General features: G+C 36.1%; 186 protein-coding genes, 6 tRNA genes, 2 rRNA genes, 2 pseudogenes, 1 riboswitch and 4 other annotated features (1 of these 201 cut by a window edge). Of the genes and pseudogenes, 138 read left to right on the top strand and 58 right to left on the bottom strand.

Annotated elements, in window-relative coordinates; translation table 11 throughout:
- Both ACFVT8_RS18710 and rrf read left to right on the top strand, forming a co-directional pair.
- Window positions 1–373: ribosomal RNA gene (locus tag ACFVT8_RS18710) — 23S ribosomal RNA — on the top strand; the annotation flags it as partial.
- Between the two features lie 116 nt (window positions 374–489).
- Window positions 490–605: ribosomal RNA gene (gene rrf / locus ACFVT8_RS18705) — 5S ribosomal RNA — on the top strand.
- A 123-nt stretch (window positions 606–728) separates the two neighbouring features.
- Here rrf and mbcS read toward each other — a convergent pair.
- Window positions 729–2,306 carry an acyl-CoA synthetase MbcS gene (gene mbcS / locus ACFVT8_RS18700; protein WP_387084713.1) on the bottom strand — a complete coding sequence of 526 codons (1,578 nt, stop codon included), beginning with the start codon at window positions 2,304–2,306 and terminating at the stop codon, window positions 729–731.
- 268 nt (window positions 2,307–2,574) lie between these two features.
- Here mbcS and ACFVT8_RS18695 point away from each other — a divergent pair.
- The 13 genes from ACFVT8_RS18695 (at window position 2,575) to ACFVT8_RS18635 (ending at window position 10,276) form a co-directional block, all read left to right on the top strand.
- Window positions 2,575–2,651: transfer RNA gene (locus tag ACFVT8_RS18695), tRNA-Asn, on the top strand.
- A gap of 117 nt (window positions 2,652–2,768) precedes the next feature.
- Window positions 2,769–2,843: transfer RNA gene (locus tag ACFVT8_RS18690), tRNA-Glu, on the top strand.
- A 74-nt stretch (window positions 2,844–2,917) separates the two neighbouring features.
- Window positions 2,918–2,993 (top strand) — tRNA-Val (locus ACFVT8_RS18685).
- A 14-nt stretch (window positions 2,994–3,007) separates the two neighbouring features.
- Window positions 3,008–3,091: transfer RNA gene (locus ACFVT8_RS18680), tRNA-Tyr, on the top strand.
- A 15-nt stretch (window positions 3,092–3,106) separates the two neighbouring features.
- A tRNA-Gln gene (locus tag ACFVT8_RS18675) sits at window positions 3,107–3,181 on the top strand.
- Between the two features lie 13 nt (window positions 3,182–3,194).
- A tRNA-Lys gene (locus ACFVT8_RS18670) sits at window positions 3,195–3,267 on the top strand.
- A gap of 183 nt (window positions 3,268–3,450) precedes the next feature.
- Window positions 3,451–4,356 (top strand): arginase, encoded by a 906-nt coding sequence (gene rocF, locus ACFVT8_RS18665; RefSeq protein ID WP_387084711.1) that lies wholly within the window; start codon window positions 3,451–3,453, stop codon window positions 4,354–4,356.
- Window positions 4,357–4,490: 134 nt separating this feature from the next.
- On the top strand, window positions 4,491–5,054 hold the full coding sequence (gene sigW / locus ACFVT8_RS18660) for an RNA polymerase sigma factor SigW (protein WP_387084710.1): 564 nt from the start codon (window positions 4,491–4,493) through the stop codon (window positions 5,052–5,054).
- 12 nt (window positions 5,055–5,066) lie between these two features.
- Window positions 5,067–5,693 (top strand): zf-HC2 domain-containing protein, encoded by a 627-nt coding sequence (locus ACFVT8_RS18655; protein ID WP_387084708.1) that lies wholly within the window; start codon window positions 5,067–5,069, stop codon window positions 5,691–5,693.
- A 149-nt stretch (window positions 5,694–5,842) separates the two neighbouring features.
- Window positions 5,843–6,679: a diadenylate cyclase CdaA gene (gene cdaA / locus ACFVT8_RS18650; protein WP_387084706.1), complete on the top strand. Its 837-nt coding sequence runs from the start codon at window positions 5,843–5,845 to the stop codon at window positions 6,677–6,679.
- Window positions 6,672–7,757 carry a CdaR family protein gene (locus ACFVT8_RS18645; RefSeq protein ID WP_387084704.1) on the top strand — a complete coding sequence of 362 codons (1,086 nt, stop codon included), beginning with the start codon at window positions 6,672–6,674 and terminating at the stop codon, window positions 7,755–7,757. Before cdaA ends, ACFVT8_RS18645 begins: the two co-directional genes overlap by 8 nt.
- 459 nt (window positions 7,758–8,216) lie before the next feature.
- Window positions 8,217–9,569, top strand: a complete 1,353-nt coding sequence (glmM, locus tag ACFVT8_RS18640) for a phosphoglucosamine mutase (protein ID WP_387084702.1) — start codon at window positions 8,217–8,219, stop codon at window positions 9,567–9,569.
- Between the two features lie 185 nt (window positions 9,570–9,754).
- Window positions 9,755–10,276 carry a type 1 glutamine amidotransferase domain-containing protein gene (locus ACFVT8_RS18635; RefSeq protein WP_387084700.1) on the top strand — a complete coding sequence of 174 codons (522 nt, stop codon included), beginning with the start codon at window positions 9,755–9,757 and terminating at the stop codon, window positions 10,274–10,276.
- A gap of 60 nt (window positions 10,277–10,336) precedes the next feature.
- On the opposite strand, the gene ACFVT8_RS18630 is transcribed toward ACFVT8_RS18635, so the two are convergent.
- Window positions 10,337–10,909, bottom strand: coding sequence for a hypothetical protein (locus tag ACFVT8_RS18630; RefSeq protein WP_387084698.1), 573 nt, complete (start codon window positions 10,907–10,909; stop codon window positions 10,337–10,339).
- A complete protein-coding gene (locus tag ACFVT8_RS18625; RefSeq protein WP_387084696.1) occupies window positions 10,899–11,240 on the bottom strand; it encodes a PadR family transcriptional regulator in 342 nt (113 codons plus the stop codon). The genes ACFVT8_RS18630 and ACFVT8_RS18625 overlap by 11 nt, the downstream gene beginning before the upstream one ends.
- A gap of 769 nt (window positions 11,241–12,009) precedes the next feature.
- Between ACFVT8_RS18625 and glmS the strand changes: the two genes are divergently transcribed.
- Together glmS and ACFVT8_RS18615 are read left to right on the top strand one after the other, a co-directional pair.
- The gene (gene glmS, locus ACFVT8_RS18620; RefSeq protein WP_387084694.1) at window positions 12,010–13,812 is read left to right on the top strand and encodes a glutamine--fructose-6-phosphate transaminase (isomerizing); all 1,803 of its coding nucleotides are present in this window, start codon (window positions 12,010–12,012) and stop codon (window positions 13,810–13,812) included.
- 326 nt (window positions 13,813–14,138) lie between these two features.
- A complete protein-coding gene (locus tag ACFVT8_RS18615; protein ID WP_387084692.1) occupies window positions 14,139–14,582 on the top strand; it encodes a GNAT family N-acetyltransferase in 444 nt (147 codons plus the stop codon).
- A 446-nt stretch (window positions 14,583–15,028) separates the two neighbouring features.
- Here ACFVT8_RS18615 and ACFVT8_RS18610 read toward each other — a convergent pair whose 3' ends face one another.
- Entirely contained in the window at window positions 15,029–15,523 is a 495-nt protein-coding gene (locus ACFVT8_RS18610; RefSeq protein WP_387084690.1) for a GNAT family N-acetyltransferase, read from the bottom strand.
- Window positions 15,524–15,730: 207 nt separating this feature from the next.
- Here ACFVT8_RS18610 and ACFVT8_RS18605 point away from each other — a divergent pair, with 207 nt between their 5' ends.
- On the top strand, window positions 15,731–16,708 hold the full coding sequence (locus tag ACFVT8_RS18605; protein WP_387084688.1) for a LacI family DNA-binding transcriptional regulator: 978 nt from the start codon (window positions 15,731–15,733) through the stop codon (window positions 16,706–16,708).
- Window positions 16,709–16,756: 48 nt separating this feature from the next.
- Here ACFVT8_RS18605 and ACFVT8_RS18600 read toward each other — a convergent pair whose 3' ends face one another.
- The gene (locus ACFVT8_RS18600) at window positions 16,757–16,996 is read right to left on the bottom strand and encodes a hypothetical protein (RefSeq protein WP_387084686.1); all 240 of its coding nucleotides are present in this window, start codon (window positions 16,994–16,996) and stop codon (window positions 16,757–16,759) included.
- A gap of 197 nt (window positions 16,997–17,193) precedes the next feature.
- Here ACFVT8_RS18600 and ACFVT8_RS18595 point away from each other — a divergent pair, with 197 nt between their 5' ends.
- The 4 genes from ACFVT8_RS18595 to ACFVT8_RS18580 all read left to right on the top strand — a co-directional run bounded on the left by ACFVT8_RS18595 (window position 17,194) and on the right by ACFVT8_RS18580 (window position 22,209).
- The gene (locus ACFVT8_RS18595) at window positions 17,194–17,427 is read left to right on the top strand and encodes a LapA family protein (RefSeq protein WP_387084684.1); all 234 of its coding nucleotides are present in this window, start codon (window positions 17,194–17,196) and stop codon (window positions 17,425–17,427) included.
- A gap of 585 nt (window positions 17,428–18,012) precedes the next feature.
- Entirely contained in the window at window positions 18,013–19,452 is a 1,440-nt protein-coding gene (locus ACFVT8_RS18590) for an MDR family MFS transporter (protein ID WP_387084682.1), read from the top strand.
- A gap of 146 nt (window positions 19,453–19,598) precedes the next feature.
- Window positions 19,599–20,123 (top strand): DUF2199 domain-containing protein, encoded by a 525-nt coding sequence (locus ACFVT8_RS18585; RefSeq protein ID WP_387084680.1) that lies wholly within the window; start codon window positions 19,599–19,601, stop codon window positions 20,121–20,123.
- Between the two features lie 403 nt (window positions 20,124–20,526).
- A complete protein-coding gene (locus ACFVT8_RS18580; RefSeq protein ID WP_387084678.1) occupies window positions 20,527–22,209 on the top strand; it encodes a hypothetical protein in 1,683 nt (560 codons plus the stop codon).
- A gap of 447 nt (window positions 22,210–22,656) precedes the next feature.
- Here the strand turns inward: ACFVT8_RS18580 and ACFVT8_RS18575 are convergent, their stop codons facing one another.
- The gene (locus ACFVT8_RS18575; RefSeq protein WP_387084676.1) at window positions 22,657–23,994 is read right to left on the bottom strand and encodes a sodium-dependent transporter; all 1,338 of its coding nucleotides are present in this window, start codon (window positions 23,992–23,994) and stop codon (window positions 22,657–22,659) included.
- 418 nt (window positions 23,995–24,412) lie between these two features.
- Window positions 24,413–24,635 (bottom strand) — a binding site (T-box leader).
- Between the two features lie 204 nt (window positions 24,636–24,839).
- Complete coding sequence (locus ACFVT8_RS18570) at window positions 24,840–25,358, bottom strand: DUF6609 family protein (RefSeq protein ID WP_387084674.1); 519 nt, start codon at window positions 25,356–25,358, stop codon at window positions 24,840–24,842.
- Between the two features lie 342 nt (window positions 25,359–25,700).
- Here ACFVT8_RS18570 and ACFVT8_RS18565 point away from each other — a divergent pair, with 342 nt between their 5' ends.
- The 3 genes from ACFVT8_RS18565 (at window position 25,701) to ACFVT8_RS18555 (ending at window position 29,280) form a co-directional block, all read left to right on the top strand.
- Window positions 25,701–26,183, top strand: a complete 483-nt coding sequence (locus tag ACFVT8_RS18565; RefSeq protein ID WP_387084738.1) for a GNAT family N-acetyltransferase — start codon at window positions 25,701–25,703, stop codon at window positions 26,181–26,183.
- A gap of 104 nt (window positions 26,184–26,287) precedes the next feature.
- Window positions 26,288–26,528 (top strand) — a binding site (T-box leader).
- Window positions 26,529–26,759: 231 nt separating this feature from the next.
- Window positions 26,760–27,071, top strand: coding sequence for a hypothetical protein (locus ACFVT8_RS18560; protein WP_387084672.1), 312 nt, complete (start codon window positions 26,760–26,762; stop codon window positions 27,069–27,071).
- 436 nt (window positions 27,072–27,507) lie between these two features.
- The gene (locus ACFVT8_RS18555) at window positions 27,508–29,280 is read left to right on the top strand and encodes an oleate hydratase (protein ID WP_387084670.1); all 1,773 of its coding nucleotides are present in this window, start codon (window positions 27,508–27,510) and stop codon (window positions 29,278–29,280) included.
- A gap of 48 nt (window positions 29,281–29,328) precedes the next feature.
- On the opposite strand, the gene ACFVT8_RS18550 is transcribed toward ACFVT8_RS18555, so the two are convergent.
- Window positions 29,329–30,990: a methyl-accepting chemotaxis protein gene (locus ACFVT8_RS18550; RefSeq protein WP_387084668.1), complete on the bottom strand. Its 1,662-nt coding sequence runs from the start codon at window positions 30,988–30,990 to the stop codon at window positions 29,329–29,331.
- A gap of 691 nt (window positions 30,991–31,681) precedes the next feature.
- On the opposite strand from ACFVT8_RS18550, the gene ACFVT8_RS18545 reads away from it, so the two are divergent.
- From ACFVT8_RS18545 to ACFVT8_RS18525, 5 genes are all read left to right on the top strand, one after another.
- Entirely contained in the window at window positions 31,682–32,119 is a 438-nt protein-coding gene (locus ACFVT8_RS18545) for a GNAT family N-acetyltransferase (protein ID WP_387084666.1), read from the top strand.
- Between the two features lie 174 nt (window positions 32,120–32,293).
- Entirely contained in the window at window positions 32,294–32,758 is a 465-nt protein-coding gene (locus ACFVT8_RS18540) for a helix-turn-helix transcriptional regulator (protein WP_387084664.1), read from the top strand.
- Window positions 32,759–32,837: 79 nt separating this feature from the next.
- Complete coding sequence (locus tag ACFVT8_RS18535) at window positions 32,838–33,038, top strand: winged helix-turn-helix transcriptional regulator (RefSeq protein WP_387084662.1); 201 nt, start codon at window positions 32,838–32,840, stop codon at window positions 33,036–33,038.
- A 159-nt stretch (window positions 33,039–33,197) separates the two neighbouring features.
- Complete coding sequence (locus tag ACFVT8_RS18530; protein WP_387084736.1) at window positions 33,198–33,695, top strand: GNAT family N-acetyltransferase; 498 nt, start codon at window positions 33,198–33,200, stop codon at window positions 33,693–33,695.
- 85 nt (window positions 33,696–33,780) lie between these two features.
- A complete protein-coding gene (locus ACFVT8_RS18525; protein WP_387084660.1) occupies window positions 33,781–34,731 on the top strand; it encodes an alpha/beta fold hydrolase in 951 nt (316 codons plus the stop codon).
- Between the two features lie 103 nt (window positions 34,732–34,834).
- Here ACFVT8_RS18525 and ACFVT8_RS18520 read toward each other — a convergent pair whose 3' ends face one another.
- On the bottom strand, window positions 34,835–35,404 hold the full coding sequence (locus ACFVT8_RS18520) for a TetR/AcrR family transcriptional regulator (RefSeq protein WP_387084658.1): 570 nt from the start codon (window positions 35,402–35,404) through the stop codon (window positions 34,835–34,837).
- Window positions 35,405–35,600: 196 nt separating this feature from the next.
- On the opposite strand from ACFVT8_RS18520, the gene ACFVT8_RS18515 reads away from it, so the two are divergent.
- The 5 genes from ACFVT8_RS18515 (at window position 35,601) to ACFVT8_RS18495 (ending at window position 38,938) form a co-directional block, all read left to right on the top strand.
- Window positions 35,601–36,518, top strand: a complete 918-nt coding sequence (locus ACFVT8_RS18515; protein WP_387084734.1) for a DsbA family protein — start codon at window positions 35,601–35,603, stop codon at window positions 36,516–36,518.
- Window positions 36,519–36,578: 60 nt separating this feature from the next.
- Window positions 36,579–36,884 carry a monooxygenase gene (locus tag ACFVT8_RS18510; RefSeq protein WP_387084656.1) on the top strand — a complete coding sequence of 102 codons (306 nt, stop codon included), beginning with the start codon at window positions 36,579–36,581 and terminating at the stop codon, window positions 36,882–36,884.
- 200 nt (window positions 36,885–37,084) lie between these two features.
- Window positions 37,085–37,462, top strand: coding sequence for a GntR family transcriptional regulator (locus tag ACFVT8_RS18505; RefSeq protein ID WP_387084654.1), 378 nt, complete (start codon window positions 37,085–37,087; stop codon window positions 37,460–37,462).
- Window positions 37,462–38,319: an ABC transporter ATP-binding protein gene (locus ACFVT8_RS18500; protein ID WP_387084732.1), complete on the top strand. Its 858-nt coding sequence runs from the start codon at window positions 37,462–37,464 to the stop codon at window positions 38,317–38,319. Before ACFVT8_RS18505 ends, ACFVT8_RS18500 begins: the two co-directional genes overlap by 1 nt.
- Before the next feature lie 4 nt (window positions 38,320–38,323).
- Entirely contained in the window at window positions 38,324–38,938 is a 615-nt protein-coding gene (locus ACFVT8_RS18495; protein WP_387084652.1) for an ABC-2 transporter permease, read from the top strand.
- Between the two features lie 229 nt (window positions 38,939–39,167).
- On the opposite strand, the gene ACFVT8_RS18490 is transcribed toward ACFVT8_RS18495, so the two are convergent.
- A complete protein-coding gene (locus tag ACFVT8_RS18490; protein ID WP_387084650.1) occupies window positions 39,168–40,802 on the bottom strand; it encodes a hypothetical protein in 1,635 nt (544 codons plus the stop codon).
- Window positions 40,803–40,804: 2 nt separating this feature from the next.
- A complete protein-coding gene (locus ACFVT8_RS18485) occupies window positions 40,805–41,581 on the bottom strand; it encodes an ABC transporter ATP-binding protein (protein ID WP_387084648.1) in 777 nt (258 codons plus the stop codon).
- Between the two features lie 560 nt (window positions 41,582–42,141).
- Here ACFVT8_RS18485 and ACFVT8_RS18480 point away from each other — a divergent pair.
- The 11 genes from ACFVT8_RS18480 to ACFVT8_RS18430 all read left to right on the top strand — a co-directional run bounded on the left by ACFVT8_RS18480 (window position 42,142) and on the right by ACFVT8_RS18430 (window position 53,971).
- The gene (locus ACFVT8_RS18480) at window positions 42,142–43,293 is read left to right on the top strand and encodes a Gfo/Idh/MocA family protein (protein WP_387084646.1); all 1,152 of its coding nucleotides are present in this window, start codon (window positions 42,142–42,144) and stop codon (window positions 43,291–43,293) included.
- 18 nt (window positions 43,294–43,311) lie between these two features.
- Complete coding sequence (locus ACFVT8_RS18475) at window positions 43,312–44,304, top strand: ABC transporter permease (protein ID WP_387084644.1); 993 nt, start codon at window positions 43,312–43,314, stop codon at window positions 44,302–44,304.
- Window positions 44,305–44,317: 13 nt separating this feature from the next.
- Window positions 44,318–45,196, top strand: a complete 879-nt coding sequence (locus ACFVT8_RS18470; protein WP_387084642.1) for a carbohydrate ABC transporter permease — start codon at window positions 44,318–44,320, stop codon at window positions 45,194–45,196.
- 24 nt (window positions 45,197–45,220) lie between these two features.
- Window positions 45,221–46,831: an extracellular solute-binding protein gene (locus tag ACFVT8_RS18465; RefSeq protein WP_387084730.1), complete on the top strand. Its 1,611-nt coding sequence runs from the start codon at window positions 45,221–45,223 to the stop codon at window positions 46,829–46,831.
- A 212-nt stretch (window positions 46,832–47,043) separates the two neighbouring features.
- Window positions 47,044–47,709: a YesL family protein gene (locus ACFVT8_RS18460; RefSeq protein WP_387084640.1), complete on the top strand. Its 666-nt coding sequence runs from the start codon at window positions 47,044–47,046 to the stop codon at window positions 47,707–47,709.
- The gene (nagA, locus tag ACFVT8_RS18455) at window positions 47,706–48,884 is read left to right on the top strand and encodes an N-acetylglucosamine-6-phosphate deacetylase (RefSeq protein WP_387084638.1); all 1,179 of its coding nucleotides are present in this window, start codon (window positions 47,706–47,708) and stop codon (window positions 48,882–48,884) included. Before ACFVT8_RS18460 ends, nagA begins: the two co-directional genes overlap by 4 nt.
- 70 nt (window positions 48,885–48,954) lie before the next feature.
- The gene (locus ACFVT8_RS18450) at window positions 48,955–49,686 is read left to right on the top strand and encodes a GntR family transcriptional regulator (protein WP_387084636.1); all 732 of its coding nucleotides are present in this window, start codon (window positions 48,955–48,957) and stop codon (window positions 49,684–49,686) included.
- Between the two features lie 491 nt (window positions 49,687–50,177).
- Window positions 50,178–51,020, top strand: a complete 843-nt coding sequence (locus ACFVT8_RS18445) for a class II fructose-bisphosphate aldolase (protein WP_387084635.1) — start codon at window positions 50,178–50,180, stop codon at window positions 51,018–51,020.
- Window positions 51,017–51,955, top strand: coding sequence for a 1-phosphofructokinase (gene pfkB / locus ACFVT8_RS18440; RefSeq protein WP_387084633.1), 939 nt, complete (start codon window positions 51,017–51,019; stop codon window positions 51,953–51,955). Before ACFVT8_RS18445 ends, pfkB begins: the two co-directional genes overlap by 4 nt.
- Window positions 51,956–51,966: 11 nt before the next feature.
- Window positions 51,967–52,980, top strand: a complete 1,014-nt coding sequence (locus tag ACFVT8_RS18435) for an SIS domain-containing protein (protein WP_387084631.1) — start codon at window positions 51,967–51,969, stop codon at window positions 52,978–52,980.
- Between the two features lie 115 nt (window positions 52,981–53,095).
- Window positions 53,096–53,971 (top strand): ROK family protein, encoded by an 876-nt coding sequence (locus ACFVT8_RS18430; protein WP_387084629.1) that lies wholly within the window; start codon window positions 53,096–53,098, stop codon window positions 53,969–53,971.
- 321 nt (window positions 53,972–54,292) lie between these two features.
- On the opposite strand, the gene ACFVT8_RS18425 is transcribed toward ACFVT8_RS18430, so the two are convergent.
- Both ACFVT8_RS18425 and ACFVT8_RS18420 read right to left on the bottom strand, forming a co-directional pair.
- Window positions 54,293–55,390 carry an ABC transporter ATP-binding protein gene (locus tag ACFVT8_RS18425; RefSeq protein WP_387084627.1) on the bottom strand — a complete coding sequence of 366 codons (1,098 nt, stop codon included), beginning with the start codon at window positions 55,388–55,390 and terminating at the stop codon, window positions 54,293–54,295.
- 84 nt (window positions 55,391–55,474) lie between these two features.
- Entirely contained in the window at window positions 55,475–56,380 is a 906-nt protein-coding gene (locus tag ACFVT8_RS18420) for a PucR family transcriptional regulator (RefSeq protein WP_387084625.1), read from the bottom strand.
- Between the two features lie 381 nt (window positions 56,381–56,761).
- Between ACFVT8_RS18420 and ACFVT8_RS18415 the strand changes: the two genes are divergently transcribed.
- The 3 genes from ACFVT8_RS18415 (at window position 56,762) to ACFVT8_RS18405 (ending at window position 60,063) form a co-directional block, all read left to right on the top strand.
- Complete coding sequence (locus tag ACFVT8_RS18415; protein ID WP_387084623.1) at window positions 56,762–57,469, top strand: class I SAM-dependent methyltransferase; 708 nt, start codon at window positions 56,762–56,764, stop codon at window positions 57,467–57,469.
- Between the two features lie 235 nt (window positions 57,470–57,704).
- Window positions 57,705–59,153 (top strand): MocR-like pyridoxine biosynthesis transcription factor PdxR, encoded by a 1,449-nt coding sequence (gene pdxR, locus ACFVT8_RS18410; protein ID WP_387084621.1) that lies wholly within the window; start codon window positions 57,705–57,707, stop codon window positions 59,151–59,153.
- 4 nt (window positions 59,154–59,157) lie between these two features.
- Window positions 59,158–60,063 (top strand): D-alanine--D-alanine ligase, encoded by a 906-nt coding sequence (locus tag ACFVT8_RS18405; protein WP_387084619.1) that lies wholly within the window; start codon window positions 59,158–59,160, stop codon window positions 60,061–60,063.
- A gap of 301 nt (window positions 60,064–60,364) precedes the next feature.
- Here ACFVT8_RS18405 and ACFVT8_RS18400 read toward each other — a convergent pair whose 3' ends face one another.
- Window positions 60,365–61,204, bottom strand: a complete 840-nt coding sequence (locus ACFVT8_RS18400; protein WP_387084617.1) for a YitT family protein — start codon at window positions 61,202–61,204, stop codon at window positions 60,365–60,367.
- Between the two features lie 324 nt (window positions 61,205–61,528).
- Here ACFVT8_RS18400 and ACFVT8_RS18395 point away from each other — a divergent pair, with 324 nt between their 5' ends.
- The 3 genes from ACFVT8_RS18395 to ACFVT8_RS18385 all read left to right on the top strand — a co-directional run bounded on the left by ACFVT8_RS18395 (window position 61,529) and on the right by ACFVT8_RS18385 (window position 63,117).
- Window positions 61,529–62,167, top strand: coding sequence for a DUF2975 domain-containing protein (locus ACFVT8_RS18395; protein ID WP_387084615.1), 639 nt, complete (start codon window positions 61,529–61,531; stop codon window positions 62,165–62,167).
- Window positions 62,168–62,179: 12 nt separating this feature from the next.
- Window positions 62,180–62,401: a helix-turn-helix domain-containing protein gene (locus ACFVT8_RS18390; RefSeq protein WP_082337327.1), complete on the top strand. Its 222-nt coding sequence runs from the start codon at window positions 62,180–62,182 to the stop codon at window positions 62,399–62,401.
- A 152-nt stretch (window positions 62,402–62,553) separates the two neighbouring features.
- Window positions 62,554–63,117, top strand: coding sequence for a cupin domain-containing protein (locus tag ACFVT8_RS18385; protein ID WP_387084613.1), 564 nt, complete (start codon window positions 62,554–62,556; stop codon window positions 63,115–63,117).
- A gap of 64 nt (window positions 63,118–63,181) precedes the next feature.
- Here the strand turns inward: ACFVT8_RS18385 and ACFVT8_RS18380 are convergent, their stop codons facing one another.
- Genes ACFVT8_RS18380 through ACFVT8_RS18370 form a run of 3 tightly spaced genes read right to left on the bottom strand, consistent with a single transcriptional unit; the run spans window position 63,182 to window position 65,500 of the window.
- Window positions 63,182–64,657 carry a serine hydrolase domain-containing protein gene (locus ACFVT8_RS18380; RefSeq protein ID WP_387084611.1) on the bottom strand — a complete coding sequence of 492 codons (1,476 nt, stop codon included), beginning with the start codon at window positions 64,655–64,657 and terminating at the stop codon, window positions 63,182–63,184.
- Between the two features lie 7 nt (window positions 64,658–64,664).
- On the bottom strand, window positions 64,665–65,162 hold the full coding sequence (locus tag ACFVT8_RS18375) for a hypothetical protein (protein WP_387084609.1): 498 nt from the start codon (window positions 65,160–65,162) through the stop codon (window positions 64,665–64,667).
- Complete coding sequence (locus ACFVT8_RS18370; RefSeq protein WP_387084607.1) at window positions 65,159–65,500, bottom strand: PadR family transcriptional regulator; 342 nt, start codon at window positions 65,498–65,500, stop codon at window positions 65,159–65,161. Before ACFVT8_RS18370 ends, ACFVT8_RS18375 begins: the two co-directional genes overlap by 4 nt.
- Before the next feature lie 327 nt (window positions 65,501–65,827).
- Here ACFVT8_RS18370 and ACFVT8_RS18365 point away from each other — a divergent pair, with 327 nt between their 5' ends.
- The 5 genes from ACFVT8_RS18365 (at window position 65,828) to ACFVT8_RS18345 (ending at window position 69,337) form a co-directional block, all read left to right on the top strand.
- The gene (locus tag ACFVT8_RS18365; protein ID WP_387084605.1) at window positions 65,828–66,352 is read left to right on the top strand and encodes a GNAT family N-acetyltransferase; all 525 of its coding nucleotides are present in this window, start codon (window positions 65,828–65,830) and stop codon (window positions 66,350–66,352) included.
- 28 nt (window positions 66,353–66,380) lie between these two features.
- On the top strand, window positions 66,381–66,746 hold the full coding sequence (locus ACFVT8_RS18360; RefSeq protein ID WP_387084603.1) for a YunG family protein: 366 nt from the start codon (window positions 66,381–66,383) through the stop codon (window positions 66,744–66,746).
- Between the two features lie 355 nt (window positions 66,747–67,101).
- A complete protein-coding gene (locus ACFVT8_RS18355) occupies window positions 67,102–67,695 on the top strand; it encodes an NADPH-dependent FMN reductase (RefSeq protein WP_387084601.1) in 594 nt (197 codons plus the stop codon).
- 80 nt (window positions 67,696–67,775) lie between these two features.
- The gene (locus ACFVT8_RS18350; RefSeq protein WP_387084599.1) at window positions 67,776–68,714 is read left to right on the top strand and encodes a ring-cleaving dioxygenase; all 939 of its coding nucleotides are present in this window, start codon (window positions 67,776–67,778) and stop codon (window positions 68,712–68,714) included.
- Window positions 68,715–68,728: 14 nt separating this feature from the next.
- Window positions 68,729–69,337, top strand: a complete 609-nt coding sequence (locus tag ACFVT8_RS18345; protein WP_387084597.1) for a flavin reductase family protein — start codon at window positions 68,729–68,731, stop codon at window positions 69,335–69,337.
- A gap of 46 nt (window positions 69,338–69,383) precedes the next feature.
- Here ACFVT8_RS18345 and ACFVT8_RS18340 read toward each other — a convergent pair whose 3' ends face one another.
- Window positions 69,384–70,319, bottom strand: coding sequence for an aldo/keto reductase (locus ACFVT8_RS18340; protein ID WP_387084595.1), 936 nt, complete (start codon window positions 70,317–70,319; stop codon window positions 69,384–69,386).
- 144 nt (window positions 70,320–70,463) lie between these two features.
- On the bottom strand, window positions 70,464–71,216 hold the full coding sequence (locus ACFVT8_RS18335; RefSeq protein ID WP_387084593.1) for an IclR family transcriptional regulator: 753 nt from the start codon (window positions 71,214–71,216) through the stop codon (window positions 70,464–70,466).
- A 263-nt stretch (window positions 71,217–71,479) separates the two neighbouring features.
- On the opposite strand from ACFVT8_RS18335, the gene ACFVT8_RS18330 reads away from it, so the two are divergent.
- Complete coding sequence (locus tag ACFVT8_RS18330) at window positions 71,480–72,913, top strand: alpha/beta hydrolase family protein (RefSeq protein ID WP_387084591.1); 1,434 nt, start codon at window positions 71,480–71,482, stop codon at window positions 72,911–72,913.
- Between the two features lie 46 nt (window positions 72,914–72,959).
- On the opposite strand, the gene ACFVT8_RS18325 is transcribed toward ACFVT8_RS18330, so the two are convergent.
- Complete coding sequence (locus ACFVT8_RS18325) at window positions 72,960–73,916, bottom strand: MerR family transcriptional regulator (RefSeq protein ID WP_387084589.1); 957 nt, start codon at window positions 73,914–73,916, stop codon at window positions 72,960–72,962.
- 435 nt (window positions 73,917–74,351) lie between these two features.
- Here ACFVT8_RS18325 and ACFVT8_RS18320 point away from each other — a divergent pair, with 435 nt between their 5' ends.
- Complete coding sequence (locus tag ACFVT8_RS18320; protein WP_387084587.1) at window positions 74,352–75,752, top strand: amino acid permease; 1,401 nt, start codon at window positions 74,352–74,354, stop codon at window positions 75,750–75,752.
- A 201-nt stretch (window positions 75,753–75,953) separates the two neighbouring features.
- On the opposite strand, the gene ACFVT8_RS18315 is transcribed toward ACFVT8_RS18320, so the two are convergent.
- Entirely contained in the window at window positions 75,954–76,343 is a 390-nt protein-coding gene (locus tag ACFVT8_RS18315) for a RidA family protein (protein WP_387084585.1), read from the bottom strand.
- A gap of 435 nt (window positions 76,344–76,778) precedes the next feature.
- On the opposite strand from ACFVT8_RS18315, the gene ACFVT8_RS18310 reads away from it, so the two are divergent.
- From ACFVT8_RS18310 to ACFVT8_RS18290, 5 genes are all read left to right on the top strand, one after another.
- Window positions 76,779–77,822 carry an AI-2E family transporter gene (locus ACFVT8_RS18310; protein WP_387084583.1) on the top strand — a complete coding sequence of 348 codons (1,044 nt, stop codon included), beginning with the start codon at window positions 76,779–76,781 and terminating at the stop codon, window positions 77,820–77,822.
- A gap of 587 nt (window positions 77,823–78,409) precedes the next feature.
- The gene (locus ACFVT8_RS18305) at window positions 78,410–78,673 is read left to right on the top strand and encodes a CD3324 family protein (protein ID WP_387084581.1); all 264 of its coding nucleotides are present in this window, start codon (window positions 78,410–78,412) and stop codon (window positions 78,671–78,673) included.
- A gap of 124 nt (window positions 78,674–78,797) precedes the next feature.
- A complete protein-coding gene (locus tag ACFVT8_RS18300; RefSeq protein ID WP_387084579.1) occupies window positions 78,798–79,337 on the top strand; it encodes a GNAT family N-acetyltransferase in 540 nt (179 codons plus the stop codon).
- Window positions 79,338–79,514: 177 nt separating this feature from the next.
- On the top strand, window positions 79,515–80,183 hold the full coding sequence (locus ACFVT8_RS18295; protein ID WP_387084577.1) for a GntR family transcriptional regulator: 669 nt from the start codon (window positions 79,515–79,517) through the stop codon (window positions 80,181–80,183).
- A 24-nt stretch (window positions 80,184–80,207) separates the two neighbouring features.
- Entirely contained in the window at window positions 80,208–81,428 is a 1,221-nt protein-coding gene (locus ACFVT8_RS18290; RefSeq protein ID WP_387084576.1) for an MDR family MFS transporter, read from the top strand.
- Window positions 81,429–81,557: 129 nt separating this feature from the next.
- Here the strand turns inward: ACFVT8_RS18290 and ACFVT8_RS18285 are convergent, their stop codons facing one another.
- Together ACFVT8_RS18285 and ACFVT8_RS18280 are read right to left on the bottom strand one after the other, a co-directional pair.
- Entirely contained in the window at window positions 81,558–82,886 is a 1,329-nt protein-coding gene (locus tag ACFVT8_RS18285; protein ID WP_387084574.1) for an MATE family efflux transporter, read from the bottom strand.
- Window positions 82,873–83,340, bottom strand: a complete 468-nt coding sequence (locus ACFVT8_RS18280; RefSeq protein ID WP_387084571.1) for a GNAT family N-acetyltransferase — start codon at window positions 83,338–83,340, stop codon at window positions 82,873–82,875. Before ACFVT8_RS18280 ends, ACFVT8_RS18285 begins: the two co-directional genes overlap by 14 nt.
- Window positions 83,341–83,614: 274 nt before the next feature.
- Here ACFVT8_RS18280 and ACFVT8_RS18275 point away from each other — a divergent pair, with 274 nt between their 5' ends.
- Window positions 83,615–84,445: a MerR family transcriptional regulator gene (locus ACFVT8_RS18275; RefSeq protein ID WP_387084569.1), complete on the top strand. Its 831-nt coding sequence runs from the start codon at window positions 83,615–83,617 to the stop codon at window positions 84,443–84,445.
- Window positions 84,446–84,483: 38 nt separating this feature from the next.
- On the opposite strand, the gene ACFVT8_RS18270 is transcribed toward ACFVT8_RS18275, so the two are convergent.
- Entirely contained in the window at window positions 84,484–85,893 is a 1,410-nt protein-coding gene (locus tag ACFVT8_RS18270) for an alpha/beta hydrolase family protein (protein ID WP_387084568.1), read from the bottom strand.
- Window positions 85,894–86,020: 127 nt separating this feature from the next.
- Window positions 86,021–86,662: a TetR/AcrR family transcriptional regulator gene (locus ACFVT8_RS18265; protein ID WP_387084566.1), complete on the bottom strand. Its 642-nt coding sequence runs from the start codon at window positions 86,660–86,662 to the stop codon at window positions 86,021–86,023.
- A gap of 188 nt (window positions 86,663–86,850) precedes the next feature.
- On the opposite strand from ACFVT8_RS18265, the pseudogene ACFVT8_RS18260 reads away from it, so the two are divergent.
- Window positions 86,851–87,049, top strand: a pseudogene (locus tag ACFVT8_RS18260) (DUF4272 domain-containing protein); the annotation flags it as partial.
- Window positions 87,050–87,104: 55 nt separating this feature from the next.
- Here ACFVT8_RS18260 and ACFVT8_RS18255 read toward each other — a convergent pair.
- The 3 genes from ACFVT8_RS18255 to ACFVT8_RS18245 form a co-directional block, all read right to left on the bottom strand.
- Window positions 87,105–88,529: an erythromycin esterase family protein gene (locus ACFVT8_RS18255; protein ID WP_387084564.1), complete on the bottom strand. Its 1,425-nt coding sequence runs from the start codon at window positions 88,527–88,529 to the stop codon at window positions 87,105–87,107.
- Between the two features lie 180 nt (window positions 88,530–88,709).
- Window positions 88,710–89,063, bottom strand: a complete 354-nt coding sequence (locus ACFVT8_RS18250) for a hypothetical protein (RefSeq protein ID WP_387084562.1) — start codon at window positions 89,061–89,063, stop codon at window positions 88,710–88,712.
- 23 nt (window positions 89,064–89,086) lie between these two features.
- Window positions 89,087–89,782, bottom strand: coding sequence for a DUF2225 domain-containing protein (locus ACFVT8_RS18245; protein WP_387084560.1), 696 nt, complete (start codon window positions 89,780–89,782; stop codon window positions 89,087–89,089).
- A gap of 592 nt (window positions 89,783–90,374) precedes the next feature.
- Here ACFVT8_RS18245 and ACFVT8_RS18240 point away from each other — a divergent pair.
- Both ACFVT8_RS18240 and ACFVT8_RS18235 read left to right on the top strand, forming a co-directional pair.
- Complete coding sequence (locus tag ACFVT8_RS18240; RefSeq protein ID WP_387084558.1) at window positions 90,375–91,148, top strand: Cof-type HAD-IIB family hydrolase; 774 nt, start codon at window positions 90,375–90,377, stop codon at window positions 91,146–91,148.
- A 216-nt stretch (window positions 91,149–91,364) separates the two neighbouring features.
- Window positions 91,365–91,961, top strand: coding sequence for a DedA family protein (locus ACFVT8_RS18235; RefSeq protein WP_387084556.1), 597 nt, complete (start codon window positions 91,365–91,367; stop codon window positions 91,959–91,961).
- 55 nt (window positions 91,962–92,016) lie between these two features.
- Here the strand turns inward: ACFVT8_RS18235 and ACFVT8_RS18230 are convergent, their stop codons facing one another.
- From ACFVT8_RS18230 to ACFVT8_RS18220, 3 genes are all read right to left on the bottom strand, one after another.
- Window positions 92,017–92,754: a cyclase family protein gene (locus ACFVT8_RS18230; RefSeq protein ID WP_387084554.1), complete on the bottom strand. Its 738-nt coding sequence runs from the start codon at window positions 92,752–92,754 to the stop codon at window positions 92,017–92,019.
- A gap of 94 nt (window positions 92,755–92,848) precedes the next feature.
- Window positions 92,849–92,954, bottom strand: a riboswitch (SAM riboswitch).
- A 148-nt stretch (window positions 92,955–93,102) separates the two neighbouring features.
- Window positions 93,103–93,513: a YuzC family spore coat inner layer protein gene (locus ACFVT8_RS18225; protein WP_387084552.1), complete on the bottom strand. Its 411-nt coding sequence runs from the start codon at window positions 93,511–93,513 to the stop codon at window positions 93,103–93,105.
- Window positions 93,514–93,884: 371 nt separating this feature from the next.
- The gene (locus ACFVT8_RS18220) at window positions 93,885–95,069 is read right to left on the bottom strand and encodes an MFS transporter (protein WP_387084550.1); all 1,185 of its coding nucleotides are present in this window, start codon (window positions 95,067–95,069) and stop codon (window positions 93,885–93,887) included.
- A 110-nt stretch (window positions 95,070–95,179) separates the two neighbouring features.
- Here ACFVT8_RS18220 and ACFVT8_RS18215 point away from each other — a divergent pair, with 110 nt between their 5' ends.
- Window positions 95,180–95,563, top strand: a complete 384-nt coding sequence (locus ACFVT8_RS18215; protein ID WP_387084548.1) for a winged helix-turn-helix transcriptional regulator — start codon at window positions 95,180–95,182, stop codon at window positions 95,561–95,563.
- Window positions 95,564–95,645: 82 nt separating this feature from the next.
- Here the strand turns inward: ACFVT8_RS18215 and ACFVT8_RS18210 are convergent, their stop codons facing one another.
- Window positions 95,646–96,491, bottom strand: a complete 846-nt coding sequence (locus ACFVT8_RS18210) for an aldo/keto reductase (protein WP_387084546.1) — start codon at window positions 96,489–96,491, stop codon at window positions 95,646–95,648.
- 227 nt (window positions 96,492–96,718) lie between these two features.
- On the opposite strand from ACFVT8_RS18210, the gene ACFVT8_RS18205 reads away from it, so the two are divergent.
- Window positions 96,719–97,528, top strand: coding sequence for a GNAT family N-acetyltransferase (locus ACFVT8_RS18205; RefSeq protein ID WP_387084544.1), 810 nt, complete (start codon window positions 96,719–96,721; stop codon window positions 97,526–97,528).
- 78 nt (window positions 97,529–97,606) lie between these two features.
- On the top strand, window positions 97,607–98,050 hold the full coding sequence (locus ACFVT8_RS18200; RefSeq protein WP_387084542.1) for a VOC family protein: 444 nt from the start codon (window positions 97,607–97,609) through the stop codon (window positions 98,048–98,050).
- Between the two features lie 434 nt (window positions 98,051–98,484).
- On the opposite strand, the gene ACFVT8_RS18195 is transcribed toward ACFVT8_RS18200, so the two are convergent.
- Window positions 98,485–99,546, bottom strand: coding sequence for a hypothetical protein (locus ACFVT8_RS18195; protein WP_387084540.1), 1,062 nt, complete (start codon window positions 99,544–99,546; stop codon window positions 98,485–98,487).
- A 1,108-nt stretch (window positions 99,547–100,654) separates the two neighbouring features.
- Here ACFVT8_RS18195 and ACFVT8_RS18190 point away from each other — a divergent pair.
- The 7 genes from ACFVT8_RS18190 (at window position 100,655) to ACFVT8_RS18160 (ending at window position 107,274) form a co-directional block, all read left to right on the top strand.
- Window positions 100,655–101,323, top strand: coding sequence for a response regulator transcription factor (locus ACFVT8_RS18190; protein WP_387084538.1), 669 nt, complete (start codon window positions 100,655–100,657; stop codon window positions 101,321–101,323).
- Window positions 101,320–102,672 (top strand): HAMP domain-containing sensor histidine kinase, encoded by a 1,353-nt coding sequence (locus ACFVT8_RS18185; RefSeq protein ID WP_387084536.1) that lies wholly within the window; start codon window positions 101,320–101,322, stop codon window positions 102,670–102,672. The genes ACFVT8_RS18190 and ACFVT8_RS18185 overlap by 4 nt, the downstream gene beginning before the upstream one ends.
- A 562-nt stretch (window positions 102,673–103,234) precedes the next feature.
- Window positions 103,235–104,146 (top strand): ABC transporter ATP-binding protein, encoded by a 912-nt coding sequence (locus tag ACFVT8_RS18180; RefSeq protein ID WP_387084534.1) that lies wholly within the window; start codon window positions 103,235–103,237, stop codon window positions 104,144–104,146.
- Complete coding sequence (locus ACFVT8_RS18175) at window positions 104,143–104,853, top strand: ABC transporter permease (protein WP_387084532.1); 711 nt, start codon at window positions 104,143–104,145, stop codon at window positions 104,851–104,853. Before ACFVT8_RS18180 ends, ACFVT8_RS18175 begins: the two co-directional genes overlap by 4 nt.
- A complete protein-coding gene (locus ACFVT8_RS18170) occupies window positions 104,854–105,588 on the top strand; it encodes an ABC transporter permease (protein ID WP_387084530.1) in 735 nt (244 codons plus the stop codon).
- Between the two features lie 76 nt (window positions 105,589–105,664).
- Window positions 105,665–106,927, top strand: a complete 1,263-nt coding sequence (locus tag ACFVT8_RS18165) for an erythromycin esterase family protein (RefSeq protein ID WP_387084528.1) — start codon at window positions 105,665–105,667, stop codon at window positions 106,925–106,927.
- A 188-nt stretch (window positions 106,928–107,115) separates the two neighbouring features.
- Window positions 107,116–107,274, top strand: coding sequence for a DUF1540 domain-containing protein (locus ACFVT8_RS18160; protein ID WP_082172635.1), 159 nt, complete (start codon window positions 107,116–107,118; stop codon window positions 107,272–107,274).
- 44 nt (window positions 107,275–107,318) lie between these two features.
- Here the strand turns inward: ACFVT8_RS18160 and ACFVT8_RS18155 are convergent, their stop codons facing one another.
- The 4 genes from ACFVT8_RS18155 to ACFVT8_RS18140 form a co-directional block, all read right to left on the bottom strand.
- Window positions 107,319–107,564: a group-specific protein gene (locus tag ACFVT8_RS18155; protein WP_387084526.1), complete on the bottom strand. Its 246-nt coding sequence runs from the start codon at window positions 107,562–107,564 to the stop codon at window positions 107,319–107,321.
- Between the two features lie 318 nt (window positions 107,565–107,882).
- On the bottom strand, window positions 107,883–108,242 hold the full coding sequence (locus tag ACFVT8_RS18150) for a hypothetical protein (RefSeq protein WP_387084524.1): 360 nt from the start codon (window positions 108,240–108,242) through the stop codon (window positions 107,883–107,885).
- Between the two features lie 48 nt (window positions 108,243–108,290).
- Window positions 108,291–109,385: a sensor histidine kinase gene (locus ACFVT8_RS18145; protein ID WP_387084522.1), complete on the bottom strand. Its 1,095-nt coding sequence runs from the start codon at window positions 109,383–109,385 to the stop codon at window positions 108,291–108,293.
- The gene (locus ACFVT8_RS18140) at window positions 109,376–110,098 is read right to left on the bottom strand and encodes a response regulator transcription factor (protein ID WP_387084520.1); all 723 of its coding nucleotides are present in this window, start codon (window positions 110,096–110,098) and stop codon (window positions 109,376–109,378) included. The genes ACFVT8_RS18145 and ACFVT8_RS18140 overlap by 10 nt, the downstream gene beginning before the upstream one ends.
- 158 nt (window positions 110,099–110,256) lie before the next feature.
- Here ACFVT8_RS18140 and ACFVT8_RS18135 point away from each other — a divergent pair, with 158 nt between their 5' ends.
- From ACFVT8_RS18135 to ACFVT8_RS18120, 4 genes are read left to right on the top strand one after another with little or no spacing between them, the layout of a single operon-like run.
- Complete coding sequence (locus ACFVT8_RS18135; RefSeq protein ID WP_387084518.1) at window positions 110,257–111,180, top strand: ABC transporter ATP-binding protein; 924 nt, start codon at window positions 110,257–110,259, stop codon at window positions 111,178–111,180.
- The gene (locus tag ACFVT8_RS18130) at window positions 111,173–111,865 is read left to right on the top strand and encodes an ABC transporter permease (protein ID WP_387084516.1); all 693 of its coding nucleotides are present in this window, start codon (window positions 111,173–111,175) and stop codon (window positions 111,863–111,865) included. The genes ACFVT8_RS18135 and ACFVT8_RS18130 overlap by 8 nt, the downstream gene beginning before the upstream one ends.
- Before the next feature lie 22 nt (window positions 111,866–111,887).
- Window positions 111,888–112,760: a DUF4097 family beta strand repeat-containing protein gene (locus ACFVT8_RS18125; RefSeq protein WP_387084514.1), complete on the top strand. Its 873-nt coding sequence runs from the start codon at window positions 111,888–111,890 to the stop codon at window positions 112,758–112,760.
- A 55-nt stretch (window positions 112,761–112,815) separates the two neighbouring features.
- The gene (locus ACFVT8_RS18120) at window positions 112,816–113,478 is read left to right on the top strand and encodes a uridine kinase family protein (RefSeq protein WP_387084512.1); all 663 of its coding nucleotides are present in this window, start codon (window positions 112,816–112,818) and stop codon (window positions 113,476–113,478) included.
- Between the two features lie 31 nt (window positions 113,479–113,509).
- Here ACFVT8_RS18120 and ACFVT8_RS18115 read toward each other — a convergent pair.
- Together ACFVT8_RS18115 and ACFVT8_RS18110 are read right to left on the bottom strand one after the other, a co-directional pair.
- Window positions 113,510–114,084, bottom strand: a pseudogene (locus ACFVT8_RS18115) (SIMPL domain-containing protein).
- 186 nt (window positions 114,085–114,270) lie between these two features.
- Entirely contained in the window at window positions 114,271–114,573 is a 303-nt protein-coding gene (locus ACFVT8_RS18110; protein WP_132361317.1) for a YunC family protein, read from the bottom strand.
- Between the two features lie 192 nt (window positions 114,574–114,765).
- Between ACFVT8_RS18110 and ACFVT8_RS18105 the strand changes: the two genes are divergently transcribed.
- Together ACFVT8_RS18105 and sigJ are read left to right on the top strand one after the other, a co-directional pair.
- A complete protein-coding gene (locus ACFVT8_RS18105) occupies window positions 114,766–115,950 on the top strand; it encodes an NAD(P)/FAD-dependent oxidoreductase (protein WP_387084510.1) in 1,185 nt (394 codons plus the stop codon).
- Between the two features lie 19 nt (window positions 115,951–115,969).
- Window positions 115,970–116,857: an RNA polymerase sigma factor SigJ gene (gene sigJ / locus ACFVT8_RS18100; protein ID WP_387084508.1), complete on the top strand. Its 888-nt coding sequence runs from the start codon at window positions 115,970–115,972 to the stop codon at window positions 116,855–116,857.
- A gap of 60 nt (window positions 116,858–116,917) precedes the next feature.
- Here sigJ and ACFVT8_RS18095 read toward each other — a convergent pair whose 3' ends face one another.
- Window positions 116,918–117,040, bottom strand: coding sequence for a hypothetical protein (locus ACFVT8_RS18095; RefSeq protein WP_256469487.1), 123 nt, complete (start codon window positions 117,038–117,040; stop codon window positions 116,918–116,920).
- A 305-nt stretch (window positions 117,041–117,345) separates the two neighbouring features.
- On the opposite strand from ACFVT8_RS18095, the gene ACFVT8_RS18090 reads away from it, so the two are divergent.
- Window positions 117,346–118,083: a polysaccharide deacetylase family protein gene (locus tag ACFVT8_RS18090; protein WP_387084506.1), complete on the top strand. Its 738-nt coding sequence runs from the start codon at window positions 117,346–117,348 to the stop codon at window positions 118,081–118,083.
- Window positions 118,084–118,184: 101 nt separating this feature from the next.
- Here the strand turns inward: ACFVT8_RS18090 and ACFVT8_RS18085 are convergent, their stop codons facing one another.
- Complete coding sequence (locus ACFVT8_RS18085; protein ID WP_387084504.1) at window positions 118,185–118,451, bottom strand: hypothetical protein; 267 nt, start codon at window positions 118,449–118,451, stop codon at window positions 118,185–118,187.
- A 107-nt stretch (window positions 118,452–118,558) separates the two neighbouring features.
- Here ACFVT8_RS18085 and ACFVT8_RS18080 point away from each other — a divergent pair, with 107 nt between their 5' ends.
- Window positions 118,559–119,350 (top strand): DUF2268 domain-containing putative Zn-dependent protease, encoded by a 792-nt coding sequence (locus tag ACFVT8_RS18080; RefSeq protein WP_387084502.1) that lies wholly within the window; start codon window positions 118,559–118,561, stop codon window positions 119,348–119,350.
- A 238-nt stretch (window positions 119,351–119,588) separates the two neighbouring features.
- Here ACFVT8_RS18080 and ACFVT8_RS18075 read toward each other — a convergent pair whose 3' ends face one another.
- From ACFVT8_RS18075 to ACFVT8_RS18065, 3 genes are all read right to left on the bottom strand, one after another.
- On the bottom strand, window positions 119,589–120,911 hold the full coding sequence (locus ACFVT8_RS18075) for a CitMHS family transporter (RefSeq protein WP_387084500.1): 1,323 nt from the start codon (window positions 120,909–120,911) through the stop codon (window positions 119,589–119,591).
- Between the two features lie 105 nt (window positions 120,912–121,016).
- A complete protein-coding gene (locus ACFVT8_RS18070) occupies window positions 121,017–121,730 on the bottom strand; it encodes a response regulator (RefSeq protein WP_387084498.1) in 714 nt (237 codons plus the stop codon).
- Window positions 121,699–123,285, bottom strand: a complete 1,587-nt coding sequence (locus tag ACFVT8_RS18065; RefSeq protein WP_387084496.1) for an ATP-binding protein — start codon at window positions 123,283–123,285, stop codon at window positions 121,699–121,701. Before ACFVT8_RS18065 ends, ACFVT8_RS18070 begins: the two co-directional genes overlap by 32 nt.
- 429 nt (window positions 123,286–123,714) lie before the next feature.
- Between ACFVT8_RS18065 and ACFVT8_RS18060 the strand changes: the two genes are divergently transcribed.
- Window positions 123,715–124,227 carry a DNA-deoxyinosine glycosylase gene (locus ACFVT8_RS18060; protein ID WP_387084494.1) on the top strand — a complete coding sequence of 171 codons (513 nt, stop codon included), beginning with the start codon at window positions 123,715–123,717 and terminating at the stop codon, window positions 124,225–124,227.
- Window positions 124,228–124,391: 164 nt separating this feature from the next.
- Window positions 124,392–124,802 carry a hypothetical protein gene (locus ACFVT8_RS18055; protein WP_387084492.1) on the top strand — a complete coding sequence of 137 codons (411 nt, stop codon included), beginning with the start codon at window positions 124,392–124,394 and terminating at the stop codon, window positions 124,800–124,802.
- A 283-nt stretch (window positions 124,803–125,085) separates the two neighbouring features.
- Here ACFVT8_RS18055 and ACFVT8_RS18050 read toward each other — a convergent pair whose 3' ends face one another.
- Both ACFVT8_RS18050 and pdxR (ACFVT8_RS18045) read right to left on the bottom strand, forming a co-directional pair.
- Window positions 125,086–125,577 carry an SRPBCC family protein gene (locus ACFVT8_RS18050; RefSeq protein WP_387084490.1) on the bottom strand — a complete coding sequence of 164 codons (492 nt, stop codon included), beginning with the start codon at window positions 125,575–125,577 and terminating at the stop codon, window positions 125,086–125,088.
- 15 nt (window positions 125,578–125,592) lie between these two features.
- Window positions 125,593–126,990 (bottom strand): MocR-like pyridoxine biosynthesis transcription factor PdxR, encoded by a 1,398-nt coding sequence (pdxR, locus tag ACFVT8_RS18045; RefSeq protein ID WP_387084488.1) that lies wholly within the window; start codon window positions 126,988–126,990, stop codon window positions 125,593–125,595.
- A gap of 115 nt (window positions 126,991–127,105) precedes the next feature.
- Here pdxR (ACFVT8_RS18045) and ACFVT8_RS18040 point away from each other — a divergent pair, with 115 nt between their 5' ends.
- Both ACFVT8_RS18040 and ACFVT8_RS18035 read left to right on the top strand, forming a co-directional pair.
- A complete protein-coding gene (locus ACFVT8_RS18040; RefSeq protein WP_387084486.1) occupies window positions 127,106–128,065 on the top strand; it encodes a proline dehydrogenase family protein in 960 nt (319 codons plus the stop codon).
- 98 nt (window positions 128,066–128,163) lie between these two features.
- Window positions 128,164–128,523, top strand: coding sequence for a YybH family protein (locus ACFVT8_RS18035; protein ID WP_387084484.1), 360 nt, complete (start codon window positions 128,164–128,166; stop codon window positions 128,521–128,523).
- On the opposite strand, the gene ACFVT8_RS18030 is transcribed toward ACFVT8_RS18035, so the two are convergent.
- Window positions 128,520–129,314 (bottom strand): sulfite exporter TauE/SafE family protein, encoded by a 795-nt coding sequence (locus ACFVT8_RS18030; protein WP_387084482.1) that lies wholly within the window; start codon window positions 129,312–129,314, stop codon window positions 128,520–128,522. The two genes, ACFVT8_RS18035 and ACFVT8_RS18030, sit on opposite strands and share 4 nt — an antisense overlap.
- A 271-nt stretch (window positions 129,315–129,585) precedes the next feature.
- On the opposite strand from ACFVT8_RS18030, the gene ACFVT8_RS18025 reads away from it, so the two are divergent.
- From ACFVT8_RS18025 to ACFVT8_RS17965, 13 genes are all read left to right on the top strand, one after another.
- Entirely contained in the window at window positions 129,586–130,398 is an 813-nt protein-coding gene (locus ACFVT8_RS18025; protein ID WP_387084480.1) for an alpha/beta fold hydrolase, read from the top strand.
- A 43-nt stretch (window positions 130,399–130,441) separates the two neighbouring features.
- Window positions 130,442–131,008, top strand: coding sequence for a nucleotidyltransferase family protein (locus ACFVT8_RS18020; RefSeq protein WP_387084478.1), 567 nt, complete (start codon window positions 130,442–130,444; stop codon window positions 131,006–131,008).
- Window positions 130,981–131,526 (top strand): DinB family protein, encoded by a 546-nt coding sequence (locus tag ACFVT8_RS18015; RefSeq protein ID WP_387084476.1) that lies wholly within the window; start codon window positions 130,981–130,983, stop codon window positions 131,524–131,526. The genes ACFVT8_RS18020 and ACFVT8_RS18015 overlap by 28 nt, the downstream gene beginning before the upstream one ends.
- The gene (locus ACFVT8_RS18010; protein WP_387084474.1) at window positions 131,508–132,338 is read left to right on the top strand and encodes a helix-turn-helix domain-containing protein; all 831 of its coding nucleotides are present in this window, start codon (window positions 131,508–131,510) and stop codon (window positions 132,336–132,338) included. The genes ACFVT8_RS18015 and ACFVT8_RS18010 overlap by 19 nt, the downstream gene beginning before the upstream one ends.
- Before the next feature lie 228 nt (window positions 132,339–132,566).
- Window positions 132,567–133,550 carry an ABC transporter substrate-binding protein gene (locus ACFVT8_RS18005; protein ID WP_387084472.1) on the top strand — a complete coding sequence of 328 codons (984 nt, stop codon included), beginning with the start codon at window positions 132,567–132,569 and terminating at the stop codon, window positions 133,548–133,550.
- A gap of 89 nt (window positions 133,551–133,639) precedes the next feature.
- Window positions 133,640–134,647: a FecCD family ABC transporter permease gene (locus ACFVT8_RS18000; protein WP_387084470.1), complete on the top strand. Its 1,008-nt coding sequence runs from the start codon at window positions 133,640–133,642 to the stop codon at window positions 134,645–134,647.
- On the top strand, window positions 134,640–135,671 hold the full coding sequence (locus ACFVT8_RS17995) for a FecCD family ABC transporter permease (protein ID WP_387084468.1): 1,032 nt from the start codon (window positions 134,640–134,642) through the stop codon (window positions 135,669–135,671). The genes ACFVT8_RS18000 and ACFVT8_RS17995 overlap by 8 nt, the downstream gene beginning before the upstream one ends.
- Before the next feature lie 29 nt (window positions 135,672–135,700).
- On the top strand, window positions 135,701–136,483 hold the full coding sequence (locus tag ACFVT8_RS17990; protein ID WP_387084728.1) for an ABC transporter ATP-binding protein: 783 nt from the start codon (window positions 135,701–135,703) through the stop codon (window positions 136,481–136,483).
- The gene (locus ACFVT8_RS17985; RefSeq protein ID WP_387084466.1) at window positions 136,480–137,262 is read left to right on the top strand and encodes an alpha/beta hydrolase; all 783 of its coding nucleotides are present in this window, start codon (window positions 136,480–136,482) and stop codon (window positions 137,260–137,262) included. Before ACFVT8_RS17990 ends, ACFVT8_RS17985 begins: the two co-directional genes overlap by 4 nt.
- Window positions 137,263–137,350: 88 nt before the next feature.
- Complete coding sequence (locus ACFVT8_RS17980) at window positions 137,351–137,614, top strand: hypothetical protein (protein WP_387084464.1); 264 nt, start codon at window positions 137,351–137,353, stop codon at window positions 137,612–137,614.
- Window positions 137,615–137,785: 171 nt separating this feature from the next.
- A complete protein-coding gene (locus tag ACFVT8_RS17975; protein WP_387084462.1) occupies window positions 137,786–138,199 on the top strand; it encodes a hypothetical protein in 414 nt (137 codons plus the stop codon).
- Window positions 138,200–138,291: 92 nt separating this feature from the next.
- Window positions 138,292–138,774 (top strand): hypothetical protein, encoded by a 483-nt coding sequence (locus ACFVT8_RS17970; RefSeq protein ID WP_387084460.1) that lies wholly within the window; start codon window positions 138,292–138,294, stop codon window positions 138,772–138,774.
- Between the two features lie 148 nt (window positions 138,775–138,922).
- Entirely contained in the window at window positions 138,923–139,435 is a 513-nt protein-coding gene (locus ACFVT8_RS17965; protein WP_387084458.1) for a YfiT family bacillithiol transferase, read from the top strand.
- Between the two features lie 253 nt (window positions 139,436–139,688).
- Here ACFVT8_RS17965 and rpmG read toward each other — a convergent pair whose 3' ends face one another.
- Window positions 139,689–139,838, bottom strand: coding sequence for a 50S ribosomal protein L33 (gene rpmG, locus ACFVT8_RS17960; protein WP_387084456.1), 150 nt, complete (start codon window positions 139,836–139,838; stop codon window positions 139,689–139,691).
- 169 nt (window positions 139,839–140,007) lie between these two features.
- Here rpmG and ACFVT8_RS17955 point away from each other — a divergent pair, with 169 nt between their 5' ends.
- Window positions 140,008–141,201, top strand: a complete 1,194-nt coding sequence (locus tag ACFVT8_RS17955; RefSeq protein WP_387084454.1) for a GTP-binding protein — start codon at window positions 140,008–140,010, stop codon at window positions 141,199–141,201.
- Between the two features lie 24 nt (window positions 141,202–141,225).
- On the opposite strand, the gene ACFVT8_RS17950 is transcribed toward ACFVT8_RS17955, so the two are convergent.
- Both ACFVT8_RS17950 and ACFVT8_RS17945 read right to left on the bottom strand, forming a co-directional pair.
- Window positions 141,226–141,768 (bottom strand): isoprenylcysteine carboxyl methyltransferase family protein, encoded by a 543-nt coding sequence (locus ACFVT8_RS17950; RefSeq protein ID WP_387084452.1) that lies wholly within the window; start codon window positions 141,766–141,768, stop codon window positions 141,226–141,228.
- Window position 141,769: 1 nt separating this feature from the next.
- Window positions 141,770–142,852 carry a type III polyketide synthase gene (locus ACFVT8_RS17945; protein ID WP_387084450.1) on the bottom strand — a complete coding sequence of 361 codons (1,083 nt, stop codon included), beginning with the start codon at window positions 142,850–142,852 and terminating at the stop codon, window positions 141,770–141,772.
- A gap of 369 nt (window positions 142,853–143,221) precedes the next feature.
- On the opposite strand from ACFVT8_RS17945, the gene rsgA reads away from it, so the two are divergent.
- The 6 genes from rsgA to metG all read left to right on the top strand — a co-directional run bounded on the left by rsgA (window position 143,222) and on the right by metG (window position 149,300).
- On the top strand, window positions 143,222–144,298 hold the full coding sequence (gene rsgA / locus ACFVT8_RS17940; RefSeq protein ID WP_387084448.1) for a ribosome small subunit-dependent GTPase A: 1,077 nt from the start codon (window positions 143,222–143,224) through the stop codon (window positions 144,296–144,298).
- 54 nt (window positions 144,299–144,352) lie between these two features.
- Window positions 144,353–144,781 carry a FosM family fosfomycin resistance protein gene (fosM, locus tag ACFVT8_RS17935; RefSeq protein ID WP_387084446.1) on the top strand — a complete coding sequence of 143 codons (429 nt, stop codon included), beginning with the start codon at window positions 144,353–144,355 and terminating at the stop codon, window positions 144,779–144,781.
- Window positions 144,782–144,881: 100 nt separating this feature from the next.
- Entirely contained in the window at window positions 144,882–145,415 is a 534-nt protein-coding gene (locus tag ACFVT8_RS17930; RefSeq protein ID WP_387084444.1) for a sigma-70 family RNA polymerase sigma factor, read from the top strand.
- A complete protein-coding gene (locus tag ACFVT8_RS17925; RefSeq protein ID WP_387084442.1) occupies window positions 145,408–146,421 on the top strand; it encodes a DUF4179 domain-containing protein in 1,014 nt (337 codons plus the stop codon). Before ACFVT8_RS17930 ends, ACFVT8_RS17925 begins: the two co-directional genes overlap by 8 nt.
- 117 nt (window positions 146,422–146,538) lie before the next feature.
- Complete coding sequence (locus ACFVT8_RS17920) at window positions 146,539–147,186, top strand: NIF family HAD-type phosphatase (RefSeq protein ID WP_387084440.1); 648 nt, start codon at window positions 146,539–146,541, stop codon at window positions 147,184–147,186.
- A 165-nt stretch (window positions 147,187–147,351) separates the two neighbouring features.
- Window positions 147,352–147,612, top strand: a binding site (T-box leader).
- Between the two features lie 53 nt (window positions 147,613–147,665).
- Window positions 147,666–149,300 carry a methionine--tRNA ligase gene (gene metG / locus ACFVT8_RS17915; protein WP_387084438.1) on the top strand — a complete coding sequence of 545 codons (1,635 nt, stop codon included), beginning with the start codon at window positions 147,666–147,668 and terminating at the stop codon, window positions 149,298–149,300.
- A 53-nt stretch (window positions 149,301–149,353) separates the two neighbouring features.
- Here metG and ACFVT8_RS17910 read toward each other — a convergent pair whose 3' ends face one another.
- Window positions 149,354–150,925, bottom strand: coding sequence for a 2-isopropylmalate synthase (locus tag ACFVT8_RS17910; protein WP_387084436.1), 1,572 nt, complete (start codon window positions 150,923–150,925; stop codon window positions 149,354–149,356).
- Between the two features lie 144 nt (window positions 150,926–151,069).
- Window positions 151,070–151,307, bottom strand: a binding site (T-box leader).
- Between the two features lie 209 nt (window positions 151,308–151,516).
- On the opposite strand from ACFVT8_RS17910, the gene ACFVT8_RS17905 reads away from it, so the two are divergent.
- On the top strand, window positions 151,517–152,266 hold the full coding sequence (locus ACFVT8_RS17905) for an HAD-IIB family hydrolase (RefSeq protein WP_387084434.1): 750 nt from the start codon (window positions 151,517–151,519) through the stop codon (window positions 152,264–152,266).
- Between the two features lie 291 nt (window positions 152,267–152,557).
- On the opposite strand, the gene ACFVT8_RS17900 is transcribed toward ACFVT8_RS17905, so the two are convergent.
- Window positions 152,558–154,252 carry a methyl-accepting chemotaxis protein gene (locus ACFVT8_RS17900; protein WP_387084432.1) on the bottom strand — a complete coding sequence of 565 codons (1,695 nt, stop codon included), beginning with the start codon at window positions 154,250–154,252 and terminating at the stop codon, window positions 152,558–152,560.
- Window positions 154,253–154,563: 311 nt separating this feature from the next.
- Between ACFVT8_RS17900 and ACFVT8_RS17895 the strand changes: the two genes are divergently transcribed.
- From ACFVT8_RS17895 to ACFVT8_RS17875, 5 genes are all read left to right on the top strand, one after another.
- Window positions 154,564–155,058 carry a DUF1648 domain-containing protein gene (locus ACFVT8_RS17895; protein ID WP_387084430.1) on the top strand — a complete coding sequence of 165 codons (495 nt, stop codon included), beginning with the start codon at window positions 154,564–154,566 and terminating at the stop codon, window positions 155,056–155,058.
- Between the two features lie 125 nt (window positions 155,059–155,183).
- Window positions 155,184–155,843 (top strand): YdeI/OmpD-associated family protein, encoded by a 660-nt coding sequence (locus ACFVT8_RS17890; RefSeq protein WP_387084428.1) that lies wholly within the window; start codon window positions 155,184–155,186, stop codon window positions 155,841–155,843.
- A gap of 35 nt (window positions 155,844–155,878) precedes the next feature.
- Window positions 155,879–156,316, top strand: a complete 438-nt coding sequence (locus tag ACFVT8_RS17885) for a DUF1801 domain-containing protein (protein WP_387084426.1) — start codon at window positions 155,879–155,881, stop codon at window positions 156,314–156,316.
- Window positions 156,313–156,690, top strand: coding sequence for a VOC family protein (locus ACFVT8_RS17880; RefSeq protein ID WP_387084424.1), 378 nt, complete (start codon window positions 156,313–156,315; stop codon window positions 156,688–156,690). Before ACFVT8_RS17885 ends, ACFVT8_RS17880 begins: the two co-directional genes overlap by 4 nt.
- Before the next feature lie 112 nt (window positions 156,691–156,802).
- Window positions 156,803–157,783 (top strand): GNAT family N-acetyltransferase, encoded by a 981-nt coding sequence (locus ACFVT8_RS17875; protein ID WP_387084422.1) that lies wholly within the window; start codon window positions 156,803–156,805, stop codon window positions 157,781–157,783.
- 56 nt (window positions 157,784–157,839) lie between these two features.
- Here the strand turns inward: ACFVT8_RS17875 and ACFVT8_RS17870 are convergent, their stop codons facing one another.
- Window positions 157,840–158,277 carry an Rrf2 family transcriptional regulator gene (locus ACFVT8_RS17870; RefSeq protein WP_387084420.1) on the bottom strand — a complete coding sequence of 146 codons (438 nt, stop codon included), beginning with the start codon at window positions 158,275–158,277 and terminating at the stop codon, window positions 157,840–157,842.
- Between the two features lie 190 nt (window positions 158,278–158,467).
- Here ACFVT8_RS17870 and hmpA point away from each other — a divergent pair, with 190 nt between their 5' ends.
- The 16 genes from hmpA (at window position 158,468) to ACFVT8_RS17790 (ending at window position 172,256) form a co-directional block, all read left to right on the top strand.
- Window positions 158,468–159,634 carry an NO-inducible flavohemoprotein gene (hmpA, locus tag ACFVT8_RS17865; protein ID WP_387084418.1) on the top strand — a complete coding sequence of 389 codons (1,167 nt, stop codon included), beginning with the start codon at window positions 158,468–158,470 and terminating at the stop codon, window positions 159,632–159,634.
- A gap of 558 nt (window positions 159,635–160,192) precedes the next feature.
- A complete protein-coding gene (locus tag ACFVT8_RS17860; RefSeq protein ID WP_387084416.1) occupies window positions 160,193–161,662 on the top strand; it encodes a 4-hydroxyphenylacetate 3-hydroxylase family protein in 1,470 nt (489 codons plus the stop codon).
- A complete protein-coding gene (locus ACFVT8_RS17855) occupies window positions 161,625–163,040 on the top strand; it encodes a 4-hydroxyphenylacetate 3-hydroxylase N-terminal domain-containing protein (protein ID WP_387084414.1) in 1,416 nt (471 codons plus the stop codon). Before ACFVT8_RS17860 ends, ACFVT8_RS17855 begins: the two co-directional genes overlap by 38 nt.
- A gap of 16 nt (window positions 163,041–163,056) precedes the next feature.
- A complete protein-coding gene (locus tag ACFVT8_RS17850) occupies window positions 163,057–164,100 on the top strand; it encodes an LLM class flavin-dependent oxidoreductase (RefSeq protein ID WP_387084412.1) in 1,044 nt (347 codons plus the stop codon).
- Between the two features lie 16 nt (window positions 164,101–164,116).
- A complete protein-coding gene (locus tag ACFVT8_RS17845) occupies window positions 164,117–165,169 on the top strand; it encodes an LLM class flavin-dependent oxidoreductase (protein WP_387084410.1) in 1,053 nt (350 codons plus the stop codon).
- A gap of 367 nt (window positions 165,170–165,536) precedes the next feature.
- The gene (locus tag ACFVT8_RS17840) at window positions 165,537–166,598 is read left to right on the top strand and encodes a YeeE/YedE thiosulfate transporter family protein (RefSeq protein ID WP_387084408.1); all 1,062 of its coding nucleotides are present in this window, start codon (window positions 165,537–165,539) and stop codon (window positions 166,596–166,598) included.
- Between the two features lie 15 nt (window positions 166,599–166,613).
- Window positions 166,614–166,838, top strand: coding sequence for a sulfurtransferase TusA family protein (locus ACFVT8_RS17835; protein ID WP_049663225.1), 225 nt, complete (start codon window positions 166,614–166,616; stop codon window positions 166,836–166,838).
- Between the two features lie 213 nt (window positions 166,839–167,051).
- Entirely contained in the window at window positions 167,052–167,312 is a 261-nt protein-coding gene (locus ACFVT8_RS17830) for a metal-sensitive transcriptional regulator (RefSeq protein WP_387084406.1), read from the top strand.
- Between the two features lie 42 nt (window positions 167,313–167,354).
- Entirely contained in the window at window positions 167,355–167,696 is a 342-nt protein-coding gene (locus ACFVT8_RS17825) for a rhodanese-like domain-containing protein (protein WP_387084404.1), read from the top strand.
- 12 nt (window positions 167,697–167,708) lie between these two features.
- On the top strand, window positions 167,709–168,005 hold the full coding sequence (locus ACFVT8_RS17820; protein WP_387084402.1) for a rhodanese-like domain-containing protein: 297 nt from the start codon (window positions 167,709–167,711) through the stop codon (window positions 168,003–168,005).
- A gap of 77 nt (window positions 168,006–168,082) precedes the next feature.
- The gene (locus tag ACFVT8_RS17815) at window positions 168,083–168,637 is read left to right on the top strand and encodes a sulfurtransferase TusA family protein (protein WP_387084400.1); all 555 of its coding nucleotides are present in this window, start codon (window positions 168,083–168,085) and stop codon (window positions 168,635–168,637) included.
- A gap of 12 nt (window positions 168,638–168,649) precedes the next feature.
- On the top strand, window positions 168,650–169,045 hold the full coding sequence (locus tag ACFVT8_RS17810; protein ID WP_387084398.1) for a DsrE/DsrF/DrsH-like family protein: 396 nt from the start codon (window positions 168,650–168,652) through the stop codon (window positions 169,043–169,045).
- Window positions 169,046–169,138: 93 nt separating this feature from the next.
- Window positions 169,139–170,266 (top strand): MBL fold metallo-hydrolase, encoded by a 1,128-nt coding sequence (locus ACFVT8_RS17805; RefSeq protein ID WP_387084396.1) that lies wholly within the window; start codon window positions 169,139–169,141, stop codon window positions 170,264–170,266.
- 157 nt (window positions 170,267–170,423) lie between these two features.
- Entirely contained in the window at window positions 170,424–170,651 is a 228-nt protein-coding gene (locus tag ACFVT8_RS17800) for a sulfurtransferase TusA family protein (protein ID WP_387084726.1), read from the top strand.
- 110 nt (window positions 170,652–170,761) lie between these two features.
- Window positions 170,762–171,538, top strand: coding sequence for a sulfite exporter TauE/SafE family protein (locus ACFVT8_RS17795; protein WP_387084394.1), 777 nt, complete (start codon window positions 170,762–170,764; stop codon window positions 171,536–171,538).
- Window positions 171,539–171,551: 13 nt separating this feature from the next.
- Window positions 171,552–172,256 carry a DsbA family oxidoreductase gene (locus ACFVT8_RS17790; protein WP_387084392.1) on the top strand — a complete coding sequence of 235 codons (705 nt, stop codon included), beginning with the start codon at window positions 171,552–171,554 and terminating at the stop codon, window positions 172,254–172,256.
- Between the two features lie 124 nt (window positions 172,257–172,380).
- On the opposite strand, the gene ACFVT8_RS17785 is transcribed toward ACFVT8_RS17790, so the two are convergent.
- Window positions 172,381–172,560 carry a recombinase family protein gene (locus ACFVT8_RS17785; RefSeq protein WP_387084390.1) on the bottom strand — a complete coding sequence of 60 codons (180 nt, stop codon included), beginning with the start codon at window positions 172,558–172,560 and terminating at the stop codon, window positions 172,381–172,383.
- 212 nt (window positions 172,561–172,772) lie between these two features.
- Window positions 172,773–172,919: a hypothetical protein gene (locus tag ACFVT8_RS17780; protein WP_387084388.1), complete on the bottom strand. Its 147-nt coding sequence runs from the start codon at window positions 172,917–172,919 to the stop codon at window positions 172,773–172,775.
- An 851-nt stretch (window positions 172,920–173,770) separates the two neighbouring features.
- Here ACFVT8_RS17780 and ACFVT8_RS17775 point away from each other — a divergent pair.
- A complete protein-coding gene (locus tag ACFVT8_RS17775) occupies window positions 173,771–173,857 on the top strand; it encodes a DUF3967 domain-containing protein (protein WP_387084724.1) in 87 nt (28 codons plus the stop codon).
- A 94-nt stretch (window positions 173,858–173,951) separates the two neighbouring features.
- Here the strand turns inward: ACFVT8_RS17775 and ACFVT8_RS17770 are convergent, their stop codons facing one another.
- Window positions 173,952–174,179, bottom strand: a complete 228-nt coding sequence (locus ACFVT8_RS17770) for a hypothetical protein (protein WP_387084386.1) — start codon at window positions 174,177–174,179, stop codon at window positions 173,952–173,954.
- Window positions 174,180–174,299: 120 nt separating this feature from the next.
- On the opposite strand from ACFVT8_RS17770, the gene ACFVT8_RS17765 reads away from it, so the two are divergent.
- Window positions 174,300–174,761 carry a hypothetical protein gene (locus ACFVT8_RS17765; protein WP_387084384.1) on the top strand — a complete coding sequence of 154 codons (462 nt, stop codon included), beginning with the start codon at window positions 174,300–174,302 and terminating at the stop codon, window positions 174,759–174,761.
- A gap of 43 nt (window positions 174,762–174,804) precedes the next feature.
- Here ACFVT8_RS17765 and ACFVT8_RS17760 read toward each other — a convergent pair whose 3' ends face one another.
- Window positions 174,805–174,978 (bottom strand): hypothetical protein, encoded by a 174-nt coding sequence (locus ACFVT8_RS17760; RefSeq protein ID WP_387084382.1) that lies wholly within the window; start codon window positions 174,976–174,978, stop codon window positions 174,805–174,807.
- A gap of 33 nt (window positions 174,979–175,011) precedes the next feature.
- Entirely contained in the window at window positions 175,012–175,254 is a 243-nt protein-coding gene (locus ACFVT8_RS17755; protein WP_387084380.1) for a protein rep, read from the bottom strand.
- 170 nt (window positions 175,255–175,424) lie between these two features.
- Here ACFVT8_RS17755 and ACFVT8_RS17750 point away from each other — a divergent pair, with 170 nt between their 5' ends.
- From ACFVT8_RS17750 to ACFVT8_RS17735, 4 genes are all read left to right on the top strand, one after another.
- The gene (locus tag ACFVT8_RS17750; RefSeq protein ID WP_387084378.1) at window positions 175,425–176,375 is read left to right on the top strand and encodes a c-type cytochrome; all 951 of its coding nucleotides are present in this window, start codon (window positions 175,425–175,427) and stop codon (window positions 176,373–176,375) included.
- A 124-nt stretch (window positions 176,376–176,499) separates the two neighbouring features.
- Window positions 176,500–176,631: a hypothetical protein gene (locus ACFVT8_RS17745; protein ID WP_387084376.1), complete on the top strand. Its 132-nt coding sequence runs from the start codon at window positions 176,500–176,502 to the stop codon at window positions 176,629–176,631.
- A 102-nt stretch (window positions 176,632–176,733) separates the two neighbouring features.
- Window positions 176,734–178,722 carry an ABC1 kinase family protein gene (locus ACFVT8_RS17740; RefSeq protein WP_387084374.1) on the top strand — a complete coding sequence of 663 codons (1,989 nt, stop codon included), beginning with the start codon at window positions 176,734–176,736 and terminating at the stop codon, window positions 178,720–178,722.
- A gap of 497 nt (window positions 178,723–179,219) precedes the next feature.
- Window positions 179,220–180,240 carry the 5' portion of a C40 family peptidase gene (locus ACFVT8_RS17735; RefSeq protein ID WP_483869506.1) on the top strand. It continues 167 nt past the right edge of the window, so 1,021 of the gene's 1,188 nt are visible here — the first part of the coding sequence; its start codon is at window positions 179,220–179,222; the stop codon falls past the right edge of the window.

The raw sequence follows: 180,240 nt of genomic DNA, 5'->3' as shown, positions 1-180,240 counted from the left end.
CTGTAGTCGGTCCCAAGGGTTGGGCTGTTCGCCCATTAAAGCGGTACGCGAGCTGGGTTCAGAACGTCGTGAGACAGTTCGGTCCCTATCCGTCGTGGGCGTAGGAAATTTGAGAGGAGCTGTCCTTAGTACGAGAGGACCGGGATGGACACACCGCTGGTGTACCAGTTGTCTTGCCAAAGGCATCGCTGGGTAGCTATGTGTGGACGGGATAAGTGCTGAAAGCATCTAAGCATGAAGCCCCCCTCAAGATGAGATTTCCCATTACGCAAGTAAGTAAGATCCCTCAAAGACGATGAGGTAGATAGGTTCGAGGTGGAAGTGTGGTGACACATGGAGCTGACGAATACTAATCGATCGAGGACTTAACCAAAAAGTTTGAAACATTCAATGAACCGTTTATCCAGTTTTGAAAGAACAAGAAAGTTTTTTAAAAAAAGCTTGCAATTATAACAAAATGTGTTATAATAAATCTTGTCTTTAAAATAGTCTAGTGATGATGGCAAAGAGGTCACACCCGTTCCCATACCGAACACGGAAGTTAAGCTCTTTAGCGCCGATGGTAGTTGGGGGCTTCCCCCTGTGAGAGTAGGACGTCGCTAGGCGCAAAAAGTCGCTGCTGACAAACTCAGTAGTGGCTTTTTTTATATCCAAAAGAATATAATAATAGCAAATATATAAAGAGACATTTCAACCAAGTGATTGGTGAAATGTCTCTTTACTATATTTTATACAGTTGCTGTTCGTAGCTCTATACGACGAATCTTACCAGAAGTTGTTTTTGGTAATTCATCAATAAAGACAATACTACGAGGATATTTATAAGGTGCTGTTAATGCTTTAACGTGCTCCTGTAGTTCTTTTGTTAACTCCTCTTCATCACGATCTCTGAAACCTTCTCGCAAGATGACAAAGGCTTTAACTATATGCCCTCTAATTTCATCTGGTGCTGCGACTACAGCACATTCTTGGACAGCTTCATGTTTATTTAAAGCATCTTCTACCTCAAATGGTCCAATTGTATAGCCTGATGAAATAATGATGTCATCTCCTCGACCTTCAAACCAGAAGTAGCCGTCTTCATCGCATTTTGCTTGGTCACCAGTAATATACCAATCTCCACGGAAGGCAGCTTGTGTACGTTCAGGTTCACGATAGTACTCTTTAAATAGAGCAGGAGATGATTTGTGTACTGCAATATCCCCAACTTCTCCAATCGGTGCCTCGTTACCTTCATGATCTATAATACGGACGATATTGCCTGGGGTAGGAACACCCATTGAACCCGGACGTAACTCGGTATGTTCAAGTGTGCCAATTAATAAAGTATTTTCCGTTTGGCCATAACCATCGCGCACTTTAAGACCAAAGTTTTTCATAAATGTTTCGATAACTGGTCGATTTAGTGGTTCACCAGCTGAAACAGCGCTACGAAGAGAAGATAGATTATAGTCTTTTAAATTATCAAGCTTCGCCATAATTCGATATTCCGTTGGGGTACAGCACAAAACATTGACCTTTTCATCTTGAAGCAGTTGCAGGTATGTTTTTGCATTAAATCCTCCATGGTATACAAATGCAGTTGCGCCCAGCATAATAGTCGATAAAAATGGGCTCCAAATCCACTTTTGCCATCCTGGAGCTGCTGTAGCCCAAACTAAGTCACCTTCACGTACACAAAGCCATTGAGAAGCAGCTGTTCTAATATGTGCATATCCCCATCCATGTGAATGGACAACTCCTTTTGGCTTGCCAGTTGTGCCAGATGTATAAGAAAGAAATGCCATATCGTCTCTTTTAGTAGCAGCTGCTGTAAATGTATCTGGCTGTGTACTTGCCAATTCATCTAAAGATGTCCAATCCCCTGTAGCAGTACCTATAACCAATTTATTATTTAAAGTCTCTACTGTAGAAGTAATAGAATCTACTTCACTAGTAAACGCTTCATAGGCGATTACTGCTCTTGCAGAAGAGTGCTCCATACGATATTCTAAATCACTTGCACGTAACATTTCTGAACATGAAATAGGAACAATTCCAGCCTTTAAACAGCCAAGGAAGACAAAATAAGCCTCAGGCAGACGTGGAATAATAACTAATACGCGATCTCCTTTTTGAAGCCCCTTCTTCGTCAAGGCATGCGCGTATTGATTCATTTTTTGAACAAGTTCAACATAGGAAATTGTTCGACGATCCTGTTGAGTATTTAACCATCGTATTGCTTGACGATTGCTATCTTGAGAAAATTTCTCCAATTCCTCTGTGATATTATAGAATTCTGGTGCAATTAAATCGTTTGTTACCATGTGAACATTCCTCCCCCAAACAAATTTAATAGAAAATTCTTAAAACTATTTTTATTTTAACAATTACAATAATATACAGCAAGAATATTCTGTACATAAAATAGAAATATTAGATCTAACAGAGAACTATTAGGTTTCTGGTAAATGTATAGGAAAGTTTCGACAAAAAATATAAAAATTTTCACAAAAAGTATTGCATAATTTATAATGCTTGCTATAATAATAAATGTACTGAAGAGGTTTTAAAAACCAAATTGAATAGTATTGTTCCGAAGTAGCTCAGTTGGTAGTAGCACCTGACTGTTAATCAGGTTGTCGCAGGTTCGAGTCCTGCCTTCGGAGCCATTTTTTTGCCCATTTTCAGATAATGATGTTATACATATAATATATTATAAAAAAAGTGTTGCATTGAAATGAAAGTAATGTTATTATAAATATTGTCTTATTTGAGACGTAAGAAATGGCCCCTTGGTCAAGTGGTTAAGACACCGCCCTTTCACGGCGGTAACACGGGTTCGAATCCCGTAGGGGTCACCATTTTTTAAAAGCATTGTAGTAATACAAAGGCTTAAAAATAAAAAAACTGTGAAGAAATAAACACCTGTTTCTATGGAGGATTAGCTCAGCTGGGAGAGCATCTGCCTTACAAGCAGAGGGTCGGCGGTTCGAGCCCGTCATCCTCCACCATAATGTGTTTTTTCGGAGGGGTAGCGAAGTGGCTAAACGCGGCGGACTGTAAATCCGCTCCTTAGGGTTCGGCGGTTCGAATCCGTCCCCCTCCACCAGTTTTTTATAATGATTGGGGTATAGCCAAGCGGTAAGGCAACGGATTTTGATTCCGTCATGCCTAGGTTCGAATCCTAGTACCCCAGCCATTTTTATTTTTTTGAGCCATTAGCTCAGTTGGTAGAGCATCTGACTTTTAATCAGAGGGTCGAAGGTTCGAGTCCTTCATGGCTCACTTTTATAGAATAAACATATTCAAAAGTGTAACATTAACTACAGATACTAATCTCTTGCTGAAAACAGCAGGAGATTTTTTTATATCCTTCTTAATTGTATAAATATTCATAAAATTGTAAGGTTGAGCCAGAGTGGATATAGGCTTTACAATAGTCTTATAACTTAAAGGGGGTATGAAAAGATGAATAAACTAAATATTTCTATTATTGGGGTACCAACTGATTATGGGCAAACTCGCCGAGGGGTAGATATGGGGCCGAGTGCTATCCGTTACGCAGGTGTTGTAGAACGCTTAGAAGCTATTGGGCATGTAGTACATGATCAAGGGGATATTCGTGTTAGTCAAAAGCAAGAAAGCGTTATTGTTGATAAACAGTTACTTAATTTAGAGGAAGTTATCGATGTAAGTACATTCTTAGCAAACAGTGTAAATGAAGCAATTGAACAAAAGGAGTTTCCGCTTGTGCTTGGTGGCGACCATAGCATAGCTATTGGTACACTTGCAGGGCTTGGTGAGCATTATAAAAATTTAGGTGTTATTTGGTTTGATGCGCATGCTGACCTAAACACACCTGAAACGACACCGTCTGGCAATATACATGGTATGCCGTTAGCTGTTAGTATTGGGCTCGGTCATGAACGCTTAGTGAAAATTCGTAATGATGTACCAAAAATTAAACCTGAAAACGTCATTATTATTGGAGCACGTTCCGTAGATCCAGGAGAACGAGAATTAATAAGTCAGCAAGGAATCAAAGTATATACAATGCACGAGGTAGATCGTCTTGGAATGACACGTGTAATGGAAGACGCTCTTGCTTATTTAAGAGAGCGTAATGTAGATGGTTTGCATTTATCACTTGATTTAGATGGGCTAGACCCACTTTATACTCCAGGAGTTGGAACACCTGTGCCTGGTGGTATTACATATCGAGAAAGCCATTTGGCAATGGAGATGCTCCAGGAATCAGGTATGCTAACATCTGCTGAATTTGTTGAGGTAAATCCAATTTTGGATGAAAAGAATAGAACAGCAGATGTTGCGGTAGCGTTAATGGGCTCCTTGTTCGGTGAAACCCTAGTTTAAAAGAAATTTGACAAAAAATTTCCTATTGCCACAATGTATGAAAATCTTTTGCTATAATTAATAATAAAATGAAACTTTTCTTATCGATGGGCCGTATAGTATAAGACAGTTGTAAAGGTGGAGAAGTCAACACAATGGATGCGTTAGTAAACAAGAAAATAAAACAAGTGCTTAAAGGCGATCAAAACGCATTTGCAGATATTGTGAGTCTCTATCAGCACAAACTGTACCAAGTATGCTATAGGATGTTAGGAAACAGCCAAGAATCTGAGGATATTGCACAAGAAGCATTTGTTCGTGCCTATATGAACTTGCATACTTTTGATCAGAAAAGAAAATTTTCAACGTGGCTTTATCGCATAGCGACAAACCTTTGTATAGACCGTATTCGGAAGAAAAAGCCGGATTACTATTTAGATGCAGAAGTAGCTGGTACAGAAGGGCTTGATATGTATTCGCAGATCGCAGCATCTGACCAGCTACCGGAGGAACAGATAGAGCAAATGGAATTGCAAGATCGCATTCAGTATGAGATTGGATGTTTGCCGGATAAATATCGTTCAGTTATAGTATTGAAATATATTGAAGAATTATCATTACAGGAAATTAGCGAGATTTTAGATATGCCTCTTGGAACGGTGAAAACGAGGATTCACCGCGGACGTGAAGCGTTACGTAAGCAATTAAACAATCTGTAGGAGGGAAGCGTCATGAATACTTGTCCAGAGCATGTAATAGACTATATCCATGATTATTTAGATGGTGACATTAGTCGTGAGCATGAGCAAGAGTTAAAACGACATTTGCATACATGCAGTGATTGTAAACAATTGATGCAGGAATTAAGTGAAACGATCGCTTTTGTGAAGAGTGCTTCCCACATTACAGCGCCTCTGCATTTTGAAGAAGCCGTGTTGGCTCGTTTACCGAAACCTAAAAGTCGTGTAGGCATGCAAAAGTGGATTCGCCGGCATCCATTCTTTGTGGCAGCAGCAGTTTTTTGTTTATTCATGAGTGCAACTTTACTAGGTAGTTTCATGGATGACCGACAGTTCTCCGTGACTAAACAACCAAACCTAGTTGTTGAAGGTCAAACGGTTATTGTGCCGAAGGGTGAAGTTGTAAAAGGCGATATTGTTGTTAAAAATGGTGATTTAATTGTTGAGGGTGAAGTGGATGGCAATGTCACTGTTATTAATGGACAGTATATGGCATCTTCAGCAGTTGTTTCTGGAAAAATAGAAGAAATTGACGAAGTGTTCGAATGGCTTTGGTATACGATTAAAAATTCAGTGAAGTCTGCTGTAACATTCGACGAGAAGCAAGCAACTAAATAACACTCTATACGTCCTAATAGATAGTGCACGTGAGAGGCTGAAAGGTCTACTCTTTTGAGTAGACTTTTTATTTGAAAAAAGTTACATTTGTTAAGAATGTGCTATACTTAAATGTGTATGGATTCGCAATGAAAAGTGGGGGATGCCACGTGCAAATTATCGAACATTTCGCTAATTTAACACCTGTGAATATTGTTATTAACTTATTAGATGTACTGCTCGTCTGGTACGTTGTTTATAAAATTTTAACCCTCATTAAAGGTACGAAGGCTGTCCAATTGTTAAAAGGGATTTTCGTAATTATTATTGCGCGCCTTGCTACAGAATTTTTGGGGTTAGAAACGTTAGGATGGATGTTACAACAAGTTATCGATTTCGGTTTCTTGGCGATTATTATCATTTTCCAACCTGAAATAAGACGCGGCCTTGAACAAATTGGTAGAGGAAAGTTGTTCCAACGTTCAATTAATCAAGTTGAGGAAGAACAAACAAGGCTAATTGAAGCGATGAAGAAATCTGTTAGTTATATGGCCAAACGTCGTATAGGGGCGTTAATTTCTATTGAAAAAGAAACTGGTTTAAATGAATATATTGAAACGGGCATAGGACTAAATGCTGAGATTTCATCGGAGTTACTGATCAACATTTTCATACCTAATACACCGCTCCATGATGGGGCAGTAATTATGCAAAAAGATAAAATATCGGCAGCGGCCTGTTATTTACCGCTTTCTGAGAGTCCGTTTATCTCTAAAGAGCTTGGGACGCGCCACCGAGCTGCACTCGGCTTAAGTGAAGTGACAGATGCCATTACTATTGTCGTATCAGAAGAAACCGGTGCCATTAGTCTTACAATGAATGGTAATCTTCATCGAAATCTTTCTCTAGAGGAATTCGAAGGACTGTTACGTAAAATGTGGTTCGGATTAGCACAGGAGTCAGATGCAGCCTCTAAGTTAACTTGGAGGGGGAAAAAGAATGGATAAAATGATGGATAGCCCTTGGGTGTTACGAATCGTCGCACTATTTCTAGCCTTGTTGTTATTTTTCTCCGTTCGTACCGAATTATCTCCTAAAAATAAAACAATAACGAGTGAGCAAACCGTAGTAATTCGCGATGTGCCAGTAGATGTTTTTTATGACGATAAGAACCTTATTGTAACAGGGATACCAAAGACGGTAAATGTTACGATAAAAGGTCCAGCGCCACTCGCTTTAAAAGCTCAAACTTCGAGAGATTTTTCTATATTTGCGGACTTGAGCAAATTACTTATAGGTAAGCATAATGTTAAAATACAGTACGAAAATATTTCTGATAAGTTGCAAGTTACATTAGACCCTGCGACTGTAAATGTAAACATTGAGGAAAAGGTTACACAGGAGTTTCGTGTTGACCCTGAGATGAGTAATCGTTTAATTGAAGAAGGATATGTTCTAAATGGCATGACTGCTAATCCAGCTACGGTGTATGTTACAGGTGCCAAAAGTGCAATTGAAAGCATTAGCTATGTAAAGGCTACTGTAACGGGTGAACAAGGCTTGAAAGAACCGTTCTCTCAGGTAGCGGCAGTAAAAGTATTAGATCGTGATTTAAATAAGTTAGACGTGACGATTGAACCGGGAACTGTGAAGGTACAAGTAGATATTGGAGCATACAGCAAAGAGTTGCCTGTTGTGCTGAAGGAAATAGGGAAAGCGGCTAATGGTATCACCGTCAACCAATTAACATTAAGTCCTACAAAGGTGAGAGTATACGGTAGAAAGTCTATTATAGATGGTTTAGCTGCAATACCAGTGGAGGTTGACCTGTCAAAAATTACAGAATCAAAAACTTATGAATTTGATGTAAAATTACCAGAAGGTGTGACTAAAATATCTGATCCAAAAATTAAAGTGAAAGCAGATATTACGAAGGTAGAGCAGGAAAAAACAACAACGACTACGACTACTCCTACACCTACTCCTACTCCTACTCCGACACCTTCGAACCCTTCAGAGGAAACTGACACTCCTTCTGAGAACAACACATCGCCTACTGAGAAAACAGAAGATATTGATTCTTAAACAATAACTGACTATAATTTTATTTTGATTCAGTAGAGATTTCGTTCTCTATCGGTAAGGGTATTCAATTTTCGGATTTAACTTCTTTCAGCAAAAGTCTCCCACCTCTATAGGTGGTAAGATGAATGCGGGTTTAAGCTACTTTTCAGAGGGTGTACAAACATCCGCTGAAATAGAGGAACTCAGTCTAAGAACGCCACGTACTGTGGCAACGACTGAGTGACCAATATCATGTTGGCCCAAAGCCTCGAGAAAAAAGTTGCTCAGGCTAAAATCAAAATACCCTATGCTTTATCTGGGCAGATATACAAGCCCAGATAAATTACATAGAGGCATAATTACTAGTTACCAACTTAATGAACGAAAATAAACTTTTCCAAAAGTAAGCAGACGAGCAGCCTAGTTGTCAGTGTAGACAAGCATGGCCACCGTCTTGCATTGAAGGAGAGAATAATCAAAATGGGTAAATATTTTGGAACAGATGGCGTCCGTGGCGTCGCGAATAGTGAATTAACACCGGAGTTTGCATTTAAGCTTGGCCGCGTAGGTGGCTACGTTTTAACGAAGGATGCAACTGACCGTCCAAAGGTTTTAATCGGTCGTGACACACGTATTTCAGGTGAAATGCTTGAAGGTGCACTTGTAGCTGGTCTTTTATCAATCGGCGTAGAGGTAATGCGTCTTGGTGTTATTTCGACACCAGGTGTGGCTTATCTTACTCGAATGATGAGCGCAAATGCAGGCGTTATGATTTCAGCTTCACATAACCCAGTAGCTGATAATGGTATTAAATTTTTCGGTCCAGATGGCTTTAAGCTAACAGATGCGCAAGAAGCTGAAATCGAAGCTATATTAGATGCTCAAGAAGATACTTTGCCGCGTCCAATCGGGGCTGATTTAGGTTCTGTAAGCGACTACTTCGAAGGTGGTCAAAAATATATTCAATACTTAAAACAAACAGTGACTGAAGAATTTGATGGTATTCATGTAGCGTTAGATTGTGCGCATGGTGCTACGTCTTCACTAGCTACACACCTATTTGCAGATTTAGAAGCGGATATCTCAACAATGGGTGCCTCACCAACAGGCTTAAACATTAATGAGGGTGTCGGTTCAACTCATCCAGAAGGGTTAGCTAAATTTGTCGCAGAAAAGGGCGCTGATGTAGGTTTAGCATTCGATGGCGATGGAGATCGTTTAATCGCAGTAGATGAAAATGGTGACATTGTTGATGGTGATCAAATTATGTTCATCATTGGGAAGTATTTGAATGCAATGGGTCGCCTGAAAAAGCAAACAATCGTTTCAACAGTTATGAGTAATATGGGCTTCTATAAAGCTGTTGAAGATAATGATATGCATAGTGTACAAACAGCTGTGGGTGATCGTTATGTCGTGGAAGAAATGCGTGCTAATGATTATAACCTAGGTGGCGAGCAATCTGGTCATATTGTTTTCTTAGACTTTAACACAACTGGTGATGGCTTATTAACAGGTATTCAGCTTGTCAACATTATGAAATCTACAGGTAAAAAATTGTCCGAACTTGCTTCTGAAATGAAAATTTTCCCACAACGTTTAGTCAACGTACGTGTAACAGATAAGCATGCTGTGACGGAAAATGCAAAAGTTGCTGCAGTGATTGCTGATGTAGAAGCAGATATGGCTGGTAACGGTCGCGTGTTAGTGCGTCCTTCGGGTACTGAGCCACTTGTACGAGTAATGGTGGAAGCGGCGACAGAAGGAGATTGCGAACGTTACGTAGAGCGTATCGCAGATGTTGTCCGTACTGAAATGGGCTTAACAGAATAAATAATAGCTCTTTCATTCGGTAGGTAATAAACATCTACTGAATGAAGAATTAACTCGATTTCCTTTAAGGGGAGGTCGAGTTTTTTATTTTTTATTGAAAGCTCTGCCAATGAAGAAATGAATGTTTTCGAAGAGAATGGGAACAGTAGTACAGAGTCTCAATTACAAGGAGTGTTGTACTAACAATGGCTAAAATTGCTACAGTGATTACCAATATGTTTGAGGATGTTGAATATACGAGTCCTAAAGGGGCGTTAGAAGCGGCAGGTCATGAACTAATAACGATTGATACGACAGCAGGCATTGAGGTAGAAGGTAAGAATGGAGAGAAAGTGAAGATTGATAAAGGGATCGATGAGGTAAATGCTTCAGAATTTGATGCATTGTTCATCCCTGGTGGCTTTTCTCCTGATATATTACGCGTAGATGATCGTATTGTGGCATTTGTAAAGGAGTTTATGGACGATATGAAACCAACCTTTGCTATTTGTCATGGACCTCAATTACTCATTACTGCAAAAACATTAAATGGTCGTGATGCAACTGGCTACAAATCAATTCGAGTAGATTTAGAAAATGCAGGTGCGATATTCCATGACGAGGAAGTGTTTGTCTGCCAAAAACAATTAGTAACGAGTCGCACACCGGAGGATCTTCCAGCATTTAATCGAGAGATTGTAAAATTATTGGAGAGTAAAGAAGGCTAAGCTTAAAAGGCACAAGTGAATTTACCTGTGCCTTTTATCTTAAAATTAATTACAACAAACCTACTTTTTTTTCAACGCAATAATAGCGTTGGTAATTTGCCCGAGTCCTATACCAATGATAATGCCAACACCAGCGCCGATTGCTGTATCAATCCAGCCTCTGTCAAAGAAAGCTTCATATCCACCGCCCGATAGGAAACCGCTTAATCCGCCGATGCCTAAACCTAAAAACAGGAAGCCACCATAAAATAACCCGATCGCCTCATAATCTGCGGGATCACGATTTTCGTAATATTGCTGGAAGCGCTCATTTAAATCCTCAGATTGCTCAGAGTTACTAGCGAATTTCAATTCCTCGCTAGCCTTGTTAAAAGCCTCCTGCTCCGTAAAACCTTGTGACATCAAATCATTCATATAATCGCTCATATATAGTATCATGTCGTCTTGCGCTTCTCGTCCCTGATCGGAACGCCCTTTAAACTTGGACAGTTGCTGTTCGATTTTGCGTTTAGTTTGCCCACTTTTTTTACGCAACTTTTCTATATAAGTCATTTCAGCATCCTGCAAATAATTCTGGGATTGTTCTTTTGAAAAACGATTAATTCTCTCCTGAATTTCACGACTAAAGCTCATGCTTGTTCCCTCCATTATTTCTTAAAATTTCAATACGACTACTTAAAAAATCCCATTTAGCCCAGAAGGACATCAATTTTTCTCGCCCTTGTTCATTAAGCGTATAAAATTTCCTTGGTGGACCCATTTCGGATGGCTTTTTGACAATATTGACAAGACGATTTCTTTCTAACCGCATAAGTAATGCATAAACAGTTCCTTCAGCTATGCCCTCGAACCCCATCTGTGTGAGATATTTGACAATCTCATAACCATAAATTTCACCACGGCTGATGATTTCTAATACAATACCTTCTAAAACTCCTTTAAGCATTTCACTCAGATTATCCACGATCTCACCCCCAGGCTTAGCTTTACCTGTACTAAGTGTTGCTAAGTACTGTATATAGTATTGCTAAGTAGTGACTTTGTCAAGCGATATAAACATAGGATTTTCGTTCAGATGCATGTTTACTTTAGAGCAATTCATCTTCGGTTCTGTTCAAAACAAATCCATAACCGAAAATATTTGTTAAAAAGCATCATATTTTTATTAAGAATTTCAAGATAATGCTTTATAGCAGATTATTTGTCTACTTTTTGTCACTAAAAAGTAGGGTAAATAGGTGTTTTTTATAACGAAAATTTGACGTACAGCATATGATTGAGTATGATGTATAAGTTGAATGTGAGGTCCGACCTTATCATTTAACGAGCGCATAAGGAGGGAAGAAAGCGCAAAATCGGAAAACAATTATAGCGCCTGAGCTGAAGAAATTGGACGAAACGATCTTCAGCAGACGAGGTGGAGGTTTATCGAAAATTCGGCGGATGCCTCCCAATCGACATACCCGATTGTCACTTTTCATTTTGAAAGCATTTAAGTGATTGAATGTACAGAAAATGAAGAAGGTATAGTTAAAGCAATAGATAAATAGAGCAACCTCACGTATCGAATGATTACTTTTCAGATGGCTGAATGAGTGTTAACAATGCATGTATAAAGATTGCTTATTTTATTTAAAAATTAGCATAGGCTTTTACATTCATTAAAAAATTCGATAGGTTGAGGTCTAGTTTGTCATTGCGTCAAATTGACGATATCGGAGGACAAGAAATTTATGTGTGGAATTGTAGGATATATTGGTGAATCAGATGCAAAGGAAATCTTATTAAAAGGTTTAGAGAAACTAGAATACCGCGGCTATGACTCAGCGGGTATTGCAGTACGTAACGAAGATGGCGTAACAGTCTTCAAAGAAAAGGGTCGTATTGCAGATTTACGTGACGCAGTGGACGAGGATGTTGCTGCAAAAGTGGGTATTGGTCATACACGTTGGGCAACTCATGGTGTGCCAAACCGTTTGAATGCACACCCTCACCAAAGTACATCAGGACGCTTTACGCTAGTACACAATGGGGTTATTGAAAACTATCATTTATTACAAAAAACATATTTAAAAGGTATTCCGATGAAATCTGATACAGACACAGAGGTCATCGTGCAATTAGTAGAGTTATTTGTGAAAGAAGGTTTAAGTACGGCTGAGGCGTTCCGTAAAACATTATCTTTATTACACGGCTCTTACGCACTAGCTCTTTTAGATGCAGAAGCGGCAGATACAATTTTCGTTGCGAAAAACAAATCTCCACTTTTAGTAGGTGTTGGTGAAGGCTTTAATGTTGTAGCTTCAGATGCAATGGCAATGCTACAGGTAACAGATCAATATGTGGAGCTACACGATAAAGAGGTCGTAATCGTACACAAAGCTAGCGTTGAAATTACAAAGTTAGACGGTACACTAGTGGAGCGTGCACCATATACAGCAGAGCTTGATATGAGCGACATTGAAAAAGGTACGTACCCTCACTATATGCTAAAAGAAATGGATGAGCAGCCAACAGTTATTCGTAAGATCATTCAAGCATACGAAGGCGAGAATGGCGAATTAACAATTGACGCTAATATTTTAGAAGCATTACGAGCAGCAGACCGTCTATATATTATTGCAGCCGGCACAAGCTATCACGCAGGTCTAATCGGTAAGCAATATTTTGAAAAAATGGCTGGTATCCCAGTAGAAGTTCATATTTCAAGTGAGTTCGGCTACAATATGCCATTACTTTCAGAAAAACCATTGTTTATCTTTATTACACAATCAGGTGAAACAGCAGATAGCCGTCAAGTACTCGTGAGAATTAAAGAGCTTGGTTATCCAACATTAACAATTACCAATGTACCTGGCTCTACACTATCACGTGAGGCGGATCATACACTTTTATTACATGCAGGCCCAGAAATTGCAGTAGCTTCTACAAAAGCGTATGTAGCGCAGGTAGCTGTACTTGCTCTAACAGCGTACGTAACGGCTAAGGCTAATGGTAAAGGCTTAGAGTTCGATTTAAAACAAGAACTTGCGATTGCAGCAAACGGTATCCAAACAATTATCGATTCAAAAGAAGTATTAGAGGATATCGCTGAGGACTACTTAAAAATCGCGCGCAACGCATTCTTCATCGGCCGTAACATGGACTTCTATGTAAGTCTTGAAGGTGCCTTGAAGCTAAAAGAAATCTCTTACATCCAAGCAGAAGGCTTCGCAGGTGGCGAGTTAAAACACGGAACAATTGCCTTAATCGAAGAAGGTACACCAGTGTTTGCTATTGTCACACAAGAAGCAGTAGCATTAAATATCCGTGGTAATGTTAAAGAGGTAGCTGCACGTGGAGCATACCCATGCATTATTGCAATGGCTGGCGTAGATGAAGACGGTGACCGTTTAATAATCCCTCATGTTCATGAATTATTAACACCACTTGTATCTGTAGTGCCATTACAGCTAATTAGCTATTACGCAGCACTACACCGTCGCTGTGATGTGGATAAACCACGTAACTTGGCTAAATCGGTAACTGTTGAGTAATCATACGTTTATCCATTTTTGAGATGTATCTTTAAAACAAAGTTTAACCGTTTGTAAGAAAGTTGTACCGTTTTGAAAAAAGTTATACCGTTTATAAAAAAGATGAACTGTTTTTTAGATCTTAGAATGATAATTTATAAAAGTTTGATCAAAAATCCTGTTATATGCAGGATTTTTTCCTTATTCAGTAATCGGGCAAGATTCTTGAAGATCAACATTGCTGAAAATGGTAATATTTGAGATAATTAGTACTAAGCAAACAGGCAAAATAGTGGAACAAGGTATGAAAGCGAGAGGGGATATTTACGACTTATAAGTTTGAGATTATGACTCAGGAACAAGCTGAGGATATTGCACATAATTGGCACTATGATGGAGAATATTCTTTTTATGATATAGAAGCTGATGAAGAAGATTTAGCTGAATTTTTAGACCCAGAAACAAGAGGTAACTCAATGTTTGCAGTTTTGAAAGAGGATGAAATTATTGGTTTCTTCAGTGTTAACAAAGTAACTTCTAATATTTATGATATAGGTTTAGGAATGAGACCAGATTTGACTGGTGATGGTAGAGGGTTAGAATTTCTAAATGCAGGTATTGATTTTGTCCAATCAAGATTTACACCAGATAAAATTACATTATCAGTGGCAACTTTTAATCGAAGAGCGATAAAAGTATATAGAAAAGTTGGGTTTAAAGATATTGATACATTTATGCAAGATACAAATGGTAGCACATATGAATTTCTAAAAATGGTTTATGAATGCTAATTTAAAGGTTCCTTTGTTCAATTAAAGGGCGCTTTCCTGGAAACAAGGAAAGTGCCTTTTAGATTAATTAGAATTCGAAACTATCAATATTTTTTAGGTTGTTGAATATCATTGTATGAAAAAATCTTTCATTGAACATAATAGAATTTAGAATTAATAGAATTTTTATACCATGTAACGAAACTCGTCCTTTTCTGAACACGCTCCTTTTTATTTATAAGGGGCGTTTTTTACCGTTATCGATTTCTATAAATACCTAGTGACGTTAATAACAGGATTGCCAAATTTACCGATTCACCAGCAGCCAGCGATTTTAAATAATTACATGCCTTGGTCGAAAAAAATCCAAGCCACATGTGCAAACTAGCCATCTATCCGAAAAAATTAGGATAGATGGCCATTCATCGTGTGTACCGAAAAGGTTGCCCTTTTTTTATATTTCGGGCTTACTTTCCACTAGAAATTGAAATACTAAATTTAGACTGTTGATTACCGAATCGTTCCAATGTCTCCTCGAATTTCATTCCAACTCTTTTTAATAGTCCACAAGATGCCATGTTAAGTGACTGAGTTTCAGCGACAATAGTGGTTAAGTTTAATGCACTAAATCCATGGTTTAGTACTTTCATAATCACTTCTTTTGCATAGCCTTGACCCCAAAACTCAGGTAAAAATTGATACCCAATCTCTGTATTAATCCCATCATGATACGTATCAAGGAAAACAAAACCTATAAATTCTTTACTATCTTTTAAAAATACTGTCCAGTGGAGGGAGCTATTTTTTGAATTTAATATATCATAGAATCTAATTTTATATGCTTCTTCGTCGATAATACCTCCTAAGTATTTTCTTACTAGCTCGTTTTCATATAATTTTTTAATGTTTTTATAATCATTTTCGGAAATTACGTGTAACTCACATCTCTCAGAGAATAACAAGTAAATCTCTCCCTTCGATAATTATTATTCTTTTCCTGGTAATCCACCTATGAAAAATATGTGCTCTACTTACAAAATCATATAAAACATCATCCTTTCTTATTTAGTCTGCTATCACATGGTATGATGTGGAATGCTTACCAGGTCAAGGGGCATTTATAAAATTTTTTGTATGCGTTAATATGTAGTGGGAAGGGAGAGTGTATGATGACAAATATAAAAAAAATAGCAGAACTGGCGGGGGTCTCGGTTTCTACTGTTTCTCGTGTTTTAAATAATCATCCGTATGTAAATGAACAAAAACGAAAAGAGATATTAGCAATTATCGAAAAGTTAAATTACACGCAAAATTCGAATGCGATTCATTTAGTACGAGGAAAAACAAATGTTATTGGAGTGCTTCTTCCATTTGTAAATAATCAATATTACAGTGCCATTATAGAAGGTATTTCAAGAGAGGCTGTAAAATATAATTACAATATGATGCTCTGCCAAACGGATAATAGCGCGGATAAAGAAATAGAGATTTTGAATATGTTAAAGATGAAAAAGTTAGACGGAATCATTATATGTTCGAAAGTCAATGTTTGTAGGGAAATTGAAAAGTACTCAAAATTTGGCCCGATTGTGACGTGTGAAGATACAGCATCAAGCACAATTTCTAGCATTTATATTGATCATTACAAAACGTTTGCACTAGGAATGAATTATTTAATAGAACGGGGACATACACGAATTGGTTACTGCTTTGGACGAAGTAATAGTTTCAACAGTCAAAATCGAAAACAGGCGTACCGGGACGCTTTATCCTCTATTCATGTTAGGACGAAAGAGGAGTGGGAGTTTGTAGACTGCTTTACAATAGAGGACGGGACACGTGTTGTTCAATCACTGCTTCATATGAAAGAGCGTCCAACAGCCCTTCTCGTATCTTGTAATCATATTGCAGCGGGTATTGTAACAGCCGCCAAAAAAAGCGGGCTTTATATTCCAAGTGATTTAACGATTATTGGTTGTGATGACCAGCAAGTTGCAGAGATACTAGATATTACAACAATTGCTCATTCGAGTGTGGAGATTGGTGCAGGTGCATTTACAATTTTACATGACCAAATTGCGAGTAGAGAAAAAGAAGTAAAAAGAATTGAGTTATTTGCGAAATTAACGGAAAGACTGACAACATAAGGAGTGAAGCACAATCTTTATTAAAGTGAAGGAGGTGCTCCAGAGACTTTAATCTTCAATGTTTTTTCTACTTAAAAACCAGAATAATATTGTTAATATTAGGAAAAAAATTGGCGTTAGTCCAATGTATTTCCAAGCATTTATTGCTCCTGAAAAATAATATGCAACTGGTAAAAAAGTAATTGTACTTAGAAGCATATAAAGCCAAGAGCGCTTAACTATTGCTAATATTAATGTTAGAATTGAAACAGAAAATGAAGCACTCCAAAGTAGTAGCATGCCATCCATCCCTCCTCCTCCTTTCGCTATCTAAAAATCAAAGAAACTAATCCTCTGTATCAGAAATAACAAAAAGTCGATTAAAAAATAATAGAGTTGTTTAAAAAAGGGTACATCCTTGCCTCGAAATAGTGATTGTCCTAAGTTAATCCAAATTCTATAATAGTGAATGTAGAATAGTTAAATAACAAATAATGAGGTGACTTATGAAAAAGCAGTGGAACTTAATATTAGCACTAATTGTGGTCTTAATTATCGCAGTTTTTTCAGTTATCAATGTTGATAGGGTAACGGTTAATTATGTATTTGGAAAAGCTGAGTGGCCATTGATCCTCGTTATTATTGGGTCCGTCCTATTGGGAGCCCTATTAGTTGGATTAATTAGTATGATGAAAATTTATCAACTTCAAAGAGCTTTAAAAAAGGCAGGAGTGAAATAGATCAACATTCTTAAATTTTATTTCACTAAGAGCCCTAATTGTAAAACAATACTTAGAGTTAAATAGCTTTATTTTAATCCCGTCCTTAAAACAGGACGGGTTATTTTTATTTGAGGTTAGAAGATTAAATAACTTTATTGTCACTATACACTTTTGTAGCTTTGAAATAAAATCATTCTGTTTACAAAAAAGATGTACCGTTTTTCCCCTTTAGATTATAGTTATCTAAGGGGCGGGACATAGGAAGTAGAAAAGTGGAATAAAGAAGGTCGTGGTACTGGGATAGGAGTAGGTTGGTTGGTACTAAACGGGCTCGAATAAGAAGGTTGAATTTGAAAATCCTGATGGTGGGTTCTACAACGGGTAGAGCTTTTGAAAATGCACTTGTTCAAGCAAATAATGACCAAGACTACATGTGAATTGGTGGTTTAAACATGGTTGTTGAGCTACTTAAACATTTAGATTCTAACAATGCATGGTCAAACTAAAACCATCAGGTAAACTAGATTTATTAGTTGATAGTTAATAAAAATATTTAGTTATATATTGAATATTTTTTAACTGGATAGAAGTAAAGGGGAAAATATGAGAAAAAAAGTTATTTTATCATTAATGTTAATGACATTTCTTTCTGCTGTAGAAGGAACAATTATTAGTACAGCAATCCCTCGTATTACGAGTGATTTATCGGGCGTCGAACTTGTTAGTTGGGTATATGCCATTTATATGCTTGCCACAGCTGTTTCGACTCCAATATACGGGAAACTGGCTGATTTATTCGGCCGTAAAAAAGTTTTACTCATCGGAGCTACAATATTCTTAGTGGGCTCTGCACTTTGCGGTGTCGTTACATCGATGGAACAGCTCATCGCCTTCCGAGCCCTTCAAGGTCTAGGTGCTGGCGCTATTATGCCAATAACAATGACCATCATTGGTGACTTATATAGCGAAGTGAAAGACCGTGCAAAGGCACAGGGCTGGATTAGTGCTGTTTGGGGCGTCTCTGGCGTTATCGGACCACTAGTAGGCGGATTTTTAGTTGATTCTCTTTCTTGGCGCTACATTTTCTTCTTAAACGTTCCATTTGGAATTATCGCTTGTTTAATGATTGTCATTTATTATAAAGAATCTATTAAGCCCGCTAAGCACCATATTGATTATCTTGGTGCAACAGTATTCTCATTAAGTACAATCGCTCTACTATACGCGTTATTAACAGGTAGCAGTAAGCAAAACTGGGGGGACATCACAATTATTGGTCTCTTAATCTTTGCAGTTGTTTCATTCATTATTTTCTTATTTATTGAGAAAAAATCTCCGGAACCATTAATTCCGCTAACACTTTTCTCTAATCGTACATTATCTACTATAAACATACTGACTCTTATTTCTGGAGCAATGCTTATTAGTATTACAATGTATCTGCCAATTTGGAGCCAAGGTGTATTAGGAAAAAATGCGACAGATGCCGGACTCATTTTAATGCCACTTCCTGTTATGTGGACATTTGGCACACTTTTCTCTGGTAGATTAGTTGATAACTTAAAAACGAAACAAATCATTCTACTTGGAGTTAGCATTCTTTCAGTTGCTGCCTTTTCACTATTTACATTGTCGACAGATTCACCAGCATTCCTTATATATATTGCAGTTGGATTATTCGGCTTAGGAATGGGGCTTGTTGTACCGATTTACATGGTAACAATTCAATCAGCTGTTCCAACTCATACGCGAGGGACGGCAATTGGCTTAAACACATTTATCAATACGTTTAGTCAAACATTAGGTGCTGCAGTTTTCGGGGCAATTTTCAACACGATGATACATGCACAAGGTATTAAAAACCTTGATCTTGTATCTTCTAGTGGGCATGGAGGAACTACAGCAAACATAGTAACCGAATCACAAGAAGCATTAGCTTCAAGTGTACATTTCATTTACATGGGTACTTTTATATTAGCACTAGTAACTTTAGTAATTGTTTGGTTCTTATTAAAGCCATCCACACAAACTAGTGAACAATAAAAAATAATTAATAAAATAAGCTGTGAAGAGATTTTTCTTTATAGCTTATTTTTAACATGATTCTAGATCTAGTTTACTTTTTGAATATCTGTTTTAATTCAGGTTAATATTGAGGAAAAGCTATTTCTCTTGTGAGGGATTATATAATGAGTAATTATCAAGAAGGTTATTTATGTAGATGTTGCGAGAAGTATCACAATGAACTTCCGATGAGTTATGGGAGTCCAGTTCCTGATTATTGTTATGACATACCATCAGAGGAACAAGAAAGCCGAATAGAGATGAACGAAGATTTGTGCATTATTGACAATGAGTATTTTTTTATTCGTGGATGTATTGAAATTCCTGTAATCGATGGAGAGGGGCTATTTATTTGGGATGTCTGGGTGTCGTTAAGCGAAAGAAATTTTGATAAAACTAATGACTGTTGGGAAGTGGAAGGAAGAGAACAAGAACTAGAGCCAATGTTTGGCTGGTTATCAACTTCAATTCCTTGTTATCCTGAAACGATAAATTTAAAAACGATGGTTCATACTCGTTCCGTTGGAGTACGTCCTTATATTGAGTTAGAACCAACTGAACACCCCTTAGCCATAGAACAAAGAGAAGGTATAACGATAGAACGTATAAAGCGGATTGCAGAAGAGCTATGTGATGAAGATGAACAATAATTACTTTTCTTGTTGAACTAACAGAGTGTTTTAGTTGAATAAGGTACATTTAATTGATCAAACTATTTTAAAAATCTCATACTTAGTTAGAAAGATTAACTCCATTTTGATCAATATTTTTTTAAAATGGAGTTTTGCTAATTATAAAGGTTAAAGGAAATTTTTTAAGCAATCTATATGCTAAAGCTACATCTTCGTAAGCTAGAAACACTGATAAATCAACGATGAATAGAATCATACATAACGAGTAAAAATGTAAAAAGAGTCAATCCCTTTGTTTACATGGGTTTGGCTCTTCAGCTACTTCCTTATAAGTATGTAAACTAGATGTGTATAAAACATTGTTTTTGTTATTTAATACTGGTTATGATTTTGAAAGAATAGTTACATCAGGAGGACCAATTTGATTAATAGGAAAATCTGGGGCAGAATTTTATGCTTCGTATTAGCGATTATAACCTTGACTTCATGTTTATTAAACAGAGCAGGTGAAGTTGAAGGAGAAGATGAAAATAAAGAAATTGAACCTAGAGAGAGGGTTTCTCTAGCATTACCGAACTCCGCACAATTACATTTGGAAGCTAATGGTTTACTATTGCAAAAAACAAAAAGTTCACATGAAACGTATATTCGTTCAATGGATCAAACAACGATCTATAAATTATTTGAAGATGGGGAAAACGTAGGTTCCATCAAGGTCACTGTTCGAGAAATCGATAATGGGGATTTCTTCATTTTCACTCAATTACAAAACAAAAGCAGCAAAGGTTATAGTGCCTTAATATCGTACCCTATCAACGGAAATGTAAAGTATGATCTGACAGATTTCGAACGACAGAAAATTCAACATGAGCACGATCATGTATCCGGTGTAGATCCAACCACCTATCCTATTGGCCTGTTAAAAGTAAAGGAACACAATAAATTAGTAACCAATATGATGATAAGCCGAAACTACATATCGAAAGAACTGATAGCAAAGTATGAGAACGGGGACAAGAGTGTGGTTCGGGAGTTGACGAGTGAAAATAAGTCCTTGGAATTAATTAATAATGATAATGGCCTTACTGTAACGCTTCCACTTCAATCAGTTGGAAAAGATTTATCTGAAAACTGGGTATTAGTGTCAAAAGATCCTCTATTTAAAAAAGAAGAAGCACTCGATGAATGGATTAGTCAAAGTGCCAAACAATACAAAGAAACTAATAAATGGTATACAGCCGAAGGACCTTATATAAAACTTCCGTGGTCGATTGAACCTGCAACAAAGTTAGGATATGGGCGAAACCTAGTAAGGGTCCAAGATAAAAAGGCATTAGATTACTATGAAACTACGCAGGAGCGATACTTCTACGATTTGCTACTAAATTCTGTTGCGAACTTATTTATTTTTCAAGGAGATCAAAAAGGATTATGGGAAACGGAGTATACGAGTTCGTGGCTGAAAAAAGATTACGGAATCCAAGCTCCCTATATCGATACAAGGCATAACGAAAAAATTGCGTTATTCCTAAAAGAGGCAGGGGACATCCTTGACATCAAAGAACTCAAAAACTCAACCATCACCTATGCAAATTTTTTAGTCGACCAGGCGAAAAACGGAAACATAATTAAAGTTTCCAAAGGCGGTTACCTTGTGACCGATTACTATTCTCCTCAGCAGACAAAGAAGACACATACATCCTTAAATCACGCTTTAGGAGAAATGAATTTTTTACTAGAATCCTATCAACTAACAAAAGAGGAATCCTATTTAGACGTAGCCAAAAATATGAGATGGGGTGTTGAAAACATCGGAGAAAAATGGTTACGAGAGAATGGGGATGTGTGGTATCAAGTGAATGGCGATTTCACTTTTGAAGGAACTGATTACCCTCTCTTGACGTTAGAAGATTTACTGAAATCTCAACAGTTTTGGGAAGCTGTTGGAGAAAAACGAAGTGAAATGTTTGATCTACTCATTCGATCGAAAGCTCAATATCTCGTGGAAAGTAAACAGGAAATTCTTCAATCTGTAGCGAACTCTCTCATCGGCCAAGGATTTGGGGATATCATAGAAGGATACAATAATATTCCGAAGTTCTAATAAACTTCATATGTTGTCCTTACTCTATAAACGGGTGCAATTGTTTAACAACAAAGGCAGAAAATGATCAATCTTTTTATTAAAATAAACCATTGTAAAAAACTTATATTTGAAAAATAAGCTACTTTAATAAAACGTCGTTGTGGGGGAAATTTCCATAGACTGAAGAAGCGGGAGATGGTCTTGGGCTTGCCAGTGGAAATTGGATTATTGACAAACACCATGGCAAAGTAAAAGTACAGAGCAGCGGGGACATGTTTTGAAATCACTTTTCCAAAGTATAAAAAGCTATAAAACTTGATAGACAAGTTTTATAGCTTTTTTAAATTCAAGAACTGTATAAAGATCCATTACCTCAACAAAGTATAACCAAAACTACTAAGGAACAATAAGTAATCCTTTTTAGTTTTGTTTTTTTGTCTATAAAAGTTCAAGGCATTTTATATTTTAAATCACGCCAATTACATTTAAAAATACAATAATAATTGCAATTGGTGCGATATAGCGAAGTAAGAATAACCATACTACAAATAATTTATAGCCTTTATTTTTACTCACACCAAGTTCTTTCATTAATACATCTTTCTTCATTTTAAACGGTACGAAGATCGCAACTAATAATACACCGAGTGGCATAAGAATATTACTTACTGTATAGTCTGCTAAATCAAAGATTGTTTTTCCAAACAATTTCACATCGCTTAATACACCAAATGATAGCGCCGATGGAATCCCTACAACAAAGATTAGTAATCCGACCATCAATGCCATTTTTTCGCGTTTTCCTGTACCTTTTGACGTTAAAGAGGCTACGCTAATTTCCAGCATGGAAATGGCTGATGTTATCGTTGCAAAGAAAAATAGTAATAAGAAAATAATGAAGAACACTTTTCCAAATGCCATTTTGCTGAAAATCGCTGGCAAGACAATAAATAATAGACCAGGTCCTTGAGATGGTTCCATTCCAAATGCGAATACTACTGGGAAAATAGCAAGCCCTGCAAGTAATGTAATGACAAGCGTTAAACCGACGATAGAAAATGCGGAACGTGGTAAACTTTCTTCTTTCGGTAAGTATGAGCTATACGTAACCATTACGCCTACACCGACAGATAACGAGAAGAACGATTGCCCCATCGCATATAAAATAATTTCAGATGTAACATTTGAGAAATCAGGTTGCAAGAAGAAGCGAATCCCTTCTCCTGCTCCATCTAAAGTTAGAGCACGAATAATTAATACAAAGAATAAAACAAATAGTGCTGGCATGAAATACTTATTTACTTTTTCAACACCGTTTTGTACACCTTTACTTACGATAAAAATAGTCATAAGAATAAATAATAGCTGTGATCCAACCGCTAAAAATGGATTAGAAATGATTTCACCAAATGTTGCTTCGTAAGAGCCATTTCCTTCCCACAGTCTACCTGTAATTGCATTCCATAAATATAATAAAATCCATCCTCCAACAACACTGTAGAATGAAAGCAATATGAAACAAGTTACAATCCCTAATTTACCAACCCACGGCCATAGCGTATTAGGAGCAATAGTCCTATATGCTTCAACAGCCTCTTTTTGTGTACTTCTTCCAATGACAAACTCCGCCAATAATAACGGTAAACCAATTAATAAGGTAAAACCGATGAAAATAAGGAAGAACGCACCGCCACCTCCAATACCGGCCATATACGGAAACTTCCAAATCGCACCAAGACCTATTGCTGAACCTGCTGCAGCTAAAATAAAACCTAATTTCGATGTCCATTGCTGTGATTTCATCTTTTTATCTCCTCTCTTTTTCTATTTCTTTGTTTATGACAATTCGGTCTTTATAATATTGTTCTATCGTGACTCCTTTCTCATACAACCTCTTCTTTTTAACTTCTTTCAGCAGAAGGCTTAATTGAGATAAAAAAGGCCCCTACGAAAACGTAGGGACGATAAAAATATCGCGGTACCACCCTAGTTATGAAGATACAACAAGAGTAAGACCTAAATAAAAAACGCCCCTACGCAAATACGTAGGGACGATAAAATATCGCGGTACCACCCTAGTTATGAAGATACAACAAGAGTAAGACCCAAATAAAAACGTCCCTACGCAAATACGTAGGGACGATAAAATATCGCGGTACCACCCTAGTTATGAAGATACAACAAGAGTAAGACCTAAATAAAAAACGCCCCTACGTGCATACGTAGGGACGATATATATCGCGGTACCACCCTAGTTGTGAAAAAATCCTTCACCACTTTATTTGATAACGGTATTCTCTACCGTCTTCCACTTCCTCACAATGTGTGATTTATGAAAGATGCTCCAGGTCGAAATTCATGATAATCTATATACTGATTCGCACCAACCACCAGCTCTCTGATATAGGGAGATTTTCACTACTTAATCCTATCATTGCCCAAATATTAATTTTCCGAATTGATAATATCATTTTTAACACACATTAAAAATAGAGTCAACAAATTTTTGAATTTTTATGAATCTCATCGTATATATTTATACTGGTTCGGTTTGTACCATAGACTATTTATGTAGGTATAAATTCGCTTATGAAAAGGTCATACCTAGAAAAAAATGAGGATCACTGCAGAGCAGAATCCTCATTTTTTTAAAAATTAATTGGGCTTAGCTTAATGAAAATACTACCAAATAAAATTTTTATTAGGCCATCTATTACAAAAAGGACGTCTAGACTTACGTTAGTAATGACTAATCCTATGAATGCATTGATTATTAAAGTGATTGATAGAAAAAGCATTAATTTTCCATGTACCGGAATAAAAGTTAAGAAATGAATACCTACTGCTAAAATAATTAATAGCCAGCAAGTTCTATAATCATCGGCAAAACATTGAAAACTGACAAAAACTAAAACAGCTAATAAAAAAATAGAAAAATTAGACCACCTTTTTTGTACCTGTGTTCCAGGACCGACTGCTAATTTCTCACGGGTTTTAGGGTTTAATTGCCAAATCATACCTAGCACATAAGCGATAGCAAAAGGCCAAATATTCGGATAGCCGTTATATTTTATTAAAAGTAAGAACATTGCTATGCCAGCAATAATGAGCCAAATTCCATTAATCTTTTGTCTAGGATATTTGTAGGTTTGTGTTTCCGCTTCCACGTTCTAATCTCCATTCTCGAATTTTCTATATTCTAGAATAATATATCAAACTGAAATACATATTTTTGTCAAAGTTTGTCGAAGTAATAAAAATATAGGTCTAAATTAAGCTACGTTGTTAATCTGTAATCCAAAAAGCGAGTCTGATGATAAGTGCTATTGTTTTATCCTCTCAGTCATGTTTTTGAATACTAAAGGCATTTAAAAAGATGGTATGGACTGGATTTAAATACCATATTGTGTTTTTTTCTTTGTATAATAAGTGTATGAATATTTCAGAATTATAAAATGTAGAAAAGGACAGGAGTTATAATCAAATATGTTTGAGGATGCTAAAAAAAAATAATTTTTAGAACTTTAAAAAATGATGATTATCATTTTGTTCTTCATTGGAGTAAGGACGAAAAGTTTTGTGAAGCCAATGGGTGGGAAAAAAATCAAGATGAAGAAGGATTATATAATTGGTGGCAGCACTGTTTGAATATAAATCGTAAGGATTTTATTCGCGTAGGAATTGAATATGAGGATAGATTAATTGGTTATGCAGATCTAGCAGAGATTCAAAATTACAGTGCAGAAATAGGTATTGCTATTGGTGAAAGCAGGTTATGGGGAAAGGGTATAGGAACTACCGTAACCCAAATGTTCATAAATAATGCGTTCGAGAAACTTGGTATTACAAAATTTTTTTGTGAAACACATGAAACTAATTTACGTTCAAGAAAAATGATGGAGAAGTTAGGTTTTGAGGAAGTTAGCAGAAACGGAAGCGAAATTTATTTAAATAAGGATACACCTTTTATACAGTATAAATTGTATCTGTAAATTTATTTATCTTTTTAATTTATTGACAATTCAAATAAAGGTACTATAATAATTATCAAGATTTGCATAACGAAAAATTGTAGATAACAATTTGGAGTATAAGAGTAAAAGTGTTGAAGAGAACTAGTAGTTTTAATGGAACTTACAGAAAGTGGCCGGTTGATGAGAGGCGCAAGGAAAGTTAAAATGAATTCATCTTGGAGCTGCGTACCGAACTTTAGTAGGCTACGACGGGTTTGCATCCGTAATCAATGCAAAGGTATCGCTTTTAGCCGTACCTATTGAGAAGAGTTATGTGAGTAGCTCTTAAATTAAGGTGGTAACACGTTCATACACGTCCTTTAGGTTGATTCCTAAAGGGCGTTTTTTATCTTTATTCAGCAGAAATGGGTGGAAAGATGAATGAGATGTGTGTCCTAACGCCTATATAGAGGAACTCAGTCTAAGAACATCACGTCCTGTGGCAATTTATCTGTGGCGAAACCAAAGCAACACCTAAGATTACGCCACGGCGAAATTGATTTTTACTCTTATAGAACTTGCAATATTAATTCAATATTTAAGGAGTTGTATTGTATGTTTTTAGAACTGGAAGAACAATTAGAAATGATGCAAAAGGGTGTAGGTATGATCAATGAAGGACAGGTTTTGCCTGACAACATCCCCACCATGTTAATTGAAATAGGGGAAGAGTCTTTACTTGATATTATTCCATCATTAATTGCCGAAGGATATATTAAAAGTAAAAATGAGTTTATGCGATTAATGAAACAAAATGGAATTTCTTTAAACGGGGAAATACTTGTAGAAGATGATACTGACATAATATTAATGAATGATGAAGTTTTACAAATTGGGGAGCAACAATATATACGATTTATAAAATAATGGAGCTAAGCAGATTTTAAAACGCCAAAAATAATAGATGGTTATTGCATCAAATGTGCCTGTGAAACTTGGCTGTGGAACGATCCTTTTATTTTCTTGATATAATAATTATGCAAGGCTGCCTTCTATAGATTGTATACTTTATCAGCTTTATGGTTAATATTATAGAAGGAAATCATGCAATTAATCCAAGTTTTTAAAGATTATCCACTACAAGGGTAATCTAATGTCTAGGTATTGAATAATCCTTCAAAACAAAAGACATTAATGAATAATTTATAAAAATGCAATGAATTGCTATGTCAAATAATAGGGTATAGTATGTCTGGAGTTTAACTTCAAAATTGAATTTTTTGTTAATTTCTCTCTCATTTTACCATTATCATGTTAATTAATGGTATGCTATATCACGATAATAGTTTATGGAGGCGGTATTATGTATTACAGTAATGGTAATTATGAGGCTTTTGCACGTCCTAAAAAACCAGTGGGAGTTGATGAGAAATCAGCGTATCTTGTTGGTTCGGGACTAGCTTCACTTTCAGCCGCATGTTTTTTAATTCGTGATGGTCAAATGAAGGGAGAGAATATTCATATTCTCGAAGAACTAGATATCTCAGGTGGTAGCCTGGATGGTATTTTAAATCCGACAAGAGGCTTTATAATTCGCGGTGGTCGAGAAATGGAAGATCATTTTGAATGCCTATGGGATCTATTCCGTTCAATCCCATCATTAGAAGTAGAAAACGCTTCTGTTTTAGATGAATTTTATTGGTTAAATAAAGAGGATCCTAACTATTCAAAATGTAGATTGATTAAAAATAGAGGACAAAGACTTGAGGATGATGGGAAGTTTACATTATCTGATAAAGCATCTGAAGAAATGATTAAATTATTCTTTACTCCTGAAGAGAAATTAGAGGATGTAAAAATTACAGATGTTTTCTCTGAAGAGTTCTTTGAATCGAACTTCTGGCTATATTGGTCTACGATGTTTGCTTTTGAAAAATGGCATTCTGCAATGGAAATGCGTCGTTATATTATGCGTTTCATTCATCATGTTGGAGGTCTACCTGATTTATCTGCTTTGAAATTTACAAAATATAATCAGTACGAATCTTTAGTACTTCCAATGATTAAATATTTGGAAAGCCATAATGTTGATTTCCAATTTAATACGGTTGTAGAGAATGTTTTAGTTGATAAAGTTGGCGATAAAAAAGTAGCCCATACTTTAGTGTTAAAACAAGATGGTGTGAAAAAAAATATTGAGCTAACAGAAAATGAATTAGTGTTTGTAACGAATGGTAGTATCACGGAAAGTACAACATATGGTGATAATAATACGCCAGCCCCTATAAGCACTGATTTAGGAGGAAGCTGGTCACTTTGGAAAAACATCGCTTCCCAAGATTCTGAATTCGGTCGACCAGAAAAGTTCTGTGATGATCTTCCGGAAGAAAGTTGGTTTGTTTCAGCAACACTTACTACATTGGATGATCGAGTTGCTCCGTATATTGAAAAGATCAGTAAAAGAGATCCATATGCTGGTAAGGTAGTTACAGGTGGTATTGTAACTGCTACAGATTCTAATTGGATGCTAAGTTATACATTAAACCGACAACCTCATTTTAAAAATCAACCAAAAGACCAATTAGTCGTTTGGATTTATGGTTTACTATCAAATAAACCAGGTGATTTTATTAAAAAGAGTATCACTGAATGTTCAGGAATAGAGATCGCGCAAGAGTGGTTGTACCATATGGGTGTACCTGTAGACGAAATACCGGATATTGCGCAAAATTCATGTAATACTATTCCATGTTACATGCCTTATATAACATCTTACTTCATGCCTAGAGCAATGGGAGATCGTCCGTTAGTTGTTCCTAATGGATCTGCTAACTTAGCCTTCATTGGGAACTTTAGTGAAACAGAAAGAGATACTGTATTCACAACGGAATATTCAGTAAGAACAGCGATGGAAGCCGTTTATCAATTATTAGATATTGATCGAGGCGTTCCAGAAGTATTTGCATCTACTTTTGACATTCGTACTTTATTATCTTCAACTGCGCGCTTACTTGATGGTAAAAAATTAACAGATGTAGATGCTCCATTTATCTTAAAACAAATAGGTAAATTTGGTATTCATAAAACAAAAGACACAATTATCTATGATTTACTCAAAGACAGTAAATTGATATAGAGATATATACTAAAAAAGCTGATTCATAATTTGAATCAGCTTTTTACATTAAATAGTGAATTTTTTCATTTCGTCTCTTAATGCATCGGCAATAGCATTTAGGTCCTTAGCTTTTTCAGAGACAGTCTCGATGCTTTTAAGTTGTTCATTTGCGGAAGCGGATACTTGTTCTGTTCCAGCAGAGGTTTCTACTGCAGAAGCAGATATGTTTTGTACGGCACTAATGATTTGTTCCTTACGTTCATCCATCTCATGAGATAAATGTTTCACCTCTTGTGCCATTTCACTCGTTTGATCTAGAGCCGTCTTTATTGTATTAAAGATTTCACTAGTATCCTTTGTAGCTTTTGCATTTTGTTCGACAATGCTAAGGCTCGTATTAATTTCCTGCACAGCACTTTTAGAAATATCCTGAATTGCAGAAATTTTATTCTTAATATCTTCAGTAGCATTAGATGTCTGTTCAGATAACTTTCGAATTTCATCAGCAACAACTGCGAAACCTTTACCTGCTTCACCAACGCGAGCTGACTCTATGGATGCGTTTAGAGCTAATAAATTAGTTTGAGTTGCGATATCTGTGATTGTATTAACGATACTTGATATATCAGATGAAGTTTTATCTACTTCTTGAACGATGTTACTTACCTGTTGTGAAGATTCACGATTCTTCTCTGACCAAACAGAGAGTTGATTAACAGTTTCTACACCTTCATTACTTAAATGATCAATATCCTCTGTCATGGAAGCGATCTTTTCTGTGTGCTCAATAACACGATCAATGTTTCCGGATAGTTGATTTAATTGTTCGGCACTTTTTTCTGTATCATGAGCTTGCTCTTCTGTAGCTTTTGCCATTTCATTAATGGCTGAACTAATTTCATCGGTCGTACGTACCGTATCTTCAGCTATTTGAATAAGAATCTTTGAAGAATCTGATAGCTCGGAGCTAGTTTTATGTATATTGACGGTAACATCCTTTAATGCAGAGCGCATGCCGGAGATGCCTTTTGCCATAAGACCAATTTCATCTTGATGATTTAATAGCTTCTCTAATTCCTGATTTTCGGTAAAGTCTAAGCTTGTAGTTTGATGAATAACGTTTTCAAGATTCTTAATGGCAGTAACGATGCGACCAATAATCCACCACATTAGAGCGCCTATAATGATAAAACTCACTATGCCTGTAATAATCTGATAGCTTAGTACAGAGTTTGTAATAGATTGAATACCGCTTTCAGGCACCCCGATATCAATTACTCCATAAAGTTCGCCATCTTTATAGATAGGCTCCATGATGTCATATGTCCAAATACCTTGAACTTCAGCATACCATCTCGTAAATTGTTTTTTTCCGTGCTTAGCACCATCGATTGTGTATGCATCCTCATAAGTTTTTCCTAATTTCTCTTTATCACTATGAGCCACTGCTTTTACATTGGAATCAATGACGATAGCATAAGTCACATTCTCTTGCTGTGCTTTTAACTCCACAAAATCCTGTAAAGATTGGATGGGGTCACTCTCAGAATTTAATATAGTTTCAGCTTGCTTGGCGATTTCATAAACCTGTTCATTAGCTTTCTCAATTAAAACTTCTTTACTGTTTTTACTAACAACCCATACACCTATTACTGAATTGATTACAGATGACAATAACAGCAAACTTAATGTAAAAAACAATAATCGTCGCTTAATACTTTTTTTCAAATAGTTTCCTCCTTTGAGATTTTATAGAAACTTTATACCTACAAAAACTCAAATTTTAAGTATAGTATTATGCAATAAAACAGGAATGTCAATAATAGATTGAGAGACTTGTTACTTAGTTTGCGGCGGAATGGAGTATAAAAGTCCTTTGTTTTTTCAGTGATTTTATGAAGCGTTGAACAGATCGGAAATGCCTATTTTGAGAAAGTCAACATTGTTAGTTTTTTTGAATATCCTTACATTCACAATTTATATTAGTAGGTGACAAACTGAATATAAAAAGAACTAGGGACCTGGTACTATCGGGAATGAATATGCTACTTTGAGCGGAAAATACTATTTATCATCAAAGAGTATTCAAAGGATTGTACTAAAAGAGAAAAGAAGAAGAAAACAAAAAGTCAGTGTGGTTATAGACCACATTGGCTTATTTTCTTTTATGAAATATGTAGAAGGTTTTTTCGGTAATGCAGGTCAGATATAATCGAATTAGCTTCTTTGGAAATTTCACCTTTAGTTTATTTTGATAATCATTTAAAAAAAGAGAGAAAAAAATGAATTTTACCAAAGTATTAGGGACCTCTTTTCCATCAGTACAAACTGAGCTCATTAAATTAAGAAAATTGAAGTTAGAGGATGCTCCTACGTTATTCAATTATTATTCAAATGAAAATGTATATCGTTATCTTGATTGAATGGACCAGAAACTCTAGAAAGAAGTTATGAAGTAATTAATTTTTGGAACAAAGGCTGTGATGAAGGTTGGATTATTCGTTTTGCTATTGCTGACAAAGAAACCGATGAAATTATTGGTACTATTTTTTTAAGTGAATTTGCAGGCAAACGAGCTGAAATTGGTTATGAATTATCTGAAGAATATTGGCATCGAGGTATTATGTCGGAAGCTGTTAAAGCAGTATTATCAATAGGATTTGATCAGTTAGGTTTAGTAAGAATACAGGCAATTGTTACAGAGGAAAATATAGCTTCAAAGAAACTATTGTCGAAATTCAACTTTATGGAAGAAGGCTGCTTAAGACAATTTGAATGCCATAGTGTTACTGGGGAATGTAAAGATATGTTGATCTATAGTTTGTTGCATACTGAGTTTTCGAACAAGAATATATAAGTTTTATAGTTATTTCAGATGGATTTTCAATAAAAAGTGCGACAAAAACCTATTTAATGAGTTTTGTCGCATTTTTATATAGTGTTCTATTTCCTCTATTTTCGAAAATTCCTGTTAATAGAAATTCCAATATGTGATAATTACAATAAATTAAGGTAATGGAAGGGTGGTAAAATGGAGAAAAATATTTTAAGTTTAAAATTAAAAAGATATCGAGAAGAAAAAGGAATTACTCAACAAGAACTAGCTGAGATTTTGGATGTTAGTGATAAATCTATATCCAAATGGGAGCTTGGGAATGGTTATCCGAGTAAGAGAAATATGCTGAAAATATCGGAGATTCTTGATATCAGTGTGGAAACATTGCTATTAGAGGAAAAGAACGATGATAAAGAAAAAATAAAGTTAAGTATTAATTATAGCTTAATTAGTTATATCATTATATTTGTTGTAACCTTAATGATCAAAGGGTTGACAGGTGCAGAACAGTATCAAAACATTTTATCTAAAGATATTATTGCAATTTTAAAACTACTTGCAAGTGCATTTGTACAAAATATAGGAATTGCTTTACCACCCGCAATTATTATTGGTTTCGTTTTTTATTTTTATATTTTTCCTAAACAATCAAGAGAGTAGACATTGAGCTACTTTCTTTTTTTACAAAGAGGCTATAAAAGTGATAATTTAGAGTTATGACGCACGAGAAGGTGAGAAAATGCTGGGGAAATTTTTGAGAAGTAAGAAGAAAAATAAGGAATGGCGTGGAGGGAATTCAAACGGACGTCCTAAAGTAGCTATAAATGAATTACAATTGCTGCATTTAAAGGATGTTGGAAAAAGTAATCGAGAAATTGCACAAATACTGCACGTTTCAGAAGCTACTATTCGGAGAAGATTGAAAGATTTAGAGGGGTGATTTTTCTCTTTATTCGGGTCGTTATTCATATTTTTTCCATCTCAGGATTCCAATGGATTATAAACAAACTCTTAGGTATGATATCGTAAAGAGTTTATTTTTTCTTAAATATGGATTACAATACATATTTTTATAATGAGGAGATGAGTTAGCTCGGAAATATCAATTAATAGGTTACAAGAACGTGACGCAAAAGAATTATATCAGTTCGAAAAGGACAATAGACAATTCTTTGAGCAAATGGTACCTAGTCGTGGAGAAGATTATTATAATTTTGAAACGTTTAAAATAAGACATGAAGAGCTTTTAGCAGAACAACAGGAAGAAAAATCGAAATTCTACTTAATAAGAGATAACTCAGGCAATATTATCGGAAGAATTAATTTAGTAGATATAGATACAACGAATGATATAGCAGAAGTCGGTTATAGAGTGGGACAAGAATATGGTGGAAAAGGAATAGGGGCTAGAGCCTTAAAGCTACTATTAGAAACAGAAATCAGTGTAAAAAAGATCAAAGCAAAAACAACAACAAATAATATTGCATCTCAAAGGGTTCTTGAAAAGAATGGTTTTAAACAAGTGTATATAGATGATAATGCGTTCGAAATGAATGGGCAAAAGTTGCAGTTTATCGACTACATTTTAGAACTCTAAAAACCATGGTATCTTCTGTTGGGGGAAATTAATTAAGTTAGTCTTGATGGATAGTAAAAATCCTAAGAGGGGTGGTTGAAAGACAGTGTTTAAACGAATAATGATACTTTTTTCAATTATTACAGCGATACTTTTGTTGATTATTACGACAAGTTATATTATTCATCAAATACAATTATCAAAAGAAGATAAATTATTTACGCCAACAGGGAAAATGGTAGAAGTGAATGGTCATCAAATGAATGTGTACATAGAAGGAAATGGAGAAGAAACGCTTGTATTTATGTCTGGAGGAGGCACAAGCTCACCTGTTTTAGATTTTAAATCATTATATTCATTGTTAAGCGATAAATATAAAATCGTTGTCGTTGAAAAGGCAGGTTATGGCTTTAGTGACATTACAGATTCTGAGCGTGATATTGATACAATTTTACAAGAAACAAGAGAAGCTCTATTAAAATCGGATGTCGAAGGACCATATATTTTATTTCCTCATTCTATGTCTGGTATTGAGGCATTGTATTGGGCTCAAGTCTATCCGAATGAAGTGAAGGCAATTATAGGATTGGATATGGCTGTTCCTGCTGCATATAAAGATTATGATATAAATATGCCTCTAGTTCATTTAAGTGCCTTTGCCGATAATATTGGCTTTACTAGATGGATTCCGTGCCTTTCTGAAAGTGATGCCATCAAATATGGAACTTTGACAGATGAGGAAAAAGAATTATATAAAGTGATTTTTTATCGTAGAACAGTAACTAAAAATATGGTGAATGAAATTAAGCATATTAAGGAAAATGCCGAAAAAGTAGGATCGGCTGAAATCCCAAATGTGCCTATTCTTTTGTTCGCTTCAAACGGTCAAGGAACAGGTTGGAATGAAGATGAGTGGAATGAATTTCAAAAGGAGTTCATCAGTAAGCATAAAGACGGCACATTAATAAAATTAGATTGCTCACACTATATACATGATATTGAATTTAAGCGAATAGCGGATGAGTCTGAAAAATATATAGAGAGTTTAAATCGTTAATATAAGTAGAATCTTCATACCAATGGAGAAATATTAAGAGCATGTTATGAAAAGATTATTCAAAACATGCTCACTTTTTATGTGATAGAAAACTCTAATCACACTAGTTTCTGGACTCTAAAGTAATTCCAGATAGTATATAAGGAATTGACAATTTAATAAATTCTTCTGGAGATGTATTCATACTATTTTTTATCCATTCCATAGAAGCACCGTAAATTCCCCAACTTAGGATGACAGCAGTAGTTTTTAGTGCCACATCCTCTTTCAAATTATTTTGTTTTAACAACAACTTGTAAAAAACGATTTCGAGATGCTCCCTAATAATACGGGAAATGGTATCTTCGTATCCTCTATGACATCGAAAAGATAAAGATTTTTGAAAGTTCGTTATGGCTGTAAAAATTTGAATAATCGATAATTCATTGAGTTCGCCCTTTTCGAAATTACTACAATTTAAATCAACTAATAATACTTCTGATAATACCTTTTCCAATAGGTCATATATATCCTGAAAGTGATAATAGAATGTTGCGCGATTAATCATAGCCTCTGTCGTAATATCTTTCACAGTAATATCCTTAAATTCTTTTTTACCTGAAAGTTCAATGAAAGAATCCATGATTAATTTGCGAGTACGAAGAACACGAAGATCGGTCTTTGATTGAGTCATTTTGTTGTATCACTCCTACTTTTTAAACAATTTCTTCAATGTGTTGTATATACGACAAATTGAAGGAACTATCGGTACTGCTGAACTTCATTATTTACTAAAATACGCTTATAAAGCAAATATACTTCTTTAGAAAACGATACAGCAAAGTTTTCCTATTTATAAAAATATTAAAAGGAAAGTGGTGAAAATGATGATGAACAATAATAATCTAATCTGTGATTTAGAAACGGGAGTATGCGGTGTTTCAGAAGATGATGAAATGCAGGTAATCGATTTCAGTCAAAAAAGGAAATCGATTGATTTATATTATGTGACAGATCCAATTTGCTCACACTGTTGGGCGTTAGAGCCAGTTCTGCGTCGTTTTGTAGAGCAGTATGGTTATTATGTCAATTTCCATACTATTATGGGAGGTTTGCTAGAAAAATGGGCTGGCTTTGCTGATGTATCTAATGGTATATCAAGTCCATCAGACGTTGCGGGACACTGGAGAGAGGTTGGCGAGCATAGTCGTATGCCAATTGATGGTACGCTTTGGCTTGAAAATCCAATTCAATCGTCCTATCCTCCTTCTAGAGTTTTTAAAGTAATCCAAAAACACAATGGGGATTTAGCAAATGTGTTTTTACGCCGTGCTAGAGAGGCCGTTTTCGTGTTTAATCAAAATATTGCCGAGAACTCTGTTTTAATTGAAATCGTTAATAATCTTGGACTTGATGGAGAAAAAATTGTAAAAGAAGCCGAACTACCAATTGGACAGCAATTATTAACTGAAGATTTTGCGCTAGCTTCACAATTAGGCGTTAGAGGATTTCCAACTATTATTATGTTGAACGAAGAAAATAAAGGTGTAAAAATTGTCGGTAGCCGAACGTTAGATTCTTATACTAGTGGGCTAAAACAAGTTCTTAATTTAGATGAATTACAGCCTAAGCAACAGCCAGCTCTTTTTAGTTTACTGGAGAAAGAAAAGCTCCTCTTTTCGAAAGAGATTGAAGTAATGTACGATATTGAACAAAAAGATATCAACATATTTGTTGAAAAAGAGCTTTCATCAACTGCTTATGATGCGAAAGAAATACTTGGTGAAACTTATTTTGTAAATAAATAAAAGAGTCATTTTTGTATAAAACTAATTATTATAGAAAAAATCAAAAAGGGAGTGTTAATCATGAAATATTTATTACAAGTTGATTTTACGATGGACGGCCCATTCGGTGAAGAAATGTCCGAGGCATTTGCAGATTTAGCAAAAAGTATTAACAAAGAGCCAGGCATGATTTGGAAGATTTGGACTGAGAGTGCTGCGACTAAAGAATCTGGTGGGATCTATTTATTTGAAACCAAAACAGATGCTGAAAAATATTTAGTCATGCATTCAGAACGATTAACAAGTTTTGGTATTACCGATATCCGTGGGAAGATCTTTGAGGTGAATGAAGTATTATCAACAATTAATAATGCTCCAATTAAATAGTTAGCTAAAGCTAATTAGGGTCATAGTTGGCAGTATTATCAACTAAATAATGTAAAACAGAAAACATGAGGTTGTGATTTTTTAACAATCTCATGTTTTCGTTTTTTTAAGTTCAATAATAATTTCACTTGCAAAATACGTTTGGTGTGTATATATTGTATATATAGTATATACACAATATTTCGCGAAGAGGTTATTGCATGCAAATTATTATTTCAAACAGCTCAAAAGAGCCGATTTATGAGCAAATTTATGCTCAAATTAAAAAACTAATTTTATCAGGTGAATTAAATGAAGGTCAGTCATTGCCATCGATGCGCCAGCTAGCAAAGGATTTAGAAATTAGCGTTATTACTACAAAACGTGCTTATGAAGAGCTTGAGAAAAACGGATTCATTTATTCTATTGTTGGGAAAGGTTCGTTCATCTCCGAGCAAAATAAGGAATTGATGAGAGAAAGAAAAATAAAGGTAATCGAAGAAAATCTGCTGGTTGCCATTCAAAATGCGAAGGAAATGGACATTAGCTTAACAGAACTTAAGGAAATGCTTACTTTGTTGTATACGGAGGATGAATGATGGAAAATATTATTGAATTACAGCATATTCATAAATCTTATAAAGGATTTCAGATAAAAGATCTTTCCATTAACGTTAAGAAAGGCTTTGTAACTGGATTTATTGGTGGAAATGGTGCAGGTAAATCAACAACTATCAAATTGATTATGAACTTATTACAGCAAGATAGTGGTACTGTTTCGTTGTTTGGTATGAATTATAAGGGACATGAGAAAGAAATAAAGGAACGTATTGGTTTTGTCTATGATGAAAATGTCTTTTATGAAAATATGACTTTAAAGGATATGAAAAGGATTATTAAACCAGCTTATAAAAAATGGGATGATACTGTTTTTAAACATTATGTTGATCAGTTCGAACTACCATTGAATAAAAATATGAAGACCTTTTCGAAGGGAATGAAGATGAAAGCCTCGTTAGCTATTGCTTTAGCTCATCATGCAGAATTAATTATTATGGATGAGCCAACTGCTGGACTCGATCCGATATTTCGTAGAGAATTATTAAATATTTTGCATGAGTTAATGCAGGATGAGGAAAAAACAATTTTCTTTTCGTCACATATTACAACAGATTTAGATCGGATTGCGGATTATATTACCTTTATTCATAACGGAGAACATATTTTCACGAAAGAATTTTATAAGATTGAAGAAGAATATGCCATTGTAAAAGGGACATTGGATTTACTGGATCGTGAAACAGAACAAGAGTTTATTTCAATTCGAAAAACGAACACGGGCTTTGAAGCATTAACAGCTGATAAAAATCGTGTCGTAAACATATTTGGAGATACGGTTATTGTGGAAAAGCCAACGCTCGAAGATATTATGTATTATACGAAAAAAGGATGGTAATTGTATGATTAACCTTATATTTAAGGATGTTTTAATACAAAAGAACGTAATTTTATTTTACATTGCTACTATAATAATCTACTTATTTGCAGACGTTTCTCCAATTCTTATTGTACCTTTATATAGTCTAGTATTTATTAATATGACTTTTTCTTACGATGAAAAAGATAATGCTAATATTCTGCTGAATTCGCTCCCATATACGAGAAAGGAAATTGTTACTTCAAAATATGTCGGCGCATTAATATTTACAGCACTATTTTTAATGATTACTTATGTAGGGAATTACATCATAAATGGAACAGGAACGTCGTTTTCGTGGAAAGCTATATTGCTAATTATCGGTCTTGTTATGGTCGCTATTTCATTCATGCTTCCAGTCTTTTATAAATTTAAAAGACAATATTTAGTGATTGCTTCAGGTGCTTTAGTTGGCATTTATCTAGTAACGATTAAGTTTTTTGTCCCTAATTTTAATGATAAACTAAGAGAATTAACACAGAAATTTATAACTTTACAAGAAACGCAAATGTATTTCTTAGCTATCTTTACAATCGTTATATTATATATTGGTTCGTGGTTACTATCAATTCGTATATATGAGAGAAAAGCTTTTTAACTTCTTTCTGCAATTATTTTCTGTACCGAAAGCGTAGCGACAGGTACAAGTGTTTTATGTAACGTAAGTGAAACGGCAGTTACAGAATTCTCCCGCCTTTGTAGGTGGTGAGATGAATGCTGGTTTAAGTTTCTTTTTCAGCGGATGTCCAAACCCATCGACTGAAGCCGAATCCAGACGCAATTATCCCAAGGCATAATTGATATAATAAAACGGCTTGAGCTCAGGCTCAAGCCGTTTTTGTACGCTTAAACGCAAATTTCCATAGAAGGGAATTTATGATGACAAGCACGATTAAGTAAATGATGGTGCCATAAGAAATATGAGCTGCCAGGAAGTAATGCAGTCCCACCAAAACACCTAAAGGGATAAGCAATATAAAGGCTTTCCAGCTCTGGGCATCACCAACTTCATTATAAGGCTTTGTGAAAGGAATCTTGCTTCCCATGCCGATGTAACAAATGACAGTGTATATGCAGCTTGTTACTAAAACAATCAATAAATCTGGGATTATTCTCGTACCATAAATGCAGCAGAAAATGATGCTTTGAAAAATATACAATGGAATATACAACTTAATTAAAAATGCTTTTAAGGTACCTTTTTTCAAGTTTGTATAGTCTTTCATTGGAAAGACTTTATAGATCCAAGCTGCTTTATATTTTCCTGAATGTCCGAGCATAAGCACAGCTGATGGAATAATTATCATGCTGAAATAAATATTTAAATAGCCCATGCTAACGGAATAGTCAACAGCTTCAGACCTTGAAAAAGTAAACATAAAAATAAATGGAATGACAAAAGAAAATCCTAAAGATGGATATACTTTCAGTTTAAACTCTCGCTCCTGTTTCATCATAAGAGAGGCGAAACGGTAGAAAGCTCTTTCTTCATTAGTTCTACAAATGATTGATAACAAAAGAGTTTTAAGTCGATTGTTCTTCTCTTTTTTCGATTTGCTTGTGTTTAATAGTTTTTGCAGATTACGTTCAAAGGTTGGAATCAGCTTTACATATAGCCATATCGAGATGATTGGCATGACGACAGCAAATATACTGAATACCACTGTAAATAAAGAGGTGTCACCGTTTAGCAGTAGCTCATAAGGAGCGGAAAACCACATAGGTATTAGAAAAATACTCCACCAATGAAACACTACAACCATATCAAAATTAACGAACTCAAAGGACCTAATAAGAACTTGGTAGCCAATCATCAACATTAATGATAAGCCGATTTGTACATAGTTGATGATATCTTTCAGCTTTTCTCCATCAAAAAATCTTAAAATAGCTATATATAAAATAGCGGTTAAAACAACTATAAAAATATTAATTAACACTAGTAAGAGCACAGTTAAAATAAAGAATACAAATCCTTGGTTATATAGGCCCACCATAAGGGGGATGGCGGTAAATGCAATAGTTAAATACGTTAAGTAGATGAAAATATGCATAAATTTCGCCGCATTGATCGTTTTAGCTGAAATAGGCTTAGTCGATAGGATGCTTCTGTCCCGTACATCCAAAAGTACCGAAGAAAAATCAGAAATCAATGTTGTCATGATGATAAAAATAATCATTGCATAAGTAATACTCATCTGGAAAAGATAGTTTTGACCAAATCCCATAAAAGGAACTAACATAAGCCCTATTAAAGCATAAATCCATAAAGATTTGATGTAGCCGTTTTTTTTCTCATTCTTGTTTTTATTTGAAGCTTGGTTAAATATTGTCGGTACTTTACGTTCATCCATTGTTAGTTTAATATGGAGGATCTTCCTCATGATCTCGTAATCGATGCCCATTTTCACAAAAATAAATTGAATCTTATCAAGCAGTTGGAGAGTTTTGAAATCTTTCATGATTATACCTCTCGTACAATAGAAACGAATTTCTCACCAATTTCCTGATGATCATGGAAGCCTGTCAATTGGTTGAAAATCCTTTCCAGTGTCCCTTCGGTATTGTCTGCCTGTAGTTGGGCAAATGTCCCATCGGCAGCAATTTTCCCATCATTCAGCAGGATGATGCGGCTACTGATTTTTTCGACAACATCCATAATATGAGAGGAATAAAATATTGTTTTTCCTTGGGCAGCCAGTTGGATTAAAATTTCTTTGAAAATCATTACACTATTTGCATCTAATCCATTAATCGGTTCATCTAAAAATAACAAATCGGGATTATGTATAAGGCTAGCGATAATTAATAGCTTTTGTCGCATCCCTTTGGAATAAGAAGATATCCTTGAATGATAAGCTTCACCAACACCAAACAATTCCATTAAGGATTTTGATTTATCCGCAGCGACTTCTAATTCAAGACCATAAAGCTGGCCGATGAAGGTTAAATACTCATAACCAGTTAAATTATCATAAACATCTGCTATTTCTGGGACATAGCCAATTCTCCGTCTATATTCAATACTGTCTTTGTCGATATTCTCTCCGAAAAGCTTAATTTCGCCACCGTAATCGCCTTCGATCCCTAATATAATTTTGACAGTGGTACTTTTACCTGCACCGTTCGGACCGATATAACCAATTATTTCCCCTCTCGAGACATGCAAATCGATTCCTTTTAATATTTCCTTACTACCATAACTCTTCGTCAAATTCGTAATCGTTAAAATTTCTTCCATGTTGCAACTCCTTTCAGTTGATTCTACATCTTTGGGCAGTAATTCATCTGGTACCGCCTGTAAAAGCCCAATCGATGGAGGGATGAAGAAAACCCCCTCTGATTAAATTTCACTTTATCTTATGTTTAGTGTAAGTGATTTAGATAAAATATCCATAAATATAATGTAACATATAATAAATGGTGTAATATTCCTTTCTTATATTATATAATCTAGAGATTTTAATGCGAGGAAATAATATTTTTTTACTAAGAGGGTTGAGCTTTTAGAGATGTATTGACTCTTCTGTATTCTCAGATGAGTCAACTTTTTCCTAAGAGATTAATAGCGAAAAAATTATATAATATGACTTAATTTGGGCTATTGACATATTTATGGTTAAAATTATATATTTACTTCAGTGTAATTTTTGGAATATTCACTATACTGTTTTGATTTAACTTGTACCTACAACGTGTTGACATGTAGTTGTGTTGTTGTGGATGAATTTTAAAGTCAATATCAAATGTAAACGTTTACGTAAAACAAATGAATTCAGGATTTTTAGAGGAGGAAAATCAATGAAGAAAGTACGCATTGGAGTAATTGGAGCTGGATTAAGAGGAGGTTTAGCTCAATACTGGCATAAACCTGATGGAGAATCAGAAATTGTTGCTTTAGCTGATATTTCTCAAGAACGTTTAGATAAATTTCAAGAAAAATTTGAAACACCTTTATTTTTAACGAAGGATTATAAGGAATTACTAACAAGAGACGATATTGATGCTATTGCAGTTTTATCACCGGATTATTTACATGAAGAACATATTATTACTTGTTTAGAAGCAGGAAAGCACGTATATGCTGAAAAGCCTCTAGCGATTACAGTGGAAGGCTGCGATCGAATTTTAGATACATGGGAAAAATCAGGGAAGCATCTAATGGTCGGCTTTAATATGCGATATATGGCTATGTATCAAACGATGAAGGGCTTAATCGATTCAGGTGCTATTGGAGAATTGAAAGCCATATGGGTCCGTCACTTTGTTGGCTTTGGCGGTTACTTCTATTATCATGATTGGCACGGTAATTCCAAAAATACAACATCCCTACTACTACAAAAAGGCTCCCATGATTTAGATGTGATTCATTGGATTTCTGGAAAACATGCGACGAAAGTGTCTGCATTTGGCAGCTTAGATTATTACGGTGGAGATAAATCAAATACGTTAACATGTCCTACATGTGACCAGAAAAAAACATGTCCAGAATATGTCCCACATACATTCACGGAATGTGCGTTCCGTGAAGAAATTGATGTAGAGGATAATAACATGCTCATTATGGAATTAGAGGGCGGCATAAAAGCTTCTTATTTACAATGTCACTTCACCCCAGATTATTCACGAAATTATACATTTATAGGTACGAAAGGGCGCATCGAAAATGATGATGTGAACAATAAAATTTATTTGAAAACGCGTAAATCTAATTCCTGGGAAGAGCTTAGTGATGTTGTTTATGAAATGAAACCTGAGGAAGGTAGCCATGGGGGAGCAGATCCTAAAATTGCGCAAGATTTCGTAGAGTTAATACTTTACAATAAAGAGCCTTTAACAACCCCATTTGCTGGTCGCATGAGCGTAGCAGTAGGCTGTGCAGCAACGGAATCACTCCGAAATGGGGGAAGGGTTGTTGAAATTTCACAGGAATCTACTATTCTACAGCATTGATAAATAGGGGGTGTATGTATGACGCTTTTGGATAAAACAACTGTTGAAGAAAGTCCATCTAAAATAAAGCGTTTGTTCAAAAAGCAATCAAAAGTAAAGAAGAATCACTGGATAGAGTGGAAGAAATCTATCAGAAAAAATTGGGAGCTTTATTTATTACTAGCCCCTGTCATCCTTTACTTTTTGATTTTCCATTACTATCCACTCTACGGTTTGCAAATTGCCTTTAAGGACTTTATTGCTACGAAAGGGATTACTGGTAGCCCGTGGGTAGGTTTTAAGCATTTTGAACGCTTCTTTGATAGTTATTATTTCTGGAGATTAATTAAAAATACAATAGGTATAGGTGTATTTACGCTACTCGTATCTTTCCCTGTACCGATTATTATTGCCTTACTGTTAAATGAAGTGAAAAGTCTTCGTTTCAAAAAATTTGTACAGACCATTATTTACGCACCGCATTTTTTATCAACAGTAGTTGTAGTCGGTATGTTGTTACTTTTCTTAAAGTCAGACGGGATGATTAACCAAGTTATCACGTTGTTTGGTGGTACGCCGATTGATTTTATTTCGGAGCCAGCATGGTTTAAGTCAATTTATGTACTATCAGACGTATGGCAAACAATGGGGTGGAGTTCTATTATATATATTGCAGCTTTATCGGCGGTAGATCCAGCGCAGCACGAAGCAGCAATGATGGATGGGGCTTCAAAATTCCAGAGAATTATTCATATTAACATCCCAGCGATTATGCCAACAATCGTTATCTTATTTATCTTGAACGTAGGATCAGTTATGGCAATTGGGTTTGAGAAAGTATTTTTATTGCAAAATGATTTAAATATGTCGACTTCGGACGTCATTTCGACCTTTGTTTATCGAAGCGGGATTTTAGAAGCGCAGTATAGCTTTTCAGCGGCTGTAGGTCTATTCAACTCTATCATTAACTTTATCCTTCTCATTATGGTAAACCGAATAGCGAAAAAAGTAAGTGATACAAGCTTATGGTAAGGGAGTGGCGAAATTGAAAGAATCGAGAGGCGATCGAGCGTTTACAATCTTTAATTATGTTTTCTTAGCAATTGTTGCGATTATCGTTCTTTACCCATTGCTTTTTGTATTAAGTGCTTCATTAAGTAATCCGCAGTATGTTATTTCAGGTGAGATGTGGTTATGGCCGAAAGAATTTACTGTCGAGGCATATAAAAAGGTTTTTCAAAATCCAGATATTATTAATGGATTTATTAATACATTGAAATACACATTTTTCGGAACGGTATTAAATATTGTGATGACAATTTGTGCAGCATATCCTCTTTCACGTAGAGATTTGAAAGGTAAAGGTTTCATTATGGCATTTATGGTTTTCACGATGTTTTTCAGCGGAGGGTTAATACCAACATACTTATTAATTCGTGACTTAGGCATGATTAATACATTTTGGGTCATGATTATTCCGAATGCTGTTGCTGTATGGAACATTATTATTATGCGAACATTCTTCCAATCGATTCCTCACGAATTAGAGGAATCTGCAATGATTGATGGAGCAGGAAACTTTCGGATTCTATGGAGTATTGTACTGCCGCTATCATTCCCTGTTATGGCAGTAATGGTTTTATTTTATGCAGTAGGACATTGGAACTCGTATTTTCAAGCTTTAATTTATTTGCAAGACCAAAGCAAGTTCCCACTCCAGCTTATACTTAGACAAATCTTAATTCAAGGGCAAGCCGATGATATGATTCAAGCTACTTCAGAAAGCTTTCTAGCTCAAAAACTTAGTGTTGAAGGGTTGAAATATGCTGTTTTAATCATTGCCAACCTACCAATGCTAATGCTTTATCCGTTCTTACAAAGATATTTTGTAAAAGGTGTCATGATTGGTTCATTAAAAGGTTAAGGAATAGGAGCGATTTAAATGGCGATGAAAAAGAGACGTGTATATGGTTTGATTGCAACTATGATGTTAGCAGCTAGTATTTTAGGAGCTTGTTCAGATAATGAAGAAAATAAAGCAGATAAAAGCGGCAACGCCGACAATGTGAATGCTACGGGAATGCCCATTGCTAAAGAAAAAATTGAGGTAGATGGATTTGCAGCTAAGTTTTTTGCTTCGCAAGATTGGAATAGCCTAATGCTATGGGAAGAATACGAAAAAATGTCTAACATCCATATTAATTGGACAACAGTTCAAACAGAAGTATTAGCAGATAAAAAGAACTTACTTTTAGCAGCAGGGAACTATCCTGAAATTTTCTTTGCGTCAGCATTCTCAAGAACTGATTTAATCAAGTATGGTCAGCAAGGCGTATTCATACCATTAAATGATTATATTGATAAATATGCGCCGAATTTTAAAAAGCTTTTAGAAGAATACCCGACAGTAAAGCAAGGTATTACGATGGCAGATGGGAAAATTTATGGTTTCCCAACAATCTATGATCCGAAGTTTGAGTCGCTTCGTGTAGGAGCACCTTGGATCAATCAGCAATGGCTAGATAAGCTAGGCTTAAAATCACCTGAAACGACAGAAGATTTATATAAAGTGCTTAAAGCATTTAAGGAAAACGATCCAAACGGTAACGGTCAGAAGGACGAGCAAGGCTGGGGATCTGGTTATGGAATTAAACAATTTATTGATTATTTAAGAGGTTCATACGGCTTGAACAAACAAGGGACGATGAACCCGAACTTAGACTTTAAAAAAGGAACTGAGGAATTCCGCTTCGTTCCAACAACAGATGAATACAAACAATTGCTTGAATTTTTAAATAAATTATATAGCGAGGATTTAATCAATAAAGATGTTTTCACAACAGAGCCTCAAAAATTCGCGGCCGAAGCAGGTGAAGGGATTTTCGGTATGCTAAGTGAAATAGATCCGAAAGAATTGTTCAAACTAGATGGTTATGTAGGTGCACAAGTATTAGAAGGCCCTACTGGAGATCGTCAATATACAGCGATGTCTAATGGTCTTGGAAATCTAGGAATGTTTGTTTTAACAGATAAAGCGAAAAACCCTGAAGCAATGGTACGTTGGATTGACCATTTATATGGTGATGAGGGAACAAAAATGTTCTTCATGGGCTTTAAGGGTGTAACATACGAGGAAGATGCTGCTGGTAATATAAAGTATGTAGATAACATTACCAACAACCCCGAGGGTAAAAACTTAGATCAAGCAATAAGTGACTACCTAACATGGCCGGGTGGTTATTACCCTGGGATAGTTACACAAAAGTATTTCCAAGGGGCAGAAGCTAAAGAAAATTCAATTAACAATGCTAAGCAAGTAATGCCATATGCATTGAAAGATGAAGACATTATTCCAGGCTTGAACTTCACATTAGAGGAAAATGATCAAGTGTCGGCTATTTTAACAGACATTCAGACATATGTGGATGAGATGACAGCAAGCTTTATTACAGGTAAGGCAAGCTTCGACAAATGGGATGACTATAAGAAAACAATTGAGAAGATGGGCTTAGAGAAATATATGGAAGTAGCTCAAGCGGCATATGACCGTACTAAATAAATAAACTGTAACTTCATACAGTCGGTATCACCTCATTGAATGATAAAAGAACACAAACTAAAGCTCTCGCTTCCTGAGAAATCGCTTGTTCCGTTTTGGATTACTCATTCTTTTGATGCGGATGCCATACTGCTAGTTAAAGCGGGATAAGAATGAGACATGCGCGGTGAATTTAGTCGCGCATGGATTTCTATTGTAGGGAGGCAAAGTAAATGAAATTTGAAGGATGGAAAGGGAAATTATACTGGACAGTTGAGTTAATAACATTGTTAGCAGTGTTACAGCTAATGTGGATTGGCTTAACCTTACTTGGGCTCGTTCTATTCGGAATTACTCCCGCAACTGTTGCGATGTTTACAACTTTACGTAAAAGATTGCAGGGGGAGGACGATTTAAAACTACTTGTCAAAACATATTGGAAAACATATAAATTAGAGCTTATTTCATCGAATAAAATAGGAATTATTATTTTAGGGATTGGCTACTTTTTAACAATCAATTTCCAAATAATTTCATTGTTTCATGGTATGACAGGCTTATTGTTGCTTACCTTTTTTATGACGATTAGTATTCTATTTTGCATTATGGTATTGAATATTTTTCAAATTTACGCTCATTATGAGCTACCATCCATTCGTTACTTTGCTGTTTCGATATTATTTAGCGTAGCATATCCACTACAAATGATTGGCTCTATTGTAGGGCTTGCCGTATTATATCTCATTTTTAGTTGGATTCCAGGATTATTGCCGTTTTTCGGCGTTAGTTTAACAGCTTTATTTTTATCTTGGATGTCATCGCATATTTTCAAAAAGAAAACGGAAGCTGAAGCACAAATAAAAGCAGAACATTATCCCAATGAAGGGGTGACTTCATGAATAAGATATGGATCATTCATGCCAATATTGTGATGGAAGATGGCATTGTAGCGAATGGTTTTTTACAAATGGCAGACGGGAAAATTACAGTAATTGGTCAAATGGATAATTGCCCTCTATTGACATCGGCTGACAATATTATTAATTGTCAGCAACAAGGCTATATTATCCCCGGGATGATTGATATACATGTACATGGTGCTATAGGGCACGACTTTATGGATGGCGCCCCTGTTAATTATGCGAAAATCGCAAAATACTTAGCAAGCGAAGGTGTAACAGCCTTTTTTGCAACAACGACGACAAGCCCTATGTCAGAAATTGAAGTTGCAATTGAAGCACTTGCGTTTTATAACAAAGAACAGCCTACTGCGGTAGCTGAAATGTTAGGAATTCACCTAGAAGGTCCATTTATCAATCGCTCGAAAAAGGGAGCGCAGCCAGAGGAATCAATCTTAAAACCAAATGCCAAGCAATTTAATGATTTATACGACAAGTCAAATCAATTAATTCGCCTGGTCACATTTGCACCAGAGGAAGATGTGGATTTTGAATTACTTCAGGCATTGAAAAGTAAAGATGTGATTGCGTCTATTGGTCACTCTGATGCTGACTACGATACGACTATTCGTGCCATAAGAGCAGGTGTTACGCATGCAACCCATCTATTTAATGGAATGAGAGGTATTCATCATCGCGATCCAGGTGTTGTGGGGGCAGTGCTATTAGAAGATGATGTTTATGTTGAACTGATTCCAGATAATATACATTTTCATAAAGATTTGCTGTCGATGATTCGCAAAATGAAAGGTTTGAATCGCATGCTTGTCATTACTGACGGTATGCGTGCAAAGGGAATGCCAGACGGTATTTATACATTAGGTGGCGAAGAAGTAGAAGTGTTTGATAATCGCTGTGTTCAACGTAAAACAGGCTCCTTAGCAGGAAGTGTGTTGAATATGAATACAGCAAGGAAAAACATAGAAGAGTGGCTGTCACTTTCACTAATCGAACAAGTTCGTCTTATTTCTCTAAATCAAGCAATCCATTTAGGAGTTTCCCACCGTAAAGGCTCTCTCGCTGTAGGGAAAGATGCAGATGTTGTTTGGCTTAATGCTGAGGGGGAAATAGAGAAAACCTTTTGCTTAGGGAATCTTGCCTTTGAAAAGAATTGATATATCGATAGGCATCTTTTTCATTAGATGATATATTGATAACAAAACCTAGGAGAAGGATGAGTAGAAGATGAAACCGTTAGATCAAGCTAGTGTAATCCCGCTATATCATCAATTGAAACAAAGATTATCTGCTAAGATTCAATCGGGTGAATGGAAGCCAGAGGATAAAATTGATTCTGAAAATCAATTGATGGAGATGTTTCGCGTCAGTCGAAATACTGCAAAGAAAGCAATCGAAGAATTAGTACAAGAAGGAAAACTATACCGTATTCAAGGGAAAGGCACTTTTGTTGCGAAGCCAAGGTTTGAACAATCGCTTGGTGGTTTTTATAGTTTTAGTCGTGTGCTTCAAGAAAAAGGTCTAAACCCAAGAGATGAGGTGCTTGAAATTCAGGAAGTATTCCCTTCAACAAAGGTTAGACAAAGTCTTGAATTAAGTGAAGATGAACAAGTCATTGAAATGAAGCGCTTACGTTTTGCGGATAATGAACCAATTGTTTTAGAATCATCATTTTTACCTAAAAGTATCATCAAGGATAGTGAAATATTATATGAGGTTAGTTCTTCTTCCTTGTATAGCCTATTAGCACAACGTTTTGACATTATCGTTGTGAGGGCAAAAGAAGCTTTCGAGCCTGTTCTCATTAGTAGAGATGAGGCGCATCTGTTGAAAACGGAGGCAGGAAAACCCGCTTTATTACTAGAACGTACTGCATTTGATACTTCTGGGAAGCCAGTCGAGTTTTGCATTTCAATAGTAAGAGGCGATCGCTGCCGGTTTTACACAGAGTTAAACTAAACTCATAGTTACTCTATGAGTTTCATAGTGTTAAAGAACAAAATGGCCAAGGAATATTTGTGAATGCTGGCATTTTAAATGTGTATGATTTCTGTTTCTCTGACTACTCGCACAGGGGCGAGCGCTTTCTCCGCTTACGTTGCTTCTGACACTTCGTTTTCGCACAGAAGAAACATTTGTCTTAGATGGCTACGTAAGTATTATGCTTTTACATAGACGTGAAGAGTGCTGTTTATCGTTATAAAAAGTGGTATCGTGCCCTGTGATAACGCCTGTTTGCCCAACATCCTTTTGGCCTAAATCGCTAATCGGGCGCCTCTGGAAAGTGCTCGGTCGGAACGGAAATCAATCCATTTGTTTTGTCGGTGAGTTCATACTTTATAGGCATCTTAAACTCATTGACATAGTTGATTTTTAATAATGCCACATAAGTTATCTGAATTTTTGTGCTATAAATTATACCAACAACCCATTGAGGGAGGAACTTGATTATGCCATTAGTAACGACAAATGAAATGTTAGAAGACGCTTATAGAAATAATTATGCAATTGGTGCTTTCGGGGCGCATAATTTGGAAATTATTAAAGCGGTTATTGCAGGAGCAGAGAAAGTAGGTGCACCTGTAATTTTACAAACGACTTCAAGTACTTACAAATATATAGAAATGCATTATATGATTGCGCTTGCCAAAACTGCTGCTGAACAAGCAAAAGTACCAGTAGCCCTACATTTGGATCACGGTGAGTCATATAAAGTTGTAATGGAATGTTTGCGAGCAGGCTATACGTCGGTGATGATTGATGGTTCTTCATTACCTTTTGAGGAAAATATTAATCTTGTGAAAAGAGTTGTAGATGCTGCAAGTGCGATTAATGTACCTGTCGAAGCAGAGCTTGGAACAATTGGTGGTGTAGAAGATGATATAACAGTTGAAGAGAAAAATGCCTTTTTCACTGATCCTAAACTAGCTGAACGCTTTGTGAATGAAACAGGTATCCATTCGTTCGCGCCAGCTTTTGGCACAGCACACGGTAAGTATAAGCAAGAACCACAGCTACAATTCGAACTACTGAAGGAAATTCATCGTGCTACAAATGTGCCGTTAGTAATGCACGGTGCATCAGGTGTACCAGAAGAAAGCGTACGTAAATCTTTAAACTGCGGTATTGCGAAAGTGAATTTTTCAACAGAGCTAAAAGATTTATTTGCCGAGCAATTAAGAGCCTTCTTTATAGAAAATCCGACTGAAAATGATCCAAGAAAGTATTTCCTTCCTGCACGAGAGGCATTAATTGAGTTAGTAGAACAAAAGATTGTGATGCTACAAAAATGATTACGACGATAACTTTAAATGCAGCCATTGATCAAGTATATGAAATGAATTCTTTAATGCTTGGTGAGACAAATCGTGTATTGCAGAAGCTGCAGCAAGGTGGAGGGAAAGGCATTAATGTTGCTCGTGTCATTCAAACGCTGGGTGGCGAAGTGTTCACTGGTGGATTCGTTGGTGGACCAAATGGGGAAAAAATAAAGGCACTTTTAAATGAAGAGAAAATGCGAACAGGGTTTATTCAAATAGAGGGCGAAAGTCGAATTTGTCTAACCGTTTCAAATAAGCAAACGAAGGAAATAACCGAGCTTTTAGAAGACGGGCCAACGATTCACCAGCATGAATGGCAAGAAATGCTGAATTGGATTGAAACCCAAACAGAGCGTTCTGAATATTTCGTCCTCTCAGGAAGCCTGCCTAAGGGTGTACCGATGGCTGCATATGCAATGATTATTCGATTATTAAAACAAAAAGGTGTTCGGGTTGCACTTGATACGAGCGGAGAAGCTTTGAAGCAAGGCGTTGAAGCAATACCTTTTATCATTAAACCTAATGAGGATGAAATTGTTCAATTGATCGGGAAGCAGGCAGTAGCGCAAGATGACTTAATTCAGGCTGGTGAAAAAATACAGGAATTAGGAATTGAGCATGTATGTTTTTCGTTGGGCGAAAAAGGCGCTTTATTTGTTAATCGTTCAGGGGTTTACCAAGTAAATGCACCGAAAATTAATGTTGTAAATACAGTTGGTAGCGGTGATGCCTTTTTAGGAGGACTTGTCTATAAACTTTCAAAAGGTGCGGACTGTACAGATGCATATAAATGGGCTGTTGCATGTGGCTCTGCAAATGCGGCCGAAAAAGAAATTGCGAAAGTACAAAAGGAAACTGTTCAAAGTCTCATAAAAGAGCTACAAATAACTAAAATTAAAGATAGATAGGGGTTTTATTTATGCACACATATAATGAGATTATGAAACAAGCTCAACAATTAGATAAAACAAAAGAGATTGTTCAGTCGCTTACATTCAATGAAGATGCTGTAGACATAGTTCTTTTCACAGGATGTGGGACATCATTTTATTTAGCAATTGCAGCGGCACGTTATTACCAATCGGCTACAGGAGAAGTAGCAGTAGCAGTCCCAGCATCTGAGTTATTTTTACACACGGATACCCATATTCTATCAAACAAAAAATATAATATTATCGGTATTTCACGCTCAGGAACAACTTCTGAAATTATTATGGCATTGGAGCATTTGAACGGATTAGAGAATATACGTACAATGGCAGTTACGTGTAATGGTGATACACCAATGGCTGAAGTAGCAAATGAAGTGATTGCCTTAAACGATATTTCAGAAAAAAGTGTTGTAATGACGCAATCATTTTCTAATATGTTATATGCACTTCAGCTATACGCGGCAAAGTTTAGTCAACGTGTTGAATTGATGAACCAATTAGAAAAAATCCCTGCACTTGTTAAAACAGCATTAGGCAATGGGGAGCAGTTAAAGCAAGTGACAGAGGATTTAACGAAAAAGCGTTTTATCTTCTTAGGGTCAGGTGCTTATAACGGATTAGCTAAAGAAGCGACATTAAAGCTAAAGGAAATGACACAAACAGAATGTGAAAGCTATTCGAATTTAGAATTCCGCCACGGTCCAATTTCTATTGTAGATGAAGCGACTGTCGTTATTTTATTTACACAAAAAGAAACAATGGACTTTGATCAGGCGTTAATAAAGGATATTCAAAAACTTGGTGGTTTTGTTGGTGTAATTGGTATAGCTTCAGCAGACTTGGAAGCAGATTTAATCATTCGACTTTCAGAAGAAATAGATGACTTGAATCGCCTTGTTGAGGTAGTTCCATACTTTCAACTGTTAGCGTATCAACGTGCGATATTCAAAGGTTATGATCCAGATAAACCACGTAATTTAACGCAAGTCGTAAGCCTTTAAAAAATGAAACACTTCACTCAGTGAATAATAAAGAGATAAAAGAACATCCTGTTGTCCCGAATCAATCGGACACTACTGGTAGTTAATGCGGGATAAGAAAATTGGCGGTGAAAAAATGAGTTACATTTTAGCAGCAGACGTAGGTGGAACAAAATTAGCAGCGGCTTTGTTCGATATAAATCAGCAATTATTGAGCACGAAAGAAGTGGCTAGTGATAAAACAAATCGAGAAGCTTTATTTGCCTGTTTGATTGATAGCTTTGCGCAGCTATGTGCAGAAAAGGAAATTACTTTTAATGAAATTTCAAAGGTATGTATTGGTGTGCCTGGTATCGTTGATATTGAAAAAGGTATCGCGGTTTATCAAAATAATATACCTTGGGAGAAATTCCCTGTTTGTACGCGTTTAACTGAAGTATTCCCGCATGCTCATATTAAAATGGACAACGATGTTTATATAGCAACATGGGGAGAATATCGAGCTAGAGAATTCTCCAAAGAAACGATGGTATATGTTACATTAAGCACCGGTATTTCTTGCTGTACGGTTGTCAATGGTGAATTTATAAGGGGGACAGGATTAGCTGGTGAAATTGGCTTTAGTATTGTCGATAAAGACGGAACTACACTAGAAGAAAGTGTAGCTGGCCCAGCAATCGAAAAATTAGGGAGAAAGCTACTCGGTGATTCTGAAATATCATTGAAGGATATTATGGAACTTTATTATAATGGGGATTCTGTCGTCAATAAGATTTTGGAGCCATTAGTCCAATCCGTAGAGAAACAGTTGCAGCAAATCATTTTGCTGCTTGATCCACATTGTATCGTTTTAGGAGGAGGCTTTTTTAATCATCATCCTAAAATCATTGACTATATTAAAGAAGCGATTAAGCAGAGCTTTGTAGGGACACCTTTTGCAGGGAAGGAACAAATCATTGAAAGCAGTATTCATAAAGGTGAAGCGGGTCTTTACGGAGCAGCGATAAAATAACAATATGCAGTAAACAAATGAACGTTTGTTTGCTGCATTTTTCTATTAATAATTTTAAAGGATACGAAGGTGTAATTTACGCAGGTTTCCACAGGACGGGAAGCGGATTAATCAATTAAGCCTCGGTATAATTGCGTCCGGAATCGGCTTTGTGCATAGGCCTGCAGATGTTTTTTGCGCGAAAGCGAAGCGTCAGCAGCAGATGTTTTTTGTGCGAAAGCGAAGCGTCGGCAGCAACATGAGGGCCGTCACGATGCAGGTCAGTTAGCCGTTATCGTATGGATGCGATAACGGCTATGATATCTGCCTGATGCTTTAACCTTAACGAATGCGCTTCTCTGTTTCTAGGTCGAAGAAATGAACGCGTGACATGTCAAATAGTAGATGTGCGACCTGACCTTGTGTAATTTTTGTATCGGAGTTCACCCGTGCAATATAAGGCTGACCATTTAACTGCGCATGTAACATCAGCTCAGCACCTGTTAATTCTGATACTTCAATATTGGCGTCAACTGCTGTGAAGAACGGTTCAGGATTTACAGAAGATTTTTCATAAATATGCTCTGGTCGAATGCCAAGAAGCAGTTCTTTTTGTAAATAACCTCGTTCTTTTAATAATTTACTTTTTTCTGCTGGAATAGTTAGCGTAATATCATCAATTTGAATCCCGTTTTCTTGGAATACTCCTTTAAAGAAGTTCATTGATGGTGAGCCGATAAAGCCGCCAACAAATTTGTTCTCTGGTGTTCCATATACTTCTTCAGGTGTCCCGATTTGTTGAACTATACCATCCTTCATTACGACGAGACGAGTGGCCATTGTCATCGCTTCTGTCTGATCGTGTGTTACATAAATAGTAGTCGTTTTTAATCGTTGGTGAAGCTTTGTAATTTCAGCACGCATTTGTACGCGAAGCTTTGCATCTAAATTGGACAGAGGCTCGTCCATTAAGAAAATATTTGCATCGCGGACGATTGCTCGACCAAGTGCTACTCGTTGACGCTGCCCACCTGATAAAGCTTTCGGTTTGCGATCCAAATACTTTTCTAAATCGAGAATTGCAGCCGCATTGTGGACACGCTCTTTTATTTCCTGCTTAGAAAACTTGCGAAGCTTTAAGCCAAATGCCATATTATCGTATACTGTCATATGTGGATATAGTGCGTAGTTTTGGAAAACCATCGCGATATCTCGATCCTTAGAAGGTACATTGTTCATTTTCTTGCCATCTATTAAAAAATCACCAGACGAAATTTCCTCTAAGCCGGCAATCATTCGTAATGTTGTCGATTTCCCACAACCGGAAGGCCCAACAAGTGCAATAAACTCCCGATCTTGAATCGCTAAATTAAAGTCAGATACAGCTGTTACACCGCCATCATATGTTTTAATAATATTTTTAAGTATGATTTTTTCCATGTTTATAAGCCCCTTTGTTCGTTTTTTTTAGTGTATAAAAGTACAGGGGGAAACTAAATATTTAAATTGCATAATTTTCAGTCATTATTTTTGTGCATTTTGTAATTTTGATCGAAGAAAGCTAGCGATATAGACGAGTATAGCGCCGTCTAGATTTTTAGTAGAAATATTTGTTGTTTCTTGAAATTTTGCTAAACGGTAATTAAGCGTATTACGATGTATATGTAGTTTCTTTGATGTCAAAGAAATATTTAAACCATATTCGTAAAATGTCTTGGCTGTATCAAGCAACTCCATATCAGACTGCAAAGGTATTAAAACTTGTTCTTCTATAAATTTCAATATGGAAGCAGGCATTTGTTGCGTTAATAAAATAGGGAATATCGTTTCAAATGAATAAAATTGTTCAGCATTTTTATAATGTAAGCATTCCTCAAACCATTGAGCTTCTCGTTGGAACTTACTTGAGAATTGCTTATTTATTTCATAAGCTTCGCCTTGATACAAGTGGATTTGAACGAAAAAATCTGTTTCAATTGTGCGAATAAGTGCAATAAAATCTTCCTTTTTATTAATCGAACTATCCATAGCCTCAATTAATAGAAAGCGATTTGTGGCAACCTGAAGTACTACCGTATCTTGCTGGAAAAAATTCAAAGTAGCTTCTTTTAATTCTTCAGCAGGAGGATTATCATTTAAAAAGAATAGCTGAATAACGCGAGCTTTGCTATATGGTAGCTTTGATGGAATGTCACCGTTCAAATATAAAAATTCATACCAAATTTCTGATGGTTGAGATACTGCTGAAGAAATCTCAGTATAAAAAACAGTGAGCCATTGGTAGTCACGCTGTGAAACTTCTTGCTTTGAAACAGAAAACCATTCATTTACTTGTTGATGGTAGAAATAATAAAAGTCATACATTAACTCAGTTGGCTTTGTTCGATAATGACGGTAAGTAGAAAACAATGCTTTGAGATTTAAGTTCAATAGATAACTCCCTCCTTTGATTTTCTGTAATCAAATATGACCTGCTTCCTGATAAGCAGACAGTAGAAATAATAAAAATATTTTAAGCGGTTTTAGCCCTGTATTCCAATGAGCTTAAGCCGTTTAGTCCTTCTTGGGAATGTTCTTATTTTTGTTGTTGATGTACGATACAGCCATTTACAATAAGCTGCACGAGATATACTAGCTATTTCAGTGTAACATTTTGTATTTCAATGAACATTAGGAAGTGTCAAAACTAATAGAAGGAGAGAAAGTTATCTATATTAGGAAGAAAGGTTGATAACATAATTGGATGATTATCCCATATAATAAAAAGATAGAATATTAAGTTTTTAAACAGATTCAAAATGGGGGCGTAAAATGCTAATCAAATCGAATGAACAATTGCTTGGAGTATTAGATAATTTATTACGTGAACCACAGGGATTTTGGGATGGATTTTATAATCAAACTTTTAAAAAGGTACCTTTTTTTGTTAATAAACCTGATGAAAATCTAGTAAGCTATTTTGAAAAAAAGGTGATTCAGCCAAATAGAGCTTTAGAGTTAGGTTGTGGCGCAGGACGAAATGCCATTTACTTAGCAAAACAAGGCTGTTCGGTTGTTGGTGTCGACTTATCGGATAAAGCATTGCAATGTGCGCAAAAAAGAGTTGATGAAGCAGACGTAAATGTAGATTTCATTTGTGCTAATATTTTTGAACTGAATCTACAAGAAGGGAGCTTTGATTTTATTTATGATTCAGGTTGTTTTCATCATATAGCACCTCATCGTCGTGTGACGTATATTGAATTGATCCATAAATTATTAAAGCCTAATGGTTACTTCGCTATATGCTCATTTGAGGAACATGGTCCATATGGTGGTTCAGCCATCTCAGATGAAGAAGTATATATAAAACGTAGCTTAGAAGGCGGATTAGGATATACCAAAAATCAACTAAAAGAAATATTTCGATCATTAGAAGAAATTGAAATACGGAAAATGATAGCCAAATCTGATGAAGATCAATATTTCGGTTTAGAAGGATTTTTAGTAGGTTTATTTAAAAAGAATCAATGTGGCTAGGTCCTTTCAATTATTCCCGGGAATATATACGCTTAAAAAAAGAGCTGATAGTAAAGGACTTTAAAATGTATTTTTATCCTCAATTATAATTAGCCTATAATAGGTGCAATTCTTCATTTTGAAGGGTTGCATTTTTTGTGAGCCAAACCATACCACTAGGGAGGGAAAATCCCTATACTGTGGACCTTTTGAGTCAGATACAGTTATGTAAAAATAAAACAAGGGGGTAAAGGAAGTGTTTAATGATTTTAAGCTTATCGATGATCGTCCGGTTTATATTCAATTAAAAGACTATTTAAAAGAAATGATTATGAAGGGGCACTTGCTGGAGCATCAGAAGCTTCCTTCTACCCGTGAACTTAGTAAATTATTATCGATCAGTAGAAATACAGTACTGAATGCATATGCAGATTTAGAGCAAGAGGGCATTATTTATGCAGTGAAAGGAAAAGGGAATTTTATAGGGAAAGTCGAAACGTTGAAAGCTTCATCTATCGAATTTAATTGGAAGGAGAGGCTTAATAACGTTACCTTGTTAGCTGATGAATTCGATTTAATGAAGCAAGATATTCATTGGGAAAAAGGCATGATTTCCTTCAATAGTGTTGCCCCCGAAGAAAAGCTTTTTGATGTTGAAAATTTTAAAAGAGCTTTTCTGACCCGGATGTCGCTTGAAGGAGATATCGTTTTGAATTATGGATACGCAAAGGGCTATAAACCTTTAATCGAGTACCTTCTTCACTATATGGAAATGAAGGGTGTAGATATCTCCAATAAGGATATTTTGATTACGAATGGCTTTACTGAGGGACTGGATATTTTATTATCTTCCTTAGCAAAAAAATCTGGACGTGTTATTTGCGAAAATCCTACTCATCATGCAGCATTAAAGCTTTTTCGCCTACATGGATTTGATATTCACGGAATTGATATGAAAGATGATGGTATCGATATTGAACAAGTTGAGAAAAGCTTATCGGAAAAGGAGTTTGATTTTGCCTACTTAATCCCGTCCTATCATAATCCGACAGGTATTGTTACATCCTCTGAAAAAAGAGCTGAAATTATAAGGCTTTTTTCACAATATCAAATTCCGATTGTGGAAGATGGCTTTAATGAGGAATTACGTTATTCAGGCTCACATATAGCACCGCTAATGACTTTTATCGGTGAAGGTAACAATGTTATATATATTAGTAGCTTTTCTAAAATTCTTTTTCCAGGCTTACGTGTTGGGTGGATATTAGCTGATAAGGAGCTCATCCACTGTCTGGAAAGTATGAAAAGAGCACGTACTATTCATACATCGACATTAGATCAGGCTGTGCTTTATCAATATTTACAGGATGGTTATTTTGAAAAATATTTAAAAAAGGCCAAGTTCGTATATAAGAAAAAATATGAACTAGCCCGTCAAGCTTGCAATCAATACATTCCTTTTAAAAGAATGACAGGGGATGGTGGACTTCATCTCTTTATTGAGCTAGAAGAAGCAATAGATGCCCGTACACTATTGAAGAAGTGCTATCAAAGGGGAGTTGTTTTTTATCCTGGTGATGTTTTTTACAGCAATGGCGAAGGCAGTAACACATTTCGCTTAGGATTTTCTCGGCTAAAAGAAGAGGATATTGTGCGTGGAATTAAGATTATTGGTGACACCTTGAAAAATGAAATGGGGAGTTGAACATATGAAAATTGGCGTTATTATGGGGGGCGTCTCCTCTGAAAAGCAAGTCTCTATCATGACAGGGGAAGAGATGATCGCTCATTTAGATAAGAGTAAATACGAAGTGGTAGCTATTAAACTCAATGAAGATAACACTTCAGAGCTTATGGAAAAGGTGAGAGATATTGATATTGCTTTATTAGCACTACATGGCAAGTTTGGAGAGGATGGAACGATTCAAGGTGTACTAGAGACTATGGGCATTCCATATACAGGTAGTGGTATACTTTCAAGCAGTATTTGTATGGATAAAAATATTTCGAAAAAAATTCTACGTTATGAAGGCATTGAAACACCAGATTGGCTCTATCTTTCGAATATCAACGAGCTAAAGTTCGATGAATTAGACAAAATGGGGTATCCGTTAGTAGTTAAACCTAATTCGGGTGGCTCCAGTGTAGGGGTAAAAATAGTTTATGATAAAAATTCTTTACTCACTTCGGTTGAGGAAGTATTCAAATGGGATCCTGAAATCATTATTGAAAAATATATAGAAGGTGAAGAAATAACATGCTCCATTTTGAACGGGGAGCTATTACCGATTATTTCAATTCGCCATACAGCACAGTTCTTTGACTATAAAGCAAAATATGAGGATGCCGCTACGATAGAGGAAGTTGTAGAACTTCCACCTGCCATACATGAACGTGTTGCTGAAGCCGCAAAAGCCTGCTATAGCGCATTAAAATGTAGTGTTTATGCCAGAATCGATATGATGCTCAAGGATGGAATCCCATATGTCATGGAGGTTAACACATTGCCAGGGATGACAAAAAACAGCTTACTCCCAAAAAGCGCATCCTCGGCAGGAATTACTTATACTCAACTTTTAAATAAGATTATTGAGATTTCCTTACAGGTTGAATAATAAAGGCTTCATCGCTGAAATTTTAGTGCATTTGTAAAACGTATACTATGTATACAAGTTGATTGGAGTGGAGACTGGGCGACTCCTTGGGGAACAGCGTCACAGAAAGACCCTGCAGCGACAGCAACAACAACAACAAAGTGCCTGTCGGAACGGAAATCAACCACACATTATGGTGTTAATCCAAAGTGGATAAGTAGGAGTCTAAAAATAGTAGTTCAATGAAAAAAAACACCTTTATGTGATAAGGGATTAACCCCATTTTCAACAAAAGGTGTTTTCTCAGTTTAGATAAGCCTTTTTAAGCCTTAGACAATTCAATAAATCCATGTCCAAAAACATCTCGTACATCATGAATAGCAATAAAAGCATCCGGATCTATTTCTTTGACGATTTTCTTTAGTTTTACAACTTCCTGTTTACTAATGACGATATACAGAATTTCTTTTTGTTCTTTCGTATAATAGCCATGGCCAGATAGAACCGTCACTCCTCGATTCATAAAACCATTTACATGACTGGCAATCTCTTCTGGCTTTCTCGAAATAATCGTAACTGCCTTTTTCGGGTTTACACCTTCAATAACAAACTCCATCACCTTTGTTCCAACATAAAGCATAATGACAGTAAGCATTAATGCTTCTGCTCCGATAATAAAGTAAGATGAAAAAGCAACAATTAAATCAAAGAACAATAAACCGTAACTAATACTCCAGCCTAAATATTTGTTCGTCATTCTAGCTAAGATTGTTGAACCTGCTGTTGTTCCACCGACTCTTATAATTAAGCCTATACCAACTCCAGCAAACACCCCGCCAAAAATAGCATTCACAATAATTTCATTTGAAGAAATCGACCACGATTCAGTTAAATGTAAAAACAGTGAATGGAGGGATACTGCGATAATCGTATAAATAGTTGTTTGCCTACTTAAAAACTTATAGCCAACTACTAATAAAGCTGCGTTTAGCGCAAAGCTCACGATACTTGGCGACCATCCAAACAAATAATAGGCGATGATTGTTAAACCTGTTACGCCGCCTTCACCTAAATCATTAGGTATAACAAATAAGTTTACTGCCAGTGCAAAAAGCAGCGCCCCAATTGTAATCATTAAAAAATCCATAATGAACTTCTTCATATTAAACACCACCAAAACAAATTGAGTTTTTCCTAAATACATACTATATCAAGTTCTAAACATTTTATATACTTTTTGGAATGTTCGTTTAAGATAAATCTATACTTGTTAGTATGTCCTTTATTAGAGAAAAGTCGAATTGAAAAAATAATTCATAAAGCTGCTATTAAATAGATATGTGGAATCATGCTGAAATCAGCTTATAATATATACTATATCCGAAACTTAAAGTTAATAAAAAAGTAATATTTAAATAGGGGTGTGAAATAATTGGGGGAAGGAATATATATAAAGAACAAACAATAAGGGGTGTTAGAAGTAGTTATGGATCAATCGTTAGCAATTCGTAATATTAAAATGAGTTTGAGAATATTAAATGTATTATTAATATCTACTATAGTAATTATTTCTTCGTTTATCTTTTTACTTTTTGGTTTATTCGTTGTAGCTTTAACAGTCTCTGGTGAGAAGATTAGTAAATTAGTTTTAGGTTCTAATATTGACATTTCTTTTAAATTTAATGGAATAACTGTTTTTTTAAATAAAGATATAATGAATAATTTTGTTTATGATAAAGGTGAAACAATCGTATTAATTTTACTCTTGATGATCTTCGCTGTGATTTTTATGTCAATTTTCATTTTACTATGGAAATTTGTTAAATCAGTGATTGTTGGGGATGTATTTACTCTTAGAAATAGTAAAAGAATAGAGTTAGTGGGGTATAGTTTATTAATTTTAAGTTTTTTAAGTAATACGGTTCAAGCATACTTAATTTCAACAGTATTACATATGTTTTTAAACAATAATGAATTAGACAATATTGAATGGATTCAATCCGTTTCTTTTAGATTTTTTGATATAAATTGGAGCATACTGTTATGTAGTTTTATTGTTTGGACAATTGGTAGGATATTTAGATATGGCTCTTTTTTACAGGAAGAGTATGATGCAACAGTATAGGAAGTGAAAAAATTGGCGATTATCGTAAGATTGGATCGTGTATTAGCTGATAGAAAAATGCAATTAAGTGAGCTTGCCGAAGCGGTAGATATATCGATTGTCAATTTATCGAATTTAAAAACGGGAAAGGTAAAGGCAATACGTTTTTCCACGTTAAATGCAATTTGTAAAGTATTGCATTGCCAACCTGGGGATATTTTAGAGTATGCTGAGGATGAGGATACCTTTGAGTAAAAAAATTATATTGTTTTTTCTTAAATGACTTCAGTATTTTACTGAGGTTTTTTAGATTTTGTAAGTTGTAGTATAGGATGAAAATGTGTATACGTACAATTCTTGAACAAGTTGCATAGGATAACCTTATAATGTGTGAGGGGATTGAGAAAATGTACTACATTCCTTATTACGGAAACATGCCTATGTATAACTATGGAGATCAGCTAGTTTATTGGACACCTCCTTATCAGACGGGGTATGCAAACAGAGCTGCACCTTCTCGTTTTTCCAATGGTGAAAGTATTGTATTAAAAGATTATGGAGCTCAGCCACTTGTCATCAATCTTGAAAGTGCAGCAAAGCAAAATGATACTTATCGTACGGCACTGTGGACGGGGAAAAATTTGCAGATTACGTTAATGAGTATTAATGTTGGTGAGGATATCGGTTTGGAAATACACCCAAATGTTGATCAATTTATATATATTGAACAGGGTGAGGGATTTGCTCAAATGGGCCATAGTAAAAACAATTTAAACTATGAAAGAAAGGTCTACGAAAATTATGCCGTAGTAGTGCCTGCTGGAACATGGCATAACGTCACAAATACAGGGAGTAAACCACTAAAGCTTTATTCGATATACGCTCCTCCAAACCACCCATTCGGTACAGTACATGTCACTAAAGCAGATGCTGTGGCCTCTGAAGCAGGCTACGGTCAAGGCAATGAATGATCAATTTTAGATTTGAAGCTTTTTCTTTGATAATACAAGCATAACTACAAAAGACAACTCCTACTTAGAGAAGTTGTCTTTTTTGTCGTCGTTTACATGCAATATATATAGATAATAAGCCATTCAATGTTAAAAAAGTAACCAGTGTTATGGCCAAAAATGCAATATCGGGAGCAAAATATCTAATAGTGTGCCAAGGTGTTCCTGTATTATAGCTTAATAATGGAATGGAGATAATGGCCAATACTAAAAGAATAAAACCGAATATACCCAACACGCCTCTTTTGTTCCCATTTTTAGCTTTAACTTTTATTAGAAGATAAATAAACATCACAAAAAGTAAACATAATATAGCGATTGTTATGACTTGAGATGTAGGTTTATATTTAGGCGCATTAACGGGCTCTTTTCCATTTAAAATGTTGATAATCCCTTCTTTCAAGTAAAGAAGTGACTTTTCCTCTAATATATGACTTTTATTAGTGAGAATTACCCCGCCCCAATCGGTTTCTGGTAGATAAAATACTTCTGAGCGTGCGTCAGGATTTGAACCAGAATGCCATATCATTTCTTCTTTAGATTCTGGATATGAGATTCGTACACCAAGGCCGTAATATCGATATTGACTAGTTTGAACAAACGGCGATATATAAAGGTTCAACGCATTTTTACTTAAAAAATTGTTATGTTCATGGTGACTAAGAAGTTTAATGTACTGCACCAAATCTGATGCGCTTGCAGTTATATATCCATATGGTGTCCCACCATTATCATAATTGACTGAGCTTTTGACAGGGTGACCAAGCCATGATTGATAACCAGATAAGTATCCTTTTTCATAGGCCATGCTACTATTAGCGGCTGCATTTTTCATCCCTAATGGAGAAAAAACTTGTTCCTCCATATATTCAGAAAATGGTTGTTTGGTAACCTCTTCGATAAGAGCTCCAAGAATAGAGAAGTTAGCATTACTATATTGATGTTTTTCTCCAGGAGCAGCAGTCAGCTTCACGTTCGATAAACTTTCTACATTTTCCTTTATAGCACTCAAATCATTAGATTCCTTGTCCGATATAGCTAAGCCAGAATAAGTGCTTATCCCACTTGTTTGCGTAAGTAAATGTTTAATCGTTATTTGAGAAGCGGCTTGTTTGTCTTTTAGGGTAAACCATGGCATATACTTTTGAACTGGATCATCTAATTGAATAATGCCTGCATCAACAAGTCTCATGATGGCTAAGCCCGTTAGTGATTTACTAATAGAGCCGACTACAAATGGAGTTTCAGCAGTTACCTTTTCTCCGGACTCTCCCGTTACGCCCCACGATTTAGAATAAAAGATATCATTTTTATGAACAATAGCAATTGATGCCCCTGGAATTCGCTGCTCTTCTAAAAAGTTTTCAACATACTTATCTATCGTACTCTTAACGTCTTGTTCTGCGGATTCTACGGAGATTTGTGAGACTGGTTGAAATAGATAGAAAGGAATTAATAATAAACAAACTAATATAGTTTTATATATTGGTTTTTTCGTCATTGTTATTTCACCTATTTCCTCCGAAAATTTTTATTGCAAGTATAGATATTAACGAGGAAGTGGAGATACTAATTAAAATTAGCGATAAATTCCACCAAGCAACATCAGAAATCTGATAAACAATATTATAATCGAATGTTGCAATAGTTTTTTGTGGATTAAAGGAATCCGTCAAAAACATTGATAGTATTAGCTGACAAGCAAGATAGGCAATAATAAAAGTACAAAACCCAATAACTAATGATATCCCAGGTCGAGTTTTCCGCATTTGTTTTATTTCTGAATGAAGATCTATACCTTTAATCTCTAAAAAATCTTTAATAAATGTCGCAGTATCTCCCAGATCTTTTATACTATCAATTCCATTATCACGAGATTCTTGAATATGCTCTAAAAGCTGTTGTTTTATATTCTTTCTTTCTTTTGAGCTAATACGATACTGTTTTAACTCCTCTAGAACTTCGGTTAAATATTGTTTTTCTGCTAAATTCAATTCCATACTCATTCAAAAAGTTCTCCTTTCAGACCGCTTTGAAGTAGGGATTTTATATCTTGTTGCAACTCCAACCATTCATTGATTTTTTTTTGAAGATAAACTTCTCCTTTTTCATTGATTTCATAATAAACTCTGACTTTCCCGTTGTCTGTCATTTCACGGTAAGTATCTACCCATTCTTGATCTTTTAACTTAGTCAAGATTGGATAAATGCTTCCTACTCCCTTCAATTTTAAATTGTGTTTTTCTAACTCCTTCATAATTTCATAGCCGTAACTTTTTTTCTTTGACAATATAGACAATACGCACATTTCTAAATGACCTTTTATTAAACTTGTTCTATCCATAGGATAAATTTAACAAAAATATATACTTCTTTCAAGTATATATTTTTGTTGTGAATACTTTCGAGAGGTAATGTTGAAATATTCGAATACATATACTTCATGATGACCTACACATTAAATCCTATAGAAGAAATGTGAAAATTATGCCAATACCTTTTGCACATCCTAACAGCACTTGTTAAAGTAGAGTTAGTAGAATCTAGGGTTCAGTAGGGGGTATATAATATTATTTCTAAGTGAGCATTCCCAGGAAAGCGCCTAATGGAACGGAATTTCAACTCTACGTTTGGTGATGCGTTCATTATTATTCATTGGGGGATAATATAAATGGAATATAAACTATTAGGAAATGAAATTGAAGATTTAGTGGAATTATTAACTCAAAACAAGTGGGTTTATCACACCGACCAAAATTTAAAAGAGGAATCCGTTCGAAAAGTATATGCAGAAGGATACTATCACAATGATCGCGAAACGCATTGGATAATTGATAATGAAGAAAAGGTCGGAATTATTATCATTCATGACATAAGTGATACGATCCCATTATTCGATATCCGTTTAGATACACGTTTAAGAGGAAAGGGATACGGAGTAAAAACCCTCCTTTGGTTACAAGATTACCTGTTTGGAGAAAAAGGCAAGATTCGTATCGAAGGTTATACGAGAGTTGATAATATCGGAATGAGAAAATGTTTTGCGAAAGCTGGTTTTGTAAAAGAGGGCTATTTAAGAAATGCTTGGGAAAACGCAGATGGAACTGTAACAGATAGTATCGTTTATGGAGCAATCAAAGATGATTGGATTTTAGGGAGAACAACGCCTATTAAAATCGATGACATACCATATTAAAACTATAGGTAGAAAAGGACGTTGAGGAATGTATACAGAAAATGATCTGTTAAAAGCTATAAAAAAATCCTGGTCCGTTCAATCTAGCTCAAAACGGGCTTTAGATAATCCTGCAAAAGGGCAATGCGGAGCCACTGCATTAGTTGTAAATGATATTCTCGGAGGCAAAATATATAAAACGTGGCTTGATGAAGGCTGGCATTTTTATAATATTCTCAATGGGGAAAGAAAGGATTTTTCACAAGAACAGTTTTCGTACAACCTCGAATATCAGAATGTTCAATCAAACAGGGAAGAGGCTTTTCAAGATACGAACGATATTCAATATAGCTATCTGAAATCACGGGTTTATGAGAATGCTAGGGAGTTAAAGGCAGAGATGTTGTTATCATAACATTGCTCAACTGTAGTTATCTCTTTTATGGTGTTAATCATGAGACCCTAACATTCATTTTATTAGGAGCGTCGGAACCATCTCGTTATGGTGAGGTTTGTCTTAGATGAAAATAACCTTTGTTTTTTGATACGCATTATTTGATATTTATCCTTTTGTTTACAAGCTGAAGCGGAGATGTTGCTACGATAACATCTTTGCTTTTTTAAAAATATTAAACAAACTTGTTGACGTAAATTAAACTATCATGTTATTATTATCTCGAATTCAAGATAAATAAATTCAAGATAAATGAATTCGAACCTTTTAATCCATATAGAAAAGTTTTACTTTTCATCATAAGGAGGTAATCGTAATGGGTTTTTTAAATAAATTATTTGCTTCAAAAAAAGAGGAGGAAAAAACAATGGCAGAATTAAATATCGGAATTATTATCGGATCAACACGTGAAGGTCGTGTAAGTCCACAAGTAGCACAATGGGTAAAAGAAATCGCAGATCAACGAGGAGATGCTAATTATACAATTATTGATATTGCTGATTATAAATTACCTTTACTAGGTGAACCAGGGCAAGACGCTTCAGGTGCTCAAGCTTGGTCAGAAATCGTTGCAAAACAGGATGGATTTGTATTTATCGTTCAAGAGTACAATCACTCTATTACAGGTGCTCTAAAAAATGCTCTAGATTATTTACGTGAAGAATGGAATAACAAAGCTGCAGGTATTGTTTCTTATGGTTCTGTAGGTGGTGCACGAGCAGCTGAACATTTACGTGGTATTATGGGTGAGCTATTAATTGCAGATGTACGTGTACATCCAGCATTGTCACTATTCACAGACTTTGAAAATGGTACTGACTTTAAACCAAAAGCAGTGCAATCAGATTCAGTGAACCAAATGCTAGACCAATTAATCCCTTGGTCAAAAGCTTTATATACAATTCGTTAATAATGTTCAAAGATTGAGGTAGAACGGTATTGGGTAAAGTAAAGGTGAAAAATACATTTATCATGAAAGGGATTGTTAACATGAAAAAACATACTGCGGGTATTCACCATATCACAGCCATTGTAGGTCATCCACAAGAAAATATTGATTTTTACGCTGGTGTTTTAGGCTTACGTTTAGTTAAACAAACAGTAAACTTCGATGACCCAGGCACATATCATCTTTACTTTGGTAACAAAGGTGGTAAACCGGGTACAATTATTACATTTTTCCCATGGGCAAATGCTTATCAAGGTCGCATTGGTGATGGTCAAGTTGGTGTAACTACTTATGTTGTACCAGAGGGAGCGCTATCTTTTTGGGTTAATCGCCTTGCAAAATTCTCTATACCATTCCAAAAAGTAGAACGCTTTGGTGAACAAGTAATAAAATTTGATGATCCACATGGACTTCATATTGAATTAGTTGCACGTGCAGAAGGGGAACTAAATGATTGGACATTTGGTGAAGTAACTCCTGAGGTTGCGATTAAAGGATTTGGCGGTGCAACACTGTATTCAAGTCATCCTGAAGAAACAGCAAAAGTTTTAACTGAAGTCATGGGGCTTGAGAAAGTAGCAACGGAAGGCGAGTATACTCGTTACAAATCCAGCGCAGATATTGGCAATACAGTAGATTTAAAAGTTGTGCCAGGTATGCGTGGTCAAATGGGCGTCGGAACAGTTCATCATATTGCCTGGAGAGCTCAGGATAATGCGGATCACCTAGAATGGCAAGAGTATGTAATGAATCATGGACAACATGTAACCGAAGTGAAAGATCGTAATTATTTTAATGCGATTTATTTCCGTGAACCTGGTGAGATTTTATTTGAAATTGCGACAGATCCACCTGGATTCGCTCATGATGAAACACCTGAAACAATGGGTAGCCAATTAATGTTACCAGCTCAATACGAACAGCATCGTGAACAATTAGAAAGAACATTAATTCCGATTGAAGTGCGTGTGCTTGATTAAGGAGGATGAGTCGTTTGATATCGATTGATCCTACAAAAAATACTGAGCGTGAAAACTATAAATTATTAATTGGCAGTATTATTCCAAGACCAATTGCTTTTGTTACGACAAAGTCAGAGCAAGGAGTCATCAATGGCGCACCTTTTAGTTTCTTTAATATTGTATCATCGAATCCACCGATGATTTCTCTGGCTATTCAAAGACCACAGGGGCGCTTAAAAGATACCGCTCGACATATTCATCATCAGCAACAATTTGTTGTGCATATTGTAGATGAGGATAATGTTAAACAGGTGAATGAAACGGCAGCTTCATTACCTGTAACTGAAAGTGAAATTGATCGCGCACAATTTAAATTAATCGATAGCCAACTGATATCTGTACCAGGTATTCAAGAGGCGAAAGTTCGAATGGAATGCCGTTTAGTACAATCGATTCCTTTGATGAATGGTGACGAACAGACAGGTGATTTGTTCATTGGTGAGGTTGTACAATTTCATATAGATGAAGTCATTTATAATGAAGGTCGTATTGACCCAAGGAAATTAAAAGCAGTTAGCAGACTAGCTGGCTCAAATTACTCAAAAATTGGAGAAATCTTTGCTTTAGAACGTCCTCAATAAAAAAATGCGAAAATGTTGATATAACAACATTTTCGCATTTTTTACTTTATTCTAAAATTCTTCCTATATTCACTAAATCTTCTTTAGTTAATAGGATATCTGTTGCTTTCACATTGGTAGCCACTTGGTTTTTATGTTTTCCGCCTGGGATAACTGCATCAATACCATCTTGAGCTAATAACCAAGCAAGCGCTAGATTTGGTAATGTCGTTTGTTTTTCCTCTGCAAGTCCTTTTAATCCATCTACTTTTAATAATGTTTGTTCAAATAATTCACCTTGGAATAAAGGATCCGAAATTCGCCAGTCTCCAGTGCTTAATTTAAAGTCTTTTGTATACTTGCCACCAAGTAGACCATATGCAAGTGGACCGTATGGAATAAATGAAATATCATTTTTTACACAATAAGGCAATAAATCTTGCTCTGCTGAACGGTTCAACATATTGTACGGAGATTGTAACACTGAAATATCATTGTGCACATTAGCTTCTATAAGTTGATCTAATGTAACGTTTGAAATGCCTATTGCTCGGATTTTTCCTTCTTCTTTTAAGCGTGATAATTCGCCAATCGACTCTGCAAGAGGGGTCTTGTTGTCTGGGAAGTGTAAATAGTAAAGGTCTACATGATCCATCTGTAGACGATTTAAGCTATTTTCAAGTGCACTTCGTAAATATTGCGGATTATTATTTGTTTTTACTGAACCATCCTCAAACCAATGTCTGCCGCCCTTTGTAGCTAAAACAAAATCTTCCTGGGAGTAATTTTTTAATACTTCGCCAACAATTTCTTCTGAACGCCCTTTTCCATAAATGTCTGCTGTATCAATAAAAGTTATCCCTAAGTCAAGTGCAGCTGAGACTAGCTCCTTCCCATCTTGTTCATTTAAGTTTTCAAATAAGTTATGTCCACCTACGGCATTTGTCCCGAGACCAATTTCGGAAATCTTGATATTAGTTTTTTTTAATGTATGAAATTTCATATTCCTACCTCCTCGTTGTTCTGTAAACAGAATAGAGTAAAAAAAATATTTTACCAACACACATCGTTAGAGTTTCATATATAGAAACAAATGCTTTTTAATTGCAAATAATGACCGAATGAAAAATTCTCTAAGACCTTAACATTATGCTAAAAGATAATGAATCTCCTCCGTTAATTGCTGACTTGCATCTTCTAATTTTTTTACAAATGACCGAATGGCTGTTTTCTTAATTTGATTCGTCGAACCGTGCAAAGCAATTGCCCCGATGACTTCTTCATTCACATAAATCGGAACTGCGATACAAATTTTGCCTAAATTCGTTTCTTCATTATCAACAGCATACCCTTGTGCTTTAATGACCTGTAAATGAGGAATCAATAGACCATAATCATAGAAGGTTTTGGTTGTAAATGTGTTAAGTTCAATACTATTTAATAGTTCACGTTGTTTTATAGGTGACAGATGAGCTAATACTACTTTTCCGAGTGCGCTTGAATGCATAGGTGTCCGAGTATCGATTGTATGATAAGCAGGCTGTTCAAAAGGCTCCCTAATCACATTTTTTATCACCATCTCACAATCTTCCAAAATACCAATGTAAGTAGTTATTTCTTCTTGGCGGGCCAATTTATATGGCGCCGCGAGAGACGTCCATTGGATATCTTTGTGCCAATATAAGTGCTCATCCCTAAAGATATGCGGATTTAATTGATAATACTTATTATATTTAATTACATAATTCATTTTTTCTAGCGTATAAAGCATGCGAAAAACGGATGTCTTATTCATTGATAGTTCTTCCATAATTTCAGTTAATGTAAGAGAATGCTTTTGACGTAATACATCTAAAATCAAAAGACCCTTTTTTAATGTCGATACCTCATAGGAATCCATTTTTCCTCTCCTAACTTCTCAAATAACTTATTATAGCCTATACAAAGACATGAAATACTCATAGTAACCATTCTTACTATTATAACGGTAATCTTTTATAACTTCTCAATCTTCAAATATAAACGATCTCAAATTTGCAAAGTAGTGGACAATTATAAAAAATGTCAGTGTTTTTTTGTATGAAGTGTTGATTCTCCTCTTACTGGAGGTAATATACTTTGATTTGAATCAGCAAGATCAAAAAAACAAGGAGGTTTTTCATTATGAGGTCTATTGAATTGTTTTATATCATCTTTAATATTGTTTTGCTAGGTTGGTTAGTCTTTGGTAGAAACAAGTCACGGCAAGGGGTGCTGATAGGTGGTGGTATGTCTATTCTATTTCTGCTTGTTCATGGGATCATAGAAGGTATACGTTGGCAAATGATTCCGACCTATTTAATGACATTATTTTTTATCGTTGTTGCTGTGAAAAGGCACTTTTTTAACTCAAAAGATCAAAAAGAACAACAATCAAATATGTGCAGATCACGCGTTGTTCTTAATTCAACATTAGCTGTAGTTTATTCTGCTGTAGCAGTTAGTCTGCCTATCGTGCTTCCGGTATTTACTTTTGAAAAGCCAGTGGGTCCGTACAAAATTGGAACAGTCACCTACGATTGGGTGGATACTCAAAGGGAAGAGACTCTTACACCGGAGCCTGATGACAAACGCGAATTAATGGTACAAATCTGGTATCCTGCTGATACGACTGCTAAAGGTAATACGGCTCCTTATATTTCCGATTCTGATGTTTTTGCAGAGGGATATAGTAAAATCCTGAATTTACCGAAGTTTTTATTTGCAAATTTTGGTTATGTCAAAACACATGCTATTGAGAACGCTGAGATTTCTAATCAGGAAACAACCTATCCGGTGCTCCTGTTCTCTCATGGTTTTAGTGGACATAAAAATCAGAACACTTTTCAAATTGAGCAATTAGTCAGCCAAGGCTATATCGTGGTAGGTATGGATCATACTTACAGTAGCACGACTTCAGTCTTTTCTGATGGTCGTGTAGCAAATTACGTGCCGCAAAAAACTGAATCAATTGCATATTTAGATAAAGCAAATGAAGGTTGGGTAGAAGATGCTAAATTTGTGCTGGATCAAGTGGAGCAGTTGGCCCAGAATGATCCTGAAAACCGTTTTACAGGTCGAATGGATATGGGGAATGTGGGTATGTTTGGTCATTCCTTTGGTGGAGCAACAAGCACCCAAATGCTAATGACAGATTCAAGAATAAAAGCAGCTCTTAATATGGACGGTGTTTTATATGGAAAACTCCGAGTTCCTGTGGATGGGCTGAAGAAGCCGTTTATGATGATGAGTGCCGATGACACAATCAGAGAGGCGAAGGAAACGGATGGTAAGGAGCTCATCGAGTTTGTAAAGGAAACTTTGCCACGGTACGAGTATGTAACTGTGGGGGGAAACTATTGGATGAAAATTAAAGATATGAAGCATATGGGCTTCTCCGATTTATACCTGTTTTCACCGCTTTATGAACGGATGGAAGGGGTCGACATCCATAAGGCATACCGATTAATTAACGATTATTCATTTGATTTTTTCGATCATTATTTGAAGCAACAGCCATTCAAACTATTGGAGCAAAATATAGGCGATCATCCAGAGTTTACGTTACTGAAAGGTTGACTACCAAAACGAATAGTTGAGGGTGTTTAGCCCTCGATTATTCGTTTTATGATTCTTCCATATGTTCAAGCCGCCATTCTATTCCTTGAAAAAGTAATTGATTGGCTTTTGAGAGTTGGTAATATTGTGGGCTTAGAATAGCACATAACGTTTCGCATCGTTCGAGTCGTTTGGTTTTGGTTAATTGAATATATTCTGTAAAGTAGCGGAAGTAATCTTCTTTATTGTCCAATTGGTGTGAGTTCGCATACAGCCTAGCAGTGTCGTCGATAATGGTCTGTACAATCGGACTGTTGGCAGGCAATTTTTGCTTCAGCGCCTTATTCAATCGATCATGGATGTTCTCAAGCTTTCTGACCAATGTTGTAGCATTATATTTTGACTGATGAACAATATTAAAGTACAGAAATTCAGTATTTTTCAAGTCTTTTATAAACTGAGGATCATTTATGAGCTCCTGTAATTCATGCCAAGTAGCTGTTTGTTTGGCGGAGCCTTTCACTTGATTAATAATATATTTATCAAAATAATAAAAAAGCGAATCTTTCCACTCTTTAGGAATGCCAATTAATAATTGGCATTCCTTCAGTTTTTTATCGATAAATTGTTTTTTATGTTTGGCATTTATTGTTCGTTCGTTTACTAAGTTATGAATATACTGCAATGAATCCCCGTCATGTTCCTTTGCTTGACGAAGAATCGATATCATATCCATAAGCGTAGTAACCTGTGTCTCCATCGATTCGATCTGCCAATCAAGTGTTTTATCAACTGATATTTCTTCAGATATCATTTTGCTTATTTCATCAATTCCGAAATCCAGATAACGCAGGTTTGTAATCATTTCAAGGCGCCATATATCTTCAGCTGTGTACAATCGATGTCCACCCTCAGTATAACTTGTAGGTTTCAGTAATCCAATTTCGTCATAGTAACGGACTGTCTTTATCGTGGATCCTATCATTTTAGCTGTTTCACCTATTGAATATTTTTTTTCTTCCAAATGATTACACCTCCTGATTGGATCACTTATATCTAACAATGATAAATAAACAAAAGTCATTATGCTAGTAAAGAATTTATTTCTCTTATTTTACGATAAACGGGAAATAGATTAATCCTTAAAAGGTCGAATGACATAAATTGCAGGAATCAATAACAACTATTGCATTAGGAGAGACCGAGAGAAAGGACTTATCAGGCAAGTAATGCTGATTATGGCACTAATTGAGGAATTGGACTTGCACAACTGTGAAGTTTAGCTTCTTCATTCAGCAACGTAATATAAGTGAACTATTAACTCGTTTTCTAGTAAAAAGGTAAATTGTTATAATAATCAAATTGTTGACTCAATTCGAAAATACGGATAATATACTGTTTATTGATAAAAATACATAAAAATGAAATTAATTTTCTTTTTGAAAGTGGAGTGGTTATTATGGCGAATTTTTTACGAAGAAAGTCAATCGAACAAGCCAATAAAATAACTGAAGTTGAACGTTTTAAACTAAAGCGTGAACTAGGATCGTTACAATTATTGCTTTATGTACTAGGGGCTACAATAGGAGCTGGAATTTTTGTATTGCCAGGAACTACAGCTGCTCTACATGCAGGTCCAGGTGTCGTTGTTTCTTTCTTAATTGGGGGTCTTGTAACAATTGCAGTTGGATTAGCCTATGTGGAATTTGCAGCGATGGCACCTGTCGCCGGGAGCGCTTATACCTATTCTTATATCGCGTTAGGTGAAATGATTGCTTGGATAATCGGTTGGGATTTATTATTGGAATTTATCGTTATTTCTAGTACAGTCGCAGTTGGCTGGAGTGGCTACGTCGATTCGTTTCTACAATCTGTCGGTATCCACTTACCAGGAGTTTTAACAAAGGATATTGCTCATGGGGGAATTGTGAATCTACCTGCAGTGGCTGGTTGGCTTATTGTAGCTTGGATTGCACTAAGCGGAATTAAAAATGTGGGCCGATCAAATATGCTATTTACAGCTGCAAAGGTTGGCGCGATTATTTTATTCCTTGCTATTGGAGCTTTTCACGTTGACCCTATAAACTGGACACCATTTACACCATTCGGCTGGAAAGGTGTAATGGCCGGAGCGGCATTAGTGTTCTTTGCCTTTACTGGATTTGACGGTGTAACAACTGTTCTGGAGGAAGTAAAAAATCCTCAAAAAACAATACCAAAAGCTTTAATTGGTGGTCTAAGTATACTAACGCTTATTTATGCATTTGTTGCACTAGTATTAACAGGTATTGTACCATCCCTTGAGTTGGATGTTCCAAATCCTACAGTATATGCATTAGAATCTGTTGGTATTCAATGGGGAGGTGCTATCATCGCAGTATCAGTTATTTTTGGATTGCTTGCTACGATGATTGCAAATACAACAAGTGCGACACGAGTGCTGTTTGCAATGAGCCGTGATGGACTTCTACCAGAACGTATTGCACAAACAAATAAAAAGACAGGAGTACCTGTATTATCAACTTTAATTGTTGTTGTAACAGGTATTCTCTTATCAGGATTTTTATCGATTGGAGAATTAGCGGAATTTGCTAATATCGGCGGTTTAACTGCTTTTGCTTTAACAACAGTTAGTGTCGTTGTTCTTCGCTATACACGACCAGATCAACCACGTGTATTCAAAGTACCTGCGCTATGGCTTGTAGCAACTGTAGGTGTGGGAGGATGTATTGTATTAATTTTTAGTCTGCCGTTATTTACTATAGTGCGCTTTTTAATTTGGTTAGCGATAGGTTTAGTAATTTATATAGGCTATGGATACAAGCATGCTAAAATAGGCTCTAAAAATGAAAATTTATAAATGAGATGAAGAGGCTGGACAAAACTAGTCGTCAAAACTTTAAAAAGTGCGAGAAATCAATTTTGAAAACGTTGATTTCTCGCACTTTTCTAATATAAAATTTCATTTTGAAAATATACTTATGTCCCGGTCCTCGTTTTTATCACAAAATTTAATACAAATTTAGACGCACACCCTTGTTAATTTAAACATATTATAAGTTTACATTTCCTTACAAGCCCAGGCATCAATCTCAACCTTTAGAGAAGGAGCTGCAAGCGCAACTACGTATATCAATGTCATACACGGAAGGTGATCACCAAGAAATTCATTTATTATCTGTTTTCTTTGGTCTACATTAATTTCCCCAACCAAATAAAGGGCTATCTTCGTTAAGTCTTGAATGTCCATATTCGCACTTTCAAGATTCTTCCTGATATTTTCTAATGCCAATTTCATTTGAGCTAATGGCTCTTCAGGTATAGTCCTGTCTTCTTCCATTCCTATTTGTCCAGATAGTGTTAACCATCTCTGTGGTCCTGTCACTTCAATTTGATGTACATAAGGAGCAACTGGTTGATGAATGCCCTTCGGGTTTCTTGAAACTTTCATATAATCAATCCTTTCTATATAATTTTAGTTTGAAATTTTTATAAGAATATCATACTAAACCTAAAGATAAAAAATCTAATTTTAGTACTATCATAAAAGAACTTACATTGGCTATCATGGTGTTCAAAGGGTTATAATAGACTCATAGAATTAAGGCTTTTAACGCTGATAGGCTTTCAAAAATATTGATATTAATTTGATAAGGCATACTATTCTTTTCGCTCCTTGGATTCATTAATTTCTTATGAGACTTATAAAGCGCAAGCATTTAAGTCTTATTCTAGGTATTGGTGGGAATAATAATCCAATGAAGGGGGCGTTTACATAAGGATGATACGTAATGTTTTACATCAATTTATTAATTGTTTTTGTTCATTTGATAGCGACACCCAAGCAGTAAAGGCCGCGAAGCCGTTTTGTAGAAGGAGTGAATACATGAGTAATTTCTTTCGAAGCCATGGATTTAAACGTTTTTTAATCCTAGCTGGGATCGCTATTGCACTATACATGATGCGAAGTATGATCAATCTTATTCTTCTCACGTTCATTATTACTTACTTGATGAACCAGCTTACCACGAAAACAACAAAAGAGATTAGAAAGTACGTACGGGTGGGCGAGAAAACTGTGACAGTTATCCTCTATCTTTTACTTGTTGCAGGTATTGTTGCAATTATCTACAAGTATTTGCCTGTCGTAACCCAACAAATTACACAGCTCTTTGATCTTATTGCTAGCTTTAGTCTCAACCCAAATGATAACGAGATTGCAAGGTATTTAGCTCCAACCTTTGACAAGATTGAACTTGGTAAATATTTAGAACAAGGTGTAGACATTACACTAAAGAATCTTACGAATATTGGTAAAATCATTTTGCATATATTCATCGCACTAATTTTGAGCTTGTTTATTTTACTTGAGAAGAAACGTATTATAGAATTTACAGCGAAATTTAAAGATAGCAAAATGAGCCATCTTTACGATGAATTACACTATTTCTCAAAGATATTCGTTCGTTCGTTCGGTAAAGTTATTGAGGCGCAGTTCATTATTTCCGCTATCAACTGTGTTTTATCTGTTATTGCTTTATACATTATGGGCTTCCCGCATTTAATTGCGCTGGGGATCATGCTCTTTATACTGGGATTGGTGCCAGTTGCAGGGGTCATCATGTCCTTGATTCCTCTAACTATAATCGCATACAGTATCGGTGGTCCGATGTACATTGTCTATATCTTGATGATCGTTATGGTACTACATGCTGTGGAGGCATACTTCTTAAATCCGAAACTAATGTCTGCTAAGACAAATCTTCCAATTTTCTATACATTCATGGTCATTCTCTTCTCAGAGCATTTTCTTGGTGTATGGGGATTAATTATTGGTATTCCATTATTCATGTTCCTTCTCGATATTCTCGGAGTTACGTCCTCAGAGGATGATCGGCAACAGGCGATGGAAATACAAGAGGATAAATAATTTAAATAAAGTTCGTTCAAAAAGGAATCAAGTGTGTATGATTCCTTTTTGTTTTTTCTTAGTTGGGAATATTTACATATGGTAAGGTGTAATATGAGTATGTTGACAAGTTAGGGGGGAGAGAAGTGAGTAATTATGTTCAGTTGCTAGATTTGGAAGCAGCCCATGCAAAGCCTAATTTTAATATGGCAATACTTTGCATGGGGTGAATTTCAAATTATTTCAGCAAAGACATTTGTAACTGCCGTTTCACTTTCGTTACAGAAAACATTGCTGAAATAAAGGAACTCAGTCTAAGAACACCACGTCCTGTGGCAACGACTGAGTGACCAACATCATGTTGGCCCAAAGCCTCCGGCGGATGTCATGGAATCGGAAAGGAGTTCTTAGGGGATGTTAGCCTAAAACCATCGCATCCATGCGATAACGGCTAACTGACCTGCATCACGCAGGCCTAAGCACAAAGCCGATTCCGGACGCAATTATGCCGAGGCATAATTGATTATTTGCCTCGAAGTATTTCTTATAAAATTAGCTTTGCTACCTTATTTTATTAATTTCAAAATAAAAATGAGGGGTTGGCATAAATGGCTTATAAGAAGGCTTCAGTTATCTTACCAAAAGAGCTTTTATTAGAAATCCAAAAATATGTTCAAGGTGAAATGATTTATATTCCTAAAACAGAAAACACTTATTTAGAGTGGGGTGCCAGTTCAGGCACAAAGAAATATATTAAGGATAGGAATAAGTCTATAAAAGAAGCATTTACTCATGGAGTTTCCATTGAACAATTATCTGCGGAGTATCATTTAGCGGTAGAAACGATTAAAAAAATTATATATACAAAGTAATTTTTAAAGCACTAGCAGTTGATATGTTAGTGCTTTTCATATGTCTAGAACGATTCTTAATTGAACTAGGCATATTCTTTCTACTTGAAATCTTGTTCAATATAGTTAAAGGGAGGGCTTTTTTATGATTACGGGACAAAGTGTATTTTTAAGACCAATTACTGAAAACGATGCAGATAGTGTCTACAAGTGTTTTCAAAATGAAGAAATCATGTATATGACGGGTACACGTAACATTTTAACGAAGGATAAGATTAGTGAGGCTTTGATTCTATTTAACGAAGATTCCACACGCCATGATTTTGCTATTTGTTTAGTAGAAAATAGCAAAGTTATCGGTGATTTAGCCATTATGGAAATAGACTTAGACAATAAAAAGGCAATATTTCGCATAGCTTTACATAGTACAGAAGATTGCGGAAAGGGATATGGGACTGAAGCGGTTCAGCTTGTTCAAAAATTTACGTTTGAGGAGCTTCAGCTTAATCGCCTAGAGTTACAAGTTTTCTCTCATAATATTCGGGGAATCAAATCGTACGAAAAGGTAGGCTTCAAAAAGGAAGGAACTTTAAGGCAATCTTTATATATGAACGGTAAGTATTCTGATGAAATAATTATGAGTATTCTACGTGATGAATATATGGAATTAAAAAAGAGCCATTAGAAAATATAGATAAATTGCCAGCACTGATTTGTTAGTGCTGGATTTTTGCTTTTATTTGCTAAATTACAATAAATAGGTTGCTACTCTTTTCTGTAAAAAATTAAAGAAAACACTACTGATATGTGATATATTACATATCAGTAGTGTTGTATAGATTTTCCATGGAGGTAATGAGTAGTGGAACAATTAGATTCTAAGAAAAAACTCAAGCGGACATTTGTACGTGAAGAAGCATATATGATTATAAGGGATTGGATTGTTGACGGGACTTTACAGCCTAATCAACAATTGCGAGACAAAGAATTAGCGGAGCAATTAGGCGTTAGTCGAACACCTATAAGAGAAGCGTTATTACGGTTAGAGGATGAAGGGTTTGTACAGACCAAACCTAATCGTTCCACTACGGTTTCTCCAATTGATTCCAATGAAGTATTACATCTCTATTCTATTGGCCGGACTCTTGAGCAATTGGCTATGGAACAGGCGTTTGAAAATATTGAGGACGAGCACCTTCAAATGATGGAGACTATTAATCTAGAGCTTAAAAAAGCAATTACAGAAGGAAATCAATTGAATGCGGTGGAGCGTGATAATGAGTTCCACTTGGTTTTTATCGATATTTCTCCAAATAAGGAATTGAAGCGAATACTTGTAAATGTTAAACAAAAACTCAAACGTGTTGAGCTATTTTATTTTGATTTAGTAGAGGATGTTCATTTTTCTTGTGAAGAGCATGAGCGGATTATAGAGGCGATCAAACAAAAAGATTTATCTTTAGTACTTGATGAAATTGAGAAAAACTGGAGACTAAGTTTCGCTAGAATTCAAAATCATTTGGTTGATTAATTTAAAAAACAAAGGGGTTGTGCAATGAGTAGAATTCAGACTTATATAAAGGAATATCATCCGATTGTACATACATTAATTTTTGGCACTATACTAATTACCTTAACAAGTTCAATGAGTATGCCTTTTCTAGCTATTTTTTTAAGTCAGTCAGCAAACTTAGATTTTGCGACTATAGGATTTATTATTGGTATAGGTCCTTTAGCAGGAACTTTTTGTGGACTAATTGGGGGAGTCCTTTCAGATTTTATTGGTAGAAAGAAGTTAATGTTACTATCTTTAATAGGGTTAAGCATTGCTTTTTTTGGTTTTATTACTACTACAAATATTATTGGCTTAATGTTTTTTAGTATTCTTAGGGGACTGGCTCAAGCTTTCTTTGGCACCGTTTCAAAGGCACTAATGGCCGATTTAACACCAGATAGTAAAAGATATAAAATGTTTGCTAATCGTTATTTAGCATTGAACATTGGGTTTGCTGTAGGGCCTATGTTAGGCGCATTTTTAGGTATAGGCGGTAGTACGATAGCATTTGTATTAACTTCTTCTGTGTATGTTATCTATGGAGCTGTTTTATATTTTATGCTTAGAGCTGTTAAAGATCATGACGATTCACCTGTATCCGGAGAAAGCATCAATATGACACTATTATGGAATACACTGCGTAGTGATGTACCTTTACTTTTATTTATTATAGGTGGAACATTATTAACTACTGTGCATGGTCAAATGTCAGTAACACTTTCTCAATATTTACAGGCAAATATTATAGATGGGATAAAATTATTTGCTGCATTGATGAGTATTAACGGTTTTACTGTACTAATACTTCAAATTCCGTTAACTAGATGGTCAGAGCGTTTTACATTTGTACAAAGAATAGCATTTGGATGTGTGTTATTTGCTTTAGGAGAGATAGGGTTTGCATTTTCAACTAGTTGGATACCGTTCATCATCTCCATGCTAGTATTTACTCTAGGTGAGATACTTGTCATTCCAGCTGAATATTCTCAGGTCGATGAAATTACACCACCAAACTTAAGGGGTACTTACTATGGAGCTCAAAGCTTAGGTGAGTTTGGAAATTTTGTTGGTCCTTGGTTTGGCGGTATCTTGCTGTCAGTGTATGGAGGAACAACTATGTTTTTATTTATGGCCTTCATATCCCTATTAGGTAGTTATTTCTTTTATTTAGGGAAGAGGAGTTTTAGTAAGAAGAATAGTTGTCATCAAATATTTAATTGAATAATAAGCTTGATTGAGATAAAGACGGTTGGACTTATGAAAGATAGAAATTAAACAGCTAACCCCCTTTCGATTAGTGAAATGAAAGGGGGTTAACTTGATTTATTGTGCTTTTAAGGAACTTGCTTCTTAAGAAATTGTATGTGTTTTCTTCTTCATAAATATAAAAATTAGCAATGCCGTAATACCTTCTGCAACAGGGAATGTCCACCAGATAGCTTGTGGGCCAAGGAATTTAGGCAATAATACGAGAGCAGGGATAAATAATATAATACTGCGAAGTAACATAATGGTTGTTGCAAGACGTATTTTTTCAATGGATTGGAAGAATTCCGCAAATACCATGTTCACTCCAAGGAATACATATCCAATGGCAAAGTGTACGAAGCCTTGTGTTGCCATATTGCGAATTTCAAACGTACTATCACCGAACAATGCTATTAGCTGAGAAGGGAATAACGTAGCAATTATGACAGTAATTAAACCCATAATAAATGCAGTGGCTATACCGATTTTCAATAACGCTGTTAATCGCTCTATTAATCTCGCACCGTGGTGATAACTAACTAGGGGCTGTAGGGCCATGCCGATACCAAGGAACACTGTTAATAGTACAGTGTGAATATAGTTAATCATTGCGTAGGCGGTTACTCCATCTGAGCCCAAATAGTGTAAAAATGTTACATTATATAAAATAACCATAACAGCAACGGAGGCTTCAACGATAAAGCTTGGTAGCCCAATAGTAAATATTTTCTTTAAATCAGATAGGCTGAAAAATTTACGCACAAATTTTAATTCGGATTGCTTTCGGGAGAAATGTAGGCAAAGCACCGACATACCGATTATTGTGGAGAGTGCTGTAGCTAGGGCACAGCCAGTTACACCGTAATGGAGCACGAAAATAAAGATGTAGTTTAAAATAATGTTCAACACAGATGTAGTGACTAAGCCAAGCATCGCAAGCTTTGGATTACCATCATTTCGTATAAAAATGCTTAGTAAGTTTTCGATTGTATAGAACACACCGAAAATCAAAATAACATGTAGGTACTCTTTGACATAAGGAAAGGTAACATCACTCGCCCCGAATATATAGGAGATTTCCTTTAAATTTACCAAAAGTATTAGAATCAATGCCATAACGACAACGATCATTGTTGTAAATGCTAATGTAAAGAGTTGGTGCGCCCGTTTTTTATTGCCCTCACCGAGAGAAATTGAAAATAATGTTGCCCCACCCATACCAATCCAAAGGGAAATAGATAGTAAAATTGAGAAAATCGGTACAGCGATATTTACTCCTGCTAAAGCGGTTGGTCCAACTCCGTGACTAACGAAAATACCATCCACTAAAATATTGACGGACATCAGCAACATACCAATCATAGCCGGAAATAAGTATGATAAAAACAAGGGCTTTAGTGGTTTTGTTTCAATTGGATTAATGGTGGTCATGAGCATGTACCTCCTTTACCATCACCTTTTCACCTTTGTCATCTAGCTCACCGTTAAAGACGAAACCAAATTTCTTATATAGCTCAATAGCTACTATATTGTTGTCATAAACGCTTAAATATATATTTTGACAGCTGTATTTGCCTACTAAATAATTAATAAGCTGCTGTAAAAAGTACTTTCCTAATCCTTTGTGCTGAAAACGCTCATCAATGAGATAACGATCTAACCAAACGCGTTGTGTAGTGCCCTTATGCGGGAACACACCATACATAGCGAAGCCGACTGCAATATCTTCCCTAAACAATCCAACAGGAATAAAGCGTTTATCTGTTTCTGCCTCGGCTAAGCATTGTTCTGTACTTTCAATAAAATTCTGCTGATTATCTGCGATACGTAATGCCAATATTTCTTCTTTGTTTAAAGCTGTAATGTCACGAATTTCCGTGAACATAATGTCAAAACCTTTCTATTTATAATTTCTTTCAGCGAATGTCACGGAAATCGGAAAGGGGTTCATTAGGATGTACGCCACGTCTTGTGGCATTACCAAAATGACCACATCGTGTTGACCCTCATGTTGTTGCTGTCGCTAATTTTGCGCTGCGCTTTCGCACAAAAAACATTGAAGGCCAAAGCACAAAACTGATTCCGGATGCATACTTGCTTGTGAATAGCTACAATTTAATGTATATAGTAACTATATAGTCAAGGAGGGAAACTTAAAAATGTTTAATAAAAATGTAAAATATTTTACAACTGGTGAGTTCGCTAAAATTTGTAAGGTCAATAAACAAACGCTAATTTACTACGATCAAATCGGTTTATTATCCCCAATTATGAAAGATAATAAAGACTATCGTTATTATTCTATTGTACAATATGAATTTTTTAGTGTGATAGAGCTATTAAAGGCGGTTGGTATGTCTTTAAAGGATATTCAAAAATATATGGCAGAAAAATCACCTGAAAATTTCTTGGACTTAATGTATCAGCAAAAGGAAATTGTAGCGAAAAAACGGCGAGAGTTAGAGATGATTGAAAGCATTATTGATGTAAAAATCGATTTAACAAAAGAAGCCTTAAATCTTGATTTTGGTAGCATTACGATTGAACATCTTCCAGAGGCAACGTTGTATTTAAGTAAAAACATCGAGAATTCGACGGAAGAGCAGTTTACGAAGGCTGTTTCAGATTTTATAGATGAATTAGATCGCTCTCAATTAGACACAGGTTATCCCATTGGAGGAATTACAAGAAGAGAGCAAGTATTAGCCGGAAACTATGATAATTATAGTCATTTGTATATAGAGCAACCACACCCACGAGAAGGTCATCCTTATTTCGAGGCGATTGAAGGAGATTTTATTGTTGGATATCATGTAGGAGATTCTACTACGCTTGGTGAAACTTACGAGCGATTATTTAAAGTTATGCAAGAAAAAGATTTTGAACTAGGGCAGTACGTATATGAGGAATATATTTATGACGCCGTTATTAAAAATCGTGAAGAGGACTATGTAACGAAAATTATGATAGAAATTAAAAAGGGTTGTTGATAAGTTAATTATCAACAACCCTGGATTTCCAATATGCTTTAGTGCAACGTTAAGTTTATATCAGGATGTTCCTTCTGAATTTCTTCTAATTTATTGTCATTGATTCCTTTTAAATTTTTATTAAAAAAGCCTAGTGACAATTCATTAATCAGTTTAAAAATAGCATTCACATCTGCGCCAGATTCATTAATAATTGGCGAAACTGCTGCTAAATCTGTAAAACTTCCATGATTTGTTTTTGGAATAATAGCTGTGTAAACACCAGGCTTTTCAATCGTTTTATTTCTTAAATAGGATTCTACAAACAATTCATCTCGATTACCTGGTTGTTGGCTATATGCTTCTTTCATAAAATTAATGGATGCCTCCGCATTTAAAAGCATAAACGGCTTTTCTGGGCCATTTGTTGGCATACCGTCACCATATAAACCACCATCCATATCAATTGCCGCTTTAATGCGATCATCTTTTACAAGCATTTGTGCAGAAGTCGCACCACCAAAAGAGTGGCCAAGCATACCAATATTGTCATAATCAATTAACGCTGTAATTGCTTTAAAATTCTTATCAAAATCACCTTTAATGACCTCATCTAAAACAAATGATGTATCCTGTTCCCAAAGCTTGATACGATCACTCAGGAAGGTAATTGTATTTTCAATTGGTGTAAAATCCACACGATCTCCATCTGGGAATACAGTTGTTGTCGCATCACCTGTAAAGTTAAGAGCGACCACTACATAGCCATGGCTTGCTAGCTCCTCTAATTGGAAGGTGTTTTGGCGACTATATAAACTCATTCCATGGGCAAAGAATAGAAGCGGGAATTTTCCTTTTGCCTTTATCGGCGTTGCATCTTTATAAGAATGAGTTTCCGTCAATCCTAAATGTGTTGTAGCGATATACGGAAAACCTTGTGTGGTTGCTAATTGTTGTGTTAAGGCCTCTATATGCTCAAAGTAAGGGGCGGGCTGTCCAGTCCCTTTTTCAGCTGGATAATAAACCTGTATCATTAATTCTCGATTTACCTGATGATTAGGTACGACAATTTCTTTACGATTCTTATCGATGAGGTGAAATTCCTGGGTTCCTACTGAATATTCACCTGTAGGTTCAGGAAAAGATATGATTGGAAAAAGCTTTGGTAAGGTGAACATTCCAAATGCTGCTGCAGCAATACCTACAAGTTTAAAAATTTTCATACTTAATTTTTTTGAAACAATCGTGCTTTTAGGCTTTACAAAAACCTGCAGTGTCAATACTAATGAAACAATATAAGCAGGGGTCATACGCCAGTTAGCACCAATGGAAATAATTGTAGCTAATAATAGTATATAGTTGACAACTAACATAAAAATATTAATTTTAGTTATCCCACGCTGTCTAAATGTCAGTAAAAAGCTTGATAATAATAAAACAATCGTAAATATAACTTCTAAGGTTTTCATATTATATCTCCTTTTACGTACATGCGAATGTATGTAATTGTTCAGTGGTGTAGAATTACAAGAAATCTATTACATACATACAAATGTATGTAATAGATTAAAATAATAAACTACATAAAGTAGTCTACTATTCGTGAACTCTATCAAATAAAGCTAAAAATACGTTCTTCAATTCATCATTTACCAATGGCATTCCAATCCCTTCGAACAGTAAACTAATATGTTCGAGTTTTTGAATAAACTCAGCTCGGCTTACACGAAATATTTCTGGATTCATCCAAATGTCAAAAAGCATTGTGAAGGTCTCAGCTGCTTGCTTCGGAAAAGCAATTTGTAGTGATCCGTCTCGATTTCCTTCTTCAATAATTTTTTGAATGCCTGGCGCAACAACCTGTATTCCTTCTGTGATGCGACTATAAACAAACTCAGCAGAATTCATTTTTAAAGGGATCGTGGATAGGTTTTCTTCTCTGACACTTTGAGAAATTGAAAAAGAAATTCCTTGTCTTAAACGTTCTAAAGCATTTAAGTTTTCTAAATCGGATACTTCATTAAAATAATTATTTGCCGTCAGCATTTCTTTTGTAATGGCATCAATAACATCAGCACGTGTTTTAAAATGATGATAGAAAGCTCCTCGAGTGATATCTCCCACATCATCTACAATCTCTTGAATTGTTACATTGTCCCAACCATTTACAGTGAATAATTTAACAGCTGATTCAATAATTTTTTTTCTCGTAATTTCTGGATATTTATTTCTGGCCATAAAATATCTCCTTATAGATACATTCGAATGTATTTATAATAATAGAGTGAGCCGTCTTAATTGTCAACAACATACTATTTAGTTCAAAGCAATTAGAAAAGAACTAGTAAAGGTAAGTAATTTTGCATGTATGTTGAGCTTTAATGGAAGTAAAATCCTAGTGTTTTAAAGCGAATTGAAGTCTAGTCCTGCGTAATCAGGAAGAGATATTAGATGTAGCTGATAAGATTTACAGCTACCATTGGGCTTGTGTAGATAGTCGAATAAAAGACCAAGCGGGCTCCTGCCGGGATGAATGAAAGCATCGTCATGGAAAGGCGAAGAGGCTTGTTCTGGATGATAGGGTATCGAAGTGAAGAATGGGATAACATGCCGATGGATAATTAAATATAAAAGAAAAATAGCAAACTAGAAGAAAAACTAGTTTGCTATTTTTATATTCTTATTTTATATAATGTGGTTTGCTTACTTTATCAATCAGCAGAAGGCCATCATATTGATCTCGTGGAACAAGACTTTCCTGAATCATTCCCCAGCTATACGATAAACGTGGCTCAAACATCCATGAGTTTCCTCGCTCATTTTGACGGTTTCGCATGTCGATAAATGTGTATGGTTTATTTGAAGATGAAACAATATCCTCGATTGATCCTTTTACTGTCGGTAAAACGGCCATAGGTTCACCCATATTGTTTGCTGTTTCCCCACTAGTCATATAAAGACCAAGTACATAACTATATTTCTTGTAGATATCTGGTAGACGTTCACCCATCAATTTTACCGGATAAGGAGAACCCATTACTTCGGATTGTGCTTTACGAATATGGTCATTATGCGCCCAGACGATAAATTTTTCAGTTGGATAAATTTCCTCTGCTAACCAAAGAAGGTTTTCCATCATTGATTGGTCACGCCATTCCATTGTCTTTAAAAAAGAATCATATTTATTTTGTTCAAATTCAATATTTGCTTGGATTGATAGTTCTACATATTCGTCTGCTAAACGGATACGGTCAGCTAAAGTACGTTCCATAAGCTTTACAATATGAGGTTCGCTCGGATAAGCCGCTTTTAACTCTTTTTCTTTTAGCTGTACTTGTGATTTTACTAGTTTATACACTTCGATAATACTAGGTTTCGCCTTTTGGTAGCCTTTTAGATCCTTACCAAGGCTCCAGTCTACAAGTTGCTCCTCTATTTCACTTAACTGTTTAGCAAGCTTACTATTTTGTAGCCAGTTGCCGTTTGTAAATGCACCTTGCTGTTGAATATCAAAGCCTGCTAATTTTAAAGGTTTATCTGTATTCTGTGTTTTTTTAGCATACTCAAATAACGGCAGTGTTTCTTTTGACCACCATACACCAAAAATAGCATCCTTCATCGTTTGTTGCGCTGTTTGTTTATCAATTTGTCCTTGAGCATTCATGGCATTCCCCATACCACTTTCAAAGGCTAGGACATTGTAGCCCATTTCTTGGTGTAAAAATTGAATTAAACGTGTTTTCGCTAGGCTAAATTCTGCTGCGCCGTGTGAACTTTCCCCTAAAAAAACGATGCGCTTATCATGCAATAAAGGCTTTAGCATCTCTAAATCTTCAAATTTAGTAGATGGAATGTTTTGTTGACTAATTGCTTCGGGTTGAATGGATGTTAAGCTGTAAGCATGGTCGTTTGCCCACTTTTTCCAATCTTGAAGAGTTTCACTGGATGTGCGAGCTTGCTTTATTTCTAAATTGTTTTCCAAAGCTACACGTTCTTCTATCGCTGGAACTGCTGCCGATGCATTTGATACTCCGCTAAACGCTGTAAAGCTTGCTAACGCAATACTTAATGAGAATAAAACCTTACGATTCTTACCTTTTGTCACTTTCTATCAGTCCTTCGCTATATGTTAAGGTCAATTATAGATAGTGAAGTTTAAAGTAAAAGGGGAGTTTGTTTAAATTTTGTTTAAATTTGGTTTAGTGTCATTATTTTGGATTATTTGAGTGGAGACAGATAAAAAACATCTCTATCGCGTAAGTACACTGTAGAGATGTTAACTATTTTATTTATAGTGATACGTGCTAGCTCTCGGATTATTCCGCTGTATTTGATTGAACCATGCACGATCCTTTTCCTCTTGTTTTAAAGTGTTAACGATGGTTGATGAGCAACTAACACAGATTTTTGCCTGAGTAACTTGTCCGCAGCGCTCACAGGGTGCGCCTAAATTAGGGAAAATCGATTTTTTTAATTTTCCTGCTTTTACCCATTTATAGAGTAGCTCAGATGAAACCCCAGTTAATTTAACTACTTCATCATTCGTTAAATAGCGATTATTTTTTCTCAGTAAAAAATGATGTAGTTCTGAAAAAATATCTTCTTCTCTCACATCAATCCTTTTAGTTAATAGCTGCATGTTGATTACACTCCTCGTTTACTTCAATTGATGACTTCTTCTATACTTTCATTTGCGTTGCTAGGTTGCTCGTCATATTTATAGTTTTCCCAGCGATTTCGTGCTAGTTTACGATATTTATTGGAAACATTTCGATCTGCTATTAGTCGAGAGAATCCTTTTTTCGCTTCAGCAATATCTCCGAGTCGAAGACTTAATTCTGCATGTAAAAATTGAATTCTCTCGCCACCCTCTTGATTGGATGCGAAAGATTTGCTGTAAAAGTCCCTTGCAGCAAAAAGGTAGCGCATTTCCGATTCATGATCATTTTTTAAGCGATATAGCCAGGCTATTTTTAATGCGAAATTGGCCATAAGAAGTGACTCTTCCATTGATGCTCTTGATACGAGATAAGCTAATTTAAAGCTTACAATGGCATCATCGATTGTACGTTCCTTGCACATATCCATTGGTTTTTGAAGCTCTTTTATGTACAGCTCATCAATAAGAAGCATGAAAGGTCCGTATGTTCTTGTCATAGATTTATGGTAAGCATAGCCACAATGTGGACAAACGGCAACCTCATACAATAACGGGTTTAATCCTTCATAAACTGGCATGAAGTCTGTTTGTTCTTCGATAATTTTATATCGATTAGGGCGCACTTTATATGTGGTAAAATGCTTTTTGCAAAACTTGCAATCCACATTACTTTCATAGTAGTAAATGTTAAATGCCATAAGAATCAACTCCTTTACATCTCAAAATTTTTATTTCTTTTGTTCTATTTATATGTTGGACTGTATCGTTCAATATATTTATTTAAGTTTCCTTTTATTTTAACAATTCTATGTTCTTTGGTATACTCCTTTAGAATTATTAAAGTAAAAATGTTCATTACATTCTCAGTTATTTGAAATTTTGATATATACCCGTAATAGTGTTTATCGGCGTAGTTTAAAGCAAGTTATACATTCGTTTTAGTTTGTCAAATAACGTACAAATTTAAATAATTATTGATGTGTTTATTATAAAATCGAGTGTGTAGGTTATAATGCCTATTTCATGATTTTGATATAAAAATGTTTCTTAATGTAAAATTACAAGTATATTGATTAGGGAAATATAGGATTATTATTAAGCAACAAAGAGGAGTCACTCAACACTCGCCTATAGTGGAAAATGATATTTATATCAGGGTGATCGGGGTAGGGCTGAGCGACTTCTTGGAGATCATCGTCCCTCAAGTGTTACCCGAAGTTGGCCATGTTATGGTGAGGTTCCTCTAATCGATATACCTAATAAAATTATGTAAAACGATGGGAGCGAACGATGGATTATAAAATTGTATTTTTTGACGTAGATGGAACACTTGTTAATTATGAAGATGGTCGTATTGAAGAAAGTACAAAAATCGCTATTGAGCAATTAAAAAACAAAGGAATTCATATTGTTGCTGCTACAGGAAGACCTTTATCAATGTGTCAAGATTTAATAAACATAGGCATAGAAACGTTTATTACCGCTAATGGTGCCCATGTTAAGTATCAAGATCAAGTAATACATAAAATTCCTATTGCAAAGGAAATTGTCCACGCAGTTAAGGCTTTTGCTGAAGACAATAAACAAAGCCTGTCGTTTTTTACAGAACAATTATCGATGAATAACGTCCAAGAACAAGAGACATTAAAAGCCATGCGAGAAACATTATCTTTGCAAGAGTTTCCCGTTATTAATGAAGATATTTCAACGCAAGAGGTTTACTTAATGTGTTTATATGGCGATGAGGATATTGAGAAAAAGTATATTACAAATTTCCCTCATTTATTATTTAAGAGGTGGCATCCGTATATTACAAATGTTTTGCAACATGATATTTCCAAATCTATTGCTGTCCAAGCTGTACTAGATTATTTCGACTTGAGTTCTGAGGAAGCACTTGCTTTTGGCGATGGAGATAATGATATCGACATGCTAGAGCAGGTTGGCTTTGGTATTGCAATGGGCAACGGTAGTAAAGCATTAAAAAATGTCGCTAATTATGTAACGAAGAAATCAACGGAAGACGGTATTGATTATGCTCTACGTGAGCTACAAATAATTTAATTATTTTAAAGTGAATAATATTTTAGGTAAATTAAAATATAAATCAACTAGTCTCTAAGAAAAAACTATAGTTATAAAACGCATTTTTTTACGATACAACATTGATTGTTTTCATGGAGAAAACTGTATTTAATCCATAATACTCATAAAGTTGTGTCCTTTGAGTTATTATAAAGCTAACTATTAAAATTATTACGCTTTAGGTGGGATGGATTTATGGCGCATCACGTGCAATCTCTTATTGAACATTATGGATATTTTGGCATCATTCTTATCCTAGTTGGGGGGATTGTCGGGCTGCCACTTCCTGATGAGATATTTTTGACATATGTAGGGTATAGTGTATATCAAGAAACTCTTGCACATATTCCAGCATTAATCAGCGCTATTATAGGTGCAGCGGGGGGGATTACCCTGAGTTACTATATAGGCTATAAATTCGGGCTACCTTTATTACGAAAATACGGTTCGAAAGTCCATATTACTGAACAGAAAATTGATTTTACTAAAAAATTATTTGAAAAAATTGGACCGATATTATTATTAATAGGATATTTTATTCCTGGTGTACGACATCTTACTGCCTATATTGCGGCAATTAATAATTATCCTTATAAAAAATTTGCTTTCTTTGCTTATACGGGAGCAACTATATGGACATTTACTTTTATTACCTTAGGGAAGGTACTTGGAGAGAAGTGGCATTATGTTGGGTTATATTTATCCCGCTACAGTATTTATGTTATAGTATTGTTCATCATCATTATGTTGATTGTTTATTTTGTTTTCAAAAGAAAGAATACATCTAGATAAATTAAATTTATGAAGGGTCTGATTCAATATTTATTGAATCAGACCCTTTGCTATATTAAGGTAATATTGCGAATGAACGGACAGGGAATCCAGACGCTTTTTCAGGCTTTGGCACAATATTGAATATAGCAGCGCCTTTTGGAGGGAGCTTATCTAAATTTGTCATAAGCTCAATTTGGTAAGTATCTTGCTCTAGCACAAAATATTCGCCGTCTAACTTACCATTTTTACGAAAATCAGCTGCTGAATCCGTATCAAAAGTTTCGTGGCCAATAGCACTTACTTTTCGTTCGTTGAATAAAAATTGTAACGCTTCTAATCCCCAGCCTGGAATGTGATTATTGCCATCAGCGTCTTTGTTGCTGAAAGACTCTTTATCTGGCCAACGTTTACTCCAATCGGTACGTAGCGCAACAAAGGTACCTGCTTCAATTTCCCCATATTGAGCTTCAAAGTCGAGAATATCTTGAACACTTAACGTGTAGTCGTTATTAGTTTCGGCTTCTTTAGATTTATCAATAACGATTAGTGGTAGCACTAGTTCTTTTAGCTCCAATTCCTCTAAATAGCGTGTATCTCGCACAAAATGGATAGGTGGGTCGATATGTGTTCCATATTGCCCAGGGAAAGTGAATTGTTGTGCAAAGAAGCCGTCGTCATGCGAAAATAATGTTTCAAATTTTGCATCATCAAACATAAAGAAATGTGGAGAATTTGGACCAAAAGTATGTGTTAAATCTACCCATTCTTTCGATTTCAATAGTTGAATTGCTTGTAAAAGTTCGTTTGTCATAATAGTTCCCTGCTTTCTTTTAATTAGAATGTAAAAACAAAAAAGAGTCCTCCTTGAAGAAGAGGACTCTTGCGCAAAGCAACTGAAGTAAGTCTTCTCATCTTCAAGGCCAAATTTTTGCCAATTGGAATTAGCACCATACCTATAGGCTGGTTGCTGAGACTTCATAGGGCCAATCCCTCCGTCTCTCTTGATAAGAAAAAAACGATATAAGAATTTTCAGAAATAACGATTACAAACACTTTAGCATATTTATTTATTGTTTACAAGTTCAATAGGAATACAAGGTTAAAATTCATAAAGATTATAAAGGCAAAAAAAGAGGGCCCTTTTCAAAGGACCAACTCTTCACCAACCCAAAATTAGTGTTAGCTTACAACAGCTACTTTCAGTAAATGTTATACGTAACCCATCTGGTGTATATGCGGTTTCGAATTTTATAGTAATGCCTGTTGACGCAATTAACTTTTCAACTTCGGTTTTATTTGATTGTTGTGCTGCGTTCATAAGATCATGCGCAAATTGCTCTGATTCATCAATTTTATCCGTAAGTAATTGTGCTTGCTGCATAATAACCTTGATCCGTTTCGCAGAAGTCTTCAATTTCTTTGTATTGACGATTGGAAATGGGCTTCTATTTGTTGGGTTTGTCGGCATTGCTAGATGGCTAGAAGGGTGTTGAATTGTTGGTTGATTTGCCATTACCCATGCCGGATAATAATTAGGATAGACAAAATACGGATAAGGATTGTAATACAACTAAATTCCTCCTATCCTATGCTGATACCTTATATTATGTACAACTAAGACTTTCGGTGTTAATGGTTAACTTTGAAAAAACTGAGAGAAAAATGATCTGACCCAAAAAAGTTAGATTGGTGTCTAACTTTTACGGGGCAGTTCAAAAGGGCTCAGTTGAATGGGTTAACTCTCGATCAACTTATACTTCTTCTAGATGAAAAAAATTGTGCAATATATGATGAGGCAATATTCAATCGTCATTAGACTATCTGTATCCAAATTTCAAGGCATGTTTTGATGATACTTTCCTTCAATCAAATAAATAGCAAAAAGGAAGGCGCTTTTTAGACAGCACCTTCCTCACATTTTTTTACCTGTAAGCAATGTATTTATTTTTTGTTTCTATCGAAGATTAACCATAGTAACGTAGTAACTGCAGCAACCATCACCATACCGAATCCGTATATAGGAGTATGAGCTAATGATTGTTGGCGAACGATGATTCCTCCAATGTAGGATCCTAGAAAAATACCAATGTTAAAGGCCGAAATATTTAATGCTGAAGCCATTGAAATAGCTGATGGTATATATTTTTCTGAAATCTGAACGGCATAAAGCTGTAATCCCGGTACATTCATAAACATAAATAGCCCCATAATTAAGACCATTATTAATCCACCGATTGATGATTCTAAAAAGAAGTTGATGCCGAGTAGCGCTAATGCTAAGCCAATAAGGATAATAAAAATAGAACGTAAAGGGTTATTATTCGCAAAATGACCACCTAATGTATTACCGATGGCAACACAAATACCGTATACAACTAAAATCACGACTATTGCTTTAGGTGAGTAGCCCATATACTGCTCTAAAATAGGAGAAATATACGTATACACTACGAATGCGCCACCATATCCAATTGCAGTAATAAAGAGAATTAATAGCATTCTTATATTTCCTAATACTTTCCCGATATCTCGAATAGATATTGGATTCCCTTTAGTTAATTGACTAGGTACAAGTAGGGCATTACTAATTAAGCCAATAATACCTATGATAACTATGAAAATGAACGACATTCGCCAATCAGTTATTTGTCCAATAAAAGTCCCTAGTGGGACACCAGTCACAGTTGCTAATGTTAGTCCTGTAAACATAAAAGCTATTGCACTTGCTCGTTTATTAGGCGCTACAACATCTGCAGCGATAACAGAGGCAATAGACATAAACACACCATGTGCTAATGCTGAAATAACACGCCCCGTTAGTAGTAATGAGAATGAGGGTGCTAATGCTGCAAGTAAATTACCGATAATAAATAGTACCATAACAAGCAGTAATACATTTTTGCGACTTATGCGCGATGTTAATGCTGTTAAAAGCGGTGCACCAATAGTTACACCTAGTGCATATATGGATACGGTTAAACCCGCAGTACTTAATGTTATATCAAAATTTTCTGTAATTAATGGAAGTAGTCCAACGCTTATAAATTCTGTAGAACCGATACCAAATGCACTAATCGCAAGTGCGAGTAATGTTAGTTTGGCATTCGGCACTTTTGTATCTTTCATTCTAATAATATCTCCTTTGATTTCTTTTATAGTATATAGTAATATTCATATATGCCTAAAAGTTATATAGGGTACTTTTAGTTACTATTGAATATTACAGGGGGTTTACAATGAAAAAAGTTTATAATATTGGTGTTGAAGCCACTCTTGAAGTTATTGGGGGCAAATGGAAACCTATTATTCTTTGTCATCTTAACCACCATGGTCAAATTCGTACGAATGAATTTCGTCGATTGATTCCAGGCATTTCGCAAAAAATGCTAACGAGCCAATTACGTGAATTAGAGCAGTCAGGATTAATTGATCGTAAGGTTTTCAATCAAGTACCACCAAAAGTTGAATATTCGCTAACACCTTATGGTCAAGAGATGGACCCTGTGCTCAATATGCTTTGCACTTGGGGTGAAAAACATATCGAAGTACTACAAGATAAAGGTGAAGATGTACTAATAATGCAACGTGATGAAGATATCGCAATAAAGCATACATCTTAAATAGATTGGAAAGAGACTGTCTAAAAAGTTTTCTATACTAAGAAAATAAGACAGTCTCTTTCACGTTTACATAGCCATCGTTTTACATTACAAAATCAAACTCATCTGGGTTTGGTCCAACACGTTGATCTAGATTCATGGCGTTAATGATAGCCATTTCTTCATCAGTTAGTGTGAAATCAAAAATATCAGCGTTTTGAATCATACGTTCTCTGCGCACAGATTTTGGAATTGTGACGATACCATTTTGAATATCCCAGCGTAAGATAACTTGAGGATTTGATTTCCCGTATTTTTCAGCTATTTTAGAAATAGTTTCATTTTCAAGAAGTCCACCTTGCATTAATGGTGCCCAAGCTTCCATTTGAATATTGTGCTCTTCGCAGAATGAACGGACCTCAGTTTGTTGTAATCGTGGATGAAGTTCCACTTGGTTAATAACTGGTTTGATACGAGCGATTTTAAGAAGATCCTGTAAGTGTGATACTTGGAAGTTACATACCCCAATAGCTTTAATTTTCCCTTGCTCGTATAAATCTTCAAGTGCTCTCCAAGATTCTGCAAATTTATTTTTACCTGGCCAATGAATAAGATAAAGGTCTAAATAATCTAGCCCTAATTTTTTTAAGCTGTCTTCGTATGCTGCAATTGTCTCTTCGTAGCTCAAGCCATCGTTCCATACTTTAGATGTAATAAATAAATCCTCACGTTTTAAACCAGTAGTTGCTAGTGCTTGACTAATACCTTCACCAACACCTGCTTCATTACCATAAATAGCAGCAGTATCGATACTACGGTAACCAACCTCAATCGCATTTTTCACCATTTCTGCTGTAACATCATTCGGTACTAGGAATACGCCTAGACCCATACCAGGCATTTGTAAACCGTTATTTAATGTAATTTTATCTTGTAAATTATTAATCATTTTTTTGTCCTCCAATTTTCGTTTGTGCTTTGTTGCTTTCTCATTATGCTTCCATACCATTGCAAAAAAAAGTACGCACTTTTTAGTTTCATAGAAACGTAGAGGTTACTTTTGTGAGATATCAATGGTTCACTGTAAGAAATTTTTTTTGTTTACGTGGTTCTGTCCTCTGTATACGTTACAATGAGTGGTAGAAAATTGAATCTTCGGAAAGGGTTGGTGAACGTATGATAATAACGAAAAACTTGGCAAATCACTTAGAAGAGACAGAGATTAAGATGTTCGAATCAAGGCTTAATGCAATTAAGGAAATTCAGAACAATGCTATGGGAGTTGAGATTGGTCAATTTGAAGGTGTATATGCTTTCTCCATAAAAAATATCCCCGGTCCCTCTTACAATGTGGTAAAGGGTAATAGCTTGGGTTCGGAGAATACAATAGATAAAATCCTAAGCTTTTATAGAACAAGAGAAATACCCGTTCGTTTCGATTTAGCACCTCAATATATAAATGCTACTTCGCTACAAAAATTACATAATGCTGGTCTTTATCAGAGTGATTTTCATGCAACATTATATTGTGAGCTAAACGAAGAGACAGTAGAGAAAACAAAGAATTCGTGCATTAAACTAAGACAAATTAAGGAAGACGAATTTGACCGTTACGGAAATATCTATGTTGAAGGTTTTGGTATGCCAGCATTTTTAGCAGAAGGTGTTGCAATCAATAATCAAGTTTTGTATGACAAGCCCGGTTGGTCGTTTTATATTGCTTCTCTTCAGGGTGAGGACGTAGGTATCGGTTCCTTGTATATAAATGATGGAACAGCCATTTTAGCTGCATCTGCCGTGAAACCAATTGCCCGTAATCAAGGGATTCACCAAGCATTAATACAGTTTCGTATCAACGAAGCTCTTCAACAAAATTGTAGTTTAATGATAGGTCACGCGAAATTTGCATCCATAAGTCAAAATAATATGGAGCGCTGTGGATTAAGAATGGCTTATACAAAAAGTATATGGACAGAAGCAAAATGAGGATTGCAAGAAGTTAGAAGGGGATTCAATGCTTAAGATAGAATAAGTAATTGAATCTTTTATAAAGGAGAGAGTGGGATGAATCGTTTAAATTTAATTACATTGGGTGTAAAAGATATGGTCGAGTCTCTTAGGTTTTATAGAGAGGGTCTGGGTTTTGAAGTGATTGTGTATGGTGAGGAAACAAATCCAGATGTTATTTTCTTTAATAATGGAGGGACAAAAATCTCTCTGTTTCCGATTGACCGTTTAGTAAAAGATATTAACGAGGCAAATCCACCAGCTATCGGCAATGGCTTTAACGGGATTACACTTGCTTATAACGGAAAGTCGAAAGAAGAAGTTGATCAAGTGTTTGAATTAGCTAAAAATGCCGGAGCGCAAATCGTCAAGGATCCAGAGACTGTATTCTGGGGTGGCTATAGTGGCTATTTCCAAGATCCAAACGGCTACCATTGGGAAGTTGCTTATGGGGACATGTGGCAGTTTGATGATCATGATATGTTGATTATTACCGAATAAAAGTAAGTGCGGTCTTTTTGATTAAGATGCGCTGATCCAAGTTCCGTCAGTTAATTGTAGACGTTCAATAGGACCTGCGTTCATAGGATAACGAACTCTCTGACCATCTACGTTCTACTCAACAAATGAATTATCAAATTCCATTTGTCTATAATCAGAAGACTAGTTCATTACATGAACTTATACACGCCGTTTGTGGTTGAGTGGGACCTTGATTTAACACCTTATATGAGTACGGGTTACCTTATAGATAAAGCTCAAATAATTAGTGATACCCAATTAAGCAGTTATACCGTTTTCCTTGGTTTAACGTTCCAAGATGTTTCTGAATGACTATTATATTATGATATGTAGAGAACCCTGTAGCTCATCGGAGAATTTACGATAAGCTACAGGGTTCCTTTATTTAACGAGAAATTTTTTACTATATTTAATTACTCTGTAATCAGTATCGCCGCTGGGGTGTTAAGCGAGCCAGCTGTAGAAGTATAGACTGGATGTGTAACACTAGTTCCTTTAGGTAGAGTAAATGTAGCAATCCGAACACCTTGGGTATTGGAAGACAGTGTAGGAACACCGTAAGTTGGACCATTGTTCCAACGTACAGCGCCGCCGTATGAACCTCCACGACCTGTCAAATATACCTTTAATGTCTTATCGGTTTGAGTTGGGTTTTTGAAAGTGATATTCGCCTTGTAAATAACACCATAATGCCCCTTATTAGTTGCTACAGCATCGCCAGGCGAATAGCTAGTTTCTTTAGTCATTAGGTTATCATTACCTCCATTATTTATGGAGAAACTTTTATTGCCGTCTCCGACAGTATATAGAGCAGCATCGCCACCTGAAGTACCAAAGCCGTCGATATTGGAAAAGTTCCAAGAACCACGCGGATGAGTCCCAATTGGTGAAACAACTGCATTTTGATTACTACGAAGATCGGCAGTAGTACTTTTAGCAGCTACTGTTCGGACTTTATAAGACATTGCAGAACTAGACGATAAAGTAAACTCAATAATTCCACCTACCAAATAACCATTTGGTACTTTCCATTCTTTAACTAATCCAACTTTCCCCGCTGCAATGGAACTATCAACCGGAGAACTAGGCGTTAATGTATTTCCGAGTAAAGCTTTTGCGGCACATTTCCCATGAGCTACAAAGCCGGTAATCGTATCGATACAGTCTTTAACACCAGAGACTTTATACGTACTGCCACTTGAGCCATTACCAATGGTAACACCGAACTTGATAGTCGCACCTGTGTTATTTAGATGCCAAACGAACATTCGATAAGTTACACTCTGTAATCCAGATGCAGCATCTGCCCAAAGAGTTGCATAACCATTAGTAAATGGAACAGAGCTATTAATAGTTTCTGGATTATCAGACAAGAAAAAACGTTGATTATTACTTGCCTTACCGTATAATTTTACAGATGGCACAACATTTGGGATTGTCACAGCAGTTAAATCAGATTGAGAACATGAAGCCATTATTATTTCCTCCTAAAAGTTAATTGAGATGTGAGACTAGTGGATGTCGTTGATTAAGGTTATCCACGAACCTTGTTATCAACGATTTCTCGCTCTCATATAAGTAAAGTGTTTAAGAGGGGGAATAAAACAACCTTCATTTTATTTTTTTTATGCAATCGATTAGGCTACTCCGAATGTTGGTGCATGTTACACGTTTTTGCTAATGTATATGTAATTTTTTTAAATTCGATTCAAGCGAAAGTCATTACATTTCTGTTTTACAGAAAAGATTTGACACAAGTGTATTAATCCAAGTTTCTTTTAAGGAAGGATAGGCATTTTTATGCCATAAGTTTTATTTGATAGCAATAATGTTAATAGTTGATATTCTCGCTTTATGCGTGAAATATATATAAAGCTGATTGATCCTTTATGGATGAATCAGTTTTTTTGTTTTTAAAAATCATATTTGAGAGGGGAAATTAATTGTTATTTATCGAGTGGTTTCAAAGTACAAGTCAGTTGGAGTCATAAGAGGACTTCTACAAGAGAAGAACTACCAGGGCAACCTTTGTTAGAAGGAGTTTTGGGTCCGATGTATGGCGGTGTAATAAATGGAAAAGTCGTTGTTCGCTACGAAGATCAAGCAGTATATGACATATTGTCATCATAAAATAAAAAATAAGATAGGGATGTGGTTAATGAAATCAATTCAAATTTCTTTTTATAACATGACAAAAGAAGAAAAATTCGTTATATCAAAAAATGAAACGTAAAATTGTTAATGGCAATGATGTTCTTTTGAAAGAAATGATGTCTATTGTGGGCGAAGAAGTTATTAAATATGAAGAAGATTTCTATGTTGATGATATTGAGTATTAAATAAACAAGATATGATTGAAATAGATAAAATGATGAAAAAGAAGCGGACCACAGAAGTGGAAGAGTTTTTGAAAAATAAAGAGTTGTAAGTATAGAAAAAGAATGGTTGCATAGTCGCTCATTCTTTTTGTACAAATAGGGAGCCGCTTCCCATTGAGTACAAATCTATGAAATCGTATAATACGAATATGCTTTTAATAACATTTATTTCTAATATATAGATTAGATTGGGAGGGTTACCATTTTGTATCGCATATTGTACATAGAAGACGAAAAAGAGATTGGTCAATGGGTTACAAAGGATTTAACGGAAAGAGGATATGAGGTTACATGGCTTGAATCTGGGGAAGAGGTCGATCAACACATAGGCTCTAAGGATATCGCTATATTGGATGTGATGCTACCAGGATTAGATGGCTTTTCAATTGGCAAAAGAATTAAGCGAGAAAATAAAGAAATTCCGATTTTAATGCTGTCAGCACGAACTGCTGTAGAGGATAAAATAGAGGGGCTCAATTTCGCGGATGATTATTTGACAAAGCCATTCCATCCAGATGAACTTATAGCTCGCGTTGAGGTTTTACTAAGAAGATATCAAAAGAATGATGATGTGTTAGATCTTCAGCATCTAAAAATTTATACGAAAGATATGCGTATTATCAATAAGCAGACGGATGAAGAAATTCAATTAACCGGTAAGCAGTTCTATCTATTACAGTATTTTATCCGCCACTTAAATCAAATTTTAACGAAGGAACAGCTTTATGAAGGTGTTTGGGGTGAAAGTTACATAGAAGGCGATAAAACATTAATGGTACATATTCGATACTTAAGAGAAAAAATAGAAATAAATCCTGCCAAGCCGACGATTATCGAAACCATTCGTGGCATTGGATATAGGGTGAAACTATGAGATTTTTCCGATCATTATTAGCAAAGTATATGTTGATCATATTTTTAGCCATCTCTATTGTTCAATTATCATACTTTGCTATTGCCGCTGTTATGTTTGGGATAGGAAAAACTGATTTTTCAAGCGAAGTTCTCAGGGAAAGCGAAGTAGAGGGAAAATGGCTTGTAGAAGCTAAGAATATAAAAAATGTCACAGAGGAAACAATTGCTCAACACTTTAAAGATTGGAAGGATCAATACCCTAAATCATCCATGTTCTGGGTAAGTGAGGACGGTACATTACTTACAACATTGAATGTGACGGAGCAGTTACCATTAAAATGGACGCCAGCATTTACGACAAAATTTATAAAAGATCATTATGGGGAAGATCCGTTTACGGTTATAGCTTTTTTAGGACAGGACGAATCGAATGGGTTTATCGTTTTTGAGATTCCTAGAGAAGTGTTTAATCCACCTCTTAAAAATGTTTATCAACAATATGGGAACCTTTTAATTGTTGGCGTTATTGCGATTATTTTATTTTTTATTGCTATATCTTTCTTATTCTTCAGAGGGATTCGAAAACGATTATTGCATCTTCAGGAAGCGATGGAAATTCGAGATGTAGATGGTTTACCTATTGAAGCGAAGGTCAAGAAGAAGGACGAAATTGGTCAGCTTGAACAAAGCTTTAATCGCATGGTATGTGAGCTTAGGGAAAGTAAGAATCGTGAGCAGAAGGAAGAACAGCTAAGACGAGAATTGATTGCAAATTTATCACATGACTTACGAACACCATTAACGAAAATACGAGCACAATCATATTCAGTTAGTAAAGAGGTATTATCGGAGGATGGAAAGCAAGCGATTAAGGCAATGGAAACGTCGATTGTTAATATTGACGCTTTAATAGAAAATTTAATGTCGTATACATTGCTGATGGCTAGTAAATATAAATTTGAGGCGAAAAATATCAATGTTATTCGTTTTGTGCGTGAGCAAATGACTACTTGGTATCCAGTGTTTGAAAAGGAAGGCTTTGAAATCGATATTGAGCTACATCCATTTGAAAAAAATGAATGGCAAATTGATCCGATTTGGCTTGGACGTATATTCGATAATTTATTTCAAAATATATTGCGCCATGCGAGCAGCGGGAAATATATTGGCCTGGAAACCGAATCGACAGAGCACTATGACGCATTTATCATAAAGGATCAAGGAAAAGGAATGAAAAATGAATCCAATGCCAAAGGTGCCGGTATCGGCTTATCGATTGTTGATATTATGGTGAAGGGCATGGATTTAGACTGGGATATTGAGTCAAACGAATCCGGCACAAAGATTAAAATTAAACACTACAAATAGAGATTTCGTGAAGCATGCTAAGGCATGCTTCATTTTAGTAATTGTCCAAACAGTATGTCAACAATGCTTATGGTATGCTGTTTTTTTATTCATAATGCATACAGACTCCTTAGAAAAGTAGAATGGAGCAGTACTTTATAGTAAGGTGATTGGAATTGCTATCTTCTTTTTAATGTTTATCACAAAAATATGGATGGCATTTGTTAAAACGTATGCCATGTAAATAAGTTGATTGGAGTGGAGGCTGGGTGACTCCTTGGGGATTAGCGATAGAGGAACGAAGGCTAAAAGCATCACATCCTGTGATAACGCCTTCGTGACCAACATCGTGTTGGCCCAAGCGGCTCATCGGACGCCCCCAGAAAGCTCTGCTCTGCGCGAAAGCGAAGCGGCAGCGATTGTTTTATCTGTGCGAAAGCGTAGCGACAGCAACAACAAAGCGCCCAGCCGGAACGGAAATCAACCCACGTTACGATAAAGTATCTTTTTTAAACAAAATTTAAACTAGGACCTTACCTGTTTTTAACCTTCGTTGCTTAAGATAATTACAGAGGTGAGGACAATGGAATATATCGTACAAACAGAAAATTTATCAAAGAGTTTTGGTAAAGAGCAAGCTGTATCAAATATAAATTTAAAAATACGTAAAGGTGAAATATATGGATTTTTAGGACCTAATGGAGCGGGAAAAACTACTACGATTCGTATGCTTCTTGGCCTAATGAAGTCATCTTCTGGGACAATCAAAATCTTCGAAAAAGATTTAACGAAGGAACGGATTAATATTTTAGCAAAAGTTGGTTCATTAGTAGAGAACCCTTCCTATTATCCACATTTAACGGCCTATGAAAATTTAGAAGCGTTAAGAAAAATTTTAGGTGTTCCGAAATCACGCATCGATGAAGTTTTAGAAATTGTTCGATTGAAGGATGCCGCAGATAAAAAAGTAAAGGGCTTTTCTCTTGGGATGAAGCAGCGTTTAGGTATTGCTGCATCTTTGTTACATAATCCTGAATTACTTATTTTAGATGAACCAACGAATGGTCTTGATCCATCTGGTATTATCGAAATTCGTAATTTGATTAAACGACTTCCTGAAGAATATGGAATGACGATTATTATTTCAAGCCATCTATTATCTGAAATAGATCAAATGGCCACTCAAGTAGGCATTGTTACAAAGGGGAAAATGATTTTCCAAGATTCAATTGAAGCAATGCGTAGATTTGCTCAGCCAAAGGTAGTAATTAAAGTGAGCGATAGTGGAAAGGGCTGGCGTTCATTAGTAGCAAATGGCATTAAGGCAGAACATAAGGATGACATCATTTTATTTGATGAATGCTCAGACGAAAAGGTAGCGCATATTGTACAAATCCTTGTACAAGAAGGCGTTTCGGTTTACCGAGTAGAGGAAGAGAAACGATCTTTAGAGGAGATTTTCCTTCAAATGACAACAGGAGAACAAACGCTATGATAGGGAAACTGTTAACTTCTGACTTTTTGAAAATTAAACGCAAAGGATTATGGTTTTTAACAGCTTTAGGGCCAATCGGTGTTGTTGCGATGCAAATGGTAAATTACGGCGTAAGGAAGGACTATTTGTTAGAGCAAAGCGAGGACGATTGGGGCTATTATTTATTAAACGTTCATTCTTTTACACCACTTGCTATAGTTCTAGGGATTGCTATTTTAACTTCATTTATGGCGAGCATTGAAAATGAAACGAACGCTTGGAAGCAATTAATTGCACTACCTGTATCTAAATTAACAGTGTATTTATCAAAATTCACTGTATTAGCAATTTTATTGTTGTTGTCTTCCACGATTTTAATGATATTGACACTGTCTTATGGAGTCTTTTTAGATTTAGGAAATAGCATACCATATGTGGAACTTGCTAAATATGCTTATTATCCATACTTTGCTGCGTTACCGATATTGGCACTTCAGCTTTGGATTGCAAGCGTTTGCCATAATCAGGGGATACCAATTACAGTAGGTATTTTCGGTGTGATTTTTGCCTACTCCTCGTATGTATTGCCTGATTGGATGATTTGGAAATGGCCATCATTAATGAATCAATGGGATGAGCCTGTTATTAATGTCATGCTTGGAGTAGGCATTGGTATTTTACTGTATATTATCGGAATGATAGATTTTGCTAGAAGGGATGTAAAGTAAATGTGGTCTATACTGAGCGCTGAATGGTTTAAACTGCGAAAATCTAAAATGGTGCCAATTATTTTTGCGGGGCCTATAATTGGACTTTTTATCGGATTAACATCGAATTTTAGTGATATGGTAGATTCCGGAATTAATGAATGGTATAGCACATTAATTTCTATGAATTTATTGTATGCATTATTATTCCTACCTTTAATTTCAGGAGTATTTGCGAGTCTTATTTGTAGATATGAACATCAATCTGGTGGCTGGAAACAACTTTTAGCACTACCTGTGACAAGAGGGAAAGTGTTTGTTGCAAAGTATGTATTAATTATGATCCTTGTGATGGCGATGCAGATACTATATTTATGTTCTATATATGCAGTAGGACTTATGAAAGGATACTCAGATCCTTTCCCAATGGAAATTGTGTGGAAGAGTATTCTAGGTGGATGTTTAGCGACAATGCCATTAGTCGCGTTGCAGCTTTGGATGTCCGTTATGTTTAAAAGTTTCGCTGCTCCATTTGCAGTAAATGTTATTTTTACTTTACCGTCTATATTAGCAGTCAATTCTGCACGTTTTGGACCTTACTATCCATGGGGGCAGCCATTCTTGATGATGAATATAGGAGGCAATACAGGTGATGTATTCTTCGTGCCTTGGGATCAATTGTTAACAGTTGTAGGAGGAGGATTCGTCCTGTTTTTCCTTGGAGGATATTTATATTTCCAACGAAAAGCAGTATAAAGTAATCGGAGATTTACTACATCCTCACCAGTCGGGCAAGTACTTGCAGTTAATAGATTAAGGGAGATATTTTAAAATGGTATTTGTTAAAAGGAGCTTTTTATTAATTTCAGCATTATTTCTTTTGTTATCTCTAGCGGGTTGCGGCAAGGGAGAAGCCATTAAGGATGCTTCAAAGTATACATCCGCGGTTGAAGATATCGATATTCCAAATGATGTGAAAGTAATTGGTTTTGGAGAAGCAACACATGGAAACGTTGAATTCCAAACATTAAAGAAGGATGTTTTCCAGGCTCTAATTAAAAATGAAAATGTTCGTGTGTTTGTATTAGAAGGAGATTTTGGTGGTGCTCAGCAAATTAATCAGTTTATTTTAAACGGTGCTGGTACAGCTGAGGAAGCGGTTAAAGCTTTGGATTATGGTATCTATAAAACGGAGCAAATGATTGATTTTGTTCAGTGGATGCATGATTATAACATGACTGCCGATGAGAAAGAAAAAATTTATTTTTACGGTAACGATATGCAACGCTATGATTATAGTAAAAAAGGGTTACTAGATTATTACGAAGTGGTTAATAGTGAAGGTGCTAAGAAATATAAGGCACAGTTAAAAGATGTGACAAATAAAACAATGAGAGATTTATCAACTAGTCAGCTAGAGGAGCTTGATAAAAATATTGATGCCATCATAAAAGATTTGCAAACTAATAAAGACTCTTATGAAAAGCAATCATCGAAAGAAGCTTATTTATTTGCCGCTCAATATGCGCAAATCATGAAGCAGCGAACGCAATTATTTTTAAATGACAGTAATTATATGAGTCTTCGTGATGAATATTTAGCGAACAACTTACAATGGATCGTTGATTTTGAAGAGTCTCAAGGTCATGATAAAGTACTAATGTCTGCTCATAACGGTCATATAGAGAAAACTTCTGCAAATATGGCAGGATACAAATCTATGGGCCAATACTTAGACGAAGTGTATAAAGATGCGTACTTTGCTATTGGGACTGATTTCATTAACAATACGTTTCAGGCACAAAATGGGTCAGGCGAAAGAAAAGAATATACAATTAAGCATCATAATGCATTAATAGATGCTTTCAGCGATGTGAAAGAAAACATTTTCTATGTAGATTTTAATAAAGCTAGTGAATCTCAGGAGTTAGCTGACATCGTAGCAAAGAAACAAAGAATGGGTAATATCGGCGATGATTTTAGTTTTTGGTACAAGTTTACACAGATGCTTTACACGATTAAAATGACACCTGCTAAGGCATATGATGGCATGATAATTGTGCAAGAGGCGACACCGACAAAAGTTATTGAATAACATGCGAAAAAAATGCTATTACCCATCTGAAGGTAGTAGCATTTTTTTATAATCATGGAACTTGAATTTCTTTACCAGAAGCTAATAAACATCCATATAAGGTGTATACTTCTGTTTCATTACACCATCTAAATAAGTATTGAATACCTCGATTTTGTTAATGATAAAAAAGAGGAGGTGTGGAAACAATGGCACAAGAAATTCTTTGTGAAGTTAATAACTGTACATTTTGGAACTCTGGAAACAGATGTGGTGCAGAGAAAATCTATGTTGTAAGTCAAAAGGGACAACAGGCGTCTAATAGTGAAGAAACAGATTGTAAGACATTTAATCCTGAAACGCATTAAATATGAAGGGCAACCATATAAATGGTTGCCCTTTTCCCATACCTTTATAAATATACATCAACTTTTACCTTGCTAAATAAAAGCGCATGAGCATTTCTCACTTTTTCCTCTACATAATCTAATGAATACTGTCCATAAGAATCTGTTAAATCGCCAATGGCACGAGATAAATTATCGATAACAGGAATTAATGTTTCTAAGTGGGTAAGTACTTCACCTTTATTCATTTCATCAGTAATTTCATGAGCTAGATGTTGAATTTTTCTTAGTCGCAATTTTTCAGATTGCATGGAATCCTCCTTATTGAGCCAATTTATGATGCTTCAATATATGTAAAACAATACAATTTCATGAATGGTTCTGGCAGGCGTTCAAATTGTCCGAATCCGCCCGAAAGTGATCGGGTTCGCTTTAAAGTGATCGGGTTTGCCCCGAAAGTGATCAGGTCCGCTCCGAAAGTGATCGGGTTCGCCCCGAAAGTGATCAGGTCTGCTCCGAAAGTGATCGGGTTCACCCCGAAAGTGATCGGGTTCGCCTCAAAAGTGATCGGGTGCGCCTCAAAAGTGATCAGGTCCGCCCCAAAGTGATCAGGTCCGCCTCAAAAGTGATCAGGTCCGCCCCAAAGTGATCGGGTTCGCTCCGAAAGTGATCGGGTTTGCCCCAAAAGTGATCAGGTCCGCTCTGAAAGTGATCGGGTTTGCCCCGAAAGTGATCAGGTCTGCTCCGAAAGTGATCGGGTTCACCCCGAAAGTGATCGGGTTCGCCTCAAAAGTGATCGGGTGCGCCCCGAAAGTGATCGGGTGTGCCCCGAAAGTGATCGGGTGCGCCTCAAAAGTGATCAGGTCCGTTCTGAAAGTGATCGGGTGTGCCTCAAAAGTGATCAGGTCCGCCCCGAAAGTGATCGGGTGCGCCTCAAAAGTGATCAGGTCCGCTATGAAAGTGATCGGGTGTGTCTCAAAACTGCTCAAGCCTAACAACCGGCTGCTCAATCGGAGTCCAAAAATGTAATTCTCATATTATTTTTTAGGTAATGTAATAATAAACGTAGTCCCATCAGAATGTTCGCTCTGTACTGAGATAGTGCCTTTATGAGCTTGAACGAGCTTATAAACGATCGCCATGCCCAGTCCAGTACCTTCCGAGGAGGCATCTGTTGTTGTGCCACGATAATATTGCTGAAAAATATTTTCTTGCATGTGTGTGGACATACCTATGCCGTTATCCACAATGTGGATTTCTACATGCTCTACCTTATCAAAAATCTGTGTATAAATATTTGTATTTGGTGGATTGTGGATAATGGCATTCATAAGAATGTTTTGTAATACGCGTTGCATAAATTTCGTATCAAAGTCAATGTTTATAACAGATGTATCAGTTTTAAAATGCAATATATAATCATTGGCCTGTGGATTGTTACTTATATTAGCAACGATTCTTTTTGTGAAATCCACAATATCCTGATTGGTTTTATGCAAGGGTAACTGACCGTCAGCATTATTAAACAGAATGATGAGACTTAAATCTTGAATAAGTTCCTCCATATGCTTGCCTTTATCTGCAATTTCTTGAATAAAGGAACGAGCTTCCTCTTTGGACCAATCGTATTGATCGTTTAATAGTAGGGTAGAGTAGCCTGTAATATACGTTAACGGCGTTTTTAAATCATGGGATATACCAGCAATCCATTCTTGCTTTGCTTGTTCAACCTTTTCACGTTCTGTTTCAGCAGCTTTTAATTTCCCTGATAAGGATTGTAGGTGTTGAAGTACCTCTTGATATAACATATAACGCATACGGAGCTTTCCTTTGCGTGTATAGATTTTAGATAGTCCAATAGGTTGTGTATAGTTTTCCTGTGAAAGCTGATGGATCCAAGACATTATAAAACCAAGAGGCCCCCCGAAATACCAACCAAATATAGCAATACAAACAATAGTACTGAATCCGAAAATCCATGCTACTAGTAGACTCTGATAAGCTTCACTAACAGATTTTTTAAAGAGTGGAAGAATACCTTCGAGTCCGATAACAATACACATTCCGCTCAAAAGTATCCACAGAATAATCCCCAGTGCTAGATGTAACGTAAATCGAGTGTTTATTCGCATAGTGAATCCTCTTTCGGTGGAATGAATTTATATCCAATGCCCCTTAAATTCACAATGATTTTAGGATTACGCGTATCATCCCCAAGCTTTTTCCGTAGTTTTGAAATATGAATCGTTACGGTTTTCTCCTCACCATATACATCATTTCCCCATACGAATTCGTAAAGCTGTGAAGTTGTAAAAATACGATTTGGATTTTTACAAAAGAAGTGTAGCAACTCTAGCTCTTTAGCTGTACATTCAACGAGCTGATTGTTAACGGTTAATGTAGCAGATTCAGGATTAAGAGCAAAGTAACCGAATTCAAATTTTGAACTTTGCTGTTGCTGAGAACTCTCATACATTTTTTGACGTCGAAGGATGACCTTTATGCGAGCGACGACCTCTAAAGGATTAAAAGGCTTTGTAATATAATCATCTCCGCCAATACCCAACCCTGTTAATTTATCAAAATCGGTAGAGCGAGCACTGACAAATATAATGGGAGTATTCGTATGCTTACGTATTTCTGTGCAAAGTTCAAAGCCATTTATATCTGGTAGCATGATATCGAGCAAAATAATATCGTAATGATTGTCTTTTACAAGCTGTAGTGTACCTTTGCCCGTTGAAGAAGTATCGATATTTGTAAAGTGTTCTTTTCGTAATGTAATTTCTAATAATTTTAAAATGCCAATTTCATCATCGACGATTAAGATTTTTGCAGCTTCCATTTTTATCCCTCATTTCTATCTCATCATAACAGCTTCCAATCTTTATATCCTTACTCTCTCGGAAAAAATTACTGTCATTTTCCATCTAGTTTACTTTGATTTTACTTTCGTTTTTTAAGCTTAATGTAATGAATTCAAAATGGTAAGGAGCACATAACATGGAAACTGTTATTCAACTACATCAATTAAGTAAGAGCTTTAAAGGAGTTGAAACCGTCTCGAATGTCAATATGAACGTTAAGAAGGGAGAGATTTATGGGTTTTTAGGTCCGAATGGGGCTGGAAAAACAACGATTATGAAGATGATTTTAAACTTAGTAAAGCCAACTTCAGGTGAAATTAAAATATTGAACCAATCCATTTCTACTACTTCCTATCAATATTTGAGCAAAATAGGCAGTATTATCGAGTACCCGGAATTTTACGACAGGCTAACAGCGAAGGAGAATTTAGAGCTTCACTGTGAGTATATTGGAGTTTATGAAAAAGGAGCTACCGAAGAGGCATTAGAGATAGTAGGTCTTAATGGTGTTGAACATAAAAAAATACATGAATTTTCTCTAGGGATGAAGCAAAGATTAGGCATTGCACGTGCCATTGTTGCCAAACCGGAAATTCTTATTTTAGATGAGCCGATTAATGGTCTTGATCCAATCGGTATTAAAGATATTAGAGAACTCTTGCTACATTTAAAGGAGAAGCTTGGAATCACCATATTAATATCTAGTCATATCGTGTCAGAAATAGAATCAATAGCAGATACAATTGGCATCCTTCATCATGGGGAATTATTGAAAGAGGTAAGAATGGAGGATATTCGAAAAGAGAACATGGAGTATCTGGAGATAAAAGTAGACGATGCAAAAAAAGCGATTCATGTGTTAGAGAACAGGTTAGGAATTCAAAAATATGAGATTGTCCATCAACATTGTATTCGAATTTTTGAACATGATATTTCTCAATCTCAAATTAATAAAGAACTTATATTCAATAACATTGCTGTCAATGGCATTGAAAAACAGCAACAGCATTTAGAAGAGTATTTCTTAAATCTTATTAATGGAGGGAATCAAATTGCTTAAACTAGTAAGACTTGAATGGAAAAAGAATAGCATGTCTAGCTATTTCAAAGGCTTAATCATTTGTATTATTGGAATTTTTGCGGCTGTTGCACTTATGGCAGTTGGTTCTGCAGATGAAAAGATGTTTCAAGATTATACAGATTTTATGTCTTTGACAAATATATTAATTCGCATTGTTTTTATCATTTTTTCGAGTGTAATTCTATCTCGTTTAGTCATTGACGAATACAAAAATAAGACGGTTCAATTATTATTTACGTATCCATTAAAAAGGAAAAAAATGATTCTTGCTAAGCTGTCTTTAGTTTTCGGATTTTGTTTCTTTAGCATTATCATTGCGACCTTAATGATGAATATCGCTGTTTATTTTTTAAATCCAATGATGAACTTCTTTGAATCTCCTGTTGAGATAAAGGAAATGGTAGCTACTATACCGTCTACTTTTATCATTGCTTTTATGATGGCTGGGGTAAGCATAATTCCTTTGTATTTTGGTATGCGAAAAAAATCAACAGCTGCGACAATTACATCGGCTGTTTTAATTGGATTTTTGATTAATGCAACGGTTGGGGATACATCAGCTAGTTTATCTCAATTTATCATTGTCCCAACAATAATGTGTCTATTAGGGCTTATGATCGGTTATCTGTCCTATTATAAAGTCGACAAAGTAGATTTAACCTAAAAATGAGAAATGAGGATGTAAAGTGAAAAAAGCAATCATAGCCTTAATATTCGTTATTGCGGTAGGGGGAGTATTCTTCACCCTTAACATCAATGGAGAAAAGAGCAGCATTGAAGAGCAGTCCTTTGATGCTAACCAAATTGAAGAACTAGAACTAAACATAGAGTCCTGGAATATAGCACTAGAAAATACAGAGTCTGATAAGCTAACAATTGAATTTGAAGGTAAGCAACAACAAAAGCAGCAAGACAATCCTGTTGAAATTAAGAAAGACGGAAATAAAGTAAAGGTACTTCAACAAGACACTGAAAAAGGGGCTATGAAAAACTTTAGCTTTGGAAAAAAAGATACTATTCACATTTTTATCCCTAAAAATGCAGTGAAGAAGATTGCATTAAAAAATAGTTATGGTGATATCAAAATTAACAACATTGAAACAGAAGAACTTTCGATTTCCACGGATTCTGGCTCTAAAACCATTAAGGGATTGTCGGCTGATAAAGGGACTATCACTTCAAAAGATGGTGAATTGAGCATTGTAGACAGTGCTTTAAATGAATTAACGATAGCTGCTGCAAACGGAGATAGCTATATGACTAGAGTCAACGGCTTGAAAACGAAAATTACTTCGACTAGCGGTGAAGTTTTAATGAAAGAAGTTATCGAAGGAAAAGCACTATTTGTAGAAACGGCTTTAGGGGATATTACGATTTCATACAAAGAGACACCAAAATCATTAGAGCTTATAGCGAATAGTGAATCATCTGACATAAGCGTTAATTTAGAAGGTTATCAGAAGGAAGAACATACGGATCAATTAAAGAAAGGTAAGATTGGTGATGCGTCAAACAAATTGGAACTAATTAGCAAAGAGGGTATAATAACCGTAAAGTAAAAACTTACAATCTGTGAGGTTAATGAATAATGTTAAGCGGTAGTGGGGGAGAAAGATGGATAGGTTATTGCAAGAGATCGTTACTTGGGCCAACAAGGAAGATAAACCAATCGTCATTGGTATTTCAGGACATGGTGCAGCAGGAAAAACAACGTTTGCTAATAAGCTTATTGACTGTTTAAACCAAAGTGAAGTGAATTATATTAATACAGACCCGTATATTGTTAGCTCGGATATACGCAAGCATACAATTATCAACTATACCTTTCGGAACGCACAGCATCAGTTTAAAATGACCGCTTGCCATCCAGCAGCACATCATTTACCCTCTTTGGAAAGAGATATTCAGATGGTTAGAGAAGGTCTGGATTTATTGACAATTGATACGCATTATATGAAAAGTACATTAATTTCTTCAAAATCTAAAGTAACCATTGTTGAGGGAATGAGCGTAGCATTTATTAATCCGAAGTTATTTGATTTAAAAATTTATTTTTATACAGATGGTGAGACAGAATTAAAGAGAAGGTCAGGTCGTGATGTATTTGAAAGGGGAACTGATATCAATTATTTAATGCAGTCGCATGAAGAACGTAGAATTCAATATGAATTGTTTATGCACTCATATAGTCAGCATTTTGATATTATTTTAAAAACCTCTGATGAAGTAATATGTCTAGAAAAAAATACCTTTGATAATCGCTACAAACTTCAATAACTTCAAGAGCCTTCACAGGCAGAAGGCTCATTTAATATTGAAACTTCACGCGGACAGTCGCATTAATAGTCATTTGACCTTGTTCAATAGGTGTAGAAACGGTGGAATCAACCGACGTCATGGATCTATATAGGACTGGTTCGATTTCATGTTTCTCAATGATTTCGATTGGCTGTGGCTGGATGGGTAAACGCATCGTCTCGGCAATTGTTTTAGCTTTCATTTGAGCATTATGAAGAGCTAAACTTAGTGCCTGCTGGTAATAGGCATCCGTATTTTCAATGTTAAAGTGGATAGAGGAAATGCGGTTTGCACCATTTTGCACAGCTGTATCAATGACTGAACCAACCTGATTTGTATCAGTTACTTTAACGGTAATGGCATTTGTCACTTCATAGCCTTTAAAAACTTGTTTATTGTTCTCAAATTCATAAGAGGTGCAATATTGTAGCCCGCTGTTTGGATATGTTCTTTTGGGATATGAAGAGCTAAAATGGATTGTATGACACGATTCATAATCATCGCATTTTCCTGCTGAGCATCTTGTACATTTTTTGCTTGTGTACTTACCTCTACTTGAAGCTGGACAGAGCTTGCTTTAGCCATAACTTTTCCATTTCCGGTTACAACTATAACACGTGGTACATAAGGAGTTTGCTGCCCGACATTTGTATAATACATAGAATACCACCTTTCGAAAGGCTCATACTATGCAAGGTGAAAATCATTTAACAATGAAGAAAAGCGTCTAGTTAATGCTTTGACGCTTTATTTGTGCATAAAAATATTCTGTTATACCATTTTTAATAACGCCTCTACACCAGACATTCCTTCAGTAATACCAAGTTGATGCGCTTCATATGTCACAGATTCTAATGGAGCCGTCAATAGCTCATCAATTGTTTTCACACCAACTGCCCGACCAGCAATAATTTTTCGGTCTGCTAAGCGATCATTTAATAGACCAACATCTAAAGCCCCGCACATAATGTAGCCAGTATCATTTGAAATTGTCAGCAGTGTTGTTTTTGGTAATTGAACAATTATCGCAGTGAAAAAATTGCCTTTAATCATAATAGGCTCAATTGTTACCATCCGAAATCACTCCTTTTCTCTATATACATATGGCAATAGATAAAAAGGTGTTCGACATTTTCACTAAAAAATTATTTGTTATCTAAAACGAACGATGCAAATGTATTATCCTCGATCATAACTTTTAAAAACCTTATAAATGATGTCACAACCGATTAAGTGAATTCGTTATAAGGTAAAAAAGGAGGAGTTATGATGAAGAATATTGTCATTGTAGGCGGAGGTTATGCAGGATTAAATTTATTAGAGGGATTAAAAAAGGAATTTCAAGGTCAAATCGGGAAATCAGTAAGAGTTATTTTAATTGATAAAAATAGTTATCATTTTAAAAAAGTATTACTTGTTCGGGCTGCGATAAGGGATATAAATTTGAAAACACCTTTTAGCGAATACTGTCAGAACGGAATCGAATTTATTCAAGGGGAAGCATTAGCTCTTCAGAAGCAAAATCAACAAATTACTATTAAGATGGAAAACGAGAAAACTATAAATTTATATTATGATTACTTGGTGCTGGCATTTGGAAGTGTAATTAGAGAGGTATCTAAAGATTTTGGTGGAATCGCTTTAAAAGATAAGCAGAGCTCCATAGAAATAAAAGAACAACTATTGTCACTGATGGAATCATTTAAAGCCTTGGAGAAATCACAACAAAACCAAAGTTTATTTAAGGTAGCTGTTGTAGGTGGAGGAATCGCAGGTATTGAAACAGCTGCTGAAATTGCTGCGTGGTCTAAAGAAAAGTTGGCAGAAGCAGGTGTTAACCCAAGTTTAGTGGAAGTTTTACTTTTTGATGCAAAGGATCGGCTTTTACCAGAAGCACCTGTGAAAGTAAGTGAAAAACTGGTCAGCCATCTTAAAAATATTGGGGTAGTCATCAAAAATAAAACAAGGGTTTCTCATTGTAAAGATGGTCAGTTATCTACTAATGATGGCCAAAAATATTCTGTAGGAACTTGTATCTTTAATCCTGGGGTAGAAGCAAATCCAATTATTTCTAGATTAGGTTTACCCATCTCAGAAGAACATCGAATTATTGTTAATCATTCCTATCAGGTTAAAGATGAGGAACATATTTATTCCATTGGTGATTGCGCATTAGTAGTAGATTATAAAAATAATCATCCAGATGGTATGACATGTAAGGAAGCTATTCCACAAGCGGCAAGGCTAAGTAAAATATTGAAGGCAGCAATAAATCAAACACCAGTGAACATATTACACGAATCATATCCCATAAAATTCTTTTGTATTAGTTTAGGACCAAATAACGGGTTTATGTGGACACAAAAATGGGGGCTTGATTTTACGATAACTGGAAAAATAGGTGCAAGAATAAGAAACTATACTTGGGAATTAGCAAGTCTTCAAAAATAAACAGAATATGAGGTGAGCAATGGATAATGAGTTAATAAGTCAGCTGTATAAAGAGTATAAATCACTGCTTTTTTCAATTGCCTATCGCATGACAGGTAGTGCATCAGATGCCGAGGATATCGTACAGGATGTATTTGCACAGATAGGGAAAAACGGAGTAAATCATATGGACAATATAAAAGCTCTTTTATGCAAAATGGTGACGAATCGTTGCATGGATTTGTTAAAGTCTTCAAGGAAAAAAAGAGAATTATATACGGGAACATGGCTGCCTGAACCTCTAGCATTACATGAGGATGATCCTTTGCTTACTATTTTAAATGATACGAGTATTTCACTAGCAATTATGATTTTGTTTGAGGAACTAAATCCAATTGAGCGGGCTATTTTTATTCTGAGAGAAGTTCTTGAGTATGAGTATCCAACAATTGCTGCAATCGTTGATAAAAGTGAGATTAATTGCAGGAAAATTTTAAGCAGAATAAAAAAGAAATTACCTGAGCTAGTTAGAAAAAATAGTATAGTTACAGACAAATTGGAAATGAAAAATACAGTGACTGTTTTCATGTCTGCTTTTCAACAAGGAAAGGTCAGTGAACTTGTTCATATTTTAAAAGAAGATGTTGTTTATTATGCAGATGGTGGAGGAAAGGCTACAGCTGCATTACATCCTATTTACGGTCGTGAAAAAGTTTTCCGTTTATTATCTGCTCTTTTCTGTAAGTTTGAAAATAATGAAGATAATTATACATTAGAATTGATGAATATTAATGGGACAACTGGCTTAGCATTAATATTCGAAAATAAAATTCAGGCAGTAATTGGCTTCGAAGTTGGACATGGACAAATCGAAGCAATTTATTATATGGTAAACCCTGAAAAGTTAAGATATGTTGCTGAAAATTGATTTATGCGTAAAAAGTTAAAAGAATCAACTCGTTTTATATGAGTTGATTCTTCTTTTACATTATTTTGTATAAGAAAGCATAGCTGTTTGCTTGAAATTTTTTAATGCAACCGTGGCCTCGTTTTTAGTTTTATACTCGAACATACGATAAGTATTTTGTTCAAAAACTGTAATAATCCACATAAATGAAAAATCCCCTTTGTTGTTTTGTGCTATAACAATCGGCAGAATAATTAATTTTATCTTTAGTTGTTATATATCAGTTGCCTTTCATTTTACACTAATTAGTAAAAAAATAAAGTGCTATGTGAGAGTTTTCACATTTCGTTCAAAATATAACCGGAAATTTATTTAATTTTTTTGTATGAAATGATTTTTTGAAAAGTTAAGAGGAGAAAACAGCCAAACCTATACAAGTATAATTCATTGTAATTCGCAAATAGTAAGTTGACGGAGATATGTGAATTTGATCTTGGGAGGTGATGCTTATGACACGTAAATATATATTGTCCTTATCCCTTTGTTTTTTAGTCATATCGGTATTTTTTACAGGGCTGACAACCTATGCGGATAAAGGTCGACCTTATTATGAGGAGACAGGGGAAGTTGTGTGGGACATTAACACAAAAGACAAAATAATTGCTTTAACCTTTGACGATGGACCTCATCCCAAATATACGGCAGCTATTTTAGATTTATTGGCAAAGTATGATGCAAAGGCGACGTTTTTTATTATTGGTAAAAATGCAGAAAAATATCCAGACGTTGTTTTACGATCTTATTCAGAAGGGCATGAGCTGGCCAATCATACGTATTCACATCCGTTTAAAGCTTCCGTAGCTGAATTACAGGCACAACTGCGTAAGACAAAGGAAATAATTTATGGTATTACTGGATTTTCACCAATTTTGTTCCGTCCTGTAGGTGGTTACTATAATGATCAAATGATCAATGCTGCTGTAAAGGATGGATACAAAGTAGTTATGTGGTCTTGGCATCAGGATACTCAAGATTGGAAACAGCCGGGTGTCAACAAAATTGTCCAAAAGGTGATGAAGGGATCGAAGCCTGGAGATGTTATTTTGTTCCATGATGGAGGAGGAGATCGTACGCAGACCCTTAAGGCGCTGGAAGAAATCTTACCAGAACTTAAAAAACAAGGTTATACATTTGTCACAATATCCGAGTTGATCAAAAGCAAACAGCAACAAGAGCAAGTGCAATAAGGAAAAACAAGCCATCTCAGCAACCTGAAATGGCTTGTTTTTTCCTCGTGACAGTAAATCTGTCATAACGCAGCGGATATTTATAATTAATTATTTCAATATTACCAAAATAATAGTGGTGCTAGTGCAATTCCGGCAACCGCTCCAAGTGCGATTCCAACGCCAAAACCTGCTCCTCCATAACCCCAACCGCCGTAACCCCAGTAACCTAGACCATAACCGCCAAATCGTCTATCAGGTAGAATCCACACTTGTCTTCTATCCACCCTAGTTATTTCTCCGTAATGTACTCTGCCACCTCGTTCTTCAATTCTTACACGTTTGCCATGATATTGACAACAAAGATTATAAGTATTAGCTGGATTCACAAACTATCCCTCCTTTCGACTTCCTTACAAGCTAATATATGCGGTTGCAATCAGTATCACTAGCCGATTGTCTACTTCGGACATAAGCTATAGTAAGGAGGGAATGTATGTCAGTAATACCAACAGATGAGTGGCTCAAAGAATTAATAGCTAGTCAAAGGCTTAATCTCAGTAAAAATCTTGAGGATTTACAACGCTCTATTCTTTGCGATCGTTTAGTAGATATTTTTATTGGTGGGTCTCCAGATGAAATACAATTTGAACTACAGCAGCAAGGGCTTTTTAATGCACATGAAAAAATAGACATTAACAAGTTAAAAAAACAAAACGTTTGGGAATTAGTACAGAAGGAATTTATAAATTTAAAGGAGAAATGGAGCGGTCCAACTATACCAATCTATATCTTTCCGATAACACAGGAGCAAACTATTACTAATAAAAATGGTGTGGCTTATCCAAATGCTTTGTTTTTATATATTGGAGAGCTTGAAAAGCAGGAGCTTAAAGCATTATTTGCACATGAGTATAATCATGTTTGTCGTCTGCAATATTTAAATAAATCTCTAGATAAAGTGACTCTGTTAGATTCTTTAATTTTAGAGGGATTAGCAGAATGTGCAGTGGAGGAGATTTACGGTGATAAATGGTTAGCACCCTGGTTAGGGTCCTACTCATTAGATAAAATGCAAGAAATTTGGAAGGAGCATTTTTTGCCTCAAATCAATATTCAAGGCTTAAACAATCATGTTGAATTTTTATATGGAGGAAAGCTTCCTCAATGGATAGGGTATTGTATTGGTTATGAAATTGTAAGGACGTATAAAACAAATCATTCATCCAATAACCTGCTTGTAAAAAGCTCAAAGGAAATACTTGCTGGCTCTGATTTTCTAATATAATTAATAACTAAGTAAAAGGTTCATCACCGAAAGTTGGGGATAACATTTTGTTGAAACGTTAATAATGAAGAATGGTTGATTGTAGTGGAGGCTGGACGCCCCCAGGAAGCTTTGCTCTGTGCGAAAGCGTAGCGTCAGCAACAAAGCGCCCAGCCGGAACGGAAATCAACCCCACGCTATGAGGATAGAAAAATAACCAGTTGCCGATCAATACTCGACAACTGGTACTCTAGTTTATTTAGATAGCAATAATTCCTATTGCTACAGCAATGAATAGTAAAGTAATGCTCAATCCCCACATCCAGAAGAAAGAGTATTTTAAGTGTTTCCCCATTTCTAAGCCTGATAAGCCTAAAGCTAACCAAACAGCAGGGGCAAGTGGCGATACAAATGTACCTACAATATTACCAATAATCATTGCATAGGCAGTTGAAAGAGAATCAATATCGAAAGATAAGCCAATCTGTTCAACTACAGGGAATAAAGCGAAGTAATATGCATCTGTACTTAGTAATAAATCAAATGGTACACCTAATACCCCGATAATGATATGTAAATAAGATGATAGGGCTGATGGTAGAATGTTCACAGCGTTGTTAGCAATTGCAGTTAACATCCCTGTACCATTAAGTATACCTAAAAATAATCCAGCAGCAATGATGATAGATGCCATCGTTAAGGCATTCGGAGCATGTGCTCGTACACGTTCCATCTGTTCTTTAGGAGAACGATAGTTGATTGGTAAGGCGATGGCCACCCCAATTAAAAAGGCTAATCCTGCTGGTAAAATACCTGCAACTAAAATTCCGATAACAAGAACAGTAACAATTGCATTAATCCACAATAGTTTTGGTCGTTGTAAGCTTGTATCTACTTCTGATGAAACAACACCTTGTGTAATAGCATGATCATCATTTGTGAAGTCAAGGGTACCATATTGTTTTAGAATACGGCGCTTTTCTCTAAAACCAAGGAACACCGCTAAGGCTATCATTAACACGACACCGATGATTTGAATAGTGATTAAAGGATACCAAAGTTCAGTTACATCCGTCTCTAAAACTGAAGCAACACGACCTAATGGACCACCCCAAGGAATCATATTAATTACTGCTGCAGCCCCTCCAACTAGTAACAGCAATAGATATGGATTCATGCGTAAACGTAAATATAAAGGCAATAATGCTGGGATTGTAATTAAAAACGTTGAAGCTCCAGAACCATCTAGTTGCGCCACTACAGCAATTATCACTGTTATTACTGCTACGACAATAATGTTTCCTTTTGAAAGCGCAATCATTTTATTGATCAATGGCTCGAATAAACCTACATCCTGCATAATACCAAAGAAAATAATAGCGAAGATAAACATAACAGCTACGTTCATCACAGAGCTTAATCCAGAACTAAAGAATTCTCCTAATTCATCGAAATTAAAGCCAGCTATAAATGCTGCTACGATAGGTGGTATAACCATTGCTACAAGTGGTGATACTCGACCACTAATAAGTAGAGCAACAATAATAATAATTGTTAAAAATCCGATTATACTTAAACTCAAAAATATTTCCTCCCTTTGTGACCAATCATTCAGATTATTAAAAAAATATCATAGTGCCAAAGAGAGGAAAACAATATAGTCATATGTTAAATAAAGAATATAATATTAGTTTTGTTCATAAGTTCCATGATATACATATTTCCGTTCAGGTCTTCCGACAGTGCCGTAAAGTAATTTTGTCTGTAAAAATTGCTCGCCAACTAAATATTCTAAATAACGGCGAGCTGTCGAACGACTCGAACCAATGAATTCGCTTAATTGTAAGGCTGTAACTTCCTGGGTTTTGAGATCTTCAAAAATGCTTTTAACAATTTGTAAAGTGTGCAAATCAATACCTTTGACAAATGCTTCTTCATCTACTATTTTATTGTTCGATTCACTATAAAATAATCCATCAAGGTCATTTTGAGTGACATTTTTGCTATTTTGAAATAAGCGAAGTTCCTGCAAATATTTCTGAAATGCGCGTTGAAGTCGTTGCTCTTCAAAAGGTTTTATTAAGTAATCTAAAATTCCTAAGTCTAGTATATCTTTTATTAAACTTAATTCAGTTGCTGCTGAGATCACGATAATTTTTATAGATGGATAGTGGTGACGTATATGACTTACTAATGAGCTACCTTCAACATCAGGAATATACAAATCTGTTAATATAATTTCCGGTAAATTAGAAGTCATCTTTAGCTTTTCAATCGTTTCTTTTCCTGTACGTAAATTTTCAGTGACGATAAAACCTTTTATATTATGAACATAATCTGCATGAATTTTTGCTACTCTAAAGTCATCTTCAATAATCCATACGCTTTTTGATGTTGTCATTCTCAATGTCTCCTTTAGGAACTATTATTAAAAAACATGCTCCTGATAAATCACCTGAATCCAATAAAATTTCCCCATTTATCTCCTGAAGGGCTTTCTTGCTTATAGCAAGTCCATGTCCGCGATCTAACCCTTCTTTAGTAGATACCCCTTTTATAAAAATTTTATCGTACATATTGTTATCAATACCTGGTCCATTGTCTTGAATCTCAAATAAGTAATGATTTTTATAATTGTTAATTGATAGTTGAATCACTTTATCTGAAGATTCCCAGCTTTTTAAAGTTTCAATAGCGTTTTGAAGTACATTACCAAGAGCTGTTAGAATAGCGTTTTCTTGCTGCTTAGATAATTCGATCGATGAAGAAATTTCGATTAGCTCGAGTTTGATGCCTAACTCTGCGGCCTCTGCTATTTTCCCCTGAATTAATGCAAGTAGAAGAGGGGTTGTTATATTGCTATTTAAAAAAGCTTGATTTTTAAGTTGTATGCTTCGTTCTTCTTTAATAAATTCAATGGCTTCGTTGTAATGTTTATGAACAAGTAAACCTAAAATGATATGGAGCTTATTAGCAAATTCATGAGTATATGCCCGTTGAACATTTGCATATTGTTTCATCTGTTTTAATTCATCAATGATTTTTTGAATATCTACTTTCTTTCTAAAGGTGTATAGTGAACCGATTTTCCTTTTCTTTTCAACTAAAGGTGTTTTATTTAAAATAATAATATGCTCATCAAGTGGTAGCTCTAAATTATAAATGCTTTTCTCTGCAACAATTTTAGGCGTAAAAATATGCTCAATTTTTGTACCCATCCAATCTGATAGAGATTTATTGTGAGCTGAATCTAGCATTTCATAAGCACTTTTATTAATGGTAGTAATTTGATTAAAGTGATCGACAGCTATTATACCCTCGGCTGTTGTTTCTAAAATAACCTTGTTTTGTTGATATAATTTAGCAATTTGAATAGGTTCCATATTAAACAATAATTTTTTTATATATATGGAAATAACTATTGCACCTAATATGCCTATTAACAAAATAATAATGGTGTATTTGCTCCATTTATGAATGTAGCTTTCGATAATTGTGTCGATATTTTCTGTTAAAAAACCGACAGATACAACCCCGATAATTTTATTGTCTAATATGATGGGGGCTTTACCTCGAATAGATTCACCTAATGACCCCATAGTTTTAGAAATATAAGCTTGTTTATCTAGCAATGCTGCATCGTTGTCTCCACCAACCATTTTTTCTCCGATTTTATCTTTTAAAGGGTGTGAATAACGAATTCCTTCAGAGTTTCCAACGACAATAAATGCTGCATCAAATTCTTTTCTTAAAGGCTCAACGATTGGTTGAATGATTTCACTCGGCTTTTCTTTATCAAATGCGGTGATGATTTCTTCCATAGAAGCGAGGGTTTTTGCAATATTTAATGCTTCCTCTCCCATCTGTTTTTCTGTTGTATCCCGAATATGTTCTTGTAAAAGATACATAAACATACCACATATTAAAAGAATCAAAATACTTATTAAAAAAATCATTTTAGCTGTAAGAGATTGGAACCAACTTCTCATATTTCACCTCTATGTAGTTTGATACTCGGAATTAATTTTTCTTCGTATAGGCACTTTAAAAAATAAGTGCCAGTATGCTAACAAAAACATCTCAAAAAGAGTGCATTTGAATTAGTCTATCATAAATATCCAACAAATAGAGAAAGGCCCTCAAGCTTGATTTATTGTAAAATAATGGGAAATCATCACCAAAAGATGTGGATGACATTTGATGAAACGTATGTTTTGTATGTAAGTTGATTTTCGTTCTGGCTAGGCGCACCCAAGAAATCGCCCAGCCGGAACGGAAATCAACCCCCGATATGGTGAAGAGCATTGATTTTTGATATTTAATACATGCCCTTCAAGGATATTGACACAAATTTTCCGCTACAATATAAGGAAGGGGTGATTGTAATGTCGAATGAACTTAAAAATATATTACCACCAGTTATTGATTTATCAACGAAGGTGCTAATTGTCGGCTCAATGCCAGGAAAGCAATCATTAGAGAAGCAGCAATATTATGGTAACCCACGCAATCACTTTTGGCCGATTATGGGGGGAATATTAGAAGTAGATGTACCTCAGGATTATGGACAAAGATTAAAATGGTTAATGAGCCATCATATCGGTCTTTGGGATACAATAGAGTCATGCGAACGCAAAGGGAGTTTAGATGCGGCCATTCGCAATGAAAAACCGAATGATTTTAAAACGCTCTTTGAACACTACCCGAATATTGAGTTAGTGCTGTTTAATGGCGCAAAGGCGTTTGAGGTTTTTAAAAAGCATATTGGCCTTGAGGTTTTAGATGGTCGAGCATATCAGAAAATGCCTTCTACTAGCCCAATACCAGGAAAAAATATTAAATCCTTTGAAGAAAAGCTTGAGGATTGGCGAGTGATGTACTCTTATTTGCCTAGATAATTATATTACAAAAAATCCCCTCCGATTAGTGTTGTTTGACGGAGTAGCCACCTTGTAAATACGAATACGGTTTAGGATGACTGAATACAAAGCCAATGGGCAATTTGCTCAACGGTCATTAGCCCTTTTACATATATTGAATTATGTAAAGGGAGGGGTTTATCATGTACAATCCATATGAAGAAATTATGCCACTGCCAGAACCTGGTTTCGAACCATCCTTTGGACTTCCTGGTTTTAGACCACCACCATCGTTTGGACCGCCCGGTTTTGGGCCGCCACCATCATTTGGACCACCTGGTTTCGGACCACCACCAGCAGGTCAAATGCCTCTTGGTCCACCGCCTAGCTTTGTGCCATCACTGCCACCTTTTGGAGTAGGTACAAGTGGTATTCAATCATGCTTATTTAGGAATACGTATATATGGATGTTCAATGGAACAGGCTTTTGGTTCTTCCTAACTGCTGTAGGAAGAGAGTTTATTGCAGGGTTCCGATGGAGTAGTAGAAGCGGTTGGCGCTTCCAAACTATTGCAAGAAGAAATATTCGCTCGTATGAATGTTCGAGGTGGTAATAAAGCGTATTAAGAAACCAAATTAAATGATTAATGAACTATTATGCCTTTAAAATAAAGTTGACATTAATAGGGAACATTTATTGGTTCATAGTGTTGAAAAAATGGCCAAAGGAAATCTTTCTGAATTAAAGTGATAACTATGTGAAGTGGATGATCTCCGTTCTGACTTGACGCATCTAGAAAAATGCCCAGTTAGAACGAAATCAACCACTCGTTTTGCTGAAGAGCCATACTTAAATATGACACCCTAATTTAATTTACATAATAGTATCATTCATGCTTAAACCTTCTCTACGCCACCCACAAGCTGCGTATACTCCACAAACCATTTTCTCCATTCTTCCATTGGAAATTCTTCATGTATAGTTCCACTTAATAAGTCAGAAAGCAGGTTTAAGCATATATGCCAGCCGGCTAAATCTTTAGGCGTATGGTCAGTTAGCTCACCAATCGTTTCAAGTAATACTAATATGGAACCATTACCCGTGGGGGAGAGTTCAAATCTTACTGTATCTTTGCCCCAATCAAATTCGAGTACTTCCTTCTCGGAATAATCTGTAATCGCTATTTTTTTATAAGCATTTGTTCCATCATTCATATTAAAATGGATTTTGCCGTTCTTTCGAAGATCGATGATTTCTAAATTATTCATCCATTTTTGAAGCTTTTCATTCTCCGTTAATACTGCCCAAACAGCCTCAACTGAATGTGACAGCGGACGGTTGAATTTTACGACATAGTTATTTTGTTGTTTTTGAATAGTAGCGAGCATGGGGATCCTCCTTGTTTACTTTTCCTCATCATAAACTGCTTGAAATAGTCTTGTCACGCCTTCTTCTATTTCATTCTTCTTTAAATGTCCATAACCTAAAATAATTCGATTAGTATATTTCCCTTTCTCTATCGTGTGATCCTCTACAGGGTATACCCTTACATCAAATTGTTCGATTTGTAACAATAACTCTTTAGAAAAATGAATATCCTCCAGTTCAACAATTAAATGCATGCCAGTAGAGTAACCTAAAACTTTCACTTTATTTGAAAAGGTTGTATGTAAACATTGGATAAGGAAATCTCGCTGGCTTTTATAAAATTTCTTCATTTTTGCAATATGTCGTTCCAAGTAGCCATCCTTAATAAAACGGGCGAGAATAAGCTGATCTAATGATGGCGTGTGTAAATCAGTAAACCATTTCAGCTGCCGAAATTTCTCAATTAGATGAGTTGGAAGAACTATATAACCTATTCGTAATGCTGGAGAGAGGATCTTACTAAAGGAGCCGATATAGAGTACACGTTCTGGATCTAGGCCTTGTAAAGAGCTGACAGGTGGACCTTCATAGCGAAACTCACTATCATAATCATCTTCAACTAAAAAACAATTATTCCTTCTAACGAAATTGATTAATTGAATTCTGCGCTGTATTGGTAGCGTGCCTCCTAGTGGGAATTGATGAGATGGGGTCAGGAAGACAAATTTAGGCTGCAAATTTTCTGGTAGTAAGGATGTCTTCATCCCATCTACATCTACAGGTATTGGATAAATAGAGGCACCTGAAGATTTAAAAATTGTTTGAATATCATTCGTAATAGGATCTTCCATGATGACGGTATCCTTAGGCGTTAAAAGCAACCTAGAAACAAGTGTCATTGCTTGTGTAGCGCCTGATGTAATAACAATTTGTTCTGGATGACAGGCAACACCTCTAGTTCTCAATAAGTAGTGTGCGAGCGTTTGTCTTAATTCCAGACGACCTTCTGGGGAGTCATATCCAAAGTTAGTTGATTCAATATCGTTCCACAGTTGATGTGATAATTTTGCCCAAGTTTTACGTGGAAATAAGTCTAATGCCGGAATGCCTGAGCGAAAATTAATCATATTATTTTTAGGCTTCTCACTGACTTCATATAATAAAAATGATGAATCATGCTGCGTTAAAAAGGCTCCCTCTGCAACAAATGTACCTGAACCTCTTCGTGCAATTAAAAATCCCTCTGCTAACAATTGATCGTAAGCTTCCAATATGACATTTCTTGAAACCTTTAGCTCGACAGAAAGCTCACGTGTTGATGCTAGCCTTTCACCTGCGTGAAGATGGCCATTTAATATTTTTTCCCGAATTTGCTGATAAACTTGCCGGTTTAAGGGTATATCTGAAGAACGGTCGATTGGTATCCATAACAACTTTGTCTCGCCTCCTAGTTAAAAGTGGTACTTTGAAAAATTCTATAAAGTGGTTCTTATGCTACCAATTTTATCATGTTAAAGTACTGGTAAATAGGTAAGAGGGGGAATGAAAATGGAAAAAACAGAAGAATTGGTGGTTCAAGCATTAAAATCCGCAGCGAGAGATGAGCGAATGAAACATACTTTTCAACAGTCAACAGAACTCTATCCATTATTTTGGAAAGCAGCGAAACGATATGTCACGGGTGAAAAGAGGCAGGATGCCCTTCAAATGGCCCTAGAATTTATCGCCAAGGATTATCAAATATCCGTTGAATTTTTTGGGGAAAATACAACGGATTTGTTGGAATGCCAAAAGGCCAAAGATGAATTTTTGCAACTTATTGAGAGTATGGGTGCCTCGTCAATGAAACAAACCGTCTCGTTTGATTTGTCTCATATTGGTCTTTCTATCAACGCAGAACTTGCTTATAAACACTTGGTAGAGCTTGCTAAAAAAGCAAATCAATATGAAATTACTTTAATGATTAGTATGGAGGAGTCATCAAAAACGAACGATATTCTCGACGTTTATAAAAAAATAGCCAGTCGATATTCCAATGTCGGGATTACGCTACAAGTACATCTCTATCGTACAGAGGAGGATATACAGCAGCTCATTCAATACCCAGGGAAAATAAGGCTTGTTAAAGGTGCTTTCCAGGAGCCGGTCGATGTTGCGCTGAAAAGATCAGAGGAACTGAATGAACGTTATCTTCATTATGTAGAGCAGTTGATAAATGCCAATCATCCAATCTCGATAGCTACGCATGATGAAGTATTGATTCAAGAAATTGAACAAAGGAAATATTTTGATCAACCAAATGTTGAGATAGAAATGCTTTATGGCATACAATCAGATTTGATTCATCAATTAAAAGCGAAAGGATATCGTTGTAAGGTTTATCTTACGTATGGTAGAGAGTGGTATTTATATTTATGTCATCGTCTTGCTGAATATCCGGAGAATCTATTTTTGGCTGTAGCAGACGTTATTAATCCATCCATGTTAACTAGAAGTGAAGGTTATTAAACAAATACATCAAACTAAGTTCTTATGTCCTTGGTATTATTTGAACTTTATGGAGAGCAGAATTTCAGCTAATATTGGTTGAAAAGGGGGGGACAACCATGCCGTATCAACAAGCTTTAGAGAACTATATTGCAGCTACAAATTCCCATGATTTTAATAACGTAAAGGAAATTTTGCATCCGCAAGCAGTGTATTGGTTTTCGGATAAAACATGCATAACCTTAGAAGAAATAAGAGTTTATTTCAATAATACTTGGAAATTGATAAAGGAAGAGGTATATTCAGCTACTAATGTCCAGTGGCTTACGGTTGATGAACAATCAGCTACCTGTATTTATACATACCACTATGAGGGCTATCATAACGGGAAATTTGTATCAGGTAGCGGAAGAGCAACAAATATTTTTACTGTTATAAACAACGAATGGAAGTTAATTCATGAACATTTAAGTAGTTAAATGATTTTTATTGCTACTTGAATAAGTAGTAATGAAATAATGATTATTAGTAGTATTTTAGCTGCCTTTATCGGAATTTTCGGTAGAATTAAAAGTCCGAGTTGAGAGCCGATAATGGAGCCTATTGCCATCGCAATTGCATAATGCCATTGAATAAAGCCGGTTTGGTAAAATACTATAAATGCCCCTGTACAGCTCCCGAAAATAAGTACGCGTGTGAGCTGTACAGCCTTTATGTAGGAGTAATGGTGGCGTAAAAAATATAGTATGCTGAAGGTTGAAGAACCAGGTCCAAAGCCACCATCATAAGCCGCGATTAAAAATGGCTGCCATAATTTATTGCTGTGTTTAGTGTCATTTTCTTCTGAGCTAACAGTCCATTCTTTATTTTTCAACGTTATAAATAGGGCGAAAATAAGTAGCATACATGCAATAATATTCATTGTTTTTTCGGAGATGGATACTGTTAGGAGTGCTCCACAAACGCCTCCGACAATTGCTACAGCAACATATTTCATAATAGCTACTAGGCGAAGCTCTTTATGATATAGAAGATAAAAGATGCTCGACAACGCTGCAATGCCCGATGAAAATTTATTCGTAGCAATGCCTGTTTGAATAGGTATTCCAACAAGCATCATAGCAGGGATCGTAATTAACCCAGCACCTCCAGCAAGGGTACCGATAAAAGCAGCAATAACTCCGATACCGACGAGCGTCAGTGAAAGCTTTGTATAAGAAAGTCCTATTGCAATGGCAACGGTCACAATGAAAATAAAAGATTTTTTCATAAGCGGCTCCTTTAATGTTGTTAGTTAAAGGGTAATGGTAAACAATTTATAAATCTAATATATTATTTTTCGTTTTGTATAAATGATATTTATACAAAGTACAACTGATTTTTTCTCTTTAAATACTACTCGAAATACAGTCTCCTTAAAGCTTCAACCTCTCCTAATTTATTATGCTTACTTTCATCTGCTTAGCCCCTTTGAAATTGAAATGTAAATAGTTATTATTGTAAGTAATGGAAGTCGTTATTAAGCGAAGGGGATGGTAGCAATGAAACAAAATATGTATCAATGGGGCGACTCACAAAATCCAACTTTCATCTTTTTACATGGGATAGGGAGTACAGGCTTAGCATTTGGAGAACTAGCAAAACAATTACCAGAGTATCATATCGTATCCTTTGATTTACCTGGACACGGCTATGCAAAAGCCTTGGAAGAAGAAAAGGCTTATTTTCCGTCCAATTTGATTGAAGACATAGAAGAAACAATAAATCAGCAGTTAGGTAATACAACTCATTATTTAATTGGTCATTCTTTTGGAGCTGATTTGGCATTGCATTATGCCGCTAAATACCCAAAACGAATAAAGGGGATTATTTTGCTAGATGGCGGTTATATGTCACCGCAAGAACTAGGGGTGACATTAGAAACCGAATTACAAGATATAGAGAAATTTTGCGATGAAGTAAGATTCCCATCTTGGGACGTATTTTTTGAATCGGAAAAAGAAGAGCTTTTACGATGGTCGGAAGAGCTTGAAGAAGCGTCAAAGGCTCAAGTTAAGGAGCAGGATGGAGAAATTAGACTAACGCTTTCTACTTTTACAGGGCGGTCTATCATAAAAGGTATTTATGCAGAACCTGTCACAAATATAGTTGAACAGGTGCATTGCCCAACTCTCTTGATACGCGCAACAAAGCCAATCGAATTAGAATCTACTAGAAAGAAGAGTATTCAAATTTTGCAAACTAAAATTGAGAACTTAGATATTGAACTAATCACGGATGCAGGTCATGATATTTTTCGTGAAGCACCTAAGGATGTTGCTATAAAAATTAGAACATGGGTTGAGAAGCATTAATAAACAAATAGCGCAAGCATTGGTATGACAAATTCTAAGGTGAATGAAACTGATAAAAACAGAAGAAGAGCTAAAAAACTTAATTGCAGCAGATGAATGGATGATGGAAATTTTAACAACTGTAGAAAAGCTACAATTACCAGATTCATGGGTATGCGCTGGATTTATTCGCTCGAAGGTGTGGGATTTTCTACATAAAAAGGAGTACAGAACACCATTAGCCGATATTGATGTAATATATTTTGATAAAGTAAATTCTTTAGAGAATTATGAGAAGCTATATGAACAAGAATTGACGAAGTATTTACCGAATGAGCCTTGGTCTGTAAAAAATCAAGCGAGAATGCATGTAGTAAATAATAGTGAACCTTATCGATCATCTATTGATGGTATGGCTCATTTTCCAGAAATACCGACAGCTATTGGTGTGAGACTTACTAATGGAAAACTTGAAATAGCAGCACCTTATGGGATCAAGCACTTAGTTTCTGGGATTGTCGCTCCTACTCCATATTTTCAGAAAGGCTCTCCAATGCATGAGATTTATATGAATAGAGTTCGTAACAAACAGTGGGAATTAAGTTGGTCGAAGCTACAGATTGTCTACTAAAACGAAGCGAAGGAGCTAATGAATTGTATCACGATAAACATCATATAATTTCGCATTATGAAAGATCTATCGTCTTTGTGGAAAGCTTAGCAAACATAACAGAAGAACAATGGCGTACTCCTATAGAATCTGGAAAATGGACAGTAGCAGAGGTAATCGGCCATCTTACTCCATGGGATGAATTCGTGATAAAACAACGTCTACCGTTTCTTTTTACAGAAGAAAGCTTACCAAAAGGGCCTGATGTAGAAAAGGTGAATGCCAGTGCAGCGAGGGATAGTCGTGCACAAAATAAAGAAGAAACGATTGTCAATTTTATCAATCAGAGACATCAGCTAATTAACGCACTTTATCAAATAGTGGATGAGCAATGGCAGCAGCCTTTTACTATAGGTGCTTCAGAATTAACACTTTACAGTTATTTTACTAGTCAAGCAGATCATGATTTGCATCATTTTTCTCAAGTACAAAAAGTTTTAAAGAATATAGAGGGTATAAAGTGGATATCAAGCATTTAATCGATTATTATGCACATGCGTCTGTAAGTTTTACGGATGTTTTTACAAATAAAATGGAGCCAGGGCAAATAGATATTGGTCGAACAACAGCCCCTGGGAAGTGTGGTTTGGTTGTTCCGCTTGTTGGTAGTGCTGTATTTAGCTTTAATGGTATCCCTTATGCAATGGAGCCGGGTATGGTCGTACATGCAGGGCCACAAATGCCAATCGAAATTAAAGTTACTAGCGATAAGGAATGGGAGTATGCAGTTGTTCATTATCATATCCCTCCCGAAGAAATATCTCAATATCCGTTATCAGCTCAGCATTTTTTAATCAATACAGGCCATCATACAAAAATTATTGACTATGTACAGCAGCTAATAGAAAGCCAAGCAATGCCAGGCAATATGTCGATATTCAAAGCAAAGATTCTATTTATGAATCTTTTGGAAGCCATTCTTATATCGGCAAAAGTGAAGGTTCTGGATACGGCAAGTGAGCAGATGGAGCAAGCTTTACAGTATATACATGAGAATTATGCTAAACAACTTTCTGTTTCGAAAGTTGCTGAAGAATTTGGCGTGGAGCGTCGTAGATTTGCTTATCTGTTCGAACAGCATACGGGGATGAATCCTAGCGTCTACTTAACGGAATATCGCATACGACGGTCGAAGGAGTTACTAAAATATGACGATTCTCCAGTAGCAGAAATAGCAGAATGTGTAGGCTATGTAGATTGCTTTTATTTCAGTAGAGTATTTAAAAAATGTACTGGAATGTCCCCGACAGCCTATCGGAAAATAATGATTGAGGAAGCTAAATACGTATAAAAAGTTGTTTCTTTAAAAAAGAAGCAGCTTTTTTTGTAAATCATCAATTATGTCTCGGCAAAAGTCCATGTGATTCATGAAATTGTCCATTCACAATAGGTTTTCTCTTTGTTAGGATAGTATCCGTAAATGATAATGAATATCAATTAAATTAATAAAGTCTTGACTTATAATTGAAAATGATTATCATTATCAATATAATTAAGTTCGTTAGGAGAGAATAAATCTATGAATAAATATTTTAAAATGTGTGCACCCGCTCTATTAGCGCTATCCTTGGCTGCATGTGGAACGGATAAAGCAGAAGAGTCTACTGCATCTACAAATAATGCTGCAGAAACTAGTACAACAGAAACACAAACAAATCAGGCGAAAACACAGACGATTACATACTTAGGCGAAAAATATGAACTTCCTGCAGAAGTGAAAAACATTGTAGCAGCAAGTTTAGAATCTATGGAGGATGCGGCAATTCTTGGTATTAAGCCTGTTGGTGTACTTGATATCGGAGGAAAAATTCCTTCCTATCTTGCTTCTGAATTAGAAGGTGCCGAGCTGGTTGGAAATAAAATGTCACCGAATACTGAAGCCATTCTTAAACTTGATCCAGATGTTATTTTAGGTTCCTCAAAATACCCTGAGGAAATGGCTGAAAAGCTTAAAAAAATTCAAACGATGATTCCATACTCACATGTCTCTACAAATTGGAAGGAGAATCTAACATTACTTGCCCAGCTTACAGGTAAAGAAGATGAGGCGAAAAAAATCATCGCTGATTATGAAGCGAAGGTTGCTGATTCTCAAGTAAAATCTAAAGAGCAATTAGCAGACAAGCAAGTTCTAGTTATTCGGGTACGTGGTGGCATCATGTATATCTATCCAGCAGGCGTTTACTTAAACCCTGTTTTATATGAAGATTTAGGGGCTCCAGTACCAGAGGTTTTAAAAACAGCAAAGGCACAGGCCGAACTATCGCTTGAAACATTAGCAGAGGTTAATCCTGATGCTATTTTCCTTCAATTTGAGGAATCAGAAAATGCCGATGCACCAAAAGCGTTAGAAGAGCTACAAAAAAATCCGATTTTCGCAAGCTTAAAGGCATCACAAAATAAACAGGTTTTCGTGAATGCAATTGAACCGTTAGCACAAGGTGGTACTGCATGGTCTAAGGTGAAATTCTTAGATATCGCAGCGGAAAAATTACTTAAATAGTTTAGATAGGCTGGTAGTAGATTTGGTGGCATCACCAGGCTATTACCAGCCTTTTATAGGCATAATTGATATAGAAAAAGGTGTGGAAATTGAAAAAAACAAACATTGTGGCATTTTCAATATTAGTAGCTTCTCCATTCCTAATTGCGATTGTGGCATTAGTATCTGTTATGTATGGCACAAAAGACATCAGCGCAATTACGGTGTGGCAGGCGATTATTGCATTTGACCCTTCAAATGTGGATCACCAAATTATACGAACAGGACGCATCCCTAGAATTGCCGCAGTGTTACTAGTTGGAGCATTTTTAGCAGTAGCTGGGGCAGTGATGCAAGGTATTACACGAAATTATTTAGCGTCCCCTTCATTAATGGGAGTTAATGATGGTTCAGCATTCGTGATTACGTTAGCAATAGTATTTTTCCCAGGGCTTCCTAATTACCAAATGATTCTACTTTCAATGCTTGGTTCAGCATTAGGGGCAGGGATTGTGTTTGGTTTTGGCTCTTTAATTCGAAATGGTTTATCACCAGTAAGGCTGGCCATTATTGGAACGGTCATTGGTACGTTTTTAAGCAGTATTGCTACAGCCATTGCGATGTATTTCCAAGTATCACAAACGGTAAGTGTTTGGTATAACACAAAGGTACATATGGTGGATATGGATATGCTCATGCTAGCTGTTCCATTTGGATTAATTGGTTTAGTTCTTGCACTATTATCAGCTAAGGCTATTACAATAACTTCACTAGGCGAAGATATCGCTATTGGACTTGGACAAAAAACAAAAGCAGTGAAAATTATTAGTATGCTTGCTGTAGTTTGTTTAACAGGTACAGCAGTTGCCCTTGTTGGAAAGATTGCCTTTGTCGGGTTAGTCATTCCTCATATTACACGTTTCATTGTTGGAGTCGATTACCGCTTTATTATTCCTTGTGCAGCTGTAATAGGTGCGTTTTTCTTAGCACTCTGTGATGTACTCAGTCGCTTTGTTAATTTTCCATTCGAAACTCCGATCGGCGTATTAACAGCCTTGGTTGGTGTTCCATTCTTCCTATATTTAGTTCGTAAACACGGAGGTGAACAACGTGCGTAAAAAAACCTCAAGTGTATTCGTCATGACTGTTTCCTTACTCATGTTATTTATTTTTGGCGCCGGCTATCTCCATATTACAAATGGTGTCTTTGATATGTCTGTGATGGATGTTTTAAAAACATTGCTGCGCATTGAACCAAATCCAAAATTTGATCTTGTCATTTTTGAATTCCGTTTACCACGTATTGTCATTGCAGCATTAGTAGGTGTTGGCCTAGGGATGGCAGGGGTTGTGCTACAAGGTATCACACGTAATGGTCTAGCAGACCCAGGGATTTTAGGGATTAATGCTGGGGCTGGTGCAGCAGTGGTCATATTTATGTTTTTCTTTCAATTACGTCTCACATCTGCAGATATGAGTAGCTGGTTCTCCATTTTGATGATGCCGATTTTTGGATTTGTCGGTGGTGCTATGGCAGCTGTGTTGATTTTCTCATTTGCCCGGAAAAATGGTCATTTAGATATGCAACGACTAATTTTAACGGGGATTGCGATTAATAGTGGCTTTGGGGCATTGTCACTGTTTTTATCATTGAAAATGAATGCTCAAGATTATGAAAATGCAGCAGTTTGGATGGCAGGCTCTATTTATAATGCAAACTGGATCTTTGTTGTGACTATGCTGCCGTGGCTTATTTTATTAGGCTTTTATGTTTATCGGAAATCATATTTGCTCGATTATTTTCAATTAGAAGAGGATAGTATTACTAGCTTAGGGATAGCGGTAGAAAAAGAGAAAATGAAGCTGTTGTTGGCAAGCGTCGGTTTAGTCAGCGCTTGTGTATCGGTATCAGGTAGTATCGGTTTTATTGGATTAATGGCACCACATATTGCTAAACAGCTTGTTGGTATACAACATCGTTACGTCATGCCAGTAAGTGCGTTGATAGGTGCTGGATTGCTAATATTAGCTGATTTTATAGGGAAAACAGTATTTGCACCGTCTGAACTGGCAGTTGGTATTGTTGTCTCGATTATTGGGATTCCGTATTTCTTATATTTACTAGTGAAATCGAAGGCATAGGAGGAAAAAGTGTGCAAACTGCATTTAGAATGGAAAATTTATCTTCTGGCTATGAGCAGGTTCGTGTGTTTGAAGGCTTGAATTTAACAATAGAAGAAGGAAAGGTTACGACTATCATCGGCCCTAATGGATGCGGGAAATCTACTCTATTAAAAACGATTGGTCGTATATTAAAGAAGCAGCAGGGAACGGTTTATTTACAGGATCAAAACATGCAAAATTTATCGACGAAGGAAATTGCGAAAAAGCTAGCAATCTTGTCCCAGACGCCTATTGCTCCAGGTCAGTTAAAGGTTGAGGAGCTCATTGCTTATGGGCGTTATCCACATCGTAATAATGTTAATCGCTTAACGAAAAAGGATGAGGAAATGGTTGAATGGGCTTTAAATGTAACTAATACGATGGAGTACCGAAATCGGGAGCTTGCTCAGCTTTCTGGAGGTCAACGCCAACGTGTATGGCTTGCAATGGCCTTAGCGCAAGAAACAAATATTTTGTTATTAGACGAACCGACAACTTATTTAGATATGGCACATCAGTTAGAGGTGCTAGAAATTGTGAAAAACTTAAACGAACAGCATCGTTGTACGATCGTTATGGTATTGCACGATATTAATCACGCGGCACGATATTCACATCATTTAATTGCAATGAGGCAGGGAGCTGTAATGAAAACTGGAACACCTGAGGAAATTTTATGTGCAGATGTTATGCGGAGCGTATTCAATATTAATGCACGTATTATGGAAGATCCAATTACGAAAACACCAGTATGTTATGGCTATGATGTTATGAAGGAGGCCGACAAATGATTGAGGAGAAGATCGTAAAGACACTTGATTATGTGACACAGCAAATTGTATCAAAGTTTACGGATTATACGTATACGGTAAATATTTATGTACCGAACGGAGAAGTACCAGAAGGAGGTTTTCCAGTCTTATACGTATTAGATGGATCGTCATATTTCCATCTTGTAAAGGAAGCGATCCGTCTACAAAGCCGTAATGCACCTAAAACGGGAGTCTTACCAGCCGTTGTTGTCGGTATTGGGCATGGTGCAGACATGCATGAACGACGATTTTATGATTTTACAGGACAAGCCGAAACGTATAATTATCCTGCAAGATTTAAAGGTAAGGGCCATGAGAAACATGGAGGTGCAGAGAACTTTAGTAGATTTTTAGAGGAGGAATTAAAACCAAATATTCAGGCTCAATTCCCTGTAAATATGCAGCATGAAGCACTGTTCGGTCATTCATTAGCAGGTTATTTTGTTCTTTGGCAATTATTCCATCATCAATCAAGCTTCCAACGTTATATAGCGATTAGCCCTTCTATTTGGTGGAATGAGCATGAACTATTAGGTTATGCGTCAACATTTATAAAAGAGCTTCCGTTTGCTTATGAAAAACTATTCATCGGTGTGGGAGAACTGGAAACCTTTATGGTTGATGATGCGCAACAAATTGCGAGTAAATTACAGAAAATCATGGATATCTCCTTTTATGAAGCGTTGGAGGAAAATCACGCTTCAATCGTTCCAACTGTTATGAGTAGAGCAATACGTTTTGTGAACAAAAATAAATAGTTGTTTCCGCATTATCTTATGGTAATGCGGTTTATTTTTGTTTAAAAATACAATATAATGTATTTTTAAACAAAAGAAGTGTTGACAAATGAACATTATTTTAGCGCAAGTAGAGGATGCTTCAGTAATTCATAACGTTATGCTACAAGCCTTTAAAGAGTATGAACATGCAACACCACCATCGAGTGCACTTAGTGAAACAATTGAATCGATTGAACAGGCGATGAAGAAAGGAGAGCATGCCTTCATCGGATATATCGATGAACAACCTGTTGCGATGGTAAGATTTATACTAAGTGCTCAAGGAATTTATCTTCATTCAGCAGAAGGCTCCCTCCCCGGCAGATGTTGAGATGAATGCGGATGTAGTTCCTTTTAAGTGGGTGTCCAAACACTGAATGAAGATAAAGCCTCCGGCGGATGTCACGGAATCGGAAAGGAGTTCTTTGCGCAAGCACAAAGCCGATTCCGGACGCAATTATGCCAAGGCATAATTGATTAAACGTGCACGAATTATATTGCATTGTTAGAGGAAGAACAGCTTGAACTTTCTATTCCAATTATTAAAATAGATGAGCCCTTCTTTGACGCGATATGTGAAGTAAAACTGCCTCAAACAATTCTTTTTACAAACCCTGAAACCGTTGAAGTTACGATGAACAGACTTCAGCAATACGCTTTACTACATGGAAAATCCATTAATACTAAAATAAAAGTTATCGACAATACGTTTGAACTGATTATGCAGGGGAAAAAGGAAGCGTATAATAACGCTATTAGACAAACTCTTCATCATCTAGAAGAGGAGCAACGGCATATTTCAGTTGCACAACTTTCAATGGTTGAGGCTGCACAGCAATTCGAAAAAGAGTCAACGTTAACGATTACTCATCCGCTAAAGTCGTTAGCTAAATTTGTGATGAAAGCTATAGAATAAAAGTTCGTATATAATTTTTGGAATACTCTGTAACAATTTGTGCGATACATTCGTTTCATAGGAAATAACTATGACTTGTAGGGAGTGTAGTAATGCGGAGATGGGTACTTATGGTAACAGCGTTGTTATTGTTGGTAGGCTGTTCAATGAATGAGAAAGCGATTGCTCTGCCAAATGATTTGCCTGATTTTGTGCAAGAAAGTGATTTTAAATCGATTGATTGGGACAAAAAGGCAGTAGAGTTTGGAGAGAGAGGTATTATTGGTAATGCGGGTAAATCAGGTGTTATCGGGGCCAATATGCCGAGTTTAACCACTCAAAAATGGATGTGGCATCTTTGGGGAATTGAAGAAGGTCGTGATACCAAGTTAACAATTGTCGGGTATCATAAAGATTCTAAAACGGTGTATCCCGTCTTAGTAGATGGTTGGACTATAGGACTTGGTGGACCTGTTAATGGCGCAGATGCTCATACGCCTTCAAATGTGATAATCCCAAAACCTGGTGAATGGGCAATTTTACTTTATACGAATGGAAGCTATTTTGATACTTTAATTTACGATATTAATGAATAGGGAATGAATAGTTCACGCGATGGCCCTCGTTTTTATAAGTATAATTCTTATAAAAAGAGGGTTTTACTTCAGAGAAATAAAGAAATAGCATGAAAAATATAAAATTGGTAATATGAAAAGTAAGAAAATAGAAATGGAGGATAGCTACATGACCGATTTACGATATCCAATTGGACAATTTCAATTTCCAGAAGTAGTTACAGTGCAGCAAGTAAAGGAATGGATTGAGGATATTCGTCTATTACCGAAACAACTAGCGGAGGCACTTAATGGAGCAAGTGAACAAGCATTATCAAAATCTTACCGAGAAAATGGCTGGACGGTTAAGGAGCTTGTCCACCATATTGCAGATAGTCATATGAATAGTTATATCCGTTTTAAGCTAGCTTTGACGGAGGATATTCCAACGATTAAGCCTTACAATGAGGAAGAATGGGCTAAGCTTCCCGATTCAGAAATGCCTGCCTCAACATCTTATAAAATGATAGAGAGCTTACATGAACGTTGGGTGTATTTGCTAACAAGCTTAACAGCAGAGCAATTTCAACGAGCATTTAATCATCCAGACTCAGGATTAATGACACTTGAAAAAGCTGTAGCCTTATATGCTTGGCATGGAAAGCATCATCTTGCTCATATTCAAAATGCTTTGGCGAAATAAATGCTTATAAGGTATTGGATCAATCAGTGGATTGTGAAAAGTAGCTGATCATAAATATTGCTTGATGATTAGGATCACAAATTGAACGAGCTAACTATAGAAATAAATTCTAATAAAACTGTATAAAGTATGTTGTTGAAGGCTGTTTCAAAAGCAAGAAAAGAACTTTTGAAACAGCCATTTTTATGTTATTAGAGGATTCTACATAATTGTAGAGCAATCAGATCATGCCTTGTTCAGACTAGGTATAATATTATTTCGTTTCCCGGTGCAATGTAACTCTTCTCAAGCGCGGGGAATATTTCTTTAGCTCTAGCCTTTCAGGATTAGTTCGCTTATTTTTTGTAGTGATATAGTTTTTATCCCCTGTTTCTGTACAGGCTAATGTCACTTGTACACGCATAAAATAACCTCCTTTTAAATCGTAATAATTACGCTTTATACATTATTATTTTTATTGAAATATGTCAATATCGTATTTCTGCAAAGTTTTTAGCGTTGCATTTTGTAGGGTTCTATGTTTTAATTACAAATTGTAAATAGTAATCATTACGATTTGAGGAGTTGTAAAAATGACAAGAAAAATTCCAGTTACAGTTTTAAGTGGTTATTTAGGTTCTGGTAAAACAACAATGATGAATCACATTCTACAAAACGAAAAAGATATGCGTGTAGCTGTAATCGTCAATGATATGAGTGAAATTAATATTGATGCAGAGTTAATTGCAAAGGGGAGCGGTATTTCACGTACAGAGGAAAAATTTGTAGAGTTATCGAATGGTTGCATTTGCTGCACGTTACGTGAGGATTTATTGCAGGAGGTGGAGCGTCTCGCGAAGCTCGGTACTATTGATTATATTTTAATTGAGTCGACAGGGATTAGCGAACCAATACCCGTTGCCCAAACGTTTAGCTATTTAGACGAGGAACTTGGTATTGATTTAACAAAGTTTTGTCAGCTAGATACGATGGTGACTGTTGTAGATGCGAATCGCTTTTGGCATGATTTTCAATCAGGGGAAAGTCTATTAGAGCGTAAGGAGGCGGTCGGTGAATTAGATGAACGGGATGTTGCTGATTTACTCATTGAGCAAATCGAGTTTTGTGATGTCCTTGTATTAAACAAATGTGATTTAGTAGCAGATGAAGAGCTCGAAAGATTAGAGAGTATATTGCGTGCTTTACAACCCGAAGCAAAGTTAATTCGTTCAATTAACGGCATTATAGAACCATCAGCGATTTTAAATACTGGACGCTTTGATTTTGAACGAGTATCGGAATCTGCTGGTTGGTTAAAGGAATTAGAGCTTGGTCATGAAAATCATTCGCCTGAAACGGAGGAGTACGGTATTTCTTCGTTCACCTATGTCCGTAGAAGACCCTTTCATCCAATGCGTTTTGTAGAATGGTGTGACCAGATGCCAGAAACGATTGTCCGTGCAAAGGGGATTATTTGGAGTGCAAAGCATCAAGATGTTGCATTATTGCTATCACAGGCAGGCTCATCGGCAAAAATAGAGCCCGTTTCTTATTGGGTAGCTGCTTTACCAAAGGAACAGCAGCAGGATGTTTTCTTGCAAAGTCCCGAGGTACTAGAGGATTGGGATGAGGAAATCGGAGATCGCATGACACAGCTTGTTATAATTGGTGTTGAATTAGATAAAGAGTCTATTATAAAGGAATTGGACACATGCTTATTAACGGAAGAGGAGTCTAATAATTCATGCGAGGGTTTACAAGATCCGTTCAATTGGGAATGGCATTAAAGATAAAAACAAAGAAGATTTCGGCTAGGATTCCGAAATCTTCTTTTGAAATACATGATTATAATTAGTAGCATCTCTCAAAGCTTTTTCTTCAATTGGAATGCGCACGGACAGCATTGTCACATTTAAAAGAGTAAAGCAAAATGCAGTAAAATATGCTTGAAACATTAAAGGTAGAAGAATAATTTCTAAGCAAACCACAGCGTAATTTGGGTGACGCATAAATGTGTAAGGGCCTCTCCGTACAACTTCTGCATTGGGTAATATGAGTATTTTTGTGTTCCAAAAAGACCCTAATGAACGAATACACCAAATGCGTAATGCTTGAACGGCAATAAATAATATGAACAATAACGGAAATAAAGGCGATAAACTTTTATGATTAGTAACTACCTCAATAATTAAAAATAGGAAAAAACCGGCGTGCAAAGAAACCATATATGGATAATGAGAGGAACCAACTTCATATGCCCCTTGTGAAAGCATCCATCTTTCATTGCGTTTTGCAATGGAAACTTCTGTCAATCTTTGTAGAATGACGAGGATCAAAATAATATAAATAATCATGCTACTCCCTCCATTTAAGTAATACAGCTTCAGCACAGAAGCCAGGGCCGAGAGCGACGAGCAAACCAGTATCTTCTACTTGTCCTTCGTTTAACATAAATTGCTCCAATACATATAGCACCGTAGGAGATGACATATTTCCGTGAAATTTCAATATTTCCCGAGAAATATCGGTTTTTTTGGAAGCTAGATACAGAGTATCTTCATAAGCTTTTAACACTTTTTTACCGCCAGGATGTGCAATAAAATGGTTTAGCTGTTCACTATATAGTTCATGTTCCAATAAAAATTGTTCAATGAATGGACCGAGCCAATTGGTGATGATGGCAGGAATGCTTTTCTGAAAAACGACATGTAGACCATTGTTTTTAATATTCCAGCCCATAACATTTTCTGAATCAGGCATCCATTTAGAGCCAGTCCCGATAATAGCAGGTATTGATTTTTTTACTGCAATATTTACTTCATCTCCACAGACGAGTAAACATGCTGCTCCATCTGCAAAAAGAGAGGCACCGATTAAATTACTTTTTGAAAAATCATTTGGCTGAAAGGTTAGGCTACAAAGCTCGACACAAACGACAAGAACTTTTGCTTCTGGATGGGCACGACAAAAATCATAGGCTCTACTAACACCTGCCGCACCACCAGCACAGCCAAGTCCCCAAAGAGGAATACGTTTAAGCCCGTCTGAAAAAGGAAGTTTATTCATGACCCGTGCATCAATACTTGGTGTGGAAATGCCAGTGCTACTTACAAAAATGATGGCATCAATGTCTTTAGGAGAAATCGGTGATTGTAAGAAAGCTTCATTTTGCAAACATGCTTGAATGACGTCAACGCTATATTGTGTAGCTAGCTCAATATATAAATCGTTACGTTCCTCAAAGGAATGATCAGTACGATGCCATTCTGGTGGTACACAAAAATGACGTGTCGCAATACCACCATTCTCAAAAACTTTTAAGTAACGTTCTAATTTAGGGATTTTTGCATGAAACAGCTCCTTCGTTAGCTCCTCTGCGTTTGTCTGTTGTAATGTGTACGGTGGTTGGTATGTACTAATAGAAATGATTTTTGACAATTCAACATCTCCTTCGCAACTAGTGGTCTTGTTCATTGTATGCAGGAAGATAGGGGGTACATGCTTGTTAGATTATAATTGACAATTTCAGAATATTTTGCTACATTGAAATTAACTAAATCGGAAGTAGGTGATGTGACATGATGAATAGATCCGTTTTTAATGAACTGCAATTCGGTTTGTTCAATTTCACACGCCTAAAATATATAAATTGACCACGCAGTGTATTTAAATCACAATTGTGGTGATTTGTATATTCTCTTAAATGTGCCTGTGAACCTTGTAACTGCCGAATTGCGCAGAGACAAGGTTTTTTGTGTTTAGTATCAAATGAGTACAAAGGATATTTACATTTAGGAGGAAAACAAATTGAATTTAACAACTTTAGGATTTTCAACATATTTTGAAGAGCAAATGACTGGATTTAAGCAGGAGGCTAAGCTAGCGAATTGTGTGCCGGCTAGGGTTACTTTAGAGCATAAGCATTCCTATCGTGTACTGGCTGAAGAAGGAGAGTGGCTGGCAACGATTGCTGGACATTACGCGTATACATCACTAGCCCGTGAGGATTTCCCAGCAGTTGGGGATTGGGTGCTAGTTGAGAAAATGCCTGGTGAGGAAAAGGCCATTATTCATAAATTGTTTACACGAAAATCAGTCTTTTCCCGCAAGGCCGCTGGGGGGGATGTACAAGAGCAGATTGTAGCATCGAATGTTGATATTGTACTTCTAGTGATGAGCTTAAATGCTGACTTTAATATTCGCCGTTTAGAACGTTATTTAGTAGCTGCTTGGAATTCAGGTGCGAAGCCGGTCGTTGTATTGACGAAGACTGATCTATGTGAAGATGTCTCAAGTAAGATACGCGAAGTTGAGTCTGTAGCGTTCGGTGTGGATATTTTTGTGACTAGCGCTCTGTCAGGTGAGGGCATAGAAGATATTCGTGCACTATTTACGGAAGGTGTGACAGGAGCGTTACTTGGCTCTTCTGGCGCCGGGAAATCCACTTTGACAAATGCTCTTAGTGGTGATGAGCTTATGAAGGTTTCAGGTATTCGTGAAGATGATGCGAAAGGGCGCCATACTACAACACATCGTGAGTTAGTTCTATTGCCAGAAGGCGGCTGTTTAATTGATACGCCTGGAATGCGAGAGCTACAATTATGGGATCAAAGTGATAGCTTATCCTCTAGTTTTAAGGATATTGAGGACCTTTCTGCGGCCTGTCGTTACAGAGATTGTACACATCAGAAGGAGCCACATTGTGCTGTACAGCAAGCAATTACAGAAGGTGTGCTTGAACGATCACGTCTCCAAAGCTACTTTAAATTGCTTAGGGAGCTTGCTTTTATCGAACGAAAAGCAAATGCTCAAGCAAGACTAAATGAGCAACGCAAATCGAAGCAAATTGCGAAAGGTTTAAAGAAAGGTAAAAAATCAAATTAAACTTGATATGAGAGTGATCGAGTTATAAACGATTTCATAGTTGGAGGTACACGCATGAAAATCCAAAATATTAATCATTTATTATTTTCAGTTTCAAATTTAGAGGAATCCATCGCATTTTATGAAAAGGTTTTTGACTCGAAATTATTAGTGAAGGGTAGAAGCACAGCCTATTTAGATGTAAATGGGCTGTGGCTTGCCCTGAATGTAGAAAAAAATATCCCACGCAATGAAATACATCAATCCTACACACATATAGCATTTTCTATCCGGGAGGACGATTTTGACAAAATGTATGAAAAATTAATTCAACATAATGTCAATATTCTGGAAGGTAGACAAAGAGATGTAAGAGATAAAAAATCGATTTATTTTACAGATCCAGACGGTCATAAATTCGAATTTCATACAGGGACTTTACAGGATCGATTGGATTACTATAAGAAGGAAAAAACACATATGGAGTTTTTTGATGACTATTAAAAAATAGGTGTCTCTATCTGTAAGAGGGGGCATCTTTTTTTTGTGCAACGTTTTCCTTTTCTCAAACGACTTTAAAGTGTAGCCAGAAGGAGGAGATTAGGTGGATATAGAAAAATTGGTTAAGAGAGCAAAAAGGGGGGATGATGAAGCATTTGAGCAATTGATTGCTTTAATGCGTGAGAAATTATATCGTACTGCCTACTCGTATGTTCGAAATGAGCAGGATGCGCTTGATATTTATCAAGAGTCTATTTATAAAGCTTATACAACATTGAAAACATTAAAGAATCCAAACAGTTTTCCAGGATGGATTATTAAGATTGTTGTTTATAAATCTATAGATTTTATTAGAAAAGATTCAAGAAAATTCACGTCAGGAGATGCGGAGTTTTTTACAGAGATAGCAGGAAATCAAAATATGGAGAATGTTACTTATTCAATGGATTTAAAAGAGGCTATTGAAACATTAGATGACAAGTATAAAACAATTATGTGGTTACGCTTTTATCATGATTTCACTGTCAAAGAGATTGCAAAAATGCTGGGATGTCCTGAAGGTACAGTGAAATCCTATATTAATAGGGCTAAGAAGGAGTTAAAACCAATCTTAAAGGAGGGCTACTTGTATGAGTAAGAAAAATAATAATCAACCTATTGAACGCATCGATATTCCACTTCAACAATTGATGATGAGAGAGCACGCTGCTATAAGTGCAGCAAAAAGGAAGAAGCTGAAGTCTAGAATTATAAAACCTCTTCTTGTTGCCTGTGGATTGTGTATAGCGCTTCTAGGTTCGGGATTTTTCTCCCCCACAATAGCTACTGCACTTGCCAATGTACCTTATATTGGAGCCATTTATGCTGAGTTTGGAGATATTGCAGCTAAAAAAATTGAACAAAAACATTTCATGGCAAAAATAGAAAAGAAGGTTACTCATGCAGGTCTTACAATGGCTGTTGAAGAAGCAGTATATGATGGTAATAGATTATTAGTTACTGTTACATATACAGGGCGGAATGGTGTTTCTTTAGAAGAAGAGAATGTAGGTACTAATATGCTAACTATCAATGGGGAGCCGATAGATGTTGCAATGGGTTCTACAGGTCAAGATGATATCGATAAAAACACAATTATTGAGCATCATGAATTAACTTTATCAAATGCAGATATATACGGGGATAAAATTGAAGTAGCATTAGATGGAAGAGATTTATTTGGTTACAAAGGTAATTGGCATGTTGATTTTACTCTTGATAAATTAAAGGAAGAAATTATTAACTTCTATCCAAATGTAAAATCAAGTACAAATGACGGGTTATATAAGTTAAACGTTGCACAGGTATCATCTACGCCATTATCAACACGTATAGATGTCCTAGTAGATTATCCACACGAATTAGATAGAAATGATAAATGGCCATTTTTTGAGTTTGAAGTAACCGATAGTGAAGGGGAATTATACAATAGGGCGAATATGCAAATGGGTGCGACTAAGGATTATGGACATCATATTGTTCTAGTACTGCCTCCTATGGAGAAAATGCCAAAATCATTTACACTTAAACCAGGTAAAACGGATGAGGAAGGTTATTGGAAAGAAATAAAGGAATTGGAAATGATCGTACCCTTAGAACCTTGAAAAATATGAGACCCCTTTAGTTTATAAAACTAGAGGGGTCCATATTTTAAGTTGTATAATTTAATGAGAAACAATAAAAGCGGAGAAAACGTTGATAATAGTAGAAGGGGTGATTTTATGAAAAAAGCTATTATTTTTGATATGGATGGTACTTTATTTCAGACAAATCTAATATTAGAACCAGCACTATCGGCAACGTTCGATGTGTTACGTGCAAAAGGCATGTGGCAGGGAGAAACACCAATAGAGAAATACCGCGGAATTATGGGTGTTCCATTACCTGTTGTATGGGAAACATTATGTCCTATGCACGAGCTAGAGACACGTGAAGAAAGCAATGCATTATTCCATGTTAAACTTATTGAAGAAATACGGAATCGCCAGGGCGCATTGTATCCAAATGCAGAGCAAACACTTGCTACTTTGGCAGAAAACTATGATTTATTCATTGCCAGTAATGGACAAATCGAGTATTTACAGGCAATAGTAGAAACATATCAATTACAGCGTTTTATCAAAGGTACATATAGTATTCAGTCCATTTCGAGCGGTCATAAATCTGATTTAGTGAAAAAGGTAATCAAGGAAAATGCCATTGCACGCGGAGCAGTTGTAGGTGACCGTTCTTCTGATATTCAGGCAGCTCACGACAATCAGCTACTCTCTGTTGGTGTACGATTCGACTTTGCACAGGACACAGAATTACAAAAAGCAGACATCGTCATCGATGATTTAAAAAACTTACTAGATTTAAAGCTAGGATGAAATTTTATCGACTACATTTTCTGATTTATCGAGTGGATTGAATGATTTATCACCCAACTTTTTTGATTTAACGCCTAACTTTTTCGTTTTATCGAGAACTTTCAGATATTTATCGACATGCATTGCAATTCAAGGGTAGAAAGAGTAAAATGGTGGAAATCTATAGTAAAAGCATTGATAAGGAAAAGTAAATTGGGTAAGCATTATATAGAGAGCCTCTGTTGGTGGAAATGAGGTAAATGACCCCTTTTGAAAATGACCTTTGAGCTTCGTACCGAAAGCTAGTTTGCGAGTAGATTACGACGAGATGGGCACTCGTTACAACAGCGGCAGTATCTTTCGTTTAAGATGAGACGTACTGATGGAGGCAAATAGTGTGAGCTATTTGTAAATATAGGTGGTAACACGGGTATACTCGTCCTAATCAATTTTGATTAGGGCGTTTTTTTATACACTTTTTTCGAGGGGAGCAACTTAGGATGACAATTGTTATTGGAGGGGCGTGGCCATATGCAAATGGTTCTTTGCATTTAGGGCATGTTGCCGCATTATTACCAGGTGATATTTTGGCTAGATATTACCGACAAAAGGGCGAGAAGGTTTTATATGTTTCGGGAAGTGATTGTAATGGCACACCGATTTCTATTCGGGCTGCACAGGAAAACACGACAACGGAAGCAATTGCTAATCATTATCACGAGGAGTTTACAAGATGTTTCAATGATTTAGGATTTACTTATGATTTGTATACGAGAACAGATGCGCAGCACCATCATGAATCTGTTCAAACAATTTTTTTACAGCTACTAGCGAACAATTATTTATACAAAAAGAAAATTGAACAAGCCTATTGTGAAACGGACAAGCAGTTTTTGCCAGACCGATTTGTAGAGGGGATTTGTCCAAACTGTGGAGCGAAGGCGCGTGGTGATCAATGTGATAATTGCTCAACAATTTTAGACCCACTCGATTTAATCGATAAACGCTGTAAAATTTGTGGGAATGAGCCAATTATCAGGGAGACAGAGCATTTTTATTTTACTTTTAGTCAGTTTCAAGAGAGGTTGGAGACTTATTTAGCGGAGGCAAAGGCGGAAAAACGCTGGCGAGACAATGCTTTAGGTTTAACAGAACGTTATTTGGCAGAAGGGGTTCCAGACCGCGCTGTAACAAGGGATTTACCAAATGGAATAGATGTGCCCGTACCAGGTTTTGAAGGCAAAAAAATATATGTGTGGATTGAAGCGGTAGCAGGTTACTTAACTGCGAGTATTGAATGGGCAAAACAGCACCAAATAGCAATTGAAGATTTGTGGAATGAAGAAACGATTTCGTATTATGTGCATGGTAAGGATAATATTCCGTTCCATACAGTTATATGGCCAGCCATTCTTATGGGAATAGGAGCAAAGGCCTTACCTACACATATTGTATCAAACGAATATTTAACATTAGAAAAACGAAAATTCTCGACGAGCCAAAACTGGGCGGTATGGGTACCTTATATTTTGAGTCAATACGATGCAGATTCTATTCGTTATTTTTTAACAATGAATGCGCCAGAAAATCGTGATACTGATTTCTCATGGCGGGAATTTATTTATAGTCATAATGGCGAATTACTTGGCGCTTACGGTAACTTTGTCAATCGAACACTGAAGTTTTTAGAAAAATCATTTGATAGTAAAGTGCCTCAAGCCGAAGTAGAGGGCGCTATCCGAAGACAAACGATTCAGCTGTTTAATGATGTTGGGATTCATATAGAAGCGGGTCATTTTAAGCAAGCTTTAGAAGCTATTTTTGAATACATTCGTGCGGCGAATCGCTATTTTGATGAACAGCAGCCGTGGCTACAGGTGAAAGAGAATGTAGACGCTGGAAATCGAACACTAGCAACGTGTGTGTATATTATTGCTAATCTGGGACAGCTGTTGCATCCATTTTTACCGTTTTCATCTGAGAAGGTGAGAAAAATGCTAGGGATCAATGAAGTGATGTGGCACGAGCAAAAGGACTTACCAACAAGCATTAGCGAAGTGACACCACTATTTGAACGTCTTGATGTTGAATTAATTGAAGAGGAATATCAAAAGTTAGTGGAGGGCAGTCGATAGCGAAAATGAAAGCAGTATGACATAAATGGTGTCATACTGCTTTTAACTATTTATTAGTTCATAACAGGGGTTAATTTAGCAACAACAATACTATTGATAGCATTAATATAAGCTAGCGCACTCGCTTTTAAAATATCTGTATCTGCAGCTTTTGCGATATATTTTTCACCTTCATGCTCGATTGTTATTTTTACTTTACCAAGCGCTTCTTTTCCACGAGAAACACTATTGATATTATATTCTACAAGTTTCACATCAATGTTTGTAATTTCAGCGATGGCTGAATATAGGGCATCGATTGGACCTGAGCCAACCGCACTTGCTTTAAATATTTCGTCACCTTTACGTACTTTCACGCTTGCTGAAGGGAAGCTTGCGTTGCTGACGACTTGTAAATCATCGAAGTCAAAGAACTGATCACTATAATGAGTGGCATTTGCATTGTTTGCGTCATGTTTTTCATAATAGCTTTCCACAATAACATATAAATCGTGATCGTAAACTTCTTTCTTTGCATCAGCAAGCTTTAAAAAACCATCGAAAATTCCTTCAAATTCATCCGCTGAAAGATTGGAAAAGCCAAGTTTTTCAAGAGCATTTTTCACTGCGTGACGCCCGGAGCGAGCTGTCAGAACAAGCTCCATATCATCAAGACCTACATCTTCTGGATGCACAATCTCATAGGCATCACGAGATTTAAGAAGACCGTCTTGGTGAATACCAGATGAGTGGGCAAAAGCATTATCCCCAGTAATCGCTTTGTTCACTTGTACGTCTAAGCCCATAAAGCTTGAAACAAGGCGAGACGTATTCATAATTTCTCTTGTGTTAATACGTGTCTCAGCATTGTATACAGAGCTACGTGTTTTCAACGCCATGACGACTTCTTCTAATGCTGCATTTCCTGCACGTTCGCCAATGCCGTTAATTGTACATTCTACTTTATCCGCGCCGTTTTTAATCGCAGCAAGCGTGTTAGCAGTTGCCATACCAAGATCATTATGACAGTGAACACTTAGTAAAACGCTATCGTCTAAGTTTTTCATACGTTCATTTAGTTTATAAATCATTGCTCCGAATTCTTCCGGTTCTGCAAAGCCGACTGTGTCAGGTACATTAATCATTGTGGCACCAGCTTTCATGACGGCCTCAATGGTTTTCCAAAGATACTCGAAATCAGAACGAGATGCGTCTTCTGTTGAATATTGGACTTGCGGTAGAAGAGTTTTTGCATATTTTACTGCATCAACGCCAATCTGTAGAATTTGATCCTTGGATTTGCTAAATTTTTTCTCAACATGAATATCAGAAGTACCAAGCACCATATGAATCATCGGATTTTCAGCGTATTTTACAGCGTTATAAACAGCATCAATATCTGCCTGTACAGCACGTGCTAAAGCAGTAATCATAATGTCACTTGTGTTACCAACTTTCTGTGCGACAGCTTTAACTGCATCAAAATCTCCTTGTGATGAAGCAGGGAAACCAGCTTCGATAATATCGACGCCTAATTTTTTGAGTTGCTGTGCAATCTCTACTTTTTCGTATAAATTCAGTTTTGCACCAGGCACTTGCTCGCCATCACGTAAAGTTGTATCAAACACCCAAATTTTTCTTCCCATTTTCAAACACTCCTTTTGTAGTAGTTGTCATTATATTGATATTGTCTCTGCCTTGAACCGTTAGCTCTGAGGCTAGAGACGAAATCCACACTTAGGCCAATTTACTTTTTGGAATCAATAAAAAAACCCGCCTCTATATAAAAATATAGAGACGAGTTTATGCTCGCGGTACCACTCTAATTGACCTTCTCTTTACAGAAAAAGTCCCCTTATCGACAGCTATCACTGTCTATCCTGTTAACGGAGGAAACCGACGTCCCTTACTCAAAGTTCCGGGAGTAGCTCATGGACGAGTTCAAAATGTGTGTCTATCGGTTTGCACCAACCACCGACTCTCTACAAGTACACTTGCATTTCTACTATTTCCAATCTTGGCCTACAATAATGTGTTGTTGAAGGCAATCATACTTCGATATCCTCTAATTGTCAATAATATTCTAAAAATTATTTCTTTTCTGTCTTAAAAAAGGCTTATTGGACATCCCTAGGAAAGTGCCCGGTGGGATAGTAATAACTATTAATTGTCACAATTAATGTAAATATTTATGAGATAATAAACGGCAAATAACAGTTTAGAAAGAGGGCGTAACAATGAAATTTGTATTTGATTTAGACGGTACGATTTGTTTTAAGGGTCAACCATTAAGTGAAGGAATTACAAATGCCCTAGAAGCTTGTCTAGAGAATGGGCATGAAATCATTTTTGCATCAGCTCGTCCGATTCGTGATTTATTGCCTGTATTACCTGAAACAATGCGGAAATTCCCAATGGTAGGGGGAAATGGTGCATTTGTTGCACGGAACGGTGAAACTGTTGAGGTAACAGCATTTGCCGCAGAAATTGTAGGAGAAGTTCAAAACATTATTTCAGCCTTTCAACTACCTTATTTAGTAGACGGTGATTGGGATTATGCGTATACAGGTAGTGAGACACACCCAATCTATCAAAATTTAGATCCACTAAAGCTTGCGAAAAACGTGTCCTTCCATGAACTAAACGATATCGTAAAAATTGTTTTATTCCCTGGAGAGCAACATAAAGAGATATTAGCTGAATTACAGAAGTTACCGATATCAGTGTATGAACATACATCAGAAAATATTGTAGATATGAGCCCTAATGGCATTGATAAGTGGAATGGCTTAATGAAATTAGGTGTCGCTGAAGGTGAATTTATCGCGTTTGGAAATGATGCGAACGATGCTTCCATGTTTGTAAAGGCGAAGGAAAGCGTTTGTGTAGGTGAGCATAAAGTACGTGAGCTTGCGTCCTTACAAGTACTAAGTGAAGAGACTGCAGTAATTGACATGTTAAATACCTTAAATGAAAAGTATAAATAAGAGGTAACGACAATGGAGTACGTAAGGTGTTAAAACTTTTGCATGAGTCGGAGGGCTTGGAACTTGAATTACGACATAGTTGTTTTTAGAAGGAAGGCAGGAAAGTGTAGCAGAGACTATACATAGCGAGTAGTATTAATGGCAATGGTTATAGTAAAACCTTTACCTAGATTTAAAAGATATAAAAAAGTTATCCTCTCCCGAATTGTATTTAATAAACAAATACAATTCGGGAGATTCATTATGGATAAACGATATCATTAATAAAACAAGCTTCTTGAAAAAAACTTTTTACTCTACCTTAAATCGCGAAACCTGTGTTTGTAATTCCTCGGCCATGTTTGATAATGTAGCAGCTGAAGCGGCAACTTCTTCAATAGTCGCTAGTTGTTCCTCAGAAGCAGAAGCTACATTTTGCAAATTAGATGAAGATGACTGTGCAATTGTTGCAATCTCATCGAAGGATGCGTAAATTTGCTCAGCACTTGATGACATTTCCTCAGAAACTGTTGTTGCTTCTTGAATTTGCTTGGATACTTGTTCGATCAGTTCAACGATTTTTGAGAAGCCTTCCTCGGCTACTTTTACAACTTGCATACCTACCTGAACCTCTTGTGTACCAGTATCCATAACAGTTACGGCACGGTTTGTATTCTGTTGGATTTCTGAAATCAAAGTTGCAATTTGTTCAGCAGATTTTTTGGATTGCTCCGCTAACTTCTTCACTTCATCGGCAACTACTGCAAAGCCACGACCATGATCTCCTGCACGTGCTGCCTCAATTGCAGCATTCAGTGCTAGTAAATTTGTTTGCTCTGCGATATCCGTAATGAGACCAATAATATTTCCAATTTCAACGGAATGGTTTTCTAAATTTTTCACAACGCTAGCAGATTCTAAAACCGCTGAATTAATGGTGTCCATCTGTGTAATAACGCGTTGTAGCGAATCATTTCCTTTATTAGCTTCAGTATTTGTCTCTATAGCAAGTTCTGAAACGGCAGACGTAGTCGCAGCTAATTGTTGAATGCCTTTTGTCATATTTTTCATAGCTGTTGAGCTTTCAGTAGCATTTTTTCCTTGAGCTTCGGAGCCACTTGCTACTTCTTGTATAGAGGAAGTAATTTGTTCTGTCGCTTGGATTGTTTGTTCAGCACTTGCTGTTAACTCAGCGGCAGAACCACTTACTTGCACGGTGTTATGGCGAACATTTGTAATAAGATCCTTTAAGTTTACCGCCATTTGATTAAAGGCGAGTGCTAAATCACCTACCTCATCACGATTTTTAATGTGAATTTGCTCTGTTGTTAAATCGCCCTCCGCAATCTTTTTCGCAGCCTTTGCCATACCTTTGATAGGGCGGGAAATAAGGCTTCCCATGACAATAGCAATTATCAGACTAATAACAACGGCAAACACACCAAGAATAATCATTTGGAATTTAATAGCTTGAATTTCTTTTGATGTAGCAGCGATTTTTCCTTTTATTTGTTCATCTTGGTAGTTCGTGAGGTTAGCTGCACGTTCATCGAATTGTTTAATAATTAGTCGGCCTTGTGTGCTATCAAGCTTTTCGTATTGCTCTGTTTCTCCAGCAGCCTTTAATGAAAACATTCGATCTGCAAACTGTTGGGCATCTTGTTCGCTTTTGTTGATGGCCTCTAATAATTCAGTAGATTTTTTAGAATCGAACGATGCCATTAATTCATCATATTTCTTTTTAAATTCTTCACGGGACGTCTTATTACTTTGAAAATTTTGCTGGTCCCCAAGTAATAGATAGCCTCTCATACTTACAATTTCTTGTTTAGCAATTACGCGTAGCTCTTGAATACTAATAGATTTAGTTGTTTGTTCTTCAAGTAACACACGATATGTCTTGTTTACGGAATTAAGCTGTTTAAAATTTAATCCGATTGTGCCAACTAATACTAAAATAACAATAAAAAAACCAAGTGTTAATTTCTTGTAGATAGTAAATCGCATAGTTGTTGTTTCCTCTCTCAGTATTTTAGTAGAAATGTTACAAAAAAATGAAATATGTATATACCATTTATATCAGATTATACGAATTTTACAAAGTATTATGAGTATTTTTACTATATTAAATAGGGATAATAAGGAAAAAAGTTGTGGATAAAATGATAAAAAAAGCGGAAAAATTTGCTGTTTTGCTGATAACAAAAGCGGATTGTTACCTGCATATAACAAACAATTGTGACAATTTGCATAAATTTGAAACTATTTCAACTGTAGTAACGTAAATTAGAAAAAGGAATAAACAAGGATGTGGGAAGATGCATAGGCCAATTTTGAAATTGCCGAAAACGAAATATGAAAAGATTTGGGACTTTATCGGTGGCGGGATATTTGTGCTGTCCATCTTTTATATTTTTGTAATGTGGGGGCAACTCCCCGAGAAGATTCCAGGCCATTTTAATGGTGCAGGAGAAGTTAATCGTTGGGGTTCAAAAATAGAGATACTCATCCTTCCGTTTATCGGGATATTTCTATGGATTTTGCTCGGATTACTTGAAAAAGCTCCACATATGCATAATTATCCGTCACGCTTAAACGAAACTAATGTAGAGGCATTTTATTTGAATAGCCGAAAAGGATTGAATGAAACAAAAAATCTCTGTCTAATTTTATTTGCAGCTATATCATTCCAAATGGTACGTATTGCACTTGGGGAGGCAGAAAGCATCGGCTGGTGGTTCTTGCCAATCGTGCTAATAGTAACAGCCATTCCGATTATTAAAGGAATAGTGGCGACTAAAAAAATAAAGTAGTTTGTAAACTTTTAACGCTCGAAATAATATTCGAGCGCTTTTTTTGTACGAAAACTTCACTAAATCAGCTATACTATCAAAACTAAGAGAAAATTGTATTAATAAGTAGAAGAGGTGTCAAAGCTATGCTAAAGAAATTTAAAATTAAGGATGGACTGTCCGTTGCCATTCATAATCAACCACAAGATCTGATACTAGAGGGAATATCCCAAGCAGGGGATGCACCTCATGATCGAATCATTGCATTTGTGTTTAATATTGATGAAATGGTAACGTATTTACAAAATGCACAAAAGTTAAACACTCTTGCGGAACAGGGCTATTTATTTTTTGTTTATCCGAAAAAGGGTAATAAGAAGTATGAACAGTTTATCCACCGCGATGAAATTTTCCCAGCAATTCAAGTGGACGAGGAAAAATACATTGCCAGCAGTGATTATAAATTTGCAAGTCTTATGTCGTTAGATGAGACATTTTCTATAATAGGCATAAAGAGAGATGGCAAGGGACGCGGCAAGAACAAGACAGCGAGTAGTCAGTGCGTTAGTGACTATGAAGGTATGATTCCTAAACTGCGCAATTCACTTGCGGAAAATCCGGATGATTTAACATTTTTTGATGGATTAACACCAGGTTATCAAAAGGATTGGGCCCGTTATATCTATAGTGCGAAAAAGGAAGAGACGCAGGTAGCACGTTTAGAGGAAATGCGTGAAATTATTAGATTAGGCTACAAAACAAAAGAATTATACCGAAAAGCAAAGGCAGAGGGTCATGTTCTTTAGATAATAATAATACGATGTTGAAAAGAGGGTGGAGTATGAGAAACACATATATTGAGCAAGTGGATGAAAAATGGCGAGAGAGTTTTGCCAAACTTGTAGAAGTGGTAGAAAGCAATTTACCTGAGGGTTTTGAAGAAAATATGTATTATGACATGATAAGCTACGCTGTCCCGTTATCTACTTATCCTAAGGGTTATCATGTTACACCAAATACTCCATTGCCCTTTATAAGTCTTGCTGCACAAAAACGTCATATTGCAGTTTATCATATGGGAATTTATGCAGATCAAGCATTACTCTCGTGGTTCCAGGAGGAATATGCGAAACGAGTACCAACGAAGCTCAACATGGGAAAAAGCTGTATTCGATTTACAAGCACTAAAAATATTCCTTACGAATTAATTGGGGAGCTTGTTTCGAAAATGACACCAGCCCAATGGATTACAAAATATGAAGGGGAGTTAAATAAATGAAAAGTGCTACTACATTTTTAATGTTTCAAGGACAAGCCGATGAAGCTATTCAGCAATATCAACAGTGGTTTTCAGAGTTACAGGTGGAAAGCTTAACTTATATGGAAAACTCACAACAGGTTGCGATGGCTGTTCTTCATTTAAAGGGTTTGAAAATGATGGTGAATGATAGTGTAATACAGCATAACTTTACGTTTACACCGTCAACTTCTATTTTTATGGAATGTGAGTCTGAAGAAGAAATCGACAGTCTAGTTGCTCAAATTTTAGAGGGTGGACAGGCGTTAATGCCACTTGATAATTATGGATTTTCTAAGAAGTTTGCCTGGATTCAGGATCGCTTCGGTGTATCCTGGCAGCTAACGTATAATTGAATTTCAAAAGAATATATATAAAATAAACGGATGAAGTAACTTTATTATGCAGTAGAAGATGTTATAAAAAACGATTCAACAAGGCGTAATTATGTTAAAAGGAGAATAGTATATGGTAGTAACTTTAGTGAGACATGATCTAAAATATGCTGAAGCTATGCATGCATTGTCCTCCATGCCACAGGTTCGAGATGCACTGGGGTTACCTGCTGGCAAAGTGGAAGATACGATAAATTTTATTAAACGTGAATGTGTAGACGAAGAAGCTGGAAAGACAGTCCCTCGTGTTGTTCTGGATGAGGATGGCCAACTTATTGGTGTGACGGCATTAATGTTTATTGATAACAGTAAAAAGAGCTGTCATATTGGCTCCTGGCTTGGCTATGAATTTTGGGGAAAAGGCTATAATCTTCAATCAAAAGTTGCAATTTTGGATATAGCATTCTTTGAATTAGGGTTAAAGCGTGTTTTTGCAGGAGCTAGAAGGGTCAATATTCGTTCACAAAAGGCACAGGAAAAGTTGCCTTTTATTCGATTAGGAGTTGAGAATGATTTTCCGCAAGAGCATTCATGGCTAGAGGTTAAAGAAAAGCAGCCATGTGTTTTAAATGTTTTTGAGCGCGAAGATTTTGTTCAATATCGTACAACCTTGATGAAAGTGGAAGGTGAGCGGGAAGACTATCTACCACAATTATTATTAGCTGATGAAAGTGAAGTCGCTGTTCGAGAATATTTAAATGACGGTGAATTATACGCGATTAAATGTGGTGAGCAGCTAGCGGGAGTAGCATTACTTCTTGCACAGTCCGATACGACAGTAGAGTTAAAAAATATTGCGATCGTACCGAAGTATCAAGGTAAAGGACTCGGGAAAGAAGCACTTCGACAAATAACAAGCATTTGCCAATCACAAGGATATCAAACGATAATAGTTGGTACTGCAAATTCTAGTATTGATAATATTGCATTTTATCAAAAAGCAGGTTTTCGTATGGAAGCAATTGAAAAGGATTTTTTCAGTAATTACCCAGAGCCAATCTATGAAAATGGAATTCGCGCACTAGATATGATTTTCTTTTCAAAGGCATTGTAAAAAATAATAATATAAACATAAAAAATACCCGTCCAACTTGAGTTGTGCGGGTATTTTTAGTCGCCAAGCAACAGTGCCATCAACTTTTCTTTCGAATGTAAAAAGTCATCTAGAGTATAGCGATCTAGGACGGCTAAATAGGCTTGTAGTGCTTCGTATAATACGCCTTTTAGCTGACATTCTGGAGCAATTTTACATAGATTATTTTCTTTGTCAAAGCATTCGACAAGATGAAAATCCTCTTCTGTATGACGCACGATTTCACCGATTGTAATGGTCTTTGGATCAATTGCTAAGCGAATTCCTCCACCACGCCCTCGAATCGTTTCTATATAGCCCAATAATCCAAGTTGGTGTGTCACCTTCATTAAATGGTTTTTCGATATATTATAAGCATCTGAAATTTCTTGGATAGTCGATAATTGGCCATCTTCCTTTGCACCCAAATATATGAGTGTTCGAAGGGAATAATCTGTGTATAAAGTTAAGCGCATAAGAACACCCTACTTTCTATAGTTCAAAATAATTATAGCATTTTTACCTTGAAGTATTATAAATTCAATACTTTTTTAAAGATGTATTTAAAATACATTAATTATGTCCATTTTGTTAAAGATGTATTTTATATATTGCTTTAAAAAAGTGAGAGCGTTATATTGTAATCACGAAAGGGTGGTAAGCGATATGTTAAAACAAGAAACAATACAAATTATTAAAGCAACAGTTCCTGTATTAGAAGTTCATGGAGTGGAAATTACTAAAACGTTTTACAAAAATATGTTTCAAGCTCATCCAGAATTATTAAATATTTTTAACCATACAAATCAAGAAAAAGGTCGTCAGCAAACGGCATTAGCAAACACAGTTTATGCTGCGGCAGTTCATATTGAAAATTTAGAAGCTATTTTACCAGCGGTGATGTTAATTGCTCATAAACACCGTAGTCTAGGTATTTTACCTGAGCACTATCCAATAGTAGGAGAAAACTTACTAAAAGCGATTAAAGAAGTGCTTGGTGATGCAGCAACAGATGATATTATTAATGCTTGGGCTGAAGCATATGGCGTAATTGCAGATATTTTCATTCAAGTAGAAGAAGAGCTATATCAAAAAGCGGAAGGTAATGGCGGATGGCGTTTATTTAAACCATTGAAAGTGGCGAAAAAAGTTGTAGAAAGTGATCTTGTTACTTCTATCTACTTTGAAAATGAAGATGGTTCTCCTCTACCAACTTATGAACCAGGTCAATATATCAGTATCCGTGTGAAAGTACCAGGCGAAAAATATTTAATGAACCGTCAATATACACTTTCACAAGCAAGTACAGAAGATGGCTATCGTATTTCTGTAAAACGTGAAAGCGATCATACGCCAAATGGTAAAGTATCTAACTTTATTCACGACGTATTAGAAGTCGGAGATTTAGTAGATGTAAGTGTTCCAGCAGGACTATTTGTATTAGAAGAAACTTCTGCTCCAATTACATTTGTAAGCGGTGGCATCGGGGTAACACCATTAAACAGTATGCTGCAATCGTTAAAAGATGATGCGGCAAATGAAGTGAGCTTTATCCAGTGTGCGCGCAATGAAAAAGTTGTAGCATTTAGCGATGATATTAAAGAGAAAGTAAATGTGCTTCCAAATGCAACATACACAGCGTTATATTCAGATGAAGATAAGAAAATTACAAAAGAATTATTAGCTGAAAAAGTAGCCAACAATGCAGATGTTTATGTATGTGGACCTGTTGGCTTTATGGAAGCGGTTATTAAAAATTTACATGAGATTGGCGTGAAAGACGAAAAAATTCATTATGAATTCTTTGGTCCAGCTATGCAATTAGTAAAATGAAATTCAAAATTGTGGTGACGTGCTCTTAATTAAAAGTACGTCATCTTTTTATTTTCATAAAGAATTAATCTTTAAAATAATCTGGTCGGTGAAATCCTTCGTAGTCTTTATTGGATTCAATAAATTTCTGGAAATCTGCAGTACCAATTGTATTAGTAGCATTACAGCGAATGCTTTTTTATAAATCAATAGGTTTTTAACTTCTTTCAGTAAATGTCTTTTGTTGCTGTCGCTTCGCTTTCGCGCAAAAAACATTTGTTGGCCTAAAGCATCCGACTCAATTATGCCGATGCATAATGGATTAAATGATTTTTAAAATGTACTTGACTTATCGGTTTTATTTGGTTTAATATGTAAATTAATTTATATAATGTGGCGACTGAAAAAATCGGAGCTTTGGTTTTAGAACTAAAAGCTCCGATTTTGTTTTTCGGGGCCATAAAAAATATTCATAGGTGACCATAAAAATGGAGCTCTCATTAATGTCTTAAGCAAAGATTTGCGAAGGGGATTTGGTGGGAGCTTTTTGTGTTCATGAAAAAGGAGTTGGAGATAATAATGTCTTTTAGTGGAAGTTTGAAAGATGGAAGAAGTGTGTGGCTGGACGGAGTAAAAGTAGACGTAACAACTCATCCTGCCTTTACGGGAACATTAGAAACTATCACGTATTTATTAGCACTTCTAGATGATGAGAACAATCAAAGCATTGCTGGTTTTAGAAGTCCGAAAAGTAATCGATTTGTTCATAGTGCATTTTATATTCCGCGTAGCTATGAGGATTTAATAAAGCGTAAAAAAGCATTTGCTCTATGGTCTAATAAAACCTATGGGGTCATGAGCCGTTTATCAGATTATGCTAATTCTCTAATCACCGGATACTATTTGGATCGTCATCAGTTTGCGCAATATGATGATGGATTCGTTGAAAAAATAACGAAATATTATGAGTTGGCTAGAGATGACCGACGAATTGTTACTACTGCAATTTTGGATCCTCAAATTGATCGTTCGAAACCAGCAGAAGAGCAAGATGAAGATGCATTATTGCGTATTATACGGGAGACCGAGGAGGGGGTAGTTGTACGAGGGGCTAAAATGATTGCAACTGGTGCTCCTTATGCACATGATGTCATTGTCACCTCTCCGCAAAAATTATCATCAAATCAAATAGCACAAGCAAATATGTTTATTGTGCCATTAAACTTACCAGGACTACAAATCGTTTGTCGAGAATCATTTGCTTCAAATAAAGATCATCATAAATTAAGTTCGAGATTCGATGAAATGGACGCTGTTTTATTATTTGACGATGTCTTAATTCCGTATGATAGGGTGCTTATTAAGGGTTCACCTGAGGGCGTGTTGAAGGCTCATCGGCATCAGCAAATTGATGCACTAGCACAGCATCAAACGGTGGTTCGTTTGCTATCAAAATTAGAATTTATTGCTGGAGTTACAACGGCAATAGCTCAATCAATTGGTGCAGATTACTTTCTACATGTTCAGGAGAAAATAGGGGAGCTTTATACACAAATTGATAGTATTGAAGCCTTATTAATTTCATCAGAAAAAGAAGGGCATCTAAATGAGCAGAATGTTTATTTACCTAATATTACTCCACTACAAACAGCAAGAAATTTAGGTACCCATTTCTATGGCCGCGCTCTAGATCTTTTAAAGCAGATTGGCGCAGGAGGCTTTATTCAATTATCGTCATCTCCGATTCTAGAAAATCACGAATTATACCCATTATTTTCTAAATACTATAAAGGGGCCAAGGTAGATGCACGAACAAAAGAAAATTTATTTAGAATCGGGTGGGAACTTATTGGTAGTCAACTTGGCTCACGTCACGATTTATACGAACGGTTCTATACAGGAGATCCAATTCGCGTTTATGCATTGCAGTATGAAACTTATGATAAGTCCTATTTGAAAAATAAGTTAAATCATTTTTTGAATAATTTGATTGAAAGGGAGGTAAACGAAGATGAATACGCCGATTCCGTATTTGCAGAGGTTGAATAATGGGCGAACAGTTTGGTTAGATGGAGAGATTGTTAACAATTTAGAAAATCATAAGGCCTTTAAAGGGACTGTTCAAACAATACAGCATTTATTAAATTTACAAACAGTGGAGCCGACAAAATCGATTTTAACGTATGAAACGGAAAAAGGTACAAATGCCCATTTATCTTTTTTAGTTCCAACATCAATCAATGATTTGAAAAGGAAAAGTTCGGCATATAAATGCTGGGTAGATGAAACATTTGGGGTAATGAGCCGTTTATCCGAATATTCTCGTTCGCAGTTAGTAGGTTGGTATGCAAGTAAACACCAATTAGATGCTTTGTCACCGGGTATTGCAACAAAGCTTGAAAAACTATACGAAGCGGCACGTGATTTAGATTTATTATCAACGGTAGCAGCACATGACCCGCAAAAAAACCGTTCAAAATCTGCTGAGGAGATAGAGCATGGGAAATTGCGTGTAGTTACTAAAAATGAAGAAGGAATTTTTGTGAGCGGTGCCAAAACAATTGCTACAGCAGCACCATATGTAGATGAACTGCTCATAACCTCTTATCATAAGCGAGGGTTAGACGAAGCACCAATGGCAAATATATTTTATGTTCCAACCTCAGCTCAAGGGCTACATATGGTATGTCGAGAATCGTTTGCTTCTACTGATACAAGCAACCACCCTTTAAGCTCTCGTTTTGATGAAATGGATGCTGTCTTAATTTTCGATAATGTGCTAATCCCTTGGGAAAGGGTGTTGGTAGCAGAAGATCCTGAATTAGCTTGGAAGCTACGAATTGAAACGGCATCATCCTTGTTAAGTCAGCATCAGACGGTGGTACGCCTGATTAGTAAATTAGAATCTGTAGTAGCAATTGGCAACGAATTAGCGGAAACGGCTGGAGCGACGGAGTTTTTACATGTAAAAGAGAAGTTAAGTGAGTTAATCATACAATTAGAAACTATAAAGGGTTTATTAAATGCGGCTGAATATGAAGCTATCGAACACAATGGGATTTATCTACCTAAACAACGATTTTTAACGACTGCTCGAAATTTAGGTACACGTTATTATCCACGTGCTTTGGAAATATTACAGCAAATTGGAGCAAGTGGATTACTACAAGTGCCGTCTACTATTCAAGAAATCGATGGGCCAATAGGTGACAAGTTACAGGCGTATTATGGAGGTACACATACAAGTGCATTTGCAAGAACCAAGTTTATTAAACTAGCTTGGGATTTAATAGGTAGTCAGCTTGGAGCGCGTCACGAATTATATGAACGTTTTTATTCAGGTGATCCTGTTCGTACCTTTGCAGCGCAATATCAAAACTATAGTGAAAAGGATCGACTGTTAAAGTTAGTTGAAGAATTTAATTAGGTAAGGAGAGAGTACTATGAAACCACATTTTTATTGGTTTGCTCCTACAAATGGAGATGGAAGGTATTTAGGGTTAAAGCAGCCTGAAAGAGAGCCGACCTTTGAGTATTTAGTAGATGTAGCTCAAACGGCAGAAAAAGCAGGATTTGAAGGGATTTTGATTCCTACAGGTATTCCTTATTTAGATTCATGGCTTGTAGGGTCTGCTATCATTCATCAGACAAAGCATATAAAACCGTTAATTGCATTTAGACCCGGCTTTGTTTCACCGACAGTTGCATCTAAAATGGCAGCGACTTTAGATCAATTTTCTAAGGGAAGAGTGTTGGTCAATGTTGTAACGGGCGGTTCAGAAAAAGAGCTAGCACAAGACGGTGACTATTTATCACATCAACAACGCTATGAACGTACAGATGAATTCTTAACTGTAGTGAAAGAAACGTGGCAAGGAGAATCGTTTCATCATGATGGCGAGTTTTTTAATGTAACTGAAGGAAAGTTGATTCCTACTCTCTATCAAGAAAAAGGTATTCCTATTTATTTTGGAGGTTCTTCCGATATAGCTAAGGAAATAGCTGCTAAAGCTGCAGATGTTTATTTGCAATGGGGGGAGCCAATTGCGGGCATTCAGGAGCAAATTCAAGACGTTGAAAATCGAGCTAAAAAGTATAATCGTCAATTAGAGTACGGTATTCGGATCCATATAGTTGTACGGGATACAGAACAAGAGGCTTGGGATGCTGCTTATAACATTATTAGTAAAATTGAAAACCCTGTACAATCGAATCTTAATCGATATTATGAAACGGTAGATTCGGTGGCTCAAAAAAGAATGAACGTCCTTACTGCTGAAAACGAGCGATTTGATCAATACAGCTGGGCAGGTATCGGAAAAATTCGAAAAGGTGCAGGAACCGCCATTGTTGGTACACCAGATCAAGTGAAAGCAGGATTGCAAGCGTATATTGATATCGGTGTAACGCACTTTATTTTATCAGGCTTTCCTCATAAAGAGGAAGCGGAAATTTTCGGTGAAAAGGTATTACCATTATTTGAATAAATGGGGTGATCATTGAATGGAATTTGTAATTTGGGGCTCAAATTTAGCAGGTGGATTTTTACGTTCTAGGATAGAGCAAAATACAGAAGGAAGCTTTGAGTACAATAAAACGTTGATAAAATTAGCTGAAAAGTTAGATATAAATGCTGTTTTATTTCCGATTCGATATATAGGGAATATTGGTGGTAATGGTAGTGTTGAAGAAGGACAGCTGGATGCCCTTACGATTGCGGCAGCATTATTTGCTGAAACGAAAAATATTCACTTTATAGCAGCTGTTTTGCCTGGGTTCATCCATCCGGCAACTTTAGCAAAAATAGGTTCAACGATTGACGTCATTTCAAATGGGAGATTTCATATTAATTTAGTGAGTGGCTGGTTTAAAAAAGAACAGGAAACCTTTGGTATTGAATGGATCAATCACGAAGATCGCTATCGACGTTCAACAGAGTATTTAGAGGTATTGAAAGGTCTTTGGTCACAAGATAACTTTAGCTACGAAGGCGAATTCTATACAATAAAAAATGCAACGCTTACACCAAAACCAATTCAAAAGCCGTATCCTTCAATTTATCAAGGTGGTAATTCAGAGGACGCTCAAGTTATGGCGGGCGCGCATAGTGATGTTTATTTTATGAACGGAGCGCCGATTGTAGAGTTGCAAAAACAGATTGAAAATGTAAAAGAGATTGCAAAAAGAAATGGTCGGACGATAAAATTTGCTGTTAATGCATTTGTGATCGCCCGTAAAACTTCTGAAGAAGCGCTCCAAGAATTTCAATCTATTATTGACCATGCCGATGAGGAAGCAATCCTGCAGTTCCAGAATCGTAAAGAAACGTTAGGAATGTGGAAAAATGCCACTCAGTTAAGTGATTTTGTAGCTAATAATGAAGGTTTTCGTACAGGGTTAATCGGTAGTTATGATGAGGTAGCTGCTAAATTACAAGAATTAAGTAGCGTTGGTATAGAAAAGGTGCTAATTACATTTAAAGAGCCGTTAAAAGAATTACCAGAATTTCATGAACATGTTATCACAAAACTGAATAACAGTATTTTTAACCTTTAAAACATTGTAATTCTATAGGTTAAATACAAATGGAGGGGTGTTTTAAATACAAAATTTATCGAAGAGATATATTAGTAAGAAAGGTTTATTTGATGTGGTTCACCCAGCATCTTTGAAGATTCAAGCTGACAATATTTATGGAATTATAGGATATAGAGATGCGGGGAATTAGCAAAATAAATAAATAAATATACGGGCCTTTGTTATAAGAAGCGGTTATCTGCACTTATAGCAAGGGTTTTTGTGTGCATAGGTATGAAAGAGTTATTAGATTTTTCGGAGTTATAAAAAAAGTAATTGAATTCGTAGTAAAACAAGTGGTAATATATCTTATAAGAATACTAGGGTATGCAAAGGGGAATTGTGGATGGTCCAAATGATTATTACGGGACTTATTTGTGGAGCTTTACTTGGATTTGTTATGCAACGTGGTCGTTTTTGCTTAACCGGCGGATTCCGCGATATGTATTTAACAAAAGATAACCGTATGTTTTACGCATTACTTATTGCGATAGCAATTCAAAGTGTGGGTGTATATACCTTAATTAGTTTAAAGGTATTTGAATTCAATGCTGGTTCTTTACCAATCGTAGCTGTTATTGTGGGTTCATTTATTTTTGGAATTGGCATTATTTTCGCTGGTGGTTGTGCAACAGGGACTTGGTATCGGGCAGGAGAAGGTTTAATTGGCAGTTGGATTGCATTAGCTGGATATATGCTTGTAGCAGCAATGATGAAATCAGGCGTATTGTTGCCACTGGATAAAACTATTAAAGAAACGAGCATTGAAAGTAATTCTATTGCTGAGACAATTGGCGTAAACAACTGGTTGATTATAACGATTTTTGTAGTAGTTGTAGCATTTATCATTTACCGTGAGCTCAAGAAGCCACGAGTGAAAATCCCGGGGTTAAAGCCGAAAAAAACGGGATTAGCACATATTTTATTTGAAAAACGTTGGCATCCATTTATTACTGCAACAATTATTGGCGTGATTGCAATTTTAGCTTGGCCATTAAGTGTTGCTACTGGTCGAATCCATGGATTAGGAGTTACAACACCTTCTGCTAATATTTTGCAATTTTTAGTGACAGGCGAAATTAGCTACATCAACTGGGGTGTTTTCCTAGTACTAGGGATTTTCTTAGGATCATTATTTGCAGCAAAAATGAGTGGCGAATTTAGATTCCGTATACCAGATACAAAAACAGCGATTAATAGCCTATGTGGCGGACTTATGATGGGGTTCGGCGCAGGTTTAGCAGGAGGTTGCTCAATTGGTAATGGATTGGTGATGACAGCGATGATGACTTGGCAAGGCTGGATTTCATTAGGGTTCATGATTTTAGGTACATGGACAGCATCTTACTTTGTATTCGTTCGACCAAGTAAAAAAGCTAAGCAATCTACGCAAGTAATAACAGCGTAAGAAGGAGTGTTTTATATGAAAAGAACATTAGAAGTAATGGGTATGGTTTGTCCATTTCCTTTAGTAGAAGCAAAAGAAGCTATAAAAGACTTAAATTCAGGTGATGAATTAGAAGTGCAATTTGATTGCACACAAGGTACAGAATCCATTCCTCGTTGGGCTGCTGAAGAAGGGCACGAGGTAACAGAGTATGAACAAGTTGGTGAAGCTGCTTGGACAATTACTATTAAAAAGAAATAAGCTTGCATAGCAATATGCTTTAAAGTCTATTTAAGCGAGCAATTCGATGGTAAAATCGTCGAATTGCTCGCTTTTTTTGATACAGGAGGAAAAAACATTGTAATGATGGTTAAGAAAAAATAAGAACTTTCATGTTGACATTATACCTAATGGGGTATATTATAAATCTCGTGAGTGAGTTCAATCGATCGTTTTGGAAGGGGGCGTGATAGTATGGCTTACGGTGCGAAAACAGCTAATCGAGTGAAGCGAATAGAAGGTCAATTGCGTGGTGTTTTACGCATGATGGAAGAAGAAAAGAACTGTAAAGATGTGATTACACAGCTATCTGCCGTGCGTTCTGCGGTTGATCGGACTATCGGAGTAATCGTTAGTGAAAATTTATTGGAATGTGTAACGACTGCTGAAGGGGATGCTGAAAAAGTCGATGCGGCGATCCAAGAAGCAATGGATTTAGTCGTGAAAAGCAGATAAATTTTATATACCCTAAATAGTATGTGTAGGAGGCGATATTACTTGGGAACATGGATTATACTTGCTGTTGTTATAGCGTTTTTCGTTTGGCGAATGAAGCCAGCGAAAGGGGTACAGTCAATTTCGATGGCACAATTGAAAAATATGCTAAATGATAAGGATAAAGTTTTTATCGATGTGCGTACACCTGCTGAATATAAGGGGCGAAATATCCCGCAATTTAAAAACATTCCGCTCGGTTCTAGCTTTGACAAATTACCGAAGGATAAAGAGATTGTTGTCATTTGCCAAAGCGGCATGCGCAGTAGTCAGGCGTGTAAACAACTGAAAAAACAAGGATTTGAGCGTGTAACAAATGTCCGTGGAGGTATGAGCACGTATTAGGAGGAGAAAAGCATGAAGGAAATTTCAACAAAAGAAGTACAACAAGCTTTAGAGCGAGGTCAGGCAATAAATTTAATCGACGTACGAGAAGTAGATGAAGTGGAGTCAGGACACATCCCGGGCATTATTCACATTCCACTTGGTTTACTTGAATTTCGTATGCATGAGCTAAATAAAAATGAATCATACGTTATGGTCTGTCGATCAGGTGGACGAAGTGGTAGTGCTACTCAGTTTTTAGAAAGCCGAGGCTTCGATGTATCCAATATGGTTGGTGGCATGCTCGCTTGGAATGGAGAAGTAAAGTAAGAAGATGCAGAGAACCTGTAACGCTTGCTATATTTTTTTAGTAAAAATAATACCCGTATAGGTATAAGGAGGAAGTTATGAGTATTAAGGCAGATTTTCAGCTAGATGCCAAGGGGCTTTCTTGTCCTATGCCGATTGTTAAAACGAAAAAGGCGATGGCTGATTTAGTAGATGGTCAAATTTTAGAAGTATCAGCAACAGATAAGGGCTCGAAGGCGGATATTGCTGCGTGGGCTGAATCTGTGGGTCATCAATATATTGGGACAGTGGAAGAAGAGAGTGTGCTTAAACATTACATTCGTAAATGTTCAGATGACACGGTGGATGAGAGAACATTTGAACAGACAATTGAGTTAGAAAAGGTTATGGAAAGAGAAGGTCTTATTCTCGATGTTCGTGAGGAGGCTGAGTTTGCTTTTGGACATATCGAGGGAGCAAAGTCTATTCCGATGGGGGAACTAGAAGCTCGCCTTTCTGAACTTGACAAAGAGCAAGAGATATATGTCGTTTGTCGAACTGGGAAGCGTAGTGATTTAGCTGCTCAAAAGCTTGCGGCACATGGTTTTACAAAGGTATTTAACGTTCTTCCAGGTATGACATCCTGGACGGGCGAAATAATGAATAATATTTAGGAGGAATTTATTATGTCAAATAAAGTAGCGATAATTGCAAGTAACGGTGGTCTTTTCGATGCGTATAAGGTATTCAATATTGCAACGGCAGCGGCGGCTACAGAGAAAGAAGTAGCTATCTTCTTTACATTCGAAGGGTTAAATTTAATTCATAAACAAGGAATGCATGCTTTACCTATGCCTGCGGGAGCGGAGCATTATGCAGAAGGGTTTGCTAAAGCTAATGTACCAGCAATTCCGCAATTAGTGGAGATGGCACAGGAGTTAGGTGTGAAATTTATCGCGTGTCAAATGACGATGGATGTAATGAGTTTAACGACAGATGATTTTATTGAAGGTATCGAGGTTGGAGGGGCTGTGACGTTCTTAGAGTTTGCGAAAGATGCAGCACCGTCATTAACATTCTAATTAACATAATTGATTTATACAGCTATACCGGCGGAGAGGACAGTCCTTTCCGCTAAAAAAACCAATAAAATAATACCTCAGGGGGTAATCGAAGTGTCAGTTCTAAAATGGGATGCAGCACAAGTAGCGAAAAAAGTAATTAATAATGAAGAACTATTTATTTTAGATGTTCGAAATGCGGACGCATTTGAAGATTGGAAAATTGATGGCCATAAATTTGAATACCTTAATATTCCGTATTTTGAGCTATTAGATGGCGTGGAGGATATTTTATCGAAGATTCCAGCGGATAAGGATGTGTTAGTCGTTTGTGCGAAAGAAGGTTCATCGCTGATGGTAGCCGAGATGCTATCAGAAGTGGGACGCACGGTGGCTTATTTAGAAGGTGGAATGAAAACGTGGAGTGAATATTTAGAACCGATTAAAGTTGGAGATTTAACAGGTGGTGGTGAGCTTTATCAATTTGTACGCTTAGGGAAGGGTTGCCTTTCTTATATGGTCATCTCTGAGGGTGAAGCAGCGATTATTGATGCTGTGCGTTTTACCGATGTATTCACAAGCTTTGCAGAGAATAAAAACGTAAAAATTAAATATGTGTTTGATACACATTTGCATGCTGATCATATATCTGGTGGACGACATATAGCGGCTACTACTGGTGCGACGTATTATTTACCACCAAAAGATGCAGAAGAGGTTGTGTTTGACTATATACCTTTACTTGATGGAACAACTGTACAGGTTGGCGCATCTAAAATTGACGTAGGAGCGATTTATTCGCCTGGTCATACAATTGGTTCAACGTCATTCGTTGTGGACAGCAAGTATTTATTAACTGGAGATATTTTATTTATTGATTCAATTGGACGCCCTGATTTAGCGGGTCTTGCAGAAGATTGGGTTGGTGATTTACGCGAAACACTTTACAAACGATACAGAGAATTATCAGATGATCTAATTGTTTTACCAGCTCATTTTATGATTATTGATGAATTAAATGAAGATGGAACTGTAGCAAAACATCTTGGACAATTATTTGCTGAAAATCACGGCTTAAATATTAAAGATGAGGCAGAATTCCGAAGTGTCGTAACAGAGCATTTACCTCCACAGCCAAACGCATATCAAGAAATTCGTCAAGTAAATATGGGGAAGATTACTCCAACGCAGGATGAACAAACAGAGATGGAAATTGGTCCGAATCGCTGTGCAGTACGGTAGTTCGTTTATAAAAGAAATTCAAATGCAATGAGTACGATGCGTGGATATAGCATGTAAATATCGTGAAGCGAAGGCGCTCATCCTTCGTAAAGTCGCGAGAAAACAAAGAGGACCGGCAAAATCGCTTACAACCTTTGCTGTTCCAAAGGAGAAAAATATGAAATCAAATTTACAATTAGATGCAAAAGGCTTATCTTGTCCAATGCCTATAGTGAAAACAAAAAAAGCGATAGATACATTAGCTTCAGGCGGGATTTTAGAGGTTCAAGTAACAGATAAGGGAGCTCTAGCGGACATCCCTGCTTGGGCAAAAGCTGGCGGTCATACAATTTTAGATAAATTTGAAGACGCTGGTGTCATTACATTCTTTATTCAGAAAGCTTAAAACTGGTGAGGGTTGTCTCTTCTATTTGAAGTTTAGAGCAACCCTCCTTTCATTAATTGGTGGAAATTTAAAATGTCCTTAAGGTGAAGTGACCAGAAAGAAGGAAAAGTATGGATTTAACATGGATCATTACAATATTTTTGATAGGCTTTGTCGGTTCATTTGTATCAGGAATGCTAGGAATTGGCGGAGCAATTATAAAATATCCAATGTTATTATATATCCCACCTTTACTTGGTTTTGCAGCATTTTCAGCACATGAGGTATCGGGTATTAGTGCAGTAGAAGTGTTTTTTGCCTCTGCTGCTGGGGTATGGACGTATCGAAAAGGCGGTTATTTAAATAAATCACTGATTATATATATGGGCGGTGCCGTATTAGCAGGAAGTTTCATTGGTAGTTATGGCTCCAAATTTTTATCTGAAGTAGGAGTTAACATCGTTTATGGTGTATTAGCGTTGATTGCTGCAGTGATGATGTTTATTCCTAAGAAGCAAATTGACGACAAACCTTTAGATGAGGTAACGTTCAATAAACCGATAGCAGCCGTATTAGCGTTTATTGTTGGTATTGGATCGGGGATTGTTGGGGCAGCAGGTGGTTTCTTGTTAGTACCTATCATGTTAGTAGTATTAGGTATACCAACACGTATGACAATCGCTACAAGCCTTGCTATTACCTTAATATCCTCAATAGGCGGGACAATAGGGAAATTGATGACGGGACAAGTTAATTACTATCCTGCATTTATTATGATTATAGCTAGCCTAGTAGCTGCTCCACTAGGTGCGAAAGCAGGAAAAAAGTTAAATACAAAAATTTTACAAGTTATGTTAGCGGTACTAATATTGGCAACTGCTATTAAAATTTGGATGGATATATTGTAGGGGGAGGTAGTAAATGAAAATTGAGGTTTTTTCGGATTTTACGTGTCCGTTCTGCTATATTGGCAAACGAGAGCTGGAACGTGCTATTGACTTAGCAGGTTATTCAGGGCAGGTAGAAATTGAATACAAAGCATATCAAATTGGGCCAGATACGCCTAAGAAAGATGCACCAACTTTATATGAGGGTATGGTCGCGAAATTTAACTCCACGGTGGAAGAAGTAAATGAAATGACTAAGGGTATAGCAATGAGGGCTGAAGAGGTTGGCTTGCATTACAATTTTGAAGAAATGAAAACAGCCCATACTGAAAAAGCTCATCGATTGGCAAAATGGACAAGGAAGTTCGGTAAAGAGTCGATTTATACGGAAGAGCTTATGAGTGGTTATTTTACGGAAGGGAAAGACTTAAACGATGAGAGGTTCTTGTTAAAAGTCATTGGAAATTTAGACTTAGATGTTGAACTTGCAAAGGGTGTACTGGCATCGAATGACTTCTGTGAAGCTTTAGACAGAGATCGATATGATGCTCAACAGTTAGGTGTACAAAGTGTTCCGTTCTTTGTTTTTGAAAATCGTTACGGTATTAAAGGTGCAGAGCCGAATGAGGTTTTTGTACGAACTTTGCATCAAGCGGCAGAGATAGCGGGTATCCAGCCGGTATTAAAGATGATAGGTGATGGTGAAGCTATTTGTGCTGATGGTGAATGTAAATTATAAGGGAACGCTATAATGCCGGGTGCAATGCTGTGCTCGGCATTAAGTAGGATTCTATTATTTTCTTCGTTTAATATATTATAAACAGTGTTACAAGCAATATCACTGGTACTTCCTCCAACTGTAATTAAAACTCGTTCCTGGCAGCTTCTAGCCCTGCTTTAGTACGTTGTTGAATTACATTCCTCTCAAACTCTGCAAAAATAGCTAACATTCCGAACATAGCCTTTACAGTCGGTGTAGTTGTATCAAGTTGATCGTTGATACTAACAAATTGCATACCTTTCTTTTGTAGTTCATCAGTCAACAGGTAAAGCTGTTTTTATAGCCAATAATTCTTTTTGCTATGAACATCCTTCATTTGTCTTTATTTCCGTACTGATTATATAAAATCATTGTAGACAGATTTATGAATAACAAGGACACTTTATAGCATATAAAAGCTATTAATTGGTTCTTTCTTAAAATGAACATAAAACGATTGTTTAAAAGACAAATAATAAAGTTACTTAATTAATTTTATATAAAGTCTCCTGTATCTCCTTCGCTCAAAGCTTTTGCAAATATTTTGCGTAAAAAAAGTGAATGATTCCCTTTTACTTTTGCATTAAATTGCTCCCAATCCTCTTTTGTAAGTGTGAGAGAAACCTTTTTTTGTAATGCCAATACTGGGACGACTCACAGATAGCCACATCAAAATGGCGACTCCGACAACGTTCATGTACAAACAATTCTTTTTTGCTCATAGGAACACCATTTTTTAGTTACCTTTTATTTTATATTTTAAGTAACCTAAGATTATTCAGTGCCATCACAAAAAGAAAAAACAGAATTAAATAGCTGGCCCCATTGAATCCCATACTTACAATTTTCTATCGTTTAGCAATTTCAAACGTATCCCTAACTCTGCCATGAAATCATCAAGTTGCATCACTGTATACCCGTATAAGCATTTATTTCACCACTTAAAAATTTTCCATGAAAATTCGTTGGGATTTAATTCCAATATTTTTGTGTGGCTGTTTCATTGAAAAGCTGCTAACACAGTAAGCGTTCTTTTTGTATCTTCTACCACATACCAGGTCTCCTTATTTATTTTCATTGCATAAAACCCAATTTAATCTATATTTGACCTCACATCCATGTGAAGCTGTATTAATTTTTCTTTCCTATTTTCCAAAACAACCTTATATGGTTCCGAAACTTAACCTTACTAAAATCCTTTCAATCCATCCATTGAATTTTATGCAGTTAAACTGGATAAAAAAATAGGAGGTACATGATGGGCATTTAGGGGGGCGAGTTCGGGTGACCCGTAATTTTTTTATGGGTTTGATTTTACAGGCCTTTTAAATGCTCTGTAAGCCATTTTAAGTGATTCAAAGGGTTTATAAGAATTAAAAAGTATTTTATATCGCACCAATTTAGCTATACTGCTACAAGAAGAACAAATGTGGACTGATTTTATGAAAGCGTAATACGAATTCAATCAAAAACTAGTAGAGCAATTAGAACGAATTGAACAACGACAAATCGAACGTGATCAACAACTGATGAAGGCGATCCACGAAACACAACAAGTAAAAACCTTGCTGCTACCATAAAATATGGTGGCACTTTTTTTAAAAAATCAGTTTAAGCAATCTAAATCAATAAAAAGAAAAAAGAGTAGCAATTGCCACTCTTTTTTTCTCGCCCTCATTTTACAAAATACAATACTACAAAAACAAAAAATAAAATTACACCTAAGAACATCGCAACCTTATCAATAACACTCTTTCTACGCATATAGCCTATAAAAGCTAATAAACCCGAAGAAAGCGCTAAAGCAATATAATTATATCCCTTAGGTTCAAAAATAGTTAATAACCAAACAATAATAATAGTTAAAGGTGCAAAGTACACCATTTTATCTTCTTTTTTCAATTTATACCAATTTCCCCTTTTCTTAACTGTAAAATCATGTTAATATAATAATTGAGTAATATGTTCAGAAAATTATCTTAATATATTACTTAAAAAAACACAACCAGGGAGATACACATTATGAATTTTTTAGGTAAAAAAACATTATTTACAGGTGCATCCATAGCCTTACTAGGCACAACTTTCGCTTTATCGCCTGTAAGCTTATCAACAACAGAAAGTGGAGTAAAATTAACAGCACCTGTCGCTGAAGCAGCTGCATCTGATTGGGTATATGTTGAAACAAAGAAAAAAGATACAGGAGCACAGAACGCAATGACTGTAGCAACAGCATCTGCATTAGGTACATTACTAGGTATTGGGGCTCCGTACACGTCTCCTTTATCAGCATTTGGGGTAGTTATTCTAGATAAAAGTTTGAAAACAGCTTATTTCACAGATAAAATTTGGATGCGTATGGCTGGTTCTACTTTCCAAAATAAACATGAAATCACTATGTATAGTGATTCTTCATATAAGAAGAAACTAAAAACAGTAACACTTGTTGAAAATGTAAGTGCTGGTCCAAAAAGCATTAAATAAATACCTTCATACTAAAAAATAAAAGAGTAGTGGCTATATGCCACTACTCTATAAAATAATTTTGTTTCATCCAATTCCAACGAGCAATCAACACTAACGCTGTTTCCTCCGTTTTTACTTCCTCTTTTTCAGTGATATGTACTAAATTGCCATTTTCACCACCCAAATTCAATTCCTGATGAACTTCTTTTAACAAACCACTCAACATATCAAGCATTTTTTATACAAACCTTTCCTTTTTCTAAATCGCCTACATACTTAAATTATCATCGAAATTCCCTGTTAAATAATCCTCATCTTCTTTTACCGAATATTCCCTCATCTCTTGGACCGCACTCGCCAACCCTGCCGGCAAATGACTAGCAACCTCTTTTTTTCGCACATCTCGTACTACCTGCACACGCACAACTGGCGTATAATCCAGTTTCATGGCTTTTTGCCATAAGCTTGTCCATTCAGGCTCTTTTTTATTTGAAGGTGAAGTATAATTCACACCGAATAATACATAGAGGTATTAAGTCTCGTTTAATGTGTTATAGAACAATGAATTTCATAATTTTATCCGCTAAATGGTTCTATTTACGCGAGGTGTGAGAAAATTCACATCGAAAAATATGCTATTTTGCTAAAATATAGGTGATTATACAAAGGGGGGTATTATAGATGAAACCTATAGTAGCAGGAGTAGCAGGGACAGTACTGTTAGCAGGTACACTTTTTGTCGGAGCAGTCATTAGCGACAAAATTTTAGGGGATGCTAAAGGAGAAAGCAATGAAGCCACTGTACAAACAAAAATTCCAACATCAGCAGCTGCTCAGTCAGTTGTCTATGCGCCGCCAAGCATTGAAGAAGTACCAGATGGGCCAATGAAGGAAGCGATATTAGATGGCTATGAGCTTGTAAATAATACACATGTTGCTGCAGAAGAATATGTTGGAAATCAATTGTCTTGCACAAGCTGTCATGCAGGTGCAGGTTACGATGAGCAAGTTTCGTCATTAGTAGGTGTAATGGCGAATTATCCTCAATATATTGCACGCTCAGGTGATATTGTTACGATTGAGGAGCGTATTAATGGTTGTATGGTTCGCAGTATGAACGGAAAGAAATTTGACATGAATAGTAAAGAGTTAGAGGCGATGGTTTCGTACTTTGCCTATATTTCAGAAGGTGTACCTATCGGGGTGGAGCGTGAATGGGTAGGCACAAGTACTATGAAGAACATTCCTATACCGGATGTTAAGAACGGTGAAGAAGTATATGCCCAGTCTTGTATTGCTTGTCACGCAGCTGATGGCGCAGGTACTGGTGCTAATACAGGTCCGGCATTATGGGGTGAAAACTCATTCAATGATGGAGCGGGTATGGCGAGAATGTCGAAAATGGCCGGCTACGTCAAACATAATATGCCAGTCGGTGCAGCTGGTACTTTGACGGATCAAGATGCCGCTGATTTAGCAGCCTTTATTTTATCGCAGGATCGACCTGAATGGAAAAATCATGATAAAGATTGGCCAAAGGGCGGACGTCCTAATGATATTATGAATAAAGAAAAACGGGAACAAGTTAAAAATGGCACAATAAATTGGGAGCAAGTGCTTTCCACTAATTAAAATGATGAGAGAACGTTCTTGCGAGTGGAAATAATATATGTTTCGATTTACCTTTAGATAATTTATGTCTAAAGGTATTTTTTTATCTAAAGATGGAAATCTACATCTGAGGTTGTATATGGAGATGAGTTATTGGAGCGCAGCGGATGTTTTCTGTGCGAAAGCGACAGCAAATGTTTTATCTGTGCGAAAGCGTAGCGACAGCAACAACAACAACAACAACAACAACAAAGCGGCTCAAAACCATATATTTTAATAAGAACTATTTCTCTGGCTACTCGTTCTATACATTAAAAGAAGTACAGGTCTTAATTTGTTATACTAGCAGTATTAGGAAATAGCATCGGAGGTGACGCTGTTGATTTTTTTGAAATTTTTAATCGAAATCATTGTTGTATCAGGGCTTATTTATTTTGTAAGTGGTCGATTAATTGGTTCAAACATTAATTTTATACGTAGGGTTCTTTCTGTAGTTATTAGTGTGACGCTAACATCCTTTGTTTACTGGTATACCTATTTACGTCATACAAATTTTTTATACGAACCAATGATGCAAACGGTGACGGAAGTCAGTACACTTGTTTGGATTGGCTGCATGCTACTAATTTCGATGCTGCTCTATCTCGTTTTTGAACTTTTCGATCCAAGTGGTATTACATCTAGAGATCGTAGGAATGGCAAAAAAAACTTATTTTTACGCCTTCGTAGCTACTGGCGACAGCAAAAGCGTTTGCGTCAGGTGTTAAAAATAGCAGTGACAAATGGCGTTGTCCAAACAATTAAATACACAAGACAACGAGAAAATGAAAAGGAGCTTGCCATTGCTTTAAGGGTAACTTTGGAGCAATGTGGTGGGATATTTATTAAATTCGGTCAGGTACTTTCTACTCGTAAGGAACTTTTTTCACCTATTTTTATTGACGAGTTAGAGAAGTTACAACATAATGTGAAGCCATTATCATCAGATCAGGTAACACAAATTTTAGAAGATTCACTTCCGAAGCCTATGAATGAAATATTTACAAGCTTTCAAATGGAGCCGATTGCGGCAGCATCTATAGGACAAGTACATAAGGCACGATTGAAAAATTTTGATGAAGTCGTGGTGAAGCTACTACGTCCAGAAGTGAAGGGAATCATGCGAGACGATCTTGATATTTTGGAAAAATTTGCCAATTGGCTGTCAAACAAGTCTACATGGGCGGAGTCACTCGGTTTTCGAGAGCTTGCTAAAGGATTTGGAGATGGGTTACGCGAGGAAGTTCATTTAGATATTGAGGCTCGTAATACATTGCAGGTGACGAATGCTCTTGCTAAAAGTGATTATAAGGTGAGGATTCCTAAAATCTATACAGAATATTGTAATGAAAATATTATTGTCATGGAATATATACGGGGGAAAAGTGTTGCAAATGCTACGTCTGAATTTAATCGATTAGAAAATAATCGTAGGCAGTTTGCACGGACTGTCTTATACTCCTTCATTGAACAAATGCTTGTTTCGGGTATATTTCATGCAGATCCACACCCAGGAAATATCCATATAGATGAGATGGATGGCACACCGATCCTTCTTGATTTTGGGGCTGTTGGCCGTTTAGGAGCTAAGCAACAAGAGGGCTTAAAGTTAATTTTAATGGGGATTCATCTAAATAATTCATGTACTTTATTTGACGGCTTAACATTATTGGTTGAAAACGCTGATCAAGCAGATCGTGTAAAGATAGAGCAAGCAATTGATCAAATTCTCTTGAAAATCTCTTACGTGGATCGAATTCCAACAGAGGAGTTAATACATGCGTTATTTATGGTTGTTCGTGATTTCGGTCTTTCTTTCTATCCAGCAGTAGGTTTAGCGTTACGTTCATTAGTAACGTTGGAGGGGACATTACGGGTAATTGACCCAAATTTTGATATTTTTACAGAAGCGAAAGATTTTTCATCCACATATATGCGTGCAACCTTCCTGAAGCCATTTAAAGAACCGTTGGCAACAAAGGAACGTATACAAGAAGAATTAGCCATGCTTATTCCGACATTGCGCAAAATGCCAAGACGAGTTGACCAGCTCATTCAACGGGTAGAAAGCGGAAAAATCACCTTACATCACGATGTTTTTTCGGATGAGGATAATGCTCGTTTTATTACAAATTTATTTTCCCGTTTCGTCTTACTTCTCGTAGGTATTACCTTTGGCATTATTTCTGTAGCACTTTTAGCAATCTCGCAATTTATTCGTGACGCGTACGCTGTTTACTTAAATACAGCTGCATACTTGGGATTATTTTTATGTGCCATTCTTTTAGTACGGCTTTCTATTCAAGCGCTACGTTCTATGAGGCAATAGGAAGCGCCAACACGGAGCGAAAATCAATCTTTGTTTATTGAAACACATTTATTTATATCTATTAGGTAGGGGAAATACTCCCTTACCTTTTTTATTTTAACTTCTTTTAGCAGATGTCACGGGATCGGAAAGGAGTTCTTTGTGCGAGCATAAAGCCGATTCTGGACGTAATTATGCCAAGGCATACTTGATAATGTTCTCGAGAAATATTACAAAAACATTACAAAACAAATAGTGGGTCTAATGGTAAAACAGCTAATAACGTTGCTATGTAGAATAAAACGCGATTTTGTAGAATTTATAAGAATTTACGTGAATGTTACAAGAATGTTTCGAGTTTTACTAAACGATTAAAAAGACGTGAAATAGTATAAAAGTTATGCCAATAATGCTAAACTTTAAAAGGCTAATAAAATATAAGAATAAAAAAAGAAATCGTTCCAGTGATTACATTAAAATACTAAGAGCGAAATTGACTAGTGAAGGGAAAGAATAACGTGGGTAAGCGCAATAAATGGCGTAAGTCGATGGTGCTAGCATTAGCACTAGCTGGCGGCTTATTATTTAATACAGTTCAACCAACAGTAGTGCACGCAGAAGAAACATCTCAACAAATGATCGAAAAAAAAGCTAAAATAGATACAGAGGTTAAAAAACTTCAAGACGAATTAACTAAACTACAAAAAGATATCGATGAAAAAGTAAAAGTATTTAACAAAGTACAAGCAGATATTAAAGAAGTTGATGCAAATATTGTAGATACTAAAAAACGTATTGAGCAACGTTCAGCGATTTTAAGTGATCGTATGGCTGCATACCAAGCTCAAGATAATACTGTAGGTATTTATTTAAGTGCTGTTCTTGAATCAAAAAGCTTTGCAGATTTAATGGACCGTGTCGTAGCGGTAAAAACATTAATGGATGCTGACCAAGAATTAGTAGATCAACAAGAAGCAGATAAGGCTAACTTAGAGAAACAAAAAACAACATTAGATGAAAAACAAAAAGAGCTTCAAAAGCAATTCCAAGAGCTTCAACAAAAGGAAAGCGAAATGGAAGTAAAAAAAGCTGAAAATGAAGCGAAGTCTCTTGCATTAAAGGCACAAATTGCAACGAAACAAGAAGAAGAACGTTTAGAAGCAGAACGTAAAGCAGCAGAGGAAGAAGCAGCTCGTTTACGTGCACTTCAAGCAGCTACTCCAGTTGTACAAGCAACAAACAACGATAATAGCAACAGCAACGCTAACAATAGTAGCAAAGCTAATAACAATAGCAAAGCTAACAACGAAAAAGCACCACAAAAAGTCGTTGTTGGTTCTGGTTCAGGTACTGCATCTTCAGGTGATGCAATTTCAACTGCAAAGCAATTCTTAGGCCGTAGCTATGTTTGGGGCGGCAGTAACCCATCAACAGGATTTGACTGTTCAGGTCTTGTACAATGGTCTTACAAACAAGCAGGTGTATCTTTACCACGTACAGCATCACAACAATATTTAGCAACACAACGTATTTCAGCAA

Source organism: Lysinibacillus sp. NPDC058147 (genome assembly GCF_042884205.1).
Lineage (GTDB): Bacteria > Bacillota > Bacilli > Bacillales_A > Planococcaceae > Lysinibacillus.
Note: the sequence above shows the minus strand (reverse complement) of the source record. Positions and strands in the feature narration are given on the sequence as shown.

Bases quoted from the DNA above. Each gene is read 5' to 3' on its own strand.
- ACFVT8_RS18245 (WP_387084560.1), bottom strand. From the start codon at position 89,782: ATGGCATTTAACATTTACTACTATGAAAGTAATGTGGATTGCAAGTTT.
- ACFVT8_RS17990 (WP_387084728.1), top strand. From the start codon at position 135,701: ATGGAAAATTTATCTTCTGGCTATGAGCAGGTTCGTGTGTTTGAAGGC.
- ACFVT8_RS17835 (WP_049663225.1), top strand. From the start codon at position 166,614: ATGAAAAGAACATTAGAAGTAATGGGTATGGTTTGTCCATTTCCTTTA.
- ACFVT8_RS18305 (WP_387084581.1), top strand. From the start codon at position 78,410: ATGGCTTATAAGAAGGCTTCAGTTATCTTACCAAAAGAGCTTTTATTA.
- ACFVT8_RS18280 (WP_387084571.1), bottom strand. From the start codon at position 83,340: ATGTTCACGGAAATTCGTGACATTACAGCTTTAAACAAAGAAGAAATA.
- ACFVT8_RS17875 (WP_387084422.1), top strand. From the start codon at position 156,803: ATGGTAGTAACTTTAGTGAGACATGATCTAAAATATGCTGAAGCTATG.
- ACFVT8_RS18065 (WP_387084496.1), bottom strand. From the start codon at position 123,285: ATGATTTTTTTAATAAGTATTTTGATTCTTTTAATATGTGGTATGTTT.
- pfkB (WP_387084633.1), top strand. From the start codon at position 51,017: ATGATTACGACGATAACTTTAAATGCAGCCATTGATCAAGTATATGAA.
- ACFVT8_RS18585 (WP_387084680.1), top strand. From the start codon at position 19,599: ATGAGTAATTATCAAGAAGGTTATTTATGTAGATGTTGCGAGAAGTAT.
- ACFVT8_RS18495 (WP_387084652.1), top strand. From the start codon at position 38,324: ATGATTAACCTTATATTTAAGGATGTTTTAATACAAAAGAACGTAATT.
- ACFVT8_RS17790 (WP_387084392.1), top strand. From the start codon at position 171,552: ATGAAAATTGAGGTTTTTTCGGATTTTACGTGTCCGTTCTGCTATATT.
- ACFVT8_RS18360 (WP_387084603.1), top strand. From the start codon at position 66,381: ATGTATACAGAAAATGATCTGTTAAAAGCTATAAAAAAATCCTGGTCC.
- ACFVT8_RS18175 (WP_387084532.1), top strand. From the start codon at position 104,143: ATGATAGGGAAACTGTTAACTTCTGACTTTTTGAAAATTAAACGCAAA.
- ACFVT8_RS18485 (WP_387084648.1), bottom strand. From the start codon at position 41,581: ATGGAAGAAATTTTAACGATTACGAATTTGACGAAGAGTTATGGTAGT.
- ACFVT8_RS18605 (WP_387084688.1), top strand. From the start codon at position 15,731: ATGACAAATATAAAAAAAATAGCAGAACTGGCGGGGGTCTCGGTTTCT.
- ACFVT8_RS18180 (WP_387084534.1), top strand. From the start codon at position 103,235: ATGGAATATATCGTACAAACAGAAAATTTATCAAAGAGTTTTGGTAAA.
- ACFVT8_RS18635 (WP_387084700.1), top strand. From the start codon at position 9,755: ATGGCTAAAATTGCTACAGTGATTACCAATATGTTTGAGGATGTTGAA.
- rocF (WP_387084711.1), top strand. From the start codon at position 3,451: ATGAATAAACTAAATATTTCTATTATTGGGGTACCAACTGATTATGGG.
- ACFVT8_RS18435 (WP_387084631.1), top strand. From the start codon at position 51,967: ATGCACACATATAATGAGATTATGAAACAAGCTCAACAATTAGATAAA.
- glmS (WP_387084694.1), top strand. From the start codon at position 12,010: ATGTGTGGAATTGTAGGATATATTGGTGAATCAGATGCAAAGGAAATC.
- ACFVT8_RS18405 (WP_387084619.1), top strand. From the start codon at position 59,158: ATGAAAATTGGCGTTATTATGGGGGGCGTCTCCTCTGAAAAGCAAGTC.
- ACFVT8_RS18520 (WP_387084658.1), bottom strand. From the start codon at position 35,404: ATGACTCAATCAAAGACCGATCTTCGTGTTCTTCGTACTCGCAAATTA.
- ACFVT8_RS18215 (WP_387084548.1), top strand. From the start codon at position 95,180: ATGAAAAAAGTTTATAATATTGGTGTTGAAGCCACTCTTGAAGTTATT.
- ACFVT8_RS18300 (WP_387084579.1), top strand. From the start codon at position 78,798: ATGATTACGGGACAAAGTGTATTTTTAAGACCAATTACTGAAAACGAT.
- ACFVT8_RS18415 (WP_387084623.1), top strand. From the start codon at position 56,762: ATGCTAATCAAATCGAATGAACAATTGCTTGGAGTATTAGATAATTTA.
- ACFVT8_RS17860 (WP_387084416.1), top strand. From the start codon at position 160,193: ATGTCTTTTAGTGGAAGTTTGAAAGATGGAAGAAGTGTGTGGCTGGAC.
- ACFVT8_RS18270 (WP_387084568.1), bottom strand. From the start codon at position 85,893: ATGAAAACCTTAGAAGTTATATTTACGATTGTTTTATTATTATCAAGC.
- ACFVT8_RS17970 (WP_387084460.1), top strand. From the start codon at position 138,292: ATGCGGAGATGGGTACTTATGGTAACAGCGTTGTTATTGTTGGTAGGC.
- ACFVT8_RS18395 (WP_387084615.1), top strand. From the start codon at position 61,529: ATGGATCAATCGTTAGCAATTCGTAATATTAAAATGAGTTTGAGAATA.
- ACFVT8_RS18195 (WP_387084540.1), bottom strand. From the start codon at position 99,546: ATGGCTTCATGTTCTCAATCTGATTTAACTGCTGTGACAATCCCAAAT.
- ACFVT8_RS18315 (WP_387084585.1), bottom strand. From the start codon at position 76,343: ATGAAAGTTTCAAGAAACCCGAAGGGCATTCATCAACCAGTTGCTCCT.
- ACFVT8_RS18375 (WP_387084609.1), bottom strand. From the start codon at position 65,162: ATGAGTATGGAATTGAATTTAGCAGAAAAACAATATTTAACCGAAGTT.
- ACFVT8_RS18140 (WP_387084520.1), bottom strand. From the start codon at position 110,098: ATGGAAGCTGCAAAAATCTTAATCGTCGATGATGAAATTGGCATTTTA.
- ACFVT8_RS17985 (WP_387084466.1), top strand. From the start codon at position 136,480: ATGATTGAGGAGAAGATCGTAAAGACACTTGATTATGTGACACAGCAA.
- ACFVT8_RS18350 (WP_387084599.1), top strand. From the start codon at position 67,776: ATGAAAAAACATACTGCGGGTATTCACCATATCACAGCCATTGTAGGT.
- ACFVT8_RS17830 (WP_387084406.1), top strand. From the start codon at position 167,052: ATGGCTTACGGTGCGAAAACAGCTAATCGAGTGAAGCGAATAGAAGGT.
- sigJ (WP_387084508.1), top strand. From the start codon at position 115,970: ATGGATAATGAGTTAATAAGTCAGCTGTATAAAGAGTATAAATCACTG.
- ACFVT8_RS18505 (WP_387084654.1), top strand. From the start codon at position 37,085: ATGCAAATTATTATTTCAAACAGCTCAAAAGAGCCGATTTATGAGCAA.
- ACFVT8_RS17905 (WP_387084434.1), top strand. From the start codon at position 151,517: ATGAAATTTGTATTTGATTTAGACGGTACGATTTGTTTTAAGGGTCAA.
- ACFVT8_RS18355 (WP_387084601.1), top strand. From the start codon at position 67,102: ATGGGTTTTTTAAATAAATTATTTGCTTCAAAAAAAGAGGAGGAAAAA.
- ACFVT8_RS17845 (WP_387084410.1), top strand. From the start codon at position 164,117: ATGGAATTTGTAATTTGGGGCTCAAATTTAGCAGGTGGATTTTTACGT.
- ACFVT8_RS18320 (WP_387084587.1), top strand. From the start codon at position 74,352: ATGGCGAATTTTTTACGAAGAAAGTCAATCGAACAAGCCAATAAAATA.
- ACFVT8_RS18600 (WP_387084686.1), bottom strand. From the start codon at position 16,996: ATGGATGGCATGCTACTACTTTGGAGTGCTTCATTTTCTGTTTCAATT.
- ACFVT8_RS18595 (WP_387084684.1), top strand. From the start codon at position 17,194: ATGAAAAAGCAGTGGAACTTAATATTAGCACTAATTGTGGTCTTAATT.
- ACFVT8_RS18385 (WP_387084613.1), top strand. From the start codon at position 62,554: ATGTACTACATTCCTTATTACGGAAACATGCCTATGTATAACTATGGA.
- ACFVT8_RS18285 (WP_387084574.1), bottom strand. From the start codon at position 82,886: ATGACCACCATTAATCCAATTGAAACAAAACCACTAAAGCCCTTGTTT.
- ACFVT8_RS18380 (WP_387084611.1), bottom strand. From the start codon at position 64,657: ATGACGAAAAAACCAATATATAAAACTATATTAGTTTGTTTATTATTA.
- ACFVT8_RS18290 (WP_387084576.1), top strand. From the start codon at position 80,208: ATGAGTAGAATTCAGACTTATATAAAGGAATATCATCCGATTGTACAT.
- ACFVT8_RS17980 (WP_387084464.1), top strand. From the start codon at position 137,351: ATGAACATTATTTTAGCGCAAGTAGAGGATGCTTCAGTAATTCATAAC.
- ACFVT8_RS17800 (WP_387084726.1), top strand. From the start codon at position 170,424: ATGAAATCAAATTTACAATTAGATGCAAAAGGCTTATCTTGTCCAATG.
- ACFVT8_RS18005 (WP_387084472.1), top strand. From the start codon at position 132,567: ATGAATAAATATTTTAAAATGTGTGCACCCGCTCTATTAGCGCTATCC.
- ACFVT8_RS17760 (WP_387084382.1), bottom strand. From the start codon at position 174,978: ATGCTTGATATGTTGAGTGGTTTGTTAAAAGAAGTTCATCAGGAATTG.
- ACFVT8_RS18540 (WP_387084664.1), top strand. From the start codon at position 32,294: ATGGAGAAAAATATTTTAAGTTTAAAATTAAAAAGATATCGAGAAGAA.
- ACFVT8_RS17890 (WP_387084428.1), top strand. From the start codon at position 155,184: ATGCTAAAGAAATTTAAAATTAAGGATGGACTGTCCGTTGCCATTCAT.
- ACFVT8_RS17815 (WP_387084400.1), top strand. From the start codon at position 168,083: ATGAGTATTAAGGCAGATTTTCAGCTAGATGCCAAGGGGCTTTCTTGT.
- ACFVT8_RS18220 (WP_387084550.1), bottom strand. From the start codon at position 95,069: ATGAAAGATACAAAAGTGCCGAATGCCAAACTAACATTACTCGCACTT.
- glmM (WP_387084702.1), top strand. From the start codon at position 8,217: ATGGGTAAATATTTTGGAACAGATGGCGTCCGTGGCGTCGCGAATAGT.
- ACFVT8_RS18230 (WP_387084554.1), bottom strand. From the start codon at position 92,754: ATGACAAACGAACTTTTACAAGCAATTCAACTATTGAAATCGAAAGAA.
- mbcS (WP_387084713.1), bottom strand. From the start codon at position 2,306: ATGGTAACAAACGATTTAATTGCACCAGAATTCTATAATATCACAGAG.
- ACFVT8_RS17820 (WP_387084402.1), top strand. From the start codon at position 167,709: ATGAAGGAAATTTCAACAAAAGAAGTACAACAAGCTTTAGAGCGAGGT.
- ACFVT8_RS17955 (WP_387084454.1), top strand. From the start codon at position 140,008: ATGACAAGAAAAATTCCAGTTACAGTTTTAAGTGGTTATTTAGGTTCT.
- ACFVT8_RS17900 (WP_387084432.1), bottom strand. From the start codon at position 154,252: ATGCGATTTACTATCTACAAGAAATTAACACTTGGTTTTTTTATTGTT.
- ACFVT8_RS18040 (WP_387084486.1), top strand. From the start codon at position 127,106: ATGGAAAAAACAGAAGAATTGGTGGTTCAAGCATTAAAATCCGCAGCG.
- ACFVT8_RS18135 (WP_387084518.1), top strand. From the start codon at position 110,257: ATGGAAACTGTTATTCAACTACATCAATTAAGTAAGAGCTTTAAAGGA.
- rpmG (WP_387084456.1), bottom strand. From the start codon at position 139,838: ATGCGTGTACAAGTGACATTAGCCTGTACAGAAACAGGGGATAAAAAC.
- ACFVT8_RS18475 (WP_387084644.1), top strand. From the start codon at position 43,312: ATGACGCTTTTGGATAAAACAACTGTTGAAGAAAGTCCATCTAAAATA.
- ACFVT8_RS18265 (WP_387084566.1), bottom strand. From the start codon at position 86,662: ATGGCCAGAAATAAATATCCAGAAATTACGAGAAAAAAAATTATTGAA.
- ACFVT8_RS18450 (WP_387084636.1), top strand. From the start codon at position 48,955: ATGAAACCGTTAGATCAAGCTAGTGTAATCCCGCTATATCATCAATTG.
- ACFVT8_RS18060 (WP_387084494.1), top strand. From the start codon at position 123,715: ATGTCGAATGAACTTAAAAATATATTACCACCAGTTATTGATTTATCA.
- metG (WP_387084438.1), top strand. From the start codon at position 147,666: ATGACAATTGTTATTGGAGGGGCGTGGCCATATGCAAATGGTTCTTTG.
- ACFVT8_RS18095 (WP_256469487.1), bottom strand. From the start codon at position 117,040: ATGTGGATTATTACAGTTTTTGAACAAAATACTTATCGTATGTTCGAG.
- ACFVT8_RS18120 (WP_387084512.1), top strand. From the start codon at position 112,816: ATGGATAGGTTATTGCAAGAGATCGTTACTTGGGCCAACAAGGAAGAT.
- ACFVT8_RS17920 (WP_387084440.1), top strand. From the start codon at position 146,539: ATGAAAAAAGCTATTATTTTTGATATGGATGGTACTTTATTTCAGACA.
- ACFVT8_RS17895 (WP_387084430.1), top strand. From the start codon at position 154,564: ATGCATAGGCCAATTTTGAAATTGCCGAAAACGAAATATGAAAAGATT.
- nagA (WP_387084638.1), top strand. From the start codon at position 47,706: ATGAATAAGATATGGATCATTCATGCCAATATTGTGATGGAAGATGGC.
- ACFVT8_RS18655 (WP_387084708.1), top strand. From the start codon at position 5,067: ATGAATACTTGTCCAGAGCATGTAATAGACTATATCCATGATTATTTA.
- ACFVT8_RS18480 (WP_387084646.1), top strand. From the start codon at position 42,142: ATGAAGAAAGTACGCATTGGAGTAATTGGAGCTGGATTAAGAGGAGGT.
- ACFVT8_RS18425 (WP_387084627.1), bottom strand. From the start codon at position 55,390: ATGGAAAAAATCATACTTAAAAATATTATTAAAACATATGATGGCGGT.
- fosM (WP_387084446.1), top strand. From the start codon at position 144,353: ATGAAAATCCAAAATATTAATCATTTATTATTTTCAGTTTCAAATTTA.
- ACFVT8_RS18630 (WP_387084698.1), bottom strand. From the start codon at position 10,909: ATGAGCTTTAGTCGTGAAATTCAGGAGAGAATTAATCGTTTTTCAAAA.
- ACFVT8_RS17885 (WP_387084426.1), top strand. From the start codon at position 155,879: ATGAGAAACACATATATTGAGCAAGTGGATGAAAAATGGCGAGAGAGT.
- ACFVT8_RS18490 (WP_387084650.1), bottom strand. From the start codon at position 40,802: ATGAAAGATTTCAAAACTCTCCAACTGCTTGATAAGATTCAATTTATT.
- ACFVT8_RS18575 (WP_387084676.1), bottom strand. From the start codon at position 23,994: ATGAAATCACAGCAATGGACATCGAAATTAGGTTTTATTTTAGCTGCA.
- ACFVT8_RS18165 (WP_387084528.1), top strand. From the start codon at position 105,665: ATGGTATTTGTTAAAAGGAGCTTTTTATTAATTTCAGCATTATTTCTT.
- ACFVT8_RS18200 (WP_387084542.1), top strand. From the start codon at position 97,607: ATGAATCGTTTAAATTTAATTACATTGGGTGTAAAAGATATGGTCGAG.
- ACFVT8_RS18430 (WP_387084629.1), top strand. From the start codon at position 53,096: ATGAGTTACATTTTAGCAGCAGACGTAGGTGGAACAAAATTAGCAGCG.
- ACFVT8_RS18555 (WP_387084670.1), top strand. From the start codon at position 27,508: ATGTATTACAGTAATGGTAATTATGAGGCTTTTGCACGTCCTAAAAAA.
- ACFVT8_RS18460 (WP_387084640.1), top strand. From the start codon at position 47,044: ATGAAATTTGAAGGATGGAAAGGGAAATTATACTGGACAGTTGAGTTA.
- ACFVT8_RS18025 (WP_387084480.1), top strand. From the start codon at position 129,586: ATGAAACAAAATATGTATCAATGGGGCGACTCACAAAATCCAACTTTC.
- hmpA (WP_387084418.1), top strand. From the start codon at position 158,468: ATGTTAAAACAAGAAACAATACAAATTATTAAAGCAACAGTTCCTGTA.
- ACFVT8_RS18235 (WP_387084556.1), top strand. From the start codon at position 91,365: ATGGCGCATCACGTGCAATCTCTTATTGAACATTATGGATATTTTGGC.
- ACFVT8_RS18250 (WP_387084562.1), bottom strand. From the start codon at position 89,063: ATGCAGCTATTAACTAAAAGGATTGATGTGAGAGAAGAAGATATTTTT.
- ACFVT8_RS18020 (WP_387084478.1), top strand. From the start codon at position 130,442: ATGAAACTGATAAAAACAGAAGAAGAGCTAAAAAACTTAATTGCAGCA.
- ACFVT8_RS17810 (WP_387084398.1), top strand. From the start codon at position 168,650: ATGTCAAATAAAGTAGCGATAATTGCAAGTAACGGTGGTCTTTTCGAT.
- ACFVT8_RS18370 (WP_387084607.1), bottom strand. From the start codon at position 65,500: ATGGATAGAACAAGTTTAATAAAAGGTCATTTAGAAATGTGCGTATTG.
- sigW (WP_387084710.1), top strand. From the start codon at position 4,491: ATGGATGCGTTAGTAAACAAGAAAATAAAACAAGTGCTTAAAGGCGAT.
- ACFVT8_RS18445 (WP_387084635.1), top strand. From the start codon at position 50,178: ATGCCATTAGTAACGACAAATGAAATGTTAGAAGACGCTTATAGAAAT.
- ACFVT8_RS18330 (WP_387084591.1), top strand. From the start codon at position 71,480: ATGAGGTCTATTGAATTGTTTTATATCATCTTTAATATTGTTTTGCTA.
- ACFVT8_RS17870 (WP_387084420.1), bottom strand. From the start codon at position 158,277: ATGCGCTTAACTTTATACACAGATTATTCCCTTCGAACACTCATATAT.
- ACFVT8_RS18160 (WP_082172635.1), top strand. From the start codon at position 107,116: ATGGCACAAGAAATTCTTTGTGAAGTTAATAACTGTACATTTTGGAAC.
- ACFVT8_RS18400 (WP_387084617.1), bottom strand. From the start codon at position 61,204: ATGAAGAAGTTCATTATGGATTTTTTAATGATTACAATTGGGGCGCTG.
- ACFVT8_RS18340 (WP_387084595.1), bottom strand. From the start codon at position 70,319: ATGAAATTTCATACATTAAAAAAAACTAATATCAAGATTTCCGAAATT.
- ACFVT8_RS18030 (WP_387084482.1), bottom strand. From the start codon at position 129,314: ATGAAAAAATCTTTTATTTTCATTGTGACCGTTGCCATTGCAATAGGA.
- ACFVT8_RS18335 (WP_387084593.1), bottom strand. From the start codon at position 71,216: ATGGATTCCTATGAGGTATCGACATTAAAAAAGGGTCTTTTGATTTTA.
- ACFVT8_RS18310 (WP_387084583.1), top strand. From the start codon at position 76,779: ATGAGTAATTTCTTTCGAAGCCATGGATTTAAACGTTTTTTAATCCTA.
- ACFVT8_RS18365 (WP_387084605.1), top strand. From the start codon at position 65,828: ATGGAATATAAACTATTAGGAAATGAAATTGAAGATTTAGTGGAATTA.
- ACFVT8_RS18105 (WP_387084510.1), top strand. From the start codon at position 114,766: ATGATGAAGAATATTGTCATTGTAGGCGGAGGTTATGCAGGATTAAAT.
- ACFVT8_RS18510 (WP_387084656.1), top strand. From the start codon at position 36,579: ATGAAATATTTATTACAAGTTGATTTTACGATGGACGGCCCATTCGGT.
- ACFVT8_RS18535 (WP_387084662.1), top strand. From the start codon at position 32,838: ATGCTGGGGAAATTTTTGAGAAGTAAGAAGAAAAATAAGGAATGGCGT.
- ACFVT8_RS17855 (WP_387084414.1), top strand. From the start codon at position 161,625: ATGAATACGCCGATTCCGTATTTGCAGAGGTTGAATAATGGGCGAACA.
- ACFVT8_RS18205 (WP_387084544.1), top strand. From the start codon at position 96,719: ATGATAATAACGAAAAACTTGGCAAATCACTTAGAAGAGACAGAGATT.
- ACFVT8_RS18210 (WP_387084546.1), bottom strand. From the start codon at position 96,491: ATGATTAATAATTTACAAGATAAAATTACATTAAATAACGGTTTACAA.
- ACFVT8_RS17880 (WP_387084424.1), top strand. From the start codon at position 156,313: ATGAAAAGTGCTACTACATTTTTAATGTTTCAAGGACAAGCCGATGAA.
- ACFVT8_RS18055 (WP_387084492.1), top strand. From the start codon at position 124,392: ATGTACAATCCATATGAAGAAATTATGCCACTGCCAGAACCTGGTTTC.
- ACFVT8_RS17750 (WP_387084378.1), top strand. From the start codon at position 175,425: ATGAAACCTATAGTAGCAGGAGTAGCAGGGACAGTACTGTTAGCAGGT.
- ACFVT8_RS17965 (WP_387084458.1), top strand. From the start codon at position 138,923: ATGACCGATTTACGATATCCAATTGGACAATTTCAATTTCCAGAAGTA.
- ACFVT8_RS17840 (WP_387084408.1), top strand. From the start codon at position 165,537: ATGGTCCAAATGATTATTACGGGACTTATTTGTGGAGCTTTACTTGGA.
- ACFVT8_RS17925 (WP_387084442.1), top strand. From the start codon at position 145,408: ATGAGTAAGAAAAATAATAATCAACCTATTGAACGCATCGATATTCCA.
- ACFVT8_RS18515 (WP_387084734.1), top strand. From the start codon at position 35,601: ATGAACAATAATAATCTAATCTGTGATTTAGAAACGGGAGTATGCGGT.
- ACFVT8_RS18035 (WP_387084484.1), top strand. From the start codon at position 128,164: ATGCCGTATCAACAAGCTTTAGAGAACTATATTGCAGCTACAAATTCC.
- ACFVT8_RS18050 (WP_387084490.1), bottom strand. From the start codon at position 125,577: ATGCTCGCTACTATTCAAAAACAACAAAATAACTATGTCGTAAAATTC.
- ACFVT8_RS17950 (WP_387084452.1), bottom strand. From the start codon at position 141,768: ATGATTATTTATATTATTTTGATCCTCGTCATTCTACAAAGATTGACA.
- ACFVT8_RS18145 (WP_387084522.1), bottom strand. From the start codon at position 109,385: ATGCGAATAAACACTCGATTTACGTTACATCTAGCACTGGGGATTATT.
- ACFVT8_RS18500 (WP_387084732.1), top strand. From the start codon at position 37,462: ATGGAAAATATTATTGAATTACAGCATATTCATAAATCTTATAAAGGA.
- ACFVT8_RS18170 (WP_387084530.1), top strand. From the start codon at position 104,854: ATGTGGTCTATACTGAGCGCTGAATGGTTTAAACTGCGAAAATCTAAA.
- ACFVT8_RS17745 (WP_387084376.1), top strand. From the start codon at position 176,500: ATGAGTTATTGGAGCGCAGCGGATGTTTTCTGTGCGAAAGCGACAGCA.
- ACFVT8_RS18615 (WP_387084692.1), top strand. From the start codon at position 14,139: ATGACTCAGGAACAAGCTGAGGATATTGCACATAATTGGCACTATGAT.
- ACFVT8_RS17850 (WP_387084412.1), top strand. From the start codon at position 163,057: ATGAAACCACATTTTTATTGGTTTGCTCCTACAAATGGAGATGGAAGG.
- ACFVT8_RS17910 (WP_387084436.1), bottom strand. From the start codon at position 150,925: ATGGGAAGAAAAATTTGGGTGTTTGATACAACTTTACGTGATGGCGAG.
- ACFVT8_RS18070 (WP_387084498.1), bottom strand. From the start codon at position 121,730: ATGACAACATCAAAAAGCGTATGGATTATTGAAGATGACTTTAGAGTA.
- ACFVT8_RS18110 (WP_132361317.1), bottom strand. From the start codon at position 114,573: ATGGTAACAATTGAGCCTATTATGATTAAAGGCAATTTTTTCACTGCG.
- ACFVT8_RS17795 (WP_387084394.1), top strand. From the start codon at position 170,762: ATGGATTTAACATGGATCATTACAATATTTTTGATAGGCTTTGTCGGT.
- ACFVT8_RS18240 (WP_387084558.1), top strand. From the start codon at position 90,375: ATGGATTATAAAATTGTATTTTTTGACGTAGATGGAACACTTGTTAAT.
- ACFVT8_RS18465 (WP_387084730.1), top strand. From the start codon at position 45,221: ATGAAAAAGAGACGTGTATATGGTTTGATTGCAACTATGATGTTAGCA.
- ACFVT8_RS18275 (WP_387084569.1), top strand. From the start codon at position 83,615: ATGTTTAATAAAAATGTAAAATATTTTACAACTGGTGAGTTCGCTAAA.
- ACFVT8_RS18090 (WP_387084506.1), top strand. From the start codon at position 117,346: ATGACACGTAAATATATATTGTCCTTATCCCTTTGTTTTTTAGTCATA.
- ACFVT8_RS17765 (WP_387084384.1), top strand. From the start codon at position 174,300: ATGAATTTTTTAGGTAAAAAAACATTATTTACAGGTGCATCCATAGCC.
- ACFVT8_RS18185 (WP_387084536.1), top strand. From the start codon at position 101,320: ATGAGATTTTTCCGATCATTATTAGCAAAGTATATGTTGATCATATTT.
- ACFVT8_RS18645 (WP_387084704.1), top strand. From the start codon at position 6,672: ATGGATAAAATGATGGATAGCCCTTGGGTGTTACGAATCGTCGCACTA.
- ACFVT8_RS18080 (WP_387084502.1), top strand. From the start codon at position 118,559: ATGTCAGTAATACCAACAGATGAGTGGCTCAAAGAATTAATAGCTAGT.
- ACFVT8_RS18155 (WP_387084526.1), bottom strand. From the start codon at position 107,564: ATGCAATCTGAAAAATTGCGACTAAGAAAAATTCAACATCTAGCTCAT.
- ACFVT8_RS18560 (WP_387084672.1), top strand. From the start codon at position 26,760: ATGTTTTTAGAACTGGAAGAACAATTAGAAATGATGCAAAAGGGTGTA.
- ACFVT8_RS18590 (WP_387084682.1), top strand. From the start codon at position 18,013: ATGAGAAAAAAAGTTATTTTATCATTAATGTTAATGACATTTCTTTCT.